A 190,062-nucleotide genomic window follows, 5' to 3' on the forward strand; every position below is an offset into this window, starting at 1 on the left:
CTCACGGCCGCGGCCACCGGCCTGGTGGCGCTCGCCGTGGTGGCCTGGCACCCCAGCTGGCGGGCCTGGCGCACCGCGCTGGTGCTGGCGCACGAGGGCGGGCACGGGCTGGTCGCCGCCCTCGCCGGCCGCCGCCTGCGCGGCATCCGGCTGCACCCCGACGCCTCCGCCGTGACGGTGTCCGTGGGGCCCGCGCGCGGGCCGGGCGTGGTGGCCGTGCTGCTGGCCGGCTACCCGGCGCCCGCGCTGGTCGGCCTGGGCGCCGCGGCGCTGCTGGCCGCCGGACGTCCCGCGGCCGTGCTGTGGGCGGTGCTGCTGGCCCTCGCCCTGCTCGCGGTGCAGGTGCGCGGCTGGCGGGCCGTGGGCGCCCTGGCCGCCACGGCCCTGCCCACCGCGGCCGTGACCTGGTGGGCCCCGGCTCCGGTGCTGCAGTCGGTGGCGGCGCTGCTGGCCTGGGGGTTGCTCCTGGGCGCCCCGCGCGGCGTGGCCGAGCTGGCGCGCTCGCGGCGCGGCGGGCGGGGCCGCGGCAGCGACGCCGACCAGCTGGCCCGCCTCACCGGGGTGCCCGGAGCGGTCTGGGTGGGCGTGTTCGCGCTGGTGGTGGCTGCGGCCGCCGTGTGGGGCGGGTCGCTGCTCCTGGGGGTGCCGGGCTAACCTCGGACCGCGTGACGGACCTGCAGGCCTCGACCACCGCTCCCGCCCGCGCGAAGGCCGACGCGCTCGTGATCGCCGTGGCCCCCGGGCCGCAGGTGCTGGGTGCCGAGGCGCTCCCCCGCCCGCTGCGCGCCTCCCTGTCGCCGGAGGCCCTGACGGCCCTCGGCGTCAGCGGGAAGGCCGACGAGGTGGTGCGCCTGCCCGCCGGCGAGTCCGTGAGGGCCGGCGTGGTGGTCCTCACGGGCACCGGTCCGCTGCCCGGGGGCGAGGTGACGGCGGAGCAGCTGCGCCGGGCCGCCGGGGCGGCGACGCGCTCGCTGGCCGGCGTGGGCTCCGCCGCGCTCGCCCTGCCCGCCGACGACGTCGAGAGCGCCGCGGCCGTGGCCGAGGGCGCTCTGCTCGGCGCCTACGCCTACCGCGCGCAGCGGGCCCGCACCGCCGAGGGCTCGAAGGCCCCTGTCGCGTCGCTGGAGCTGCTGACCCCGCTGGCCCGCGACAAGGGGCTCGGCGCGCGCCTGCGGCGCGCCGCCGTCCTCGCCGATGCGGTCTACAGCGTGCGCGACCTCGTCAACGCCCCGCCGAACGAGCTCTACCCGGAGACCTTCGCCGCGTTCGCGCGCGACGCCGTCAAGGGCACCGGGGCCGGGATCACCGTGCTCGACGAGGAGTCGCTCGCCGCCGGGGGCTACGGCGGCATCCTCGGCGTGGGCCAGGGCTCCGAGCGCCCGCCGCGGCTGGTGCGCGTCGAGCACGCCCCGAGGCGCCCGACGGCCCACCTGGCCCTGGTCGGCAAGGGCATCACCTTCGACTCCGGCGGCCTGTCGCTCAAGCCGCCGACCGGCATGGTCACGATGAAGTGCGACATGGCCGGCGCCGCCGCCGTCCTCGCCGCCGTCGTGGCCGCCGCCCGGCTCGACCTGCCCGTGCGCGTCACGGGCTGGCTCGCGCTGGCCGAGAACATGCCCTCGGGCACCGCGCAGCGCCCCTCCGACGTGCTCACCACCTACGGCGGCCGCACCGTGGAGGTGCTCAACACCGACGCCGAGGGCCGCCTGGTCATGGCCGACGCCCTCGTCGCCGCCGGGGAGGAGCAGCCCGACGCGCTGGTCGACGTCGCCACCCTCACCGGCGCCCAGGTGGTGGCGCTCGGCTCCCGGGTCAGCGCCGTCATGGGCGACGACGCGCTGCGCGCGTCCGTGCTGGCCGCCGCCGAGCGCGCCGGGGAGCAGTTCTGGCCGATGCCGCTGCCGGAGGAGCTGCGCGCCTCGCTGGACTCCCCCGTGGCCGACATCGCCAACATCGGCGACCGCAACGGCGGGATGCTCGTGGCGGGCCTGTTCCTGCGCGAGTTCGTGCCGGACGGCGCCGACGGTGAGCGGATCCCGTGGGCGCACCTGGACATCGCCGGGCCCGCGTTCAACGAGCACGGCCCGCACGGCTACACCGGCAAGGGGGGCACGGGCCACGCCGTGCGGACCCTGGTCGCCCTCGCCGAGGACCTCGGCGCCCGGTGAGCTAGGAGGTCCCCTCCTCGCGGCGCTTGCGAGCCGTCCACTCCCGCATCCGCTGCGGGTAGCCGGTGAGGTTGACGTCGTAGACGGGGATGCCGGTGCGGCGCGCGAAGTCGCGCGCCGTGGCGGGGTCCGGCACGCGCCGCCGCGTCCACTCGCCGTCCTGCGCGACCAGCACCACCGTGGTGGGCGTCACGTTGGTCGCGGGCTCCACGTACGCCTCGACGCCCGTGCGCGTGGCGGCGAACTCCGCCAGGTGCGCGGAGTCCGGGCCGCCGGCGCGGCGTCCTCCACGACCGGCGGCACGGGAGGACGCCCGGGACGACGAGCGTCCCAGGCCCAGGCGCGAAAACAGACCCACGCGGCACACGGTAACGGCGTCTGGGAGCATGGCCGGTGAGCGCGGCGCGGCAGGGATGCCGCCGTGCCGCCGACACGCGAGTGGAGGAGGGTCTGGTGGCCGAGTCTGTCTACGACGTCGTCGTCCTGGGCGGTGGCAGCGGTGGGTACGCGGCGGCCTTCCGGGCGGCGGAGCTCGGGCTGAGCGTCGCCCTGGTCGAGAAGGACAAGCTCGGCGGGACCTGCCTCCACAAGGGGTGCATCCCCACCAAGGCGCTGCTGCACGCCGCCGAGGTGGCCGACGCCACCCGCGAGAGCGAGCAGTTCGGCGTCAAGGCGACCTTCGAGGGCATCGACATGCCCGCGGTGAACAAGTACAAGGACGCCACCATCGGCCGCCTGTACAAGGGCCTGCAGGGCCTGGCGAAGGCCCACAAGCTCACCCTCGTCGAGGGCGAGGGCAAGCTCGTCGCCCGCGACACGGTCGAGGTGGACGGGCAGAGGTACACCGGCAAGAACGTGGTGCTGGCCACCGGCTCCTACTCCCGCTCGCTGCCGGGCCTCGAGCTCGGCGGGCGCGTCATCACCAGTGAGAACGCCCTCCAGCTCGACCACGTGCCGGACAGCGTGATCATCCTGGGCGGCGGCGTCATCGGCGTGGAGTTCGCCAGCGCCTGGAAGTCCTTCGGCGCCGACGTCACCATCGTCGAGGCGCTCCCGCGCCTCGTGCCGGTGGAGGACGAGGCCGCCAGCAAGGCCCTGGAGCGCGCGTTCCGCAAGCGCAAGATCGCCTTCAAGACCGGCGTGCGGTTCTCCGGCGTCACCCAGGACGACTCCGGGGTCACCGTCTCGCTGGAGTCCGGCGAGCAGCTCACGGCCGACTACCTGCTCGTGGCCGTCGGCCGCGGCCCGGTGACGGCCGGCCTCGGGTACGAGGAGCAGGGCGTGAAGGTCGAGCGCGGGTTCGTCATCACCGACGAGCGCCTGCGCACCGGCGTCGAGGGCCTCTACGCCGTGGGCGACATCGTGCCCGGCCTGCAGCTGGCCCACCGGGGCTTCGCCCACGGCATGTTCGTGGCCGAGCAGATCGCTGGGCTCAACCCGGTGCCCGTGGTCGACTCCGGGATCCCCCGCGTCACCTACTGCGACCCCGAGATCGCCTCCGTGGGCCTGTCCCAGAAGCAGGCCGAGGAGGCCTACGGCGCCGACCAGGTCGAGTCCCTGGAGTACAACCTCGCCGGCAACGGCAAGAGCCAGATCCTCGGCACCCAGGGCTTCGTCAAGCTCATCCGCCGCAAGGACGGCCCGGTCGTCGGCTTCGTCGCCGTCGGCGCCCGCATGGGCGAGCAGGTGGGCGAGGCCCAGCTGATCGTCAACTGGGAGGCGCTGCCCGAGGAGGTCGCGCAGCTCGTGCACGCCCACCCCACCCAGAACGAGTCGCTCGGCGAGGCGCACCTCGCGCTGGCCGGCAAGCCGCTCCACTCGCACGCCTGAGCCCTGAGGAGACCCAGAACACATGCCCTCCGTGGAGATGCCGGCGCTCGGCGAGAGCGTCACCGAAGGCACCGTCACCCGCTGGCTCAAGAACGTCGGCGACACCGTCGAGGTCGACGAGCCCCTGCTGGAGGTCTCGACCGACAAGGTCGACACCGAGATCCCCTCGCCCTTCGCGGGGACGCTGACCGAGATCCTCGTGCCCGAGGACGAGACCGCCGAGGTCGGCGCGAAGCTCGCCGTCATCGGTGACGCCTCCGGGACCGACTCCGGGACCGCGTCCGAGCCGGAGCCCGAGCCGGCGAAGGCCGAGCCCGAGGCGGCCCCCGCGCCCGCCGAGGCCGAGGCGCCCGCTCCCTCGACGCCGAAGAGCTCCAGCGGCTCGGGCAGCGGCTCGGGCGGCGAGGCCCAGGCCGTGACGATGCCCGCTCTGGGCGAGTCCGTCACCGAGGGCACCGTCACCCGCTGGCTCAAGGGCGTCGGCGACACCGTCGAGGTCGACGAGCCCCTGCTGGAGGTCTCGACCGACAAGGTCGACACCGAGATCCCCTCGCCCTTCGCGGGGACGCTGACCGAGATCCTCGTGCCCGAGGACGAGACCGCCGAGGTCGGCGCGAAGCTCGCGCTCATCGGCGGCTCCGGCGGCTCCAGCTCCGAGGACGAGGACCGGGCCTCCGGCTCGCTGGCCGACGAGGTCGTCGAGCGCGAGAAGGCCGAGCAGCAGGCCATGGACGCCGAGTCCGGCTCCTCCTCGAAGCCGTCCCAGGACGACGTGCCGGACCGGCAGGTCGCCCCCGAGGCCCCCGCCAGCGCCAGCGGCGCCGAGCAGGCCAGCGAGGACTACAACAGCCCGGCCCCGCAGACCGGTGGTGGCGTGACGCCGCCGGTCGCGCCGAGCAGCACGGCTCCGAAGGCCCCCGCCGACGTGTCCGCGTACGTCACCCCGCTGGTGCGCAAGCTCGCCGCCGCCGAGGGCGTGGACCTGTCCACGGTCACGGGCACCGGCGTGGGCGGCCGCATCCGCAAGGAGGACGTCCTCAAGGCCGCTGAGGCCGCGAAGGCGAAGGCCGCCCCGTCGTCGCAGCCGGCCCCCGCCGCCGCGCCGTCGTCCTCGGCCCCGAAGGCCCCGGCCGCGCCGAGCATCTCCGCCAAGCGCGGCACCACGGAGAAGATGACCCGCCTGCGCAAGGTCATCGCGCAGCGCATGGTCGAGTCGCTGCAGATCTCCGCGCAGCTGACCACCGTGGTCGAGGTGGACGTGACGCGCATCGCCAAGCTGCGCGAGCGCGCCAAGGACGCCTTCAAGGCCCGCGAGGGCGCCTCGCTGAGCTACCTGCCCTTCATCACCCTGGCCACGGTCGAGGCGCTGAAGCAGTACCCGCAGGTCAACGCCAGCATCGAGGGCGAGTCGATCGTCTACCACCCGCAGGAGAACATCGGCATCGCCGTGGACACCGAGCGCGGCCTGCTCGTGCCGGTGGTCAAGGACGCCGGTGACCTCAACCTGGCCGGGATCGCCCGCAAGATCGGTGACCTCGCCAAGCGCACCCGCGACAACAAGGTGACGCCCGACGAGCTCGGCGGCGGCACCTTCACCATCACGAACACCGGCAGCCGCGGCGCCCTGTTCGACACCCCGATCATCAACCAGCCGCAGGTGGGCATCCTCGGCACCGGCGCGGTCGTCAAGCGGCCCGCCGTGGTGACCGGGCCCGACGGGGACGACGTGATCGCCGTCCGCTCGATGATGTACCTGGCGCTCTCCTACGACCACCGCCTGGTGGACGGGGCGGACGCCGCTCGCTTCCTGGTGGCGCTGAAGACGCGCCTCGAGGAGGGCGCCTTCGAGGCCGAGCTCGGTCTGTGAGGATCGTCGCGGCCGGTGCGTCCGGCATGATCGGCGCGCCGCTGGTCCGCTGGTGGCGCAGCGCCGGCCACGACGTCGTCACGCTCGTGCGCCGGGCTCCCACCGCACCCGGTGAGGTGCGGTGGGACCCGGCGTCGGGTCGGCTCGACCCGGCCCTGCTCGGGCGGGTGGACGCCGCCGTCAACCTCGCGGGCGCGGGCGTGGGCGACCACCGGTGGACCGAGTCCTACAAGCGGACGGTGGTGGAGTCGCGCACGTCGTCCACCGCCACCCTCGCGCGGGCGCTCGCCGCTCTCGACGACCCGCCGCGGGTGCTGCTGCAGGGCAGCGCCATCGGCTACTACGGGGACCGCGGCGGGGAGCCCCTGGACGAGTCCTCCACCGCGGGGGACGAGTTCCTCGCCCGCTGCTGCGTGGCGTGGGAGGCGGCGGCCGCCCCCGCCCGCGCCGCCGGCATCCGCACCGTCTCGCTGCGCACCGGCCTGGTCATGGCCTCCAGCGGCGGTGCCTTCGGGCAGGTGCTGCCCCTCGTGCGCCTCGGGCTGGGCGGACCGCTCGGCTCCGGGCGCGACTGGTGGTCCTGGATCACCCTCGAGGACGAGCTGCGGGCCATCGACCACCTCCTGCACGCCGACGTCTCCGGTCCGGTGAACCTCGTGGCCCCCGACCCGCGGCCCAGCGGCGAGATCATCAAGGAGCTCGCGGCGGCGCTGCACCGGCCGGCCGTGCTCCCGGTGCCCGCGCTGGCGCTGCGCGCCGCGCTCGGCGGGTTCGCCGAGGAGGTCCTCGCCAGCCGCCGGCTGGCCCCGACGGCGCTGCTCGGCAGCGGCTTCCGCTTCAGCCACCCGGACCTGGCGTCCGCGGTGCGGTGGACGCTCGCGCACTGATCCTCACGCCGTCTCGGCGACCCGCCAGCGGCCGTCCACGCGCTGCAGCAGCAGCCGCGAGGTGACGGGACCGCTGTCCGGGACGTCGACGGAGCGGTCTCCGGTGGTGACGCGGTGGGCGCTGACCTGCGTCACCACCCGGACCCAGGCGCGCTCGCCGTCCCGCCGCTCCACCTGCGCGGACAGCACGCGGGTCTGGGCGCCCTCCAGCTCGCTGCCCGCCATCGACGCGACCAGCGCCGCGTCCGCTCGGGCGGGCGCGGAGCCCGGCACGTCGACCCCGTCGGCCCCGTCGACCAGCGACGGGCGGTGCTCGGCCACCGCGCGGACCCGCAGCTGCGCCAGGGCGGGCACGGCGGCCGCGGGGTCTTCGGAGGTGAGGCGCGCGTCCGGGCGCTGCGCGGCCCCCAGGGCGGCAGCGCCCCCGGTGAGCAGGGACAGCACGAGCAGCCCGCCCGCCCACCGCAGCGGGTGGCGCGCCAGGCGGGCCCCCACCCGGCGGCGCCCCGGCGGGCGGTCAGGAGCCGCGGCGGCGGCGCGCCGGATCCGCTGCGTGACGGTGGGCGCGCCGGCCGGCCCGGCGGGCAGGGCGACCGGCACCGGCCGCACCGCCTCCCAGCATGAGCGCGCCAGGTCCTCGGCGCGCGGGGCCGCCGGCGCCTCCACGGCCAGCGCGGCGCGCAGCAGCGCCTCCACGGCGCGCCGGTCCTCGGAGTCCGCAACGGCGTGACAGGCGCGGGCGTCGGTGCCGAGCGCGCCGAGGGCGAGCCGCGCGAGGTCCCGCACGTCGTCCCCGGGGCGGTGGGCCGGCTGGCGCGGCCGGGCCCCGGAGGCGCGGTGGCGCAGCTCGCGGCGGCGCAGGCCCTCGGGCACGGCGGAGCGGGCCCCTCCCCAGCCGAGCAGCAGCGGCAGGCCGGCGTGGTCGAGCAGGACCCCCTCGGCGCAGACCTCGCCGTGCACGAGCCCCACCTCGTGCAGCGCCGCCAGGGCGCTGCCCACGCCCGCCACGAGCACCGCGACCTCCCCGGGGGCCAGCGGCGACCGCTCGGCGAGCAGGTCGGCGAGGGTGGTCCCGGAGGCGGGCCCCAGCACCTGGACCGCTCCCTCGCGGCAGCGCACCACCCGCACCAGCGGCAGCACGTGCGGGTGGGCCAGGCGGCGCCGCAGCGAGGCCTCGTCCAGGCCCGTCAGCGAGCCCGTGCCGCCCGCCGGGCGCACCCGCTGCACCACGACGTCGCGCCCGTCCTCGTCCACGGCCCACCACGCGGCGGGGCGACCGGGCACCGGGGGCGCGAGCAGCGCCCCCACGAGCAGGCCGGGCACCTGCGGGGCCGACGGCACGGCGGGGGCGGTCGCGGATCGGGGCACCGGCACACCCTGCCCGTGCCGCCGCGCCTCCCGCTGGCGCCGGCGGCCCGCCTGTGGACAACTGGTCCCCGTGGATCACGGGGTCGACGTGGTGGTGGTGGGTGCGGGCCTGGCGGGCCTGGCGTGCGCGCTGCGGCTGGCCGCGGCCGGCGCGCAGGTGCTGGTGCTGGAGTCCGACGACGGCCCGGGCGGGCGGGTCCGCACCGACGACGCGGGCGGGTTCCGGGTGGACCGCGGCTTCCAGCTGGTCAACCCCGCCTACCCGGCGCTGCGCCGCGTGCTCGGCGAGGACGGGATGGCCGACCTGGCCCTCCAGCCGTTCGGCGCGGGCGCCGCCGTGGCCGCGGGCCGGCGCCACCACGTGCTGGGCGACCCGCGCCGCCTGCCCTCGGCGGCTCTGCCGTCGCTGCTGGCGCCGCTGGGCTCGCCGGTGGAGAAGGCGGCGTTCCTCGCGTGGGCGCTGCGCGCGGCCACGGCCGACCCCCGCAGCGTCCGCGACGGGGCCGACGAGCCGCTCGCGAGCGCGCTGGACCGGGCTGGGGTGCGGGGGCGGCTGCGCACGGGCGTGGTCGACCCCTTCCTCGCCGGGGTGCTCGGGGACGGCGAGGGACGCACGTCCGCGTCGTTCGCGCGCCTCGTGGTCCGCTCGTTCGTGCTGGGCACCCCGGGGGTCCCCCCGGACGGCGTGCAGCGCCTGCCCGACCTGCTCGCCGGGCGGCTGGCCGCCCTGCCGGGCGCGGAGCTGCGGACGCGGACGCCCGTGGAGGAGGTCCGGCGCACCGGCGACGGCGTGCGCGTGCGCACGGCGGACGGCGAGCTGGGCGCGCGCGCCGTCGTCGTCGCCACCGACCCGTGGACGGCGGCCCGGCTGCTGCCCGGGCTCGACGTGCCCGCCCCCCGCGGCCTCACCACCTTCTGGCACGAGGCGCCCGAGCAGCCGGCCCGCGGGTCCCGGGCCCGGCTGCTCCACCTCGACGGCGACCGGCGCGGCCCGGTGGTGAACAGCGCGGTCATGACGGCCGTGGCGCCCGGCTACGCGCCCACGGGGCGGCACCTCGTGGCCAGCACGGTGCTGGGAGCGGAGCCGGGCGCCGCGCCCGGGCTCGAGCCGGTGGTGCGCCGCCAGCTGGAGCACGTGTGGGGGCAGGGGACGGCGGACTGGGAGCTGGTGAGCACCAGCGCCGTGCCGCACGCCCTGCCCGCGCTGCTGCCGCCGCTGCGCGCCCGGCAGGACCCCGACCTCGGTGAGGGCGTGCTCGTGGCCGGTGACCACCGCGACACCGCCAGCCAGCAGGGCGCGCTGACCTCGGGACGGCGCGCGGCCGGCGCGGCGCTCAGCCGGCTGGGCCTGCCGGCACGGGCGTGACCACCCGCAGCTGCGCGGCGCTGGTGCGGGCGGCGTCGAGCACCTGCGCCACGTGCAGCGTCTCGCGCGGGGGCACCGGCACCGCGCCGGGGTCGCCCGCGCGGACCGCGGCGGCGACGGCGCGGTAGAAGTCGGCGGGCTCCCCCGGCGCCGTGGGCACCGGCCGCCGCTCCGCGCCGGCCACCACCCAGCCGGTGCAGCGGGGCTCGTCGGTGAAGCCCGTGAACGCGGCGGGCTCGCCCTCGAAGTCGGTGACGACGTACGCGCCGGAGGTCCCGAGGAGCCGGGTGCGGGGGCCGGGCGCTCCCACCAGGGAGCCGACCGCGAGGTGCGACCGGACGCCGCTGGCGTGGGTGAGGGCGAGCACGGCGTCGTCCTCCGACGGCGTGGTGCGGGCGGCCAGCTCGGCGTAGACGGCGCTGACCGGCCCGAACAGGTCGACGGCGGCGTCCACCACGTGGCTGCCCAGGTCGAGCAGGAGGCCCCCGCCCTCGGACGCCGGGGCGTTCTCGCGCCAGCGCTGCTTGGGCACCGGGCGCCACCGCTCCCAGCGGCGCTCGAAGCGGAACGGCCGTCCCACCTCACCGGTGCGCAGGAGCCGGCGCAGGGTGCGGTGCTCGTCGGAGTGCCGGCGGTTCTGGAACGTGGTCAGCACCGTCCCGGCCGCCTCCGCGGCCTCCACCACCCGCTGCGCCTGCGCCGCGTCCACCGCGAGGGGCTTGTCGACGACGACGGCGAGACCCGCGGCGGTGCAGGCCAGTGCCTGCTCGGCGTGGACGCCCGACGGGGAGGCCAGGACCACCGCGTCGACGGCGCCGGCGGAGGCCGCCTCAAGCACGGCGTCGAGGTCGGGCACCACGCGCGCACCCGGCAGGTCCGAGCGGACCGCGGCGCTGCGGACGGCGTCGCGCGTGGCCACCACCGCCACCTCCGCGCCCGCGGCCCGCAGCAGCGGGACGTGGAAGGAGCGACCGGAGTCGCCGTACCCGACGAGGCCCACGCGCACCCGCCTACCCTAGGCCGGTGCAGCAGGGCCCTTCCGTGGAGCGCGTGAGCGGCGTCGGCGCCGGTGGCCTCGTGGACTACCTCGAAGCGTGGGAGCTGCAGCGCGCCGTGCACGCCGACGTGGTGGCCGGGCGCCGCGGCGACGCGCTCCTGCTGCTCGAGCACCCGCCGGTCTTCACGGCCGGCAAGCTCACCGAGCCCGCCGACAGGCCCCTCGCGGGCGGGGGGATCCCCGTCGTCGACGTCGACCGGGGCGGCCGGATCACGTGGCACGGCCCGGGCCAGCTGGTGGGCTACCCGATCGTCTCGCTGACCGGCCGCATCGACGTGGTCAAGCACGTGCGGCGCGTGGAGGAGCTGCTCATCGCCGTCTGCGCCGACCTCGGCGTGAGCGCCGAGCGGGTCAGGGGCCGCAGCGGCGTGTGGGTCGCCGGGCGCAAGGTGGGCGCGATCGGCATCCGCGTGGCGCAGAGCGTCACGATGCACGGCTTCGCCCTGAACTGCGACAACGACCTCGGTGCCTACGGCGCGATCGTGCCGTGCGGCATCGCCGACGCCAGCGTGACCACGCTGTCCGCCGAGCTCGGCAGGACCGTCACCGTGGCGGAGGTGCTGCCGCTGGTGGAGGCCCGCGCCGCGCTCCTGGACCCCGCGCGCGAACCGGACGGGGCTGCGCGCGTCTCAGGGTGAGACGCGCGCTGGCGCGGCCCGCCGCGCCTGGGTTGGGTGGTGCCCGACCCCCTCCGGCGACCGGGCCGGCGGGGCCTCGACGAGGAGGAGCGCCGTGAAGGCCCTGCGCGTGCACGAGTACCACCAGCCGCCGACGCTGGACGAGGTGGCCGAGCCGGAGGTCAAGGGTCCCTGGGACGTGGTGGTCGACGTCGGCGCCGCCGGGCTGTGCCGCACGGACCTGCACGTCCTCGAGGGGCAGTGGGAGGCGATCCAGCACCCGCCGCTGCCCTACGTCCTCGGTCACGAGAACGCCGGCACGGTGCGTGAGGTGGGCTCAGCGGTGAGCAACGTCGCCCCCGGCGACCTGGTGATCATGCACCCGCTGGTCACCTGCGGCCTGTGCCTGCCGTGCCGCAACGGGCAGGACGCCCACTGCGAGAGCGCGACGTTCCCGGGCCTCAACGTCGACGGGGGCATGGCCGAGCAGATGCTCACGAACGCGCGCTCCGTGGTGAAGCTCGACGCAGGGCTGCAGCCCGCGGCCGTCGCGGCGCTGGCTGACGCCGGCGTCACCGCCTACCACGCGGTGCGCAAGGCCGCGGGGGTCCTCTTCCCGGGCACCCACGCCGTCGTCGTCGGCGCCGGCGGGCTGGGGCACATCGGCATCCAGACCCTCGCGGCCATCACCAGCGCCCAGATCACCGTGGTGGACCGCAACGAGGCCGCGCTGGAGCTGGCGAAGGGCATCGGCGCCCACCACACCGTGCTGGCCACCAGCGACGCCGAGGTGGAGAAGGCGGTGCTCGACGCCACCGACGGCGGCGCCCACGTGCTGTTCGACTACGTCGGCGAGCACGGGGCCGAGCTGCTCGCGCCGAAGCTGCTCCGCAACCGCGGCCAGCACTACGTCATCGGCTACGGCGGCGAGGTGCGGGTCCCCACCATCGAGGCCGTCATCCGCGAGATCAGCGTGGTCGGCAACCTCGTGGGCACCTACCAGGACCTCGTGGAGCTCATGGCCCTCACCGCGCAGGGCCGGGTCACGCTGCACACCCGGGAGTACCCGCTGGAGGCGGCGCTCGACGCCATCCACGACCTGGAGGCCGGAGCCATCCGGGGCCGCGGGATCCTCATCCCCTGAGCTGGGCGCGCGGCACCTCGATGCCGTACGCGCTGATGCGGCGGTAGACGGTGGCGCGGGAGATGCCGAGCCTCTCGGCGGCCCGCGCCACCGTCGTCCCCGGGACGCTGAGCGCCTTGACGATCTCGTCGCGCTCGAGGGCCTCGAGCCGGCTGAGGCTGCGCCGGGTCCTGCCGGCGAGGTCGGCCGGCAGGTGGCGGACCTCGATGACGTCGGTGCGCGCCGAGGCGGTCTGCACCACCTGTCGCAGCTGGGTGGCACCACCGGGCCACGCCGCGCTGCGCAGCGCGTGGGCGGCGGCCGGCGTGATCGCCACGTCGCGGTGGCGGTGCACCCGGGCGAAGTGCTCGGCCAGCGGCACCACGTCCTCGGGCCGGTCGCGCAGCGACGGCACCTCGACGACGACGTCGACCAGCGCGGCCAGCGCCTCGGGCAGGGACGACGCCTCGTGCTCGGTGAGCACGAACGGCTGCGGCGAGCCGTCGCCGCGCCGGGCTGCGGCGAGCAGCCCCGCCAGCTGGTCGACGGCCCACGCGGGCAGCCCGGAGCTGCCCGACACCACGGTGCAGGCGCCGTCCTCGTGGAGCACCGGCGTCCAGGCGGCCAGCCACGCGCCGACCTCGTCCGCGCCCGGGGTGCGGGCGGCCAGCAGGGTGCCGCGCAGCTCCGCGCGCCGGCGCGCGGAGGCCACCAGGGCGGTCTTGCCCGCACCCGGCTCCCCCGCGAGCGCCACGACGCGCCCGGCGAGCAGCGCGCGCTCGGCCTGCTCCACCGCCGCGCGCCAGGGGCGGGAGGTGCAGGGGTCCGCGGGACCGGCGGCGCGGGCGGGCACCACGCGGTACACCTGACCGCGCGGTGAGGTGGGCGCGACCGTCGTCGTCCTGCTCTGCCCGAGCGCGGGGGCGCCTCCGGTGCGGGCGAGCATGAGGGCGGAGGTGCTGCGGGCCGCGGTGGTGGCGAGGGCGAGCAGCAGGCCCGAGGACGAGCGCGACCAGGTGGTGAGGTTGACGGTGCCGGCGACGTCACCGGTGCGCGGGTCGAGCACGGGCGCGGCGGCGCACGTGTACTCGCGCAGGCTCTCCACGTAGTGCTCCGGGCCGCGCACGAGGCTGGGCGCGCGGTCGGCCAGGGCCAGGCCGAGGCCGTTGGTGCCGGCGTGGGCCTCGGCGTAGGAGAAGCCCGGGGCCAGGTGCACGCGGTCGAGGGAGCGGTGCATGGCGGCGTCGTCGAGGAAGCGCTGCAGCACCAGGCCGGTGGCGTCGGTGAGCATCACCCCGACCGGTTCGCCGGCCAGCGTCGAGCGGAGCTCCGCGAGGACGGTGCGGCCCGACTCCACGAACAGCGGGTCGACGTCCACGGCGCCGCTGTAGACGGGTGGGACCTCGTCCGGCGGCACCTCCAGGTGCCGGCTGCGCTCCCACGACGCGCGCAGCCGCAGCGACGACTCCGCCGACGTGCCCGCCAGCGCCTCCGGTGCCATCCCCCACCCCCGCGGCCGGAGGCAGCGCCGCCCCCGGGTGCCGGTCAGCGTAACGCCGTGACCGCGTGGCGTCTCACAGTGAGACGTCCGCCCCCTGTGGGACGGCCCGCCCGGGTGCGACCGTGGTCGAGGAGCAACGACGCACCACCTCGACGAGGAGGCACCGTGTACAGCAAGGACGGCACCGACTACTTCATCCTCGACGCGCACGTCGCGCTGTGGGACGCCCGCCCGGAGAACCTGCGCAACGTCCACGGCAAGCAGTTCATCGACTGCTTCTACGACTACCACCGCAACCTCTCGCCCGAGAGCGAGCAGTGGAGCTACGAGGAGTACCTGTACCAGGGCGGCGCGCGCCTCATGAAGGACCTCTTCGAGGACGGGTACGTCGACCACGCGATCTTCCAGCCGGCGATCCTGTCGGAGTTCTACAAGAACGGCTTCGGGCAGACCGAAGAGGCCTTCGCCCTCGCGCAGGCCCACCCCGACAAGCTCACCTACAACCACGCGTTCGACCCGCGCTTCGGCGAGCGGGGCCTGGAGCAGCTGCGCCGCGACGCCGAGCGGATGCACCTCAAGGGCGTGAAGCTCTACACCGCGGAGTGGCAGGGCGAGTCGCGCGGCTACAAGCTCACCGACCCGTGGAGCTACCGCTACCTGGAGGCCTGCCAGGAGCTGGGCATCACGAACATCCACGTGCACAAGGGCCCCACCATCCGCCCGCTGGACCGCGACGCCTTCGACGTCGCCGACATCGACGCCGTGGCCTCCGACTTCACCGACCTCAACTTCGTGGTGGAGCACTGCGGGCTGCCGCGCCTGGAGGACTTCTGCTGGATCGCCACGCAGGAGCCCAACGTGTACGCCGGCCTGGCCGTGGCGATGCCGTTCATCCACTCCCGCCCGCGCTACTTCGCGCAGATCATGGGCGAGCTCATGTACTGGATCGGCGACAGCCGGATCTTCTTCTCCTCCGACTACGCCATCTGGACGCCCCAGTGGCTGGTGGAGAAGTTCGTCGACTTCCAGATCCCCGAGGACATGACGGAGTACGCGCCGCTGACGACCGACTCCAAGAAGCGCATCCTCGGCCTCAACGCCGCCGCCCTGTACGACATCCCCGTGCCGGAGCACCTCCAGGTGGCGCCCGAGCCGGCCGACGTCCGCGAGCCGGCCGTGAAGGCCGACAACGCGCGCGCCGCGGACTCCGAGCTGCTCACGGGGATGGCGTGACGGCCCTGCAGACCCGTCCCGAGCAGCGGACCAGGCTCGAGCAGGAGGCCTGGGACGCGCTCGGGGCGGTCATGGACCCCGAGCTCGACGAGGCGATCACGTCGCTCGGCTTCGTGAGGAGCCTCGAGGAGGACGACGACGGGTCGGGCTCGCTGCGGGTGCACCTGCGCCTGCCGACGTCGTTCTGCTCGCCGAACTTCGCCTACCTCATGTGCTCCGACGCCAAGGACGTGCTCTCGGCGCTGCCCGGTGTGGGCCGGGTGCTGGTGGAGCTCGACGACCACCACGACTCCGACCTCATCAACCGCGGCCTCGCCGCCGACGCCGGCTACCGGGGCACGTTCGGGCACGAGGCCGAGTCCGACCTCGACGAGCTGCGGCTCACCTTCCGCCGCAAGGCGCACACGGCGGCCGCCGAGCGGGCGCTCACCGCCCTGCTGCGGGCCCGCCCCGAGCTGGGCGAGCACGACGTGCACGCCGTGCGGCTGGGTGACCTGCTGCCCGAGGACGCGACGCAGGCCCTGCTGCGCCGACGCTCGGCCCTGGGGCTGTCCGTCGACGACGACGCACCCGTCGCCGTCGACGACCACGGCGCGCCCGTGGCGCCGTCGGTGGTGGGGATGTGGCTGCGCAAGGCCCGCTCGACGCGCATCAGCATCGACGGGAACGCGCACTTCTGCCGCGGCCTGCTGGCCACGCGCTACCCGGGGGCCGAGCTCGACCAGGGCCCCCGCGACGAGGGCACCGCGCCGGTCCCGGTGCAGCTGCTCACCCGCCGCCCCGCCTGACGGGGCTGTCCCACCCCACTCGCGTCTGTTCGAAGGAGAGCAGTCATGAAGCGTCTTCTCGCGCTCGGAGTGTCGATCGGCGTCCTGGCCGGAGTGCTCACCTGGGTCGGGTTCTCCCTGCCCAGCGCCGGGACCACGGCCGCCGTGCTCGTGGTCTGGGTGGGCTTCGCCGCCTGGGCGCTGTTCTACGCCGCCGGCGGCGGCACCGGAGGGCTCGGCAAGACCGTCGCCTCCACCCTGTCCGGCGTGGTGTGGGGGTGGCTGATCATCCAGGCCGCCACCGCCGCCATGAGCGGCAACGCCCTCGTGCTGGGGGTCGCGGTGGCCGTCGGCGCGTTCGGCATGTGCGTGCAGGCGGCGTGGAAGCCGCTGGCCTTCATCCCCGGCGCCTTCGTCGGGGCGGCGTGCTTCTTCGGCACGGGCGCCAGCGGGGCCGCGGTCCTCGCGTCGGTGGTCTCGCTCGTGGTCGGGGCCGTGCTGGCCTTCGCCTCCGAGAAGGGCGCGGACCTCATCGAGCCGCTGCTCGGGCGCAGGCCGACCGCGCGACCGGCCACCCCCCGCACGAGCCGCCACGCCTGACCGGCCACGCCGCGACTGTGGACGCTGTGTCCCGGTGTGGGCCTCCACACCGGGACACAGCGTCCACGGTCGCTCTCGCGCCGCGGCGTGAGGGCTACAGCTGCGGGGTCACCAGGGACGCGAAGGCGTCGAGGTGGTCGAGGTCGGCCAGGTCGAGCACCTGCAGGTAGAACCGGGTGGCGCCGGCCTCGACGTAGCGCCCCAGCAGGTCGGTGACCTCGCCCGGCGTGCCGCAGAAGCCCTGCTCCCGGACCTGCTGGGGGTCACGGCCGATCGCCGTGGCGCGCCGGGCCACCTCGTCGTCGTCCTTCCCGAGGACGAGCAGGTGCGCCACCGACATCTCGATGCTGCCCGGGTCGCGCCCGACCGCCTCGCAGGCGGCCCGGACGCGGGCGAAGCGCTGGCCGGCGTCCTCGGGGGTGCAGAAGCCGGCGTTGAAGTCGGCGGCGTACCGGGCGGCGAGCTCCGGCGTGCGCTTCTTGCCCGCCCCGCCGACCACCACGGGCAGCGGCTGCTGCACGGGCTTGGGCAGCGCCGGGGAGTCCTTGACCGCGTAGTGCTCGCCGGTGAAGTCGTACGTGGTGCCCGCCGGGGTGGCCCACATGCCGGTGATGAGCTCGAGCTGCTCGGCGAGCCTGTCGAACCGCTCCCCCAGCGCCGGGAAGGGGATGGCGTAGGCGGCGTGCTCGGCCTCGAACCAGCCGGCGCCCAGGCCCAGCTCCACGCGGCCGCCGGACATCTCGTCGACCTGCGCCACCTGCACCGCGAGCACGCCGGGGTGCCGGAACGTGGCGGAGGACACGAGCGTGCCCAGGCGCACCGTGCTCGTCTCGCGGGCCAGGCCCGCGAGGGTGGTCCAGGCGTCGGTCGAGCCGGGAAGCGCCTGCGCGGGGTCGTCCGACATCGCGAGGTAGTGGTCGGACCGGAAGAAGGCGGAGAAGCCCGTCTCCTCGGTGCGCCGGGCCACGGCCAGCAGCTGGGAGTACGTGGCCCCCTGCTGGGGCTCGGTGAAGATCCGCAGGTCAGGTCGCTGGCTCACGGACCACGACCCTACGCACCGCCCGTCGCCGCGCCTGCCCGAGCACCACCCCGGCGACGACGAGGAGCAGCCCGGTCCACTGCCAGGTGCTGAGGTGCTCCCCGGCCAGCGCCGTGCCCAGGGCCACGCCGGCCACCGGGTTGAGCAGGCCGACGACGGCGACGGCGCTCGCGTCCAGGCGCGCCAGCCCGGCGAACCAGGCCGTGAACGCGAGCGCGGTGGCCACGAGCGAGACGAAGGCGAGGGCGAGCACGGCTGCACCGTCGAGGGTGGGAGGTGGTCCCGCCACCGCTGCCGCCACCGGTGCGAGCAGCAGCCCGCTGAGGGTGAGCTGCCAGGCGGTCATCGTCAGGGCGGACGGGACGGGCTCACCGGCGGCGGTGGCCCGGCGGGCCCAGCGCTGGGACAGCACGGTGCCGACGGCGAAGACGACCACGCCCGCTGCCGCGGCGCCCACGCCCAGCGGGTCGAGCCCGGAGGTGGCCGCGCCGACCAGCAGGACGACGCCGAGCAGCCCCACCAGCGCGGCTGCGACGGACGCCAGGCGGGGCCGCTGGGCGAGGAGGGGCCACGACAGCGCCAAGACCACGAGCGGGCTCAGGCCGGTGGCCGTGGCGGCCACGGAGGAGGGCAGCAGCTGGGCGCTCGCGTAGACCAGGGAGAAGAAGGCGCCGTTGACGAGGGTGCCGAGCACGGCTGCGCGCCACCACCACGGACCGCGCAGGAACCGGCCCCGCTGGTGCAGCGGCAGCACTAGCAGCACCAGGCCGGCGGGCAGGGCGCGGAGCACGCCGCCCCACAGCGGGTCCGGCGGCAGGGCTTGGCCCGTCACCCAGTACGTGGCGCCCCAGGAGAGCGGGGCCACGGCCGTCAGAGCGACCCAGCGCCAGTTGCCTTCCATGGAAGACACAATGCCTTGCCGGGAAGATATGTTCCAGGGGTGAGCGACCACGACCACGTGGCGCGGCTGCAGGAGCAGTGGCGCGCCGAGAGGCCGGACCTGGACGTCACCCCCCTCGGCGTGATCGGCCGGCTCCACCGGCTGGCCGCCGCCCTGACCCGCGAGCTCGAGGCCGTCTACGCCCAGCACGGGCTGTCCGAGGGCGACTTCGACGTCCTGGCCGCGCTGCGCCGCTCCGGTGCCGACCTGACCGCCGGCGAGCTGGCCGCCGCCACCATGGTCACCACCGGCGGGACGACCAAGCGCCTCGACCGGCTGGAAGGAGCCGGGCTCGTCACCCGCCGCACCAGCGACACCGACGGCCGCGGCCGCGTGGTCGCGCTGACCGCCGAGGGGCACCGCGTCATCGACGCCGCCTTCAGCGACCACGTGGCCAACGAGCACCGGCTGGTCGGGCAGATCCCCGACGCCGACGCGGCGGCGCTGGAGCGCATCCTCAGGGACTGGCTCGCCCAGCACGAGGCGCCCGCGGATGTCGCCCGACCCCGTTGACGCCCCCGCGGCCCGCACCTAGCGTCCGCCGCATGGCCCCCCGTCACGCGCAGGTGCACCCCGCCTGCCTCGCCGTGACGCGGAAGATGCCCCTGTACGCCGAGGACACCACCCGCGGCGACCTGCGCCCCTGAGCACGGCCGCGCGCCCTGCGCACCCACCCCGGCCCGGTGACCACCCCCAGCTCAGGAGCACAGCCATGCCCAGCACCGAGGAGAAGCAGGTCAAGCTCGGCCTCTTCGAGACCCCCGTCCTCAACGTCGGCGGGATGACGACGTGGACCCACCCCGACAACCAGACCCACCGCTACGCCGACCTGTCGTACTGGGTGGAGACCGCCGAGCGCCTGCAGGACGCCACCTTCGACTTCTGCTTCCTCGCTGACAGCTACGGCCACGGGGAGATCGGCGGTGCCCGGCCCGACGTCAACGCCCGCGAGGCGATGGAGCTCCCCCGGCTCGACCCGATGCTGCTCGTGCCCGCCATGGCGCACGCCGCGCAGCAGCTGGGGTTCGTGGTGACGGCCTCGACGGTGTTCGAGCCGCCGTTCGCCAACGCCCGCCGCTTCTCCACCCTCGACCACCTCACCCGGGGCCGGGTCGGGTGGAACGTGGTGACGTCGAGCTTCGCGGAGAGCGCCTCGGCCAACTTCGGCCGGCCGATGGTCCCCCACGACGAGCGCTACGCCATGGCCGAGGACCACCTGCTCACCACCTACGCCGTCCTCGAGGGCTCCTGGGAGGACGACGCGGTGCTGGCGGACAAGGCGGGCCGCACCTACGCCGACCCCGCCAAGGTCCACCGCGTCACCCGCACCGGCCCGTACTTCTCCGTGGACGGGTACAGCAACACCGCGGCCTCTCCCCAGCGCACACCGGTGCTCTTCCAGGCGGGCACGTCGACGGCGGGTCTCGGCGTCGGCGCACGGCACGCGGAGTGCGTCTTCCTCCAGGGCTCCACCAAGGCCCGGCTGTCCGAGCACGTGGCGACGCTGGACCGGCTCGCCGTCGAGGCCGGACGGGCGCCCGGGTCGGTGAGGACGATGGTCGGGCTGTCCGTCGTCGTCGCCCCCACCCGCGAGGAGGCCGAGCGCCGGTACGCCGAGTACCTGGCGCTGAACACCCGCGAGAGCGCCATCGCCAGCTACGCGCTGTTCACCGGCATCGACCTCGGCGCCTACGACCCCGACGCGCCGTTCGCGGGGATCCGCACCGAGATGGGCCAGAGCCAGGTCGACAGGCACCTGCGGCAGGCCGGTGGCGCTCCCGGACCTACGGTGGGCGACGTGATCGAAGCGCACCGCACGCGCGGCTCCCGGGGGATGGTGGCCGTCGGCTCCCCCGACGACGTCGTCGGGGAGGTCCTCGACCTGGTCGACTCCACCGGCGTGGACGGGTTCCTCCTGGAGCCGTTCGTGCAGCCCGGCTCGGTGGTCGACGTCGCCGAGCACGTCGTGCCGCGGCTGCGCGCCGCCGGCCGGTTCCGCACCGAGTACACCGAGGAGACGCTGCGGGAGCGGATGTTCGGCGCCGGCCACCGGCACCTGCCCGCCGACCACCCCGGCGCCGCGGCGCGCACCTGGGCGACGGCGTGAGCGCCGGCTCGCCGGCCGGCCTGGTCGCCGTCGACGACGCACCCGACGCAGCCACGGCGCACCGCGCGCTGCGCGACGCGTTCGGCCGCTTCCCCAGCGGCGTGGTCTCGGCGTGCGCCCGGGTGGACGGCTCCCCCGTCGGCATGGCCATGAGCTCGTTCACCTCCGTGTCGCTCGACCCGCCCCTGGTGCTGGTCTGCGTCGACCGGGCGTCGTCCACCTGGCCGACGCTCGTCGGCGCTGAGCGGCTGGGGATCTCGGTGCTCGGCGAGGCCCACGACAGGACGGCGCGGCAGCTCGCCTCCCGCACCGCCGACAGGTTCGCCGGGCTCTCGCTGGTCGACGGCGACGGGGGCGCGCTCTTCGTCGAGGGCGCCGCCGCGTGGCTGGAGTGCTCCGTGGAGCAGGAGCTGCCCGGGGGCGACCACCTGGTGGTGCTGCTGCGCGTGCACGCCCACCGGGTGCTCGAGCCCGGACCCCTGGTGTTCCACGCGAGCACCTTCTCCACGGTGGCACCTACCCTGGTGGGGTGATGAGCGCATGACGCTGGCACCTGAGGGACGTCGGATGCTGCGGGTGGAGGCCCGCAACGCCGCCGTGCCCATCGAGCGCAAGCCCGAGTGGATCCGCACCACCGCCAAGACCGGCCCGGAGCACCAGAAGCTGACCGCCCTCGTCAAGAGGGAGGGCCTGCACACCGTCTGCCAGGAAGCCGGCTGCCCCAACATCTTCGAGTGCTGGGAGGACAGGGAAGCCACCTTCCTCATCGGCGGTGACCAGTGCACCCGCCGCTGCGACTTCTGCCAGATCGACACCGGCAAGCCCGCCGCCTTCGACGCCGACGAACCCCGCCGCGTCGCGGAGTCGGTGGCCACCATGGGCCTGCGCTACGCCACCATCACCGGCGTCGCCCGCGACGACCTGGACGACGGCGGAGCGTGGCTGTACGCCGAGACCGTCCGACGCATCCACGCCAACCCCACCGTCGACGGTGCTGGGACGGGGGTGGAGCTGCTCATCCCCGACTTCAACCGCGACCCCTCCCAGCTGGCGGAGGTCTTCTCCTCCCGCCCGCAGGTGCTGGCCCACAACGTCGAGACCGTCCCGCGGGTGTTCAAGCGGATCCGCCCCGCCTTCACCTACGAACGCTCCCTGGGGGTCATCACCGACGCCCGCGAGGCGGGCCTGGTGACCAAGTCCAACCTCATCCTGGGGATGGGGGAGACCTACGAGGAGGTCGTGCAGGCGCTGCGCGACCTGCACGCGGCGGGCTGCGACATCATCACCATCACCCAGTACCTGCGGCCCTCCCCGCGCCACCACCCCGTGGAGCGGTGGGTCAAGCCGGAGGAGTTCGTGGCGCTGCAGACCGAGGCCAGCGACATCGGGTTCACCGGGGTGCTGGCCGGGCCGCTGGTGCGCTCCTCCTACCGCGCGGGACGGCTGTACGCGGCGGCGCTCGCCGCCCGCGGTGGGCAGCTGCCCGAGCACCTGGCCCACCTGGGCGCCGCCTCAGCGGCCGGCCCGGCCCGCCAGGAGGCCACCGCCGTCCTCGCCCGCCACAGCTGACGGCCCGCTCCCGCTGACCGCCCGGACGGGCGTCGCCTGGTCGCCGCACGGCGTCAGGGCGTCGCCCGTCAGCGCGCCTAGAATCTTCCCCATGGCCCGCCGCTCCGACCCCGCGCCCTCGTCCGCCCCGGCGGAGGGGCGCCGTCGAGGGCTGTTCCGCCGCAAGCCCCGCACCGGTCCCGGGCGCATCGCGCAGATGCGCGAGGTCTACCGGATGACCGCCCGCGTCGACCCGTCCATCACGTGGTGGATGCTCGGCGCGCTGCTGGTCCCGCTCGCGGTCTTCGTGGTCATCGGCGTCCTCACCGGCCACCCCATCTACTTCAGCATCATCGGCGTGCTGTTCGCCGTGCTGGCAGCGCTGTTCGTGCTCGCCCGCCGCGCCGAGTCGGCCGCGTACAAGAGCCTCGAGGGCCAGCCCGGTGCCGCCGGCGCGGCGCTGCGCACGCTGCGCCGCGGCTGGCTGGTCGAGGAGGAGCCGGTCGCCATCGATCCGCGCACCCGTGACGTCGTCTTCCGCGTGGTCGGGCGCCCCGGCGTGGTCCTCGTCTCCGACGGTCCCGCCCCCCGCGTGGCGCGCCTGCTGGAGGACGAGCGCCGCAAGACCGCGCGCGTGCTGCGCGACGTGCCGCTGCACACCATCCAGTGCGGCCGCGGCGAGGGCCAGACCCCGCTGCCCAAGCTGCCCCGCGCGGTGCAGCGGCTGGAGCGCAAGCTCACCAAGCAGGAGGTCGCCGAGGTCACCAAGCGCCTCAAGGCGCTCGGCGGTGTGCGGCCGCCCATCCCCAAGGGCATCGACCCGTTCCGCGCCCGCCCCGACCGGCGTGCGGTGAGGGGCCGCTGAGCAGGGACGCGCGCTCCCGCCGGCGCGTGGAGGCCCTCGTCGTCGACGTCGACGGGGTCCTGCGCCGCTGGGACCCCGACGAGTGGGCGGCCGCGGAGGCCCGCGCGGGCGTCCCCCGGGGCGCCCTGTACCGCGCGGCGTTCGACAAGCCGGCCCTGCGCTCCGTCGTGACCGGCCGGACCACCGACGCGCAGTGGCGCGAGGGCACGGCCGAGCGGCTCTCGCAGGCGCACGACGTGCCGCTGGAGTCCGCGCGCGACGTCGTGGCCAGCTGGTCGGCCTCCGCCGGCCAGGTGGACCGGGGGGTCCTGCAGCTGGTCCGGGAGCAGCGGGCACGGCGGCGCGTGGTGCTGCTGAGCAACGCCACCGACAGGCTCGACGCGGACCTCGCCCGGCTCGGGGTGGAGGACGAGGTGGACGCCGTCTACGCGACGTACCGGATCGGCGTCGCCAAGCCGGACCGGGCCGTGTACGAGCACGTCGCCGCCGACCTCGGGCTGCCCACGTCGGCGTGCGCCTTCGTGGACGACTCCCCGCGCCACGTGGCGGGCGCCGAGGCCGCCGGCATGGTGGCCCACCTCTTCACCGGAGCGGCCGACCTGCGCGTCTTCCTGGACACCCTCGACGCCTGACGATGCCCTGCAGGCATCGAGAAGGTGCCTGGAAAGCATCGCCGATGTGCCGGCGAGGCTCTGGACAGGCGCTGCTGCGACCCCGACAGTTGCCCGGGCGCTCCACCGTCGGGGCGCTGCGCGGGTGAGGAGCAGCGATGACAGCCACGGGCACGTCGGTCACGGGGTCCACGTCCACCTCGGCGCGGGGCGGCCTGGCCCGCAGCCTGGGCCTGGTCGCGCTGGTGGGCCTGGGACTGGGCTACATGACGCCCACGGTGGTGTTCGACACCTTCGGGATCGTCTCCGACACCACCGGCGGCGCGGTGCCGTCCGCCTACCTCCTGGCGCTGGTGGTCATGGCGCTGACCGCCACCAGCTACGGCAAGCTCGTCGCGGTCTTCCCCTCGGCCGGGTCGGCGTACACCTACGTGCGCGAGGTGATGCACCCGAACGTCGGGTTCATGGTCGGCTGGTCGTCCCTGCTCGACTACCTGCTGCTGCCCATGGTCAACGCCCTGATCGTCAAGCTGTACGTCGAGCAGGTCTTCCCGTCGGTGCCCAGCTGGCTCGTGGTGGTGGTCTACACGGTCTGCACCACCACGCTCGTGGCGGTCACCATGCGCGGCACCTCCAAGGTCAACCTGGTGCTGCTGGCCGCGGCCGTCACGGTGATGGCGGTGTTCGTGGTCATCGCGAGCTACCAGCTGCTGCAGGGCGAGGGCGCCGGCACGCTGGTGAGCGCGCGGGCCTTCGCCGGCCCCGAGACCACGCTGCCGCTCGTCCTCACCGGCGCGACGGTCGTCTGCTTCTCCTTCATCGGCTTCGACGCGGTGACCATGTACGCCGAGGAGGCCAAGACCCCCCGGACACTGCCGCGGGCGATCATGCTCACGGTGCTGCTGGGCGGGGCGATCTTCCTGGTGGCGGCGTACGTCACGCAGCTGCGCTTCCCCGACAACGGCCCCTTCGGCGAGTTCACCGACGACCCGCTGCCGCAGATCGGCCACCTCGTGGGCGGTCCCCTGTTCCAGGCGCTGCTCGTGGGCGCGGCGTTCGTGGCGACCGTGGCCTCGGGGCTGGCCTCCCACGCCAGCGTCGCCCGCATGCTGCTGGTGATGGGCCGCAACGGCGCCCTGCCCGGGCGCGGGCTGCGCTGGGTCAGCCCGCGCACGCACACCCCGGTCATCAACATCATCATCGTCGGCGCCGTGTGCCTGCTCGCCGTGGACTTCTCCCTCGAGCTCATCTCGGCCTGCATCAACTTCGGCGCGCTGGTGGCGTTCACGTTCGTCAACGCCTCGGTGATCGCCCACTTCGCCGTCCGCCGCCGCGAGGTGCGCACCCCGCGCGAGGTGCTGCGCAACGTGGTGGTCCCCGCCGTGGCGACGCTGCTGACGGCCGCGCTGTGGACGCAGCTGCACAGCGACGCGCTCGTCGCCGGGGGCGTCTGGGCCGCGATCGGCCTGGTGTACCTGCTGGTCTACACCCGCGGGCTGCGCCGCCCGATGGCCTCTCTGGAGGAGTAGGACGACGACGGCGGGGTGCGCGGGCTCAGCGGAGCCCGTGCGCCGCGAGCAGCGTGAGCGCGGCGAGGCTCACCGCGTCCACCAGCCGCCCGTCGGCCACCATGGCGTCGACCTCGTCGCGGGAGGACCAGCGGGTGACCAGGTCGGCCTCGGTCTCCTCCAGCTGCTGCGGCCCCGGGGTGAGCCCCTCGGCCAGCCAGGCGTGACCGCGCTGGGAGGTGAGGCCGGCCGCCAGGTCGAATCCGCCCAGCGGGGTGAGGCGCTCGGCGCGCAGGCCCGTCTCCTCGGCCAGCTCCGCGCGGGCGAGCTCTTCCAGGGACCCCGAGGCGCCGTGCGACCAGCTGCCCTGCGGGAACTCCCAGCGACGGGCCCCCACCGGGTAGCGGTGCTGCTGGACGAGCCACCACCCGTCGCCGGGTCCGTCCGCCGGGGTGGTGCGGGGCAGCACCACGCAGAAGTCGGGCTTGTCCACCACCCCGTAGACGGCGGTGGAGCCGTCCTCGCGGCGGACCAGGTCCTCCCGGACGCTGATCCAGGGGTTGGCGTAGACGACCCGGCTCTCCAGCTGCTCCACGCGGGCGACGCTAGCGGCGGCGCAGCAGCACGGTGCCGGCGAGCCTGTCGTGCAGCTGCCGGCCGTCACCGCCGGGCAGCAGAGCGGGCACGAACAGCCCGACCAGGACGGCGCGCAGCAGCGCCGCGAGCGGCGGCGGGGGCGTCGTCGTGGTGACGAGGCGGTGGACCCGCAGGCCCACCAGGGCGTGCCCGAAGCTGCCGCCCAGCGTGGCGACCAGGACCACCTGCTCGGCCACGAAGAGCAGCAGCGTCACCACCGGGTCGTAGTGGAAGAACGCGTAGGAGACGAGCGAGCAGGCCAGCCAGTCCACGACGAGCGCGACCACGCGCCGGCCCGGGGAGGCCAGCGAGCCGGGGCCGGCCTCGGGCAGCCCCAGGCCCCGACCGGGCCAGGTGTCCGCGGGTGCGCTCACGCTGCCCAGGCTAGGCGAGCGCGGCGTCCCCCTCAGGTGGGGGTGAGCCGGTGCAGCACCAGCGCGGCGGTGGCGCGGGTGCGGCCGTCGGCGGTGGCCAGGCGGTAGCCCAGCAGGTCCTCCAGCCGCGCCAGCCGGGTCTGCACCGTGGAGTGGTGCAGTCCGAGCACCGCCGAGGCCGCGCGGCTGCTCTCGGTGCGGACCACCGCCTCGAGCGTGTCCAGCCCCCACGGCTCGCGAGCGGCCTCCCTCAGCGCGACGACGTCGGGGTGGACGGTCCGCACGTCGGCCGGCACGCCGGCCAGCAGGCTCAGCGCGCCCAGCTCCTCCCAGCGCACCACCGGTGCGATGCGCGAGGCCAGGCGCAGCGCGACCAGCGCCTGCGACCACGACGACGGGAGGTCGTGCAGCCCGACGGCGCTGCCGACCCCGGCCAGGCACGCCGAGGAGAAGCGCACGGCCTCCACCAGGGAGGCGCGCACGTCGCCGTCGGCCGTGGCCAGCACCGCGCTGCGCCGGCTGAAGGGCGCCGGGGCGTCGGCGGCCGAGGCCACCACGTGCACGCGGGCGCCGTCGGGCAGGCGGAGCCTGCGGGCGGCCTTGCGGCGCGCGTCGTCCGAGGAGGGCGACAGCAGGATCTCCACGGCGCCGGCGTCGTCGTCGAGGGCCGCCGGGGAGACCCGCTCGAGGGTGAGGTGCACCCCGGCCGCGAGCCGCTCCAGCAGCACGCCGTCCAGGGAGCTCGGTTCGGGCCGCTCCACCCACACCACCGCGCCCGAGCCGTCGTCGAGGGCGTGGTGGGGCCAGCGCTGCACCTCGTCGGCGGCGACGACCGGCTCGGTGGGCCGCCCGTCGGCGCCCACCCGCAGGTAGAGGCGGTGCTGGGGGTGCGCGAGCCCGGCGGGGTGACCGGCGAGGACGGCGGCCCCGCGCAGGAACGACTCCAGCCCCGCGCCCCGGCCCAGCAGGGTGTCGAAGTGGAGGATGATCTTCATGGCGGCGCCGGCGTCCTCGTCGAGGGCGCTGAGCCGCTGGATCAGCTCCTTCACCGCCGCATCACCGGACCCTCACCGGACCATCGTGCCGTCAGGGCCTGCCGCTGACACCGAGGACCCTGTCGAGCCAGTTGCGGGCGGAGTGCAGCGCGCCCTGCGCCAGCACCGTGTGCTCGAAGGTGCCGAAGCCGTGGACGCCCCCGGACCACACGTGCAGCTCGGCCTGGCCGCCGTGGGCCCAGATCCGGCTCGCGAGCTCCACGGCCTCGTCCCGGAAGACCTCCGCGCTGCCGACCTCGACGAAGGCCGGCGGCAGGCCCGAGAGGTCCGCGGCGCGCGCGGGCGCGGCGTAGGCGGGCACGGCGTCGGTCCCGTAGAGGGGCCCCAGCAGCGAGCGCCACGCCAGCTCGTTCTCCACGGCGTTCCACATGCCGGTGGGGTACTGGCGGGTGGAGCAGCTGACGCCGCGGTCGTCGAGCATGGGCGCCAGCAGCAGCTGCCCGGCCACCTGGGGACCGCCGCGGTCGCGGGCCATGAGCGCGGCGGCAGCGGCCAGCCCCCCGCCGGCGCTGATGCCCGCGAGCACCCCGGCGGCCGGGTTCACGCCCAGCTCCTCGGCGTGCTCGGCCAGGTGCACGAGCCCCGCGTAGACGTCCTCCTGGGGCAGCGGGTAGGGGTGCTCGGGGGCCCGGCGGTACTCGACGGTGGCGACGACGGCGTTGTACCGCTCGACCCAGTCGAGGAACACGTCGGCCCCGCTCCACCGGTTGCCGAGCATCATGCCGCCGCCGTGCACGAAGTAGACCAGCGGGCTGGTGGCGGTCCGGTCCGGGCGGTGCACCAGCGACAGGGGCACCTGCGCGCCGTCGTGGCCGGTGGCGGTCAGGTCCGTGCGCACCAGTCCCCGCTCCGCCACGCGCTGCTGGACGAGCACGGCGGCGGCGTCGTCCTCGGCGCGCTTGAGCGGGACGTCGGCCTCGGTGATCGGCGAGGGGGTCTCGAGCTGCACGGCGAGGGCGGCCGCGACCTCCGGGTCCAGCGGCGGAGCGGGCAGCAGCCCGCTGGCAGACGTCGTCATGTGGTTCACCAGGCCCGTCAGGAACAGCGTCGCGGCAGTGTCTCGGGAGTGCGGAGCCGTCGGTGGCCCGCGCCGGAGGACCAGCGTCCGCCACCGGCGGCGCGGGTGGGAAGCCGCCACGGCGGCGGACTCGGGGGGCTGCGGCGCGCCACGTGGCGGTTGTCCGCCCACCCGCGCGGCAGCCAGCCTTGGTCGCGCCGGGTGACCACCGCCCCGCGCTGCCAAAGGAGGCACGAGAGATGTCCCACACCCCCGCCGCGCGCCGGGCCCCCCGGCTGCTGCGCCGCCCCGCCGGCGTCGCCGCGCTGGCCGCCGCCGGACTCCTGCTGGCCGGCTGCTCCGCCCCCGGCAGCGACACCGCGGCCACCGGCCCGTCGTCGTCGTCGACCCTCGCCGCCGGGGAGAAGCCGAGCTGCGGCACCGAGCCGGTGAAGCTGTCGGCCTACGTCGAGTCGGGCTTCCCGCTGCCGAAGGCGCTGTTCGACGAGTTCACCAAGGCCAACCCCAACGTCACGTTCGACGTCCGCGAGGACCAGTTCGCGGTCATCACGCAGAACGCGCCGCGCGTGCTGGCCGACAACCCGCCGGACCTCATGCGCCTGCCGCAGATGTCGGAGCTGGCCAAGGACGGGCTGCTCAAGGACCTCGACCCGTACGCGAAGGCGTTCGGGTGGGACCAGTGGCCCGCCTCCCAGCTGCAGCAGCTGCGGGTGGGCACCAACGGCGAGCGCGGCTCCGGTGCGCTGCAGGCCCTGGGCCTGAACTTCAGCATGACGGGCGTCTTCTACAACAAGGACCTCGCCGCCAAGATCGGCATGACGCAGGCGCCCACCACGATCGCCGAGCTGGACGACGCGCTCGCCAAGGCCAAGGCCGCGGGCATCACGCCCATCCAGCAGTTCAACGGCGGCGCCACCGGGGGCCTGCTGTTCCCGCTGCAGAACCTCATGGCCGCCTACGGCTCCCCGAGCGAGCTCAACGACTGGATCTTCGACAAGTCCGGCGCGACCATCGACACGCCCGAGAACCTCCAGGCGGCGCAGAAGCTCGACGAGTGGGTCAAGGCGGGCTACTTCGCCTCGGACGCGAACTCCGTCGACTACCCGACCATGATGAGCCGCTTCATCGGCGGCGACGGCCTGTTCATGTTCGACGGCGACTGGGAGTCGGCGAACCTGGACAAGCAGATGGCGGGCAAGGCCGGCTTCTTCCTCATGCCCGCCCGGGAGGCCGGTGGCAAGCAGGCCGCGATGTCGGCGCCGCTGACGTTCGGGATCGCGAACAAGGCGCCGCACGCGGACTGCGCGGCGGCGTTCCTGAACTGGGTGGCCACCGACCAGCAGGCGCGCACGACGACGGTCGAGGTGGGCGGATCGCACCCGATGGGCCCGGCCGACGCCTTCATGCCGCCGACGCAGGCCGGCTCGGTCACCGCGCAGACCCTGGAGGCGGGAGCGAAGATCACCGCCGACGACGGCGCCATGGACTTCCTCGCCAACGCCACCGGCGCGATCTACGCCCAGAGCTGGACCCCCAACCTGCAGAAGCTGGTGGCCGGCCAGCAGACGCCGGACGGGCTGCTGAAGAGCGTGCAGTCCGACTACGAGAGCCAGCTGAAGGGCTGACCTTGGCCGTCTCCGAGGACGAGGCCGGACAGCTGCGGACGCAGCTGTCCGGCCGTTCGCCGGCCGGCGCCCCGCGGGGCCGCTCGCGCCGCTCCCCCGCCGGGCGCCGGGCGGTCGCCGCGGCGGGGTGGCTCTTCGTGCTGCCCGCGCTGGCCTTCTACGGGGTGTTCGTGCTGCGGCCCATCGGGCTGACCCTGCAGTACTCCCTGTACGACTGGAACGGCATCGGGCTGGCGCGCTTCGTCGGGGCGGACAACTACGTCCGCATCGTCACCGACCAGCGCCTGCTGGGGCCGATCCTGCACGCCTTCGAGCTGATCATCTTCTTCAGCGCGGTGCCGGTCGTGCTCGGGCTCCTGGTGGCCAACACCATCCGCGGGATCGCCACCAGCCGCCTCGCCGGCGTGGCCCGCACCGTGGTCTTCATGCCGCAGGTGATCCCGCTGGTGGCCGCCGGCATCATGTGGAGCTGGCTGCTCTCGAGCACCGGGCTGGTCAACCAGCTCCTGCGCGCCGTGGGGCTGGGGTCGCTGACCCGCGCCTGGCTCGGGGACTTCACCACCGCCCTGCCCGCCGTCGGCCTCATCGGCGCCTGGGTGCTGCTGGGCCTGTGCACCGTGCTGCTGCTCGCCGGCATGGGCAAGATCGACGCGGCGCTGTACGAGGCGGCGCGCCTGGACGGCGCCGGCCCCGTGCAGGAGTTCTTCGCGGTGACCCTGCCGGGGCTGCGCCAGGAGATCGCCGTGTGCGTCACGGTCACGGTGATCGCGGCGCTGTCGAGCTTCGACATCGTCTACATCTCCACCCAGGGCGGGCCGGGCGGCGCCACCAGCGTCCCTGGCCTGCAGATCTTCTCCCTGGCGTTCTCCCAGCGCGAGGTCGGGCTGGCCAGCGCGCTGGCGATGACGCTCATGGTGCTCGTCGTCCTCGTGGTGCTGCCCGTCCAGTGGTTCACGCGCAGGGGCGAGCAGTGATCGTCTCGCGCCGGGAGGCGCTGCTCGGGAGGGTGCTGCTCCTCGTCCTCATGGCCGTGACGATCGTGCCCTTCATCAGCCTGTTCGTCACGGCGCTGCACCCCGGGGGCACCTACCCGCAGGGCATCACCTGGCCCGCGCAGCCGCAGTGGGGCAACTTCGCGCGGGCCTTCGAGGCTGCGCAGATGGGGAAGCTGCTGGGGTCCACCCTCCTCATCGAGCTGGGTGTGGTGCCCGCCGCGCTGCTCTTCGCGACCATGGCGGGCTTCGCGCTCGGACAGCTGCGCATCCGGGGCCACCGCGTGCTGCTGGTGCTGTTCCTGCTGGGCCTGACGCTGCCCTTCGAGGGGGTCGTCATCCCGCTGTACTACCAGGTGCGCGAGATGGGGCTCCTCGGCACGCGGTGGGCGATCGTCCTGCCGCTGCTGGGGCTGTACATGCCGTTCGCCGTGGTGTGGATGCGGGCGCACTTCGCGACCGTGCCCGCCGAGCTGTCCGAGGCCGCCCGCGTGGACGGCGCGGGGCTGTGGCAGCTGTTCTGGCGGATCCACGTGCCGCTGGCGCGGCCGGCGCTGGCCAGCCTGGGCATCCTGCTGTTCCTCTGGACGTGGAACCAGTTCCTGCTGGCCATCGTCATGGTGGACGACCCGACGCGGCGCACCATGGCCGGCGCCCTGGGCGCCTTCCAGGGCCAGTACGGCACGGACATCCCCCTGCTGTGCGCCGGCTCGCTGCTCATCTTGGCGCCGACGCTGCTGGTCTTCTTCATCTTCCAGCGGCAGTTCGCGGCGGCGCTGCTCGCCGGCGCCGTGAAGGGCTGAGCAGCCCCCCGCCACCCCAGACCGGCCGTCGGCGCCGGGCCGATCACCGGCGCCGACGGCCACCCCCGTAACGTTCCCGAAACGCCGGCGTCACAAGCCGGAGACGCCGTCTCCCTAGCGTGCGACGACGGCCGACGCACCAGACGTGCCAGCGCGACCCCCCGAGGAGGGTGGATGTTCAAGGACGCGAACGAGGTCACCAGGTACATCAGCGACAACGACGTCAAGTTCGTCGACGTCCGCTTCTGCGACCTGCCCGGTGTGATGCAGCACTTCAACGTGCCCGCAGCCACCGTGGACGAGGACTTCTTCACCGAGGGCCAGATGTTCGACGGGTCCTCGATCCGCGGCTTCCAGGCCATCAACGAGTCGGACATGAAGCTGGTGCCGGACCTCGACACCGCCTACGTCGACCCGTTCCGCGTCGAGAAGACGCTGAACATCAACATGCACATCGTCGACCCGATCACGGGCGAGCCGTACAGCCGCGACCCGCGCCAGATCGCGGCGAAGGCCGAGGCCTACCTCAAGAGCACGGGGATCGCCGACACGGCGTTCTTCGCGCCGGAGGCCGAGTTCTACATCTTCGACGACGTGCGCTTCAAGACCTCCCAGCAGGAGGCCTACTACCACATCGACTCCATCGAGGCCGCGTGGAACACCGGTCGCGTGGAGGAGGGCGGCAACCGCGGGTACAAGACGCCCTACAAGGGCGGCTACTTCCCGGTCCCCCCGACCGACCACTACTCCGACCTGCGCGACCAGATGAGCCTCGCGCTCGACGCGCAGGGCCTCGGCGTGGAGCGCGCCCACCACGAGGTGGGCACCGCCGGCCAGACCGAGATCAACTACCGGTTCGACACGCTCGCGAAGTCGGCCGACAAGATCATGCTCTTCAAGTACATCATCAAGAACGTGGCGTGGGAGGCCGGCAAGACGGTCACCTTCATGCCCAAGCCGCTCTTCGGTGACAACGGCTCCGGCATGCACGTGCACCAGTCGCTGTGGAAGGACGGCTCGCCGCTCTTCTACGACGAGTCCGGCTACGGCGGCCTGTCCGACATGGCCCGCTGGTACATCGGCGGCCTGCTGCACCACGCCCCGTCGCTGCTGGCCTTCACCAACCCGACGGTGAACAGCTACCACCGCCTGGTCCCGGGCTACGAGGCGCCGGTGAACCTCGTGTACTCGGCGCGCAACCGCTCCGCGTGCGTGCGCATCCCGATCACGGGCTCCAACCCCAAGGCCAAGCGCATCGAGTTCCGCGTGCCGGACCCGTCGTGCAACCCGTACCTGGCGTTCTCCGCGATGCTGCTCGCCGGCATCAACGGCATCCAGAACCGGATCGAGCCGCCGGACCCGGTGGACAAGGACCTGTACGAGCTCCCGCCGGAGGAGCACGACGCCATCGCGCAGGTGCCGGGCTCGCTCGGCGCCGTCCTCGACGCGCTCGAGGAGGACCACACGTACCTGACCGACTCCGGGGTCTTCACCGAGGACCTCATCGAGACCTGGATCGAGTACAAGCGGAAGAACGAGATCGACCCGATCCGCTTCCGCCCGCACCCGCACGAGTTCGAGATGTACTACGACATCTGATCCAGCCTCACCGCTGACCTGCGCCTCGGCGTAGAAAACGGCGGGTGACCTGCGAGGACGGCTCCCATCGTCTTCCGGCGTCACCCGCCGTTTGTCGTCCTCTTGTGTAGGTGGTGGGTACTGGGGCTGTCCCGAAGCACAGCGGGACAGGCAGGGGCATGCCCCCGCGTTCGAGCGCTGAGCGGCGAGATGCTGGCCGAACGCCACCACCACGAACACCTCGCCGCCGCCGCCTCGCACCGACGTGGCGAGCGCTACGACGGTCCCGACGTCCACGCCCACGTCGTCGCCATCGACAACAACTCCAACGCCTTCGTCCAGCGCCTCCGCCACGCACTCCGAGCTGACCTACGCACAGCCGCTGCCGGCGCTCCCATCGACGTTCCGGAGACGGTGGTTGTGGGACGGCCCTCCACGAGGGCCGGCTCGATCTCACGCAGCGAGTGTCACTCGATCCCCGCCTGACTGATCAGAAGACTCGCCCGCAGGGTGCGCGATCTACAAGCCGTGCGATGTCAAGGTCGACTCCTGACGCTGCCCGCCCTGCGGTGCTCCCGTCACAACCACCGGCACCCCCTCCTGCGGAGCTCCCACCCATGCACCGTCATCCGGCGCTGACACGCCTGCTCGTCTCAGCGGTCACCGTCACCGCCTCCTTCGTGGGCGTCTCGACGGTCGCGGCCGATCCAGCAGCAGCCGCCTCGTCGATCATCTTCGAACGCGTCGCGGGGGCTGACCGGCTCGCCACGGCGGTGGCCTCCTCCAAGCTCACGTTCCCCCAGGGCGACGCCGACGGCGTCATCCTGGTCAACGGCTGGCGTCCAGCTGACGGCCTCGCGGCCGCCGGCCTGGCCGGAGCGAACAACGCCCCGATCCTGTTCACCAACAAGGACGACGTCCCCCTGCTGGTGCTGGACGAGATCAAGCGCCTCGGCACCAAGAAGATCACCTTGGTCGGGGGCACAGGCGTCCTGGGCGCCAAGATCCCGGTCGACCTGCGCCAGGCAGGCCTCGACGTCACGCGCATCGCCGGCGCCGATCGCTATCAGACGTCGGCGATCGTGGCCGCGGAGACCATCAAGGTGATCGAGGAGTCCGGTGGCCAGCCGCGCCTCGCCTTCGCCACCTCCGGCAGCGACATCGACTTCACACGGACGCTGCCGCTGGCATCGGTCGCCTACGAGCTGCGCGCCCCCATCCTGCTGGGCGACAGAGGGAACAACCCCTACATCACCCACTCGATCGAAGGCGGCTCCATCAAGACCGCCGTCAACACCGAGGCCTACCGCGAGAACCTCCTGCGCACGGTGTCCACCCTGGGGGGCAGCAAGCCGATCGAGCTCAACCTGACGGCCGACCTGGGTCAGCAGGCAGTGGACCTGGCACGGTGGAAGACCGGTTTCACGAACAAGCCGGTGTCGAGCATCGCGCTGCTGGACTCACTGCGGCCCAGTACCGCTGACGCCCTCTCCTCAGCTCCCCTCCTAGGCAGATCCGGAGCCTCCGTGTTCTTCGCGGGGCTCCCCTCGACCCAGACCTACCTCAAGGCGAACGCGTCCGCGCTCACCGGTGCTAAGTGGGTCATCGGGGGTCCGGCCTCGGTCTCGGACCTCGTGGTGGCCGATGCAGCGCAAGCCGCGACACCACCACTGGTGATCGCGCCTCCGGTTGCTGCTCCGGACACCACGCCACCGGCGATCGTCTCCGCCGCCGTCGACGGTCCCCGACGAGTCACCGTCCGCATGAGCCGTCCGGTCACCGCACAGGGTGATGCGCTTGATGCGTCACAGTTCGCCTACAACCCCACGGGGTCGGTCCAGGGCCAGGTCCTCAACCCGATCCCGGGTGGTGCGGTCATCGGGCCTGATGACCGCACGTCCATCACCCTCACCTTTGCTAGCGACCTGGCCACCAGGAACACCTCCACGCTCACCTACGCCGACAGCGACCCCGCCACGGACACCGGTGACGTCATCACCACCAGCGGGGTCCAGCTGGCTCCGCGGGTCCTGACAGGGGTGCTGGACCAGCAGCGCCCGTGGATCACCGGGGCGCGGGTCGTCAACGCTCGCACCGTTGAGCTCACCTTCTCCGAAGCCGTGGTGGGCTCGGGAGGCACCACGCCCTCCATCACCCCTGGACTCTTCGGGTACGCGACCACCTCAGGGGGTGTGCGCACGCCGGCCACGGGCATCTCCGTCGATCCTGACGAATCTAGGAAGCTGCGTCTGCTGTGGGGCGCGGACACGGCGCTGGTCAACGCGACGGCGACCGACGCAGTCGCCTACGCGGATGCCACCCCCTCAGCGACGGCGGGCGACGTGGTCGACCTCGCGGGCAACCAGCTCGCAGACGGTGCCCAGCGCAGCGTTGACGATGCCCGCTTCCCATCCATCACTCGTGCTCAGCTGATCAGCGACGTGGCCAGCGACAACACGTGGTCCACGACGAACGACGTGCTGCGGCTGACGTTCTCCGAGCCGGTGCGTAGCGGGGCCAACGGCTCCCCGACACAGCAGGACGTTCGAGACCTCCTCGGCGTCAACGGCATCACCTACAACGGGGGCTTCGTGCTGTACGAGAGGGACCCCTCCAACCCCACCGTCCTGATCCTCACCGTCCGCGCTCAGACGATGAGCTCCGGCCTGACTCGCGGCGCCTCGGTGCCCGGCGGTGTGACAGCGACGGTCTTCAACGACGACGGCAACTCCACCACCGCGGCGGCCCCGGGCGTGGTGCTGGAGTAGGTCCCTCCCGTGGCTGGTGCACCTGTGCAGTGCGGAGGTGCACCAGCCGTGGACTGCGGGGTCCGCGAGCTTCAAGAGCCTTGGGTCGGGGCGACGTCAGCTGCTTCGGCTGCGCCTGATCCAGGCGTGCGCGAGGAAGTCGGACATCTTGACCAGGTCACGGTCTGCCGACGATCGCCGTGCTGCCCGTCCGACCAGCGACACGCTGACCATCGGGCTCAGGTGCTCAGCCGACGACTAGCGGCTCCGGCGGCTCATCACACACATCGTCACCACCGCACGGACCCTCGCGGAGGTGAGCGAGGGGCCGGCGGCGTCTCAGCGCCCACCGCCGATCAGATCGCCGACGAGACCCGTCGGCCTCGCTAGGACGGGGCATCACCATCTCGACGCACGTCGGCCAGTACAAGCAGAAGACCGGTAGTTCGCAGTGTGCCTGCGGCACCGCTGCGAACGAAATACGCCTTGCTGGCGTGCGGCTCAGGACTGATCACAGTGCTCGCTGGATGATTGACAGCGGGGAGGTCACTCAGAGTGACACCCGCGGCAAGAGCCCCGTGTCGTGGTCCACAGTGCCACCGGTCCCCATCTGGTCCTCAACGCAGCCGAGAACACCTGTTCAGAGCCAACGGCGACCAACGGCAGCTGCGCAGCTCGAGGACCACGTCGGCACATCTGCGCTGCTCAGCGGCCTGCTCCTGAGCTGCGAGATGTACTACGACACGTGATCCATCAGGTCCCTCGAGCCCGCGGTGCCGGGGCGGCTCGCGGCGGTTACCGTGGTGCTGATGGACATCGAGGGCGCGGTGGCAGGCGGCCTCCCGTGAAGTTCGGCCGCCACAGAGCACGACGCGGCGCTCCCGCGCCGGAGGTCACCGTCCAGGCGCCATCCGCGGTCGACGGTGCGGCCCAGGCCGGGCGCACGCTGAGCGGGCCCGGGTTCGGGGGCGCACGCGCCCACGGGGTGGTCCTGACCCGTGACGGCTGGCCGCTGCCCGCCGCCACGGTGACCCTGCTCGCCATCGAGGGCGCCGGCAGCGCGCGCGCCACCAGCGCCTCGGACGGCAGGTTCGTCCTCACCGACCTCGAGCCCGGCCCCGCCACGCTGCTGGTGGCCTGCGCCGGGCACGAGCCCTTCGCCAGCACCGTGGTGGTGCACTCCCCGAGCGCCACCAGGCCCGAGGAGGTGGTCGTCGACCTCGGTGAGCTCCGCCTGAACCGCGTGGGCGCTGCCGACCTGCCCCCCGCCGGGCGCTGGAAGATCGACCCCGACCACACCTCCCTGACGGCCACCGCCCACCACCTCGGCCTCTCCGCGGTCACCGGGCGCCTCTCCGTCCTGGAGGGGTCCATCGACGTGGCGGAGCCCTTCACCGGCTCCTCGGTGCTGGTGCGCATCGACGCGGCCAGCGTCGACACCGGCGTCCGGGCCCGGGACGAGCACCTGCGCAGCGCCGACTTCCTCGACGTCGAGCAGCACCCGTTTATCACCTACGAGGGGCGGGGCCTGCTGCCCGACGGCGCCGGGGGGTGGCAGCTGGACGGCCAGCTGGTGCTCAACGGCACCGCCCGCCGGGTGCCGCTGGCGCTGCGGTGCACCGGCACCGGCACCGACCCGTGGGGCGGCCACCGGGTCGCCTTCCAGGCCACCGCCCAGCTGAGCCGCAACGACTTCGCCATGAAGTGGAAGGAGACGTTCGGCCTGGGCGTGGCCATCTTCGGGACCACGCTGCGGGTCACGATCGACCTCGAAGCCGTCCGCGAGACCTGACCCGCCGCCACGAAGGAGCACTCCGCCCGTGTCCTCACCCCGCCGCGCCCTCGTCGTCGTCGACGTCCAGCTCGACTACGCCAGCGGTCCGCTGCAGATCCAGCACCCTCCGCTGGAGGAGTCGGTCCCGCAGGTGGTGCGCGCGCTCGACGCCGCCGCGCAGGCCCGGGTGCCGGTGGTCGTGGTGCAGCACGACTCCGGCGAAGGCGCTCCGGTCTTCGACCCGACGCAGCCCGGCTTCGCCCTCCACCCCGACGTCGAGGCGCACCGCCGCGACGACTGGTGGTCCGTGACCAAGCGGTTCGGCAGCGTCTTCGCGGGCACGGGCCTCGCTGAGCGGCTGCGCGAGCAGGGCGTGGACACGGTGGCGCTGGTCGGCTTCATGACCAACAACTGCATCCTCGCCTCGGCCGTGGAGGCCGAGGGGCTGGGGTTCGCCGTGGAGGTGCTGCGCGACGCGACGGGCGCCGTCCACCTGGCCAACGACGCCGGCGCGGTGGACGCCGAGACGCTGCACCGCACGCTGATGGCGCTGCTGCACTCGAACTTCGCGAGCGTCACGGACACCGCGTCCTGGGTCGCCTCGCTCGACGGCGCGGAGCTCGCGAGCGGCAGCGACCTCGTCTCCTCCGCGACGGCCGGCGCGGAGGCCGCGGCGTCCGCCTCCTGAGCCAGGGGACCGGGGACCTGAGCCGGGCTGTGGCTGCTCGCGACCGCCGGTCACCCGGTCGGCGGTCGCGCCGGGGAGCGCCTCCCGCGCGGTGGACAGCCTCTCCTACCCTCGTGACGTGCCTGCTGGGACGGCCGTCATCGCGCTCCTCGTCGTCGTCGTCGTGACGCTGCTGCTCGGCGCCGTGCTGCGCCGCCGCACCGGTCGCGCCCGGACCGCCACCGGGGACGCCCACGACCTCGCCCCGGCAGCGGACTACGGCGACCGCGCCACCCTCGTGCTGTTCTCCACGCCCACGTGCGCCCGCTGCCCCGCCACCGCCCGGCAGCTGGACCGGCTCGCGCAGGCCCACCCCGGCGTGGCGCGCCTCGACGTCGACCTCACCCGGCGGCCCGAGCTGGCCAGCCGCTTCTCCGTGGCCCAGACCCCGACCGTGCTGGTGGTGGACGCCTCCCGCACGGTGCGCACCCGCTTCGGCGGGCCGCCTCGCCCCGCCGACGTCTCGGCGTCGCTGATCGCCGTCCTGGAGGAGACCGCCCGTGCATGACGTCCAGGGAGTGGACCCTCGCTCCCCCCGCTTCGGAGCCGCCATCACCAGCGTGCTGCTGGCCGTGGCCCTGGTGCTCACCCTGACCGAGGGCACGCAGGTGATCGGCGTGCTGCTGCTGGCGGCGCTGTCGGCGCTGTTCGCCTGGGGCGGCTTCGCGGGGATCCGCCGCCACCCCTACGCCGCCCTGTTCCGCCGGTGGGTGCGCCCCCGCCTGGCTCCCCCGGGGGAGCTGGAGGACCCGGCGCCGCCGACGTTCGCCCAGCGGGTGGGCCTGGTGATCACCGCCGCCGGCGTGGTCCTGGCCGTGGTCGGCGTGCCCTTCGCGGCGGCGGTGGCGGCGGCGCTGGCCCTGGTGGCCGCGCTGCTCAACGCCGTCTTCGACGTCTGCCTGGGCTGCCTGCTCTACGTGTGGCTGGTGCGCACCGGCCTGGCCCGCCCCGGCGGACGGACGCTCAGCCGCCCCTGACCCGGGGTGTCACGCTGCGTCACTCCTCGACCACGAGCAGGTGGTGGTGCACCACCTGGCGCAGCGCTGACCTGTGGGGCCGCACCACCGCTCCCGATCATCCGTCGCTCTGGGTAGCGTCACGGGGTGCCCGAACGCCCCACGGCGCCGCGACGAGCCCCGGTGAGCGCCGTCCTCGTGGTGCTGCTGGCGGTGCTCGCGGCGGTCCTGGCGCCGGGCGCCGCAGCACGGGATCTGACGACGCCGGCGACCACGAGCGCCGCCCCCGCGCTGTGCGCTCAGGACGCGCAGGCGGCGCCGTCGACGTCCCCGTCAGCCGGGGACGACCTCCCGGACGGCGTGACCAGCGCGGCTGCGCCCAGAACGGTCGAGAGCGCTGCCCTCGTGACGCAGCACCCGGGCTCCCCGGGCCCGGTGGGCACCCGGGCGCCCCTCACCGTCCCCGACTGAGGGCGTCCCCCGACCGTCGCGCGCCTCCTCACCCGCCGCTGCTGACCTCGCTGGCGCCGGGTGCTCCGCTCCCCCTTCCCCGACCACGCCCCCGCGGTGATCGAGCCCAGGTCCCGCGCGCTGCTGCACCATCCCCCGAGGTGACCCGTGTCCACTGCTCCCACCGCCCCCGCCCGCCCCTCCGCCACGGCCCCCGAGCACCACGTGGTGGTGGTCCGTCCCCTCGTCGAGGCGGACCTCGCCGCGTCCAGCGCCCTGCACGCCCTCACTCCCCCGTCGGCTGCCCTGGACGTGCCCGCGGCGCTCGGCGCCGGCTTCCTGCGTGCCTGGCACCTCGCCCACCTGTCTCCCCCGCACGCCGTGGCCCTCGTGGCGGAGCAGGTCGACGACGACGACGCCGCCACGCGCGGCGCCCGGCCGCGGATCGCCGGTGTCCTGCTGGGGGTGCTCGACGGCTCGGCCCACCGCGAGCACCTGCTGCGCGAGTGGGGGCCCCGGCTCATCGGTGCCGCGGTCTCAGCCGTCCCGTCCCGGGGTGCGCTGCGGGCCCTGCCGGGGGTGCTGCGGCACCACGGCGGTCCCGTGGTCCAGGCGGTGACGCTGCTGCCGACCCGCGGTGGGACCGCGGCCCGGGTGCGGCGGGCCGAGACCGCCGCACGGGCCGGGCAGCGGTCGGCGGTGCTCGAGGCCCTGGTGGTCGAGCCGTCGCTGCGCGGCGCCGGCGTCGGGAGCCAGCTGCTCGGCGCGCTGGCAGCACACGCTGCTGGTGCCGGGCTGGACCGCGTCGAAGCGCGCGTGCCCTGGGGCACCGGCGTCGAGGGGTTCTTCACCGCGTGCGGCTGGACGGCGTCGACCACGCGTCCCGGTCCCCGCGGTGGCTTCGAGACCCGGGTCCACCGGGACCTCTGACGCCTCGCGCCCCACCCCCGGAAACCCGTGGCGCCGGGGACCCGCGGGGGTAGACCCTCAGGCGTGATCGACTCGCACCAAACCGCAGACCTGGCGTGGCGCGCACCCGTCACTGACGAGGAGCTCGTCACCCTCACCCTCGCCCACGGCGGCGCTGCCTCGCCGGGGTGGTGGGACCGGGTGCACCCGCACTCGCTGGGCTGGGTGACCGCCCGTGACGGCTCCGGTGAGCTGGTCGGCTTCGTCAACGTCGCCTGGGACGGCGCTGACCACGCCTTCCTCGTCGACACCAAGACCCATCCGCGGCTGCAGCGGCGAGGCCTCGGCACGGAGGTGGTCCGCCAGGCGGTCGTGCAGGCCAGGAACGCCGGGTGCGAGTGGCTCTTCGTGGACTTCGAGCCGCACCTGGCGCCCTTCTACCTCGGCGCCTGCGGCTTCCGCACCACGGCAGCGGGCCTCGTGCACCTGCCCACCCTCGACGCAGGTGCCCGCCGCCCCTAGGCTGATCAGCAGAGCCCCAACTGTAGTCAGGACCGGCAGCGGACCCCGCTGCGCAGTCCTGGTGGAGTGGTCTCGCAGCGCGTGCCGCGAGTGGGCCGATGAACCCCGTCGGCCTCGCCATGCCTGGAGACACTCGCGATGAGCTCTCACCCGACCACCCGTCCTCCCTTCGCGCCGCGCCGCCGCGGGAGCGCCGCCCTCCTGACCGCGCTGGTGGTGGACTCGCTCGGCAACGGGCTCTTCCTGCCGCTGTCACTGGTCTTCTTCCTCCGGCTGACCGACGTGCCCCTCGCCCAGCTGGGGCTGCTGCTGACGCTGGCGAACGCCCTGGCGCTGCCGGTCCCCGTGGGCGTCGGGGTGCTGGTCGACAGGCTCGGAGCACGGCCGCTGGTGGTGTCCGCGCAGCTGCTGCAGGCCGTCGGCTTCGCGGCGTACGCACACGTCCACGGGGCCGTCGGCGTGTTCGCGGCGTCGGTGCTGGTCGCCGTGGGGGTGCGCGTCTTCTGGTCTTCGGTGTTCACCGCGATCGCCGAGGCCGCCGAGGCCGACGGGGCCGACGGGGCCGACGGGGCCGACGGGGCCGACGGGGCAGCCCGTCTGGGACGGGCCTGGAGCACCGACACGTGGTTCTCGGTGGCGAACGGCGCCCGCACCGCCGGGCTCGCGGTCGGCGGCCTGGCCACCGGCCTGGTCATCGCGGACGGGCGCGACGGCACCTACGCGGCGGTCGCGTACGCCTCGGCGCTCTGCTTCGCCGTCGCCGCAGTGCTCATCGCCGTCGTCGTCCCCAGCCCTCGTCGGGCGCGGACGTCCCGCCCGGCGGACCGAGGTGCCGCGGCCGGTCCCGGAGGCGTGACGGGTTACCGCGTGCTGCTGCGTGACAGGCCGTTCGCCGCGCTCACCGCGCTCAACACCGTCTACGCGCTGACCAGCATGATGCTCGGGCTCGCGCTGCCGACGGTGGTCCTCAGCGTGCTGCGGGCCCCGGGCTGGCTGACGGCTGCGGTGCTGGCCGGCAACGCGCTGCTCATCGCGGTGCTGTCCGCCCCCGTCGGGCTGCGGACGGCCCGGTTCCGCCGGACCCGTGTGCTCGTGGTGGCCTCGGGGCTGTGGACGGCGTGGGCGCTGGGGATGGCGCTGCTGGCACCCGGGCGGCTGGGGGTCGTCGTCGTCCTCCTGGTGTCGGTCACGCTGCTGTTCACCGCGGCGGAGCTGCTGCACGCCCCGGCCTCGACGGCCCTGGCCGCTGCTGCTGCCCCCGAGGGGGCACGAGGCCGCTACCTGACGGTCTTCCAGTACTCCTTCACGGTGGCGTCGATCGCAGCGCCAGCCTTCTTCACCGCGCTGGCATCCGTGGCCAGCGCCCTGCCGTGGCTGGTGCTGGCCGGGCTGAACGCGGTGAGCACCGGCGTGCTCCTGCGCCTCGAGCGCCGACTCCCGCCGGCGTCGCTGCGAGGCTGACCCCGTGCACGTGGTGCAGTCGGGCACGGTCGACGTCGGCGGGGTGCGGCTGACCTGGCACCGCAGCGGGCCCCGGAGACCACCCCGTCCGACGGTGGTGCTGGCGCACGGCCTCTGCGACGACGCCGCGTGTTGGGGCCGCACAGCGCGGGACCTGGCGCAGGAGCACGACGTGGTCTCCTTCGACGCTCGCGGCCACGGCGCCTCGGACCGGGCTGCGGACTACTCGCTGCAGGCGCACACCCGGGACCTGGTGAGCCTGGTGCGCGCACTGGGCCTGGAGCGGCCCGTGCTGGTCGGGCACTCCATGGGGGGTGTCCACGCGGTGCTGGCGTCGGCTGAGGTTGAGGTGGCCGCCCTGGTGCTGGAGGACCCCGCCTGGCCGGACCCCCCGGCGGACGGGAGCAAGGACGCGGAGGCCAGCCGGGGACGTCAGGTGGAGGTCGCCGCCCTCCCCGGGGCACGTCGGTGGGAGCGAGGCCGCGCCCTGCACCCCGCGTGGGACGACGACGACCTGCGCTCCTGGTCGCTGGCTCAGACCCTGGTGGACCCCGACGCGGTCCGATGGTTCGACTCCTGGCCCGCCGCCAACCGCTGGGAGGAGCACGTCAGCACGCTGACCTGCCCGGGGCTGCTCCTGCACGGCACGCCGAGCGCGGTGAGCCCGGCGATGGCCGCACGGGCCCGCGCGCTGTGGCCGCAGCTGCGGGTGGTGGAGGTGGCCGGGGCCGGGCACGACGTGCGCCGCGACAGGTTCGACGGCTTCTGGCGGGGGCTGCGCGGCTTCCTGGAGGCGCTACGGTGATCGGCTGCCCACCCCCCGGAGGACCCCCGTGGACGCCAGCGACACCACCTCGGCCCGACGGCGCCGTGACCGCGCCGACGCCCTGCAGGCCGAGGCCGACGCGGTGGTCAGCGAGCTCGGTCTCGACGGCCCGCTGCTGGGGGCGGTGGGCGAGCCGCACCGGGTGGGCAGCTCGCGGCTGGGGCTCATGGTGTGGCGCGACATCGACATCACCGTGGTCTGCCAGCGCCTCGACGTCGTCGTCGTGAGCGATCTCGCCGGGACGCTGCTGCGGCGCGGGGACGTGCGCGAGGTGACCCTCCGCTCGGAGGTGGGCCGGCTCAACACCGACCCCGCCACCTACCCGGACGGCCTGTACCTGCAGGTCAGGTACGCCCCGGCCCACCGCGAGGAGTGGAAGCTGGACGTGTGGTTCGTGGACGAGCCCGAGCGCCAGCCCGACCTGCGCCACGTCCGCAGCCTGCCCGCGCTGCTGACGGAGCAGGCGCGCGACGCGGTGCTGGCGGTCAAGGAGCACTGGGCCGCCCGCTCGGAGTACGGCACCTCGGTGACGAGCGCCGACGTGTACCGGGCCGTCCTGGAGGACGGTGTCCGCGACGTCACCGGCTTCGACGCCTGGCTCGCCAGCAGGCCCGCCGGGCGCCGCTGACCGTCAGCGCGACCGACCGTCAGCGCAGCGGCGGCGTGCGCGGCGGCGCGACCCGCCGCGAGCCCGTCGCCTCGAACGCGGCGGCCAGGCGCAGCAGCCGGGTGTCGTCGTAGGCGCGCCCGGCGAGGGTCAGCCCGACGGGCATGCCGGTGTCGTCCATGACGCCCATGGGGACGGTCACGGTGGGGATGCCGAGGTGGCGGACCGCGAGGTTGCCGTTGGCCACCCAGACGCCGTTGCGCCACGCGGCGTCGGCGGCGGCCTCGTCGACGTCGGCGGTGGCCGGGCCGACGTCGGCCACGGCGGGGAAGACGACCGCGGCCAGGCCCAGGGCGTCCATCCAGTCCTCGACGTCGGCCTTCCGCGTGGCCTCCAGCCCGCGCAGCCCGGCCTCGATGCCCGGCACGTCGGCGTAGGAGGCGCCCGGGTGGTCGCGGACCCACTGCGGGTAGGTGGGCAGGTCGTCGTCGAAGCCGGTGTACCGGTCCGGCAGGGCTCCGGCGGGGTGGGGGAAGATCCGCGCACCGTCGACGCCGGCGAGGGTGCTCAGCGCCGGGTCGCCGTTGGCGTCCAGGAAGTCCTCGAAGGCCCAGGCGGCGAGGTCGGTCACCTCACGGCGCAGGAAGTCGGCCGGGACCAGGCCGCGGGTGGCGATGGTGGGGGCGCCGGCGCGGTCGCCCTCGTAGTGGGTCACCGCGGGGAAGTCGACCTCGACCACCTCGGCGCCGGCGGCCTCGAGGTCCGCGCGGGCGGCCTCCCACAGGGCGATGACGGAGGCGCGGGTCTCGATCCGCTGCCCGGTCGGGCCGCCGATGCCGGTGCCCGTGCCGGCGTCGGGGTCGGCGTTGACGTACATCCGCGGCACCCCCACGCGCGCGCCGCGCAGCACCTCGCGGGCGGCGTCGACGTCGTCGACGGCGAGCGCCGGGTAGGACTCCGGGCGCACCGCGGACGCGGCGGGGAGGGCCACCCACGGCTGGGAGCGCCACAGGTCGCCGCGGGTGAGCGGGTCGTCGGCGACGACGACGTCGAGCACCTCCAGCAGGTCCGCCACGGAGCGGGTGTGCGGGACGACGACGTCCATGGTCGGCACCAGCGGCCAGTTGCCCCGCGTGGAGATGACGCCGCGGGAGGGGGTGTAGGCGACCAGGCCGTTGTTGCTGGCGGGCCCGCGCCCGCTCGACCAGGTCTCCTCCCCCAGGCCGAACGCGGCGAAGCTCGCGGCGGTCGCCGTCCCGGACCCGTTGGACGAGCCGGAGGCGAACGGGGCGGTGAGCCAGTCGGCGCTGTACGGGCTCTCGGCGCGTCCGTAGACGCCGCGCTGCATGCCTCCGTTGGCCATGGGCGGCATGTTGGTCAGGCCCAGGCAGACCGCGCCGGCGGTGCGCAGCCGTTCGATGGTGAAGGCGTCGCGCTGGGCCACGAGGTCGGCGAAGGCCGGGCTGCCGGCCGCGGCGGTGAGGCCGCGCACGAGGTAGCTGTCCTTGGCGGTGTAGGGGATGCCGTCGAGGGGTCCGAGCGACTCCCCGCGGGCGCGGCGCTGGTCGGAGGCGCGCGCCTCCTCGTGGGCCGCGGGGTTGAGGACGACGACGGCGTTCAGCGCGGTCTCGGTGCCCGGGGCGTCGTAGGCGGCGATGCGGGCGAGGTGGGCCTCCAGCAGCGAGACGGCCGTGGCGCGTCCGTCGGCCAGGGCTGCACGCAGGTCGGCGATGGAGGCCTCGACGACGTCGACGTCCTGACCGTGCGCCTGGGGGGCCATGGGTGTCACCTCTCGCTGGGGCTACCTAACCGACAGCCTTTCGGTTAGCGTGCCCTGATCGTGGGGCACCCACCCCCGGTTCCGCAACACCCCAGCCCCGACCGAGGAGCAGGAGCCCCGCCGATGACGACCGCGATGCCCGCCGAGTGGGAGCCCCACGAGCGCACGTGGATGGCCTTCCCTCCGCCCAACGCCACGTTCGGCGAGGTGGGCGGCGCTGACCTGCAGCGCGCCCGGGTCGCGTGGAGCCGGGTCGCGAACACCGTGGTGGGCTTCGAGCCGGTGCGGATGCTCGTGCGACCCGAGGACGCCAGCGCCGCGCGCGAGCTGCTCGACCCCCGCGTGCAGCTGGACGAGGTGGGCCTGGACGACTCCTGGCTGCGCGACTCCGGGCCGACGTTCGTGCGCTCCGAGCTCGGTGACGTGCGCGCGGTCGACTGGACCTTCAACGGCTGGGGCGGGCAGAGCTGGGCCGCGTGGGACCAGGACGCGCTGGTGGCGCGGCACGTGGCGGGGCTCGCCGGGGTGCCCGTCGCGTCGTCGTCGCTGGTGACCGAGGGCGGCGGCTTCCACGTGGACGGCGAGGGCACGGTGCTGCTCACCGAGACCGTGCAGCTGGACCCGGACCGCAACCCCGGGTGGACCCGCGAGCAGGTCGAGGCCGAGGTGCACGCCCAGCTGGGCACGTCCACGGCCATCTGGCTGCCGCGCGGACTGACCGCCGACTACGGGGAGTTCGGCACCCGCGGCCACGTCGACATCGTCGCGGCGTTCACCGCCCCCGGCGAGGTGGTCGTGCACACCCAGACCGACCCCGGCCACCCCGACCACGAGGTGTCCGCCGAGGTGGCCGAGCTGCTGCGCGCCGCCACCGACGCCCGAGGTCGCCGCCTGCGGGTCACCGAGCTGCTCGCCCCGGTGGTGGGCGAGGTGGACGGCGAGCTGGTCGACCACTCCTACGTCAACCACTACGTGGCCAACGGGGTCGTCGTGCTCTGCGGCTTCGCCGACGAGCGCGACGCGGACGCGGCGCGCGTGCTGGCGCAGGCCTACCCGGGCAGGGAGGTGGTGCTGGTGGACGCCCGGGACGTCTTCGCCTTCGGCGGCGGCATCCACTGCATCACCCAGCAGCAGCCGGCCTGAGGCGCGGCCGGTGGCTCGCCCGACCTCGCCGCTGCTCTCCCGCGGCGCCATCCTCACGGCCTCGCTGGACCTGGTGGACGTCGCCGGCGACTTCACCATGCCGCGCCTCGCCCGGGCCCTCGGGGTGAGCGCGTCGTCGCTGTACCACCACGTGCCGGGCGGGCGCTCCGACGTCGTCGAAGGCCTGCGCGGGCTGGTGTGCGCGGGGCGGATGCCCGACCAGCGCGTCGACGGCGAGGACTGGCGGGCCTTCGCCGAGCGCTGGGCCCGCGGCTACCGCGGCGCGATGGCCGCGCACCCCCACGTCGTCCCCCTGCTCACCGCGCAGACGGTCAGCGACCCCGAGGTCCTGGCCAGCTACGAGGCGCTGGTCGAGGTGCTGGTGCAGGACGGCTTCGACGACGCCACCGCCCTGCACGTGGTGGCGGTGCTCGACTGCTTCGTGCTCGGCTCCGCCCTCGACGCCGGTGCCCCCGCGGAGGTCTGGGACGACGACGACGAGCGCCGCCCGCGCCTGTCACGCGCCGTGCGCGCCGCGGAGTCCCAGCCCGGAGACCGCTCTGCGGCCACGTTCGAGCTGGGCCTGGGCAGCCTGCTCACCGGCCTGGAGCTCGCGCACCGGTCAGGTGCGGCAGCCGAGGGCGCCTGACCACCGGGCCTCGACGAGGACCTCCTCCACCCGCACGTGGTGCCCCGAGCCCGCCGGTACCGGCGCGCCTCCGGGGTCCGCCACACCAGATCCCTACGGTGATCGACATGAGCGCTGCGGTCGGCTCCAGCCCACCAGACGTCACCGCGGCCGCGAGGCGCCTCAGCCCGGTGGCGGGGGCGGCCCTGGGCGTCTCCTGTGCGGTGCTGGCACTCGTCCCGTGGCTGGCGGGAGGCGCGCGACTCCCCCAGCAGGTGCTCTGGGCGGAGCCCGTGCCGTCCCCCCTGCCGGTCGCGCTGCTGCCGCTGAGCCCCTTCTCCCTCATCGACGTCCTCGCGGTGCTCGTCGTGGGACCTGCGCTCGCCGGTGCCGCGCTGCGCCTGGTGCGTCGCTCGCGCCGGATGACCGTCGACCGCCGGTCGGTGCTGGGGGCGGGTGCCGGTGTGCTCGGCGTCCAGGCCGTGACGGGCGTCCAGGCGCTCACCACGGTGGCCTCGGGGTTGCCGGAGCGCACCGCCTCGGACGTCTACCTCGCCGCGCTCGCGCTGCTGGTGGCGACCGGGGTGGGCACGGGGCTCGTGCTGCTGGCGCTCCTCACCGCCGAGCCGAAGGCGCCGGTGGTGCTCGGCGTCACCCTGACGGCACTGCTCGCAGGCGGGTGGCCCACGGCGGTGCTGGCTCCCCTGGGGCTCCTCGGCGTCCTCGGCCCCGTCGGGGGACGGCTCGGCACGAACGGCTCGCTGGAAGCGGCGTGGCTCGCTCCGGTGGCGGTCGGAGCGGTGATCGGGTGGGCCGGTCTGCGCACGCGCGGCCGGGCGCTGGCCGCAGCAGCCGCGCTCCTGCTCCTGTGGGCCGGCCCGGCGGTGATCACCGCGGTCACGATGGCGGTGGGCTACCGGGTGGCATGGCACTACCCCGGGGAGCTGGTCGGCTACGGCGCGCAGGTGCTCCTGGCGTCCCTGTCCAGCACCGGCTCCACGGTGCGCGCCATCGCGCTCGCGGCCGCGGTCGCCGTCGTCGTGGGCGGTGCGATCGCCGTGGCACGCAGGGGCACCCCGCGACGGGACGACGCCGGGGTCGACGACGCCGGGGTCGACGACTCAGGCCCCGCATGAGGCCGCCAGGGGCCTCGTCTCACGTTCCGTAAGGCGCTGATCACGCTTCTGACCTGCCCCGATGGACTCCACCGGGCTGTCAGTGGTGACCCCTAGCGTGATCGACATGACCTCCAGCGCACCCCCGCGGTGGGCCCTGGGCGACCCCGCCGAGGACCCCACCTCCGGGAGCGCCCCGGAGGAGCCCTTCGACCTCGACACCGAGGCTGACGACCCGGACCACCCGGCTGAGGCGGGGGCCCGCTTCAGCACCTCCTGGTGGACCCACCAGCTGACGTCCGACCCGCTGACGGGGACGATCGCCGAGCGCCGCCGGATCCGACCCGCCGTAGCGGCGCTGGTCGCCTGCGAGCCCGGCGCGACCGTCATCGCCGGGGTCGACGCCCTGCACACCGCCCTGAACACCTCTGGCACGGGCGCGGGTGTGGGCCTGAGCAGCCGGGAGTGGACCGAGGTCACCGCCGCGGTGGAGCGGGCCACCTCCTACCTGTTCGCTGTCAAGCTCGCCACCATCGCCGGGCTGGACGCCGCCAAGCTGTCCGAACGACCCTCACGCGCGGCGGCCAGAGACTCCCGCCGACCCGCCTCCGATGAGCTGGCCCCTGTGCTGCGGATCTCCGGACGCACCGCCACATCCCTGGTCGGCCTGGCCCGCCAGGCCGCCGACCTGCCTGCCGCCGAAGAGGCCCTCCTGGCCGGGGTGATGACCGCAGCGCAGTTCCAGGTCCTGGCCGACATCTGCCGGCGGCTGCCCGATGGTCCCGACGGAGACCGCGCACGGGCCCAGGTGGAAGCCCAGGCCGTCAAGGCAGCGGCCACCTTGAGCCGGACCCGGCTGCTCGACGCCCTGCACGAGGCCGCCCTGGCGGCAGATCCGGGGTTCGCGGCGCGGTCGATGGCGGCGGGGGTCGAGCAGCGCGACGTGGTCCTGCGGCCTTCCTCGGTGCCGGGCTGCCAGCAGGTGGTCGCCACCCTGGAGACCGCCGACGCGGCGCGGGTGTGGCAGGTGATCCAGCAGATCGCCGCCCAGGCCAAGGACGGGGACACCTACGCCCCCGACACCACCGCCGACGGGCCCGAGCAGGACCACGAGGAGGAGCTGCGCAGCCTGGCCCAGCGCCGCGCTGACGTCTTCGTCAGCCTGGTCGTGGGGGACTTCTCCCCGACCCCGCAGATCATCGCCGAGGCTCTGGGACAGCCAGCCCCCGATGCTGACGGCGACAGCGACGACGACGACGGCGACGACGACGAGGACGGGCAGGACGCCGGGTCCCCCGGTCAGCCACCGGTGGGCGAGCTCGCCCCGGACACCCGCAAGCCGGTGCGCATCCCCACCCCTGAGCAGCGGGCGCGCCTCTCCGAGATCCACATCGTGGTCCTGGCCGATGACCTCGCCGACCTTGACGACCCCGAAGACCCCGACGGGCCGAGCAGCGACCCAGATGACGGCCCAAGGGACGGCCCTGGCGGTGAAGACCCACCGCCGGGTCCGAGCAGCCCGAGCCCGCCGCTGGCCGACACCTTCGGGACCCCGCCGAGCAGCGCTCCACCCTGCCCGCCACGAGAACGACCCCGCTCCACAACTGCACCCGCCTCCCCCAAGCCCACCGGCCAGCCCACGACGGCGCCGGTGCCCACCCCGCCACGCCCCCGCAGCCCCCAGAACACCCAGAACACCCAGAGCGCCCGAGCCCCCGGGGCGCCTGCGCCTGCCCCCATCAGTGCACGGGGCGCGCAGCGGCTGCGGGCTGCTCGTGCTGCTCGCTCCGCCCGCCGCGCCCTGGCCGGGTACGGACCCTTCGGCCACGTCCCCGGCATCGGACGCCTCGCCCCCCACACCACCCGCACCGCGGTCCGCGCAGCCCGCTGGCGGCGCCTGGTCGCCGACCCCACCACCGGGGTGCTGACCCACCGCTCCCGCTGGACCCTGCCCGCCCCCGACACCCTCCCCACCCTCACCACCCGCAGCACCACCCAGCACCTGGCGCTGCTGCTGGCCCAGACCGCAGCCCCCGACCCGAACGACCCCGCAACCCGCATCGAAGTCACCTACCGACCCTCAGTGCTGCTGGCCGCCCACGTGCGCACCCGCGACGGGGTCTGCATCTCCCCGGTCTGCCACCACAGCGCCCGCGCCGGGGCCACCCAGCTGGACCACACCACCGCCTGGGGCCCGGCGACCCCCACCCGCCTGCGCGGAGGACTCACCCAAGCCGGCAACCTCGGCTGCATCTGCCAGCGCTGGCACACCGCCAAGACCCACGGCGGCTGGGACCTGACCCAGCCCAGCCCCGGCACCTTCACCTGGACCTCACCGACCGGACGGGTCTACCACCGCAGCGCCACCCCCCTGCTGCCCGACCTCACCGACGTCCTCGGCGCCGACCCGTGGAGTGCTCCTGGACCGCACAGTCGGGCCGACGCATCGGCCGGCCCTCACGCCGGGCAGGCCCGGTAGGCGTAGCCGGCGTCGTCGGGGGTGAGCAGGTCGTGGTCGCGCAGCACCCGCTGCAGACCGCCGCTGCGGCCACGGGCCTCGGCGCACACCCGCGCGAAGCCGTCGGCACCCAGCTCGTCGGTGTACTCGACGTCGAGCACCACCGGGTAGTGGTCGGTGTAGGCGCTGCACTCGTCGAAGGCCTCGCAGGACTCGGCCACCGCCAGGTCGTACCCGGCGGCGCGCAGCCGTGCTGACAGCTCGGGGGCGTTCTTCTGCGCGACCGCCAGCCCCGCCTGGTGCGCGACCCGGGCGTACTCCACCGCCAGCGTGGTGGCGCCCTGGGCGGTCAGGTGCCCCTGCGAGCGGGTCCAGCTGTCGAGGTTGTCGACCTCCACGGCGTCGAACCCCGAGGCCGCGCAGCCGCGGATCCAGGGCCCCACGAGGTCCAGCAGCGCCGCGCGCTTCACGGGGGTGGAGGTGTCCAGCAGCAGCTCGTCCGGCCAGTCCGGGTCGGCCAGGGGCCCGTCGGCGGTCTGCACCACCAGGTCGGGGTGTGCCGCGGCGAAGGCCGCGGAGTCGGCCGGCTGGGTCTGGAACCCGTTGACGTAGCAGACGTCGTACCCCAGGCCCGCGGGCCGCTCGGTCCGGTCGCGGGCCACCACGGTGACGCCCTCGGCCGGGGTGTAGCCACCGCCGAGCTGGTAGTCGAAGCGGGCACCGGCGGGCGGCAGCGCCCAGGCGCCCTGCCCGCGGATGGGCGCCGGTACCGCGCCGGCGCAGCCGGCGAGCAGCACCGCGACGACACCGGCCGCGAGCGCGGGGACGCCGGCGCGGCTGACGGGCACCCGGTCACGCTAGCGAGGAGGGGCTGGGATGCTGCGGGCATGGCCGTCCACCACGCCGCCACGATCGTCCCCACCAAGGCGGAGCTGCTGGCGGCCTGGGTGCCCGCCCAGCCGTGGGCCGCAGGCGCCGACACGTCCTCGCTCACCAAGGTCGGCTCGTACCGCTTCGACGACCCGGCCGGCGAGGTGGGGGTGGAGACGCACGTGCTGGCCACCGCCGACGGGCAGGTGCTCCACGTGCCGCTGACGTACCGCGGAGCCCCGCGCGCCGGCGGCGAGGGCTCGCTGGTCACCACGATGACCCACACCACGCTGGGTGACCGCTGGGTCTACGACGCCCGCCACGACCCGGTCTACGCCGCCGCCCTGGCCACCGCGATCGCCACCGGTGGGCGCGAGGCCGACCTGTTCCTGGCCACTCCGGACGGGCTCGAGCCGCAGCCCGCCTCGGCGCGCGTGCGCGGCAGCGGATCGGGCACCTCCCCCGCGGCCGGCGCCTGGGCCGACCCGCGCGTGACCGTCGACGGCGCCACGTCGCGCCTCGAGGGTGACGGCGCTGCCCTCACCGTCCTGCACGTCCTGAGCACGACGACGACGGTGAGCGCGCCGGCGGACGGGCTCGTGCTGACCGGCACGTGGCCCGGCCAGGAGGAGCCCGTGCTTCTCGCCGAGCACCGGCTTGACGCCGCGTCAGGGTCCTGACCGGGTCACGCGCTCGGAGCGTCCTGCAGGGAGTCGCGCTGGACGAGCTCGCAGGGCACGAGCTCGCGGCCCTCTGGCTGACGGCGTCCGAGGAGGATCTCCCCTGCGCGCCGCCCCATCTCGGCGTGCGGGAGCTCCACCGTGGTGAGCGCCGGCCGGACTCCGTCAGCGATCTCCGGGATGTCGTCGAACCCGACGATGCTCACCTCGCCGGGCACCGAGACGCCCAGGTCCCTCATGGCGAGCATCGCCCCGATGGCCATGAAGTCGTTCCCGCACACCAGGGCGGTGGGTCGGTGCCCGGAGAAGGCCTCGCGCGCTTGGTGGTACGCGGACTCCAGGGTGTAGTCCCCGAAGCTGACCTTCTGCTCGGCCGGGTCGAGACCAGCCGCGCGGGTGGCATCGACGAAGGCGCGTGAGCGTTGGACGGCTGCGTACTCCGACGGCCGTCCGCCGAGGTAGGCGGTGCGGTGGTGGCCGCGCTGCACCACCGCCGAGGCCGCTGCCAGGCCACCGGCGTACTCGTCGGCGAGCAGCACGGCGGAGTCGTCGGGCTCGGCAGGCCAGCAGTTGAGGTAGATCGTGCGGGTGTCCCCGAGCAGCGGGCTGGGGTGAACCGCCATCGGCTCGATGGAGACGAAGACCAGGGCCGCCACCCCGCGGTCGATGAGCGCGGTGACGGCGGCGTCGTTGCTGGCCGGGTCGTCATCGGTCTCGATGAGCATGGGCACCACGCCCGAGCCGGCGAGGGCTCCCTGCAGCCCGCTGAGCATGCGGCCGGCGAACAGGGGACCGATGACGCGGTTGGTGATGACGCCGACGGTGTCGGCCTGCTGCATGCGCAGCGAGCGGGCGAGGCGGTTGGGCCGGAACTCCAGCTCCTTGGCGGCTCGCCTCACCTTCTGGCGGGTCAGGTCGGCGATCTGCACGGTCTTGCTGTCGTTGAGGACCAGGGAGACGGTGGAGACCGAGACGCCGGCCCGGCGGGCCACGTCGGCCATGGTCACCCGGCCGGCGGGCTTGTTGCTGGCCTGAGGCGTCATGGTGGGGTCCTTCGTCCTGGGTCGGTGCTCCGAGGTGCGAGTGCTGGGCGCACCGCTGGTCCGCCGCCGTCGGGCGAGGCTCAGCAGACAGGATGCCCGATCCCCAGGGTGGCCAGGAGGGTCAGCGCCGGAGCACCGGCCCTCCTGGACCTGCACCAGCCTTTCAGCCGACCGTCATCGGAGGTGCCAGAGCCGGGCGCCGGGCACTGACTGCACCTTCCACGGCGGCGGCGTGGTCGGGTAGGCGCGCGCCGAGATGGCGCGACCCGCGGCGGTGAACACCTCGATGACGGAACCGTCCACGAAGACCCTGACAGCCCACGGCTGCGTGCCGCCGGCCAGCGCGCCCGGCGCCGTGACGACACCGCGGTGCGCGCGGTGGTCCAGGCTCGCACGGTCGTGGTCGAGGGTCACGGTGTCGGCCTCGAGGTCGACCGTGATGACGACCTCCTCCCCCGCGCCGAAGCTCAGCCGGGTGGCGGCCGAGGCCATCGGCAGCTCCAGCTCGAAGCAGGTCGTGTCCAGCAGCGCGCCGTCGGCCTCCTGGGCGTCGCCAGCGCGGAGGGTGTCCATCGCCGGGAGGGGGGCGCTGCGCAGGGTCCCGTCGCCACCGCGGCTGAGCATGCGCGGGAGCGAGATCACTCCGGCCCAGCCCTGATCGGCCCAAGCGTCGGTCTCGAGCGACTCGCGGAGCCAGCCGAACACCAAGGGGCCGGCGGGACTGTCGCGCATGATCGATGGTGCGTAGAAGCTGGTGCCGTGGTCGATGGGGTACGGACGCTCGACACCACCGGGAGTGTCGTCGAGCACCAGCACCTTCCCCGTCAGGTAGGCCTGGGCCCAGGCCGCCACGAGCACCGAGTCGACGCCGCCCACGGTGACCGCCTGCGGGCACTCCCAGCCGGCGCCGGTGTCGTGACCGTCGGCGGTGAGGGACCGGCGGCGGTGCATCCACTCGCCGCGGTAGGTCCACCCGGTCAGGTCGTCGGAGTCGTAGCGGCGCACGGCCGCCACCTGCCCGGCTCGCTCAGAGCCGACGACCATCTGCCAGCGCTCGCCGTCGTGCCAGACGAACGGATCGCGGAACATGAGCACGCGCTCCTCGGGCGCGGGGTCATCCACCGCCAGCTCCGGCGCGCTGAAGGAGGCGCCGCCGTCGAGGGAGACCGCGGTGAGCACCGACTGGAACGGCAGCTCGCGCACGTAGCCCGAGTAGAAGGCCCGCACGTTCCCGTGGGCGTCGACGATGGTGTTGCCGGAGTAGACGCCGTCGCGGTCCGGGCCGTCCGGTGTGGAGACCATCGCCGGGCGGTGCAGCTGCCAGCGCACCAGGTCGGTGCTGGTGGCGTGACCCCACTGGACCGGGGTGGAGGTGTCCAGCACGGGACGGTTCTGGAAGTACAGGTGGGTGGTGCCGCCCACCTGGATCGGGCCGTTGGGGTCGTTGAGGAACCCCTTCGGAGGACGGACGTGGAAGCGAGGGGTGAGGTGGTCGCTCATCGGAATGATCCCGCCGTGATTCCTTCGATGAAGTAGCGCTGGGCGAAGATGAACAGCAGGACGCTGGGGATCATCGCCAGCACCACGCCGGCCAGGACGACCGAGATCGACCCCGTGCCGAGGTTGCCCTGCAGGCCCACCAGGCCCAGCGGGAGGGTGTAGTTGTCCTGCGTCTGCAGGAAGATCAGCGGCCGGTAGAACTCGGCCCAGAACCCAGAGAAGTTGAGGATCGCCAGGGTGGCGATCGCCGGGCCGGCCATGCGGGCGTAGACCAGCGAGAAGACCTGGAAGTAGCTGGCGCCGTCGATGGTGGCGGCCTCGCCGAGCTCCTTGGGCATCTGCAGGAAGTACTGCCGCATGAGGAAGGTGCCGAACGCGCTGCCAAGTGCGGGGATCACCAGGCTCCCGAGGCTGTCGCTCAGGCCCATGTACCTGACGATCACGAAGACCGGGATGATGATCGTCTGGAGCGGCACCATCATCGTGGCCAGGAAGGCGAAGAAGATGGCGTTGCGGCCCGGGAACTTCAGCATCGCGAAGGCGTAGCCGGACAGCATGCACGTGACGGTCTGCCCCGCGACGATCAGCAGCGTCACGATCACGCTGTTGAGGAAGAACCGCCCGATCGGGATCTGCTCGAAGACGGCCGCGTAGTTGGAGAAGTCCGGGTGCAGCGGCAGCCACTGCGGCGGGTTGGTGAAGGACTCCGCCGGCGTGCGCAGCGATGTGGTGAGGGTCCACAGCAGCGGGCCGAGGGCGGTCACCGCCGCCACCACGAGGACGACGATGCCGAGGCTGCGTCCGACGGCCCTGGTCAGGCCTCCGACGGTGGACGCGGTGCGGGGCAAGGGTGTCGGGGTGTCGGAGATCGACGGCTTCGCCGGGGCGGTCAGGCTCACTGGTAGAACACCCACTTCCGGGCAGCGAGGAACTGCAGCCCGGTGACCGCGAGGATCATCAGGAGCAGGATGATGGAGATCGCCGAGCCGTAGCCGAACTGCAGGTTCTGGAAGGCGCTCTGGTACATGACGATCGTCGTCGTCGTGGTAGCCGTCCCGGGCCCGCCCTTGGTCATGATGTAAGGCTGGTCGAACAGCTGCATGGCGTTGATGAACGCCACCACCCCCGCGAAGAGGATGGTCGGGGAGATCAGCGGCACCTTGATCCGGATGAGCGTGGCCCACGGCTTGGCGCCGTCGATGGACGCCGCCTCGAGGATCTCCTTGGGCACGGACATCAGCGCGGCCACGAAGAGCACGAAGGTGAAGCCGACCTGCTGCCAGACCGCGACGAGCACGATGGTGACGAAGGCGCCGAAGCCGGAGGTCAGCCACGGCACGCTGCTCAGGCCGACCAGCTGCAGGTAGTAGTTGATCAGTCCGAACTTGTAGTCGAACATGTAGCCCATGAAGATCGAGACGGCTGCCGTCGAGGCGAGCAGTGGCAGGTAGAACGCCGTCCGGAAGAACGTCCGCGCGACGTCGGACCGGCGCTGGTTCACCAGCACGGCCAGCCCAAGCCCGAGCGCGAGCTGGAGCACCACGACCGAGATGGCCATGAGGATGGTGACCCTGAAGGAGCTCAGGACGGCCGCGTCGCCGGCCATGCGGACGTAGTTGTCCGCGCCGACGAACTGCGGGTCGCTGATGACGTCCCAGGAGAAGAAGGACAGCCCGAACGAGGCCAGGATCGGCAGGCCCGTGAAGACAGTCACGAACAGGACCGACAAAGAGATCATCGCATAGCCGAAGCGCGCCTCCCGGCGTGCCCGGCGGCGCGATGCGTGCGTCGCCGGGCGCGCCAGGGTGCTGATCAGCGCGCTTCCGGGATCGGAAGCGACGGCCATCAGCTGGCTCCAGCCGCCTTCTCGAGATCCGCCTGGAGACCGTCGAGAGCGGTCTTGGCGTCGCCACCGGAGAACGCCTCGGTGGTGCGCTGGTTGAGCGCCGTCGCCATCGCGTTGTAGTACGGAGGCGCGGGGATCGGGGCCGTGTCGGGGTGGTCGGTCAGCGTGCCGTAGAAGACCGACCAGTTGGCCGGGCCCGTGGTCGCGTACCGCTCCGCGGTCATGAGCGACTTGCGGGCCGGGGTGGTGACGTTGCCGGGGAAGAGGATGTCGAAGCTCTCCGGCGCGGCGAGGAGCTTGAGCACCTCCCAGGCGAGGTCCTTCTTCTTGGAGCTGTCGAAGATGGCGTAGCCGCCGGTGCCGAAGAGGTGGCGCTGCGACTTCCACTTGGGGAAGAGCTGCACGTTGAAGGACCCGTCGGCCATGCCTGCGTTGTGCAGGCCACCGGCCCAGAAGCCGCCGCCGATGGCCATCCCGATCCGGCCGGACTGGAACAAGCCCTGCAGGGTCTGCCCACCACCCACGTCGGGCGAGGGGGAGAGAGCGGCCTTCTTGAGCTCGACCATGTACTCAAGCGCCTCGACCGTGCCCGCGGAGTTGGCCGTGGGGGTGCCCCACTTCCAGCCGCCGCCGCGGCCCTGCGCCGCCGAGTTCCCGGCGTAGGCGGTGCTCCACAGCCAGTCGCCGCCGTCGTACTTGCTCTCCTCGAGCAGGTTGGCGTTGTTGGCGTACATGAAGGACGTCCAGCTGCCCCACAGCCGGACGACCCAGTCGAAGGCGTTGATGTCGCTGCCGAGCTTGGAGATGGCGGTGGCGTTGGACTGGAACTGGTCCAGGGTCCAGTCGCCGGTGGGCTCGGCGATGCCCGCCTTCTTGTAGAGGTCGGTGCTGTAGAACATGTTGCCCGCGTTGAAGTCCGTGGGGAGCTCGAAGAGGCTGCCCTGGAACATCATGGCTTCGACCAGCGACGGGTGGACGTCGGAGAAGTAGTCCTTGAGCTGGCTCATGTCGCGCTTGACGTAGTCGTCGAGGGGTGCGGCCACGCCCTTGGAGGCCATGAGCTGCAGGCCCTCGGTAGCCACCGAGACGATGTCCGGCGCATTGCCCGAGGCCAGCTGCGTCAGGACCTTGGCGAAGAAGTCGTTCCAGTCGGTACCGGTGACGCCGGTGACCTCGATGGTGACCTTCTTGTCGAGCTTCGTCACCGCGGTGGCGAGGCTCTTCTGCAGGGTGTCGGCGGCCTTCTGGTCACCGAAGAGCAGCATCTTCAGGGTGTCCGCGCCGCCGCCGGAGCCGGCGCTGCCGCCGGAGCCGCACGCCGCGAGGGACGTCGCGCCGGCGGCGGTCAGACCCCCGAACGCGCCCGCCTTCAAGAACGACCGGCGGTCGATGCCGCCGCTCCACAGACCCGCCATGGGCGGTGCTCCTCTCTGAGCACGTCAGGTCCCCTCAATCGATTTGAGGAATACCTAAAACGATTGAGGTGAACGTACACGCGTCACCCACCAAGGTCAACGTCCCTCCGGGAGGGGTGCTGGCGGACCGCGCGTCCCCGAGGGGCGGGCCCCACGGGGGCGCACTGGTCTCACCCCATCGGCAGGCGCGGCGCGGGTGCCTGTGGCGGGAGGCTTGGCCACGGGACGAGCCATCCCCGGGCGGTGCCCGCTCCGACGCGCTGAGGACGCTCCGGCGTCGCGTCGAGGCGGGCACCGCCGCCGTCACGGGCTGCGGACCTCGGCGAGGCGGCTGCGGGCGTAGTCGTCGTCCCAGCACACCGCGGCCTCCCAGGCGGCGCTGGCCTGAGCTGCCGCGTCGAGGGCGTCGGGCCCCAGGTCGGCGGCGTCGTGCGGGAGCGCGAGGTCGAGCTCGGGGACGTCCACGCGGGACTCGTCCCAGTCGATCAGGCCGACCCGCTGCGCCGTGAGCCGGATGTTGCCGGGGTTGAGGTCGCCGTGGACGACGCACACCGGCCTGCCCGCCAGCCGGGCCCACGCGGCGCGGCAGCGCCGCACGCCCTCGGCGGGCATCGCGGTGAGGTCGGTGCGCGTACCGCGCTCAGCGGTCAGCAGGTCGGTGGACGAGCGCCACCAGGGGCGCTGCGGCCACCCGTGCGTGGCGGCGTGGACCCGGCGGACTGCACCGGCCACGCGCCTCCAGTCGGCCTCCGCCTGCGGTGGCTCGCCCTCGACGCGGGTCATCACCACCAGGCCGCGGGAGAACAGGCGCCCGTCCGCGGTGGGGACGGGGACGGGCAGCGCGAGGCCCGCCCCGCCCAGGGCGCGGTCGAGGTGGAGCACCAGCCCGGTCTCCCAGGCCAGGTCGGCGTCGGTGCGGCTGCCCAGGCGCGCCACGGCCAGCCGGCCGCCCACGCGCACGCTCCGCACCTGGTTGGCGGCCCCTCCGGTCAGGGGCTCGAGGAGCTCGGCGTCGCGCCCCCAGTCCGCCAGCGCCTCCCAGCCCTCGCACCGGTCGTGCGGGTCGTGCGGGTCGTGCGCCATCAGCGCAGGGCCAGCGCGCGGGCGGGGCGGTTCGTGGCGACCAGCCAGGCGCCGGAGCGCAGCCAGCGCACCAGCTCACGGTCGTCGTCGACGGTCCACACCAGCAGCGGGAGGTCGTGGCGCCGGGCCCAGCGCGCCGCGGTGAGCCGGGCCAGGGCCTTGTTGGCCACCACGAGGGTGGCGTCGCAGGCGCGCAGGGGACGACCCGGCGCGAGCAGCTCGACCGCCAGGCGCAGACCCCGGCGCCACAGCGGCGCGGGCGGGTCGGCCCCCAGGGAGAGCCCGACCAGCAGGTCCTCGTGGCCGTGCGCGCGGGCCCAGGCGCGCACCGCGCGCACCGAGGCGGGCACGTCGGAGGTGATGACGGCCCGGCCGTCCCCCACCGCCTCCACCACCTGGCGGACGGCGGCCACCTCCCAGGTGTCGGCGGGCCGGGCGTACAGCTCGGGCGGGGAGGTGAGCTTGAGGTCGACGTGCGCCCGGGCGCGCCCGCCGAGCACCTCCAGGCACTCCGCCACCGTCGTCGTCGACCGGGGCCGTAGGCGCACCAGCTCGGCGTGGGTGAGGTCGCTGAGCAGGACGCGCCGGCGGCCGTCGAGGACCCACGCGTCGTGGGCGAGGACGAGGACGCCGTCGCGGCAGCGCTGCACGTCCAGCTCGACGAAGTCGACGCCGAGGGCGGCTGCCGCGCGGACCGCCTCGAGGTCCGCGGGGCGGTGCGCCGAGACCATGACCACACCCCGATCCTCGCGCGGTGCGGCCGTCCGGGGTGGTGCGGGGCACCCGTTGGGGGTGTCCCGGTGGAGGTTGCTCAAGCGAACGGCACGCACCGTCGAGGGTGCACCCGTGATGAAGCACCTCCGCAACCTCCGCATCGCGCACAAGCTGGCCGCCGGCTTCGGCGTCGTGTGCCTCCTGCTCGCCGCCGCCGTCGGGCTCGGGATCACCCAGCTGCGCACCTCGGAGGCCACCGTGTCGTCGATGTCGGGAGTGGTCGTGCCGGGGGTCCAGAGCATCGGCGAGGTGCGCCGCGCCTTCGCCCAGTCCCAGCTGGACCTGGCCTCGACGGCGCTGGCCGCGGACGGCCTGGCCGCCACAGCCGCCCGCCAGCGGGTCCAGGAGCAGGACGCCGCCCTGGACGCCGCCTGGAAGGTGTACCTGCAGACCTCCCCGGTCTCCACCGCCGCCGACCGGAAGTCCTTCGAGACCGACCTCGCCGCCTACCGCGCGGCGCGCCAGCCGCTGCTGGACGCGTCCGGAGCCGCCGGCCCGGCGGCGTTCGTGGCCGCGCGCGACGCGGGCCTGACGCCGCTGCAGGGCCGCATCGACAGCGTCCTGCCGCGCATGCAGAAGGCGGAGACCGACAACGCCGCCGCCACCGGAGCCCTGGGCGCGGAGCGGTACCGCAGGGCCCTGGTCCTGCTGCTGGGCATCGGCGTGCTCAGCGTGGTGGCCGCCGTGGTGGTCGCCGTCGCCGTCGCCCGCTCCGTGACGAGGCCCCTAGCGGCCACGCTGACCGTGGTGCAGGGGCTCGCCGCCGGCCGCCTGGACCAGCGGGTGGGTGCCACCTCCCGCGACGAGATCGGACAGCTCGCCCAGGCCGTGGACGCCACCGTCGCCACGCTGGGGACCACCATCCGCGACGTGGTCTCCACCGCCGCCGGCCTCACCTCGGTCAGCCAGGAGCTGTCGGCCACCGCCACGCAGCTGTCCACCGGCGCGCAGGAGTCGTCCGCGCAGTCGCAGGTGGTCTCCGCGGCCGCCGAGGAGATCTCGGCCAGCATCGGCACGGTCGCCGCGGCCGGGGAGCAGATGGGGGCGGCCGTCCGGCAGATCGCCAGCTCCACCGCGGACGCCTCCACCACCGCCGCCAGCGCCGTCACCGCCGTCGAGGGCGCCTCGCTGGCGCTGCAGCGCCTGTCGTCGTCCAGCCGTGAGATCGGCGACGTCGTCAAGCTCATCACCACCATCGCCGGCCAGACCAACCTGCTGGCGCTCAACGCCACCATCGAGGCCGCCCGCGCCGGCGAGGCCGGCAAGGGCTTCGCGGTGGTGGCCGGCGAGGTGAAGGACCTCGCCCGCCAGACCGCCGAGGCCACCGACTCGATCACCGCTCGGGTGGGGGCGACGCAGGCCGACACCGAGCACGCCGTGGCCGCCATCGCTGAGATCACCGCGGTGATCTCCCGCATCGACGAGATCCAGAGCACCATCGCCGCGGCCGTGGAGGAGCAGTCGGCCACCACCGACGAGGTGGTGCGCAGCGTCGCGGAGGTCTCCAGCGGCAGCCGCGAGATCGCCGTGAACATCTCCGGGGTGGCCGCGTCCGCGGACCAGTCGTCCTCCGGCGCCTCCCAGGTGGCGACCACGGCCGCCGGGGTCTCCCACGCCGCGGCGGAGCTGGACCGGCTCATGAAGGTCTTCACCGTCTGAGGGCAGGATCGGTGCGGTGGCGGAGCTGCACCTCGTGGTCGGGCTGCCCGGTGTCAGCAAGACGACGACGGCGAGGTCGCTGGCCGTCCGGCACCGGGCGCTCCGCCTCACCCCCGACGAGTGGATGATCCCGCTGTTCGGAGACCACGACGCCGGCGGCAGGCGCGACGTCCTCGACTTCGGGCTGTGGAGCCGTGACGAGCGCGCAGCGCTGCACCACCTCGCCGCCGGTGTGGGAGCGCGGTGCAAGTCCGTCTACCTGCCCGTGGAGCGGGAGGAGCAGTGGCGCCGCGTGCAGGCGCGCGCCGGCACCGTGGGCGTCGTGGGAGCACTGGGCGGCGCAGCGCTGGCCGTCACTGCTGGTGCCCGCCCGCTGAGCGGTCGCCGCTGCCAGGATCGGCGGGGTGACGCTCAGCGGCTGGCCGGCGGACGACCACGTGCACTCGCAGTTCTCCTGGGACGCCGCCGACGGCGACCTGGAGGCCACCTGCGCGCGGGCGGTGGAGCTGGGGCTGCCGGCGGTCTCCTTCACCGAGCACCTCGACGTGGGTGCCTGGCAGGCGCCGCCGGGCGGCTGGGCCTGGAGGGGAACCGTCCGCGGGAGCACGGACGGGCACGGCCGCTTCATGTCCGAGCCGCTCCAGGTGCAGGCCTACGCCGAGGAGGTCGAGCGCTGCCGGCACCTGTTCCCCGACCTGCGGATCCGCTGGGGCGTCGAGCTCAGCGAGGGACACCGCCACCCCGTCGCCTGCGCCGAGGTGGTGGGCTGGGGCTTCGAGCGCGTGGTCGGCTCGCTGCACGCGCTGGCCGACCTCGACCACCCCGGACAGGTGGTGGAGATGCGCGGCGCCCTGGCGCAGCGGGGCGTGCTCGGCACCGTCGTCGCCTACCTCGACGAGGCGGCCGAGATGGCCGCCAGCGACGCGCCGTTCGACGTGCTCGGGCACCTGGACTACCCGCTGCGGTACTGGCCCGCCGACGCCGGCCCCGTGCCGTGGGCGGAGCTGGAGGAACGGGTCCGCCACGTCCTGTCGGTGCTCGCCGGCTCCGGCCGGGCGCTGGAGGTCAACACCTCCCGCCCGCTGGAGCTGGTGGTGGTGCGCTGGTGGCGCGAGGCGGGCGGCCAGGCCGTCTCGTTCGGCAGCGACGCGCACCGGCCGGACGACCTGGCGCAGCGGTGGCGGGAGGTCGCCGAGGCGGTGGCGTCGGCCGGGTTCCGGCCAGCGGCGGACCCCACCGCCCTGTGGGGGCGCGCCTGACGCGCCGAGGACCCCGAGAGCTCGAGAAACCGGGTGACGCCCGGTCGTCAGATCCCTAGGGTCACCTCGGTGTCGAGCGCCGCGGAACTGCTCCCCCGGGCACGGCCGTCCGCCGTGGGGGTCCCCTCCAGGGCGGTGCTCATGCTCCTCGACCGGCTCGAGGAGCTGGGGGTGGAGTGCCACTCGCTCGTGGTGGTACGCCGCGGGCGGGTCGTGGCTGAGGGTTGGTGGACCCCCTACGCACCGGAGCGCCCCCACCTCCTGTACTCGCTCACCAAGTCCTTCACCGCCACCGCGGTGGGGCTCGCGGTGCAGGACGGGCTGCTCCACCTGGAGGACCGAGTGGTGGACCTCCTGCCCGACAGCGTCCCGGCCGCAGCCTCCCCACGAGCGCGGCGACTCACCGTGCGCCACCTCCTGACGATGACTGCCGGTCATGCCGCGGACAGCCTCGAGGATGCGTGGGCCCTCGAGCCGGCAGACCTCGCGCGCGGTTTCCTCCGTGTGCCCTTCGACGAGGAGCCCGGCTCCCGCCACGTGTACGACAACGCGACGACCTACGTGCTCGCGCGCCTGGTGGAACGGGTCACGGGAACGTCCCTCCCGGAGCTCCTGGACCAGCGCCTGTTCCGGCCGATGGGCGTCAGACGGGCCGAGTGGGACCGGCTCGAGAGCGGAGAGGTTTTCGGCTTCCACGGGCTGCACCTGACGACGGAAGCCGTGGCGGCGTTCGGCGAGCTCCTGCTCCGGGAAGGACGCTGGGGAGGGCAGGAGCTGGTGGCCGCCGACTGGATCCGAGCCGCGACCTCCTGCCAGGTGCCCACGGTGCAGCCAGCGGAGGACCCGCTGGCGGTCGACTCCGGGTGCGGGTACGGGTACCAGTTCTGGAAGTCTCGCAGCGGCTTCCGCGGCTACGGGGCCTACGAGCAGCTGTGCCTGGTCTACCCCGAGCACGACCTCGTCGTCGCCATGACCGCAGGTGACGGCCCGAGCGGAGCAGCGCCGGGCGCGGTGCACGACTGCCTGCTCCCCCAGCTCGACGCACCCGTCGACCACGAGGACGACGACGAGCGGGCGCTGCACCTCCGTCTGGCTGAGCTGGCGTTCCCCGTGGCCTGCGGGTCAGGTCCGGACGGGCGCAGCGTCGTCGCCGGGGTCGACGCCACGCCACGGGGCTCGGCGCTCACGGAGGGGACGACCGTGGAGATCCACCCCGAGGGCAGCGGGTGGGGGGTGCGCCTCGGCCGGTCCACGACGGTGCTCGTCGGGCACGGCCGGTGGAGCGAGAGCGCACCTCTGGGGCGCCCGGTGGTCGCCTCCGGCGCGTGGCACGGCGGCACCTGGAGCGCGGATCTCTTCGTCATCACGAGCCCGCACCGCGTGCGGCTCACCGTCGACGCCGAACGGGGGACGGCCACCGCGGTGTGGAACACCGTTCCGCTGACCAGCCCCGATCTCCTCGCCCACGTGACGGATCCGCTGGTGACGCGGCGCGGCGTCTCGTGATGCACACCCCGTCTGATGCCCGACGGGTGACCCTGCGCCTGCTCGCCGAGCGCATCGCTGCGCAGCGGGCCCCGCTGGTCGTAGGGATCTCAGGTTTCTGCGGGCCGGGAAGTCGACGCTGACCCGGGCCCTCGTCGAGGCGGTTCCCGGTGCGGTGCGCGTGCGCGGCGGCCGTCGTCGTCGTCGACGTCATCGGGCTTTTCCACCCCGGCGTGCTGGACGCTCTCGACGTGCGGGTGTGGGTGGACGTCGAGCTGGACACGGCGACGGCGCAGGGCAAGGCCCGTGACATCCGGCTCGGCAGGGACCACGAGCGGCTGTGGGACGAGGTGTGGGTCCCGAAGGAAGGGGACTTCACGGCCCGGTTCCAGCCTCGCGAGGCGGCGGACGTGGTCTTCACACCTCCAGGAGGCTGAGCAGCTCGCCCAGGTGCGCCGCGGTGTGCGTCGGTCTGGCTCCCTCCGGCAGGTCACGGCCCCGGCGGTCCACCCAGACCGTGCGGATGCCGAGGGCGGCCGCGCCGGCGACATCGGAGGTCAGCGAGTCACCGACGTGCAGAACATCCTGAGGCGCCAGGCCCAGCGCCCGCAGCCCCATCTCGAAGGGCTCCGGTCGGGGCTTGTAGGCGCGGGCGTCCTCGCTCGTGACGACGGCCTGCACCTCGATGCCGTGTGCGAGGAGCGCGGCGACCAGGTCGTCGGTGTCGATGTTCGACACCAGGCACACGGGGACGCGGACCTCGCGCAGGAACGCCAGGGCATCGGCGAAGGCGGGTGGGCTCCGCCAGAAGGAGTGCAGCCGCTCGACGAGGGAGCCGGCCTCCTCGACTGCGCGTCGCGAGCCGAGGGCCTCCGCCGCCGCCGCGAGGGTCTCGCGGGCGAGGAAGGCCACGCGGGCGCAGATCGGCGCGAGCACGTCGTCGTCATCGTGGAGGACCGTCCCGTAGACGTCCAGGAGCAGGCCCTCGCACCGCACGGCACTGATGATCGGCTCAGGTGAGGAAGTCGTCCACCTGCAGGTCGTGCGCGACGAAGGGCCGCAGGGTCGGCGCCAGCTCCTGCAGCAGGTCCCGCACGGTGGCGGCCGCGTCCGGGACGAAGGTCAGCAGCGCCGCCGTCTCGGTGGTGTCGCCGCGCGGTGGCCCGGCCCACACCGCGTCCGCCAGGGACGCGGCGATCCGCTCGATGCAGTCGTCGAGGACGAGCCCCGGCTCCCCGGGGTGCTGCTCGAGCGCCGTGAGCTGGCCCTCCACGGCTGCGGCCCAGCGCTCGGGCTCGTCGGGCGCCAGGAACAGCAGGACGTCGTACGACACGCCCTGCATCTTCCTGCGGCCAAGGGCCCGAGGTGAAGACCTGCGGGGGCCTCCCGGGTCCGGGCGCCGACCAGGCTGGTCACCTGGCGCGGCGGCTGACCTCGGTCAGTCCCGGGACTGACCGAGGTCAGTTGCGTCGAGGTGGTGCTGGACCGGCGCATCCGCACCTGACCGAGGTCAGCTGCGGGACCGCCACAGCTCAGCGCGGCCGCAGCGCCGGGTAGGTCGCCGGCAGGCGGTCGCGGCCGGCGCCGAAGATCCGCGAGCGCAGCGTGCCGGTCTTCACGGCCGGGTCGTACAGGCCCCGCGCGGCCAGGGCCGGCACGGCCAGCTCGGCGAAGTCCTCCAGCGTCCCGGGGCTGAGCAGCGGGTTGAGGATGTAGCCGTCGAGGCTGGCCGCCGCGGCGTGCTCGCCCATGGCGTCGGCCACCTGGTCGGGGGTGCCGACGAAGAAGAGGTCGCCGCCGCGCGCCACCGAGGAGAAGCGCTGGCGCACCTCGCCGGCGGTCAGCGGCGGGGAGCCCGGTCCGGCCTTGAGCACGTAGCTGGACAGGCCGTTGGTGGTGGTGCTGAGCGGCTCGTCGTCGGCGTACCGGGAGATGTCGATGCCGGTGTCGCCGGAGTAGGAGACCAGCTGGGCGCGCAGGCGGTAGGTGCTCTGCAGGTCGTCGTACTTGGCCTGCGCCTCAGCCTCGGTCCGACCGACCACCACACGAGCCAGGGCGAGGGCGCGCAGGTCGTCGGCGTCCCGGCCGAGCGCAGCGGCGCGGGCCCGGACGTCGTCGAGACCAGAGCGGATCTTCAACGGGTCGGCCATGGGCAGCAGCAGCACCTCGCCGTGCCGGGCGCCGAACTCCCTGCCGCGCGGCGACCAGCCGGCCTGGAACAGGGTGGGCGTGCGCTGCGGCGACGGTGAGGTCAGCGCCGGGCCGTGGACGCGGAAGTGCTCGCCGTCGTGGTGCAGCGCCCGCACGGAGCCCGGCCGGGCCCAGGTGGCGCCGGCCTTGTCGGCCACCACGGCGTCGTCGTCCCAGCTCTCCTCCCACAGCTGGTGGGTGACGTGGAGGAACTCGTCGGCGCGGCCGTACCGGTCGGCGTGGGCCAGCTGCTGGTCCAGGCCGAAGCTGCGGGCGGCGCTCTCGAGGTAGCTGGTGACGACGTTCCAGCCGGTGCGGCCACCGGTGAGGTGGTCGAGCGTGGCGAAGCGCCGGGCCAGGGAGAACGGGTGCTCGTAGGTGGTGGAGGCCGTCACCACGAAGGCGAGGTCGCGCGCCACCTCGGCGAGCGCGGGCACGTAGGCGAAGGGGTCGTTGGCGGGGGCCTCGACGGCCTCCCCCACGGCGGCGTCGAGGGAGCCCTCGTACACGTCGTAGAGGCCGAGCACGTCGGCGAGGAAGAGGGCGTGCAGCCCCGCCTGCTGCGACGTGGTGGCCACGTGGCGCCAGCGGTCGAGGCTGTTGACGCCCACGCGGTCGTCGGCGGGGTGGGTCCACAGGCCGGGGGCGCCGCCGCAGCCGACGCTGGCCTGCTCGTAGAGGGCGACGACGAGGGGCTTGCTCATGCGGGGACCTTCTCTGCGCTGGACGAGGACGCACCGCGGCGCAGGCGGTGCACGAGGTAGCAGGCGGCGGTGAAGACGACGCCGATGATCGTCGCGGTCCGCTGCGCCCCGTCGAACAGGGACGCGACGACCGAGACGGCGCACGCCACCAGCACGAACAGCGGCGCGAACGGGTACCAGCGCGAGTGGTACGGCAGGGAGGCCGGGTCGACCCCGGCCGCCCGTAGACGCCGGCGCTGCACGAGCTGCGCGAGCGCGATGACCGCCCACACCGCCACCACGGCGAAGCCCGCGACCGACACGAGGACCACGTACACGGTGCCCGCCGCGACGTACGAGCTCACCAGCGACACCAGGCCACCGGCGAGGCTGACGACCACCGCCAGCGCGGGGATGCCCCGCCGGTCGGTGCGGGCGAAGGCCTTCGGCAGGTCACCGGCGAGGGCCAGCGAGCGCAGCAGCCGGGAGCAGGCGTACAGCCCGGACACCCCGGCGGACATGAGCGCGGTGATGATGACGACGGCGATGACGTCAGCGGCGTACGGGATGCCGGAGGCGGCGAAGACGGTGACGAACGGGCTGCTCTCGACGGACTCGTCGGCGCTGCCCAGCTGCGCGTACGGCACGAGCGCGGCCATGACGACGATCGCGCCGATGAAGAAGACGACCAGCCTGACCATCGTGGTGCGGACGGCCTTGGGGACCACGCGGGCCGGGTCGTCGGTCTCGCCCGCGGCGATGGCGATGAGCTCGGTGCCGGAGAAGGCGTAGAACACCGCGAGCACCGCCACCAGCACGCCGCCGATGCCGGCGGGCAGCAGCCCGTCGGGCGTGACGAAGTTCGACAGCAGCGGTGCGGGCGCCCCGGAGGCGCTGATCCCGACGATCGCGAGCGCCCCCACCACGATGAAGACGACGACGGCGGTCACCTTGACGCCCGCGAGCAGGCTCTCGGTGTCCCCGTACAGGCGCACCGGCGCGAGGTTGACCGCCAGCAGCAGCGCCGCGAACACCGCGCACCACACCCAGACCGGCACCCCGGGGAACCAGCGCTGCATGAGCAGGCCCGACGCGGTCAGCTCCGAGCCGATGGCGGCCACCCAGCACAGCCAGTACAGCCACGCCGTCGTGAAGCCCGTGCCGGGCCCGAGGATGCGGTGGGCGTAGACGTGGAAGCCACCGGACTCCGGCATCTGCACGGCCAGCTCTCCGAGGCACGTCATGAGCTGCCACGCCACGAGGGCGCCGATGACGTACGCGATGACGGCGCCCAGTGGACCCGCCTGGTAGATCGTGTAGCCCGACGAGATGAACAGCCCGGACCCGATGACGCCGCCGAGGGCGATCATCACCAGGTGCCGGGTCTTCAGGCCGCGGTGCAGGTCCGCTGCCTCCGGCACGGTGCTCGTGCTGGCAGAGGTGCTCGCTCGGGCAGGCGCGTGCGCCATGACGTCTCCTCGCAGGTCCGCTCTTGCCGCGCGCTCTGCGCGGCCGGGTCTTCACCTGGAGCACCCCACGCGGACGAGGGTTGCTGGGCAGCCAGCCAGGGCCTGAGGCTGCCGCTCATGACCGGGACCGGACTCTAGGAGGAGACTGACTGACCCGTCAAAGACGGATGGGCGTGTCCGGTCACCGCCTTGCGCCGAGGGCGAGGTGCGCGGCCATCACCGGTCTCGTTCACCGCGCCCTGGGCGAGACGACCACCGAACAGGGCGTCTGAGACTCGGTCACTCGACGTCACGGCGCTCGTAGCGACATGGGGCAGGGTGTTCGGTCAGTGGTCGTGGGTGAGACGCCTTGGCGCGAGATCGTGCGCAAGCCTGAAGCTGACATGGGCCAGGTCGGCCCGTGTCAGCTCACGGGGCTTGCACCAGCAGCAACGGTCGGAGCTGCGCAAGCGGCAGTCCGTCGAGCGCAGACTGCAGGTGGGGGTCGTCCACGTGACCGTCCAGCTCGAGCAGGCCCCCGCCCCGACCGGCGACCTCAGCAATGGTCCGAGCCAAGGCACCGCGCAGCACATCCACCCCAGTCAGCTGAGGCGGGACGCCGGCCGCCGCGACATCACGCACCACCGTCTCCGCGACGACCTCCCACCCGACCTCAGCTGGGAAGACCAGCACCATCGCGATGAGGCGACCGTTCCACCAGACTCCTGAGCTGCACCCCCGGTCCGCTTCCGCCGCTGTCGCGGCGGCGACCGATTCCAGCGCGCGCCGAGGTGCCCCGGTCGGGACCGGCGACCACGAAGCGTGCACCCACAGGTACTGCTCGGCGAAGGCCTGCGCCAGCTGCTCGGCGTCCAGCCTGTCCAGTGACTCGGTCTGCAATCCAGGGAAACCGCTGTGCGCCGCTGCTGCCCTGTGCCGCTCGGCCCAGGCGAGCACGCGATGATCATCAACGTCGACAACCTGCCCTGGGCTGCGCTGGCGAACGCCACCTCCGGCCGCGGCGAGGAATCCCATGGCCGCAGCGTTCGACGGGCGCAGCTTGCTCATGAGCGGCAGTGTCTCGGGCCGCACCTCGCGTACGCCGTCCAGCAGCCGTCGCCCAACCCCCTGGCGGCGCCAGGCGCGGTGGACGTCGACTGCGCAGGAGTACTGGCCCGGGTGGACCCAGTTGCGCGCCACGGTCGCCGCCCCCACGACCCTCCCGTCCCGATCCCCCATGACGGCGACCAGCGTGCGGCGCCATCGCTCGCCGTCGCGCGGTGGCCCGTGCAGCGCGTGGCACTGAGCAACCCACAGTGGGTCGGCGTCGAGGTCAAGCAGGCCGGCGACGACGGGGGCGTCAGCGGGTTCCCAAGCGCGCAACCACAACGCTCCGTCCTCGGCTCCCACCCGGAGATCCTCCCGCAGCTGCGCGCAATGGGGCGAGCGAGGGAACACCGAGGCCGCAATGTGACAGCAGCTCAGGAGGATGGCTGCGGACGGGGCCCCCACTACCCGGCCGGGACTCGAAGCACCGTGGCCTGCGGTGAGTGGTGGTCGGTGCAACGTTGGCTAGGCAGCGGTCGGCTGCACAGGATCCCGCACCTGTGGGAGCGCAATGCCTACGCGCGCGGCGGGTAGGCCTGTACTTGTCGCGCCCACTCCACAGCAGCACGCTGAGCCGTCTCGTACGACCAGGGCACACTTATCACTGACCAGCCAGGCTCGTCCGCCGCCTCGTCCACGGCCGGCTCGGCACACTCCAGCGCCAAGCCGACCAACAAGCGCGCCTCACCCTCATCTCGGACCGTCGCGAAGGCCAGGGTCGGCTCGATGAAGGACAGCCAGTGCCTACCCGTTGCGTCGGCTTCCCGCGGCCAGTCGCTGCCTGAAGTGCCGACGACGTCAGCGACCATAGGCGGCGACAGGCGCACGTCGTCCTGTAGCCAACTCAGCAGCTCCGCGGCTTCGCCGGCGAGCAGCGCCGGATCGCGGAACCGCCACGTCCTGCCATCGGCCAGCTGCACGCGCCCGGCGATCACGAGCCAGTTGACGTCCCACTCATCAAGCTCGGTCCCCAGCTCGCGCAAGGCGAACTCGTAGCCGACCACTTGGAGGTCGAGGACGTCGCCGCCGGGTTCGCCAAGTCGCACGTGATGAGTCTGTCGTGGCGATGCTGCGGCTCGGCGTCCGAGTGAGTCGGACAGCGGCATGGAGCACAAGCCGGGCACACCGAGGACGCGCGGTGAGCGATCCCATCTGCGACGGACAGCGGCCTCGATGGCCGGCGTGCCGAGACGTGCACGGAGACAGACGACAGCGAAGCGAAGCAGTGCGGTCCGCTGTGCTCGTCGCCGCTGGCCGCTGCGGCGCTGCGGCGCTGCGGTACGTGCGCTCCCTCGCCGGGCTGCCACCCTCGTCGTCGTCCTCCGCAGCAGCTCAGGACGACGACGGCGGAGCCGCCGCCCTGCAGCGCCTGCTCGACGCCCTGCGCGACAGCCCCGCCTTCGCCCTGGACGGGCACTGGAACGTCGTCGGGTGGAACGCCGACCAGGAGCAGCTGTACCCGGCATCGCCCGGAGCTCGCCGGAGCGCCGCAACCTCTGCGCCTCGTCCTCACCGACCCCGGGGTGCGCGCACGGCTGACCGCTGGCCGGAGTTCGCCGACGGGTGGGGCCGGCACGACGTCGGCGGGCTCGTCACCCGCGAGCGCGTCTTCCACCGCCCGAGCTGGGGCTGCGTCCGGTAGGAGCACCGCACAGCGAGCGCCCAGACGAGCGGAGCCGGGCCGGGCGTCCTACGTTCCCGGACGTGGCCTCTGAGCACAGCGTCAACACCACCCGCCACGCGGGCTGGCTCCCGTCCCAGCAGGAGGCCCTGGAGGCGTGGCTGCACGGGCACCGCCAGCGGGTCGAGGCGGCGGGCGACGCCCCGCTGCACCCCGCCGTGCAGGAGCTCGCCGACTTCATCTCCCGGAACCCGGTGGTGCGGATGGAGGTGCAGCGCATGGTCGAGCAGGTGCCGACCACCCGTGACTACCGCGAGCGGCACCTGCACAGCGTGGACGACCTGCTGCGCTCCATCAGCGTGGTGCTCAGCAGCGCGCCGGAGTTCGACGCCGACTCGATGGTGATGCTGCCGCTGGGCGGGGTGCTCGACTGGACCACCGCCACCCCTGCCGGCTACGCCCTGTACCGCGACCCGACGGTCAACGCCGAGCTGCGCACGCTCCTCAACGCCTGGAAGGAGTTCCTCGACGGCCCGGACTCGCGCTACGTCATCGCCGACGCCCCCGGCGGGTGGAAGAGCGAGGCGGCCCGCGAGGCGATCGGCATCGAGCAGTTCGTGCACGACCCGGACGACGAGCACTGGGGCTTCGCGTCGTGGAACGACTTCTTCACCCGCCGCTTCCGCGAGGGGCAGCGCCCCGTGGCCTCCCCCGACGACGACGCGGTCATCGTCAGCGCGTGCGAGTCGACGCCGTACGCCATCCGCGCCGACGTGGCCCGCGAGGACGAGTTCTGGGTGAAGGAGCAGCCGTACTCCCTGCACGACCTGCTGGCCGGCGACCCCGTGGTCGACGAGCTCGTCGGCGGGACGGTCTACCAGGCCTTCCTGTCCGCCACGGACTACCACCGCTGGCACGCGCCCGTGAGCGGCACGGTGGTGCGGGCGTTCGTGCAGCCCGGCACGTACTACTCCGAGGCGGACTCCGAGGGCAGCGACGCCACCGAGCCCCAGAACTCCCAGGCCTACCTCGCGCACGTGGCGACCCGGGCGATCATCGTCATCGACGCCGACGACCCGGCGATCGGCCAGATGGCGTTCGTGGGGATCGGCATGTTCGAGGTGTCCTCGTGCCTCATCGACCCCGCCGTCACCCCCGGGCACCACCTCGCCAAGGGGGACGACCTGGGCATGTTCCAGTACGGCGGTTCTACGCACTGCCTGGTGTTCCGCCCCGGGGCGATCGAGGGGTTCGCCCTGCAGGCGCTGCCCCGCCCCCACGACCCGCAGGCCCCGCTGGTGCACGTGCGCTCGCAGATCGCCACCGCCGCCCGCTGACGGGCACCGACCCCTCGAGCGGGTGGAGATCAGTACCGTCCCCTGCATGAGCTCGCCTGGCGCCACCGTCAGGCCCGCGACCGTCGACGACGCTGCGGGCATCGCCCACGTGCACGTGCGGGGCTGGCAGGCCGGCTACCGGGACCTGCTGCCGGAGGCCTTCCTCGCCGGCCTGTCCTCTCCGGAGTCGCGCGAGCGCAGGACGACGACGTGGGCGGGGTGGCTCGACGGCGGGGCAGACGTGGCGGTCGCCGTGGACGACGACGGCCGGGTGCTCTCCTTCTGCAGCTGTGGACCCAGCCGAGACGGCGGCGCACCAGGAGGCACCGGTGAGGTCTACGCCCTCTACGCCGACCCCGACGCCTGGGGCACGGGAGCGGGCTACGCGTCCCACAGGGTCGTGCTGCGGCGCCTCGTCGAGCGCGGCTTCCAGACGGCGACCCTGTGGGCGCTGGAGCGCAACGTGCGCGGGCGCCGGTTCTACGAGCGGCAGGGGTGGGTGCTCGACACCTCGCCGGGCTCGCGCACGACCGAGGAGATCGGGGGGGTCGAGCTGGTGGAGGTCCGCTACCGGCGTGACCTCGCGCAGGGCTGAGGGCAGACGTGCGGCGAGGGTCGGAGTGGTGGGGACCGGGCGTCCCCCACCGGCGGCTGAGGTGGACCCGGCGCGGCCGGCGGCGCATGGCGCAGGTGTCGGCGGAGCTCGCCGCCTCGTCGAGCAAGGACGTGCGTGACGGCACGACGCCGGACTTTCCGGCGCACGTGCTGGAGCGGCAGCGGAGGGAGCACCAGTGGTTCGCGCGGCGGCTCGCGCCGTGGTGGACGTCGCTGGCGGCAGCGCTGCGCCGCGAGCCGGAAGCGCTGCGCTTCTACGTCGTCGCCGGCGAGGTGGCCTCCACCGGGCCGTGGCTCTACGCCTGGGTGCACCTCCCCAGCGGCCGCGTGGTGCACGCGGGGACGACGCCCCTCGACCCCCGGGTCCGCGCGTGGGCGCACCTCGACGACCCCGACCCGGAGCGCGGACGCGTCGGCGCGCTGCTGCGCTCCCCGGCGGCGCAGGGCGAGCTCGACGACCTGGACGCCTTCGAGGTCAGCGCCGTCCGGCTCCCGGACGGTGCCGCGCGCCCACCGGCGAAGCGGGCGCTGCTCGACGCGCTGCTGGCAGCGGACCTGCTCAGCGAGGAGCTGGCGCAGCGCGCGGCGACCGAGGCAGCGGCGCGCTCGTCGTCCTCAGACCCCGTGGAGCCGCTGGACGCTGGGACGCGCCGCAGCATCGAGGTCCTCGTGCGAGAGCTGCGCCGGTCACGCTGGCGCTGACACCCGCCGTCGCGCCACGAGGTCGCGGGCCACGGTCTGCCACGTGGGGTGCTCGAACGCGAGCCCGAGGTCGAGGAGCCGGCCCGGCACCACGCGGCGGCTCTTGAGGAGCAGCTCGGTGTCGGTGCGCAGCACGAGGGCTCCCACCTCGGCCATGAGCCGGGTGGCCGGCAGGCCGACCGGCTGCCCCCACGCCCGCCGCAGCACGCGCATGAACTGCCGCTGCGGCAGCGGCTCGGGGGCTGCGAGGTTGACGGGCCCCTCGACGTCGTCGCGCTCCAGCAGCAGCTCCACGGCCCGGACGAAGTCCTCGCCGTGGATCCAGGAGACGAACTGCCCGCCACCGTCGACGGGGCCGCCGAGGCCGAGCCGCGCCATCCACGACAGGTAGTCGAAGATGCCGCCGCGGTCGGGCGTCATGACCATCGCCGTGCGCAGCTGGACCTTCCGCGTTCCCGGCGTCGGCGCCTCGACCTGGGCGGTCTCCCAGCGGCGGGCGATCCGCACGCTGTACTCCCAGTACAGCGGCACGTCCGGCTCGTCGCCGCCGATCTGGCCGGTGGCCTCGTCGTGCGCGGGGCCCTGCGGACGGGTGCGCGCGTCGGCGTAGACGGTCGCGGTGCTCATCTGCAGCCACACCCGGGGAGGCTCGGCCGCGGCAGCGATCGCCTCGCCCACCACGCGCGTCGAGTCGACCCGGGAGTCCATCATCTGCCGCAGGTTCGTGTCGGTGTAGCGGCAGCTGACGGTGCGCCCGGCGAGGTTGACGACCGCGTCGGCGCCCTCCAGCTCTGCCGCCCACGCCCCGAGGGTCCGCCCGTCCCAGACCACGTGCCGGACCCCGGGCTCGAGCACCTCCGGGCGCCGGCTCAGGACGACGACCTCGTCACCGCGCGCTGCGAGCGCCCGCCGCAGGATCCCGCCGACCTGCCCCGTGCCGCCTGGGACGACGATCTTCATGGACGGACGGTAGCGACGGCGGCCGCGGGCTGCAGCGGGTAGACGCACGGTGTGCCGGTGACGGGGTCGGGCGCCACGAGGCAGCGCAGCCCGAACACCTCCTCGACGAGCTCGGCGGTGACGAGGTCGGTCGGGGCGCCGGCGGCGACCACGCGCCCGCCCTTCATGGCCACGAGGTGGTCGGCGTAGCGGGCGGCCTGGGCGAGGTCGTGCAGCACTGCCACCACGGTGCGCCCCTCGCGGTGGAGGGTCGCGAAGAGGTCCATGAGCTCGTACTGGTGGGCGATGTCGAGGTGGGTGGTCGGTTCGTCGAGCAGCAGCACGGGGGTCTCCTGCGCCAGCAGCACCGCCACCCACGCGCGCTGGCGCTGCCCGCCGGAGAGCTCGTCCACGCGCCGGCCGGACACCTCCGTGAGGCGGCAGGCGGCCAGGGCCGCCGCGACCGCGTCCTCGTCAGCGCTGCGCCACTGCTGCAGCAGCCCCTGGTGCGGGGCGCGGCCGCGCGCCACCAGCTCGGCCACGGTGATGCCCTCGGGCGCCACCGACCCCTGCGGGAGGAGGCCCAGCTGGCGGGCCACCTGCCGGGTGGGCAGGCGGTCGACGGCGCGCCCGTCGAGCAGCACGGCTCCGGCGGTGGGGCGCAGCACGCGGGCGAGCGCGCGCAGCAGGGTGGACTTGCCGCAGCCGTTGGCGCCGACCACCGCCGTGAAGGAGCCCGTCGGGACCGCCAGGGTCAGGTCGCTGCTGGTGGTGCGCTCGCCGTAGCCGAGCGTGACGGCCTCGGTGGCCAGGGACGGCGGGGTGGTCACCACAGGGCACCGCCGCGTCGGCGTGCCTCGCGCACGAGCAGTCCGATCATGTAGGCGCCTCCGAGGCAGACGGTGATGAGCCCGACCGGCACCGGTCGGAAGACCTGGGCGACGCCGAGCGAGGCGAGGTGCGCGCACGACAGCAGCGCGGCACCGGTCGCCGCGGCGGCCAGCGGGCTGACCCCGGGCGAGCGCGTGAGCCGCCGGGCGACCTGCGGCGCGGCCAGCGCCACGAACCCGATGGGCCCTGCGGCCGCGGTGACCAGGGCCGTCGCCGCGACCCCGACCACCAGCAGGCCGAGCCGCGCTGGCCCGACGCGCGTGCCGAGCGCGACGGCGGCGTCGTCGCCCACCTCCAGCCGCCGCAGCGCCGGGGCGAGCGCGGCGCAGGCCAGCGCGACGCCGGCCGCGAGCGCCAGCGCGGGGAGCACCGAGGCCCAGGTGAGGCGGGCCAGCGACCCGGCGCCCCAGAAGCCGACGGTCATGGCGTCCTCCACGTCGGCGCGGGTGATGAGGTAGCCGTTCACCGACCCGAGCACGGCGGAGACGCCGATGCCCACCACCACGAGGCGGAACCCGCCGACGCCGCCGCGGTGGGCCAGCACGTAGACGAGCGCCGCCGTCGCCAGCCCGCCCGCGAGGGCGGCCGCGGCGGTGGTCCAGTACCCGGTGGCGCCCACCACGAGGACGGTCACGACGACGGCGGTGTACGCGCCGGCGTCGAAGCCGATGACGTCAGGTGAGCCGAGCGGGTTGCGCGTCAGCGACTGGAACACCGCGCCGCCCAGGCCGAGCAGGGCGCCGAGGACGACGGCGGCCACCGCCACCGGCAGGCGCCAGCCCACGACGATCCTCTGCTCGACGCCGTCAGCGCCGGTGAGCGCACCGCCCAGCGCGCCGAGGACCCTGGCCGGGGCCAGCGGGTAGTCGCCCACGCCCAGGGCGAGGAGGGCGACGACGACGGCGAGGGCGCCCAGCGCGGCGGAGACGGCCCACAGGCGCACGTCGAGGCGCCCGGAGGTCCACCGGGTCCTCACCGCGACCGAGGGGCGGCCGAAGTCGACGCTCACAGCGCGCTCGCCCTGCGGCGCCGGGCCAGCGCGATGAGCACCGGGGCACCGACGACGGCGGTGAGGACGCCCACCTGGACCTCGCCGGGCCGGGCGACGACGCGCCCGAGCACGTCGGCCAGGAGCACGAGCACCGGGGCGGCCAGCGCCGAGCCGGCCACCACCCGCCGCTGGTCGGGTCCGGTGAACCAGCGGACGGCGTGCGGGACCATCAGCCCCACGAACGACAGCCCGCCCGTCAGGGCCGTGCCGCCGCCTGCCAGCAGCGTCACCGCCACCACGACCAGCACCCGGGTGCGGCCCACGCGCGTGCCCAGGGAGGCGGCGCGCTCCTCTCCGAGCGCGAGGGAGTTCAGCGCCCCCGTGAGCGCCAGCGCCACCACCAGCCCCAGAGCCAGGAACGGCGCGACCGCCGCGACGTCGGCGAGGTCCGTGCGGGCCAGGGAGCCGAGCCCCCAGCTGCGCACGGCGCGGAAGACCTCGGGGTCGATGAGCGTGAGGAACGTCGCGACGCCGCCCAGCACCGCCCCCAGCGCCACCCCGGCGAGCACCAGCGTCACCGGCGAGGCAGCGGCCCGGCCGCCCGCGCCGACGAGGTGCACCAGCACCGTCGCAGCGGCCGCCCCGGCGAAGGCGAACCAGACGTACTGGCCGGTGGTGGCCGACCCGAGCAGGGCGACGCCCACCGTGACGGCCAGGCCCGCGCCGGCGTTGACGCCGAGGATGCCCGGGTCGGCCAGCGGGTTGCGGGTCAGCGCCTGCACCAGCGCCCCGGCCACGCCGAACGCGGCGCCGGCCGCGACACCCACGAGGGTGCGCGGCCAGCGCTCGGTCCAGACCACCGCCGACGCCTCCGACCCGTCCGGGTGCGTCAGCACCTCCCACACGCGCCCCAACGGCAGCGGGTTCGCGCCGACCGCGAGGCTCAGCAGGACGGCGAGGGCCAGCGCCGCGACGACCGCCGCGGCGCCGGCGCGACGCCTGCCCAGGAGGGACCGGGTCAGGACGAGACCACCTCGCTCGCGCGGTCGGCGAGGACGTCCACCGCCCACGGCAGGCTCAGCGCGCTCGCCCCGCGGCGCATCACCCAGGTGAGCTCGCTGCCCGGCTCACCCGTGGCGATGGAGACGTAGCGACCGTCCGCCACGGCGGGCACGCCCTGGAAGAGCGGGCTGCCCTCACGCGCCTGGCGCACCGCGTCGTCCAGGTAGAAGACCACCAGCACGTCGGCGTCCAGCTCGCCGAGGCGCTCGTCGGAGACCGACGGCTCGTCCACGAAGGCCTGCGCCCGGGGGTTGGGCGCGAACCCGAGCTGGGTGACCACGCGCTCGGCGGTGCCGCCGGCGACGGTGTAGTAGGCGATGCCCGTGTCGGAGTAGTCCGTCGCGGCGGTGAGCGTCTTGCCGGCGAGCTCCGGGTGCTCAGCCGCGGTGCGGGCGATGGCGGCCTCGGCACCGGAGATGACCTCCTCGGACGCCGCGGACAGGTCGAGGGCCTCGCCGATCATCCGCTGGGTCTGCTGCCAGGAGATCTGGTCGCCCTTGACCTGCTCGGCGTTCTCCAGCACCGGGGCGATGGAGGCCAGGCGCGCGAAGTCGGCCTCGTCGGCCACGTAGTTCACCGCGACGATGAGGTCGGGGTCGGAGGCGGCGATCGCCTCGAAGCTGATCGGGTCCTCGCGGGTGGCGGTGTCGACCGTCTCGATGCTCGCGAGCCACTCCTGGTCGCGCCAGGGCCACTCGGTCTCCTCCCCCATCGTGTAGACCGGGGTGGCGTCGAGGGCCTGCAGCGCGTCGAGGTTGGGCGAGAAGCCGATGACCGCCACCCGCTCGGGGCGCTCGGCCAGCTCGGTCTGCCCGGCCCAGGTGTCCAGCACCAGCGGGTACTGCGTGGTCCCCTCGGCAGCGGGCAGCAGCGCGTCGGCCGCGGCGCTCGCGGTGGGCCCGGTGCTGCCGCCGGCGGCGGGGGCAGCGTCGCTGGTGGCGCAGCCCGCCAGGGCGAGCAGGACGACGGGCAGGGCGGAGAGGGCGGTCGCACGACGGCGCGGCCAGCGGAACATCATGACGATGAGGTTAGGCAAGCCTCACCTGCGCTAGCGTGCAGTTCCCGACGGCGAGCGCGCAGTTCGCGCCGCCCTTCCACCCTGCCCCGAGGAGCGACCCCCACCGTGTCCGCGCGCGTCCACGTGCCCCCCGTCCACCTGCGGGACCTCTGCGAGGAGGGCGAGCACGTGCTGCTGTGGCAGGTGCGCGGCACCTCCGACGTCGTCGTCGACGGGGTGGGCAGGGAGCTGCGGTCCGGCTGGGCCCTGTGGGTGCCGGCCGGCGTGCGCCACTCCTTCACCACGCACGACGGCGCTGTGCTGCTGCCGACCTTCTTCCCGACCAGCAGCACCGCCAAGACCCTGGAGCGCCCGACGACCGTCGCCGTCGACGAGGACCTGAGCACCCTCCTGCTGGCCTTCGTGCAGTCCAGCTACAGCATCATCAGGCCGCGCGCCGACCTCGCCAGGCAGGTCCTGGCGCTGCTCGAGGCCGGACCGGCCGTGTCCAGCGCCCTGCCCGTGCCCGCGTCGGGACCTGCGCGCGCGGTGGCCGAGGCGCTGCGGTTCAACCCCGGTGACGAGCGCGACGTGGAGGAGCTCGCCCAGGTCGCGCACGCCTCCGCCCGCACCGTGGAGCGGTCCTTCGCCGCCGAGACGGGCATGACCCTGCGGGAGTGGCGCATCCGCAACCGCATGGAGACCGCCGCTCGCCTGCTGCGCGCACGGACCGCGCCCGACGCCGTCGCCCAGCGCGTGGGCTACACCAGCAGCAGCGCCTTCCGCCGCGTGTTCAAGGGCCGCTTCGGCATGACGCCCAGCCAGTACGCCGCGAGCGCTGTCTCGCTGCACCCCGCGCGGCCCGCGCGCTGAGGGGCCCGGCGGCCCCGGGAGTCAGCGCTCGAGCAGCTCCACCACGCGCCGCAGCAGCGGGTCGGCGCCGGCGTGGTCGTCGGCGACGACGGTCACCACGGCGTCGTCGAGGAGCAGCAGCACCTGGCCGTGGGCGCCGTGCAGGCGCCACGCCCTGCCGGGACCGCCCCAGCCGGCGAGCGCGCAGTGGGTGTACCCCGGGCCGGCGCCGTCGCGAACGGTCCAGCCGGTGTGCATCGCGTCGACCCAGCCCGGCGAGACGAGCTGGTGCCCCCGCCAGGCGCCGCGGTCGCGCAGCAGCTGCCCGACGCGGGCCAGATCGCCGGAGCGCAGGTGGAGCCCCTCGGCGGCCTTGACGTGGCCGAGGGGGCAGCGGTCCCAGACCGGGACGTCGACGCCGAGCGGCTCGAAGAGCCGCGGCACGAGCCAGGCGTGCACGTCGCCGACCACCGCGGCCAGGGCCCGCACGGCCGTGTACGTGCTGGCGGGCGAGTACTGGAACACCCGCCCGCGGGAGGGCCCGGCGAGGAAGGCGGCAGCCACGTCGGGGACGTCGGTGGTCCACGTCGGAGACCACGGCGCGTCGACGCCGCTGACCATGCCGAGCAGGTGGCGCGTCGTCGCGTGCTCGACGCCGTCACCGGTCGCGAGGTCCGGCAGGTAGCGAGCGACCGGGGCGTCGACGTCGAACAGCCCGTCGTCGCTGGCAGCGCCCGCGGCGAGCACGCACACGCCCTTGGCCACCGAGTGGACGTCACGGGGGACGTCCTCGCTCCAGCGGTGGGCCGCCGACTCGTCCCCCACCAGCACGTGCACGGCGTGGGCGGCGAAGCCCTGCTCGGCGACGACGTCGACGACGCGGGCCAGCACGGTCTCGGCACGGCCCACGCCGCCACCCTGCCAGTCGGCCGGTGAGCCAGTCCGGCAGCCCGGCTCAGCCGGGCAGCAGCCGCAGCGCGAACGGGTCCAGGGTGCCCGGCAGCGGCCGGTCGGCCCGCAGGCGCGGCACCGCGGGCCGCCACTCCTGCTGGGCGAGGGCGGCGAGCAGCGTGCTGGTGGTCAGCAGCACCACCCCGCGCCCCGGGCACATCCCCGGCCCGGCGCTGAAGGGCACCAGCGGCCAGTCGACGGCGCCGCGCGGGTCCTCCTGGCCGTCGGCGTCGAGCCACAGCTCCGGCGCCAGGCGGTGCGCCTGCGGCAGCCGGGACTCGTCGCGGTGGAAGAAGGGGGCGAAGACGAGGACGCCCGTGCGCTCGGGCAGGTCGCCGGTGCGCCAGCTCGTCGTCGTCGTGGTCTGGCGCAGGAGGGCGGGGGTGGTGGGCCACAGGCGCAGCGACTCCAGCACCACCGAGCGCAGCACCGGTCGCCGGGCCACGGGCGCGGCCGGGTCGGTGGACGGAGCCGGCGCCTCCTCGCGGACGCGGCGGGCGACGTCCGGGTGGGCGGCCAGCAGCTCCAGCGCCCGCGAGGACGCCCACGCCGCGGCGTCGAAGGCGAAGAGCCACTGCGGCACCTGCTCGTGCGGTGCGACACCGGGCGCGGCGGGCGTGCTGGCCACCAGCGCGGCGAGGCTGCCCGGCTCGGCAGCCTCCACGTAGTGGCGCACCCGGCCCAGGAACCGCTCGCGCCGGCGGCGGTCCACGGGCGCGAGGCCGGACCAGTTGGCGCGCCGGCGCAGGGCGAGCAGGTCGTCGGTGACCTGCTCGTCGGCGCGGGCGGACTCACCGAGGGTCACCCGCCGCACCGCCCGCCACCACGCGCGCGAGAGGAGCGGCCAGGTGAGCGCCCCCTGGGAGCGCGCCTCGTCCGCCAGCTGCTGCGCCTCCTGCGCCACCGCCGCCGCGAACGGCCCGGCGAGGTGGTGCAGCGGCTGCCCGGCGTCGAGCACCGACTCGTTGAAGGGGCGCCGCTCGCGCCGGTCCGCTGGGGAGCTGATGAGCACGCCGCGGGGCTGGAAGTGCGCCAGCGCACCCCGCTTCTCCGGGGAGGCCGGCGAGAACGGCTCCGGGGCGCCGTCGAGGACGCGGCGCACGTCCTCGGGTTCCACCGGGACGGCGAAGGAGAGGCCGGGCAGGCGCAGGTGGACCGGGTCGGGCCCGTGCCTCTCCCGCAGCCGGCGGACGGTCCGCACGGCGCGGGCGTCGAGGTCGAGCCGGTGCGCCAGGGCCACAGCGCGCGGACGGCGGACGATCGCCCCCTGCGCCGCCACGGGCAGCAGCACCCCGCCCACGAGGCGGGCCGCGTCGGCCACCGAGACGGCGGGCACCCGGCCACGGCGGGCGGTCCGTGCTGAGGGCTCGCGGCGCATCACCCCTCCCACGGTGTACCCCGGGGGCGGTCCCCGCGAACCGATCGTGGTCCCGCCCGGCCGCGGGCGGTCTTCTCAGGTGTTTGCCAGGCAGCAAGTACTTGTGAAGGTAAGCCTGCCCTCATCAGGATCAGGCATCGTGCACTGGTCCACCGCCATCCCCAACCTCGTCATCGGACTGCGCGAAGGCCTCGAAGCCGGTCTCGTCCTGACCATCCTCCTCGCAGCCGCCCGCAAGTCGGCGCCGGAGGGCGCACGCCGCCCCACCGCTCCGGTCTGGCTCGGCGCGCTGACCGCCCTGGCGTGCGCAGGAGCCTTCGCCGCGGTGCTGTCGGTCTCCGACTCCGTGCTGTCGAGCGACGGCCAGGAGGCGCTCGGCGGCGCGCTCAGCGTGCTGGCCGTGGGGCTCATCACGGCGATGGTCGTGTGGATGCGCCGGGCCTCGGCGTCCCTGGCGGGTGAGCTGAGGGGCAAGGTGGCCGAGGCGTCACGGGTCGGCCCGGCGGCCCTCGCCGCGGCCGCGTTCCTGGCGGTGGGCCGCGAGGGCCTCGAGACCGTGCTGTTCCTCTGGACCGCCGCCCGTGCCGCCGGCTCCAGCACAGCCCCGGCGGTCGGGGCGGCGGTCGGCCTCGCCGCCGCGGCGGTGCTGTGCACCCTTCTCTTCCGCCGGGCCATCCGCTGGGACGTCGGCGCGTTCCTGCGCCGCACGGCGGTGCTGCTCGTGGTGATCGCCGCCGGGGTGCTCGCCTACGGCCTCGGCGACCTGCAGGACGCGGGCTGGATCCCCGGCCACACCTGGACGGCGTTCGACCTCACCAGCCGCGTGGACGGCAGCACCTGGTGGGTGGCGCTGGTCACGGGCCTGACCGACCTGTCGCTGCGGATGACGGTGCTGCAGGTCACGGCGTGGGTGGTCTACCTCGTCGCGACGCTGTGGGCCCTGGTGGCCGCAGGCCGGACGACGGACGCCCCGCACCCGGCGCCCGCCCCGTCGGCCCCGTCCGCCGCCGCCACCGGCGCCGGCACCGGCACGGGCACGGGCACGGCAGGACGACGACGCGGCGACGCTCTCGTGGCCAGGGTGGCCTCGCGGCCGTGGCGCGCGGCGGGCGTCGTCGTCCTGGTGCCCGCCCTGGCCGCGGTGGCCCTGGTGCAGCTGCTCCCCCGCAGCAGCGCCGCAGCGTCGACCCTGGAGGTCACGGACACGCAGTGCGCGCGGGGCTTCCGCGCCGCCAGCGCCGGCTCGCAGGTCTTCGAGGTGACCAACAGCTCCTCGAAGATCGTGGAGGTGAATCTCGACGACGCCAGCGGCGGCATCGTCGCGGAGATCGAGACGCTGGCTCCCGGCACCACCGCGCCGATGTCCGCGACGCTAGGTACCGGCACGTACACGCTGAAGTGCCTGCCGGCGGGCAGCGACGCCATGAGCTCAGCTCCGGTGCAGGTCACCGGCAGCGCGGACAGCGCCGCCGCCACGGCGGCCCTTGCCGTGGAGCCGGTCGCCCTGAACGACCTCACGGGCCCGAACGACGCCTACCAGGCCTACGCCGCCGGCCAGCTCGCCCAGCTCGCCACGCAGGTGGCGACGCTGCAGGGCGACCTCCAGCGCGGCGACCTCGCCGCCGCCCGACGCGACTGGCTCGCCGCGCAGCTGACGTGGGAGCGCGTCGGCGCCTCCTACGACAGCTTCGGAGACCTCGGGCTCGCCGTCGACGGCCTCCCCGACGGACTGCCGCAGGGCGTGGACGACCCGGGCTTCACCGGCCTGCACCGGATCGAGCACGGCCTCTTCCACGGCCAGAGCGCCGCGACGCTGGTGCCGGTGGCCGACCAGCTGGCCAAGGACGTGGCCGCGGTGCAGGCGCACCTGGGCGACGACGACCTCGCTGGCGACCCCACGCAGCTCCCCCTGCGCGCCCACGAGATCCTCGAGGACGCCCTGCGCGACCACCTCACCGGCCTCGACGACGAGGGCGGCGGCGCCGAGTACGCGATGACCGCGGCTGACGTCGACGTCGACCGCACCGTGCTGAGCGAGCTCGCGCCGCTCATCGACGCCCGCCGCCCGCACCTCGTGGCCACCGCCCAGCAGCAGCTGGACCAGCTCGACGCCGCCCTGGCCGCCACGCGCGCCGCGGACGGCACGTGGACGGCGCCCGCCGCCGTGCCGTGGGCGCGGCAGCAGGCCGTGCGCGCCCGCATCGGCGCCGTGCTGGAGACGCTCTCGGCCGTCCCGGACCTGCTCGAAGTCCCGCCGAACTCCTGACCCGCTGCGGCGCCCCTCGGCGCACGCCCCTCCCCCGACCACTCCACCCGTGACCGAGAAGGACCACCTGACATGGACCTGGACCGCCGCAGCTTCCTGCGAGGAGGGTTGGCCGGTGGCGCCGGCACCGCCCTGGCCGCAGCCCTGGTGGTGGGCGGCGCCCGTGCCGACGCCACCTCCGCCACCGACGGGTCCGGCGGCGAGACGACCGGCCCCGCCACCTACCCCTTCCACGGCGTGCACCAGGCCGGGGTGCTGACCCCCGGTCCCAGCCAGAAGCAGAAGCACGCGGCGTTCGTGGCCCTGGACGCCACCGCGGCGAACCGCAACGACCTCAAGGCCGTGTTCCAGACGCTCACGGACCGGGCGCGCGCCCTCACGGCCGGGGGCCCGGCGCCCGACCTGGGCGTCGGCCAGCCGCCCGCCGACAGCGACGTCCTCGGCCCCGCCATCCCCGCGGACGGCCTCACCGTGACGGTCTCCGTGGGGTCGTCCCTCTTCGACGACAGGTACGGCCTGGCCTCTGCCAGGCCGAAGAAGCTCACGCCGATGCGCGTGTTCCCCAACGACGCCCTGGACGACGCCTGGACCGGCGGCGACGTGATGCTCCAGCTGTGCGCGCACCACCCCGACACCGTCCACCACGCGCTGCGCGACATCACCAAGCACACCCGCGGCGGGCTGCAGCCGCGCTGGCGGATGGACGGCTTCGACTCCCCGCCGCGTCCCAGCGGCACCAGCCGCAACCTCCTGGGGTTCAAGGACGGCACCGCCAACCCGACGGGGTCGGAGGCGGCCAGCCTGATCTGGATCGACGACCCGTCCGAGCCCGCCTGGACCCAGGGCGGCAGCTACCAGGTGGTGCGGGTGATCCGCATGCTCACCGAGTTCTGGGACCGCGTCTCCCTCCAGGAGCAGCAGACGATGTTCGGGCGGCGCCGCGACAGCGGGGCTCCCCTGGACGGCAACGCGGAGTTCGACACCCCGGACTACGCCAAGGACCCCAAGGGCGACGTCATCCCCCTGGACGCGCACATCCGTCTGGCCAACCCCCGCACTGCGGACACCGCGAACCAGCGCCTGCTGAGGCGGTCGTACAACTACGACCGGGGGCTCGACACCAACGGCGACCTCGATGTCGGCCACGTGTTCACCTGCTACCAGCAGGACGTCGTGCGGCAGTTCGAGACGGTGCAGCTGCGCCTGGTCGACGAGCCGCTGGTCGACTACGTCCAGCCGTTCGGCGGCGGCTACTTCCTCACGCTGCCGGGTGTGCGGGACGCCGACGACCACTACGCCTCCGCGCTGCTCACCTGACGTCCAGCGGCCACCGGTACCGTCCGCCGCAGCTCGGGCGGTCTCGCTCGGGCGGGACCCGACGGACGTCCGAGGTGACCCGTGGTGGCGAGCAGCCCGCTCACCGATCTCGACTTCGCCCTGCGGCTGCTGACGGCAGTCGGCTGCGGCGTGCTCATCGGCTTGGAGCGCCAGTGGCGCTCGCGGACCGCGGGCCTGCGGACCAACGCGCTGGTGGCCACCGGCGCCTGCGCCTTCGTGCTGTTCGGCCAGCTCGTGTCGCAGACCCAGGCGCCGCTGCAGATCGCCGCGTACGTGGTCTCGGGGGTGGGGTTCCTCGGCGGCGGGGTCATCCTGCGCCAGGGCTCGTCGGTGCAGGGGCTCAACACGGCGGCGACGCTGTGGTGCTCCGCGGCGATCGGCTGCCTGGCGGCCGCCGGTCACGCCGCGGCCGCGCTGGCGGTGACCGGCGTGGTCATCGGAGTGCACCTGCTGCTGCGGCCGCTGGGCCGGCTCGTAGACCGCACACCCACCAGCGGCGGTGACGAGCAGCGCGCCTACCAGGTCACCGTCGAGGTGCGGCGCAAGCACGAGGGGCACCTCCGGGCGCAGGTGCTGCAGTCGCTCAGCGGGACCGACGCCCGCCTCCAAGGCCTGACCAGCACCACCAGCGAGGACGACGCGTCCGCGACGCTCGCCCTCCTGCTGGTGGTGGACGGCAGCGACACCTCACAGCTGAACCAGCTGGTGGAGCGCCTCTCGCTCGAGCAGGGCGTGAGGTCGGTGGCCTGGCAGGAGCACCGGGCCCTCGAAGCGGCAGGGGACGACGCCGGCTGAGCCAGGACCCCTCAGCCCGCGTGCGGCCGGGCCTCGGCGCGTCCCGTCACCACCTCGCTGATGCGGGCCGCGGCCTGGGACCCCTCCGGCGTCCGCGGGTGCACCGCCCAACCGTGGACGAGGCCCGGGCGCAGGTCGAGGTGCAGCGCGACCCCCTGCTCCCGCGCCCGTCCCGCCAGTCGGAGGCTGTCGTGGTGCAGCAGGTCCCTGGTACTGCTGAACACGGTCATCGGGGGCAGGCCCCGCAGGTGCCCGTGCAGCGGGCTCACCAGCGGGTCGTGGACCGAGCGCCCGCCGGCCCACAGCCGCCCGCACTCGCGCAGCTGGTCGGCGTGGAGCAGCGGGTCACGCCGACGCGCGCCTCCGCCGGGGACGGACGCGTCCAGCCACGGTGACACCAGCACGAGGTGGTCCGGCAGGGCGCGCCCGGCAGACGCCAGCACCTGGAGGGCGGCCAGCGCCACGGCGCCGCCGGAGGACTCCCCGAGCACGGTCACGCGCGAGCGGGGGTTGTCGGCCAGCACGCGCCGGAGGAACGCCGCCGCGGCCGGCACCACCACCTCGGCGGTCGCCCGCGGCGCGGTGGGGCAGAAGGGGACCGAGACGCGCGCCCGAGCGGTGCGCGCCAGGTGGGCGCACCAGCGCAGCTGGGCGGCGGTGACGCCGCGCACGTGCCCGCCGCCGTGGACGACGACGAGCACGGGGGCGTCAGGTGCCGCGCCGCGGGGCTCGAGGGTCAGCACCGCGGAGCCGCGGTGCTCGGAGCGGAGCAGGTCGAGCCCGCTGAGGTGGCGTCCCGCGAGCTGGGCCTCGGGGCGGCGGGCCTCGTGGGCCAGCAGCTCGGGCAGCCGCAGCAGCGAGGCGCGTCGCCGGTCTCCGCGCAGGCGCGGGAGGAGGTCCGCGACCAGGCGGTGCTGCCAGCTGACCGAGGCGCCCACAGACCCCTCCTCGACCCCGCCGAGCTGGGGGACTCGAGCGCGGTACCGCCGCCGGCTTCGATCGCCACGTGTCAGTAACACGTGGTGAGCGGAGGAATCTAGAGGCGTGGTGCTGGTGCGTCAACCCTCAGCGGGCCGCCTAGGCTGCCGGTCGAGGAGCCGGGCGGGTGCGGTTCCGAGGCGGTCGCCACGGAGGGGGGAGCGGTGAGCAGCACGTCGCCGGTCGCCCGAGGCCGCCCCACCGCGCTCGACGTGGCGCAGCGCGCGGGCGTGTCGCGGACCACGGTCAGCTTCGTGCTCAACGGGCGCGCTGCGGAGCGCGGCATCACCGCGGCCACCGCGGAGCGCGTCACCGCCGCCGCGGCCGACCTCGGCTACGTCCCCGACCGCGCGGCCCGGTCCCTGCGCTCCGGTCTCAGCGACCTCGTCGTCTTCGCCGCCCCCGGGCCCCAGCCGCTGTCGACGCTGGCGCTGCACGTGATCACCGAGCTCACCGACCTCCTCGTCCGCGAGGGCCTGCACCTCGTCATCCGCCGGGTCGCCGCCGGTCGCCCCCTCCACGAGGTCTGGCGGCAGCTGTCGCCAGCGGCCGTGGTGGGCTTCGAGCTCGGCGCACCCGACCTCGAGGACCTCCGGTCGGCCGGCGTCCCCGCGGTGAGCTTCGCCATGGCCGCCTTCGACGCCGCCCTCGGCACGGCCCAGGCCCGCCACCTCCTGTCGGCGGGGCACACCGTCCTCGGGTACGTGGCGCCCCAGGAGCACCAGTTCCGGGTCTACGGCGACCGCCGCCTCGGTGCCGTGCGCCGCACCTGCGCCGAGGCAGGGGTCGCGGAGCCGGTGGTGGTGAGCTGCGCCCTCGACGTGGCGAGCGCCACCGGCGTCGTCCGCGCGCTCGTCGAGCACGGAGGCGTCACGGCGGTGTGCGCCTACAACGACGAGCACGCGTTCGCCGTCCTCGCGGCGATGGCCGAGCTGGGGCTGCGCGCCCCCGCGGACCTCGCCGTCATCGGCGCCGACAACGACCCGCTCTCCGCCCTCGCCGTCCCCGCGCTGACCACGGTGGACCCGGGCACGGTCGCCACCGCCGAGCACCTGCTGCAGCAGGTGCTGGCGGCCCTCGGGACCCCGACGGCCCACCCCCTCGCCGTCCGCGCCCCGCAGGTGCGCGTCCGCCGCACCGCCTGACGCCCCCTCGCCGCAGCGGCGGGCACTCCCCCGCTGCGGCGGGCCCCGAGGCGTGCGAGCCTCGGCGGGTGGAGGGCTACCACCGCGACGGGCTGGGCTTCGACGCCACCGACGTGGGCCCCGACGTGGGCCCCGACGTCCCCGGAGCGCCGGTGGCGCTGTGCCTGCACGGGTTCCCGCAGGACCGCTCCGCCTTCGACGGCGTCACCCACCGCCTGGCCGGCAGCGGCGTGCGCGTGCTGGCCCCCGACCAGCGCGGCTGCTCACCCCGCGCGCGGCCTCGCGGCCGGCGGGCCTACGCCCTCCCCGAGCTGGTCGCCGACGCCGTCGCCCTGCTCGACGCCGCGGGCGTGGAGCGCGCCCACGTGGTGGGCCACGACTGGGGCGGCGTCGTGGCGTGGGCGCTGGCCGCGTGGCACCCGGACCGCGTGGCGTCCCTGACGGCGCTGTCCCAAGCGCACCCCGCGGCGATGGGCTCCGCCGTCGTGAGGTCCTCCCAGGGCCTGCGCTCCTGGTACGTGGCCGCCTTCCAGGTGCCGGTCCTGCCGGAGCTGGTGCTCCTGCGCGGCGGCGTGCTCGAGCGGCTGCTGGTGCGCTCGGGCCTGCCCCGGGAGCACGCCCGCCGGTACGCGCGGCGCGCCGCCGAGCCCGGCAGGCTGACCGGGGGGATCGCCTGGTATAGGGCCCTGCCGCTGGGACGGCGTCCCGTCGGCAGGGTCGCCGCCCCGGTCACCTACCTGCACGGCCGGCACGACCCCTTCTACGCAGCGGCCTCCGTGCTCGGCACCGCGGCCCTCGTGGACGGCCCCTTCGAGCGGCGCACGCTCGACACCGGCCACTGGGTGCCCGAGCTGGAGCCGGAGGCCGTGGTGGCCGCGGTGCTGGAGCACGTCCGCGCGGACGGGTCCACGATGACCCCATGAGCGACCTCCCCGTCTTCACCGCCGCCGACGTCGCGGCCCAGCCCGCGCTCGACCTCGACGCGTTCACCCAGGACGACGCCGTGGACCTCGGCGTGCTGGCCCTGGAGGTGGTCCGCGAGCGCGGCGCCAACCTCGCCGTCCGGGTGGAGCTGCACGGCCAGACGGTGTTCCTGGCCAAGACGGGCACCACCGACTCCGGCAACGAGCACTGGCTGGCGGGCAAGTCGCGCGTGGTGCACCGGTTCGGGGAGCCGTCCCTGCTGGTGCGGCGGCGCCACGAGGAGGCCGGCACCCCCTTCGACCAGCGCGACGACGTCGACCACGACCAGCTCAAGGCGCACGGCGGCTCCGTGCCCCTGCGCGTGGCGGGCCAGGTGGTCGGCACGCTCACCACGTCCGGTGAACCGGACGTGGTGGACCACGCGGTGTCGTCGGAGGCGGTGCGGCGGTTCCTGGCGCGCCGGGCGTGATCACGGCGCGCTAGCGTCGCGCGGGTGACGACCCCCGCCGTCCCCGCCCTCCCCGCAGCCGTGCTCGAGGCCGAGCGCCGCGCCGTCGAGCGCTCCTTCGCGCAGTCCTGCTGCGCGCCCACCGGGCCGCTGCTGGCGGTGCTCGCCGCCTCCGTCCGGCCCGGTGGGCGCGTGCTGGAGCTGGGCACGGGGGTCGGGGTGGGGACGGCGTGGATCGCCTCCGGGCTGGTCGGCCGCGAGGACGTCGAGGTGGTGACCGTGGAGCTCGACGAGGAGCTGGCGGACGCGGTGCGCGCCACCGACCTGCCCGTCACCGTGCTCACCGGTGACGCGGTGGCGCTCCTGCCCGGGCTGGGCGCGTTCGACCTCGTCTTCGCCGACGCGCTCGGCGGGAAGTGGACGGGCCTGGACCTGACGGTCGCCGCGGTCGCACCGGGTGGGGTGCTCCTGGTGGACGACATGGACCTCGGCCGGTACCACTCCCCCGAGGACCGCGCCGCGGTGACGGGCGTGCGCGAGACGCTCCTGGGCCACCCGGCGCTCGTCAGCGCGGAGCTGGCCGTCGGCACGGGTCACATCCTCAGCACCCGCCGCCCCGCCTGACGCCCCGGCCGGGGAGCCCGCGACGCGCGCGGGTCACCGGAGCGACCCAGGGCCGGAACGCGCGCGTAACACTCCCGAGACGCGAGGCGCCTACGGTCTCGGTCGCGCTTGACAGCGGCCCCGAGCAGCGGAGTCGCGACCACCCCGAGGAGAACGCATGAGCGGCAGCGCCGCCCGTCTGGACGCCATCAACGCCGTGAAGTCCTTCGTGCCGCCGGCGCCGTCGTTCGCCGCGCACGAGGCGCCCGGTGAGATCTTCGGGCAGAACGTCTTCTCCCGCGACGTCATGCAGGCCCGTCTGCCCAAGGCCGTGTTCCGCTCGGTGATGGCGACCATCGACGGCGGCGCTCCGCTGGACCCGAGCGTCGCCGACGCCGTCGCGTCCGCCATGAAGGACTGGGCGATGGACCGCGGCGCCACGCACTACGCCCACGTCTTCTACCCGCTGACCAACCGCTCGGCCGAGAAGCACGACAGCTTCCTGGAGCCGGACGGCGAGGGCTCGTCCATCGCGGAGTTCGCCGGCAAGACGCTGGTCCAGGGCGAGCCCGACGCCTCCAGCTTCCCCAACGGCGGCCTGCGCTCGACGTACGAGGCCCGCGGCTACACCGCGTGGGACGTCACGAGCCCGGCCTACATCCTCGAGAACGCCAACGGCAACACCCTGTGCATCCCGACGGTCTTCGTCTCCTTCACGGGCGAGGCCCTCGACCTCAAGGCGCCGCTGCTGCGCTCCCAGAAGGCCATGGCCGACCAGGCCAAGCGCGTGCTGGCGCTGTTCGGCCACATCGAGCCCGGCAACGTCGTGAGCTTCGCCGGTCCCGAGCAGGAGTACTTCCTCATCGACCGCAGCTTCTCGCTGTCGCGCCCCGACCTGCTGAACTGCGGCCGCACCCTGTTCGGCGCCAAGCCGCCCAAGGGCCAGGAGTTCGACGACCACTACTTCGGGTCCATCCCCGACCGCGTGCTGGCGTTCATGCTCGACGCCGAGCGCGAGCTGTTCAAGCTGGGCGTGCCCGCCAAGACCCGCCACAACGAGGTCGCACCGGGCCAGTTCGAGATCGCCCCGATGTTCGAGCAGGCCAACCTCGCCGCCGACCACCAGCAGCTGCTCATGGTCACCATGCGCAAGGTGGCCCAGCGCCACGGCATGGAGGTGCTCTTCCACGAGAAGCCCTTCGCCGGCGTCAACGGCTCGGGCAAGCACGTGAACTTCTCCTTCGGCGGCGGGAACGTCGGCAACCTCCTGCTGCCGGGCGACACCCCGCACGACAACGCGCAGTTCCTCGTCTTCTGCGCCGCCGTCATCCGCGCGGTCCACCGGCACGGCGGCCTGCTGCGCGCCTCGGTGGCCTCCTCCACCAACGACCACCGCCTGGGCGCCAACGAGGCCCCGCCGGCCATCATCTCGATCTTCCTGGGCGACCAGCTGGCCGACGTCTTCGACCAGGTCGCCAAGGGCGGCGCGACGTCGTCCAAGGAGAAGGGCACGCTGACCATCGGCGTCGACACCCTCCCGGTGCTGCCCACCGACCCGGGCGACCGCAACCGAACCAGCCCGTTCGCGTTCACCGGCAACCGCTTCGAGTTCCGCGCGCCGGGCTCGCTGCAGTCGATCGCGCCGCCGATGATCACCATCAACACCATCGTGGCCGAGTCGCTGGACTTCGTGGCCGACGAGCTGGAGGCCAAGCTGGCCGCCGGCGAGGAGTTCAACCACGCCGTGCAGAAGGTGCTGGAGCAGATCGTCTCCGACCACGGCGCGGTCATCTTCAACGGTGACGGCTACTCCGACGAGTGGCAGGTCGAGGCCGCCTCCCGCGGCCTGAAGAACCTCAAGACCACCCTGGACGCGCTGCCGGAGCTCGTCACCCCGGAGTCGCTGGCGCTGTTCTCGAGGTACGGGGTGCTCTCCGAGCAGGAGTCGCACAGCCGCTTCGAGGTGGCCCTGGAGCAGTACGCGCTGTCGGTGGGCGTGGAGGCCAAGCTCTCCCTGGAGATCGGCGGCACGATCATCCTGCCCGCCGCCCTGCGCTACCAGACCGAGCTGGCCCAGAACGTCGCCGCGCTCAAGGCCGCCGGGGTGGAGGCCGACACCTCCCTGCTGGAGGCGGTCTCCACGCCGCTCGCGGCGCTGCGCTCCGCCGTCGCGGAGCTCCGCACGGCGGTGGCGCACCACCCCGACGGCGGTACGGCCGGCCACGCGCTCTACGCCCGCGACACCCTGCTCCCGGCGATGGCGGCGGTCCGCGCCGCCGCCGACGAGCTGGAGACCGTGGTGGCGGACGACCTCTGGCCGCTGCCCACCTACCAGGAGATGCTCTTCATCCTCTGACGGGCGGACCGGTGCTCACGCCCGCAGGCTGGCGGGTGTGAGCACCAGCGCCCCGCCGCCCGTCGCAGCCCCCGTCGAGCTCGCCGAGACCGCCGCGTCCGACCTGTCCGCCCCGGCCTCGCGGCGGGGCGTGGCGGTGGTCACCGGCGGCTCGGCGGGCCTGGGCCGCGCCGTGGTCCGCGAGCTGGCGGCGAGCGGCTGGGACGTCGCGGTGCTCGCCCGGGGTCGTGACGGCCTGGCCGGTGCTGTCGCGGACGTGGCCTCATCAGGACGACGAGGGCTCGGCGTCGTCTGCGACGTCGCCCACCGCGAGCACGTGGAAGCGGCCGCCACCCGCGTGGAGGCCGAGCTCGGACCCGTCGAGGTGTGGGTCAACAACGCCATGGCCAGCGTCTTCTCCCCCTTCGCCGACACCGACTCGGACGACTTCGAGCGCGCCACCGCCGTCACCTACTTCGGGCAGGTCCACGGCACCCGGGCGGCGCTGGAGCGCATGCGCCCCCGCGACCGCGGCCACGTGGTGCAGATCGGCTCAGCGCTGGCGTTCCGCGGCATCCCCCTGCAGGCCGCGTACTGCGGCGCCAAGCACGCCGTGGTCGGCTTCACCAGTCCGTCATCACCGAGCTGCGCCACGAGGGCAGCCGCGTGCAGGTCTCGATGGCCCACATGCCCGGCATGAACACCACCCAGTTCGGCTGGGTCCGCACCACCGAGCCGCAGCACCCCCAGCCCGTCGCGCCGATCTGGCAGCCGGAGGCGTGCGCGAAGGTGGTGGCCGAGGTCGTCGACCACCCGCGCCGGCGGACCTGGGTGGGCGAGTCGACCGTGTACACGGTCCTCGGCAGCTGGATCGCCCCCCGGTTCCTCGACAGGTACCTGGCCCGAACAGGGGTGGACGGCCAGCTCACCGACCAGCCCCGCTCCACCATGCGCGGCGACTACCTCGACGCGCCCGTGGCCGGGGACGCCGGGGCGCGCGGCGAGTTCGACGCGCAGTCGTGGAGCTGGAGCCCGCAGGTGTGGCTGCAGCAGCGCCGGCACGCCGTCGACGTGGCCGGCACGGCGGCGCTGGCGCTCGGCGCCGTCACCGCTGCCGCGGCGACCGCCGCCCGGGTGCGCCGCTGGCTGGGCCGGTGAGCACCCACCCCGCCGGGGAGCTGCTGCAGGGAGCCCGGGCCACCTGGGGCGCGGCGCTGCTGGTGGCCCCCGGCCAGGTGCTGCGCCTGGCGGGCGAGCACCAGCCGGACTCGCGCTCGCTCGCGGTGGTGCGCCTGCTCGGCGCCCGCCACCTCGTGCAGGCGGCCTTCTCGGGGCGCGCACCAGGACGGGCGACCCTGGCCGACGGCGCCTGGGTCGACGCCGTGCACGCGCTCACCTCGCTGGCCCTCGCGGCCGGCGACCACCCGCGGGCGCGCCTGGCCCTCCTCGACGCCGTGATCGCCGCGAGCTGGGGTGCCGCCTCGGCGCGGGCCGCCCGGAGGGTCCCGCTCCGCGAGGGGCGGGCCGCCTCGGCCCGCGAGCGCCTGGCGCGCGCGGTGCACCCGCTCCTGCCCTGGGCGCCCCGGCTCTGACGGGCTCGTGATCCCCGCGGCCACGGCCTGAGCCGCTACCGTCGACCGGTGCCTGGGGAACCTGCAGTCCCGCGCGGGCTCGTCGACGGCGTCGTCGTCGGGCTCGTGCTCATGGCCGTCTTCACCACGGCGTGGTGCGCCAACACCCTCAGCACGTGGCCCGGGGTGCTCGGCACCGCGGTCTTCACCGCGGGGGTGCTGGCGAGCGCGTGGTTCGTCGTCACCGCGGTGCGGCTGGCACGGGTCCGCGGGCGGGCGAGCACCGCGATGACGCCCGAGGAGCAGAGGTCGCAGAAGCGCGCCGGCGCGGCCTTCGGGTGGGTCTTCACCGCCGAGGCCGTGGTCATCGTGGTGGCGGCCGGCGTCCTCGGTCGCCTCGGGCGCCCTGACCTCGTGCTCCCGACGATCGCGCTGGTCGTGGGGCTGCACTTCTACCCGATGGCGCGGATCTTCCGACGTCGCATCGACACCTGGCTGGCCACGGCGCTGAGCGCCGTCGGGCTGGCCGGCCTGGGGGTGCTGCTGCTCACGGACGCCGCTCAGGACACCGTCTGGGGCCTGGTCGCCTGCGGCGCCGCTCTCACCACCGGGGCGTACGGCGCCTACTTCGCGCGGACGGCCACCGCGCTGCGCACCCGCGCGACCAGCTGACCGGCGTCGTCGGCCACCCCGGTCGCGGTCACGGTCAGGGGCGCAGGGCCCGGGCCACCCGCGCGACCAGCACCTCGGCGGCGGCGCGGCCCGGCGGCGTGGGCAGCACCGGGTAGACGTGGAGCTGGCCGGGAGCCTCGTGCAGCTCCACCTCCACGCCGGCGGTACGGGCCTTGTCCACCAGCAGCAGCGCGTCGGGGTTGAGCACGTCGCGGGTGCCGGTGAACACCGTCAGCGGTCCCAGGCCGGTGAGGTCGCCGAAGAGCGGGCTGACGGCGGGGTCGGTGAGGGGGAGGTCGCCGCGCCAGGCCGCCGCCAGCACCCGGCCACCGGGCGTGGCCAGCCACGGGTCGGTGGGCTGCACCACGGGGATGCGCGGGTTGCTCCACGTGAGGTCGAGCGCCGGGGAGACGAGCAGGGTCAGGGGCAGCCGCACGCCCTCGTCGCGCAGCGCGAGCGCCGCGGACAGCGCGATCTGCCCTCCCGCGGAGTCACCCATGACGCCCGTGGGTCCGTGCTGCTCGGCGCTCGCCCGGACCAGCTCGACCACGCGCTCACGGGTGGGGCCTGCCGTGCCGTGGGGGACGAGCGGGTAGATCGGCACGGTGACGACCACGCCCGCCTCGGCCGCCACACGGGCCGCGAGGTGCCACTGCTGCCGGACGATCTCGTTGACCCAGCCGCCCCCGTGGGCGTAGACGACCCCGCCGACCGGGCGCTCGGCGCTGGTGGGGGTGAGCGTGTAGACGGGCCAGCCGCGGTCGTGGACGACGTCGAGCCGCACGTCCCGGCGCAGGGTCCGCGGGGGTCCGTAGGCGGCAGGACGCAGGGTCGCCTCGCGGATGCGCTCGTGCGCGCCCTGCTCGGTGACGAAGGTCCGGTTGAAGTGCAGCAGGCGCATGAGCGGCGGGATCACGCGGCTGGCGGGGTCGGGCAGGGGCACCCGCCCCACGGTAGGGGGCTCCCCGGGCGGGACGCCCTCGTGGTGGAGCTGCGCGGCGGGATGGGGTGGCTCCTGCTGGAGGCCGGAGCCGCGTCCGACAGGGCTCCGGTCTCCGAGACGCGGTACCCCGCCAAGCGGGCAGGACAGCGGGCAGGACAGCGGGCAGCACAGCGGGCGCGGGCGCGGACCACCGCCTTACGCTCGCCGCATGGCCCCTCCCCGCAACCCCCTGGACGGCCTGCGCGAGAAGGCGGGACAGCTCGGGGAGAAGCTGGGAGAGCGCCTGCCGGGCCCTGGCCTGCGCGGGGTGGAGGAGCGCGTCAGCGTGCTCTTCGGGGGGCCCACCGCCCCGGCGCGCCCGCTCGCGCTGGTGCTGGCGGACCTCGACGCCCTGGTCGGTCTGGAGGACGTCAAGGAGCAGGTCAGGGCGCTGCTCGCGTTCCTGCAGGTGCAGGCGCGCCGCAAGGACCACGGGCTGCCGGAGGTCGCGACGTCGCAGCACCTCGTCTTCCTCGGCAACCCCGGCACCGGCAAGACCACCGTGGCGCGGCTGCTGGCGGAGATGTACCGCGCGGTGGGGCTGCTCGCCAAGGGACACCTCGTGGAGGTCGACCGCGCGGGGCTGGTGGGCCAGTACGTCGGCGCGACGGCCCTCAAGACCGACCGGGTCATCCGGTCCGCCCTCGACGGCGTGCTCTTCATCGACGAGGCGTACTCGCTCTCCCCCGAGGGCGAGGGCCGGCTCGACTTCGGCCCCGAGGCCGTCGAGGTGCTGCTCAAGCGCATGGAGGACCACCGCCACCGCCTGGTCGTCGTCGTCGCCGGCTACCCGGCGCTGATGGAGGCGTTCTTGCGGTCCAACCCCGGGCTGCGCTCCCGCTTCGCGCGGGAGATCACATTCCCCGACTACTCGGTGGCCGAGCTGGAGCAGATCTTCTCCCTCGTGGTGGCCGAGCACGAGTACGCGCTGGCGCCGGGGGCGGCCGAGGCGCTGAGGGCCGTGCTGGGCGGGCTCCGGTCGGGGCAGGACTCGGGCAACGCGCGCTTCGTGCGGACGCTGTTCGAGCAGGCGCTCAACCGCCAGGCGCTGCGGCTGACGCGGGCGGCGCAGGACGACGTGGCCGTGCTCGAGCGCGACGAGGTGATGACCCTGTGGGCGCAGGACATCACCGAGGCCGCGCAGGCGCTCGGGCAGGACCCCGCCGCCGGGCAGGGGTCCCGCCGACGCCGCTGGCTCGGCTGAGGCCGGCCGTCAGGCGCGGGCCTGCGCCGCCCGGGCCGGGGCGGAGGCGCCGCGCTGGACGCCCAGCCCCCGACGCCCGACCTCGTTGAGGTCGGACTCGCGGAAGCGGTCCTCCCACGACGCCTCGTAGTGCTCCTCGGGGAAGTCACGGGGGCTCTCGCCGCGGCGGAACCTCTCGGCCACGTCGGCGGCGTAGGCGGCGTTCTTGGCGCACATCGGAGCCGCGGGGATGTAGATGACGTTGCCCCAGCCCTTCTGGTCCTGCACCGGGGCGACCCCGTGGACGAGGTCGCTGTGCCACCACACCGAGTCTCCGGGCTGGACGGTCGGGATGCCGACGGTGGCCCGGGTGAGCAGCGGGTGCCACTCCTCGTGCACGCCGAGGGCCATGCCCTGCTCGGCGCCGCACAGGGAGTCCTCGGGGACGTCGCTGAGCAGGGGCCGGACGATGATGTAGGCCATGGCCTCGGGGATCGGGACGGTCCACAGGACGCCCTGGTCGTGCTGCATCTCCGACATGGCGAGCCAGCCCTGGAAGCTGCGGAAGACGCTGCACATCGTCGAGGACGGGTACTCGTCGACCTCGGTCCGGTACGCGGCGTCCCAGGGGTCGTAGGCGTCGACGTCGCCGTCGAACAGGGGCGCGAAGACCTGCTGGTAGGCCGGTGTGAGCCAGCGCTCCACGGACCCGGAGTCGGTGTGCCCGGACAGGCCGCCCGAGGTCGCGCCCGGGGGACGGCGGCGGATGCGGTCGGGGTACATCGAGTCCTGGTCGGGGTCGAACCAGGTGACCCCCCGGGACTCGCTCTTCCACATCGCGTTGAGGAAGCTCTGCACCTTCGCGGTGTTCTCGTGCTGGCGGGCCTCCATCTGGGCGGCGGACCAGTAGATGGGGTAGATCTCCGGAGCGGAGGCCTCGAGCGTGCCGAAGAAGTCGTCGGCCGGTCCGCGGTACACGCCCGCGAAGTCGTTGCGGTCGAGGTACTCGACGAGCGAGGCGTCCCACCCGAGCGCCTGCTCGGCGGGCACCTGGCCGCGCACCACGGCGCAGCCGCGGCGGTGGATGAGGTCGACGGTCTCGGCGGGGACGGTCCCCGCGGCGATGTCGGAGAACTGCACGACGGGCCAGACGGCCTCCCCGCGCTCCTTGAGGGCCACGACCTCCTCGACCTTCGGCCGCAGCCTGTCCTCGATGCGGGCGAAGAGCGCGTCGACGTCGCCGATCTGCGCGCGGAGCCTGCGCTTCACCGCACGGATGGCGGCGGGGTAGTCGGCGGGCGGCTCGGTCCAGCTGGTCTGCTCGGCGGTGTGCTCAGCCACGGGCGCGATCTCCTTCGACGGGTCAGCGGGAGCATTCAGTAAGATACGTTGACTGGATGGTGAACCTAGGAGGGAGACCCCGTGGCGTCAACCCCCGGTGACGGAGGGCCCACCCCGGTCGCCCCTCCGCGTCCCGGCGTGCTGGCCTCCCTCACCGACCACCACGTCCTCGTGGCCCTCCGGGACGCGGCCGGCCCGATCTCACGGGCCGAGGTCGCCGCGGCGACGGGGCTCTCGAAGCCAGCGGTGTCGACCTCGGCAGCCCGCCTGCTCGAGCGCGGCCTCGTCCACGAGGTGGGGGTCCGCACGGGGCGCCGCGGCGGTGTCGCCACGCTCGTGCAGATCAACGCCTCCCGCGGTCACTCCCTGGCCCTGTCGGTGCAGCCCGGGGCGCTCGAGGTGGAGGCCCGCGCCCTGGACGGCGCGGTGCTGGCCACCGCCACCACCCCACTCGGGCCGGAGGCCGGGCGAGCAGCGGTGGTCGAGGGCCTGCGCACCGCCGTCGTCGAGGTCGAGGCGGCCGCCGGGTCTCCCCTGCTCGCCACCGCCGTCTCCCTGGCCGGCCCGGTCGACGCCCGCACCGGCGTCCTGCTCGACCTCGAGCGCGAGGCGTTCCGCGCGGGCCACCTGGACCCTCGCGAGGTGCTGCCCCCCGAGGCCACCGACTGCCTCGTCGTCGACAACGACGTGAACTGGGCCGCTGTGCACGAGCACCGCTCCGGCGCCGCCCGCGGCGTGGACGACGTCGTCTACGTGTACGTCGGCGCGGGCATCGGCGCCGCCCTCCTCCTGGGGGGCCGGCTGTACCGGGGCCGTGGTGGGCTCGGAGGTGAGATCGGCTACCTGCGCTCGACGCGCTCCCTCGACCTCACGCAGGCCCTGGGGCACTGCGGCATCGGCCGCGCCGACCAGTACGGCCTCGACCTCGCAGCGGTCGAGCGCCTCCTCGCCGCGCCGGAGCTGACCGAGCAGGCCCGCGAGGTCGTCGACCTGGTGGTGACCGCCGTCGTCAACCTCACCGTGGCGCTCAACCCGTCCGCGCTGCTGGTGGCCGGCCCCTGGACGCGCCACGAGGTGCTCCTGACCGAGCTCGGCGGTGCGCTGGAGCGCTTCTGCCTCGACCCGCCCGAGGTGGCGACAGCACCGTTCTCCCCGCTGGGGGGCGCGGGCGCAGAGGCCCACCGCCTCGCCTGCCAGCGCGTCGGCCTGCCCGCCGCGGCGGAGCTCGCGTGAGCCGCCCGACCGGCCCGACCGGCCCGGTCGCCGCGCTGCCGGGCTGGCTGCGGCAGGTGGCGCTGGCCCTCCCCTTCGCCAGCCAGTTCGTCATCAGCGGCTCCGTGGCCGACCTGCACCGCGTCCACGACGACGTCGGCGCGCCCGGCCACCTCGACGCCGTCGCGGCGCTGGTGGCGCTGCTGCGCGGCGAGGGCTACGAGCTCGTCTACCGCTACGACCCCCTCGACGGCATCGTGCTCGCGCACGCGCGCGAGGGCGTGAGCAGCGACGCGTTCTTCCCCGACGCCCACCTGGGGCGCTCGACGGCCGCCACCCCCGGCCGGCTCGCGGACCTGGTCAAGCTGTCGACGACGCAGACCGCGCTGCGGGTGGCCGTGGTCGTGGACGTCGCGGAGACCTTCTGGCACGAGGACGGCTCATCCTCCCCCGAGGTGCGCACCCTGCTCCAGGTCTGCCAGCGCCTCACGCGCGCACCGGCCACGGGCACCACCCGGCCGGGGCGGCGCGTCCCGCTGCTCAACCCCGTGCTGTGGCTGGTCGACGGCACCCCCTCCGCCCCGGCCTGGCTGGTCCGGTCGCCGGGCACGGCCTCGGTGAGCATCCCCCTCCCGGAGCTGGCCGAGCGGCTGCGGGTGGCCCAGGACGTCGCCCCCGCGCTGCCCGGCCACGCCGACCTGGCCCCCGACCAGCAGGAGGCCGTCGTGGCCGCGCTGGCGGAGTCGACGCAGGGCATGACGGTGCGCGCGATGCACGACGTGGCGCGCCTGGCCGTCGACCAGGACGTGCCCGCCGAGCACGTCACCGAGGCGGTGCGCAGCTTCCGCGCCGGCTCCCTGGAGAGCCCCTGGCAGGACCCGGCGCTGCTCGACCGCGTCGCCCGCGCCGAGGAGACCGTCAGCCAGCGGGTGCTCGGCCAGCAGCGCGCGGTGCGGCACTCCCTCGACGTGCTGCTGCGCTCGGCCATGGGCCTCACCGGTGCCCAGCACCGGGGCTCGTCGAGCCGGCCCCAGGGCGTCCTCTTCTTCGCAGGACCCACCGGCGTCGGGAAGACCGAGCTCGCGAAGGCCCTGGCCGAGGTGCTCTTCGGCGCTGACGACGCCTGCACGCGCTTCGACATGAGCGAGTTCGCCGCCGAGCACAGCGAGGCCCGGCTCATCGGGGCGCCCCCGGGCTACGTCGGCTTCCACGCGGGCGGTGAGCTGACCAACGCCGTGCGGCAGAAGCCGTTCTCCGTCCTGCTCTTCGACGAGGTCGAGAAGGCGCACCCGCGGATCCTCGACACGTTCCTGCAGATCCTCGAGGACGGCCGCCTCACCGACGGGAGCGGGAGCACCGTCTACTTCAGCGAGTGCGTGATCATCTTCACCTCGAACCTGGGCGCGCCGCAGGCCGCAGCCGTCGGCCCCGCTCCCGGTCCCATTGGACCGGCCGAGGTGGCTGCGGCGCGGACGGCGGTGCTCACGGCCGTGCGGCGCCACTTCGTGGAGGAGCTGCAGCGCCCGGAGCTGCTCAGCCGCATCGGTGACAACGTGGTGGTCTTCGACGCGGTCTCCGAGCAGGTCGCGGGTGTCCTCGTGCAGCGGCAGGCCCGCGCGGTGGTCGACGCCGTCCTCCAGCGCCGCGGCGTGGAGGTGGTCCTGGAGGCGCCGGTGCTCGCGGCGCTGGAGGAGCAGGCGGTCGCACACCTGGGGTCCGGTGGCCGCGGGGTGGGGGCCGCTGTCGAGACCGTGCTGGTCAACCCGCTCGCGCGCACCCTGGCGTCCGCGCCGCGCGGCGGGACGCTGCGCGTCACAGCCGTGCGGCGGGGGCCCGAGGGCTGGGAGCTCCAGACGGCCACCTGACCCGCGCCCGGAGGCGCCGCCCACGACCAGGCGTCACGCGGGATCGGTAGGCTGGCGCCGTCCTCGACCAGGACTCCTCGTGGCGCTCCCCCGCTGACCACCCTCGCGGGCTGCCGGGCGCCGGTTCCCCCGACTCGCGGAGCCCTCGTCGTGACCAGCACACCACCCCCCGCCACCCCCACCCCCTCCCTCCCCCTGGCCCAGCGCCTGCGCGGCGTGGCCAGCTCGCCCGTGCGGGACCTGCTCGCCCTGGCCGCCCGGCCGGAGGTCATCTCCTTCGCGGGTGGTCTCCCTGCGCCGGAGCTGTTCGACGTCGACGGCGTGCGCGCCGCCGTCGACGCGGTGCTGTCGGGCCCGGGGGCGCGCACCGCGCTGCAGTACGCGCCCACCGAGGGGAGCGCCGAGCTGCGCGCCCTGCTCGCCGCCCGCACGAGCTCCCGCGGGCTGGCGACGACGGCGGACGACGTGCTCGTCACCACCGGCTCGCAGCAGGCGCTGGCCCTGCTGAGCACCGCGCTGCTGGACCCGGGCGCCGTCGTCGCCGTGGAGGAGCCCACCTACCTGGCCGCCCTGCAGAGCTTCGCGCTGGCCGGGGCCCGCGTGGTGCCCGTGGCCAGCGACGACGACGGCGTGGTGCCCGCCTCCCTGGAGCGCGTGCTGGACGAGCACTCCCCCGCGCTGGTCTACCTCGTGCCGACCTTCGCCAACCCGACCGGCCGCACCCTGAGCACCACCCGGCGCGCGGAGGTGGCCGCGCTGCTGGCCGCCCGCCCGACGTGGGTGGTCGAGGACGACCCGTACGGCGAGCTGCGCTACCGCGGCCAGGCGCTGGCACCGCTGGCCTCCCAGCCGGCGCTGGAGGGGCGGGCCGTCTACCTGGGCAGCCTGTCCAAGGTGTTCGCGCCGGGCCTGCGGCTGGGGTGGCTGCGCGCCCCGCGGGAGCTGAGGGCCCGGTTGGCGGTGGCCAAGCAGGCCGCCGACCTGCACACCTCCACCCTCGACCAGGCCGCCGCCGCGGTGTACCTGACGGAGAACGACCTCGACGCGCACGTCGCGGCGCTGCGCGCCGCCTACGGCGCCCGCCGGGACGCCGTGCTGGAGACGCTGCCCCACGCGCTGCCGCCGGGGTCGACGTGGACCGACCCGGACGGCGGCATGTTCGTGTGGGCCCGCCTGCCCGGAGGCGTCGACGCCGCGACCCTGCTGCCGGCGGCGCTCGAGCACGGCGCCGCCTTCGTGCCCGGGGCCCCGTTCTACGCCGGGACCCCGGACCGCTCGACGCTGCGGCTGTCCTTCACCACGCACTCCCCCGAGCGGACCCGCGAGGGCCTGTCACGCCTGGGCCGGGCGTTCGGACGGGCGCTGCGTCAGGGCTGAGCCGGTGACGACGCGGAGCGGTGCTCGCGCTCGGCGTCCTCCATCGCCTGGCTGAACCCCACGAGGAAGCGGTGCACGGCTGCCAGCTCGGCCTCGCTGAACTGCGCCATCACCGCGTCGGTCCGCCGGCCGAGCGGGCCGAAGAACGCCCCCGCGACACCCATCGCCTCGCGCGTGATCCGCAGGTGGACGCGGCGGCGGTCCACGGCGTCCCGCTCGCGCTGGACGTGGCCGGCGCGCTCCAGCCTGTCGACGACGCTGGTGGTGGCGGCTGAGCTGAGGTTCAGCGCGCCGGCGAGGCCGCCGGCGGTGAGCGGGTCGCCGTCGGTCTCGGCCTGCATGACGTGGACCATCGCCTCGAGGTCCGTGGGGTGCATGGTCTGGTGCTCGGCGAAGGCGTGCGCGAGGTGCTGCGTGCGGTAGGTGAGGGTGCGGACGTCGTCGACGAGGACCCGCTGCAGCCGCGCGCGCTCGTCGTCGTGCCCCTCCTGCTGCTGCGCCACGCCCACCATCCTCCCTCCGCCTTGCGCTCGGCCCCGCCGCGCTCCATCATCTCACCCATCGAGAGGTTCGACCATCGAGAGGTTTTCATGAGACATGTGCTGCACGCACCCGTCGGACGGCGCAGCGCCTGGGCGTCCGTGGCGCTGGGCCTGCTGGTGGCCGTCGGGCTGACGGTGTTCGCCCCCTCCCCCGACCGGGGCTCGGGCGTCAGCGCCGGGCTGCCCTCGGCCGCCGAGTCGGTGCAGGTGGCCGAGCTGGCGAAGCAGCTGCCCGGTGCCGACGCGACGTCGGCGCTCGTCGTCGTCCGCCGCGACGGCGGCCTCCAGGCCGGTGACACCGCGGCGCTGCAGCAGCTGTCGGGGCAGCTGGCCCAGGTGGCCGAGGGCGGGCGGGTCGCCCCGCCGGTGACCTCCCAGGACGGGACGACGGCGCTGGTGGCCGTGCCGCTGAGCTCCGCCGGGGGCACCGAGGCGCTGACCGGCACCGTCCAGGCCATCCGCGCCGACCTGCGCGCCGCCACCGCCGACCTGCCCTCCGGCCTGACCGCGCAGGTCACGGGCGGAGCGGCGTTCACCACCGACATCGCCTCCCAGTTCGACGGCGCGAACGTCACGCTGTTGCTCACCACCGTGCTCGTCGTGGCCGTGCTGCTGCTCGTGACGTACCGCAGCCCGGTGCTCTGGCTCGTGCCGCTGGCCGTGGTCGGCGCCTCGGCGGCCGCGGCCACGGCGCTGTTCGCCGTGGTCTCGCGCGCCTTCGGGGTGGTGCTGGACCCCTCCACCGGCGGCATCGCCGACGTGCTGGTCTTCGGCGCGGGCACCAACTACGCCCTGCTGCTCATCGCCCGCTACCGCGAGGAGCTGCGGCGCGAGGCCGACCGCCGCCTCGCCATGCGCAGGGCCTGGCGCGGGGCCGCCCCGGCGATCGCCGCGAGCGCGGGCACGGTGGTGCTGTCGCTGCTGGCGCTGTCGTTCGCGGTGCTGGGCTCCAACCGCAGCGTCGGGCAGTTCGGGGCGCTCGGCATCGCGGTGGCGGCGCTGTTCGCGCTGTTCGTGCTGCCCGCGGCGCTCGTGGTCTGCGGGCGGGGGGTGTTCTGGCCGTTCGTGCCCAGGGTCGGCTCGGCGGAGACGTCGCTGACCGGTCCCTGGTCGGCGATCGGGCGCGCCGTGGTGGCGCGGCCGTGGCGCGTGGTGGCGGTCGCCGTCGCCGTCCTCGCGGTGATGGCCGCGGGGCTGTCGGGGGCCCGGCTGGGGCTGAGCCAGACCGAGCAGTTCCGCGTCGAGGCCGAGGCCGTGGCGGGGGTGGAGACGCTGGCGAAGGCGTTCCCGGCGGGCGCGTCCGACCCGGCGCGGATCATCGTGCGGAGCACGGACCCGACCGTCGTCCAGGGCGTCGTCGACACCGCCTCGGCCGTGCCGGGAGTGGCGTCCGCGAGCGCGGGGCGCCAGGGGACCGGCCTCACCGAGGTCACCGCCGTGCTCGACGGCGACCCCGGCAGCTCCGCCGCGCAGGCGACGGTGGAGCGCCTGCGGAGCGCGCTCGACGCCGTGCCCGGGCAGTCCCTCGTGGGCGGCAGCACGGCCGACGGCCTCGACGTCAAGGTCGCCACCGAGGGCGACCTGCGCGTGGTGGCCCCGCTGGTCCTGCTGGTCGTGCTGGCGGTGCTCGTGGTGCTGCTGCGGGCGCTGGTCGGGCCGCTGGTGCTCGTGGCCACCGTGGTGGCGAGCTTCTTCGCCGCGCTGGGCGCGGGGAACTGGCTGGCCACGTCCGTGCTGGGGTACCCGGGGCTCGACACGGGCGTGCCGCTGCTGGCGTTCCTGTTCCTCGTCGCCCTCGGGGTGGACTACAACATCTTCCTCGTCACCCGGGTGCGCGAGGAGGTGCCGGCGCGCGGCACCCGGCAGGCCGTGGTGGTGGGCGTGTCGGTGACGGGCGCGGTCATCACGAGCGCCGGGGTGCTGCTGGCTGCGGTGTTCACCGTGCTGGGGGTGCTGCCGCTCATCACCCTCACCGAGCTGGGGATCATCGTGGGGATCGGCGTGCTGCTCGACACGCTGTTGGTCCGCACGCTGCTGGTGCCGGCGCTGTTCACGCTGCTGGACCGGCGGGCGTGGTGGCCGGGAGCGCTCTCCCGGGCGCAGCGCCACCGCGGTGGCGCCGGTGACGACCTCCCGCCGTCGGCCTCCGCCCCGGAGCTGGCGACCCACCCCTGACACCCCGCCCATGATCACGGTGGATTCGCGAAGACCCGGTGCCGGTGGCAACCTCGAACCCCGTGAGCGTGACGGACGAAGCCCCCACGGCCGCGGGCGACCGCGGGTTCCTGGGCCAGCCGCGAGCGCTGGCGCACCTGTTCGGCGTGGAGATGTGGGAGCGGTTCAGCTTCTACGGGATGCAGGCGATCCTCGCCTACTACCTCTACTACTCCGTCGCCGACGGCGGGCTCGGCGTCCCGCAGGCCACCGCCACGAGCATCGTCGGCGCCTACGGCGGCCTGGTGTACCTGTCCACCATCGTGGGCGGCTGGGTCTCCGACCGGCTCGCCGGCCGCGAGCGCGTGCTGTTCGGCAGCGCGTGCGTGGTGATGCTCGGGCACATCGCGCTGGCGGTGCTGCCCGGCCTGGCCGGCGTGGGCGCGGGCCTGGTGCTCGTGGCGCTGGGCAGCGGCGGGGTCAAGGCGACGGCGACGGCGCTGGTCGGCACCCTCTACGCCGAGGGCGACACCCGCCGCGACGCCGGGTTCTCGCTGTTCTACCTGGGCATCAACGTCGGCGCGCTCATCGGGCCGCTGCTGACCGGCCTCGCGCAGAGCGCGGTCGGGTTCCACGTCGGGTTCGGGCTGGCGGCCGTCGGCATGGCGCTCGGGCTCACGCAGTACGCCGTCGGCCGGCGGGGCCTGCGCGGCGGTGAGGCCTCCCGCGTGCCGGACCCGCTGCCGGCCGCGCAGCGGCTGCGGTGGGCGCTGGTGGCGGTCGCCGTCGTCGTCCTCATCGCCGTGGCGGGGTTCCTCGGCCTGCTGCCGCTGGCGGGACTGGCGACGATCGTGGCCGTGACCTGCGCGGTCGCGTCGTTGGCGTACTTCGCGTTCCTGCTGAGCAGCTCCCGGCTCGACGCCGTGGAGCGGCGCCGGGTATTGGCCTTCATCCCGATGTTCGTCGCCTCGGTGGCGTTCTGGTCGCTGTACCAGCAGCAGTCGACGGTGGTCGCGCTGTTCGCCGACTCCCAGCTGGACCGGTCGCTGTTCGGGTGGACCGTGCCGGCGTCCTGGGTGCAGTCGATCAACCCGGTCTTCATCATCGTGCTGTCGGGCGTCTTCGCCGCGCTGTGGACGCGGCTCGGCTCGCGCCAGCCGTCCACGCCGGTGAAGTTCGCCGCGGGCGTGGGCGTCATGGGCGTGGCGTTCCTGCTGTTCCTGCCCATGTCCGACCCGACTCCGCACAGCGCGCCGCTGCTCGGGCTGGTCGGGGTACTGCTGGCCTTCACCGTGGCGGAGCTGCTGCTCTCCCCGGTGGGGCTGTCGCTGTCCACCAAGCTGGCGCCGCGCGCGTTCCCCACGCAGATGGTGGCGCTGTGGTTCCTGTCCACCGCGCTCGGCTCGGCGCTGGCCGGCGTCTTCGCCGGGAACTGGACGCCGCAGGGGCAGGCGGGGTACTTCAGCGTGCTGGGCCTGGTGGCCATCGCGCTCGCCGTCGTCCTGGCGCTGGTGGCCAAGCCGGTGCACCGGCTCATGAGCGGCGTCGACTGAGCGACCCCCCGCTCGCCGCCGCCGCGCGTCGACGTGCTCTGGCGTGCTCCGGCGGGCGCTGGTCCGCAGCGCCCGCCGGAGGTGCGGTCAGGGGACCAGCGACCCGGCGGCGGTGAAGAGGCGGTACCACTCCTGCCGGCTCAGGCGGACGTCGGAGCCGGCGACGGCTTCGCGCACGCGCTCGGGCTTGGTGGTGCCGACCACCACCTGGATGTCGGCGGGGTGGCGCGTGATCCACGCCGTCGCGATGCCCGTCGGGGTGACGCCGTGGGCGTCGGCGAGCTCCTCGAGCACGTCGTTGAGCTCGGCGTACTTGTCGCGGTCGCCCAGGAAGACGCCGGTGAAGAAGCCGCCTTGGAACGGCGACCACGCCTGCAGCGTCGTGCCGTGGAGGCGGGCGTGGTCGAGCATGCCACCGTCGCGGTGGACCGACTGCTCCAGGTCCTCCATGTTCGAGGCGACGCCGGTCGAGACCAGCGAGGAGTGGGTGAGGCTGAGCTGCACCTGGTTGGCCACCAGCGGCTGGCGCACCACCGTCTTCAGCAGCTCCTGCTGGTACGGGGTGTGGTTGGAGACGCCGAAGTGGCGGACCTTGCCCGCCGCCTCCAGCTGGTCGAACGCGGCGGCGACCTCCTCGGGCTCCACGAGGGCGTCGGGGCGGTGCAGCAGGAGGACGTCGAGGTGGTCGGTCTGCAGCGCCGCCAGCGACGCGTCCACCGCGGACAGGATGTGGTCGGTGGAGAAGTCGAAGAAGCCGTCGCGGATGCCGCACTTGGACTGGATGACCACGCGCTCGCGCTCGGACGGCGTGAGCTTCACGGCCTCCGCGAAGCGGCGCTCGCAGAGGTGGTCGCCGCCGTAGACGTCGGCGTGGTCGAGCACGGTGACGCCCTCGTCGAGGGCGGTGCGGACGAGGGCGTCGATGGCCGCGTCGTCGAGGGAGTCGATGCGCATGAGGCCGAGGACGATGCTGCTGACCTCGAGGCCGGTGCGGCCGAGCTGCTGGGTCTTCACGGACCCCATCCTGTCAACGGGCTGCTCACCGGCCACCCCGGCCCCGCTCGCGGGGAGGCCCCTGGACGGGTGAAGATCGAGTGGCCCAGGTCACAGGAAGCGAGGACAGTCCTCATCAGCTGGAGTGATCCAGAGGTTGTTCAACTGAGGAGGTCACCGTGATCGTCCTGGGGCTGGTCCTGCTGCTGCTGGGCTTCTTCCTCAACATCCAGATCCTCTGGATCCTGGGGATCATCCTGCTCATCGTGGGCATCGTGCTGAACTTCGTGCCGATCGGCGGCTCCCGCCGAAGGGTGTTCTAGCGGGGCGCGGACCCCGCGGACGCCGACGGCCCCGCCACCCCTGACGAGGGGGTGGCGGGGCCGTCGGCGTGCGTGCGGGTCAGAGGGTCCGAGCCGTCGGGTCCCAGTCCGGCGGCAGCGCGGGCGCCACCGCCGTGGTGCTCTCCACGTCCACCGGCGTGCGCCGCTGGGCCGCCTCGATGGTGGAGACCATGACGTCGACCACGTGGAAGGCCTGCTCGCCGCTGGCGCGCTCGGGCCGCCCGGCGCGGATCGCCCGGGCGAGCTCCAGCACGCCCTGGCCGCGTCCCGCCGTGGAGCCGGTGGGGGCCTCGTCGCGGGGCTCCTCCCCCAGCGCGTGCACCACGGTGGCGCCCTCGAACGTGTTCGGGTCGGGCAGCTCCAGCGTGCCTCCGGCACCCGCCACCTCGAGCTGGGTGCGGTTCACGGCGGAGTCGAAGCTGAACACGGCCGTGGCCGACGCCCCGCCCTCGAACTCGAACAGCGCCGAGACGTGGGTGGGGACCTGCACGTCGAAGACCTGGCCGGCCTTCGGACCCGAGCCGATGGTGCGCTGCGGGCGGGCCTTCGACGCCGTCGCCGAGACCCGCCCCACCGGTCCGAGCAGCTGCACGAGGGCGGTGAGGTAGTACGGGCCCAGGTCGAACAGGGGGCCCGCCCCGTCCGCGAAGAGGAACGCCGGGTCCGGGTGCCAGCTCTCCGGGCCCGCGCTCTGCAGGAGCACCAGCGCGGTGAGCGGGTCACCGACGGCACCGGACTCCAGCAGGCGGCGGGCGCTCTGCAGGCCCGCGCCGAGGAAGGTGTCGGGGGCCGTCGCCACGCGCCGGTCGGCCGCTGCGGCCGCCTCCAGCAGCGAGGTGCCGCTGGCGCGGTCGAGGGCGAACGGCTTCTCGGTCCACACGTCCTTGCCGGCGGCCACCGCGGCGGTCGCCACCTCCACGTGCGCGGCGGGGATGGTCAGGTTGACCACCACCTCCACCTCGGGGTCGGCGAGGACGTCCTCCACCGCGCCCCAGCGGGGCACGCCGAACGCCTCGGCCTGCGCCTGGGCGCGCTCGACGGCGAGGTCGGCCACCACCTTGACGTCGAGGTCGGGGAAGGAGGTGAGGTTGGTCAGGTACTGGGTGCTGATGGTGCCGGCGCCGATGACGCCCACCCCCACGCGGCCGCTGCCGCGGGGACCGCCCCGCGCCCCGCCCGCGCCCGTCGTCGTGCTGGTCATGCCAGGCCCTTCTCGCGCAGGAACGCCAGGCCGTCGGCCACCGCGGTGAAGCGGTCGCCGCGGGAGTCGTCGAGCTCGATGACGCGCAGGGCCGACGGCGCCGCGGCCACCACGTCGGCCACCGCGATCGACCCCTGGCCCAGGGCCACCTGGTCGAGCACCTCGGCGGTCGCGGGACCGTCCTTGAGGTGCAGGGCCACCACCTGGTCACCCAGGCGCTGCAGCAGCGCCACGGGGTCGTGCCCACCGACCGCCACCCAGTAGGTGTCGACCTCGAGGACCACCTCGGGCGCCACCTCGGCGAGGCGCTGCGCGAGCACCTCGAAGGCCGACGTCCCGTCGATGTCACTGGCCAGCTCGTGGGCGTGGTTGTGGTACCCGACGCGCACGCCGTGACGGGCGGCGACGGCGGCGGCCGCGGCCAGCTCCGCGGCCACGGACTCGACCGCCTCGCGGGTGCCCCAGCGGTCCGCCGGGGTGAAGGGGTCGATGACCGTGCGGGTGCCCCGGGCCGCCGCGGCGGCGAACAGCGCGTCGAGCGCGTCGTCGTCGCTGCCCAGGAAGCCCTGGTGCATGGTCGGCGCGGCGATGTCGTGCTCGGCCAGCGCCGCGGCGAGCTCGTCGGACAGCGCCAGCGGGCCGAAGGGCTCCACAGACGTGAAGCCGAGCTCCGCGAGGCGGGCCACGGTGCCGGCGACGTCGTCGGCGAGCGCCTCCCGCACGGTGTAGAGCTGGACGGAGACCTGGCTGCTGGCCCTGCTGCTGTCACTGCTGCTGGGCCGGGTGGGCGGTGTGGTGGACACGCTGCTCCTCGTCGTCGTGGCGGCGTCGCGGTCGTGGTGCGTGCCCCAACTCAACCACCCGGCCGGACTTCCCGACCAACCGGTCGGCGTCTTGCCTGGCGCGATCAAGGTCGGCCGGGGCCCATCATGGGCGGTCGGACCGCGCACCCCTCACCGGGGGCGCCAGGAGGGAGTTGGTCGCGTGAGGATCGTCTACAACAGCTTCGACGGCAGGTACTCCGACAGCCCCCGGGCCTTGTACGAGACCCTCACCCGCGCCGCCCCCGGCGTCCCGCTCGAGCACACCTGGCTCGCGGGGCCCGCGCACCGCGCCGGCTTCCCCGACGGCCCGACCCTCGTGGAGCCCGACGGCCCCGAGGCGGTCGTCGCCCTCGAGGCGGCCGACGTCGTCATCTCCAACTACCACCTGCGCCCGCAGTGGGAGAAGGCCGCCGGCTGCCTGTACCTGCAGACCTGGCACGGCACCCCGCTCAAGCGCATCGCCGCCGACGAGCCGCACGTGGCCCCCACCGACCCGGTGCCCGGCTGGCGCGACGTCGACCGCTGGGACCTGCTGCTGTCCGCCGGGCCCGAGGCCACGAAGGCGCTGACCACCGGCTTCCGCTGGACCGGCCCGGTCGCCGAGACCGGCTGGCCCCGCAACGACGTCCTGCTCTCCCCCCAGCGCGAGGACCTGCGCGCCGCGGTGCGCACCCAGCTCGGGCTCGCCCCCGGCACCACCGCCGTGCTCTACGCGCCCACCTGGCGCGACGACGTGGTGGACGGCGACGGCCGGCGCGACGTGGACCTGCGCCTGGACCTCGCGGAGTTCAGCCGCCGCTTCGGCGACACGCACGTGCTGCTGCTGCGGCTGCACTACATGCTGTCCGACCGGCTGGCCGACTCCCTCGGCGGAGCGCCGCTGCCACCGGGGGTCCTCGACGTCTCCGGGCACCCCGACATCGCCGAGCTGTACCTGGCCGCCGACGCCATGGTCACCGACTACTCCTCGACGCTGTTCGACTTCGCCGCCACCCGCAAGCCGCTGCTCCTGTTCGCCTACGACCTCGAGCACTACCGCGACGACCTGCGTGGCTTCTACTTCGACCTGTTCGGCGCCCCACCGGGACCGGTGCTGCGCACCAGCGCCGAGCTGCTCGACGCCCTCGCCGACCCGGTGGCCTCCACCGCGGCGTGGGCGCCCGCGGCGGACGCGTTCCGCGCGGAGCACTGCCCCCTCGACGACGGCCGGGCGTCGCAGCGCGTGCTCGACCTCGTCCTGCCCGGGCTCGTGCCCGCCGACGCGCTGGCGGTGACCCGGTGACGCTCCAGGCGGTCGTGCTGGCCGCGGGCAAGGGCACCCGGCTGGGCCGCCCCCTGCCCAAGCCCCTGACGCAGCTGGCCGACGGGCGCAGCATCCTCGCCCAGCAGGTCGACAACCTCCGCGAGGTGCTCGGCGAGCAGCTGTCGATCACCGCGGTGGTCGGCTACAAGGCCCCGCTCATCATGGAGGCGCTGCCCCGGCTGCTGTTCGCCTACAACGAGGACTACGAGGACACCAACACCTCCAAGTCCCTCCTGCGGGCGCTGGAGCTGTCCGCCGACGGGCCCGTGATCTGGCTCAACGGCGACGTGGTCTTCGAGCCCGCGCTGCTGGAGCTGCTGCTCGGCCCGATCGCCCGCGGTGAGAGCGCGGTGTGCGTCAACACCTCCTCGGTGGCCGAGGAGGAGGTCAAGTACACGGTCGACGCAGACGGCTTCGTCGCCGAGCTGTCCAAGACCGTGGTCGGCGGCCTGGGCGAGGCCGTGGGCATCAACCTGGTCGGCGCCGCCGACAAGGCGCTGCTCGTGGAGAGCCTGCGCGCCTGCGGCGACCAGGACTACTTCGAGCGCGGCATCGAGCTGTCCATCGCCCAGGGCATGCGGGTGCTGCCGGTCGACATCTCCGCGCACGTGGCGGTGGAGGTCGACTTCGAGGAGGACCTCGCCCGCGCCGAGCGCCTCGTCGCCGAGCACCGCCAGGCCCAGGACTCCTGACCGCCTCGCCCGCTGGCCCCGCGAGGGGTCAGCGGGCGACGACGGCGAGGACCTGGTCGGCGATCTCCGCCTCCTCGTCGGTGGGGACGACGAGCACCTTCTCGCCGATCCGCACCGGCTCCGCGGGACTCCTCGACGTCTGCGCCGCGTCGTTCAGCGCTGAGTCCACCCCGAAGCCGAGGTGCTCCAGGGGCGCGCAGACCGCGGCGCGCACAGCGGCGGCGTTCTCGCCCACCCCGGCGGTGAAGACGACCGCCTGCACCCGCGGCACCAGCGCCAGGAACGAGCCGACGGCGGCGGAGAGCCGGTAGCAGTACACCTCCAGCGCCGCGCGGGCCGCCTCGTCACCGGCGTCCGCGCGGGCCTGCACCGAGCGCACGTCCGACTCCCCCGCCAGGCCCTGGAGGCCGCTGCGCTTGTTGAGCAGGTCGTCCACCTCGGCCGCGGTCATGCCGGCCTCGCGCACCAGCGTCATGACGATGGCCGGGTCGACGTCGCCGCTGCGGGTGCCCATCGCGGAGCCGGCCAGCGGGGTCAGGCCCATCGTGGTGTCGACGCTGCGCCCTCCCCGCACCGCGGTGACGGAGACGCCGTTGCCGACGTGCGCCACCACCAGGTCGGCCTCCTCGACCGGCACCGCGAGGAAGGCCGCGGCCCGCCGGGTGACCACCTGCACGCTCGTGCCGTGGAAGCCGTACTTGCGCAACCCGTAGCGGCGGGCGACGTCCGCGTCCACGGCGTAGGTCGCGGCGCGGGCGGGGATGGTCGCGTGGAAGGCGGTGTCGAAGACCGCCACCTGCGGCACGTCGGGCAGCGCCGTCCGCAGCGCCCGGATGGCGGCGAGCTGCGGCGGGTTGTGCAGCGGGGCCAGCGCCGAGAGCTCGTCGATGCCGCGCTCGACGTCGTCGTCGACGACGGTCGGGTGGGTGTACCGCGTCCCGCCCTGGACCACCCGGTGGCCCACCCCCGCCAGGCCCGACAGGCCCGGGCCCCCGCCGGAGGGCTCCAGGGCGGCCATCACCTGCGCCAGCGCCGCCGCGTGGTCGGGCACGTCCGAGGAGCCGATGCGCTCGACGCTCCCCCGCGCCAGGACCTCGGCCGCGCCGTCGCCGTGCTCGCGGAGCTGGTACTTCAGGCTCGAGGAGCCCGCGTTGACGACGAGGACCCTGCTCATGCGGACGCCTTCTTCGTGGTCTGGGACTGGACGGCGGTGATGGCCACGGTCGAGACGACGTCGGCCACGGTGCAGCCGCGGGAGAGGTCGTTCACCGGGCGGCGCAGGCCCTGCAGCACCGGGCCCACGGCCACGGCGTCACCGGTGCGCTGCACCGCCTTGTAGGTGGTGTTGCCGGTGTTGAGGTCGGGGAAGACCAGCACGGTGGCGTTCCCGGCCACGGGGTTGTCGGGCATCTTGGCCGCGCCCGTGGCGGGGTCGACGGCGGCGTCGTACTGGATCGGACCGGCCAGCGGCAGGTCCGGGGCGCGCTCGGCGACCAGGCGGGTGGCCTCGCGGACCTTGTCGACGTCGACGCCGGCGCCCGAGCTGCCGGTGGAGTAGCTGACCATCGCCACCCGCGGCTCCACCCCGAACGCGCGCGCCGTCTCGGCGGAGGAGATGGCGATGCCCGCGAGCTCCTCGGCGGTGGGGTCGAGGTTGACGGCGCAGTCGGCGAAGACCATGACCCGGTCGGGCAGGCACATGAGGAAGGCGCCGGAGACGCGGGAGGCGCCCGGCATCGTCTTGATCACCTCCAGGGCCGGCCGGATCGTGGCGGCGGTGGTATGCGTGGCGCCGGAGACCATGCCGTCGGCGTGGCCCGTCTCGACCATGAGCGTGCCGAAGTACGTGGGGTCCAGCAGCTGCTCCAGCGCGGCCTCCAGGGTGACGCCCTTGTGCTGGCGGCGCTCGGCGTACACCGGCGCCATCTGCTCGCGCAGCGGCGAGGTGGCCGGGTCCACGACGCGCGCGGAGCCGAGGTCCACGCCCAGCCGGTCCGCCTGCGCCCGGACCTCCTCCTCACGGCCCAGGAGCACGAGGTCGGCGACGTCGAGGTGCCCGAGCTCCTCGGCGGCGCGCAGCACGCGGGTGTCCTCGCTCTCCGGCAGCACGATGGTGCGGCGGTCGGCGCGGGCGGCCGCGAGCAGCCGCGCGTTGAACATCGCCGGGGTCACGGCCTCGGTGCGCACCAGGCGGATCCGCTCGGACAGCTCCTCGGCGTCCACCCCCGCGCTGAAGGCGCCCAGCGCCGCGGTGACCTTGCGCTGGCTCGTGGGCCGGATCGCGCCGGTGGCGCCCTCCAGGCGGTGGATGGTCGTGTACGTGTCGGTCGGCACGCTGATCATCGGCAGGCCGCTGGGCCGCAGCAGGGTCAGCTGCAGGTCGTCGGGGCGGGTGCCGTTGGTGAGCACCAGGCCCCCCGGTGTCGGCAGGTCCCGGTGGATGGCCGCGCCCGCGGAGACGAGCATGAGGTCGAGCCGGTCACCGGAGGTGACCAGCAGCGTGCCCTCCCGCAGCAGCCGCAGGACGACGTCGGCGTGGGCCGAGCCCGCCAGGTACCCGCCGACCTCGCGCTCCAGCGCCGAGTCGGACCCGGTGAGCACGCTGCCGCCGAGCACGGACGCCACCTCGCCCACCGTGAGGGCCGACAGCAGCGGCACCTCCTCGACGGCGTAGACGGGGTGCTTCGTGGCACCGCCGGTGTGCCCGCTCTGCTGCCGGACCGCGTCCAGCACCGCCTCCCGGTGGGCCGGGTCCACGCGGTTGACCACGGTGGCCAGCTTGGTGCAGCCGCGGGCCGCGAGCGCGGATCCGGCCTCGCGGGCCGCCCCCGCCACCCTGCCCGACAGGGCCGCGGTGTCCTCCGAGGCCGCCCCCGCCGCGGAGACCACGACGACGACGGGCGCGCCGAGGTTCACCGCGAGCAGCGCGTTGAGGTCCAGCTCGGTGGCCGGTGAGGGACCGGTGAAGTCCGTGCCCACGACGAGCACGAAGTCGGAGCGCTCGGACAGGCGCTCCACGCGCTCGACGATCGTGGCGACCAGGCGGCGGGGGTCGGGTCCGGCGTCGGTGGTGTCCACCAGGGCCGCGGCCTCGTCCCACGTGAGGCCCACGGCGTCGTCGTCGTCGATGTCCAGGTCGTAGCGGTGGCGCAGCAGGGCGACCAGCGGGTCGGGCTCGTCGCGGCTGGAGACCACCGGCCGGAAGACCACCGGCCGGCGCACGGAGCTGGCCAGCAGGTCGAGCAGCCCCAGCGCCACGACGGTCTTGCCCGCCCCGGCGCGGTCGGCTGTCACGTACAGGCGCTGGTTGGCTGACGACACGGGCTCCACCCTGTCGGGCCGGGGCTGGCGGCGCCACGCCGGGGCGGCGTGGCGCCGATCACGCCTCAGGCGGTGCGCAGGTCCAGCCAGGCGACCTGCTCGGGGGTGAGCTCGACGTCGAGGGCGGCCATCGACGAGCGCAGCTCGGCGAGGGAGCGCGGGCCGATGAGCGCGAAGGTCGGGAAGCTCTGGGCCAGCACGTACGCCAGCGCCACGGCCGTGGTGGGGACGCCCAGCTGCTCCCCGAGGGCCTGCGCCCGGCGCTTGCGCTCGAGGTTGTCCTCCGACAGGTAGCAGCGGACCAGCTCGGCGTCACCGCGCATCTCGGCGTCGTCGCGGGCGAAGAACCCGCGCGCCTGCGAGCTCCACGGCAGCAGCGGCACGCCGCGCTCCTCCAGCCAGGCCCGGGAGGCGGGGTCGGTGGCGTGCACGCACCCCGCCCACGGGACGTCGAGGGCGCGGGCCAGGCCGAAGTGGTTGGACAGCACCCTGAAACCGGCGCGGCCGTGGGCGGCGGCGTAGTCGTTGGCGGCGTCGAAGCGCTCCGGGGTCCAGTTGGAGCCGCCGTAGACGCCGATCCGGCCGGCGCGGGCGTGCTCGTCGAGCACGTCGACGAACTCCCCCACCGGCACCGACGGGTCGTCGCGGTGCATGAGGTAGAGGTCGGCGCGCTCCAGGCCCTGCCGCTCGAAGGACTCCAGCAGCTGGCGGGACAGGGACTCCGGGTCGCAGTGGGGCGTGTGGGCGCCCTTGACGACGACGGTCACCTGGTCCCGGATCCCGCGGTTGGCCAGCCAGCGGCCGAAGCGGCGCTCGTACTCGCCGTCGCGCCCGTAGACCCAGGCCGTGTCGAAGGTGGTGCCGCCGGCCTCGACGAACGCGTCGAACAGGGCGCTGGCGTGGGAGAGGGTCGGCTGGTTGTCGCAGCCCATGACGAGCCGTGAGACCGGGCTGTCCAGTCCCTGGACCCGGCCGACCGGGACCCTGGCGCTGCCGGGCACCGGCACGCGCAGGGGCTGGCGCGACAGGGTGGGGATGCTCGCGGTCTCCGCCTCGAACGGGTAGCGCAGGCCGAGGCCGGCCCGCCACCTGTCGAGCACGGCGAGCGTGCCCAGGGAGTCCGCGTGGGACTGCTCCGGCGCCTCGCCGGTGGCGCCCGGCGCGCCGGCCGCCAGGGCGCGGGCGGCGTCGGCGAGGGCCTCGGCCTCCAGGGCGAAGGCCTGCTGGGCCGGGGCGGCGCCGTCCCAGACCTCCTCGACGGGCTCCTCCCCGACCCGGCGCAGCACCAGGCGAGGGGCGGCCTGCACCGTCCAGGGGTCGTGCAGCTCGAGGGTGCCGAGGCTGCCGCGGACCACGGCGGTCTGCGGCTCCTCCAGGCGGACGCCGGTGCGGACGGTGGCCAGCAGGCCCCCGCCGAAGTCGAGGTGCGCCGTCGCCCACTCGTCCACGCCGGTCGGGCCGAGGTGACCGGCGGCGCGCAGGCCCTCGGGGCCCGGCAGCGGGTCGGCCGACGGCCTGCCGGTGGCAGCACCGGCGACGGCGCGGGCGAACGAGACCGGGTAGCAGCCGACGTCGAGGATGCCGCCCCCGGCGGTGGCGGGGTCGAACAGGCGGCCCGGGCCCCGCCCGTCGCCGTCGGGGTTGGGGGAGGAGGCGAAGGAGAAGCTGGAGTCGACGTGCGAGACCTCGCCGACGGCCCCCTCGGAGACCAGCTGCAGCAGGCGCCGGGTGGCGGGGTGGAAGCGGTAGGCGAAGGCCTCCAGCAGCGCCACGCCGGCCTCGCGGGCGGCGTCGACCACGCCGGCGGCGGACCCGAGGTCCGGTGTCAGCGGCTTCTCGACGAGCAGGTGCTTGCCGGCGCGGGCCGCGGCCACCGCCAGCTCGGCGTGGCGGGGGTGGACGACGGCGACGTAGACGCCGTCCACCGACGGGTCGGCGAGGACCTCCTCGTAGGTGCCGGAGGCGACCCTCCCCCCGCGGGCGGCGCCGTCGGGGCCGGCCGCCTCGGCCTCGTCGGCCAGCGCGCGGGCCCGGGCCGGGTCGGAGCTGGCGACCGCCACGAGCACTCCCGTCCGGCTGGCGGGCAGCTCCCGCACGAAGCGGCGGGCGATGGACCCCGGACCCAGCACGGCCCAGCGGAAGACGGCGTCGTCGAGTGGCACGCCCAGCAGGCTAGGCGAGGGTCCGGACACCAGGTCTAGACGGGCTGTCAGACCTCTCTGGGAGGGTGCTCAGCGTGACCGCGAGAGCCCGACACGCCGTCCGAGCAGCCAACACCGACCACTACCAGTAGTTCGCTGGCGGAGTCCCGCCCACTAGATGTAGCGTCAGAAGCACCGGACAGGCGCCAGGCAGCGCCGACCGGGCACCCCACTTCCCCGGGACCTGCGGCGATGACGCAGCGTTCCGGTCTCATCACGCGCTCACGCACCACGACGACCCGAGGAGACGCACATGACCCAGGTGGCAGACGAGGTCCTGGAGGTCACCACGGACGGCTCCGCGGGTGCGCACGGGGAGCCCACCGCGGCCCCCACCGCGGTGATCAACCGCCGCGGCGAGGTCGTCGACTTCGACGCCTCCCGCATCACGGTGGCGCTGCAGAAGGCCTTCCTCGCCACCGAGGGCCAGGCCGCCGGCAGCTCCGCCCGCGTGCGCGAGCTGGTCGACGAGATGACCCGCACCGTGGTCGAGACCCTCGTGCGCCGCTCCCTGGCCGGCTCGGGCTCCTCCGGCCGCCCGGTGGCGGTCGAGGAGGTGCAGGACCAGGTCGAGCTGGTGCTCATGCGTTCGGGCGAGCACGCCGTGGCCCGCTCCTACATCCTCTACCGCGAGGAGCACGCCCGCGCCCGCCGCGAGCGCGAGGCCGCCACCCCCAGCGTGGAGAAGGTGCGCCAGCTGTCGGTGCGCACCACCGAGGGCACCCTCGTCCCGCTCGACCGCGACCGCGTGGCCGCCGTCGTCGCCGAGGCCTGCGCGGGCCTGCCCACGGTGGACCCGGACGCCGTGGTCACCGAGGCCATGCGGACCCTGTACGACGGCGTCGGCGAGGTCGAGCTGGCCCAGGCCCTGGTGCTGGCCGCCCGCACCAAGGTCGAGGTCGACCCGGACTACACCTACGTCTCCGCCCGCCTGCTCATGGACATGCTGCGCACCGAGGCCCTCTCGCACGTGCTCGGCGAGCGCACGCTGGCCACCGCGCCGCAGATGGCGCAGCTGTACCCGCGCTACCTCAAGGGCTACGTGGCCAAGGGCATCGCCCTCGGCATGCTCGACCCGCGCCTGGCCGAGTTCGACCTCGACAAGCTGGGCCAGGCCATCGAGTCCGGCCGCGACGGCCAGTTCACGTTCCTGGGCCTGCAGACCCTGTACGACCGCTACTTCCTGCACGAGCACGGCGTGCGCTACGAGCTGCCGCAGGCGTTCTTCCTCCGCGTGGCGATGGGCCTGGCCCTCAACGAGGAGCACAAGGAGGAGCGGGCGATCGAGTTCTACCGCCTGATCTCCAGCTTCGACTTCATGTGCTCCACGCCCACGCTGTTCAACGCCGGCACCACGCGCCCGCAGCTGTCCAGCTGCTTCCTCACCACCGTCTCGGACGACCTGTCCGGCATCTTCCAGTCCATCAAGGACAACGCGATGCTGGCCAAGTACTCGGGCGGGCTGGGCAACGACTGGACCCCGGTGCGCGGCATCGGCGCCCACATCAAGGGCACCAACGGCCAGAGCCAGGGCGTCGTGCCCTTCCTCAAGATCGCCAACGACACCGCCGTCGCGGTGAACCAGGGCGGCAAGCGCAAGGGCGCCGTCTGCGCCTACCTGGAGACCTGGCACATCGACGTCGAGGAGTTCCTGGAGCTCCGCAAGAACACCGGTGACGAGCGCCGCCGCACGCACGACATGAACACGGCCAACTGGGTGCCGGACCTGTTCATGCAGCGCGTGGCCGCGGGTGGCACCTGGACCCTGTTCTCCCCCGACGAGACGCCCGACCTGCACGACCTGTACGGCCCGGCCTTCGCCGAGCGCTACGCGGAGTACGAGGCGATGGCCGAGCGCGGCGAGCTGCGCGTGCACCGCCGGGTGAACGCCGTCGACCTGTGGCGCAAGATGCTGACCGCGCTGTTCGAGACCGGGCACCCGTGGATCACCTTCAAGGACCCGTGCAACCTGCGCTCCCCGCAGCAGCACGTGGGCGTGGTGCACTCCTCCAACCTGTGCACCGAGATCACGCTGAACACCAACGCGGACGAGGTCGCGGTCTGCAACCTCGGCTCGATCAACCTGGCCGCGCACACCACCGCCGACGGCCTGGACGTGGAGCGCCTGCGCCGCACGGTCCGCACCGCGGTGCGCATGCTCGACAACGTCATCGACCTGAACCTCTACACGATCCCCCAGGCCGAGAACGCCAACCAGCAGCACCGCCCGGTGGGCCTGGGCCTCATGGGCTTCCAGGACGCGCTGTTCGCGCTGCGCCTGCCCTACTCCTCGGAGGAGGCCGTGCAGTTCGCGGACACCTCCATGGAGCAGATCTCCTACGCGGCGATCGAGGCCAGCTCCGACCTGGCGGCCGAGCGCGGCTCCTACAGGAGCTTCGACGGGTCGCTGTGGAGCCGCGGCGTGCTCCCGATCGACTCCCTGGAGCTGCTGCGCGAGTCCCGCGGCGGAGACGTCGACCTCGACACCTCCACCACGCTGGACTGGGCGCCGCTGCGCGAGAAGGTGCAGCGCCAGGGCATGCGCAACTCCAACGTCATGGCGATCGCGCCCACCGCGACGATCTCCAACATCGTGGGCGTCGCGCAGTCGATCGAGCCGATGTACCGCAACCTGTTCGTCAAGTCGAACATGTCCGGTGACTTCACCGTGGTGAACGCCTCGCTGGTCCGCGACCTCGCCGAGCGCGGTCTGTGGGACGAGGTCATGGTCTCCGACCTCAAGTACTTCGACGGCTCCCTGGGCGCCATCGACCGCGTCCCGGCCGACCTGCAGGCGCTCTACGCCACCGCGTTCGAGGTGGACCCGTCCTGGCTGCTGCGCTCCGCCGCCCGCCGCCAGAAGTGGATCGACCAGGCGCAGTCGCTGAACCTGTACGTGTCCAGCCCGAACGGCCGCAAGCTCGACAACCTGTACCGCACGGCCTGGCAGCTGGGCCTGAAGACGACGTACTACCTGCGCTCGTCCTCGGCCACGCACGTGGAGAAGTCGACCCTGCGCGGCACCGACGGCAAGCTCAACGCCGTCTCCGCCGGCACCCCCGCGGCTGCTCCGGCCGCCGCCCCGGCCGCGGGCGTCCCCGCCCAGGGCGGCGCTGCCGCCAGCCCGGCCGCGGCCGTGGCGGCCAGCCCCTCCCCGGTGGTCTCGCTGCCCGAGACCGCTGCCGCGGAGGAGGCCTCGCGCTACAGCGCCGAGTACGCCGCGGCCTGCTCCATCGAGAACGGCGAGGACTGCGAGGCCTGCCAGTGAGCGCGCCGACCAGCCCCCAGCTCCCGACCACCCGCACCTCATCGGAGGAGATCACCGTGACCACCACCGACGACGCCCCCGCCGTCGACGCGGCCGTCGACAACGTGACCGGCCTCGGCGCGATCCAGTCGGGCGCTGCCCGCGTGGACGTCAGCGAGAAGGCGATGATCAACTCGCGCGCCGACGTCAACCAGCTGCTGCCGCTGAAGTACGGCTGGGCGTGGGAGAAGTACCTCGCCGGCTGCAACAACCACTGGATGCCCACCGAGGTGTCCATGCAGGCCGACATCGCCCTGTGGAAGAGCCGCGACGGGCTCACCGAGGACGAGCGCCTCATGCTCAAGCGCAACCTCGGGTTCTTCGCCACCGCCGAGTCGCTGGTCGCGAACAACATCGTGCTGGCGGTCTACCGCCAGCTCACCAACCCCGAGTGCCGCCAGTACCTGCTGCGCCAGGCCTTCGAGGAGGCCGTGCACACGCACACCTTCCAGTACATCTGCACCAGCCTCGGCCTCGACGAGGGCGAGCTGTTCAACATGTACCGCGAGGTGCCCTCCATCACCGCCAAGGACGCGTGGGCGCTCAAGCACACCCGCAACCTCGAGTCGGGCGAGTTCTCCACCGGCACACCCGAGGCCGACCAGGACTTCCTGCGCGACCTCATCGCCTTCTACGTGGTGTTCGAGGGCATGTGGTTCTACACCGGCTTCGCGCAGATCCTCAGCCTGGGCCGGCGCAACAAGATGGTCGGCATCGCCGAGCAGTACCAGTACATCCTGCGCGACGAGTCGATCCACCTGAACTTCGGCATCGACGTCATCAACCAGATCAAGGCCGAGAACCCGCACCTGTGGTCCGCGGAGTTCCAGGCCGAGGTGCGCGGGATGCTCAAGGAGGCCTGCGAGCTGGAGATCGACTACGGCCGCGAGACGATGCCCCGCGGCATCCTCGGGCTGAACTCCGACCTCACCTCCGAGTACATGCGGTTCATCACCAACCGCCGCTGCGGGCAGCTGGGCCTGGCCGAGGTGTTCCCCCCGGCCGAGAACCCCTTCCCGTGGATGAGCGAGACGATGGACCTCAAGAAGGAGAAGAACTTCTTCGAGACCCGCGTCATCGAGTACCAGACCGGCGGCGGCCTGGCCTGGGACTGACCTCCTCCCGCGCACGGCGGCCCGTCACCTCCCCCGAGGAGGTGGCGGGCCGCCGTCGTCGTCCCCGCCCTCCCTCATCCCGCACTCGCGCACCCCAGTGCTCCTCCAACGCCCCTCCAGCCCGCACTCGCGTCACCGAGTGCGGGTGGCGTGGGCAGTGGCGGCGAACAGCGGTCGTCCACAGCCTGGGCGCACACGCCAGCGCGGCGACCGCCGGACCGGCGACAGTGCGCGGGTGCCCTCCCGACACAGCCCCTGGCCAGACCACCTGCCCGACGTCTTCCTCGGCTCCGAGCTCGTCGCCCAGGGCGCGCTCACCAGGGCCCAGCTGCGCGACCCCCGCGTGCGCCGGTTGTTCGTCAACGTCTACGCCCCCCGCTACCTGGAGCCTGACCACGGCCTCCACTGCCGAGGAGCCTCGCTGGTCGTCCCGTCGTCCGCGCGGCTCACAGGCCGGTCGATGGCGACCGTCCTGGGGGCGCGCCTGCGCTCGGGCGGGGACGCGGTGGAGTTCGTCGTCCCCCACCGGGACCGCCGGCCTGGCCCGACCGGCATCACTCTGCGCGGAGCAGTGCGCGGCCCGCTGGGCAGCGGCTACTGGCGTGGAGTCGCGCTGGCGAGCCCGGAACGCATGGCCTTCGACCTGGCGGCGGGGCACCCCGAGGAGGAGGCGGTCGCCCACCTCGACGCCGCGCTCGGGCTGGCGCTCTTCGAGAAGGCGACGGCGAGCGCGTGGCTCTCGGGGCGGCACGAGGACCACGTCGTCGGAGCGCGCGCGGCGGTGGCCCTCGCCGACGGTCGTGCGGGGTCTCCACCGGAGTCACGTCTGCGGGTCCGCCTGGTGAGAGCAGACCTCGGCGTCACCGTCGAACCGCAGCACGTCGTGACCCACCTCGGCCGCTTCGTGGCGAGGGTCGACCTGGCGATCGTCGAGCTCAGGATCGCCATCGAGTACGACGGCGCCTGGCACGGGCTCCTGGCCGACCAGCTGGCCAAGGACCGCCAGCGGCTCGACCGCCTGCGAGAAGCCGGGTGGATCGTCGTCCACGTGACCGCGGAGACGATGCGCGAGCGCGGCGCCGCCGTCGACGCGGTCCGCCGCGCCATCGCCCAGCGCCGTTCCTGAGACCCGCCGCCCTCGCGAGGCCATGAAGCCGCACTCCCGTGCCTGAGTGCGCCTTCACGGGGGTCTGCAGCAGCACTGGGGTGCGCGAGTGCGGGAGGGGCGGCGCCACCGAGGGAGCGGCGATCTCGGGATGCGGGGCCGCGCAGCGGGTGGGATGTTGGGCAGTTCGTGCGGATTCCACCCCACCTCGCCCCGGGGCGCGCAGACGCCGTTATCGTTCCGTGACATGTGCCGGAACATCCGCACGCTGCACAACCTCGAGCCGGCGACGACGCACGACGAGGTCCACGCGGCTGCGCTGCAGTACGTCCGCAAGGTGGCGGGCACGACCAAGCCCTCGCGCGCCAACGCGGACGCCTTCGACCGCGCGGTCGCCGAGGTCGCCCACGCCACCGAGCACCTCCTGGAGGCGCTCACCACCACCGCGCCCCCGCGGGACCGGGAGGTCCTCGCCGCCCAGGCCCGCACCCGTGCCGCCCAGCGCTACGGCTCCACCGAAGCGGTGGCACCGTAGCCCGCCGCGGTGCCGGCGCCTGGGCGCGCCAGGCCAAGCCGTCCCGCCCCCGGGAGGACGGCCTGCGCCTGGTGGCCCGCAACAAGCGCGCCGCGCACGACTACCTGCTCACCCACCGCTACGAGGCGGGCGTGGTGCTCGTCGGCACCGAGGTGAAGGCCCTGCGCGAGGGCCGGGCCTCGCTGTCGGAGAGCTGGGTCGAGATCGACGACGCCGGGGAGGCCTGGCTGCACGGCGCGCACATCCCCGAGTACTCCCAGGGCAGCTGGACCAACCACTCCGCTCGGCGCCCGCGCAAGCTGCTGCTGCACGCCGCGCAGCTGCGGCGCCTCGCGGAGAGCTCGCGCGAGGGCGGCTGGACCGTGGTCCCGACCAGCCTGTACTTCCTCGGGTCGTGGGTGAAGGTCGAGGTGGCCGTGGCCCGCGGCAAGGCCGAGCACGACAAGCGCCAGGCGCTGCGCGAGCGCCAGGACGCCCGCGAGGCCGAGCGCGTCATGGCAGCCCACCGCCGCAGCACCAGGGGCGCCCGTGCTGCGTCGTGACGCCGTGCGGGCGGGCGGGGGCCGCAGCTGGTCGCGCCGGCTGCAGCTGGCCAGCGCCGGTGTCGCCGCGGTGGTGCTGCTGTGGCCCGTGGCCGACATCGCCGTCAACACGGCCTGGTCGCACCGGCGCGTCGACGCCGGCCACCTGGACGCCGTCGTCGTCCTCGGCTCCAGCCTGGACGCGGGCAGGGTGACGCCGCTGCTGGAGAGCCGCGCCGTGCGCGCGGCGGAGCTGGTCGACCAGGCCCGCCGCGAGGGAGGCGACCCGTGGGTGGTCACCAGCGGCGGCGTCACCGGGCCCACGGCGTTCGACGCGCAGCCGGTCTCGGAGGCGGAGGCGCTGGGCGAGCGCCTGGTGGAGCTCGGGGTGGACCGGCGCCGCCTCCTGCTGGAGGAGCGCGCGCTGACCACCGCGGACAACCTCGCCTACGCGCTGCCGCTGCTCACCCGCACCGACCCCGCGGTGCACCGGGTGGCGGTGGTCACCTCCGACGGCCACGTGGCCCGGGTGCGGCTGCTGCTGCGGCGGGCCATCGCCGACGGCCGCGTCCAGGACCGCTACGACGTCACCTTCGTCGGTGCCTGGACCCCGCTGGAGGACGTGCGCGCCGCCCTGCTGCGCGAGGTGGGCCTGGTGGCCGGCCAGCGCGCCGACACGGCCGTGACCTCAGCGGTGCGGCAGTCGCGGCGCTGGAGCGGCACGGCCGACCCCGTCTGAGCGCAGCAGCGCCACCACCACGTGGCCCGTCCAGGACGAGGGCGGGGACGCGGTGGGCTCCACGGCGGTCACCGTGCCACGCCGCTCGCCGCCGCGGGGGCCTGCGCGCGCACGCGGCGGGTCTGTGACGCTGTCCGCGTGGAGACGCCCCCCGCCGACGCCCCCGCCCCGTCCAGCGGTGCCGCCGCGCACCGCTTCGACCCGCAGCGGGTCGCGGAGGCGGTGGTGGCCGCCGAGACCTCGATGGACCGCCTCGACGCCGTGCGCGCGCAGGTGGCCGGGGGCGCCGCGAACACCCACGGCGGTGACCCGGGGCTTCACCGCAACCGCAGCACGGTGGTGCGCCACGCGGTGAACTACCTGGTGGCCGCGAGCGCGGCGCGGGCGCTGGTCCCGTCGCAGGTGCTGACCGGTCCCGTCGTCGACGTGGGCGCCGGGACGGGCGCCTTCTCGCCGCTGCTCGCCGACCGGCTGGGGCGCGAGCTGCACGTGGTCGACACCGACCCCCGGCACACGGCGCTGGCGGCCGCCGCCTTCCCGGGCACGGGCGTGCACACCGACCTGGCCGCGTGCCCGCGCGGCGCGGTGGTCACCGCCATGGAGGTCATCGAGCACCTGGAGCCCGCGGACCAGGTCGGCTTCGTGGCGTCGCTGGCCGCGGCGGTGCTGCCGGGCGGGGCGCTGGTGCTGTCCACCCCTGACGAGTCCGGCTACCCGCGCGGCTGGTCCGGGTACGCCCCGCACGTGGGCCCGGTGGACGCGGCGGGCCTGGCGCGCGCGGTCTCGCGGGGCACCGGCGGGTGGCCGGTGACCGTGCTGCGGGTGGACGGCCCGACCTTCTCCCTCACGCCGGTGGGAGCGCTGGTGCAGGGCACGGCCAACCGCGCGTGGAACCTCGTCTCCGGCGTGGCCACCGGTCTCGAGCCGCTCGTGACCGGGCTGCTGCACCGGGTGACCAGGGACCGTCCGGCCGCGGCCGTGCCGCCCGAGGGCTCCTGGCGCGTGCGGGCGGTGGGCGACGACGACGGCGGGTGGCGCGCCGGCACCGGCCTGCTCGCCGTCGCGACAGCCCCACCCGCCTGACCTGCCCGCGCCGTCAGAGGGAGAGCAGCTCCGTGGCCGACGCCAGCAGGTGGCGCAGGTGCTCGCGGTTCTGCGCGGCCACGCTGAGGCCGTCGCCGCCGTAGTGCTCGCAGCAGAACGGGCCCGTGAACCCCACGCGCAGCGCCTCCTCCACCGCCCACCGGTAGTCGATGACCCCCAGGGCCAGCGGGGCCGGCGCGGTGGCGTAGGAGCCGGTGGCCGGGTCGTGGTCGCGGTAGTAGTTCTTGACGTGCCAGAAGTTGGCGTGCGGGAGCACCGCGGCCAGCTGCTCGCGCCACGGCTGCACGGGCCGGTGGAGCCGGATGATGTTGGCGACGTCGGGGTTGAGGCCCACGTTGGGCAGCCCGACCGCCTCCTTGAGCCTCACGGACGACTCGGGAGTGCCGAGGTAGGTGTCCTCGTACATCTCCAGGCTCAGCTGCAGGCCCAGCTCCCCCGCGCGCCGGCCGAGCGCGGTGAACCGCTCCACGGCCAGGTCGAAGGCCGCGCCGCCGTCGGTCTGCGGGTCGGGGTCGGCGAGGCCCTGCTCCAGCCAGAACCACTCCGCGGCCTTCTGCGCGTCGGTGAGCACCGGCAGCAGCCCGGCCGAGACCACCGTGGTCCCCAGCTCGGCCGCCGCGACCAGCGTGCGCTCGAGGTAGGCCTGGTTGGCCTCCGCCTCCCCGGCGTCGGGGGCGATGGGGCTGCGGCGGGCCGTGGTGATGGCGGTGACGCCGAGGCCCTCCTCGGCCAGCAGGCGCTTCAGCAGCCCGAGCCGCTCGGGCGAGAGGTCGCCGGGGCGCACCCAGGAGTCGGTGAGGTCGACGTGGTCGAACCCGGCCAGGCGCACGCGGCGCAGCACGCGGCGCCACTCCACCTCGGGGGCCTCCTGGGCGGGCGTGCCGTCGGCCAGCACCGGCGGCGCCTGCAGCAGCGCGGCTCCGATGGGCCAGGTGGCGGGGTCGGGCGTGCTCACGGGCGGGCCTCCTGCTCGGCGACGACGTCGGGGTCCTGCGCTGGTGCGTCCGGGTGGGCGTGCGCCAGCTCGGCCAGCAGCTGGCCCTGCCGGGCGTAGGCGAGGTCCCGGTAGGCGATCATCCTCGCCAGCTTCTCGGGGTCGCCGTGCACCGTGAACCCCTCACCGTTCTTGGCGCCGTGCGCACCGGCGTCGACGAGGTCGGTGAGGGCCTTCGGCGGGGAGATCCGCTCGCCGTAGGCCTCCTCCATGATCTTCATGCCGAGGACGTAGACGTCCAGCCCGGCCATGTCGGCGATGGCGAACGGCCCGAAGTACGGGTACCGGAAGCCGAACGTGGTCGAGACGATCGTGTCGACGGCCTCCGGGGTCGCCACGCCCTCCGCCACGATGTCGGCAGCCTCCTTGAAGAGCACGTACTGCAGGCGGTTGAGCACGAACCCGGGGGTGTCGGCCACCTGCGCCGAGCGCCGCCCGGCCCGCTCGAGCATCTCCTGCACCACCGGCAGGACGGCGGCGTCGGTCGCCTCGCCCACCACCAGCTCCACGCCGGGGATGAACGGCGCCGGGTTGGACCAGTGCACGGTGAGGAAGCGCTCCGGGCGGACGACCGCGGGCGCGAGGACCTTGACGGGGATGGTGGAGGTGTTCGTCCCGATGATGGCGTCGGGGCGGGCCGCGGCGGAGGCGCGGGCCAGCACGTCGTGCTTGACCTCGACCTTCTCGAAGACCACCTCGTGGACGAAGTCGACGTCGGCCACGGCCTCCTCCACGGACGTGGCGGCGCGCAGGTTGGCCGCCACGCGCTCGGCGTCGCCGGGGGCGAACAGGCCCTGCTCCTCGTAGGTGCGGGCCTCGGCCAGCAGGCGCTCGAGCTGGCGGGCCGCGGCCTCGGCGGAGACGTCCGCGAGGACGACGGGCAGGCCGGTGCGCGCCATCGACTGCGCGATGCCCCCGCCCATGTACCCGGCGCCCACCACGGCGGCCGTCTCGATGCGCCGCACCACGGGGGTGCCGGCGGAGGTGACGGGGTCGGCTGAGTTGTCGTCGGTGACGCTCACGGTGCCCAGCCTGCCGGGCCCGCCGACCGACCGCGCGGTAGGGGTCGGTCGAGGGTCAGCGGGTGCGGGCCGCGAGCACCGCGACGTCGTCGGAGCCGCCGCCGCCCACGAGCTCGGCGATGACGGCGTCGAGCAGCTCCGGCAGGGGCAGGTGCGCGGCCTCGGCGAGCGCATCGGCCAGCCGCTCCACGCCCTCGCCCAGGTCGCTGTCGCGCCGCTCGACCAGGCCGTCGGTGTAGAGCAGCAGCGTCGAGCCGGCGGGCAGGTCCACCTCGCTCTCGGAGCGGGGGCTGCCCGGTGCCAGGCCCAGCAGCAGGTCCGCCTCGTGCCCGTCGAGGGCGACGACGCCGGCGCCGGGCACCGCCAGCAGCGCCGGCAGGTGCCCCGCGCTGCTCCAGCGCATGCGCAGGTCCCCCTCACCGCGGCCGTCGTCGGCGAGGCGGATCGCCAGCACGGTGGCGAGCACGTCGGCGCCGAGGACGTCGAGGGTGCCGTCCAGGCGGGCGAGCAGCTGGGCCGGGGAGTCCTCGGTGGCCACCGCGAGCGTGCGCAGGGCGCTGCGGACCTGGCCCATGGCCGCGGCGGCGCCGATGTCGTGCCCCGTGACGTCGCCGATGACGAGCAGCGTCGAGCCGTCGGGGTGGCGCAGCGCGTCGTACCAGTCCCCGCCCACCTGGTGGCCCGCGGCGGCCGGCGCGTACCGGGCGGCCAGCTCGAGGTGCGGCAGGTCGGGCAGCTCGGTGAGCATGGCCCGCTGCAGGGTGCGGGCGGCGTCCCGCTCGGCGCGCAGCGACAGGCACCGCTGGACGCCGTGGGCGGCGGCCTCGGCGAGGGACGCGACCAGCTCGCGCTCGGCGGGCAGCAGGGCGCGGGCGGAGCCCCAGGCCACCGTCAGCACGCCCAGGCACTGCCCGTCGGCCAGCAGCGGGGCGTGCACGGCGGCCTCCACGCCGGCCAGCACGGGCGCCGCCGAGGACGCGGTGGCCGCGGCCGTGGCGGCGTCGGGCGTGAAGACCACCCGTGACTCCCGCGCCGCGAGCAGCGCCCCCTCCGGCACGTCCAGCGGCTCGGACGGGCCGTCGACGTCGTCGTCCCGAGCCGGTCCCTCGGCCCGGTCGAGGGCCACGTAGCGCAGAGCGCCGGAGCCGCGCTCGTGCAGGGCCACGGCGGACAGCTGCGCCTCCAGGCCGGCGCGGACCCCGGCGACGACGCTGGCGGCCACGTCCTCCACCTCCCGGGCGCGGGAGACCGCCTGGCTGAGGTCGAGCAGCACCCGGCTGCGGGCGGCGGCGACCTCCGCGTCGCGGCGCTCCCCCACGGCGCGCATCTGCGCCGTGGTCGCCTCGTCGCGCGCGCTCTCGGCGGCCGCGCGGACCTCGGCGGCGTCGGACAGCGCCCGGCGCAGCTGCAGCTCCGCGGAGCAGGCGGCGGCGAGGTCGGCCAGGAGCGCCACCTCCCGGCGGGTCCAGTCGCGCGGCTCGGACGAGAGCGCGGCGAGCGCGCCGATGGCCTCGCCGTCGGAACCGCGCAGGGGCGCGCCGAGGTACCCGACGGCGCCGAGCTCGGTGACCACGGCGTCGTCGCGCAGGTCGGGGTCCTCGCGGGCGTCGCGGACGGCCAGCGGCTGGCCGCTGGCCACCACCTGCTGGCAGGAGGACCGCGACAGGTCCGCCAGCCGCGTGGTCTGCCACGGCTCGGGCAGCCCCACCGCGCCCGGGAAGAGCTGCAGGCGCCGCGAGACCAGGCTGACGACGGCGGCGGGCACGCCCAGCACCGAGCACACGAGGCGGGCGTGCCGGTCGAGGGCGCCGTCGCGCCCGGGCGCGACACCGGCCCCCGGGTCCGCGGCGGCCGCCGGCGTCGGGACCTCGACGCGCTCGACCAGGGGCGTCTCGGGCAGCACGAGGGCGCCCTCGGCCGCGCCGAGGACGTCGTCCTGCTCACCAGCGGAGGGGCCGCGCTGCGGGACCACCGCGGGCGAGGTCCCCCTGCTCGCCCCCACGCCGCAAGGATGCCCCACCGGGGTCGCCCGCGAGGGCGGTTCCGGCGAGCCCGCTGCACCCGACCGGTGCCTGGAACGGCGGAGCGGGCCTCGGCGGTCCAGACTGGGAGCGAGCACGCGCCCCGGCACCCGCCGCGGTCGGTGCCGGGCTGGCGAGACCCCGGGGAGCTGCGGTGTGCGAGGTGACGGCGGCGGCCAGCACGACCCTGCCCTCCGACGCGAGCGCCCCCCGGCTGGCCCGGCGGTTCCTGCGCGGAGCCCGGTGCCCCGAGCACCACTCCAGCGTGCTGGACGACGCCGAGCTGCTGGTCTCCGAGCTGGTCACCAACGCCGTGGTCCACGGGGCACCCCCGGTGACGCTCGCGGTGGAGTGCGACACCACCAGCGGCATGAGGGTGCGCGTGACGGACGGCAGCTCCCGCCAGCCGCTGCCGCGGTCGGCGCGCCCGGCCGACGTCGACGGGCGGGGCATGGCCCTGGTGGACCTGCTGTCCGCGGCGTGGGGCGCGGAGCCCACCGAGCGCGGCAAGGAGGTCTGGTTCCTCCTGCGCCGCAGCCCGCCGCCCGGCCCCCGGGCTCAGGGTCGGGCGCAGGGGCGGCCTCAGGGGTGGTCCGCGCGCGACGAGGCCGCCCAGCGCTGGAGCCCCTGACGGCCGGCGCCGCGGGCCCGGCTGCGACGTCCGCCACAGCCCCCGCCGGGCCGCGTCCACCACGGCACCCGCGGAGCGGGACAATGAGGGGGCGTCCTGCGGCAGCGGGACGCGCAGAGCAGGACCGACGTCGACCGACGTCCTCACCGAGGAGGCAGCGCTGAGCGCCCAGGAGTCCGTGGTCACCAACGCCCGTGCAGCCAGCGCCGCCCCGGACGTCGTCATGGTCGGCGGCGGCATCATGAGCGCCACCCTCGCGGCGCTGCTCGGGCTGGTGCAGCCGGACTGGTCCGTCGTCGTCCTGGAGTCCGGGCCGTCGGTGGGCCTGGAGAGCTCCGACCCGTGGAACAACGCCGGCACCGGCCACGCCGCGCTGTGCGAGCTGAACTACACCCCGGCGGGCCCGGACGGCACCGTCGACCCGTCCAAGGCCGTGGGCATCAACGAGCAGTTCCAGGTCTCGCGCCAGCTGTGGTCCTCCCTGGTCCGCGCCGGCCTCACCGACGACCCGAAGACCTTCATCACCTCGGTGCCCCACGTCAGCTTCGTCACCGGGACCGACGGGCAGCGCTACATGCGCGCCCGCTACGAGGCCCTCAAGGCCCAGCCGCTGTTCTCCGAGCTGGAGCACACCGCTGACCCGTCCGAGCTGGCCGAGTGGGTGCCGCTGGTGGTGGCCGGGCGCGACCCGGCGCAGCCGGTCGCCGCGACGCGCTCGCTGGCGGGCACGGACGTCAACTTCGGCGCGCTGACCGGCCTCCTGCTCGACGCCGCGCAGCGCCGCGGCGTGCACGTGGCCACCGGCACCCGCGTCACCGGCCTGAAGCGGACCCCGTCGGGGCGCTGGCAGGTGCAGGTGCAGGACGTCGCCACCGGGCACCGCAGCGCGCTGGTCACCCGCTTCGTCTTCGTGGGCGCCGGCGGTGGCGCACTGCCGCTGCTGCAGCACTCCGGCATCAAGGAGATCCGCGGCTTCGGCGGGTTCCCGGTGAGCGGGCAGTTCCTGCGCACGCGCCGCAAGGACCTGGTCTCCCAGCACCACGCGAAGGTCTACGGCCAGGCGGAGGTCGGGGCCCCGCCCATGTCGGTGCCCCACCTGGACCTGCGCTCGGTGGACGGGGAGCAGTCGCTGCTGTTCGGGCCCTACGCCGGCTTCTCCCCCAAGTTCCTCAAGGCGGGGTCGCTGTTCGACCTGCCGCGCTCGGTGAAGGCCAACAACCTGTCCTCGATGCTCGGGGTGGCCCGCTCGGAGATGGCCCTCACCAAGTACCTCGTGCAGCAGGTGCTCCAGACGCGCGGCCAGCGCATGGAGGCGCTGCGCTCGTTCTTCCCCGAGGCCGGGGACGGTGACTGGGAGCTCATCACCGCGGGCCAGCGCGTCCAGGTGATCAAGAAGGACCAGCGCGGGCGCGGCGTGCTGCAGTTCGGCACCGAGCTGGTCACCGGAGCGGACGGCAGCATCGCCGGGCTCCTCGGCGCCTCGCCCGGCGCCTCCACGGCCGCCTCGGCCATGCTCACGCTCCTCGAGCGCTGCTTCCCGGAGCGGATGGACGCCTGGCGGCCGCTGCTGACCGACGTCATCCCCTCCTACGGCCGGAAGCTGTCCGCCGACGCCTCCCTGGCGCAGGAGGTGCGTGAAGAGACCGCGCGCACCCTGCACCTGACCGCATGACCTGCCGGTGACGCCCGGGGAGGGGCCGTTCGCGGCCGCCGGCGAGCTGCGCGGCGCGTACGAGGCCGTGGACTGGTCCGCCACGCCCGTGGGCGCTCCGCACACCTGGTCGACGGCGCTGCGCACGGCCCTCTCGCTGGCGTTCGCCACCAGCTTCCCCGTGACGCTGCTGTGGGGACCCCGGTTCGTGATGCTCTACAACGCCGCGTACGCGCGCATGCTCCCCGGCAAGCACCCGTGGGGCCTGGGGACGCCGTGCGAGGAGGTGTTCGGCGAGATCTGGGACCAGATCGGCCCCCTCATGCACGGCGTGCTCGCCGGCGGCGGGGCGGTGCGCATGGTGGACCAGGAGCTGTACATCGACCGCCGGGGGTTCGGCGAGGAGTGCTACTTCGACTACTGCTACTCCCCCGTCACCGGCCCCGACGGGCGGGTGGAGGGTGTGCTCGACATCGCCGTCGAGACCACGTCGCAGGTGCTGGAGCGGCGGCGCTCGGCGCTGCTGCGGCGGCTGGCGGACCTCCCGAGGGTGCTGCGCAGCACCGCTGACCTGGCGCGGCTGGCGCTGCCGGTGCTGCGCACCGACCCCGGAGACCTGCCGCTGGTGGAGCTGCTGGTGCCCGGCGAGCCCCCGCGCCAGCGGGAGGCGCGGCTCGCGGGGCCTCCTCCGCAGCCGGTGGCGGACGCGGTGGTGCTGGGCTCCACGCCAGCCGGACGCACCGCGTGGGTGCGGGTGCCGGGGGCGGCCCCGGGCCAGGACCGGCCGGTGCTGGTGGTGGCGCTGTCGGGCGGGCTCGCCGAGGACGAGCACTACCTCGGCTTCCTGCGCCAGGTGGCGGCCGCGCTCGGCGGCGCGCTGGCGGTGGCCTCCGCCGCGGAGGCGGCGCGCGCCCGCGTGGAGCTGCAGGGAGCCCAGGTGCGTCGCCTGCTCGGCCTGGTGCAGGTGCTGCAGGAGCTGCCCGACGCCACGGACGTGGCACAGCTGGAGGGGGTGGTGGAGCGCGGGGCGGCCCGGCTGCTGGACGCCCGCGGGGCGCAGCTGGTCCTCGGCGGCCCTGACGACGACGCTGGCCCGACCTCGCAGGCCGCGCAGGCCGCACCGGTCGCTGAGGGCCGCGGCGCGGTGCACCTCGACGTCGGCGACCGGCACCTGGGCCTGCTGGAGCTGGCCTGGGCCGCGGAGCAGCAGCACACCGAGCTGGCCGAGGAGGAGCGCGCGGTGCTGTCGGTGCTGGCCAGCTCCACCGCGCAGGCGCTGGACCGGGCCGCGGCGCGGGAGGCGGAGCGCCGGGCCACCGAGGCCGTGCGCGCCATCGCCGAGGAGCTGCAGCGCAGCCTGCTCACCGAGCCGCCGCTGGTGACCGGGCTCGACCTGGCGGTGCGCTACGTGCCCGCGGCCGAGCACGCGCAGGTCGGCGGGGACTGGTACGACGCGTTCACCACGGCCACCGGCGCGCTGCAGCTGGTCATCGGCGACGTGACGGGGCACGACCAGCGGGCGGCCGCGGCCATGGGCCAGCTGCGCAACCTGCTCCGCGGGATCGCCCACAGCGGGGTGCGCAGCCCGGCTCAGGTCCTCACCGAGCTCGACGCCGCCCTCCCGCACCTGGGCGTGACGTCGCTGGCCACCGCGGTGCTCGGGTCCCTGGCCCCGGCGCGTCCCGACGGCTCGCGCGAGCTGGTGTGGAGCAGCGCCGGGCACCTGCCCCCGCTGCTGCTCGTGCCCGGGGCCGCGCCGCGGCTGCTCGAGGAGCCGGCCGAGCTGCTGCTCGGGCTGCAGGCGGGCACCCGCCGCACCGACCACCGCACGGTGCTGCCAGCGGGCGCGACCGTGCTGCTGTACACCGACGGCCTCGTGGAGCGCCGCGGCGTGGACCTGTCCCGCGGCCTGGCCTGGCTGCGCGAGGCGACCACCGCGCTGGACGGCGCGAGCCCCGACGAGGTGTGCGACGCGCTGCTGGACCTCGTGGGCGGTCGCGTCGACGACGACATCGCCCTCGTGGCCGTCCGCCTCGTCAGCCGGCCCCTCTGAGCCTCAGGCCAGGAGCACCGGCCCGGTCGGGTCCACCGGCAGGTCGGCGCCGGTCACCACGGCGCGCACCTCCATCTCGCGCAGCGCCACGCCTCCGCGCAGCGAGGTGAGGAACGCGGTGTCGGCGGCGTCGCGCCCGGTGCTGATCCGCCACATCGAGGGCCGGGGCGCCAGGTGGGTGGCGTCGTGCACCTGCCACTGCACACCACCGCGACCGTCCTGCACCCGGACCTCGGCGACGGCGTGGAAGTCCATGGGCGACAGGCCCGGGGCGTAGACCGCGGTGAGCCGCGCCGGCAGCTCCAGCGCCCGTGCGAGGGCGACCACGAGGTGGGCGTAGTCGCGGCAGACGCCCTGCCCGCGCAGCAGCGTCTGCACCGCGCCGTCGAACGCCGTGGACGACCCCGAGGTGTAGACCAGCCGGTCGGCCACCCAGGTGGTGATGCGCTCGGCCAGCTCGGCGTCCGGGTGGTCGGCGCGGGTGCCGAACTCCGAGGCGGCGAACGCCGCGAGCTCGTCGGAGGGGCAGTAGCGGCTGGGCCGGTTGAGCTCGAACTGCTCCACGAGGACCGCGGCGGCCGTCCCGCCGGCCGCGCCCGTCGTCGCCGTCGTGCTCTCCGGGGAGGACGGCGCCGGCCCAGCGGGCACCAGGCGGCCGGAGTACTCGACCACCACGCGACCGGCGGGCACGGCCGTGAGGACGTGCATGCGCTCGCCCCGCTCGCGCGGGCCCACGGGCACCTCCACCGGGCGGGAGGCCTCCGGGAGCGGTCCGGCGCCGTGGGTGACCACCAGCTCGTCCTCCACGGTCGAGCCCGGGGTCCTCGCGGCCGCCACCAGCAGCGACAGGTCGGCGGTGGTGGCCAGCTGCAGCACCAGCCGCGCCGAGACCTCCCGGGTCGGGAAGGACGAGGGAGCGGGCGGGGCGGCGGCGGTCACGGGCGCCCATTCTGGGGGCAGTGACCGCCTCCCCGCCCGCCCGGGGCTCAGCTGTGCGGCCGGTGCTCGGACCCGGGCCGCTCGGCGATGACCGGGTACTCGCCGGTGTAGCCCTCGCGCTCGGCGGCCACCGCCAGCACCCGCCGGCGCACCGCGAACCACCCGACGATGAGGGCCGGGACGATGAGCACCAGCGTGGCCAGCGTGTAGGTGCCGATCGGGTAGTCGAAGCCGATGAGCACCAGCACCACGGCCAGGAAGGCCAGCGTGGCGTAGCCGGTGTACGGCGCGCCCATCATCCGGAAGTGGGGGCGCTCCACCACGCCCTGCTTCGAGAGGCTGAAGAGCTTCAGCTGGCAGATGACGATGGTGCCCCACGCGGTGACGATGCCCAGGGCGGACATGTTGAGCACGATCTCGAAGGCCTGGCCCGGCACCACGGCGTTGAGCCCCACACCCAGCAGCGTGATGAAGCCGGTGAGGAGGATGCCGCCGAAGGGGACGCCGTTGCGCGTCATCTTGCCGGTGAACCGCGGAGCGGAGCCGCTGACCGCCATCGAGCGCAGGATGCGGCCGGTGGAGTACAGCCCGGCGTTGAGGCTGCTCAGCGCCGCGGTGAGCACGATGACGTTCATGATGCTGCCGGCGCCGGGCAGACCGATGCGGGAGAAGAAGGTCACGAAGGGGCTCGTGTCCTTGTCGAAGGCGGTGTACGGCAGCAGCAGCGCCAGCAGCACCAGCGAGCCCACGTAGAACAGCGCGATGCGGAAGATCACCGCGTTGATCGCCTTGGGCATGATCTTCTCGGGGTTCTCGGTCTCCCCCGCGGTGGTGCCGACCAGCTCGACGGCCGCGTAGGCGAACACCACGCCGGACACGACCAGGACCAGCGGCACGACGCCGGTGGGGAACAGGCCGCCGTTGCCGGTGATGACCGACGGACCGGTGGTCTCGCCCGCCACGGTGAACCGGCCCAGGAGGAACACCAGGCCGATGACGAGGAACGCGGACAGCGCCACCACCTTCAGCAGCGCCGCCCAGAACTCCAGCTCGCCGAAGAGCTTCACCGAGATGAGGTTCATCGACAGCACGATGACCAGCGCCGCCAGGGCGATGACCCACTGGGGGACCACCTCGGTGGCCCCCCAGTAGTGGACGTACAGGGCGATGGCGGTGACGTCGACGATCGACGTCATGGCCCAGTTGAGGAAGTACATCCACCCGGCGACGAACGCGAACCGCTCCCCGAAGAACTCGCGCGCGTAGGACACGAACGAGCCCGAGGACGGGCGGTGCAGGACCAGCTCGCCGAGGGCCCGCAGGATGAAGAACACGAAGACGCCGCAGATGGCGTAGACGAGGAACAGGCCCGGACCGGCGTTCGCGAGGCGCCCGCCGGCGCCCAGGAACAGGCCGGTGCCGATGGCCCCGCCGATGGCGATCATCTGGATCTGCCGCGGCTTGAGGCCCTTGTGGTAGCCCTCGTCCTCGGCGGTCAGGTCCGCCTGGCTGCGCGTCTGGGAGCTCACCGGCTCCACCTCCTCGTGTTGGCCGGGGCGACACTAGGCCTCTCGGCGCCCAGCCGCGCGACGGGGGCGTGTCAGGGGAGTTGCAGACGGCTCTCAGCGACCTCGGGGAAGGCGCCGCGCAGCTCCTCCACCAGCGCGCTGCACGTCGGCGGACGGTCGGCGGGGTCCACGGACAGCGCCCGCGCCACCACCCTGTCGAGCGCCACAGGCAGCCAGCGGCGCCGCCGGCTGAGCTTCGGCGGGCGCCCCGCCACATGGGCGCGGGCCACGGCGAAGGTCGTGGAGAACGGGTACGGCGGCTCCCCCGACAGCAGCTCCACCGCCGTGCAGGCCAGGGAGTACGCGTCGGTGGCGGCGGTGACGCGCTGCGCCTGCAGCAGCTCGGGGGCGGCGTACGGCAGCGACCCGGCCACCCGTCCGTGGCGGGCCAGCGGCCGGGACTCGTCCAGGCTGCGCGCCAGCCCGAAGTCGGTGACGGCGGCGCGGCGGTCCGGTGGGGCCGCGAGCAGCACGTTGGTGGGCTTGACGTCGCCGTGGACGACGTCGAGCGCGTGCACGGCGTCGAGCCCGGCTGCCGCCTGCGCGAGCACGTCGAGGATGCGGGGCACGTCCGGGCGGCCGCGCCCGCGCGGCCGCAGCGCGGCCGACGTGCCGCCGTCGAGCAGCTCCATCGCCGCCCACAGCAGCGGCACGTCCAGGGCGCTGCCCCGGGGCAGCTCCTCGCCGTGGGCCAGGACGGCGACGACGCCGGGGTGGCGCACCTGCGCGGCCACCTCGCACTCGCGGTGGAAGCGGCGGCGCCCGACGTCCGTGGCTGCCGCGGTCGGCTCGAGGACCTTGAGCGCCTCCTCGCGCGCACCGCGGCCGGCGCCGCGCAGCACCCGGTACACCTGCGCGCTGCCGCCGCGGCCGAGGAGCCCGAGCACGAGCCGGCCGCCGATGACCTGCCCCGGGCGCAGGAGGTCCCGCCGCGCCTCGGCGGCCAGGGCGAGCGCCTCCGCCTCGCGGTCCCACGGGATCACCCCGGCAGTGTGCAGTGTGCGGGGTGCGGGGTGCGGGGTGCGGGGTGCGGGGCGCAGGTGCAGCGGACCGGCGCGGTCTGGAGGTGTTCGTCGTCGTCGAACACCGACCGAACCCCTCAGGGGCAGGACCGGCGCGAGGCCGGTCGCGGAACGTCGGAGGTCGTCGTGGGTCGGTTCTCGGGGAGCACTGCTGTGGTGACGGGCGGCACGAGCGGCATCGGCCGCGCGATCGCCGTGCTGCTGGGCCAGGAGGGGGCCCGGGTGCACGTGGCGGGCCGCGACGAGGAGCGAGGGCTGGCTGTGGCCCGCGAGGTCACCGCGCGCGGCGGTGAGGGGCGCTTCGTGCGGGTCGACGTGGCGGTCGACTCCGAGGTCGCAGCCCTGGCGCGAGCCGCCGGCGCCGGTGGCCCGATCGACCACTGTGGGCCGTGGGGGGAGCAGAGGAGCAGGCGGCGCTGCCCGACAGCAAGGGCCTGCACCACCTGCGTGCCCTGCTGTCGGCCCCCGGGCAGCCGGTCGCGGCGCTCGTCCTCGCCGGGGCGGCCGACGGGCAGCAGCACCTGGCCGGTGACGCCGGCCCGAGGCTGGACCAGCAGGCGGTCACGGCCTACCGCGAGCGGCTCGCAGCCCTGCGCGAGGAGGCCGACGAGGCCGACCGCCGCGCCGATGCGGCGCGGTCGGCCCGGGTGCACGCCGAGCAGGAGGCGCTGGTGGCCGAGCTGGCGCGTGGCACCGGTCTGGGCGGGCGGCTGCGGCCGGATCGCTCGGGTGTCGAGAAGGCGCGGATCAACGTGACGCGCACGGTGCGCGACGCCATCGAGCGGATCGGCCGAGACTGCCCCCGCCTGGCCGAGCACCTGAGCTCCTCGGTGGCGACCGGCACGTGGTGCACCTACAGCCCCTCCGCTCCCGTCACCTGGCGCACGGGCGAGCGCTGATCGGTGGTCGGAGGTGGACGAGGCCCTACCCCTCGACGGCGGCGACCTGCTCGCGCAGGGTGCGCAGCTGGTGCCCGACCCACCGGACGTAGCGCGAGGTGTCCCAGCCGCGCTCGACGGTGAAGTGCAGGTAGGTCTGCGGGGAGAGCACGTGGCCGAGGAGGTCGGTGGCCGTGGGCACGTCGTCGTCGTCGAGGAGCCCGCGGGCGGCGAACCACCGGGCCCCGACGGCCATGTCCTGCCAGCGCCGCTCCTCCAGGCGCTCGTAGGCGGCCCCGGCCTCGGGGTCGACCCGGGCTGCCGCGCTCAGCGCGGCGACCAGCGGCGCCGACCGCTCGTTGGCCTCGGCCAGGAAGGACAGGTACCGCTCGAAGGCGGTGCCGACGTCGGCCTCCGCCATGACGGCCGTCAGCTCCGGGCGGTCGGTGAGCAGCTGCTCGGCCTCGTCGCCGGCGAAGGCGCGGTCGAGCGCGGCGACGAGGAGGGCGTGCTTGGCCCCCTGCAGGTGCACCGTCGGCACGGAGACGCCGGCCCGCTCCGCGACGGCCTTCATCGTCGTCGCGGCGTAGCCCCGGGTGGCGAAGAGCTCAGCGGCGGCGTCGAGGACGCGCGCCCGCGTCGCGGAGGCGTCCGCCTCGCGCTTCGGGGAGCGGTAGGAGCGGGGCACGCGTCCATCCAATACGGCTCAGGCCGGCGAGGACGCGGCGGTCCGGTCCCGGCCCGTCAGCAGCACCGCACCGGCGGCCACCTGCGAGCACGTGGAGAACAGCAGGGCGCCCGTGATGACGGCGGGGTCCGAGGCGGTCGTCACCGCCACCCCCGCGACGACGGCGGCCGCCGTCAGCCCCGGGAACGCCCACCGCGCAGCACCGGCGGCCACCCGGGCGGCGACGATGACGGTCGATGCGGTGAGGAGCAGCAGCAGCTGCGCCACGCCGGCCGCGGTGAGGATCCAGGCCGACTCCGACCCACCGCCGCCGTAGGAGAGCACCCAGTACGTCACCTGGCTCATCAGGAACACCGCGCCGAAGGAGAGCAGTGCCACGGTGCCGAGCATCCGGCGTCCGCAGATCCCGTTCGAGCCGGTCGACCCCAGGGCCAGCGGCAGCACCGCGGCGGCGTGCACGACGACCGCGGCGAGGTAGAAGGCGCCGAACAGCGCGACGGCGGAGTCCGTCGCCGCCTCACCCAGCCCCGCCTCGAGCACGGTCGCGACGGTCAGCAGGAGCCCCCCGGTCATGACCCCCGCACCGCCACCGACCGCCCACACCGGACGGCGGCGCAGCTGCGGGACGACTGCGGTCTGGTGGTGCTGCTGGGTGGTCGACACGCTCGGCTCCTTCGATTGACTGGAGCCATACCATATTCACTAGAATAGGTATCATGTCAATGAGTGGCCCGCCCGGTCGCCGAGCGCTCCTGTGCGCCATGCCCGCCGTCGGACACGTCGACCCGGTGCTCGTGGTCGCCAGAGAGCTGCTCCGCCGGGGGTGGGAGGTCGACGTGCTCACCGGCGCCCGGTACGAGGGCCGGGTCACCGGCGCCGGCGCCGGCTTCGTGGCCCTGCCCCCCGAGGCCGACACCCTGGACGCCGTCGGCAGCTCCGACGACCGCAAGCGCGGCCTGGACGCCCTCAACGCCGGGGTCGAGGAGGCCTTCGTCCGGCCCGCGCCTGCGGCGGCGCGCCGCATCGAGGAGCACCTGGACGCCCACCCGGTCGACCTCGTGCTCCACGACTCGACCTTCCTCGGCGTGCAGGGGCTCCTGGCCAGGCCGCGCGCGCAGCGCCCGCTCGTCGTCCTGCTCGGGATCGGCCCGGTCGGGTTCTCCAGCCGCGACTGCCCGCCCTTCGGGCTGGGGATCGCCCCGTCACGACTCCCCGTCTGGGGAAGCGCTCGTGACGCCGTGCTGCGTGCCGTCGCGCCGCGGCTGCTCGCCCCGGTGCACCGCGCGCTCGACGACTTCCTCGCCTCCGTCGGCGCAGCGCCGCTGGGGTCGGCGTTCTTTACCGACGTGGTCGTGCGCAGCGACCTCCTGGCTCAGGGCACCGTGCCGGAGTTCGAGTACCCGCGCTCCGACGCACCCCGCCACCTGCGCTTCTACGGCCCGATGCAGGCGCCGCCACCGGCCGGGCTGCAGGCACCTGACTGGCTCGGAGAGCTCGGCGGCCGCCCGGTGGTCCACGTCACCCAGGGCACCGTCGCGAACACCGACTTCAGCGAGCTCGTCGCGCCGGCCCTGGAGGCGCTCGCCGACGAGCCGGTGGACGTCGTGCTCACCGCCGGCGGCCGCTCAGTCTCCGACCTGCCCGCCCTCCCGTCGAACGCGCACGCGGCCGACTACCTCCCCTACGACGCGCTGCTGCCGCTCACCAACGCCTTCGTCACCAACGGCGGGTACGGCGGCCTGCACCAGGCGATGCGCCACGGGGTGCCGATCGTCATCGCCGGTGACTCCGAGGACAAGGTGGAGACCTCGGCCCGCGTGCGCTGGTCGGGGGCCGGCACCAGCCTGGGCACGGGCAGACCCACCGCCGCGCAGGTGGGGCGCGCCGTGAGGACCGTCCTGCGCGACGACCGGTACGCACTGGCCTCCCGGCGCATCGGTGGGCGGATCGCCGCCGCGCGCGGCGCCGCCGGCCTCGTCGACGACGTCGATGAACTGCTCACCGCGACGCCGGGAGCGCCGCTCTAGGCTCGCCGCCGTGGCAGAGGCAGACGCACGGGCGGAGCAGGCAGCGGTGGACGTGGCGGTCCTGGGGACCGGGACGATGGGCGAGGCGGTGCTCGCCGCGGTGCTGGCCGGCGGTCAGCCCGCCGGGCGCACGCTCGCCACGGCGCGTCGCCCGGAGCGGGCGGCCGAGCTCACCGGGCGCCACGGGGTCCGCGTGGTCGGCGTGCGCGAGGCCGCCGCCGCCGACGTCGTCGTCCTCGGGGTGAAGCCGCAGCAGCTCGAGGCCGTGGCGGCCGAGGTGGCCGGGGCCGTGCGCGAGGGGGCGCTGCTGGTGTCGCTACTGGCCGGGGTCACCACCGCACGGCTGGCGTCGCTGTTCCCCGGGGCGAAGGTGGTGCGCACCGTGGTCAACACCCCGGCCCTGGTGGGCGCGGGCGTCACGGTGCTGGCCGCCGGTGCCGGTGCCGGCGAGGACGAGCTCGCCCGCACCGAGCAGCTGCTCGCCGCCACCGGCACCGTGCTGCGCCTGGCCGAGGGCCAGCTCGACGCCGCCACCGGCGTCTCGGGCTCGGGACCGGCGTTCGTCTTCGCGGTGGCTGACGCGCTCGCCGAGGGCGGCGTGGGCGCCGGGCTGCCCCGCGCCGTGGCGCTGCAGCTGGCCGCCGCCACCGTGCTCGGCGCCGGGCGGCTCATGGTGGAGACCGGCACGCACCCGGCGCTGCTGCGCGAGCAGGTCACCTCCCCGGCCGGCACCACCGCCGCGGGCCTGCGCGAGCTCGACGCCCAGGGGATGAGGGCGGCGCTGGTGTCGGCGGTCATGGCCTCGGCCCGGCGGTCGGGCGAGCTGGCCGGCTGACCGTCGTCCTGCCCTCCTGGCCTCCTGACCGCTGCGAGCGGTGGAGGTGGGGCAGAGTGGGCTCGTGACGACTGCTGGGGGGCCGCCGCGCATCGGACTGGTGCTCCACCCGACCCGGGACGTCTTCTCCGTCTCCGAGCAGGTGGTGCGCTGGGCCGGAGAGCAGGGGGCCGAGGTGGTGGTGGCCACCGGGGACGGCGGCCGCGTCGCCGGCCCGGTGCGGGAGGTGCCGCTGGAGCACCTCGCGGCCGGCTGCCACGCCCTGGTCAGCCTCGGCGGCGACGGCACGATGCTCGGGGCGCTGCGCGCCTCCGCCGGGACGGGCGTCCCCGTGCTGGGGGTGAACCTGGGCCGGGTCGGCGTGCTGGTGGAGGTGGAGCCGTCCGAGGTGGCCCCGGCGCTGCAGCGCGTCGTCGAGGGCCGCTACTCCGTGGAGGCCCGGCCCGCGCTGCGCGTCACGGGGGTGGAGCTGGAGGACGGCGCCACCTCGGCCGTCGCGTTCAACGACGTGGCGCTGTCGCGCTGCCCGGGTGACGGGATCGCGTCGGCGGCGCTGAGCATCGACGGGCAGGGCTACGGGGTGTACCGCTGCGACGCGGTCATCGTGGCCACGCCCATGGGCTCGACCGCGTACAGCTACGCCGCGGGCGGTCCGGTGGTCTCCCCGACGCTGTCGGCGATGGTCGTGGCCCCGGCGTCCCCGTGGTCGGGCATCTCCCGGCCGGTGGTCCTCTCCCCCGAGGACCACCTCGCGCTGGAGCTGCTGCCCGACAGCGGCGTGCTGGCCCTGGAGGTGGACGGCCGGGTGCTGGCGCCGCTCGCACCGGGCGCGCGCATCGAGGTGGTGGAGGAGCGCGACGCCGGCCACGTGGTCAGGCTCGACAGGGCCCGCCACGACCGGCGCTCCCGGGTGAAGCTCAGCCTGCTCGACCTGCCGCTGCTCCCGGAGGAGCTGCGCGAGCTGCTCCCCCGGGAGCTCGGCCAGACCCCCGACTGAGGCTCCGGCCCCGTTCAGGACTCGCGGGGCTCCATGACCACGACGGGGATCAGCCGGTCGGTCTTGGTCTGGTACTCGGCGTAGTCGGGCCAGACGGCCACGGCGCGCTCCCACCACTGCTCGCGCTCCTCGCCGTGCACCTCGCGGGCGGTGTAGTCGGCCTTGTGCGGGCCGTCCTGCACCTCGACGTGGGGCTCGGCGAGCAGGTTCCGGTACCAGACCGGGTGCGTGGGGGCGCCGCCCTTGGACGCCACCGCCGCGTACGACCCCTCGTACTCCACCCGCATGAGCGGCGTCTTGCGCAGCTTGCCGCTCTTCGCGCCGCGGTTGGTGACGATCATCACCGGCACCCCGCGCAGCGTGGTGCCCTCGGTGCCACCGGAGGACTCGTACTGCTCGACCTGGTCGCGGACCCACTGCTCGGGGCTGGGCTCGTACTCACCGCTGAGAGGCATGGCCCCAGCCTCCGCCACGCCCCGCACCGACCACCACCCGACCCCCTGCACGCCGGCACTCTCCCGCGCGAGTGCCGGCGCGCAGGCCCTCAGACCGGCACTGGAGCGGGAGAGTGCAGACGGGGGCGGCGGTGGGGACCGTCGTCCACAGGTCGCGGGCCGGTCCGAGCGGGCGGGGGCGTCCGGCGGGCAGGGTGGGCGCATGGCCCTGACCCCGGCGCGACCGCTGCGCCACGCCCGCACGGACTCACCCCTCGGACCGCTGGTGGTGGTCGTCGACGACGACGGCGCGCTCGCCGGCCTCTACTACGCCGACGGGCACACGCCCGCCCCGCGACCGGCCGCCCTCGGCGGCTGCGCCGCCCCCGACGACCCGCAGGTTGCCGCGGTCACCTCCGCCGTCCTCGCCTACCTGCGGGGCGAGTCCGACGTGCTGGAGGTGCCGCTGACCTCGGCCGCGGTGCCCGGCGCCACGGAGCTGCAGCGCGCGGTGTGGGCGCAGATCGCGGCCATCCCCCGAGGTGAGACCCGCACCTACGGCGAGGTGGCTGCGGCCATCGGGAAGCCGACGGCGGTGCGGGCCGTGGGCCAGGCCGTCGGGCGCAACCCGCACTCCCTCGTGGTCCCGTGCCACCGCGTGGTCGGCTCCGGCGGGAAGATCACCGGTTACGCCGGCGGGGTGGAGGTCAAGCGCCGCCTGCTCGAGCTGGAGGGCGTGACGCTCGGCACCGCCGGCGCCACCGGAACCCCGGTCAGCGACGCACCGGAGGCGCCGGCTCCAGGTGCACCGCCTTCAGCGCCGTGAGCTCGCCCAGCAGGTCCGGTCCGTAGCCCCGGCCGCGCCCGGAGGAGCGGCGCGGGTCCGCGGACCCACCGGGAGCCCCGCCCCAGACGGCGTTGACCTTGACCGTGCCGACCTCCAGCTCGTCCGCGGCCTGCAGCGCGTGGGCGGTGTCGGGTGTCAGCACCGTGGCGGCCAGGCCGTAGGCGCCGGAGCCGGCCAGGCGCAGGCCCTCCTCCCAGGAGCCCACCACGCGCACCGCGGCGACGGGCCCGAAGGTCTCCTCGGTCATGACGTCCATGTCGTCGGTGCACCCGACCAGCACGGTCGGCGGGTACCAGGCGCCGGGCCGGTCCAGCCGCCCACCGCCGGCCAGCGCCTGAGCGCCGGCTGCCAGCGCGGCCTCGACGTGGGCGGACACGACGGCGAGCTGCCGCTCGTCGACCAGCGGGCCGAGCTGGCTGTCCGGGTCGGCCGGGTCGGCGACGACGAGGCCGCGGGCGAGCTCCACCAGCTCGGCGAGCACGGCGTCGGCGACGTCGGCGTGCAGGTAGACGCGCTCCACGGAGGTGCACAGCTGACCGCTGTTGGTGAAGGCACCGGCCGCGACCTGGGCGGCGGCCCAGGCCGGGTCGACCCCGGCGTCGACGAGGAGCGGGTCCTTCCCGCCGTTCTCCAGCAGCGCGATCGCGCCGCGGGCGCCGGCGACGGCACCGATGCGGCGTCCGGTGGCGGTGGAGCCGACCTGCGCCACGACGTCCACGCGGTCGTCGGCGACGAGCGCCTCGCCCACCTCCCCGTCGCCGGTGACCACCTGCAGCACGCCCGGGGGCAGCGCAGCGGCGATGAGCGCGGCCATCGCCGCTCCCGGCGCGCTGGAGCGCTGCGACGGCTTGTGCACCACCGTGTTGCCCGCCACGAGCGCCGCGGCGAGCAGGCCGGCGGCTGCGGGGAACGGGTCGTTCCAGGGCGTGATGACGGCGACGGTGCCGCGCGGTTCGCGGCGGACCACGTCGATGGCGCCCGACGAGCCCGCCAGCGACCTGCCGGCGTCGAGCACGCCCGTGGTGGCCGCCTCCTCGAGCAGCTCCGCGGCCACCGCGGCGGACCCGCGGGCCTGGCCGACGAGGCGACCGGTGGTGGCGACGAGCAGGTCGCCGAGGACGTCGGCGTGGTCCCGCACGGACGCGGCGGCGGCCCGCAGGGCGGCGGCGCGCTCGCCGGGCGCGGTCGTCCGCCAGCCGCGGCGGGCGGCGCGGGCACCCGCGAGCGCGGCCTCGACCTGCTCCGGTGAGGCGCAGCGGACCTCTCCGGCGGGCTGACCGGTGGTCGGGTCCACCAGGGGCAGGGACCGGCCCGCGGCGTCGACCGGAGCGCCGTCCAGCCAGCAGCCCGTGGTCAGCGCGGGCACGTGCAGGGGGCTGGTGGGCTCGGGGGACCCGGTGGGCTCGAGGGCCTCGGTCAGCGTCACCCGGCCTGTCTACCGGCTGGTCGGCGTCCTCGCCCCGCGAGCAGGAGGCGGACGCCGGTCGCACACGTGATCGACCGCTGATCGACTTTCGGGGTGTCCGCGTCTGCCCTAGACACCTTCCCATGAAGGTCTTGGGCGTCAACGCGGTCTTCCACGACTCCTCCGCCGCGCTCGTGGTGGACGGCGTCGTGGTGGCCGCCGCCGAGGAGGAGCGCTTCTCCCGGCGCAAGCACGGCAAGCGCCCCGTCCCGTTCTCGGCGTGGGAGCTGCCCGAGCTGGCGATGCGCTGGTGCCTGGACCACGCGGGCCTCGCGGTGGGAGACCTCGACGCCGTCGCCTACGGCTACGACCCGTCGATGGCGCTGTCGGAGGCCGAGGGCCACGAGCGCGGCCTGCGCGACCCGTGGGACCACCTGCGCACCACGTACGCCTCCCGCGCCGCCGGGTTCCTCGCCACCGCGCTGCCGGGGCTGGACAAGGAGAAGGTGGTCTTCGTCCCCCACCACGTCGCGCACGCGGCGAGCTCGGGCCTGCCCGGACCGTCCACCACCGGCAGCGTCCTCGTGCTGGACGGCCGCGGCGAGCGCGGGAGCCACCTGTCGGGCCGCTACGTCGGCGGGAAGCTCGAGGTGCTGGCCACCACCGAGCTGCCGCACTCCCTGGGCCTGGTCTACGAGTCGCTGACCGACCACCTGGGCTTCCTGCGGTCCTCGGACGAGTTCAAGGTGATGGCGATGGCCTCCTACGGCACGCCGCGCCACCTCGAGGCGCTGCGCGAGCACGTCCACGCCACCGGCGACGGACGGTTCGTGGCCACCGAGCCCGACTGGAGCCGCTTCGCCCCGCGCCGCACCCCCGCCGAGGCCGCCGCCACCAGCGCCGAGGCCCTGCCTCCCGAGCACGCCGACCTCGCCGCGTCCGTGCAGGCCCTCACCGAGGAGATCCTCGTCGACCTCGCCACCTGGCTGCACGCCCAGACCGGCGACACCCTGCTGACCATGGCCGGCGGCACCGCGCTGAACTGCGTCGCCAACACGGAGGTCTGGCAGCGCACCCCGTTCGAGCGCGTGTGGGTGCAGCCGGCCGCCGGAGACTCCGGCACGGCCCTGGGCGCCGCGCTGCAGGTCGCCGCCGACCACGGCGACGCGATCCGCCCCATGGGCACCGCGGCGCTGGGCCGGGAGTGGACCGACGAGCAGCTGGCCGACTGGCTGCGCAGCGCCAAGGTGCCCTTCACCACCCCCGGCAGCCGCGAGGCGCTCGCCGAGGAGGTGGCCGACGTGCTCGCCGCCGACGGCGTGGTCGCCTGGTTCGACGGGCGCAGCGAGTTCGGGCCGCGCGCCCTGGGCCGCCGCTCCCTCATCGCCCACCCCGGCCACGCGCACAACGTGGAGCGCATGAACGACGTCAAGGGCCGCGAGCAGTTCCGCCCCATCGCCCCGATGGTGCTGGCCGAGCGCGCGACCGAGGTCTTCGAGAACGGCCCCTTCCCCAGCCCGTACATGCTCTTCGTGCACGACGTGAAGGACGGGTGGCGCGAGAGGATCCCCGCTGTGACACACGTCGACGGCACCGCCCGCATCCAGACCGTCAGCGACGGCACAGCCGGGGTGCCTGGAGAGGTCGACGAGAGCGCGAACCCCGGCGTCCACGCCCTCATCAGCGCCTTCGAGCGGCGCACCGGTCTGCCCGTCGTGGTGAACACCAGCCTCAACACCGCTGGACGCCCCATGGTCGACGACCCCCGCGACGCCCTCGAGCTGTTCGGGTCCGCCCCCGTCGACGTGCTGGTCCTCGGGCCGCACCTCGTGCGCCGGCAGTCGCTGTTCGCCTCGTGAGGCCCGGTGGTGGTGGCCCGCGCTGGGCGGTGGTCGTCCCCTCGGTGGGCCGCCGGAGCCTGCGGGTGCTGCTCGCCTCGCTGGCCGCGCAGGACACGGGGGAGGACGACGACGGCGGCAAGCGGCCGGCGCTCGTCGTCGTCGCCGACGACCGGCGCCTGACCGACGGGGGCTCCGGCCCTGCGGCGCTGCGGCCCGTGCTCGACGCGCCCGGGGTGGGCCTCGTCGTGGTGCGCTCGGGAGGGCGCGGACCGGCCGCGGCCCGCAACCTCGGGTGGCGCACCGCCGCGGCCCGCGTCGACGGCCTGGAGTGGGTGGCGTTCGTCGACGACGACGTCGAGCTGCCGCCGGTGTGGTCGCGCGAGCTGCTCGCCGACCTCGCCGCCTCGGGACGTGTGGGGGGCTCGCAGGGGCGCCTCCGCGTGCCGCTGCCGGCAGACCGCCGCCCCACCGACTGGGAGCGCGGCACCGCGGGGCTGGCCGACGCGGCGTGGGCCACCGCCGACATGGCCTACCGCCTCGACGCGCTGGTGGCCGTCGGCGGCTTCGACGAGCGCTTCCCCCGCGCCTACCGCGAGGACGCCGACCTGGCCCTGCGCGTGGAGCGGGCCGGCTGGTCGCTGGTGCGCGGTCGGCGCACCGCCGTGCACCCCGTGCGCCCCGCCGACGACCTCGTGAGCCTGCGCGTGCAGCGCGGCAACGCCGACGACGTCCTCATGGCCGCCCTGCACGGCCCGACGTGGCGCCGCGACGCGCAGGCCCCGCCCGGACGGCTGCGCTGGCACGCGGCGACGACGGCAGCCCTCGCGGCGGCCGGTCTCGGCGCGCTGACCGGCCACCGGCGCACGGCGGCGCTGGGCGCCCTGGCGTGGGCCGGGCTCACCGCCGACTTCGCCCGGCGGCGCATCAGCCCCGGCCCCCGAGACCGCGCCGAGGTGCGCCGCATGCTGGTGACGTCCGCCGCGATCCCCGTCGCCGCGGTCTGGCACCGCGCGCGCGGCCTCGCCCGCTGGCACCGGCCCGGTGCGGGACCCGTGGCGCCGTGGCCGCAGGCCGTGCGCGAGGAGCCGCTCGCCGCCGTCCTCTTCGACAGGGACGGCACCCTCGTCCACGACGTCCCCTACAACGGAGACCCCGCGCAGGTGCGCCTGGTCGACGGCGCCCGCGAGGCCCTGGCCCGCGTGCGCGCCGCCGGGCTGCGCACCGGGATGGTCACCAACCAGTCCGGCGTCGCGCGCGGGATCATCACGCGCGACCAGGCCGACGCCGTCACCGCCGAGGTGGTCCGCCAGGTCGGCGGGCTCGACGTCGTCGTGACGTGCCCCCACGGTCCCGACGGGTCCTGCGCCTGCCGCAAGCCCGGCCCCGGCATGGTGGTCGAGGCCGCCCGACGCCTCGGCGTGCCGACCTCGCGGGTCGCGGTGGTCGGCGACATCGCCGCCGACGTCGGCGCAGCCGTGGCCGCGGGCGCTCGAGGTGTGCTCGTCCCGACGCCCGTGACACGCTCCACGGAGGTGGCGGCCGCCCGTGAGGCGGCCACCTCCGGCGGCCCCGTCATCGGTGTCGCCCCCGACCTGTCCGGCGCCCTGGACCTGCTGCTCGGCGCCGCGAACCGCCACTCACCGGCCGGAGGCCACGCATGACCGCCCAGCAGGACCCGAGGCGCGTGCTCGCCGTGCGCCTCGACAGCGACGGCGACGTCCTCATGACCGGCCCGGCGATCGCCGCCCTGCGCCGCGGCCCGGGCGGCACCGAGGTGGAGCGGCTCGACCTGCTCGCCGCCCCCGGCGGCGCCGGTGCCGCACGGCTGCTGCCCGGGATCGACGAGGTGCTCGTCGCCGACGTGCCGTGGTCCGGCTACCGGCCGCCGGCCCCGGACGCCGCGGCGCTGACCGCCCTCGTGGACCTGCTGCGCGAGCGCTCCTACGACGAGGTGGTCGTCTTCACCTCCTACCACCAGAGCCCGCTGCCGATGGCGGTCCTCGCGCGCCTCGCCGGGGTGCCCCGCGTCATCGCCGCCAGCGACGACTACCCCGGCTCCCTGCTCGACCTGCGCCACCAGCGTCCCGGCAACCCCGACGGCACCGGCGGCGAGCACGAGGTGGTCGCCAGCCTCGGGCTGGTGGCCGCCAGCGGCCGCGCCATCCCCGCCGACCCGCGCATGGCGCTGCGCCGCCCGCTGCCCGAGGTGCCGGGCTGGCTCCTCGAGCGCGGCCCGTCCGCCTCGGGGGGCGCCCTCGTGGTCGTCCACCCGGGCGCCTCCGTGCCGGCCCGAGCGGCGAAGCCCGACGTCGTCGCCCGCGCCACCCGTGCCCTCGTCGAGGCGGGCCACCACGTGGTGGTGACCGGCGGTCCCGGCGAGGTGGAGCTCACCGGACGCGTGGCAGCCGCGGCGTCCGGAGCTCTCGACGCCGGCGGGCGCACGTCGCTCGGCGAGCTCGCGGCGCTGCTGGACACCGCCGACGTCGTCGTCGTCGGCAACACCGGGCCCGCGCACCTGGCAGCAGCGGTCGGGACCCCCGTGGCCAGCCTCTTCTCCGCGGTCATGCCCGTGGAGCGCTGGGCGCCGTTCGGCGTGCCCGTGGTGGTGCTCGGAGACCTCGACGCTCCCTGCCGCCTCACGCGCGCCCAGCGCTGCCCCGTCGGAGACGGGACGGCGCACCCCTGCCTCGACGTCTCCCCCGAGGCCGTCGTCGCCGCCGTCGCGGACCTCGCCTCCGGGCGCGTTCCGGTGCCGCCGCCCGCGCAGCCGATCGCCGTGCGGGCCGGGCAGGCCCTGTGAGAGTCCTCCTCTGGCACGTCCACGGCTCGTGGACCACCGCCTTCGTGCAGGGCCGGCACGACTACCTCGTGCCGGTGCTGCCCGACCGCGGCCCGGACGGCCGCGGTCGCGCCCGCACCTGGGACTGGCCCGCCTCCGTGCGCGAGGTCACCCCCGAGCAGCTCGGTGGCAGCACGGGTGGCGGCGGTGCTGGTGGAGCGCGCCCCGACGTCGTCGTCCTCCAGCGCCCCCACGAGGCGGAGCTGCTGCGGGAGTGGACCGGGCTGCGCGCCGGGGTCGACGTGCCGGCCGTCTACGTCGAGCACGACGCCCCCCGCGAGCACGCGGTCCGCTCGCGCCACCCCCTGGCCGACGCCGAGGTGCCGCTCCCGGTGGTGCACGTGACGCACTTCAACGCGCTCATGTGGGACTGCGGCGACGTGCCCACCCGGGTGGTGGAGCACGGCGTCGTCGACCCCGGCCACCTCGCCACCGGCGAGCGGGCCTCGCTCGCGGTGGTGGTCAACGAGCCGGTGCGCCGCTGGCGCGTGGCCGGCACCGACCTCGTGGTGGACCTGGCGGAGCGGGTGCCGCTGGACGTGTACGGCATGGGGATGGACGCGCTGCAGCGGTGCGCGCCCCACCTCGCCGGCCACCTCCACGAGGACCTGCCGCAGGCGCGGATGCACGCCGAGGTGGCCCGTCACCGCGCCTACTTCCACCCCTACCGGTGGACCAGCCTCGGGCTGGCCCTGGTGGAGGCCATGACCATGGGCCTGCCGGTCCTGGCCCTGGCCACCACGGCGGCCCCCGAGTCGGTGCCACCGGAGGCGGGGTTCCTGTCCGCGGACCCCGCCGCGCTGGAGCGGACGGCCCAGCGCTGGCTGGCCGACCCGGCCGAGGCGCGAGAGCGTGGCCTCGCCGCCCGCGAGCACGCCCTGCGCCGCTTCGGGCTGGCGCGCTTCCTCGCCGACTGGGACGACGTCCTGGAAGGCGCCGGGGTCCAGCAGTAGGCCCCCGGGGTCGAGCACGCGGCCCCTTCCTGGACCTACCCAGGAGACACCGATGAGGATCGCGATGGTCTCCGAGCACGCCAGCCCGCTGGCGGTCCTCGGAGGGGTCGACGCCGGCGGGCAGAACGTGCACGTCGCAGCACTGGCGCAGGCGCTGGCCGCCCGCGGACACGAGGTGGAGGTGCACACCCGGCGCGACGCGCCGGACCTGCCGAGGCGCGTGAGCATGGGCCCGGGCGTGGAGGTGGTCCACGTCGACGCCGGTCCGCCGCGGCCGGTGCCCAAGGACGAGCTGCTGCCGTGGATGCCGGCCTTCGCCGCCCAGCTGAAGCGCTCGTGGGCCCCTCGTGACTCCCGCCCCGACGTGGTGCACGCGCACTTCTGGATGTCCGGGCTGGCTGCGCTGGAGGCCGGCCGGGCGCTCGGCGTGCCCGTGGTGCAGACCTTCCACGCCCTCGGCTCGGTCAAGCGGCGCCACCAGGGCGACCACGACACCTCCCCCGCGCAGCGCGTGGCGCTCGAGGCGGGCCTGGTCCGCAACGTCGACCTCGTGGTGGCCACCTGCCGCGACGAGGTCGCCGAGCTCGACGCCCTGGCCGCACCGCGCCGCCGCCCCGCGGTGGTGCCGTGCGGGGTGGACGTGCAGCACTTCGAGCCCGAGGGCCCCGTGGAGCCGCGCGCCGCGGGCAGCCCGCGGTTCCGGATGGTGAGCGTGGGCCGGCTCGTGGAGCGCAAGGGCGTCGAGACGGCCGTGCGCGCCCTCGCCGTGCTGCCCGACGTCGAGCTGGTGGTGGCCGGTGGTCCCCCGCCGCGCGAGCTGCACCTCGACCCGGAGGCCGTGCGCCTGCGCGGCGTGGCGCGCTCCCTGGGCGTGGCCGACCGGCTGCTGCTCGTGGGACAGGTGGAGCAGCCCGACGTGCCGCGGCTGCTGCGCTCGGCCGACGTGTCGGTCAACGCGCCCTGGTACGAACCGTTCGGCATCGCCCCGCTGGAGGCCATGGCCTGCGGCCTGCCCGTGGTCGGCACCGCCGTCGGAGGGCTGCTCGACACCGTGGTGGAGGGCGCCACCGGAGCGCTCGTGGAGCCGCGCGACACCGCGGCGCTGGCCGCGACGGTGCGCGCGCTGCTCGACGACCCCGCCCGGCGCCGCCGGTGGGGCCGGGCGGGGCGCCGCCGGGCGCTGGCCCACTACGGGTGGGACCGCGTGGCGGCATCGACCGAGGACGCCTACGGTCGGGCCCTGAGGGGCACGGCCCGGCGCGCGGCGGCTGCCGCGGCGCCGAAGGGCCCCGCATCCCCGCTGGTGCGCGGTACTGCGCTGCACCTCGACGAGCAGGAGGCGGTGTGAGCACCACGGGCGCTCCCGACGACGGCACCAACCCCACCCCGGCGGCCGACTGGCTGGCCGGTCACCGCAGCGAGGTCGACGCGACCGTCGGCGGCCTGCAGGCCGCCGCGGCCCGGCTCGACGCCTGGGGCCGCCACCTCGCCACCGTCCTGGACGGCGGGGGCCGGCTGCTGGCCGCCGGCAACGGCGGCAGCGCCGCCGAGGCCCAGCACCTCACCGCCGAGCTCGTCGGCAGGTTCGTCGACGAGCGCAAGCCGCTGTCGGCCATCGCGCTGCACGCGGAGTCGTCCTCCACCACCGCCATCGGCAACGACTACGGGGCCGCCGAGGTCTTCGCCCGCCAGGTGCAGGCGCACGGCCGCCCCGGTGACGTGCTGCTGCTGCTCTCCACGTCGGGGCGCAGCGAGAACGTCGTCCGCGCCGCGCAGGCGGGCCGCCGCGCCGGCATGCGGGTGTGGGCCCTCACCGGACCCGCCCACAGCCCGCTGGCGGAGGCCAGCGACGAGGTGCTGCGCGTCGGCGAGCCGGGCTCGTCCACCTCCGCGGTGCAGGAGGGCCACCTCGTGGTGGTCCACGCGCTGTGCGCCGCCGTCGACGCCCACCTCCTGGGGACGACGACGACGACGCGCGCCGCCGCGGCGACCGCTCCGGCGGCGGCCGCAGTGGCTCCGGCGGAGTCGGCGGTGTCGGCGGAGCCGCTCGACGTGCGCCCGTCGGCCACCACCCCTCGCGCGGCGCGCCAGGCCGCCGACCGCCGCCCGCGGGTCGTCGTCGTCGGTGACGCCGTGCTCGACAGGGACCTGCTCGGGCGCAGCGACCGCGTCGCCCCCGACGCCCCCGTCCCGGTCGTCGACCTCACCGGTCTCGACGAGAGCCCCGGCGGCGCCGGGCTCACCGCCCTGCTCGTGGCCGGTCGCGCCCGGACGTCGCTGGTGGCCCCGGTCGCCGACGACGACGCCGGCCGCCGCCTGCGCGAGGCGCTCGAAGGGGCTGCTGAGCCGGTCGAGGTCGTGGCGCTCGGCCACGCCGGCGGCACCCGCACCAAGACCCGCGTGCGCGTGGCCGGCCAGTCGCTGGTCCGCCTCGACGAGGGCGGCCCCGCCACCCCCGTGGACGTCGACGCCCGCGTGCTCGCCGAGGCCCTGGCCGAGGCCGACGTCGTGCTGGTCAGCGACTACGGGGCCGGAACCACGCTCGACCCGGTGGTCCGCGCGGCGCTGGCCGAGGCCGCCCGCCGCGTGCCCGTGGTGTGGGACCCGCACCCGCGCGGCGGCGCTCCCGTCCCGGGCTGCGCCCTGGTCACCCCCAACCTGGCGGAGGCCCGCGCCGCGGCATCGGCCGCTGCCGCCGGGGCCTCCCCCGACGTCCTCGCCGAGCACCTCGCCTCCACCTGGGGCGTGCGGGGCGTCTGCGTCACCACCGGTGCCCAGGGCGCCTGGCTGGCCTCCCCCGGCACCGACGCGGTGTTCGCCCCGGCGGCCGTCGTGGCCGGCGGCGACCCGTGCGGCGCTGGCGACAGCTTCGCGGCGTCCGCGGCGGTGTCCCTGGCCACCGGCCGGGTGCTGTCCGAGGCCGTGGTCGCCGCGGTGTCCGACGCCTCGGCGTGGGTGGCCGGGGGCGGCGCCTCCGGCTGGCGGGCGCTGCAGCGCGACGCCTCGGCGGCGCTGGCGGCGGGACAGGGCGAGCCGTCGGACGCAGCCTCGGCGGCCCTGCACAGCGCCGCCGAGGTCGTGGCCCGCGTGCGCGCCGCCGGCGGCACCGTGGTGGCCACCGGCGGCTGCTTCGACGTGCTGCACGCCGGACACGTCGCCACCCTCCAGGCCGCGCGCCGCCTCGGCGACGCGCTCGTCGTCCTGCTCAACGCCGACTCCTCCGTGCGCCGGCTCAAGGGCCCCACCCGGCCCGTCAACGACGAGGTCGACCGCGCCCGCGTGCTCGCGGCGCTGGACTGCGTGGACGCCGTGGTCGTCTTCTCCGAGGACGACCCGCGCGCCGCCCTCGCCGAGGTGCGCCCCGACGTCTGGGCCAAGGGCGGCGACTACGGCGGCGCCGAACTGCCCGAGGCCCCGCTCGTGCGCAGCTGGGGCGGCCGCGTCGTGCTGCTGCCCTACCTCGACGGGCGCTCCACCACCTCCATCCTCGCCCGCGGCGCGGTGCCGTCCGCACCGCAGGCCGCCTCCGCAGACCGCGCCACCCAGGAGACCGCCCCGTGACGAGCACCACCCCCGGCACCACCCCCCTGCTCAACGGCATGGAGCTCGAGCGCCCGCTCGGCACCGTCTACGTCACCGGGGGCTCCAGCGGTCTCGGCGCCGCCGTCGTGGAGGTGGTGACCGCCCTGGGCGGCACCGCCGCCGTCATCGACAGGGCCGCCCCGCCGGAGGGCTCGGCTGCGGCTGCGCACGCCCTCGCTGACGTGTCCGACTCCGCCGCGGTCGAGCGCGCCGTCGCGTCGCTGGTCGAGCAGGTGGGTCCGCCCACCGCGCTCCTCACCGCCGCGGGCACCGACGCCGTGGGCCGCCTCGAGGACGTCCCCGCCGACCGGTGGGAGAAGGTCGTCGGGGTGAACCTCATCGGCACCGCGGCGGCCGTGCGGGCCTGCCTGCCGCACCTGGTGGCGGCCCGCGGCACCGTGGTGACGGTGGCCAGCTCGCTGGGCCTGCGGGCCGCCAGCGACGCGACGGCCTACTGCGCGAGCAAGTTCGGCATCGTCGGGTTCACGAGGTCGCTGCAGCTGGAGCTGGCGGGGCAGGTGGGCGTGACGATGCTGGTGCCCGCCGGCATGCGCACCGCCTTCTTCGACGGGCGCACCGAGCAGTACCGGCCCGGCCCCGACGCCGCCCTCATGGACCCGCGCCAGGTGGCGCTGTCGGTGGTGCACGCGCTGCGCCAGCCGGTCGGCACGGAGGTGCGCGAGATCGTCGTGACCGTCTCCACGGAGCCGTCCTGGCCCTGACGGCCGGCACCTCGTGACGACGACGCTCGCGCTGCGGGCGCTGGGGCTGGGCGACGCCCTCACCGGCGTTCCCGCCCTGCGGGGCCTGCGGCGGGCCCGGCCGCGGGCGCGGCTGGTGCTCGCAGGCCCGCCGGAGACGGGGGCCCTCCTCGTCGCCGAGGGCGTGGTGGACGCGGTGCTGCCCGTGCGCGGCCTGGCCCCGCTGCAGCCGGACGCGCTGCTGCGGGCCGCGCAGGAGCACCCCGGCGTCCTGGGCGGTGCCCAGGTCGACCTGGCGGTCAACCTGCACGGCCGGGGCCCGGAGAGCACGCGGGCGCTGGCGGCGCTGCGGCCCGGGCGGCTCGTCGCCTTCGACACCCCGGACCACCCCGCCTGGGACGACGACGCCCACGAGGTGCAGCGCTGGTGCGGCCTGGTGCGCCCTCTGGGCGGTGCGTGCGGCCCCGAGGACCTGGTCCTGCGCGACGTCCCCCTCGCTGCGCGCACCGGTCCGGTGGTGGTGCACCCCGGGGCCGCGTCGCCGTCGCGGCGGTGGCCGGCCGAGCGCTGGGCGCAGGTGGTGGCGGCGCTGCAGGGGGCTGGCCGCGCCGTCGTCGTGACCGGCGGACCGGACGAGGCGCCGGTGTGCGCGCCGGTGGCCGCCGCGGGCGCGGAGGACCTGTGCGGGCGGCTGTCGCTGGCGCAGCTGCTCGACCTCGTCGCCACGAGCCCGCTGCTGCTGTCCGGCGACACCGGAGCCGCGCACGCGGCCACCGCCGCGCGGACACCGTCGGTGCTGCTCTTCGGGCCCACGTCCCCGGCGCGCTGGGGTCCCGCTGTGGACGCCGACCGCCACCGGGTGCTGTGGCGTCCTCGGGTGGGGGACGCCGCCGGTGACCCGCACGGGGTGTCCCCCGACCCCGTCCTGCTCCGCACCACGGTGGATGACGTGCTCGCGGGTACGGTGGGCTGATGCAACCGACCGAGAGCGCGTCCGGGCCGACCGCGGCGACGGGTGGCGACTTCGAGGTCCGCGAGATGCTGTGCCTGGCCCTGCACCGCGCCTCGCGGGCCATCACCTCCCAGTACCGGCCCCTGCTGGCGCCGCACGGGCTCACGTACCCGCAGTACCTCGTCATCACGCTGCTGCGCATCAGCGGCACCACCACCGTGGGCGGCGTCGGCGAGGAGCTGGGCCTGGAGTCCAGCACGCTGTCGCCGCTGCTGACGCGCCTGGCCGAGCGCGGCCTGGTCACGCGCACCCGGTCCACGGACGACGAGCGCCGGGTGGAGGTGTCCCTGACGCCGGCCGGCCGGGCGCTGGGCGAGGAGCTCGCCGACGTGCCGTGGACCGTGTGCCGGGCCACGGGGCTCAGCGTCCCGGAGATCAAGGGCGTCGTGGCGCAGCTGACCGAGCTCGTGGACCGGCTCGAGGGCCCGCCCGTCCTCTGACGCCCGCGCTCGGGTCGCGCACGACAGGCTTCCGGGAGACGGTGGAGCCGCAGCCGGGACGGCTGTGACGCCACCGAAAGGAAGAGCGATGCCCCGCCTCGTCGTCGGACAGAGCACGACCGGTTCCACCCCCGAGGTCGAGCTCTACTACGAAGACCACGGCACCGGTGCGCCGGTCGTCCTCATCCACGGGTGGCCGCTGTCCGGGCGGTCCTGGGAGGCGCAGGTCCCCGCGCTCGTCGAGGCCGGCCACCGCGTCATCACCTACGACCGCCGCGGCTTCGGCGACAGCTCCCAGCCGTGGGACGGCTACGACTACGACACCTTCGCCGCCGACCTCGACGCCCTGCTGACCCACCTCGAGGTCACCGGCGCCACGCTCGTGGGCTTCTCGATGGGCGGCGGCGAGGTGGTCCGCTACATCTCCCGCTACGGCACCTCGCGCGTGGCGAAGGCCGTGCTGGCCGCCGCGGTGCCCCCGTACCTCTACAAGAGCGACGACAACCCCGACGGCGGCCTGGACGACGACACCATCGCCCAGTTCCAGACCGGCGTGACGACCGACAGGATCGCGTTCCTGGAGGACTTCACGACCAACTTCTTCTCCGCCGGCAAGGGGTTGACGGGCCCCAAGGTCAAGGTCAGCGAGCCGCAGCGGCAGTACGCCCGCCACATCGCCGAGTTCGCCTCCCCCAAGGGCACCCTCGACTGCATCACCGCCTTCGGCCGCACCGACTTCCGCGGCGACGTCTCCGCCGTGGCGGCCGCCGGCATCCCGGTGCTGGTCATCCACGGCGACAGCGACGCGATCGTGCCGATCGAGGTGAGCGGGCAGCGCAGCCACGAGGCCATCCCGGGGTCGCAGCTGCACGTCGTCGAGGACGGCCCGCACGGCATCAACGCCTCGCACGCCGAGGAGTTCAACCGGGTGCTGCTCGGCTTCCTCGCCGGCTGACCCGCCCCCTCCCTTCCCGCACTTTCCTCGGCAAGTGCGGGAAGGGGGCCGCCCGTTGGCGCACTTTCCTGGGCAAGTACGGGAAGGGAGCGGGGGTCAGGGAGCGGTGAGGACGACGGGGCCGTCGTCCGTCACGGCCACCGTGTGCTCGGCGTGCGCGGCGCGACGGCGGTCGCGCGTCACCACGGACCAGCCGTCGCGCGCGGTGCGGTACTCCGGCGACCCGAGCAGCAGCATCGGCTCGATGGCGAGGGTGTGCCCGGCCTCGAGCCGGACGTCGCGCGCGCCGGCCAGCGGCTGGTTGGGCACGAAGGGCGCCTCGTGCATGGCGCGCCCGATGCCGTGGCCTCCGTGGTCGGGCAGGTGCGCGTACCCGTGCTTCCTCGCCACGGCGTCGATGGCGGTGGCCACGTCGAGCAGCGTGGCCCCGGGCACCGCCGCAGCGATCCCGGCCGCGAGCGCCTCCTCGGTGGCCGCCACGAGCCGGCGGTCCTCCTCGGTGGACGTCCCGGCGATGACCGTGACGGCCGCGTCACCGTGCCAGCCGTCGACGGCGGCGCCGAAGTCGATGCTCAGCACGTCGCCGTCGGCGAGCTTGCGCCCGGTCGGCGGACCGTGGACGACCACCTCGTTGGGCGACAGGCACAGCACGCCCTTGTACGGCGTGGGCGCCCACGCCGGCGCGTAGCCGAAGAAGCTGCTCTCGGCGCCCGCCTCGTGCAGGGCCGTGCGGGCGATGTCGTCGAGGTCGCGCAGCTTGACGCCCGGCACCGCAGCGGCCTTGACGGCCTGCAGCGCCAGGGCCACCACGCGGCCCGACTCGCGCATGGTCTCCAGCTCCGCGGCGGACCTGACGGGATGCTCTGCCGTGGACGTGCTGGCCATGCGCCCAGGCTACGACCCCCTGCTCGCGCACCTCGGCGGCGCTCGCGCGAGGCTCTCGGGCGTGGACCTGCCCTTCACCCCGCCGCTGCACGCCGAGCAGCTCTTCGGCCACCTCGCGGCGACCGCGGTCCCGGGCGTCGAGGAGTGGCTGCCCGCCACCGGCTCGTCGCGCGGCGCGCTGCGGCGCAGCCTGCGCCTGCCGGGCGGGCCCGCCGTCGTCGTCGCCCACGTCCCGGCACCGGGCGCCACCTCGGTGCGGGCGGAGGTCACCACGACCGACCCCGCCGACGAGCCGCTCGCCGCCCTGCTCTGCCGGCGCCTCCTCGACCTCGACCTCGACCCGTCCCTGCCCGACGCCGGGCTGTCGCAGGACCCGGTGCTCGCGCCGCTCGTCGCCGCCGTCCCCGGCCGCCGCACGCCCGGTGCGCCGTGCGCCGAGGAGGTGGCGCTGCGCGCCGTGCTCGGCCAGCAGGTGTCGACGGCGGCGGCGCGCACCCACGCCGCGCGGCTGGTCGCGGCCCTGGGTGGGCCAGCGGGACCCGGCAGCGACCTGCGGCTGTTCCCGAGCGCCGCCTCGGTGGCCGCCCTCGACGACGACGACGCGACGCGGCTGCTCGCCCTGCCCGTGCGGCGCCGCGAGACCCTGCGGAACCTGGCGCGGGTGCTGGCGGACGGGGTGCTCGACCTGCGCCACGTCGACGACGGCGGCGACCCGCAGCGCGCCCGCGCGCAGCTGCTGGCGCTGCCGGGCATCGGCCCGTGGACGGCGCAGACGGTCACGATGCGGGCCCTCGGCGACACCGACGCCTTCCTGGCCAGCGACCTCGGCGTGCTCGCCGCGGCGCGCGAGCTGGGCCTGCCCGGCGACGCCCGGCCGCTGGACCGGCGGGCCGCAGCGTGGGCGCCGTGGCGGTCCTACGCCGTGCAGCACCTGTGGGGCGTGCTGCCGCACGCCATCAACGCGCTGCCGTGAGCGGAGGGTGTTCGGGACGCCCATGATCACGGCGGGAAGTGCGCGGGAAGTCCATGATCACGGGGAGGGCAGGGGCAGGGTCTCCTCGGGGGACCAGGGGCCGCCGTCGTAGCGCCACAGCTCGAGGGCCCGGGCCCGCGCCGTCCAGGGGGTGATGGACACCTCCAGGCGGTCGGCGAGCTGGCGCGCGGCCTCGGGGGTCACCTTGTTCTGCACCGTGACGTGGGCGCGCAGGCGCTGGCGGTCCTGGGCGGTGAGGGCGTCGTCGCCGAGCTCGTCGCGCAGGCGCCGCAGCATCCTGTGGTGCAGCGCGTCGAGCTCGGGCGCCACCAGCCGCAGCGCGGTGCCCCGGCCCAGCCGCTGCACCTCCCCCACGCGGACGTCGAAGGCGTCCGTGCGGGCCTCCTCCGCCAGGACGCCCCGGACGCGCGCCACCTCCTGCCCCGGCAGGGCGTGGAAGAGCGTCACGTGGGCGGGCAGGTGGTTGCGGTCCGCCGGGAAGTGCGTGCGGCGGAGGCCGTCGAGGCGCTCCTGGCTGTCGTCGTCGAGGGCCAGGGTCACCACGAGCGGCCGTCCGTCCGCACCGTCCGTCATGCGGCCTGCCGCAGCCCCGTGAAGAATTCGACGGTGCTGGCCAGGCCCTGCTCCCACGGCACGCTCGGCTCCCAGCCCAGCAGCGTGCGCGCCAGCGTCGTGTCGGGGCGGCGCACCTGCGGGTCGTCCACGGGGCGCTCCACGAACCTGATCTCCGAGCGGGACCCGGTGGCGGCCACCACGTCCTCGGCGATCTTCTTCACCGTCATCTCGTGGGGGTTGCCCACGTTGACCGGGCCCGGGTGGCCGCTGCCGGCCAGCGCGAGGATGCCGCGCACCAGGTCGTCGACGTAGCAGACCGACCGGGTCTGCATCCCGTCCCCGGCCACGGTGATGTCCTCCCCCGCCAGCGCCTGGCGGATGAAGGTGGGGATGGCGCGCCCGTCGTGCGGGCGCATCCGCGGCCCGTAGGTGTTGAAGATGCGCACGATGGCGGTGTCGACGTCGTGCGTGGTGCGGTAGGCGGTGGTCATGGCCTCGCCGTAGCGCTTGGCCTCGTCGTAGACCCCGCGCGGTCCGACGGGGTTGACGTGGCCCCAGTAGTCCTCCGGCTGCGGGTGCACCTGCGGGTCTCCGTAGACCTCGCTGGTGGAGGCCAGCAGGAAGCGCGCGCCCTTCTCCTTGGCCAGCCCGAGGGCGTGCAGGGTGCCGATCGCACCGACCTTGAGGGTCTCGATCGGCAGCTGCAGGTAGTCGATCGGGGAGGCCGGGGAGGCGAAGTGGAGCACCAGGTCGACGTCGCCGGGGACGTGCACGAAGTCGGTGATGTCGCAGCGGACCATCCGGAACTGCGAGGACGGGTAGCGCTCGGCGAGGTGGGCGACGTTGCCCGGCCCGCCGGTGAGGAAGGAGTCCAGGCACACCACCTGGGTGCCGCGCGCGAGCAGCTCCTCGCACAGGTGGCTGCCGAGGAAGCCGGCCCCGCCGGTCACGACCGCCCGGCGGAAGCCGCGCTGCGGCAGCACGGTCGAGCCGGTGGTCGGTCCGGTGGTGCTGCGCTGGCTGTCGGGCTGGCTGGTGCTGGGCTGGGCCACGGTGGGGACTCCCCGGTCACGGCGTCGTCGGGCCGCACTGCTCGACCTCGCTGGCGCTGTCGGGACCAGTTGACCCCACCGGCGCTGGACGCGCGAACCGAGCGCCCCGGAGGCAGGATCGGCCGGGATGCCCAGCACCTCCTCCCCCGACGAGCCCCTCGACCCGCGCCTCGGCGTGGTGGTGATCACCTGGCAGCGCCGCGAGGAGGCCCTCGCCGCCGTCGGGCGGCTGCTGGACCTGCCCGAGCGGCCCCGCGTCGTCGTCGTCGACAACGGCTCCACGGACGGCACGGCGGGCGCGCTGCGCCGCGCCCACCCGGCGGCCGTGGCGTCCGAGCGGCTGGAGGTGGTGCCGCTGGCGCACAACGCGGGCGCCGTGGGGCGCAACGTCGGGGTGGCGCGCCTGGCGGAGCTGGGTCTGCGGTACGCGGCGTTCTGCGACGACGACACCTGGTGGGAGCCCGGCAGCCTCGCGCGCGCCGGCGACGTGCTGGACGCTCACCCCGACGTCGCCGTGCTCACCGCTCGCATCGTCGTGGAGCCCAGCGGCCGTGAGGACCCGATCGTCGCGGAGCTGCGCGACTCCCCCGTGGTGGGCTCGCGGCCCGGCCTGCCGGGGCCGGCGCTGGGCAGCTTCCTGGCCGGTGCGTCGGTGGTGCGCGTCGACGCGTTCGGCCAGGTCGGCGGGTTCTCGGCGCGGCTGTGGCTGGGCGGGGAGGAGGAGATGTGCGCCGCCGACCTCGCCGCCGCCGGCTGGGAGCTGTGCTACCTGCCCGACCTCACCGTGCACCACCGGGCCTCGGCGCTGCGCGACTCCTCCCTGCGGCGCCGGCACGGCATCCGCAACACCGTCTGGTTCACGCTGCTGCGCCGCCCCTGGCCCGCGGCGCTGCGGCGGCTGCGCGTGCTCGCCCGGCAGGTCCCCAAGGACCGGACCACCGCCCTGGCCGTGGCCGACGCGGTGCGGGGCCTGCCGTGGGTGCTGCGCGAGCGCCGGCCGCTGCCGCCGCACGCCGAGGCGCGCTTCCTCGCCCTGGAGGACGCCCAGACCCGGTCGACGGCGAGGAGCTACGTCGGATGAGCTCGCCCTCGGACTCCGTGACCGTGGTGGTGGCGAGCATGGACCGGCGCGAGGAGCTGCTGGCCTCTCTGCCGCGCCACCTCGCGCAGGGGCTGCGCGTGCTGCTGGTCGACAACGGCAGCAGCGACGGCACCGTCGAGGCCGTCCGCGCCGCGCTGCCGCAGGTGGAGGTGGTCCCCCTGCCGGCCAACCGCGGAGCGGCCGCCCGCACGCTCGGCGTGGAGCGAGCGTCGACGCCCTACGTGGCTTTCGCCGACGACGACTCCTGGTGGGCGCCCGGGTCGCTGGAGCACGCCGTGGAGCTGCTCGACGCCCACCCGCGGGCGGGACTGCTGACGGCGCGCATCCTCGTGGGCGAGGCCGAGCGGCCCGACCCGTTCAACGACGTGCTGGCCGCCGCACCGCTGGGGACCGAGCCCGACCTGCCCGGGCCGTCGACGCTGGGCTTCATCGCCTGCGCCGCGGTGGTCCGCCGGTCGGCGTTCCTGGCCGTCGGCGGCTTCGACGACGTGGTGGTCTTCCCCGGCGAGGAGGAGCGGGTGGCGCTCGACCTGGCGCGCGACGGATGGGGCAGCGCCTACGTGCCCGAGCTGGTGGTGCACCACCACCCGAAGAGGTCGGCCTCGCGAGACACCGACGAGCGCCGCCGCACCCGCATCACGCGCTCGGCGCTGCTCACGGCGCTCATGCGGCGCCCCTGGCCCGTGGTGGCGGCGCGGGTCGCGCGCGCCTGGCGAGCCGGCGGCCCCGAGCGCGCCGCGCTCGTCCCGGCCCTGCGCGACGCCCCGCGGGCCCTGCGCGCCCGCCGCGTGGTCCCGCCGCCGCTGGAGGCGGTCGCCCGGTCGCTGGGCCAGTGAGCGCCGTGACGCGCTCCTCGCGCGCGCGGGCGCTGGGTGGTGCACGCCGACCACTGCTTGGGCCGCGTGGTGCTCGACCACGCCGTGGGCGGGTGCTGGTACGACGTGCTCGGCCGCTCCGGCACGGCAGGGCGCCGCGGTCCGGCCTTCGAGCGCCTGGACGACGCCCAGCTGGCCCACGCCGTCGCGCTGGCGGAGGACATCGCCGACGGCGGTGACGCGGTGCTGCGCCCGCTGGACGCGCAGTCGCTGGCCTGGCGCGGCAAGCGCCCTCGCCGCGGGGGCGGTGCCGCGCGAGGATGAGCGGCGTGAGCACCGGTGACGGGGAAGTGCGGCTGGTCAGCGAGGGCTTCGTCGACGGCGTGGAGCTGTTCACCTGGTACGACGGCGAGGGCCGCGTCATCGCCGAGCACGCCCCGCTCGACCCGACGCTGAAGAGCTGCGGCTGCTGACCGGTCGACCCCGCGCCTCCGCACACGGGGGCCGGGTCGTGCTCCGGCTGCTTCCAGAGTTGGCCCTTACTCCTCGTGACTCACGATCTCCGAAAGCAAGGGCCAACTCTGGAAGCGCCCAGAACGATCTCGAGGGGACCTCGCGCTCGTCGTCGGCGAGGGCCGGGTCATCGCCGAGCACGCCCTGCTGGACCCGACGCTGAAGAGCTGCGGCTGCTGAGACCGGCTCCTTGTCGACGGTGCCGGAGTCTCGTCCGCTCGGGCGGCCCGTCCGTCCGCCGATCCGCCCCTTGAGACGATTTCCCGCCCCATCGGACACGGTGATGGGGCGGGAAATCGCCTCAAGGGGCAGGACCTCGATCGAAGGGGCGGATCGCCTCCTCCCGGTGTCCGGAAGTGCCCCGGATCAGAAGGCGCTCGAGGGGACCTCGCGCTCGTCGTCGACGAGGGCCTGCACCAGGCGCGCGGCGACGTCGTCGGGGTCCTTCCCGCGCGGCAGCCTGGGCGCGGTGCCGGTCAGCGGCCGGTCGGCGAGGCCGGTCTCGGTGTGGGGCGGGCGGGCGTCCACCACGCGGACGCCGTCGCGGCGCAGCTCCTTGGCCGCCGCGCCGACGTAGCTGGACAGCGCCGCCTTCGCGGCGCCGTACGCGGCCATGCCCGCGACCGGGCCCTCGGCGAGCACGGCGGTCACCACGAGCGCGGTGCCCCTGGTCTCGCGCAGCGCCGGCAGGGCCGCGCGCAGCAGGCGGACGGGGGCCAGGTAGTCGACCAGGAGCAGCTCGTCGAGGGCGTCGTCGTCCTCGGAGCCCACCGCGGAGAAGCCGGACGCCCCCGCCAGGTGGACCACGGCGTCGAGCCCGCCCAGGTGCGCCACCGCCGCGTCGACGACGGCGGCAGGCTGGTCGGGCAGGGTGAGGTCGGCCGCCGCGGTGAGCGGCCGCTCCCCGGGCAGCGAGCCGGCCAGCTCCTCCAGGCGGCCCTCGTCACGGCCGGTGAGCGCGAGCCGCGCCCCCGCCGCCGCGAGGCGGGCTGCCGTCGGGCGGCCCAGACCCCCGGTCGCACCCGTCACCAGCACCCGAGCTCCCTGCAGGTCCACCGACGCAGCCTCTCCCGACCACCGCGCCGCCGCACGTCCGGGGCGCGCCTCAGCCGTAGAAGACGCGCTCCACCACGGCGCGGGCGCGGCGCGACGAGCGGCGCAGGTCGTCCTCGACCCTCGTGGCCGACCCGGCCGGGTACCCGAGCAGCCGGGCCGCGGCGTCGAGGTCGCGCGCCTCCCGCGGCAGCACGTCCGTGGGACGCCCGCTGTGCAGCACGAGGGCGTCGCGCAGCCGCGAGGCGAACTCCCACGCCTCCACGAGCACCTCGACGTCGTGCTCGGCCACCAGCCCCGCCTCCGCGGCGGCGCGCAGCGCGCCGGTGGTGGAGGGGGTGCGCAGCGCCGGGAGGTCACCGCTGTGGCGCAGCTGCAGCAGCTGGGCGGTCCACTCGACGTCCGCCAGCCCACCGGGGCCCAGCTTGAGGTGGCGGCGCGGGTCGATGCCGCGCGGCAGCCGCTCGCCCTCCACGCGCGCCTTCACGCGGCGCACCTCGCGCAGCACCGCCTCGTCGGCGCCGCCGTCGGGGTGGCGCAGCGGGTCCACGAGCGAGCAGAACGCGCGTCCCACCGCCAGGTCGCCGGCGGTCGGGACGGCGCGCAGCAGCGCCTGCGCCTCCCAGGGCTCCGACCAGCGGCGGTAGTACTCCCGGCAGGAGCCGAGCGAGCGGGCCAGCGGCCCGTTGCGGCCCTCCGGGCGCAGCCGGGCGTCCACCTCCAGCGCCGGCTCCGGCCCGGGGGCGGTGAGGATCCTCGTCATCTCCGCGGCCAGCAGCAGGGCCTGGTCCTGCGCGTCCGCGCCGCGCACGCCGGGCAGCGGGTCGTGGACGAAGACGACGTCGGCGTCGGAGCCGTACCCCATCTCCGCCCCGCCCAGGCGTCCCATCCCGACCACGGCGAAGCGCGTCAGACGCTCCCCGCCGCCCGCGGCCAGCACCGCCGGAGAGCGCCAGGCCACGTCCAGCGCCGCGTCGAGCACCGCCCCGGTGGCCGTGCTCAGCGCCTCGCGCACCGCGGGCCCGTCCACCAGGCCCAGCACGTCGGCCAGCGCCGTGCGCAGCACCTCCCGGCCGCGCAGGCGCCGCACCACGCCCGCGGCGTCGGCGAGGTCCTCGTGGCGGCCGCTGGCCCGCGTCACCTCCGCGCGCAGCGCCGCGCGCGACCGCGGGGCCAGCTCGGCGTCGTCCCCCAGCCAGCGCACGGCCTCGCCGTCGCGCTCGAGGCCGTCGGCGACCAGCCGCGACGACGACGTCGCCACCGCCACGCGCTGGGCGGCGGCGCCCTCGTCGCGCAGCATCTTGAGGTACCAGTGCGAGCCGCCGAGCTTCTCGCTGATCCGCCGGAAGCTCAGCAGCCCCTCGTCGGGCCCCGCGCCGTCGGCGAACCACCCGAGCATCACCGGCAGCAGCTGGCGCTGGATGGCCGCGCGCCGGCTCACCCCCGAGCTCAGCGCCGCGATGTGCCGCAGCGCGCCCGCCGGGTCGCGGTAGCCCAGCGCGCCGAGCCGCGCCTGCGCTGCCGCGGGCGACAGGCGCACCTCGTCGGGCTTGAGCGCGGCGACGGCGGCCAGCAGCGGCCGGTAGAACAGGGCTTCGTGGAGGCGGCGCACGCGGCGGCGCACCACGGCCAGCTCGCGCTGGAGGCCCTCGACACCGCCGGGCACACCCGCGGCGCGGCCGAGGCGGCGCAGGTCGGCCTCGCTGGTGGGCAGCAGGTGCGTGCGCTGCACGGCCTTGAGCTGCAGCCGGTGCTCGAGCACCCGCAGGAAGCGGTAGTCGTGGTCGAGCTCGGCGGCATCGTGACGCCCGACGTAGCCGTACGCGGCCAGGCGCTGCAGCGCGTCGAGGGTGTTCGCGGTGCGCAGCGCCGGGTCGGTGCGGCCGTGCACCAGCTGCAGCAGCTGCACGCTGAACTCGACGTCGCGCAGCCCGCCGCGGCCCAGCTTCAGCTGCCGCTCGCGCTCCTTGGGCGGGACGTGGTCCTCCACCCGGCGGCGCATCGCCTGGGCCCCGGGCACGAGGTCGGGGCGGTCCGCGGCGCGCCAGACGAGGTCGGCGGTGGCGGCGGCGTACGCGGCGCCCAGGTCGGGGTCGCCCGCGGCCGGGCGGGCCTTGAGCAGCGCCTGGAACTCCCACGTCTTCGCCCACCGCCGGTAGTACTGCAGGTGGCTCTCCAGGGTGCGCACCAGCGGCCCGTCGCGGCCCTCCGGGCGCAGGTTGGCGTCCACCGGCCACAGCACGCCCTCGGCGGTGGTGGCCGAGCACGCCAGCGCCAGCTCGCTGGCCAGCTTCGCGCCGACGGCGATCGCGGTCTCCTCGTCGGCCACCCCGGCGCCGCCGTCCGAGCCCGGGGCCACCACGTAGACCACGTCGACGTCGCTGACGTAGTTCAGCTCCCGCGCACCGCACTTGCCCATCGCGATGACGGCCAGGCGGCAGGCCGCCGACCCCTCCACCGCCGCGCGGGCCAGCGCCAGCGCGGTCTCCAGCGCAGCGTCGGCCAGGTCGGACAGGGACCGCGTGACGGCGTCCACGGCGGCCAGCGGGTCGGCGCTGGCCAGGTCCGCCCCGGCGACGGCGAGCAGGCGCTCGCGGTAGGCCACGCGCAGCGCGTCGCGCCCGGCGTCCCCGGTCAGCGACGCCACCGGGGCCGGGTCGGCCGGGTCCGCGCCCACGGCCCGCAGGAGCAGCGCGCGCACCGCGGCGCGGTCCCCGCCGCGCTCGGCGTCGTCGTCGTCGCCGAAGCCGTCCACGCCCTCGTCCACCGGCGGGCGCAGCGGGTCCTCGGTGACCGCGCGCCACTGCTCGGGGTGGCGGACCAGCTGCTCGCCGAGCGCCACCGAGCCGCCCAGCACCGCCAGCAGCCGGTCGCGCACCGGCGAGGGCTCGGCGAGCACGTCGAGCAGGGCCGCCTCGTCGGTGCGCTCCAGCAGCCGCACCAGCGCCAGCAGGCCGCGGTCGGGGTCGGCGGTGGCCCCCAGCGCCGCGACCACCCCGTCCAGCCCGCCCGTGCGCCGCGCGAGCGGCTCCAGGGAGCGGTCGGACAGCAGCTTCACCGCGCTGCGACCGCCCGTGAAGCCCTGGCGGAGCAGCTGGGCCGCGGCGCTGTCGAGGCGCGCCCCGACCTCGGGGCCGGCGGCGCTGCCGGGGGTCGGGCTCACCGCGGTCGCGCCGCCGCCGCGAGCAGCGCTCGGGCGTGCACCGCCGCCAGCTGCGCCAGGTGCTCCTCGGCCGCGGCCACGGCCGCCATCTCCGCCGCCACGCTGGTGCCGCGCTCGGCCAGGAGGCCGGGGTGGTGGTCCTCGAGCCAGCTCGCCAGGTCCGTCGGCTCCACCTCCGGGTGGTACTGCACGCCCCAGGCCCGCTCCCCCACCCGCAGCGCCTGCACGGGGTAGAGGTCGCTGGAGGCGAGCAGCTCCGCGTCGGGGGGCAGCTGCGTCACCGCGTCGCCGTGGGCCTGGGCGACGGGCCACCGGTCCCCCAGCGACCCCGCCACCGCGCCCAGCAGCGGGTCCGCCCGTCCGGCGTCGTTGACGCGCACCTCGACCAGGCCGACCTCGGGCCCGGCGGCCCCCCGCTCCACGAGGCCGCCGGTGGCCAGAGCCAGCAGCTGCGCCCCCAGGCACAGCCCCAGGGCGGCCGTGCCGTCGGTGGCCGCGCGGGCCAGCAGGGCGCGGGTCGCCGGCAGCCACGGCGCGGCGTCGTCCTCCCACGCGGCCACCGACCCGCCGAGGACGACGAGCAGGTCGACCCCGTCGAGGGCGTCCGGCCCCTGCGGCAGCGCGTCACCGGCCCACGGCCGGCGCACGTCCAGGCGGGCGCCGCTGACCGGGTCGGCCAGCTGCTGGCCGAGCCGGCCCAGCGAGCAGCCGGCCTCGTGCTCGACCACCAGGGCGGTGGGGCGGGTGGGCCCTGTCACAGGACCGGGAGGTGGCGCCGCAGCTCGTACGGCGTGACCTGGGCCCGGTACTGGTTCCACTCCTCGCGCTTGTCGCGCAGCAGGTAGTCGACCACGTGCTCGCCGAGGGTCTCCGCCACGAGGTCGGAGGCCTCCAGCGCGGTCAGCGCCCGGTCCAGGCTCGCCGGCAGCGGGGTGATCCCCATGACCTTGCGCTCAGCCGTGGTCATGCGAGTGACGTCCTCGTCGGTGGGCTCGGGCAGCTCGTAGCCCTCCTCCACGCCCTTGAGGCCCGCTGCCAGCAGCAGCGCGAACGACAGGTACGGGTTGGCGGCGGAGTCCAGCGCGCGGTACTCCACGCGGGCCGCGCCGGCCTTGCGCGGCTTGTACATGGGCACCCGGACCAGCGCGGAGCGGTTGTTGTGGCCCCAGCAGACGTAGGACGGCGCCTCGTCACCGCCCCACAGCCGCTTGTAGGAGTTCACGTACTGGTTGGTCACCGCGGTGATCTCGTGCGCGTGGTGCAGCAGGCCCGCGATGAACGAGCGGCCCGTCTTGGACAGGCCGTACTGGCCGCCCGGGTCGTGGAAGGCGTTGCGGTCGCCCTCGAACAGCGACATGTGGGTGTGCATGCCGGAGCCGGGCTGGCCCGCCATCGGCTTGGGCATGAAGGTCGCGTAGACGCCCTGCTGGATCGCGACCTCCTTGATCACCGTGCGGAACGTCATGATGTTGTCCGCGGTGGAGAGGGCGTCGGCGTAGCGCAGGTCGATCTCGTTCTGGCCCGGCCCGGCCTCGTGGTGGCTGAACTCCACCGAGATGCCCATCGCCTCGAGCATCGAGATGGCCTGGCGGCGGAAGTCCTGGCCCTCGCCGCGCGCCACGTGGTCGAAGAAGCCGCCGGAGTCGATCGGCACCGGAACCCCGGTCTTCCGGGCGTCGTCGGCGAGCAGGTAGAACTCCACCTCGGGGTGGGTGTAGAAGGTGAAGCCGGCGTCGGCGGCCTTCGCCAGCACGCGCTTGAGCACCTGCCGGGAGTCCGAGGCGGCGGGCGTCCCCTCGGGGGTGAGGATGTCGCAGAACATCCGCGCCGTGCCCTGGCCCGAGGCGGCGTCGGTGCGCCACGGCAGCACCTGGTAGGTCGCCGGGTCGGGCCGCATGAGCATGTCCGCCTCGGACACGCGGGTCAGGCCCTCGATGGCGCTGCCGTCGAAGCCGATGCCCTCGGAGAACGCGCTCTCCAGCTCCGCGGGGGCCACGGCCACCGACTTCAGCGACCCGTTGACGTCGGTGAACCACAGCCGGATGAACCGGATGTCGCGCTCCTCCACCGAACGGAGCACGAACTCCTGCTGCCTGTCCATGGGGGCATCATGCCGAACGCGCGCGAGCGCCGGACCGGCCGCAGGATGGTCAGTCGTGACCACCACCCGTCCCGCGCGCCCGGACAGCGGCGCCGAGGTCGACCCGCGGCGCTGGCAGGTGCTGTGGGTCTGCCTCGTCACGGGCTTCATGACCCTGCTCGACGTCAGCATCGTCAACGTCGCCCTGCCGTCGATCTCCTCCGGCCTGGGCGCCTCCGGCAGCCAGCTGCAGTGGGTGGTCACCGGCTACGCCGTGGTCTTCGGGCTGGCCCTGGTGCCCGCGGGCCGCCTGGGCGACTCCTACGGCCGCAAGAAGATCTTCCTCGTGGGCCTGGTGCTCTTCGCCCTCGGCTCCCTGGCGTGCGGCCTCGCTCCCAGCCCCGAGGCCCTCATCGCCGCCCGCATCGCGCAGGGCCTCGGCGCGGGCGTCCTCAACCCGCAGATCACCGCCATCATCAACTCCGAGTTCCGCGGTGCGGAGCGCGGCCGCGCCTTCGGCCGGTTCGGCGCCACCGTGGGCCTGTCGACGGCGGTCGGCCCGCTGCTGGGCGGCGTCATCATCACCCTCGTCCCGTGGCAGGAGTCCTGGCGGCTGGTCTTCCTGGTCAACATGCCGGTGGCCGCGACGGCCTTCGTGCTCGGCCTCAAGCTCATCTCCGACCGCGCCAGCGCCGAGCGCTCGCGGCTGGACTGGGTGGGCACGGTGCTGCTCGCCGTCGCCGTGGGCCTCGTGCTCGGCGCGGTGCAGGAGCGGGAGGTGCTGGGCTGGACCCTCGTGGTGGTGGCCCTCGCGGTGGCCGCCGCCAGCGGCTGGGCGTTCGTGCACTGGGAGCGCCGCTACGCCGCCTCGGGGCACCTGCCGCTGGCGCGCCCGGGGCTGCTCAAGGCGCCCGGCTTCGGGCCCGGCGTGCTGCTGGGGTCGCTGTACTTCGGCGGGTTCATCGCCATCTTCTTCACCGTCACGCTCTACCTGCAGGACGCGCTGCGGTACTCCGCCCTCGAGGCCGGGCTCACGCAGACGCCGTTCGCCCTGGCCTCCGCGGTGGCCGCCCCGTGGGCCGGCAAGCGGGTGGCGGCGCAGGGGCGCCAGCTGGTGGTGCGCGGGCTCGTCGCCGTCGTCGTCGGGCTGCTGGGGGTCATCGCCGTGGTCGAGCTGGCGGCGCCGGCGGTGGGCGACCAGTGGACGGGTCTGCTGCTCCTGGTGCCGTTCCTGCTGGCGGGCTTCGGCAGCGGCGTGGTGATCGGCCCCAACGTCAACCTCTCGCTGGCGAACATCGACGGCCGTGACGCCGGCAGCGCCTCGGGGGTCTTCCAGACGTTCCAGCGCGTCGGGTCCGGCATCGGCCTGGCCGTGGTGAGCGCGGTGTTCCTGTCCGTGAGCGCCTCCGGGGACCCGCGCGACGCCCTCGCGGCGGCGCTCGGCGTGAGCGCGCTGCTCGTCCTGGCGGCGCTGGCGGTGGCCCTCGTGGACGTGCGGCGCAGCGGTGACGGTGACGGCTCCTCGGAGCCTGCCGAGGACGACGACGGCGGCGGCGCCCGTGCCGGCGCCGACCGCGGCGGCGAGACCGGCCGCCGAGCCGCCTGAGCGGTGGGGCCGTGTTCCGCCGTGGCTAGGCTCGCGCCATGACGCAGCTGCGCCTCGGGCTGGCCCAGGTCAACGCCACCGTCGGGGACCTGCCCGGCAACGCCGCCCTCGTGAGGGAGCGCGCGGCGGCCGCGGCGGCCGCCGGCGCCGACCTGGTGGCCTTCCCCGAGATGGTGCTCACCGGGTACCCCGTGGAGGACCTCTCGCTGCGGTCCTCGTTCGTGGAGGCCTCCCGGGCGTGCGTGCAGCAGCTGGCCCGCGACCTCGCCGCGGACGGGCTGGGCGAGGTGCCGGTCGTCGTCGGCTACCTCGACCGCGTGACCGACGCCGAGACCCAGCTGGACGTCGAGGCCGCCGCCCGCGCGGGCGCGGGCCGCGACGAGCGCGGGGTGGTGGGCGTGCCCAAGGGCATGCCGCAGAACTGCGCCGCGGTGCTGCACCGCGGCCAGGTGGTGGCGCGCTACGCCAAGCACCACCTGCCCAACTACGGGGTCTTCGACGAGTTCCGCTTCTTCGTGCCCGGACGCGACCTGCTGGTGGCGCGGATCGGCGGGGTGGACGTGGCCGTGGTCGTCTGCGAGGACCTCTGGCAGGACGGCGGCCCCGTCGAGAGGGCCCGGGAGGCCGGCGCGGAGCTGCTGCTGGTGCTCAACGGCTCGCCGTGGGAGCGCGACAAGGACGACACGCGCCTGGCCCTGGCCCAACGCCGCGCGCGCGAGGCCGGGTGCCCGCTGGCGTGGCTGAACCTCGTGGGCGGCCAGGACGACCTCGTCTTCGACGGCGACTCCCTCGTGGTGGCCGCCGACGGCGAGCTGCTGGCCCGCGGCGCGCAGTTCGCCGAGGACCTGCTGCTGGTCGACCTGCAGCTGGGGAGCCCGACCTCCGGTGTCGCGGACCCGCAGCGGCTGCCGGCGGGCGTGCAGCACGTCGTCGTCAGCGACGCCCTCCCCGAGCGGGACCGTCCGGAGCTGCCCGCCGCCGAGCGCGCGCGGCTCGACGAGGTGGGCGAGGTCTGGGCGGCGCTGCAGCTCGGCCTGGGCGACTACGTCCGCAAGAACGGCTTCCGGAAGGTGGCGCTCGGCCTGTCCGGCGGCATCGACTCGGCGCTGGTCGCGGCGATCGCGGTGGACGCGCTGGGCCCGGAGGCGGTGACGGGCATCTCGCTGCCGTCGTCGTACTCCTCCCAGCACTCCCGCAGCGACGCCGACGACCTCGCCGCCCGCACCGGGCTGGACTACCGGACCATCCCCATCGCCCCGATGGTCGACGCGTTCACCGCGGGTCTTTCCGACGCGATGCGGCTCTCGCCGGTGGCGGAGGAGAACCTCCAGGCGCGCGTGCGCGGCACCACGCTCATGGCGCTGAGCAACTCCGAGGGCCACCTCGTGCTCGCGACGTCCAACAAGTCCGAGCTGAGCGTCGGCTACTCCACGCTGTACGGAGACTCCGTGGGCGGGTACGCCCCGCTCAAGGACGTGCCGAAGATGCTGGTCTGGGAGCTGTCGCGCTGGCGCAACGCGCAGGCGGCCGCGCGCGGCGAGGTGCCGCCGATCCCGGAGAACTCGATCTCCAAGGTGCCGTCGGCGGAGCTGCGCCCGGGCCAGACCGACCAGGACTCCCTGCCCCCGTACGAGGTGCTCGACGACGTGCTCGAGCACTACGTGGTGGGCGCGGAGGGCCGCAGCGAGCTGCTGGAGGCGGGCTTCGAGACCGAGGTGGTCGACGAGGTGGTGGGCCTGGTGGACCGCGCGGAGTGGAAGCGCCGCCAGTTCGCGCCCGGGGTGAAGATCAGCTCGGTGGCGTTCGGGCGCGACCGGCGCCTGCCCATCACCACGCACTGGCGGGAGCAGCAGTCCCGATGAGCGAGCTGAGCGCTCCGGCGCCCGCGATCGCCCCGAAGCGCGTGCGGGTGCACCACCTGCGCGAGATGAAGGCCGCCGGTCAGCCGATCACCATGCTCACCGCCTACGACGCCGTCACGGCTGACGTCTTCGCCGAGGCCGGCGTCGACGTGCTGCTCGTGGGCGACTCCGTGGGTGACAACCTCCACGGCCACGCCACCACCCTGCCCGTCACCGTGGAGGACCTGCTCCCCCACGTGCGGGCCGTGGCCACGCGGGCCGGGCGGCCGTTCGTCGTCGCCGACCTGCCGTTCGGCTCCTACGAGGAGGGACCGGCGCAGGCGCTGCGGACCGGCGTGCGGATGCTCAAGGAGGGCCTCGCCCACGGCGTGAAGCTGGAGGGCGGCCGCCGGGTGGCGCCGGCGGTCAAGGCGCTCGTCGACGCGGGCATCCCGGTGATGGGGCACCTCGGGTTCACGCCGCAGTCGGTCAACGCCATGGGCGGGCCGCGCGTGCAGGGACGCGGGTCCGCCGCCGACGAGCTGCTCGCCGACGCGCTGGCGCTGCAGGAGGCCGGGGCGTTCGCCGTCGTCCTCGAGGTGGTGCCGGGACCGGTGGCCGAGCGGGTCACCGCGGCCCTCGACATCCCCACCATCGGCATCGGCGCGGGACCCGGCTGCGACGGGCAGGTGCTCGTCTGGCTGGACATGGCGGGCCTGTCGGCGCGCACGCCCAAGCTGGCCAAGGCGTACGCGCAGCTGCGCACCGCGCTGCGGGAGGCGGCGGCCGAGTACGCCGCGGAGGTGCGCTCGCGCGCGTTCCCCGGCCCGGAGCACACCTTCCCCGAGTAGCCCGGACAGGGAGCCTGCGAGCGTCAGCTGACGCAGAGCTCGTTGCCCTCGGGGTCGGCCATGACCACCCAGCGCTGCGGGCCCTGCCGCCCCTCCCCCGCGCGCGTCGCGCCGAGGCCCTCCAGCCGCGCGACCTCGCCGTCGACGCGCTCCGGCCCGACGTGCAGGTCGAGGTGCACGCGGTTCTTGACGGTCTTCGGCTCGGGCACCCGCTGCAGGTAGAGCCGCGGTCGCACGCCGCCGGGGTCGCGGGCCGCCGCCGCGTCGCGCCACACGAGCACGCCGCCGCGCTCCAGCACGTCAGCGTCGGTGGCGTACCCGGCCTCGAGCATCCGCCGGACCAGCGGCTCGACGTCCTCCACCTCGTACCCCAGGGCGGCGGCCCAGAACTCCGCCTGCGCGTGCGGGTCCGCGCAGTCCACCACCACCTGGACCCCCGGCACGGCCGGACGGTCAGCCTCGTCGCTCATGACGACGACGCTAGGCCCGTCCGCGGTCAGCTCGCGTCCGCAGACGCAACGAGCTTCCACCCCAGCGAGCGCACCGCCGCCTTGAGCTGCGGCGGCGAGAGCACGCTGAACGGCACCCCCAGCCACGCCAGGTGAGCGGCGATCGCGTCGAGGGAGTCGGAGCCGGTGGTGAGCACGCAGGCGTCGTCGCCCTCGGCCTCGAGCTGCCCGACCGTGGGCGGCACCCGGCGCTGCACCACCTCCACCGGCGCCTGCAGCCGCACCCGGGCGGTCCACCGGTAGGGCGCGGTCGAGACGGCAGCGGAGACGAACGCGGCGGCGTCCGGCGGGTCGGCCAGCTGCTGGCGGTGGCCGCTGGCGCGCGGGGCGCGGACCCGGTCCGCCCGGTAGCTGCGCCACTCCCCCTGCGGCGGCTCGCCCGGGCCCCGGTCGAGGTCGAGCGCCACGAGGTACCAGCGCCGCCCGGTGTGCACGAGCCGGTGCGGCACCGCGTGCCGCTGGCTCGACCTCCCCGCGCCGTCGGTGTAGCCGAAGCGGATCCGCTCGGAGTCGCGGCAGGCCGCGGCCAGCAGCACGAGCACGTCGCCGTCGACGGTGGGACCACCGCCGGTCAGCGGCACGGTCGCGGCGCCGAGCGCCTCCACGCGCGGGCGCAGCCGCTTCGGCAGCACCTGCTCCAGCCCGGCCAGCGCGCGCACCGCCGCCTCCGCGATGCCCGTGACGCCCGCACCGGCGGCGGTCCGCAGCCCGACGGCCACCGCCACGGCCTCCTCGTCGTCCAGCAGCAGCGGCGGCAGGGCGGTCCCCGCGCGCAGCCGGTACCCGCCGCTGGCCCCCGGCGCCGCGTCCACCTGGTAGCCGAGCGAGCGGAGCTTGTCCACGTCCCGGCGCACGGTGCGGGGCGTCACCTCGAGGCGCTCGGCGAGCTCGTCACCGGCCCAGCTGCGCCGCGAGGACAGCAGGGACAGCAGGCGGAGCAGCCGGGCGGACGTCTCGAGCACGGGCCACATCCTCACGCACCGCGGACCGGAGGTGTCCGCAGAGCCGCCTACCGTCCCCGCTGTGGACACGACGACGACGGAGGCCCGCTGGCCCGAGCAGGCCCTGGAGCAGCTGACGTGGCACTGGGAGGGCCAGGTGCGCCCCCGCCTGGAGGGCCTGACCGACGCCGAGCTGCACTGGGAGCCGGTTCCGGGGTGCTGGGGCGTGCGCCCGCAGGGAACCTCGAGCGCGCCGATGAGCGCGGGCGGCGGCGACTGGGCCTGCGACTTCGGCATCCCCGAGCCGCAGCCGGCCCCGTTCACCACGATCGCCTGGCGCCTCGCGCACCTCACCGTGGGCGTCTTCGGCCAGCGGGCGGCCTCGCACTTCGGCTACCGGGGCCCGGGTTCCGCCGGGTACCTGGCCCACGACTACGCCGGCACCGCCGACGAGGCCCTGGCACAGCTGGACGCCGCGCACGCCGCGTGGACCGACGGCGTGCGCTCCCTCGCGCCCTCCGCCTGGGCCCGCCCGGTGGGCGAGGCGGAGGGCGAGTGGGCCGCGCACCCGATGAGCAGCCTCGTCCTGCACATCACCCGCGAGGCCGTGCACCACGGCGCCGAGGTCTGCCTCCTGCGAGACCTCTGGCTCCACCGGGCCCGCTGACCCGGCGCCCCGGCGCCGTGACCGTGGACGCTGTGTCCCGGTGTGGGCCGCCGCACCGGGACACAGCGTCCACGGTCGGCCCGTCCGGCCCGCGTCCCGCCCGCGCCGCGTCCCGGTGCGGGCTGTGTCAGTCCTCCTCGGCGCGGTCCCAGGCCTCGGTCTTCTCCCGGGCCGTCTGCAGCGCGCGCTCGGCCTCCTCACGGGTGGCGTACGGCCCCAGGAGGGTCGAGCCCGGCTTGAGGTGGCCGACGTCGACCTGGCCGGTCTTCGTGTTGAACCAGAACTGCTCGCTCATGCGCGTGATCGTCCTCCCGGTGCCCGCGGTCCGCGACACGGGCCGACCTAGACTCGCCCGCCGTGCCGCAGCGCGCCCCCTCCAGCCCGGTCGTCGCCGGTGTCGTCAGCCCCCGCCGCGCCGTCCCCGCGGGCCTGCCGCGCCCGGAGTACGTGGACCGGCCCCGCCCGCAGCCCTACTCCGGCCCGCACGTGCAGCCGGCCGAGGTGGTCGAGCGGATGCGCACCGCCTGCCGCCTCGCCGCGCGGGCCGCCGCCGCGGGCGCGGAGCACGTCCGCCCCGGCACCACCACGGACGCCGTGGACGCCGTCGTCCACGAGTTCCTCCTCGACCACGGCGCCTACCCGTCCACGCTCGGCTACCGCGGCTTCCCCAAGTCGTGCTGCACCAGCGTCAACGAGGTGGTCTGCCACGGCATCCCCGACGACAGGCCGCTCGCCGAGGGCGACCTGTGCAGCATCGACGTCACGGCGTACGTCGTCCTCGACGGCATCGGGGTGCACGGCGACACGTGCGTGACGGTCGGTGCCGGCGAGCTCGACGAGGCCAGCGCCCTGCTGCTGGAGCGCGCCCGCGCCGCCACGGACCGCGGCATCGCGGCCGTGCGCCCCGGGCGGGAGGTCAACGTCATCGGCCGCGTGGTGGAGAGCGCGGCCCGCCGCCACGGCTACGGGTCGGTGAAGGAGTACACCGGCCACGGCATCGGCACGGCGTTCCACTCGGGCCTGGTCATCCCCCACCACGACGCCGCTCCGGCGCACGCCGACGTCATCGAGGTCGGCATGACGTTCACGGTCGAGCCCATGATCACCGAGGGTGACCCGGCGGTGGAGGTCTGGGACGACGGCTGGACCGTGGTCACCCGCGACCGCGGCCGCGTCGCCCAGTTCGAGCACACGGTGCTGGTCACCGACACCGGTGCGGAGGTCCTCACGCTGCCGTGAGCGGAGGGGCGGACTAGCCTGCGGCGTCGTGGCACCCGAGACCCCCACCGCGCCCTCGTCCGCCCCCGCCGCGGCCCCGACCGCCGGGACCAGCACCGGGACCAGCACCGGGATCGGCATCGACATCGGCGGCTCGGGCATCAAGGGCGCCCCGGTCGACCTCACCACCGGCGAGTTCTCCGCGGAGCGCGTGCGCATCCCCACGCCGCAGCCGTCCACGCCGGACGCCGTCTCCCGGGTGGTCAAGGACATCGTCGAGCAGATCGGCCAGCAGCTGCCCGACGGCGGCGCGGGCCTGCCCGTCGGCATCACCTTCCCCGCCGTCATCCAGCACGGCGTGGCCCGCACCGCCGCGAACGTCGACAAGGGCTGGGTGGACTTCGACGTCGCCACCCTCATGCAGGCGGTCACCGGCCACCCGGTGCACGTGGTCAACGACGCCGACGCCGCCGGGGTGGCCGAGGCGCGCTACGGCGCCGCGAAGGGCGTGAAGGGCGTCGTCGTCCTGGCCACCCTCGGCACCGGCATCGGCACCGCGGTGATGCTGGACGGCGTGCTGCTGCCCAACACCGAGCTGGGCCACCTGGAGGTGGACGGGCACGACGCCGAGACGCGCGCCTCCGACGCCGCCCGCGAGCGCGACGACCTGTCCTGGTCGCACTGGGCCAAGCGCCTGTCGAAGTACTTCCAGAGCCTGGAGGCCCTGCTCTGGCCGGACCTCATCGTGGTCGGTGGCGGGGTGTCCAAGAAGTCGGAGAAGTTCCTGCCCGAGCTGAAGCTGCGCACGCCGATCGTCCCGGCCCAGCTGCTGAACTCCGCGGGCATCGTGGGCGCCGCGGCGCTGGCCAGCGAGCGCTTCCGCTGACCGCGGCGGCCGGCGGGCGCTCAGTCCGAGGGGCTCGCGCTCGCCGTCGCCGCTGAGACCGCCGCTGACGACGACGAGGACGCCGACGACGACGTCGCCGGCTGGTCGGTGCCCGAGGCGGGGGCGGACAGGGCGGTGACGCCGCTGCCGGGGGCCGTGCCGCCGGTCGAGGCGGAGGCACCGAGGGTGGCCGCGGAGCCGCGGCCCTCGGTCTCGGACGCCGCTCCGGCGGCCCCATCGGCAGTGCTGCCGGTGCCGCCGGCGCTTCCGGCGCCGCCCGGGCTCGCCGTGGAGCTGGCCGAGCCGGACGGCGAGGCGCCGGGGCGGCTGGCGCCGGAACCGGCCGAGGGCGCGGCACCGGAGCTGGAGGAGCCTGCGCCGGTGAGACCGGCGGAGCCCGAGCCCGGGGCGCCCGTGGAGGCGCCGCCGGTGCCGCCCTGGGACTGCGTCGAGGAGGGGTCGGCCGTGGCGCTGGTGCTGCTGGCGCCGCTCTGCCCGTCACCGCCGAGGCCCGTGGCCGGGCCGCCGGGGAGGGGGACGGGGGCGTCCAGGCGCGGCAGGCCCGGGGTCCCGTCGTCCACCAGCGCGGCCCTGTCCGAGGCGGCCACGCGGTAGCCGCTGGGCTCCTTGAGGACGCCGGCGCCGGGCAGGATCGCGCCCTCGGGGTTGTCCGGCCGGGTGGCCAGCGGCGGCAGAGCGGTCACGAGGCGCGACAGCCGCGCCTGCTGGGCGCGGCTGAACGGCCCCGTCGCCCGGGACGCGGTCGTGGCCACGGCGGCGCCCCCGCTGCCGGCCACGGCCCCGCTGACGTCGGTGCCGCTGCTGGCGTCCTGCGCCGCGGTGGTGGTGTCCGAGCCCGTGGAGCCGGCGCCGTCGGGCAGGCCCCCCAGGGAGATGGTGAGGGTGGCGGCCACGAGCAGCCCGGCCACGCCGAGGGCCACGCCCTCCGCGGGGTGCGCCAGGCGGAGGCCGGAGCCTCGCTTCGCCCGTCGACCCACCGTGCTCCTCCGCCTCGGGACCCCGCGCAGCAGCGGTCGCTGTGGCGGCCCGCGACCCACGGTAGCCACGGGTGGGGCCCACTTCTGGGACTTCGCGGGATCGGGGCCGGTCGCGTCGGAGTGTCGCTGTGGCTAGCGTGACCAGGGCTTCTCCCGCGGAAGCCGTCGAACAGACCCTGAACAACCCGGAGGCCCTCCGTGCGCAGCCCCGTCCTGCCGTCCCACCTGCCGGCCCGCCTCGCCAGCGGCGCGTACATCCTCAACTCGGGGCTGTCCAAGCGGAACGCGCCACAGGAGGTGGCCGAGGGTCTGCACGGCTTCGCCGCCACCGCCTACCCGTTCCTGGCGCAGGTGGAGCCGAAGCGGTTCGTCAAGGCCCTGTCCACCGCCGAGATCGTCCTGGGCTCGGCGCTGCTGCTGCCGTTCGTGCCCACCGGGCTCGTCGCCACCGGGCTGGCCGCGTTCAGCGGCGGGCTGCTGGGGCTGTACCTGCGGGTGCCGGGCATGCGCGAGCCCGGCAGCCTGCGGTGGACCGAGCAGGGCCAGGCCATCGCCAAGGACGTCTTCCTGGCCGGCATCGCCGGCACCCTCCTGGCGGACTCCGCTCGACGTGCGAAGGACGCGGGCTGACACCACGATCAGGAGCACACCGACGGAAGGAGTGCGCATGTCCGCCATCGACAAGGTCAAGAACGCCGCCCAGGAGGCCGCCGGCAAGGTCAAGGAGGCCGTGGGCGACAAGACCGACAACCGCGACCTGCAGGCCGAGGGCCAGCGCGACCAGGCCTCCGCTGACCTCAAGCAGCGTGGCGAGCACGTCAAGGACGCGTTCAAGGGCTGACCACCCGCACTCCCGCTGACGGGGCGCCCACCGGACCGGTGGGCGCCCCGTCGCGCTGCGGCCCCCCTGCCCTGCGAGGGTGGTGCGGTGACGTCATGGATGACGACCCCGATCACCCCCGACCTCGTGCGCGGCGCGCTCGACCTGGTGCGCACCGACCGGGGGCTGCTGCCGCAGCGCCTGCCGGCCCGGGCCCGGGCGCAGGTGCCGGACGAGCAGACGGCGATGGCGGTGGCCCAGCCGTCGGGGGTGCGGCTGGTGCTGCGCACCGCGGCCACCCAGCTCGAGCTGGACGTGGTGCGCACCACCAACAGCTACCCGGGGGTGCCGCCCCGGCCCGACGGCGTCTACGACGCCCTGGTGGACGGCGTGCTCGTGGAGCGGGCCACGGCCTCGGGCGGGGACGTCCTGGAGATCGACCTCGCCACCGGCGCGCGCACGCTGCGCCGCGGCCCGGTGGGCACCGTGAGGTTCCGCCACCTCCCGCCGGGCGAGAAGCACCTGGAGGTGTGGCTCCCCCACACCGAGATCACCACCCTGGTGGCGCTGCGCGCCGACGCGCCCGTCGCCCCGGTCCCGCCGGAGCCGGCCCACGACGAGGACGACGACGGCGGGCGCCCGCGGCGGCGCACGTGGGTGCACCACGGCAGCTCCATCAGCCACGGCTCGGGCGCTGACAGCCCCAGCACCACCTGGCCGGCGCTGGCCGCGGCGCTGGGCGGGGTGGAGCTGGTGAACCTCGGGTTCGGCGGCAGCGCCCTGCTCGACCCGTTCACGGCGCGGGCGGTGCGCGACACCTCGGCGGACCTGGTGAGCCTCAAGGTGGGCATCAACGTGGTCAACGGGGACGTCATGCGCCGGCGCGCCTTCGGACCGGCGCTGCACGGCTTCCTCGACACCGTCCGCGAGGGCCACCCGGACGCACCGCTCGTGGTGGTCACCGCGCTGGCCTGCCCCGTCCACGAGGACGTGCCCGGCCCGTCCGCGCCCGTCATGACCGACGGCGGCGTCCGCTTCGCCGCCACCGGGGACCCCGCCGACGTCGCCGCCGGGCGCCTGTCGCTGCGGGCCACGCGGGAGGTGGTCACCGAGGTCGTCCGGGCCCGGCAGGGAGACGACCCGCACCTGCACCTGCTCGACGGCCTGGAGCTGTACGGCCTGGCGGACGCCGAGGAGCACCCCCTGCCCGACGACCTGCACCCCGACGCCACCACCCACCGGCTGGTGGCGGAGCGGTTCGCCCGGTGGGCGTTCGCCGCGGGCGCCCCCTTCGCCGTCCGCTGAGCGGTCACACCTCGATGCGGCTGCCCATCACCACGGTGCGCGCCGAGGGCAGGTCGAACGCGCGCGCGGCGTCGGTGGTGAGCCGGGAGGTGGCGGTGAACAGGCCGCGCTGCCAGTGCGGTAGGTGCACCTGGGGCGCGCCGTCGCCGTCGCCGTCGTCGTCCCCGGAGGCCCGGCGCAGCTCGATGGTGGACAGGAACCACGAGGCGCCGTCGAGGTCGAGGTCGAGGCCCTCGCGCTCGGCCAGCGCCTCGAGCGCGTCGGGCACGTCGGTGCGCTGCATGTAGCCGAAGCGCAGCACCACCTGGACGGGGTCTCCGGGGTCGCCCGGCTCGGCGGGCTCAGCGGCCTCGGCGGCGCCGTCGTCGCCGTCGGAGGTGGGGCGGAGCACCCGCGCCACCTCCTCCAGCGGCACGTACGGGGACTGCGTGGTCTCCACCGCCACGAGCACCACCCGCTCGTGCAGCACGTGGAGGTGCTCGACGGTGGCGCGCATGGCCAGTGGCGCGGTGCTCGTGCCGTCCTCGGAGGCGCGGTTGAGGTAGATGGCGGTGCCGGGGACGCGGGCGACGTCGTCGGCGTGGACCTGGGCGAGCAGGGCCGACAGGGGCCCCTCCTGGCGGGTGCGCAGCCGCGTGACCACCGCGCGGCCCCGGGCCCAGGTCATCATCACCGTGAAGAGCGCGGCCCCGATGACCAGCGGCACCCACGCGCCGTGGGAGAGCTTGCTCAGGCCGGCGCCGAGGAACAGCAGCACGAACAGCGCCATGGCGCCGCCGCCGAGGAGGACGACGGGGCGGGGCCAGGACCACTGGTGCGCCGCCACCACGGTGATGATCGAGGTGGTGATGAGGATGGTGCCGGTCACGGCCATCCCGTAGGCGAACGCCAGCGCCGCGGAGTGCTCGAAGGTCGCCACCAGCACCACCACGGCCACCATGAGCGCCCAGTTCACCCACGGCACGTACACCTGGCCGATGGTGTGCGCCGAGGTGTGGGTGATGCGCAGCCGGGGCAGGTAGCCCAGCCGCACGGCCTGCCGCACCGCGGAGAAGGCGCCGGTGATGACCGCCTGGGAGGCGATGACCGTGGCGGCGGTGGCCAGCACGACCAGCGGCACCAGCGCCCACGACGGCACCGACAGGAAGAACGGCGCCGTGACGGGGCCCTTCGCGGACAGGTCGCCCAGGAGCAGCGCGCCCTGCCCGGCGTAGGAGAGCAGCAGCGCCGGGTAGACGAGGAACAGCCAGGCGCGGGTGATGGCGGGGCGCCCGAAGTGGCCGAGGTCGGCGTAGAGGGCCTCGGCGCCGGTGACCGACAGGACCACGGTGGCGAGGGCGAAGAAGGCGATCCCCGGCTCGGAGACGAAGAAGCCGACGGCGTAGGTGGGCGACAGGGCCCGCAGCACCGAGGGGTCGCCCAGCACCTGCGCCAGGCCGGCGACGCCGATGACGGTGAACCACAGCGCCATGACGGGCCCGAAGGCCCCGCCCACCTTGGCCGTGCCGAAGCGCTGCACCGCGAAGAGCACGACGACGATCACCAGCGTGATCGGCACCACGAACGGCGCGAAGCCGGGGTTGATGACCTCCACGCCCTCGACGGCGGACAGCACGGACACCGCGGGGGTGATCATGCTGTCGGCCAGGAACAGGGAGGCGCCCGCGATGCCGGCGGCCGTGAGGCCCGCCACGAGGCGCGGGGACAGCCGGGTGCCGTCGCGGCCGCGGCGTCCGAGCAGGGTGATGAGCGACATCAGGCCGCCCTCGCCGTGGTTGTCGGCGCGCAGGACCACGCCCACGTAGAGCACCGTCACCACGAGCGTCACCGACCAGAAGACCATCGAGACCAGGCCGAGCACGTTGTCGGCCGTCAGCGGCACCGGGTGCGGGTCGTCCGGGCTGAAGAGCGTCTGGACGGTGTAGATCGGGCTGGTGCCGATGTCCCCGAAGACCACGCCGAGCGCCCCGAGCAGCAGGGCGGAGCGGCCGGGCCCGTGGGGCTGGCCGGCGGGGCGGCCGTGGGCGGTGGCGCGGTCGGTGCCGGCCGGGGTCGGCGCCGGCGCGGTCTCGGCCGTGGCGGGGGTGGTCACAACGCCACAGTCAACCCCCTCGCCGAGATCGCGCACGCCGGCCCTGACGCTCTCCTGACGCCCTCCCCGCTCCTGCGGCCCCCGGGTGTCGCTCGCTCGGACCAGAGGTCACACGAGGGCGCTGGCCAGCCGGGCCAGCCCGTCGGCGGTCCGGGCCACCAGGTCCCGCCGGCCCCACTCGGCGGCCGTCAGCTCGCGGCTGCGGGAGCGGTACAGGTCCTCCACCGCGCGCAGCTGGCGCGAGAAGTCGGTGCCGCGGACCAGCACCGTCACCTCGAGGTTGAGCTCGAAGGAGCGCATGTCGAGGTTGGAGGAGCCGATGACGGCCACCTCCTCGTCCACGCTGAGCGTCTTGGCGTGCAGCACGAACGGCGGCGGGTACATGAAGATCCGCACGCCCGAGCGCAGCAGCGCGTCGTAGTAGGAGCGCTGCGCGTGGTGGACCAGGGCCTGGTCGCCCCGCTCGGAGACGAACAGCTGCACGTCCAGGCCCCGCTCGGCGGCGCTGCGCAGGGCCAGCAGCAGCGACTCGTCGGGCACGAAGTACGGGCTCACCACCACCGCGCGCTCCTGGGCGGCGTGCAGCAGCGAGACGAACAGGCGCAGGTTGTTCTCCTGCTCGTAGCCGGGCCCGCTGGGCACCACCTGCGCCTGCAGCTCCCGCGTGGGGTCGGGCGCGGGCGGGACGTCGCTGCGCAGCCGGTCGTCGAGGAGCTCACCGGTCTCGGAGAACCAGTCGGCCACGAAGACGGCGTCCAGCGCGGTGACCACCGGGCCCTCGAAGCGCGCCATGACGTCCACCCACCGGCGGCCCTTCTTGCGGTTGCTGCGCTTGCCGTAGGCCGGGTCCACCACGTTCTGGCTGCCGCTGAAGGCCACGGCGCCGTCCACCACGAGCAGCTTGCGGTGGTTGCGCAGGTCCACCCGCAGCACCTCGCGGGTGGTGGGGAACACCGGCAGCACCCGCCGCCACAGCACGCCGGAGGCCTCCAGCCGGCGCACCATCCGCCGGTAGCCCTTGACGCGCAGGCTGGCCAGGTGGTCGAAGAGCACCCGCACCACCACGCCGCGGGCCGCCGCCCGCTCCAGCGCGCCGAAGAACGGCTCCGTGGTCTCGTCCAGGGCCAGGATGTAGAACTCCGCGTGCACGGAGTGCTGGGCGGCCTCCACCTCCGCCGTCATCGCCCACAGCGACCCGACGTAGTCCTCCAGCAGGTCGGCGGTGTTGCCCGACAGCACCGGCATGGCCCCCAGGCGCCGGTTCATGGCGTGGATGGTGCGCAGCACCGGCAGCTGCTCGTCCTCGGGGGTGAGGTGCACCGGGCGGCGGGTGGTGGTCCGCTCGAGCACCAGCGCGTCGAAGCGCCGCTGCTTCTCGCGCCGCGCGCGCGGCAGCTTGGGGCTGCCGATCACGAGGAAGGCCAGCAGCCCCAGGTAGGGGATGAGGACGACGGCGAGCACCCAGCCGAGCGCCGCCGAGGGCCGCCGGTCGTTGGCGATCACAGCCGCCACCACCAGCCCCACGAGCACGCCCACCAGCACGACCAGCCACACCGCCCACTCAGGCAGGGAGTCGGGCAGGACGTCCGAGATCGGCAGCACCCGACCACTCCACCGCACGCGGGGCTCCGGCGCGCGTGGACCCCGCTCGCGTGGGCCGGCCGGGGGGCAGGTCACGGGTCGGGTGTCGGTCCGCGCGCCGCGGCGCGGCGCGCCCTGCGACCCGCGCATCATGGTGGTCCGGCGGGACGGTCCGCCGCCAGGGCAGGACGATGGGGGTCGCCGTGCTCAACCCAGACCGCTGCGCATCCGTGCGCAGCTTCCGCCAGCAGTGCGAGCTCGGGGTGCTCCACGACGGCGACCACGTCCACGGCACGACGTCGTGGCCGCGCAGCGCCCGCGAGAGCGCCTCCTACCAGCGCCGCCTGGCGCAGGTGAGGCAGCTGCGCGACCGCGCGCTGCAGCTGCGCCGCGAGCGCTGACGGCGCCGGGGAGCCCGGCCCAGGCGCCGCCGCGGCTCTCGTCCCCGGTGGGTCGGGAGCCTCCCTCAGGTGTGCGACCAGACGAGCTGCTCAGGGCGCAGGTGCGGGAGGGCACCCCGCGAGCTGCGCGGGTACTCCGCGGGCGTCATGTCGCAGCTGCGCGCGAACGCCCGTGCCGTGGTCGTGGCGTCCGAGGACCCGGCGGCGTCGGCGATGTCACCGATCGCGAGTCGACTCTCGGCGAGCAGGCGCTCGACGCGCTCGATCTGTGCCGACCGCATCACCGTCGCTGGTCCCGGCCCGGTCTCAGCGACGACGGCGTGCACCGTGCGCACCGAGACGCTCATCGCCGCCGCCAGGTGCGTGACCTCGCCTGCCCCGCCGTCGACGACCGCACCGACCGGCGTCCGGCCAGCGGGTGGGCACGCAGCGCCGACCATGACCGAGGGCCTCAGGCGTCGGCCACCGCGCGTGAGGCGAGAGCGGCGCGGGCCTCCTCCACGGACGTGACGACCACGATGGGAGCCCCGGTGGCATCCACGCTGCGCTGCATCTGCATCGCGGCGACGGCGCTGTCCAGGACGATGGCACACGCACCCATCTGCCGGCCGAAGGCCGCCGTCATGAACTCCTCGACCACCGCGGTCACGTCGGGGGAGGTGGGTGCGAAGCCGCGGTCGTCCGCGACCAGGGTCCACCCCGGACGGGCGGACGCGATGAAGGCGGTGAACTCCTTCAGGGCACCCTTGGCGAAGTCCACCGTCCAGCCTCCGCTGCAGATGATCTCGCCGCTGTTGCGCGCCGTGTCCCACGACTGGCGGTACACCGGTGCGGCGCCGTCACTGGGAGGCAGCTGGACCCCGGCGACGACGTCCTGCAGGGCAGCGACGACCGACGTCAGCTCTGCCACGGCGCGGTGGTTGAGACCGGCCGCTGTCCGGGTGGTCGCCGTCTGCTGCTCCAGGTCTGCAGTCGCGCGAGCGATCGCGCTCGCCTGCTGGGAGACCAGGGCGGTGGTCGCGTTGACCTCGGCCAGGGTCATGGACTGCTCCTCGACCGCGGCAGCGATGGACTGCTGGAAGGCCGCGATGCGCTCGACCACGTCGCTGACAGCCTTGATGGAGTGCACCGCCTTGACGGAGTCGTCCTGGATCTGCGCCACGGTGCTGCTGATCTCTTCGGTGGCCTTGGCCGTCTCGCGGGCGAGGTCCTTGACCTCGGAAGCGACGACGGCGAAGCCCTTGCCCGACTCCCCGGCGCGAGCGGCCTCGATGGTGGCGTTCAGAGCCAGGAGGTTCGTCTGCTCAGCGATCGCGGAGATGGTGGCCACCACGTCGCCGATGCGAGCGGATGACGCGTCCAGCACTGTCATGATCCCGGAAGCCGCGGTGACGGCGACCACGCCGTCACGTGCGGCGCCTGCGGCGTCCTCAGCGTTGTGAGCGATCTCAGCGATCGCCTGCTGGAGCTGGCCACCGGCGGAAGCCATGACGGCGGCCTTCTCGGAGACGTCGCTCGCGGATCGGGCGATGGTGGCCACGTTGGTGGCAGCCTGGTTGACCTTCGCGTCGATGGTCCGCCCGGAATGGGTCATCTCCTCGCCAGCGATGCTGAGCAGCGCCGCGTGCCCGCCGAGCGGGCGCAGCTTGTCCACCAGGTCACGCGGAGCACCCACGGCGGTGAGGTCTCCACGGCTGAGGGCCTCAGTGAGTTCGTCGCGGACGCGCTCCTGTGCCTGCCAGCGGCTGCCGCAGCGCAGCACCAGCACGCCGTTGAGAGCCGCGGCGAGAACAGCGACCACGGACACCAGGGCCGCTCCCGGGCCCCACACCGACACCAGCCACAGCGCCATGGGGGTTGCGGCGACGACGAGCGCCGCCCCGCGTCCAGTCCTCGCAAGACCCGACATCATCTGCTCCTCAGCTCATCACCCGGTCGTTGGCCGTCTCTCTCGCTCACGTCCTTCGGCGTCCTCGGCCTGGAACTTGACCGGCGGTGCTGGTTCTCCTGTCGTCCGTCGATGACCAGTCGTCCGGGCGGGCGGTGTCCTCCTGCCCCGCCAGCCGTTGCTCTGCACCGGCAGCGACGAGCCACGCCGGCGGCGGCGCACCCTTCGGTCACGTCCCCCGCGGTGGTGCAGATCGTCCTCACCGTGCGGGGTCAGCTGGGCGGGCGCCGAGCGGGTGGACCGCACTGACCGACCACCTGCGCCGGGGCGGCTGCAGCGACGAGGTGCTCATCGCCTCCGGGCTGAGCCGGCGTGCACCGACGGGCGCAGACAGCCGCACGCCGAAGCACCTCGACAGCCCGGCGTCGGCCGTCTGCGACGAGTCCACCTCGCAACGCTGCCGTGGCTGATCGCCTCATCGCAGTCTCGCCGTGCGCGCTCCCGGCGCCTGGTCGAGGTCATCGTCAGCACCACTGCGGGTGCCGTCGTCCGACAGCGGAGACCAGTGAGGACGACGCGAGGACGAGCCGGTGACCTGCGGAGGCATCTCCGCAGGTCACCGGCCGTCCTACGGGCGAGCCAGCCTGTACGCCGGGTCCTGTCCCCGCGGCCGGCGAACCGGTCGCGGGGGGCGGCCATCCATCTCGGGACGGCGTTGCCGCCGTCCTCATCGCTCCCGTCCCACGAGGGGCCGGGCG

The 190,062-nt window shown here is 75.0% G+C and carries 173 protein-coding genes, 3 pseudogenes and 1 riboswitch (1 of these 177 only partly in view); of the genes and pseudogenes, 109 read left to right on the plus strand and 67 right to left on the minus strand.

The features are described 5' to 3' along the window. Positions 1–654, plus strand: partial view of a M50 family metallopeptidase gene (locus tag H7K62_RS11720; RefSeq protein WP_186718311.1) — the 3' portion only. It extends 60 nt beyond the left edge of the window; the window shows 654 of its 714 coding nt (coding positions 61–714); the start codon falls outside the window, past its left edge; its stop codon occupies positions 652–654. A gap of 11 nt (positions 655–665) precedes the next feature. Continuing rightward, positions 666–2,168 (plus strand): leucyl aminopeptidase, encoded by a 1,503-nt coding sequence (locus H7K62_RS11725; RefSeq protein WP_186718313.1) that lies wholly within the window; start codon positions 666–668, stop codon positions 2,166–2,168. A gap of 1 nt (position 2,169) precedes the next feature. Here the strand turns inward: H7K62_RS11725 and H7K62_RS11730 are convergent, their stop codons facing one another. Beyond that, positions 2,170–2,526 carry a thioredoxin domain-containing protein gene (locus H7K62_RS11730; protein WP_222437474.1) on the minus strand — a complete coding sequence of 119 codons (357 nt, stop codon included), beginning with the start codon at positions 2,524–2,526 and terminating at the stop codon, positions 2,170–2,172. A 92-nt stretch (positions 2,527–2,618) separates the two neighbouring features. Here H7K62_RS11730 and lpdA point away from each other — a divergent pair, with 92 nt between their 5' ends. The 3 genes from lpdA to H7K62_RS11745 are packed head-to-tail and all read left to right on the plus strand — an operon-like array spanning position 2,619 to position 6,752. Beyond that, a complete protein-coding gene (gene lpdA / locus H7K62_RS11735) occupies positions 2,619–3,998 on the plus strand; it encodes a dihydrolipoyl dehydrogenase (protein ID WP_255480202.1) in 1,380 nt (459 codons plus the stop codon). 22 nt (positions 3,999–4,020) lie between these two features. Beyond that, the gene (gene sucB, locus H7K62_RS11740) at positions 4,021–5,865 is read left to right on the plus strand and encodes a 2-oxoglutarate dehydrogenase, E2 component, dihydrolipoamide succinyltransferase (protein ID WP_186718324.1); all 1,845 of its coding nucleotides are present in this window, start codon (positions 4,021–4,023) and stop codon (positions 5,863–5,865) included. After that, the gene (locus H7K62_RS11745) at positions 5,862–6,752 is read left to right on the plus strand and encodes a TIGR01777 family oxidoreductase (RefSeq protein ID WP_186718326.1); all 891 of its coding nucleotides are present in this window, start codon (positions 5,862–5,864) and stop codon (positions 6,750–6,752) included. The genes sucB and H7K62_RS11745 overlap by 4 nt, the downstream gene beginning before the upstream one ends. A 3-nt stretch (positions 6,753–6,755) precedes the next feature. Here the strand turns inward: H7K62_RS11745 and H7K62_RS11750 are convergent, their stop codons facing one another. Then, positions 6,756–8,120 carry a protein kinase family protein gene (locus tag H7K62_RS11750; RefSeq protein WP_186718726.1) on the minus strand — a complete coding sequence of 455 codons (1,365 nt, stop codon included), beginning with the start codon at positions 8,118–8,120 and terminating at the stop codon, positions 6,756–6,758. 70 nt (positions 8,121–8,190) lie between these two features. Here H7K62_RS11750 and H7K62_RS11755 point away from each other — a divergent pair, with 70 nt between their 5' ends. Next, entirely contained in the window at positions 8,191–9,486 is a 1,296-nt protein-coding gene (locus H7K62_RS11755) for an NAD(P)/FAD-dependent oxidoreductase (RefSeq protein ID WP_222437475.1), read from the plus strand. Here the strand turns inward: H7K62_RS11755 and H7K62_RS23875 are convergent. Then, positions 9,455–10,492, minus strand: coding sequence for a Gfo/Idh/MocA family protein (locus tag H7K62_RS23875; protein ID WP_186718328.1), 1,038 nt, complete (start codon positions 10,490–10,492; stop codon positions 9,455–9,457). The two genes, H7K62_RS11755 and H7K62_RS23875, sit on opposite strands and share 32 nt — an antisense overlap. A 17-nt stretch (positions 10,493–10,509) precedes the next feature. On the opposite strand from H7K62_RS23875, the gene lipB reads away from it, so the two are divergent. After that, positions 10,510–11,181: a lipoyl(octanoyl) transferase LipB gene (lipB, locus tag H7K62_RS11765; RefSeq protein WP_186718330.1), complete on the plus strand. Its 672-nt coding sequence runs from the start codon at positions 10,510–10,512 to the stop codon at positions 11,179–11,181. 94 nt (positions 11,182–11,275) lie between these two features. Next, entirely contained in the window at positions 11,276–12,304 is a 1,029-nt protein-coding gene (locus H7K62_RS11770) for an NAD(P)-dependent alcohol dehydrogenase (RefSeq protein WP_186718332.1), read from the plus strand. On the opposite strand, the gene H7K62_RS11775 is transcribed toward H7K62_RS11770, so the two are convergent. After that, on the minus strand, positions 12,294–13,784 hold the full coding sequence (locus H7K62_RS11775; protein WP_186718334.1) for an AAA-type ATPase lid domain-containing protein: 1,491 nt from the start codon (positions 13,782–13,784) through the stop codon (positions 12,294–12,296). The two genes, H7K62_RS11770 and H7K62_RS11775, sit on opposite strands and share 11 nt — an antisense overlap. A 165-nt stretch (positions 13,785–13,949) precedes the next feature. Between H7K62_RS11775 and H7K62_RS11780 the strand changes: the two genes are divergently transcribed. Genes H7K62_RS11780 through H7K62_RS11790 form a run of 3 tightly spaced genes read left to right on the plus strand, consistent with a single transcriptional unit; the run spans position 13,950 to position 16,384 of the window. Next, positions 13,950–15,017: an amidohydrolase family protein gene (locus H7K62_RS11780; protein ID WP_186718336.1), complete on the plus strand. Its 1,068-nt coding sequence runs from the start codon at positions 13,950–13,952 to the stop codon at positions 15,015–15,017. Then, the gene (locus tag H7K62_RS11785) at positions 15,014–15,805 is read left to right on the plus strand and encodes a metal-sulfur cluster assembly factor (RefSeq protein WP_222437476.1); all 792 of its coding nucleotides are present in this window, start codon (positions 15,014–15,016) and stop codon (positions 15,803–15,805) included. The genes H7K62_RS11780 and H7K62_RS11785 overlap by 4 nt, the downstream gene beginning before the upstream one ends. 45 nt (positions 15,806–15,850) lie before the next feature. Further along, positions 15,851–16,384: a DUF1097 domain-containing protein gene (locus tag H7K62_RS11790; protein WP_186718338.1), complete on the plus strand. Its 534-nt coding sequence runs from the start codon at positions 15,851–15,853 to the stop codon at positions 16,382–16,384. A gap of 94 nt (positions 16,385–16,478) precedes the next feature. Here H7K62_RS11790 and H7K62_RS11795 read toward each other — a convergent pair whose 3' ends face one another. Beyond that, entirely contained in the window at positions 16,479–17,423 is a 945-nt protein-coding gene (locus H7K62_RS11795; protein WP_186718339.1) for an LLM class F420-dependent oxidoreductase, read from the minus strand. Continuing rightward, the gene (locus H7K62_RS11800; RefSeq protein ID WP_186718341.1) at positions 17,407–18,324 is read right to left on the minus strand and encodes a DMT family transporter; all 918 of its coding nucleotides are present in this window, start codon (positions 18,322–18,324) and stop codon (positions 17,407–17,409) included. The genes H7K62_RS11795 and H7K62_RS11800 overlap by 17 nt, the downstream gene beginning before the upstream one ends. 39 nt (positions 18,325–18,363) lie before the next feature. Between H7K62_RS11800 and H7K62_RS11805 the strand changes: the two genes are divergently transcribed. The 7 genes from H7K62_RS11805 to H7K62_RS11835 all read left to right on the plus strand — a co-directional run bounded on the left by H7K62_RS11805 (position 18,364) and on the right by H7K62_RS11835 (position 25,023). Further along, a complete protein-coding gene (locus tag H7K62_RS11805; protein WP_186718343.1) occupies positions 18,364–18,876 on the plus strand; it encodes a MarR family winged helix-turn-helix transcriptional regulator in 513 nt (170 codons plus the stop codon). A gap of 199 nt (positions 18,877–19,075) precedes the next feature. Further along, positions 19,076–20,470, plus strand: coding sequence for an NtaA/DmoA family FMN-dependent monooxygenase (locus tag H7K62_RS11810; RefSeq protein ID WP_186718345.1), 1,395 nt, complete (start codon positions 19,076–19,078; stop codon positions 20,468–20,470). Beyond that, on the plus strand, positions 20,467–21,003 hold the full coding sequence (locus H7K62_RS11815; protein WP_370591741.1) for a flavin reductase family protein: 537 nt from the start codon (positions 20,467–20,469) through the stop codon (positions 21,001–21,003). The genes H7K62_RS11810 and H7K62_RS11815 overlap by 4 nt, the downstream gene beginning before the upstream one ends. Before the next feature lie 7 nt (positions 21,004–21,010). Then, on the plus strand, positions 21,011–22,039 hold the full coding sequence (gene lipA, locus H7K62_RS11820; RefSeq protein WP_186718347.1) for a lipoyl synthase: 1,029 nt from the start codon (positions 21,011–21,013) through the stop codon (positions 22,037–22,039). 91 nt (positions 22,040–22,130) lie between these two features. Then, positions 22,131–22,883: a DUF4191 domain-containing protein gene (locus H7K62_RS11825; RefSeq protein WP_186718349.1), complete on the plus strand. Its 753-nt coding sequence runs from the start codon at positions 22,131–22,133 to the stop codon at positions 22,881–22,883. Positions 22,884–22,909: 26 nt separating this feature from the next. Then, a complete protein-coding gene (locus H7K62_RS11830; protein ID WP_186718351.1) occupies positions 22,910–23,515 on the plus strand; it encodes an HAD-IA family hydrolase in 606 nt (201 codons plus the stop codon). A 137-nt stretch (positions 23,516–23,652) separates the two neighbouring features. Beyond that, positions 23,653–25,023, plus strand: a complete 1,371-nt coding sequence (locus H7K62_RS11835) for an APC family permease (RefSeq protein WP_186718353.1) — start codon at positions 23,653–23,655, stop codon at positions 25,021–25,023. Between the two features lie 25 nt (positions 25,024–25,048). On the opposite strand, the gene H7K62_RS11840 is transcribed toward H7K62_RS11835, so the two are convergent. Genes H7K62_RS11840 through H7K62_RS11855 form a run of 4 tightly spaced genes read right to left on the minus strand, consistent with a single transcriptional unit; the run spans position 25,049 to position 28,085 of the window. Further along, complete coding sequence (locus H7K62_RS11840) at positions 25,049–25,597, minus strand: NUDIX domain-containing protein (protein ID WP_186718355.1); 549 nt, start codon at positions 25,595–25,597, stop codon at positions 25,049–25,051. A 10-nt stretch (positions 25,598–25,607) separates the two neighbouring features. Beyond that, positions 25,608–26,012: an RDD family protein gene (locus H7K62_RS11845; RefSeq protein ID WP_222437477.1), complete on the minus strand. Its 405-nt coding sequence runs from the start codon at positions 26,010–26,012 to the stop codon at positions 25,608–25,610. Between the two features lie 32 nt (positions 26,013–26,044). Next, positions 26,045–27,061 (minus strand): PucR family transcriptional regulator, encoded by a 1,017-nt coding sequence (locus H7K62_RS11850; RefSeq protein WP_186718357.1) that lies wholly within the window; start codon positions 27,059–27,061, stop codon positions 26,045–26,047. Positions 27,062–27,098: 37 nt separating this feature from the next. Further along, entirely contained in the window at positions 27,099–28,085 is a 987-nt protein-coding gene (locus tag H7K62_RS11855) for an alpha/beta hydrolase (RefSeq protein ID WP_186718359.1), read from the minus strand. Between the two features lie 239 nt (positions 28,086–28,324). Here H7K62_RS11855 and H7K62_RS11860 point away from each other — a divergent pair, with 239 nt between their 5' ends. The 15 genes from H7K62_RS11860 to H7K62_RS11930 all read left to right on the plus strand — a co-directional run bounded on the left by H7K62_RS11860 (position 28,325) and on the right by H7K62_RS11930 (position 44,083). After that, a complete protein-coding gene (locus tag H7K62_RS11860; RefSeq protein ID WP_186718361.1) occupies positions 28,325–29,710 on the plus strand; it encodes an ABC transporter substrate-binding protein in 1,386 nt (461 codons plus the stop codon). 2 nt (positions 29,711–29,712) lie between these two features. Continuing rightward, positions 29,713–30,684 carry a carbohydrate ABC transporter permease gene (locus H7K62_RS11865; RefSeq protein WP_222437478.1) on the plus strand — a complete coding sequence of 324 codons (972 nt, stop codon included), beginning with the start codon at positions 29,713–29,715 and terminating at the stop codon, positions 30,682–30,684. After that, positions 30,681–31,505 carry a carbohydrate ABC transporter permease gene (locus H7K62_RS11870; RefSeq protein WP_186718364.1) on the plus strand — a complete coding sequence of 275 codons (825 nt, stop codon included), beginning with the start codon at positions 30,681–30,683 and terminating at the stop codon, positions 31,503–31,505. Before H7K62_RS11865 ends, H7K62_RS11870 begins: the two co-directional genes overlap by 4 nt. A gap of 174 nt (positions 31,506–31,679) precedes the next feature. Then, entirely contained in the window at positions 31,680–33,104 is a 1,425-nt protein-coding gene (glnA, locus tag H7K62_RS11875) for a type I glutamate--ammonia ligase (protein WP_147927597.1), read from the plus strand. Positions 33,105–33,763: 659 nt separating this feature from the next. Next, complete coding sequence (locus tag H7K62_RS11880) at positions 33,764–35,851, plus strand: cell wall-binding repeat-containing protein (RefSeq protein ID WP_186718365.1); 2,088 nt, start codon at positions 33,764–33,766, stop codon at positions 35,849–35,851. 823 nt (positions 35,852–36,674) lie between these two features. After that, entirely contained in the window at positions 36,675–37,622 is a 948-nt protein-coding gene (locus tag H7K62_RS11885; RefSeq protein WP_186718367.1) for a YceI family protein, read from the plus strand. A gap of 28 nt (positions 37,623–37,650) precedes the next feature. Further along, positions 37,651–38,292, plus strand: a complete 642-nt coding sequence (locus H7K62_RS11890; RefSeq protein WP_186718370.1) for an isochorismatase family protein — start codon at positions 37,651–37,653, stop codon at positions 38,290–38,292. A 118-nt stretch (positions 38,293–38,410) separates the two neighbouring features. Further along, the gene (locus H7K62_RS11895) at positions 38,411–38,839 is read left to right on the plus strand and encodes a TlpA family protein disulfide reductase (RefSeq protein ID WP_186718372.1); all 429 of its coding nucleotides are present in this window, start codon (positions 38,411–38,413) and stop codon (positions 38,837–38,839) included. Further along, a complete protein-coding gene (locus H7K62_RS11900; RefSeq protein WP_186718374.1) occupies positions 38,832–39,308 on the plus strand; it encodes a DUF4395 family protein in 477 nt (158 codons plus the stop codon). The genes H7K62_RS11895 and H7K62_RS11900 overlap by 8 nt, the downstream gene beginning before the upstream one ends. Before the next feature lie 126 nt (positions 39,309–39,434). After that, positions 39,435–39,758, plus strand: coding sequence for a hypothetical protein (locus H7K62_RS11905; RefSeq protein WP_186718376.1), 324 nt, complete (start codon positions 39,435–39,437; stop codon positions 39,756–39,758). Positions 39,759–39,905: 147 nt separating this feature from the next. Continuing rightward, positions 39,906–40,667 carry a GNAT family N-acetyltransferase gene (locus H7K62_RS23880; protein WP_186718378.1) on the plus strand — a complete coding sequence of 254 codons (762 nt, stop codon included), beginning with the start codon at positions 39,906–39,908 and terminating at the stop codon, positions 40,665–40,667. Positions 40,668–40,730: 63 nt separating this feature from the next. After that, positions 40,731–41,168, plus strand: a complete 438-nt coding sequence (locus H7K62_RS11915; RefSeq protein ID WP_370591742.1) for a GNAT family N-acetyltransferase — start codon at positions 40,731–40,733, stop codon at positions 41,166–41,168. A gap of 138 nt (positions 41,169–41,306) precedes the next feature. Continuing rightward, positions 41,307–42,629 (plus strand): MFS transporter, encoded by a 1,323-nt coding sequence (locus H7K62_RS11920; RefSeq protein WP_186718380.1) that lies wholly within the window; start codon positions 41,307–41,309, stop codon positions 42,627–42,629. Between the two features lie 4 nt (positions 42,630–42,633). Beyond that, on the plus strand, positions 42,634–43,434 hold the full coding sequence (locus H7K62_RS11925) for an alpha/beta fold hydrolase (RefSeq protein ID WP_186718382.1): 801 nt from the start codon (positions 42,634–42,636) through the stop codon (positions 43,432–43,434). A 28-nt stretch (positions 43,435–43,462) separates the two neighbouring features. Then, positions 43,463–44,083 carry a hypothetical protein gene (locus tag H7K62_RS11930; protein ID WP_186718384.1) on the plus strand — a complete coding sequence of 207 codons (621 nt, stop codon included), beginning with the start codon at positions 43,463–43,465 and terminating at the stop codon, positions 44,081–44,083. Between the two features lie 19 nt (positions 44,084–44,102). Here the strand turns inward: H7K62_RS11930 and H7K62_RS11935 are convergent, their stop codons facing one another. Next, positions 44,103–45,842 carry an amidase gene (locus H7K62_RS11935; protein ID WP_186718386.1) on the minus strand — a complete coding sequence of 580 codons (1,740 nt, stop codon included), beginning with the start codon at positions 45,840–45,842 and terminating at the stop codon, positions 44,103–44,105. A gap of 123 nt (positions 45,843–45,965) precedes the next feature. Here H7K62_RS11935 and H7K62_RS11940 point away from each other — a divergent pair, with 123 nt between their 5' ends. From H7K62_RS11940 to H7K62_RS11955, 4 genes are all read left to right on the plus strand, one after another. Next, the gene (locus tag H7K62_RS11940) at positions 45,966–46,985 is read left to right on the plus strand and encodes an agmatine deiminase family protein (RefSeq protein WP_186718388.1); all 1,020 of its coding nucleotides are present in this window, start codon (positions 45,966–45,968) and stop codon (positions 46,983–46,985) included. Positions 46,986–46,995: 10 nt separating this feature from the next. Next, entirely contained in the window at positions 46,996–47,634 is a 639-nt protein-coding gene (locus tag H7K62_RS11945) for a TetR/AcrR family transcriptional regulator C-terminal domain-containing protein (RefSeq protein WP_186718389.1), read from the plus strand. Positions 47,635–47,741: 107 nt separating this feature from the next. Continuing rightward, the gene (locus tag H7K62_RS11950) at positions 47,742–48,749 is read left to right on the plus strand and encodes a hypothetical protein (protein WP_186718391.1); all 1,008 of its coding nucleotides are present in this window, start codon (positions 47,742–47,744) and stop codon (positions 48,747–48,749) included. 106 nt (positions 48,750–48,855) lie between these two features. Further along, positions 48,856–51,207 (plus strand): 13E12 repeat family protein, encoded by a 2,352-nt coding sequence (locus H7K62_RS11955; RefSeq protein WP_186718393.1) that lies wholly within the window; start codon positions 48,856–48,858, stop codon positions 51,205–51,207. Here the strand turns inward: H7K62_RS11955 and H7K62_RS11960 are convergent. Beyond that, on the minus strand, positions 51,186–52,034 hold the full coding sequence (locus tag H7K62_RS11960; protein WP_186718395.1) for an endo alpha-1,4 polygalactosaminidase: 849 nt from the start codon (positions 52,032–52,034) through the stop codon (positions 51,186–51,188). The genes H7K62_RS11955 and H7K62_RS11960 overlap by 22 nt on opposite strands. Positions 52,035–52,073: 39 nt before the next feature. Here H7K62_RS11960 and H7K62_RS11965 point away from each other — a divergent pair, with 39 nt between their 5' ends. Then, positions 52,074–52,736 (plus strand): CG0192-related protein, encoded by a 663-nt coding sequence (locus H7K62_RS11965; RefSeq protein WP_186718397.1) that lies wholly within the window; start codon positions 52,074–52,076, stop codon positions 52,734–52,736. A gap of 5 nt (positions 52,737–52,741) precedes the next feature. On the opposite strand, the gene H7K62_RS11970 is transcribed toward H7K62_RS11965, so the two are convergent. The 7 genes from H7K62_RS11970 to H7K62_RS12000 form a co-directional block, all read right to left on the minus strand. Next, positions 52,742–53,779 (minus strand): LacI family DNA-binding transcriptional regulator, encoded by a 1,038-nt coding sequence (locus H7K62_RS11970; protein WP_186718399.1) that lies wholly within the window; start codon positions 53,777–53,779, stop codon positions 52,742–52,744. Between the two features lie 174 nt (positions 53,780–53,953). Then, positions 53,954–55,279 (minus strand): glycoside hydrolase family 32 protein, encoded by a 1,326-nt coding sequence (locus H7K62_RS11975; RefSeq protein WP_186718401.1) that lies wholly within the window; start codon positions 55,277–55,279, stop codon positions 53,954–53,956. Next, the gene (locus tag H7K62_RS11980; RefSeq protein ID WP_186718403.1) at positions 55,276–56,127 is read right to left on the minus strand and encodes a carbohydrate ABC transporter permease; all 852 of its coding nucleotides are present in this window, start codon (positions 56,125–56,127) and stop codon (positions 55,276–55,278) included. Before H7K62_RS11980 ends, H7K62_RS11975 begins: the two co-directional genes overlap by 4 nt. A gap of 47 nt (positions 56,128–56,174) precedes the next feature. Next, positions 56,175–56,993, minus strand: coding sequence for a carbohydrate ABC transporter permease (locus H7K62_RS11985; protein WP_222437479.1), 819 nt, complete (start codon positions 56,991–56,993; stop codon positions 56,175–56,177). Between the two features lie 131 nt (positions 56,994–57,124). Next, entirely contained in the window at positions 57,125–58,540 is a 1,416-nt protein-coding gene (locus tag H7K62_RS11990) for an ABC transporter substrate-binding protein (protein WP_186718407.1), read from the minus strand. 303 nt (positions 58,541–58,843) lie between these two features. Beyond that, positions 58,844–59,623, minus strand: a complete 780-nt coding sequence (locus tag H7K62_RS11995; protein WP_186718409.1) for a phosphotransferase enzyme family protein — start codon at positions 59,621–59,623, stop codon at positions 58,844–58,846. Next, the gene (locus H7K62_RS12000) at positions 59,623–60,354 is read right to left on the minus strand and encodes a glycerophosphodiester phosphodiesterase (protein ID WP_255480221.1); all 732 of its coding nucleotides are present in this window, start codon (positions 60,352–60,354) and stop codon (positions 59,623–59,625) included. The genes H7K62_RS11995 and H7K62_RS12000 overlap by 1 nt, the downstream gene beginning before the upstream one ends. A gap of 118 nt (positions 60,355–60,472) precedes the next feature. Here H7K62_RS12000 and H7K62_RS12005 point away from each other — a divergent pair, with 118 nt between their 5' ends. From H7K62_RS12005 to H7K62_RS12020, 5 genes and pseudogenes are all read left to right on the plus strand, one after another. After that, positions 60,473–62,056, plus strand: a complete 1,584-nt coding sequence (locus tag H7K62_RS12005; protein ID WP_186718672.1) for a methyl-accepting chemotaxis protein — start codon at positions 60,473–60,475, stop codon at positions 62,054–62,056. Positions 62,057–62,180: 124 nt separating this feature from the next. Beyond that, a pseudogene (locus H7K62_RS24450) lies at positions 62,181–62,309 on the plus strand (AAA family ATPase); the annotation flags it as partial. A 151-nt stretch (positions 62,310–62,460) separates the two neighbouring features. Continuing rightward, entirely contained in the window at positions 62,461–63,315 is an 855-nt protein-coding gene (locus H7K62_RS12010; RefSeq protein WP_186718413.1) for a PHP domain-containing protein, read from the plus strand. A 69-nt stretch (positions 63,316–63,384) separates the two neighbouring features. Then, positions 63,385–64,821 carry a serine hydrolase domain-containing protein gene (locus H7K62_RS12015; RefSeq protein ID WP_222437480.1) on the plus strand — a complete coding sequence of 479 codons (1,437 nt, stop codon included), beginning with the start codon at positions 63,385–63,387 and terminating at the stop codon, positions 64,819–64,821. Positions 64,822–64,970: 149 nt separating this feature from the next. Beyond that, positions 64,971–65,237, plus strand: coding sequence for a hypothetical protein (locus H7K62_RS12020; RefSeq protein ID WP_222437481.1), 267 nt, complete (start codon positions 64,971–64,973; stop codon positions 65,235–65,237). Here the strand turns inward: H7K62_RS12020 and H7K62_RS12025 are convergent. From H7K62_RS12025 to H7K62_RS12050, 6 genes are all read right to left on the minus strand, one after another. Then, on the minus strand, positions 65,218–65,796 hold the full coding sequence (locus H7K62_RS12025) for an HAD family hydrolase (RefSeq protein WP_222437482.1): 579 nt from the start codon (positions 65,794–65,796) through the stop codon (positions 65,218–65,220). The genes H7K62_RS12020 and H7K62_RS12025 overlap by 20 nt on opposite strands. Positions 65,797–65,812: 16 nt before the next feature. Beyond that, positions 65,813–66,133 (minus strand): hypothetical protein, encoded by a 321-nt coding sequence (locus H7K62_RS12030; RefSeq protein WP_186718415.1) that lies wholly within the window; start codon positions 66,131–66,133, stop codon positions 65,813–65,815. Between the two features lie 199 nt (positions 66,134–66,332). Then, positions 66,333–67,694 (minus strand): NtaA/DmoA family FMN-dependent monooxygenase, encoded by a 1,362-nt coding sequence (locus H7K62_RS12035; protein ID WP_186718416.1) that lies wholly within the window; start codon positions 67,692–67,694, stop codon positions 66,333–66,335. Further along, positions 67,691–69,094: an amino acid permease gene (locus tag H7K62_RS12040; RefSeq protein ID WP_222437483.1), complete on the minus strand. Its 1,404-nt coding sequence runs from the start codon at positions 69,092–69,094 to the stop codon at positions 67,691–67,693. Before H7K62_RS12040 ends, H7K62_RS12035 begins: the two co-directional genes overlap by 4 nt. A gap of 62 nt (positions 69,095–69,156) precedes the next feature. Beyond that, positions 69,157–69,265, minus strand: a riboswitch (SAM riboswitch). Positions 69,266–69,550: 285 nt separating this feature from the next. Next, positions 69,551–70,531, minus strand: coding sequence for a GNAT family N-acetyltransferase (locus H7K62_RS12045; RefSeq protein WP_186718421.1), 981 nt, complete (start codon positions 70,529–70,531; stop codon positions 69,551–69,553). Positions 70,532–70,743: 212 nt separating this feature from the next. After that, positions 70,744–71,274 carry a WapI family immunity protein gene (locus H7K62_RS12050; RefSeq protein ID WP_186718423.1) on the minus strand — a complete coding sequence of 177 codons (531 nt, stop codon included), beginning with the start codon at positions 71,272–71,274 and terminating at the stop codon, positions 70,744–70,746. A gap of 191 nt (positions 71,275–71,465) precedes the next feature. Between H7K62_RS12050 and H7K62_RS12055 the strand changes: the two genes are divergently transcribed. From H7K62_RS12055 to H7K62_RS12070, 4 genes are all read left to right on the plus strand, one after another. Continuing rightward, entirely contained in the window at positions 71,466–71,870 is a 405-nt protein-coding gene (locus H7K62_RS12055; protein ID WP_186718425.1) for an MmyB family transcriptional regulator, read from the plus strand. Positions 71,871–71,932: 62 nt separating this feature from the next. Then, entirely contained in the window at positions 71,933–73,186 is a 1,254-nt protein-coding gene (locus tag H7K62_RS12060; RefSeq protein WP_186718427.1) for a phosphatidylserine decarboxylase family protein, read from the plus strand. Positions 73,187–73,232: 46 nt separating this feature from the next. Continuing rightward, on the plus strand, positions 73,233–73,781 hold the full coding sequence (locus H7K62_RS12065) for a GNAT family N-acetyltransferase (protein ID WP_186718429.1): 549 nt from the start codon (positions 73,233–73,235) through the stop codon (positions 73,779–73,781). Positions 73,782–73,867: 86 nt separating this feature from the next. After that, positions 73,868–74,503, plus strand: a complete 636-nt coding sequence (locus tag H7K62_RS12070) for a hypothetical protein (RefSeq protein ID WP_186718431.1) — start codon at positions 73,868–73,870, stop codon at positions 74,501–74,503. Here the strand turns inward: H7K62_RS12070 and H7K62_RS12075 are convergent. Genes H7K62_RS12075 through H7K62_RS12095 form a run of 5 tightly spaced genes read right to left on the minus strand, consistent with a single transcriptional unit; the run spans position 74,489 to position 79,404 of the window. Continuing rightward, on the minus strand, positions 74,489–75,463 hold the full coding sequence (locus H7K62_RS12075; RefSeq protein WP_186718433.1) for an epimerase: 975 nt from the start codon (positions 75,461–75,463) through the stop codon (positions 74,489–74,491). The two genes, H7K62_RS12070 and H7K62_RS12075, sit on opposite strands and share 15 nt — an antisense overlap. Beyond that, positions 75,460–76,275 (minus strand): ABC transporter ATP-binding protein, encoded by an 816-nt coding sequence (locus H7K62_RS12080; RefSeq protein ID WP_186718435.1) that lies wholly within the window; start codon positions 76,273–76,275, stop codon positions 75,460–75,462. Before H7K62_RS12080 ends, H7K62_RS12075 begins: the two co-directional genes overlap by 4 nt. Further along, entirely contained in the window at positions 76,269–77,342 is a 1,074-nt protein-coding gene (locus H7K62_RS12085; protein WP_186718437.1) for a FecCD family ABC transporter permease, read from the minus strand. The genes H7K62_RS12080 and H7K62_RS12085 overlap by 7 nt, the downstream gene beginning before the upstream one ends. Next, positions 77,339–78,394 (minus strand): FecCD family ABC transporter permease, encoded by a 1,056-nt coding sequence (locus H7K62_RS12090; protein ID WP_370591743.1) that lies wholly within the window; start codon positions 78,392–78,394, stop codon positions 77,339–77,341. The genes H7K62_RS12085 and H7K62_RS12090 overlap by 4 nt, the downstream gene beginning before the upstream one ends. Beyond that, positions 78,343–79,404 (minus strand): ABC transporter substrate-binding protein, encoded by a 1,062-nt coding sequence (locus tag H7K62_RS12095; protein WP_186718439.1) that lies wholly within the window; start codon positions 79,402–79,404, stop codon positions 78,343–78,345. The genes H7K62_RS12090 and H7K62_RS12095 overlap by 52 nt, the downstream gene beginning before the upstream one ends. Positions 79,405–79,509: 105 nt before the next feature. Here H7K62_RS12095 and H7K62_RS23885 point away from each other — a divergent pair, with 105 nt between their 5' ends. Then, positions 79,510–80,256, plus strand: coding sequence for a helix-turn-helix domain-containing protein (locus tag H7K62_RS23885; protein WP_222437484.1), 747 nt, complete (start codon positions 79,510–79,512; stop codon positions 80,254–80,256). Positions 80,257–80,277: 21 nt separating this feature from the next. Here the strand turns inward: H7K62_RS23885 and H7K62_RS12105 are convergent, their stop codons facing one another. Next, complete coding sequence (locus H7K62_RS12105; protein WP_186718441.1) at positions 80,278–81,144, minus strand: serine hydrolase domain-containing protein; 867 nt, start codon at positions 81,142–81,144, stop codon at positions 80,278–80,280. A gap of 46 nt (positions 81,145–81,190) precedes the next feature. Beyond that, positions 81,191–82,564: a cytochrome P450 gene (locus H7K62_RS12110; protein WP_186718683.1), complete on the minus strand. Its 1,374-nt coding sequence runs from the start codon at positions 82,562–82,564 to the stop codon at positions 81,191–81,193. A 139-nt stretch (positions 82,565–82,703) separates the two neighbouring features. Here H7K62_RS12110 and H7K62_RS12115 point away from each other — a divergent pair, with 139 nt between their 5' ends. The 3 genes from H7K62_RS12115 to H7K62_RS12125 all read left to right on the plus strand — a co-directional run bounded on the left by H7K62_RS12115 (position 82,704) and on the right by H7K62_RS12125 (position 86,963). Further along, positions 82,704–84,830 carry an FTR1 family protein gene (locus H7K62_RS12115; protein WP_186718443.1) on the plus strand — a complete coding sequence of 709 codons (2,127 nt, stop codon included), beginning with the start codon at positions 82,704–82,706 and terminating at the stop codon, positions 84,828–84,830. Positions 84,831–84,902: 72 nt separating this feature from the next. Next, positions 84,903–86,147 (plus strand): iron uptake transporter deferrochelatase/peroxidase subunit, encoded by a 1,245-nt coding sequence (gene efeB, locus H7K62_RS12120; protein WP_186718445.1) that lies wholly within the window; start codon positions 84,903–84,905, stop codon positions 86,145–86,147. 84 nt (positions 86,148–86,231) lie between these two features. Then, a complete protein-coding gene (locus H7K62_RS12125) occupies positions 86,232–86,963 on the plus strand; it encodes an MgtC/SapB family protein (RefSeq protein ID WP_186718447.1) in 732 nt (243 codons plus the stop codon). A gap of 11 nt (positions 86,964–86,974) precedes the next feature. On the opposite strand, the gene H7K62_RS12130 is transcribed toward H7K62_RS12125, so the two are convergent. Beyond that, positions 86,975–87,901, minus strand: coding sequence for an alpha/beta hydrolase (locus H7K62_RS12130; protein WP_186718449.1), 927 nt, complete (start codon positions 87,899–87,901; stop codon positions 86,975–86,977). Positions 87,902–88,105: 204 nt separating this feature from the next. On the opposite strand from H7K62_RS12130, the gene H7K62_RS12135 reads away from it, so the two are divergent. From H7K62_RS12135 to H7K62_RS12170, 8 genes and pseudogenes are all read left to right on the plus strand, one after another. Beyond that, a complete protein-coding gene (locus tag H7K62_RS12135; RefSeq protein ID WP_186718451.1) occupies positions 88,106–89,086 on the plus strand; it encodes a LacI family DNA-binding transcriptional regulator in 981 nt (326 codons plus the stop codon). Positions 89,087–89,154: 68 nt separating this feature from the next. Then, positions 89,155–90,009 carry an alpha/beta fold hydrolase gene (locus tag H7K62_RS12140; protein ID WP_186718454.1) on the plus strand — a complete coding sequence of 285 codons (855 nt, stop codon included), beginning with the start codon at positions 89,155–89,157 and terminating at the stop codon, positions 90,007–90,009. Next, complete coding sequence (locus tag H7K62_RS12145) at positions 90,006–90,479, plus strand: heme-binding protein (RefSeq protein WP_186718455.1); 474 nt, start codon at positions 90,006–90,008, stop codon at positions 90,477–90,479. The genes H7K62_RS12140 and H7K62_RS12145 overlap by 4 nt, the downstream gene beginning before the upstream one ends. 24 nt (positions 90,480–90,503) lie before the next feature. Further along, positions 90,504–91,082 (plus strand): O-methyltransferase, encoded by a 579-nt coding sequence (locus H7K62_RS12150; protein ID WP_186718457.1) that lies wholly within the window; start codon positions 90,504–90,506, stop codon positions 91,080–91,082. A 157-nt stretch (positions 91,083–91,239) separates the two neighbouring features. After that, positions 91,240–93,417 carry a glutamine synthetase III family protein gene (locus H7K62_RS12155; RefSeq protein ID WP_186718459.1) on the plus strand — a complete coding sequence of 726 codons (2,178 nt, stop codon included), beginning with the start codon at positions 91,240–91,242 and terminating at the stop codon, positions 93,415–93,417. A 103-nt stretch (positions 93,418–93,520) separates the two neighbouring features. Next, positions 93,521–94,554, plus strand: a pseudogene (locus tag H7K62_RS23890) (SDR family oxidoreductase). Further along, positions 94,551–94,988 (plus strand): hypothetical protein, encoded by a 438-nt coding sequence (locus H7K62_RS12165; protein ID WP_186718461.1) that lies wholly within the window; start codon positions 94,551–94,553, stop codon positions 94,986–94,988. Before H7K62_RS23890 ends, H7K62_RS12165 begins: the two are co-directional and overlap by 4 nt. A gap of 48 nt (positions 94,989–95,036) precedes the next feature. Next, positions 95,037–95,639, plus strand: a complete 603-nt coding sequence (locus H7K62_RS12170; RefSeq protein ID WP_186718463.1) for a hypothetical protein — start codon at positions 95,037–95,039, stop codon at positions 95,637–95,639. Between the two features lie 34 nt (positions 95,640–95,673). Here H7K62_RS12170 and H7K62_RS12175 read toward each other — a convergent pair whose 3' ends face one another. Next, positions 95,674–96,582: an alpha/beta hydrolase gene (locus H7K62_RS12175; protein WP_370591744.1), complete on the minus strand. Its 909-nt coding sequence runs from the start codon at positions 96,580–96,582 to the stop codon at positions 95,674–95,676. Positions 96,583–96,790: 208 nt separating this feature from the next. On the opposite strand from H7K62_RS12175, the gene H7K62_RS12180 reads away from it, so the two are divergent. Further along, entirely contained in the window at positions 96,791–97,825 is a 1,035-nt protein-coding gene (locus tag H7K62_RS12180) for an AAA family ATPase (protein ID WP_186718465.1), read from the plus strand. A 9-nt stretch (positions 97,826–97,834) separates the two neighbouring features. Here H7K62_RS12180 and H7K62_RS12185 read toward each other — a convergent pair whose 3' ends face one another. Then, complete coding sequence (locus H7K62_RS12185) at positions 97,835–99,145, minus strand: DUF1479 domain-containing protein (protein ID WP_186718467.1); 1,311 nt, start codon at positions 99,143–99,145, stop codon at positions 97,835–97,837. 81 nt (positions 99,146–99,226) lie between these two features. Between H7K62_RS12185 and H7K62_RS12190 the strand changes: the two genes are divergently transcribed. The 3 genes from H7K62_RS12190 to H7K62_RS12200 all read left to right on the plus strand — a co-directional run bounded on the left by H7K62_RS12190 (position 99,227) and on the right by H7K62_RS12200 (position 103,599). Further along, complete coding sequence (locus tag H7K62_RS12190; RefSeq protein WP_186718469.1) at positions 99,227–100,378, plus strand: ROK family protein; 1,152 nt, start codon at positions 99,227–99,229, stop codon at positions 100,376–100,378. Beyond that, positions 100,375–102,222 carry an AAA family ATPase gene (locus H7K62_RS23895; protein ID WP_186718471.1) on the plus strand — a complete coding sequence of 616 codons (1,848 nt, stop codon included), beginning with the start codon at positions 100,375–100,377 and terminating at the stop codon, positions 102,220–102,222. The genes H7K62_RS12190 and H7K62_RS23895 overlap by 4 nt, the downstream gene beginning before the upstream one ends. Positions 102,223–102,372: 150 nt before the next feature. After that, entirely contained in the window at positions 102,373–103,599 is a 1,227-nt protein-coding gene (locus tag H7K62_RS12200) for an aminotransferase-like domain-containing protein (RefSeq protein ID WP_370591745.1), read from the plus strand. Here the strand turns inward: H7K62_RS12200 and H7K62_RS12205 are convergent. Continuing rightward, the gene (locus tag H7K62_RS12205) at positions 103,590–104,102 is read right to left on the minus strand and encodes a MarR family winged helix-turn-helix transcriptional regulator (RefSeq protein ID WP_370591746.1); all 513 of its coding nucleotides are present in this window, start codon (positions 104,100–104,102) and stop codon (positions 103,590–103,592) included. The two genes, H7K62_RS12200 and H7K62_RS12205, sit on opposite strands and share 10 nt — an antisense overlap. 87 nt (positions 104,103–104,189) lie before the next feature. On the opposite strand from H7K62_RS12205, the gene H7K62_RS12210 reads away from it, so the two are divergent. Both H7K62_RS12210 and H7K62_RS12215 read left to right on the plus strand, forming a co-directional pair. After that, entirely contained in the window at positions 104,190–106,316 is a 2,127-nt protein-coding gene (locus H7K62_RS12210; RefSeq protein ID WP_186718475.1) for an MMPL family transporter, read from the plus strand. Positions 106,317–106,468: 152 nt separating this feature from the next. Beyond that, entirely contained in the window at positions 106,469–107,848 is a 1,380-nt protein-coding gene (locus H7K62_RS12215; RefSeq protein ID WP_370591753.1) for a peptide MFS transporter, read from the plus strand. An 87-nt stretch (positions 107,849–107,935) separates the two neighbouring features. Here the strand turns inward: H7K62_RS12215 and H7K62_RS12220 are convergent, their stop codons facing one another. Next, positions 107,936–108,862: an aldo/keto reductase gene (locus H7K62_RS12220; protein ID WP_370591747.1), complete on the minus strand. Its 927-nt coding sequence runs from the start codon at positions 108,860–108,862 to the stop codon at positions 107,936–107,938. A gap of 158 nt (positions 108,863–109,020) precedes the next feature. Between H7K62_RS12220 and H7K62_RS12225 the strand changes: the two genes are divergently transcribed. Beyond that, positions 109,021–109,164, plus strand: coding sequence for a hypothetical protein (locus H7K62_RS12225; RefSeq protein ID WP_186718479.1), 144 nt, complete (start codon positions 109,021–109,023; stop codon positions 109,162–109,164). A gap of 79 nt (positions 109,165–109,243) precedes the next feature. Here H7K62_RS12225 and H7K62_RS12230 read toward each other — a convergent pair whose 3' ends face one another. Both H7K62_RS12230 and H7K62_RS12235 read right to left on the minus strand, forming a co-directional pair. Then, positions 109,244–110,386: a Gfo/Idh/MocA family protein gene (locus H7K62_RS12230; protein ID WP_186718481.1), complete on the minus strand. Its 1,143-nt coding sequence runs from the start codon at positions 110,384–110,386 to the stop codon at positions 109,244–109,246. Beyond that, entirely contained in the window at positions 110,383–111,108 is a 726-nt protein-coding gene (locus H7K62_RS12235; protein ID WP_370591754.1) for a sugar phosphate isomerase/epimerase family protein, read from the minus strand. Before H7K62_RS12235 ends, H7K62_RS12230 begins: the two co-directional genes overlap by 4 nt. Positions 111,109–111,370: 262 nt before the next feature. Between H7K62_RS12235 and H7K62_RS12240 the strand changes: the two genes are divergently transcribed. Together H7K62_RS12240 and H7K62_RS12245 are read left to right on the plus strand one after the other, a co-directional pair. Further along, positions 111,371–112,492 (plus strand): CDP-glycerol glycerophosphotransferase family protein, encoded by a 1,122-nt coding sequence (locus H7K62_RS12240; protein ID WP_186718486.1) that lies wholly within the window; start codon positions 111,371–111,373, stop codon positions 112,490–112,492. Then, positions 112,489–113,205 carry a phosphocholine cytidylyltransferase family protein gene (locus H7K62_RS12245; RefSeq protein WP_186718488.1) on the plus strand — a complete coding sequence of 239 codons (717 nt, stop codon included), beginning with the start codon at positions 112,489–112,491 and terminating at the stop codon, positions 113,203–113,205. Before H7K62_RS12240 ends, H7K62_RS12245 begins: the two co-directional genes overlap by 4 nt. 28 nt (positions 113,206–113,233) lie before the next feature. Here H7K62_RS12245 and H7K62_RS12250 read toward each other — a convergent pair whose 3' ends face one another. The 3 genes from H7K62_RS12250 to H7K62_RS12260 all read right to left on the minus strand — a co-directional run bounded on the left by H7K62_RS12250 (position 113,234) and on the right by H7K62_RS12260 (position 118,688). Further along, the gene (locus tag H7K62_RS12250; protein ID WP_186718490.1) at positions 113,234–114,379 is read right to left on the minus strand and encodes an acetate/propionate family kinase; all 1,146 of its coding nucleotides are present in this window, start codon (positions 114,377–114,379) and stop codon (positions 113,234–113,236) included. Then, positions 114,376–116,526, minus strand: a complete 2,151-nt coding sequence (pta, locus tag H7K62_RS12255; protein ID WP_222437489.1) for a phosphate acetyltransferase — start codon at positions 116,524–116,526, stop codon at positions 114,376–114,378. The genes H7K62_RS12250 and pta overlap by 4 nt, the downstream gene beginning before the upstream one ends. 65 nt (positions 116,527–116,591) lie before the next feature. Beyond that, entirely contained in the window at positions 116,592–118,688 is a 2,097-nt protein-coding gene (locus H7K62_RS12260) for an aldo/keto reductase (protein ID WP_186718493.1), read from the minus strand. A gap of 292 nt (positions 118,689–118,980) precedes the next feature. Between H7K62_RS12260 and H7K62_RS12265 the strand changes: the two genes are divergently transcribed. The 7 genes from H7K62_RS12265 to H7K62_RS12295 all read left to right on the plus strand — a co-directional run bounded on the left by H7K62_RS12265 (position 118,981) and on the right by H7K62_RS12295 (position 127,132). Next, positions 118,981–121,995, plus strand: a complete 3,015-nt coding sequence (locus tag H7K62_RS12265; RefSeq protein WP_186718495.1) for a ribonucleoside-diphosphate reductase subunit alpha — start codon at positions 118,981–118,983, stop codon at positions 121,993–121,995. A gap of 56 nt (positions 121,996–122,051) precedes the next feature. After that, positions 122,052–123,149, plus strand: a complete 1,098-nt coding sequence (locus tag H7K62_RS12270) for a ribonucleotide-diphosphate reductase subunit beta (RefSeq protein WP_186718497.1) — start codon at positions 122,052–122,054, stop codon at positions 123,147–123,149. A 235-nt stretch (positions 123,150–123,384) separates the two neighbouring features. Continuing rightward, on the plus strand, positions 123,385–124,275 hold the full coding sequence (locus H7K62_RS12275) for an endonuclease domain-containing protein (protein ID WP_186718500.1): 891 nt from the start codon (positions 123,385–123,387) through the stop codon (positions 124,273–124,275). A gap of 226 nt (positions 124,276–124,501) precedes the next feature. Further along, the gene (locus H7K62_RS12280; RefSeq protein WP_186718502.1) at positions 124,502–124,789 is read left to right on the plus strand and encodes a DUF2277 domain-containing protein; all 288 of its coding nucleotides are present in this window, start codon (positions 124,502–124,504) and stop codon (positions 124,787–124,789) included. A 68-nt stretch (positions 124,790–124,857) separates the two neighbouring features. Further along, complete coding sequence (gene smpB / locus H7K62_RS12285) at positions 124,858–125,331, plus strand: SsrA-binding protein SmpB (protein WP_255480262.1); 474 nt, start codon at positions 124,858–124,860, stop codon at positions 125,329–125,331. Continuing rightward, entirely contained in the window at positions 125,318–126,049 is a 732-nt protein-coding gene (locus H7K62_RS12290) for a YdcF family protein (RefSeq protein ID WP_186718504.1), read from the plus strand. Before smpB ends, H7K62_RS12290 begins: the two co-directional genes overlap by 14 nt. Positions 126,050–126,187: 138 nt before the next feature. Then, positions 126,188–127,132 carry a class I SAM-dependent methyltransferase gene (locus H7K62_RS12295; protein WP_186718505.1) on the plus strand — a complete coding sequence of 315 codons (945 nt, stop codon included), beginning with the start codon at positions 126,188–126,190 and terminating at the stop codon, positions 127,130–127,132. Between the two features lie 13 nt (positions 127,133–127,145). Here the strand turns inward: H7K62_RS12295 and H7K62_RS12300 are convergent, their stop codons facing one another. The 3 genes from H7K62_RS12300 to H7K62_RS12310 form a co-directional block, all read right to left on the minus strand. After that, positions 127,146–128,108: a sugar phosphate isomerase/epimerase family protein gene (locus tag H7K62_RS12300; protein ID WP_186718507.1), complete on the minus strand. Its 963-nt coding sequence runs from the start codon at positions 128,106–128,108 to the stop codon at positions 127,146–127,148. Then, positions 128,105–129,112: a 3-hydroxyacyl-CoA dehydrogenase family protein gene (locus tag H7K62_RS12305; RefSeq protein WP_186718713.1), complete on the minus strand. Its 1,008-nt coding sequence runs from the start codon at positions 129,110–129,112 to the stop codon at positions 128,105–128,107. Before H7K62_RS12305 ends, H7K62_RS12300 begins: the two co-directional genes overlap by 4 nt. 112 nt (positions 129,113–129,224) lie before the next feature. Next, positions 129,225–131,171 (minus strand): SpoIIE family protein phosphatase, encoded by a 1,947-nt coding sequence (locus H7K62_RS12310; RefSeq protein ID WP_186718509.1) that lies wholly within the window; start codon positions 131,169–131,171, stop codon positions 129,225–129,227. 173 nt (positions 131,172–131,344) lie between these two features. On the opposite strand from H7K62_RS12310, the gene H7K62_RS12315 reads away from it, so the two are divergent. From H7K62_RS12315 to H7K62_RS12325, 3 genes are all read left to right on the plus strand, one after another. Further along, positions 131,345–131,821: an ATP-binding protein gene (locus H7K62_RS12315; RefSeq protein ID WP_186718511.1), complete on the plus strand. Its 477-nt coding sequence runs from the start codon at positions 131,345–131,347 to the stop codon at positions 131,819–131,821. Positions 131,822–131,999: 178 nt separating this feature from the next. Continuing rightward, a complete protein-coding gene (locus H7K62_RS12320) occupies positions 132,000–133,493 on the plus strand; it encodes a malate:quinone oxidoreductase (protein ID WP_370591748.1) in 1,494 nt (497 codons plus the stop codon). Positions 133,494–133,500: 7 nt separating this feature from the next. Further along, positions 133,501–135,525, plus strand: coding sequence for a PP2C family protein-serine/threonine phosphatase (locus H7K62_RS12325; RefSeq protein WP_186718513.1), 2,025 nt, complete (start codon positions 133,501–133,503; stop codon positions 135,523–135,525). Between the two features lie 3 nt (positions 135,526–135,528). Here H7K62_RS12325 and H7K62_RS12330 read toward each other — a convergent pair whose 3' ends face one another. From H7K62_RS12330 to H7K62_RS12340, 3 genes are all read right to left on the minus strand, one after another. After that, positions 135,529–136,464: a transglutaminase-like domain-containing protein gene (locus tag H7K62_RS12330; RefSeq protein ID WP_186718515.1), complete on the minus strand. Its 936-nt coding sequence runs from the start codon at positions 136,462–136,464 to the stop codon at positions 135,529–135,531. 47 nt (positions 136,465–136,511) lie between these two features. Continuing rightward, positions 136,512–137,993 (minus strand): amino acid permease, encoded by a 1,482-nt coding sequence (locus H7K62_RS12335; RefSeq protein ID WP_370591749.1) that lies wholly within the window; start codon positions 137,991–137,993, stop codon positions 136,512–136,514. A gap of 71 nt (positions 137,994–138,064) precedes the next feature. After that, on the minus strand, positions 138,065–139,015 hold the full coding sequence (locus tag H7K62_RS12340; RefSeq protein ID WP_186718516.1) for a serine/threonine-protein kinase: 951 nt from the start codon (positions 139,013–139,015) through the stop codon (positions 138,065–138,067). 195 nt (positions 139,016–139,210) lie between these two features. On the opposite strand from H7K62_RS12340, the pseudogene H7K62_RS23900 reads away from it, so the two are divergent. Next, positions 139,211–139,417: pseudogene (locus tag H7K62_RS23900) on the plus strand (SDR family NAD(P)-dependent oxidoreductase); the annotation flags it as partial. Positions 139,418–139,443: 26 nt separating this feature from the next. Then, a complete protein-coding gene (locus tag H7K62_RS22525; protein ID WP_255480123.1) occupies positions 139,444–139,953 on the plus strand; it encodes a hypothetical protein in 510 nt (169 codons plus the stop codon). Positions 139,954–139,978: 25 nt separating this feature from the next. Here H7K62_RS22525 and H7K62_RS12355 read toward each other — a convergent pair whose 3' ends face one another. Together H7K62_RS12355 and H7K62_RS12360 are read right to left on the minus strand one after the other, a co-directional pair. Continuing rightward, positions 139,979–140,620, minus strand: a complete 642-nt coding sequence (locus H7K62_RS12355) for a TetR/AcrR family transcriptional regulator (RefSeq protein ID WP_186718522.1) — start codon at positions 140,618–140,620, stop codon at positions 139,979–139,981. An 18-nt stretch (positions 140,621–140,638) separates the two neighbouring features. Beyond that, complete coding sequence (locus tag H7K62_RS12360; protein ID WP_186718524.1) at positions 140,639–141,283, minus strand: hypothetical protein; 645 nt, start codon at positions 141,281–141,283, stop codon at positions 140,639–140,641. 98 nt (positions 141,284–141,381) lie between these two features. Between H7K62_RS12360 and H7K62_RS12365 the strand changes: the two genes are divergently transcribed. From H7K62_RS12365 to H7K62_RS12375, 3 genes are all read left to right on the plus strand, one after another. Then, a complete protein-coding gene (locus H7K62_RS12365) occupies positions 141,382–142,647 on the plus strand; it encodes a glycosyltransferase (RefSeq protein WP_186718526.1) in 1,266 nt (421 codons plus the stop codon). A gap of 10 nt (positions 142,648–142,657) precedes the next feature. Further along, positions 142,658–143,482: a pyrroline-5-carboxylate reductase gene (gene proC / locus H7K62_RS12370; protein WP_370591750.1), complete on the plus strand. Its 825-nt coding sequence runs from the start codon at positions 142,658–142,660 to the stop codon at positions 143,480–143,482. A gap of 64 nt (positions 143,483–143,546) precedes the next feature. Beyond that, positions 143,547–144,479 carry an NAD(+)/NADH kinase gene (locus H7K62_RS12375; RefSeq protein ID WP_186718530.1) on the plus strand — a complete coding sequence of 311 codons (933 nt, stop codon included), beginning with the start codon at positions 143,547–143,549 and terminating at the stop codon, positions 144,477–144,479. A 14-nt stretch (positions 144,480–144,493) separates the two neighbouring features. Here the strand turns inward: H7K62_RS12375 and H7K62_RS12380 are convergent, their stop codons facing one another. Further along, positions 144,494–144,934, minus strand: coding sequence for a nitroreductase family deazaflavin-dependent oxidoreductase (locus tag H7K62_RS12380; RefSeq protein WP_186718532.1), 441 nt, complete (start codon positions 144,932–144,934; stop codon positions 144,494–144,496). 202 nt (positions 144,935–145,136) lie between these two features. Between H7K62_RS12380 and H7K62_RS12385 the strand changes: the two genes are divergently transcribed. After that, positions 145,137–145,739 (plus strand): methylated-DNA--[protein]-cysteine S-methyltransferase, encoded by a 603-nt coding sequence (locus H7K62_RS12385; RefSeq protein ID WP_186718534.1) that lies wholly within the window; start codon positions 145,137–145,139, stop codon positions 145,737–145,739. Here the strand turns inward: H7K62_RS12385 and H7K62_RS12390 are convergent. Continuing rightward, positions 145,687–147,186: an aldehyde dehydrogenase family protein gene (locus H7K62_RS12390; RefSeq protein ID WP_222437491.1), complete on the minus strand. Its 1,500-nt coding sequence runs from the start codon at positions 147,184–147,186 to the stop codon at positions 145,687–145,689. The genes H7K62_RS12385 and H7K62_RS12390 overlap by 53 nt on opposite strands. Before the next feature lie 122 nt (positions 147,187–147,308). On the opposite strand from H7K62_RS12390, the gene H7K62_RS12395 reads away from it, so the two are divergent. From H7K62_RS12395 to H7K62_RS12440, 10 genes are all read left to right on the plus strand, one after another. Continuing rightward, positions 147,309–149,024, plus strand: coding sequence for a carbamoyltransferase family protein (locus H7K62_RS12395; RefSeq protein ID WP_186718536.1), 1,716 nt, complete (start codon positions 147,309–147,311; stop codon positions 149,022–149,024). Next, on the plus strand, positions 149,021–150,667 hold the full coding sequence (locus H7K62_RS23905; protein ID WP_186718539.1) for an HAD-IIIA family hydrolase: 1,647 nt from the start codon (positions 149,021–149,023) through the stop codon (positions 150,665–150,667). Before H7K62_RS12395 ends, H7K62_RS23905 begins: the two co-directional genes overlap by 4 nt. Then, complete coding sequence (locus tag H7K62_RS12405) at positions 150,664–151,806, plus strand: glycosyltransferase family 9 protein (protein ID WP_186718541.1); 1,143 nt, start codon at positions 150,664–150,666, stop codon at positions 151,804–151,806. Before H7K62_RS23905 ends, H7K62_RS12405 begins: the two co-directional genes overlap by 4 nt. Continuing rightward, positions 151,803–152,798: a glycosyltransferase gene (locus H7K62_RS23910; protein WP_186718543.1), complete on the plus strand. Its 996-nt coding sequence runs from the start codon at positions 151,803–151,805 to the stop codon at positions 152,796–152,798. Before H7K62_RS12405 ends, H7K62_RS23910 begins: the two co-directional genes overlap by 4 nt. Before the next feature lie 52 nt (positions 152,799–152,850). Beyond that, complete coding sequence (locus H7K62_RS12415) at positions 152,851–154,146, plus strand: glycosyltransferase (protein ID WP_186718545.1); 1,296 nt, start codon at positions 152,851–152,853, stop codon at positions 154,144–154,146. After that, entirely contained in the window at positions 154,143–156,359 is a 2,217-nt protein-coding gene (locus H7K62_RS12420) for a PfkB family carbohydrate kinase (RefSeq protein WP_186718547.1), read from the plus strand. Before H7K62_RS12415 ends, H7K62_RS12420 begins: the two co-directional genes overlap by 4 nt. A 38-nt stretch (positions 156,360–156,397) precedes the next feature. Then, complete coding sequence (locus H7K62_RS12425) at positions 156,398–157,102, plus strand: SDR family oxidoreductase (RefSeq protein ID WP_186718721.1); 705 nt, start codon at positions 156,398–156,400, stop codon at positions 157,100–157,102. Between the two features lie 13 nt (positions 157,103–157,115). After that, positions 157,116–158,054, plus strand: a complete 939-nt coding sequence (locus tag H7K62_RS23295; protein ID WP_186718549.1) for a glycosyltransferase family 9 protein — start codon at positions 157,116–157,118, stop codon at positions 158,052–158,054. Further along, entirely contained in the window at positions 158,054–158,533 is a 480-nt protein-coding gene (locus H7K62_RS12435) for a MarR family winged helix-turn-helix transcriptional regulator (protein ID WP_186718551.1), read from the plus strand. Before H7K62_RS23295 ends, H7K62_RS12435 begins: the two co-directional genes overlap by 1 nt. 88 nt (positions 158,534–158,621) lie before the next feature. Beyond that, positions 158,622–159,488 carry an alpha/beta fold hydrolase gene (locus tag H7K62_RS12440; RefSeq protein WP_186718553.1) on the plus strand — a complete coding sequence of 289 codons (867 nt, stop codon included), beginning with the start codon at positions 158,622–158,624 and terminating at the stop codon, positions 159,486–159,488. A 96-nt stretch (positions 159,489–159,584) separates the two neighbouring features. Here H7K62_RS12440 and map (H7K62_RS12445) read toward each other — a convergent pair whose 3' ends face one another. Further along, the gene (gene map, locus H7K62_RS12445; RefSeq protein ID WP_186718555.1) at positions 159,585–160,373 is read right to left on the minus strand and encodes a type I methionyl aminopeptidase; all 789 of its coding nucleotides are present in this window, start codon (positions 160,371–160,373) and stop codon (positions 159,585–159,587) included. Between map (H7K62_RS12445) and H7K62_RS12450 the strand changes: the two genes are divergently transcribed. Continuing rightward, a complete protein-coding gene (locus tag H7K62_RS12450) occupies positions 160,357–161,346 on the plus strand; it encodes a DNA-3-methyladenine glycosylase 2 (RefSeq protein WP_186718727.1) in 990 nt (329 codons plus the stop codon). The genes map (H7K62_RS12445) and H7K62_RS12450 overlap by 17 nt on opposite strands. Positions 161,347–161,403: 57 nt before the next feature. Here H7K62_RS12450 and H7K62_RS12455 read toward each other — a convergent pair whose 3' ends face one another. Further along, on the minus strand, positions 161,404–161,940 hold the full coding sequence (locus H7K62_RS12455; protein WP_186718557.1) for a 2'-5' RNA ligase family protein: 537 nt from the start codon (positions 161,938–161,940) through the stop codon (positions 161,404–161,406). Continuing rightward, the gene (locus H7K62_RS12460; protein WP_186718722.1) at positions 161,937–162,905 is read right to left on the minus strand and encodes an NAD-dependent epimerase/dehydratase family protein; all 969 of its coding nucleotides are present in this window, start codon (positions 162,903–162,905) and stop codon (positions 161,937–161,939) included. The genes H7K62_RS12455 and H7K62_RS12460 overlap by 4 nt, the downstream gene beginning before the upstream one ends. A 196-nt stretch (positions 162,906–163,101) precedes the next feature. Between H7K62_RS12460 and H7K62_RS12465 the strand changes: the two genes are divergently transcribed. Genes H7K62_RS12465 through H7K62_RS12480 form a run of 4 tightly spaced genes read left to right on the plus strand, consistent with a single transcriptional unit; the run spans position 163,102 to position 165,364 of the window. Then, on the plus strand, positions 163,102–164,055 hold the full coding sequence (locus H7K62_RS12465) for a glycosyltransferase family 2 protein (protein WP_186718559.1): 954 nt from the start codon (positions 163,102–163,104) through the stop codon (positions 164,053–164,055). Continuing rightward, positions 164,052–164,912 carry a glycosyltransferase family 2 protein gene (locus H7K62_RS12470; RefSeq protein ID WP_186718561.1) on the plus strand — a complete coding sequence of 287 codons (861 nt, stop codon included), beginning with the start codon at positions 164,052–164,054 and terminating at the stop codon, positions 164,910–164,912. Before H7K62_RS12465 ends, H7K62_RS12470 begins: the two co-directional genes overlap by 4 nt. A 39-nt stretch (positions 164,913–164,951) precedes the next feature. Continuing rightward, on the plus strand, positions 164,952–165,215 hold the full coding sequence (locus H7K62_RS12475; protein WP_222437494.1) for a hypothetical protein: 264 nt from the start codon (positions 164,952–164,954) through the stop codon (positions 165,213–165,215). 5 nt (positions 165,216–165,220) lie between these two features. Next, positions 165,221–165,364, plus strand: a complete 144-nt coding sequence (locus H7K62_RS12480) for a hypothetical protein (protein ID WP_186718563.1) — start codon at positions 165,221–165,223, stop codon at positions 165,362–165,364. Between the two features lie 406 nt (positions 165,365–165,770). Here H7K62_RS12480 and H7K62_RS12485 read toward each other — a convergent pair whose 3' ends face one another. Genes H7K62_RS12485 through glnA (H7K62_RS12500) form a run of 4 tightly spaced genes read right to left on the minus strand, consistent with a single transcriptional unit; the run spans position 165,771 to position 171,721 of the window. Beyond that, positions 165,771–166,460: an SDR family NAD(P)-dependent oxidoreductase gene (locus H7K62_RS12485; protein WP_370591751.1), complete on the minus strand. Its 690-nt coding sequence runs from the start codon at positions 166,458–166,460 to the stop codon at positions 165,771–165,773. A gap of 49 nt (positions 166,461–166,509) precedes the next feature. After that, the gene (locus tag H7K62_RS12490; RefSeq protein WP_186718565.1) at positions 166,510–169,620 is read right to left on the minus strand and encodes a bifunctional [glutamine synthetase] adenylyltransferase/[glutamine synthetase]-adenylyl-L-tyrosine phosphorylase; all 3,111 of its coding nucleotides are present in this window, start codon (positions 169,618–169,620) and stop codon (positions 166,510–166,512) included. Beyond that, positions 169,617–170,378, minus strand: coding sequence for a type 1 glutamine amidotransferase (locus tag H7K62_RS23915; RefSeq protein WP_186718567.1), 762 nt, complete (start codon positions 170,376–170,378; stop codon positions 169,617–169,619). Before H7K62_RS23915 ends, H7K62_RS12490 begins: the two co-directional genes overlap by 4 nt. Continuing rightward, complete coding sequence (glnA, locus tag H7K62_RS12500; protein ID WP_186718569.1) at positions 170,375–171,721, minus strand: type I glutamate--ammonia ligase; 1,347 nt, start codon at positions 171,719–171,721, stop codon at positions 170,375–170,377. Before glnA (H7K62_RS12500) ends, H7K62_RS23915 begins: the two co-directional genes overlap by 4 nt. Before the next feature lie 55 nt (positions 171,722–171,776). Between glnA (H7K62_RS12500) and H7K62_RS12505 the strand changes: the two genes are divergently transcribed. Genes H7K62_RS12505 through panB form a run of 3 tightly spaced genes read left to right on the plus strand, consistent with a single transcriptional unit; the run spans position 171,777 to position 175,998 of the window. Next, positions 171,777–173,306 carry an MFS transporter gene (locus H7K62_RS12505; RefSeq protein ID WP_222437495.1) on the plus strand — a complete coding sequence of 510 codons (1,530 nt, stop codon included), beginning with the start codon at positions 171,777–171,779 and terminating at the stop codon, positions 173,304–173,306. Between the two features lie 38 nt (positions 173,307–173,344). Then, a complete protein-coding gene (locus tag H7K62_RS12510) occupies positions 173,345–175,168 on the plus strand; it encodes an NAD+ synthase (RefSeq protein WP_186718573.1) in 1,824 nt (607 codons plus the stop codon). After that, entirely contained in the window at positions 175,165–175,998 is an 834-nt protein-coding gene (gene panB, locus H7K62_RS12515; protein ID WP_186718575.1) for a 3-methyl-2-oxobutanoate hydroxymethyltransferase, read from the plus strand. The genes H7K62_RS12510 and panB overlap by 4 nt, the downstream gene beginning before the upstream one ends. A gap of 23 nt (positions 175,999–176,021) precedes the next feature. Here panB and H7K62_RS12520 read toward each other — a convergent pair whose 3' ends face one another. Both H7K62_RS12520 and H7K62_RS12525 read right to left on the minus strand, forming a co-directional pair. Continuing rightward, positions 176,022–176,468, minus strand: coding sequence for a VOC family protein (locus H7K62_RS12520; protein ID WP_186718577.1), 447 nt, complete (start codon positions 176,466–176,468; stop codon positions 176,022–176,024). A gap of 26 nt (positions 176,469–176,494) precedes the next feature. Further along, the gene (locus H7K62_RS12525; protein ID WP_186718579.1) at positions 176,495–177,469 is read right to left on the minus strand and encodes a helix-turn-helix transcriptional regulator; all 975 of its coding nucleotides are present in this window, start codon (positions 177,467–177,469) and stop codon (positions 176,495–176,497) included. Positions 177,470–177,530: 61 nt separating this feature from the next. Between H7K62_RS12525 and H7K62_RS12530 the strand changes: the two genes are divergently transcribed. Further along, positions 177,531–178,115 carry a DinB family protein gene (locus H7K62_RS12530; protein ID WP_222437496.1) on the plus strand — a complete coding sequence of 195 codons (585 nt, stop codon included), beginning with the start codon at positions 177,531–177,533 and terminating at the stop codon, positions 178,113–178,115. A 127-nt stretch (positions 178,116–178,242) separates the two neighbouring features. On the opposite strand, the gene H7K62_RS12535 is transcribed toward H7K62_RS12530, so the two are convergent. Then, positions 178,243–178,410 (minus strand): SPOR domain-containing protein, encoded by a 168-nt coding sequence (locus H7K62_RS12535; RefSeq protein WP_186718583.1) that lies wholly within the window; start codon positions 178,408–178,410, stop codon positions 178,243–178,245. A gap of 62 nt (positions 178,411–178,472) precedes the next feature. Here H7K62_RS12535 and map (H7K62_RS12540) point away from each other — a divergent pair, with 62 nt between their 5' ends. Both map (H7K62_RS12540) and ppgK read left to right on the plus strand, forming a co-directional pair. After that, positions 178,473–179,354, plus strand: coding sequence for a type I methionyl aminopeptidase (map, locus tag H7K62_RS12540; RefSeq protein ID WP_186718585.1), 882 nt, complete (start codon positions 178,473–178,475; stop codon positions 179,352–179,354). 112 nt (positions 179,355–179,466) lie between these two features. Then, positions 179,467–180,219 carry a polyphosphate--glucose phosphotransferase gene (ppgK, locus tag H7K62_RS12545; protein ID WP_370591755.1) on the plus strand — a complete coding sequence of 251 codons (753 nt, stop codon included), beginning with the start codon at positions 179,467–179,469 and terminating at the stop codon, positions 180,217–180,219. Between the two features lie 20 nt (positions 180,220–180,239). Here the strand turns inward: ppgK and H7K62_RS12550 are convergent, their stop codons facing one another. After that, complete coding sequence (locus H7K62_RS12550; protein ID WP_186718589.1) at positions 180,240–181,217, minus strand: hypothetical protein; 978 nt, start codon at positions 181,215–181,217, stop codon at positions 180,240–180,242. Between the two features lie 198 nt (positions 181,218–181,415). Between H7K62_RS12550 and H7K62_RS12555 the strand changes: the two genes are divergently transcribed. The 3 genes from H7K62_RS12555 to H7K62_RS12565 all read left to right on the plus strand — a co-directional run bounded on the left by H7K62_RS12555 (position 181,416) and on the right by H7K62_RS12565 (position 183,342). After that, positions 181,416–181,847 carry a hypothetical protein gene (locus tag H7K62_RS12555; RefSeq protein WP_186718591.1) on the plus strand — a complete coding sequence of 144 codons (432 nt, stop codon included), beginning with the start codon at positions 181,416–181,418 and terminating at the stop codon, positions 181,845–181,847. A gap of 37 nt (positions 181,848–181,884) precedes the next feature. Further along, positions 181,885–182,058, plus strand: a complete 174-nt coding sequence (locus H7K62_RS12560) for a CsbD family protein (protein WP_186718593.1) — start codon at positions 181,885–181,887, stop codon at positions 182,056–182,058. A 99-nt stretch (positions 182,059–182,157) separates the two neighbouring features. Further along, positions 182,158–183,342 (plus strand): GDSL-type esterase/lipase family protein, encoded by a 1,185-nt coding sequence (locus H7K62_RS12565; RefSeq protein WP_186718595.1) that lies wholly within the window; start codon positions 182,158–182,160, stop codon positions 183,340–183,342. Between the two features lie 4 nt (positions 183,343–183,346). On the opposite strand, the gene H7K62_RS12570 is transcribed toward H7K62_RS12565, so the two are convergent. Together H7K62_RS12570 and cls are read right to left on the minus strand one after the other, a co-directional pair. Then, positions 183,347–185,434: a potassium transporter Kup gene (locus tag H7K62_RS12570; RefSeq protein WP_186718596.1), complete on the minus strand. Its 2,088-nt coding sequence runs from the start codon at positions 185,432–185,434 to the stop codon at positions 183,347–183,349. 108 nt (positions 185,435–185,542) lie between these two features. Beyond that, positions 185,543–187,036, minus strand: coding sequence for a cardiolipin synthase (gene cls / locus H7K62_RS12575; protein WP_222437497.1), 1,494 nt, complete (start codon positions 187,034–187,036; stop codon positions 185,543–185,545). Between the two features lie 182 nt (positions 187,037–187,218). On the opposite strand from cls, the gene H7K62_RS12580 reads away from it, so the two are divergent. Beyond that, complete coding sequence (locus H7K62_RS12580) at positions 187,219–187,416, plus strand: hypothetical protein (protein WP_186718598.1); 198 nt, start codon at positions 187,219–187,221, stop codon at positions 187,414–187,416. Between the two features lie 65 nt (positions 187,417–187,481). On the opposite strand, the gene H7K62_RS12585 is transcribed toward H7K62_RS12580, so the two are convergent. Continuing rightward, a complete protein-coding gene (locus H7K62_RS12585; RefSeq protein WP_186718600.1) occupies positions 187,482–187,763 on the minus strand; it encodes a helix-turn-helix domain-containing protein in 282 nt (93 codons plus the stop codon). Positions 187,764–187,867: 104 nt separating this feature from the next. Further along, positions 187,868–189,325 carry a methyl-accepting chemotaxis protein gene (locus H7K62_RS12590; protein WP_255480133.1) on the minus strand — a complete coding sequence of 486 codons (1,458 nt, stop codon included), beginning with the start codon at positions 189,323–189,325 and terminating at the stop codon, positions 187,868–187,870. Between the last annotated feature and the right edge of the window lie 737 nt (positions 189,326–190,062).

The organism is Quadrisphaera sp. RL12-1S (genome assembly GCF_014270065.1).
Lineage (GTDB): Bacteria > Actinomycetota > Actinomycetes > Actinomycetales > Quadrisphaeraceae > Quadrisphaera.

Coding starts and splice junctions, on each gene's coding strand:
- sucB (WP_186718324.1), top strand. CDS start 4,021: ATGCCCTCCGTGGAGATGCCGGCGCTCGGCGAGAGCGTCACCGAAGGC.
- H7K62_RS11775 (WP_186718334.1), bottom strand. CDS start 13,784: ATGGCACCGGAGGCGCTGGCGGGCACGTCGGCGGAGTCGTCGCTGCGG.
- H7K62_RS11790 (WP_186718338.1), top strand. CDS start 15,851: ATGAAGCGTCTTCTCGCGCTCGGAGTGTCGATCGGCGTCCTGGCCGGA.
- H7K62_RS11800 (WP_186718341.1), bottom strand. CDS start 18,324: ATGGAAGGCAACTGGCGCTGGGTCGCTCTGACGGCCGTGGCCCCGCTC.
- H7K62_RS11810 (WP_186718345.1), top strand. CDS start 19,076: ATGCCCAGCACCGAGGAGAAGCAGGTCAAGCTCGGCCTCTTCGAGACC.
- lipA (WP_186718347.1), top strand. CDS start 21,011: ATGACGCTGGCACCTGAGGGACGTCGGATGCTGCGGGTGGAGGCCCGC.
- H7K62_RS11825 (WP_186718349.1), top strand. CDS start 22,131: ATGGCCCGCCGCTCCGACCCCGCGCCCTCGTCCGCCCCGGCGGAGGGG.
- H7K62_RS11835 (WP_186718353.1), top strand. CDS start 23,653: ATGACAGCCACGGGCACGTCGGTCACGGGGTCCACGTCCACCTCGGCG.
- H7K62_RS11855 (WP_186718359.1), bottom strand. CDS start 28,085: ATGACGACGTCTGCCAGCGGGCTGCTGCCCGCTCCGCCGCTGGACCCG.
- H7K62_RS11860 (WP_186718361.1), top strand. CDS start 28,325: ATGTCCCACACCCCCGCCGCGCGCCGGGCCCCCCGGCTGCTGCGCCGC.
- glnA (WP_147927597.1), top strand. CDS start 31,680: ATGTTCAAGGACGCGAACGAGGTCACCAGGTACATCAGCGACAACGAC.
- H7K62_RS11920 (WP_186718380.1), top strand. CDS start 41,307: ATGAGCTCTCACCCGACCACCCGTCCTCCCTTCGCGCCGCGCCGCCGC.
- H7K62_RS11935 (WP_186718386.1), bottom strand. CDS start 45,842: ATGGCCCCCCAGGCGCACGGTCAGGACGTCGACGTCGTCGAGGCCTCC.
- H7K62_RS11940 (WP_186718388.1), top strand. CDS start 45,966: ATGACGACCGCGATGCCCGCCGAGTGGGAGCCCCACGAGCGCACGTGG.
- H7K62_RS11950 (WP_186718391.1), top strand. CDS start 47,742: ATGAGCGCTGCGGTCGGCTCCAGCCCACCAGACGTCACCGCGGCCGCG.
- H7K62_RS11955 (WP_186718393.1), top strand. CDS start 48,856: ATGACCTCCAGCGCACCCCCGCGGTGGGCCCTGGGCGACCCCGCCGAG.
- H7K62_RS11965 (WP_186718397.1), top strand. CDS start 52,074: ATGGCCGTCCACCACGCCGCCACGATCGTCCCCACCAAGGCGGAGCTG.
- H7K62_RS11970 (WP_186718399.1), bottom strand. CDS start 53,779: ATGACGCCTCAGGCCAGCAACAAGCCCGCCGGCCGGGTGACCATGGCC.
- H7K62_RS11975 (WP_186718401.1), bottom strand. CDS start 55,279: ATGAGCGACCACCTCACCCCTCGCTTCCACGTCCGTCCTCCGAAGGGG.
- H7K62_RS11990 (WP_186718407.1), bottom strand. CDS start 58,540: ATGGCGGGTCTGTGGAGCGGCGGCATCGACCGCCGGTCGTTCTTGAAG.
- H7K62_RS11995 (WP_186718409.1), bottom strand. CDS start 59,623: ATGGCGCACGACCCGCACGACCCGCACGACCGGTGCGAGGGCTGGGAG.
- H7K62_RS12000 (WP_255480221.1), bottom strand. CDS start 60,354: ATGGTCTCGGCGCACCGCCCCGCGGACCTCGAGGCGGTCCGCGCGGCA.
- H7K62_RS12005 (WP_186718672.1), top strand. CDS start 60,473: ATGAAGCACCTCCGCAACCTCCGCATCGCGCACAAGCTGGCCGCCGGC.
- H7K62_RS12035 (WP_186718416.1), bottom strand. CDS start 67,694: ATGAGCAAGCCCCTCGTCGTCGCCCTCTACGAGCAGGCCAGCGTCGGC.
- H7K62_RS12065 (WP_186718429.1), top strand. CDS start 73,233: ATGAGCTCGCCTGGCGCCACCGTCAGGCCCGCGACCGTCGACGACGCT.
- H7K62_RS12070 (WP_186718431.1), top strand. CDS start 73,868: ATGGCGCAGGTGTCGGCGGAGCTCGCCGCCTCGTCGAGCAAGGACGTG.
- H7K62_RS12075 (WP_186718433.1), bottom strand. CDS start 75,463: ATGAAGATCGTCGTCCCAGGCGGCACGGGGCAGGTCGGCGGGATCCTG.
- H7K62_RS12095 (WP_186718439.1), bottom strand. CDS start 79,404: ATGATGTTCCGCTGGCCGCGCCGTCGTGCGACCGCCCTCTCCGCCCTG.
- H7K62_RS12110 (WP_186718683.1), bottom strand. CDS start 82,564: ATGCGCCGCGAGCCCTCAGCACGGACCGCCCGCCGTGGCCGGGTGCCC.
- efeB (WP_186718445.1), top strand. CDS start 84,903: ATGGACCTGGACCGCCGCAGCTTCCTGCGAGGAGGGTTGGCCGGTGGC.
- H7K62_RS12145 (WP_186718455.1), top strand. CDS start 90,006: ATGAGCGACCTCCCCGTCTTCACCGCCGCCGACGTCGCGGCCCAGCCC.
- H7K62_RS12155 (WP_186718459.1), top strand. CDS start 91,240: ATGAGCGGCAGCGCCGCCCGTCTGGACGCCATCAACGCCGTGAAGTCC.
- H7K62_RS12180 (WP_186718465.1), top strand. CDS start 96,791: ATGGCCCCTCCCCGCAACCCCCTGGACGGCCTGCGCGAGAAGGCGGGA.
- H7K62_RS12210 (WP_186718475.1), top strand. CDS start 104,190: ATGAGACATGTGCTGCACGCACCCGTCGGACGGCGCAGCGCCTGGGCG.
- H7K62_RS12215 (WP_370591753.1), top strand. CDS start 106,469: ATGTGGGAGCGGTTCAGCTTCTACGGGATGCAGGCGATCCTCGCCTAC.
- H7K62_RS12230 (WP_186718481.1), bottom strand. CDS start 110,386: ATGACCAGCACGACGACGGGCGCGGGCGGGGCGCGGGGCGGTCCCCGC.
- H7K62_RS12250 (WP_186718490.1), bottom strand. CDS start 114,379: ATGAGCAGGGTCCTCGTCGTCAACGCGGGCTCCTCGAGCCTGAAGTAC.
- H7K62_RS12265 (WP_186718495.1), top strand. CDS start 118,981: ATGACCCAGGTGGCAGACGAGGTCCTGGAGGTCACCACGGACGGCTCC.
- H7K62_RS12280 (WP_186718502.1), top strand. CDS start 124,502: ATGTGCCGGAACATCCGCACGCTGCACAACCTCGAGCCGGCGACGACG.
- H7K62_RS12365 (WP_186718526.1), top strand. CDS start 141,382: ATGCCCGCCGTCGGACACGTCGACCCGGTGCTCGTGGTCGCCAGAGAG.
- H7K62_RS12380 (WP_186718532.1), bottom strand. CDS start 144,934: ATGCCTCTCAGCGGTGAGTACGAGCCCAGCCCCGAGCAGTGGGTCCGC.
- H7K62_RS12385 (WP_186718534.1), top strand. CDS start 145,137: ATGGCCCTGACCCCGGCGCGACCGCTGCGCCACGCCCGCACGGACTCA.
- H7K62_RS12395 (WP_186718536.1), top strand. CDS start 147,309: ATGAAGGTCTTGGGCGTCAACGCGGTCTTCCACGACTCCTCCGCCGCG.
- H7K62_RS12405 (WP_186718541.1), top strand. CDS start 150,664: ATGACCGCCCAGCAGGACCCGAGGCGCGTGCTCGCCGTGCGCCTCGAC.
- H7K62_RS12415 (WP_186718545.1), top strand. CDS start 152,851: ATGAGGATCGCGATGGTCTCCGAGCACGCCAGCCCGCTGGCGGTCCTC.
- H7K62_RS12425 (WP_186718721.1), top strand. CDS start 156,398: ATGGAGCTCGAGCGCCCGCTCGGCACCGTCTACGTCACCGGGGGCTCC.
- H7K62_RS12435 (WP_186718551.1), top strand. CDS start 158,054: ATGCAACCGACCGAGAGCGCGTCCGGGCCGACCGCGGCGACGGGTGGC.
- H7K62_RS12440 (WP_186718553.1), top strand. CDS start 158,622: ATGCCCCGCCTCGTCGTCGGACAGAGCACGACCGGTTCCACCCCCGAG.
- map (WP_186718555.1), bottom strand. CDS start 160,373: ATGGCCAGCACGTCCACGGCAGAGCATCCCGTCAGGTCCGCCGCGGAG.
- H7K62_RS12455 (WP_186718557.1), bottom strand. CDS start 161,940: ATGACGGACGGTGCGGACGGACGGCCGCTCGTGGTGACCCTGGCCCTC.
- H7K62_RS12465 (WP_186718559.1), top strand. CDS start 163,102: ATGCCCAGCACCTCCTCCCCCGACGAGCCCCTCGACCCGCGCCTCGGC.
- H7K62_RS12470 (WP_186718561.1), top strand. CDS start 164,052: ATGAGCTCGCCCTCGGACTCCGTGACCGTGGTGGTGGCGAGCATGGAC.
- glnA (WP_186718569.1), bottom strand. CDS start 171,721: ATGGACAGGCAGCAGGAGTTCGTGCTCCGTTCGGTGGAGGAGCGCGAC.
- H7K62_RS12510 (WP_186718573.1), top strand. CDS start 173,345: ATGACGCAGCTGCGCCTCGGGCTGGCCCAGGTCAACGCCACCGTCGGG.
- panB (WP_186718575.1), top strand. CDS start 175,165: ATGAGCGAGCTGAGCGCTCCGGCGCCCGCGATCGCCCCGAAGCGCGTG.
- H7K62_RS12520 (WP_186718577.1), bottom strand. CDS start 176,468: ATGAGCGACGAGGCTGACCGTCCGGCCGTGCCGGGGGTCCAGGTGGTG.
- H7K62_RS12535 (WP_186718583.1), bottom strand. CDS start 178,410: ATGAGCGAGCAGTTCTGGTTCAACACGAAGACCGGCCAGGTCGACGTC.
- H7K62_RS12560 (WP_186718593.1), top strand. CDS start 181,885: ATGTCCGCCATCGACAAGGTCAAGAACGCCGCCCAGGAGGCCGCCGGC.
- H7K62_RS12565 (WP_186718595.1), top strand. CDS start 182,158: ATGACGACCCCGATCACCCCCGACCTCGTGCGCGGCGCGCTCGACCTG.
- H7K62_RS12585 (WP_186718600.1), bottom strand. CDS start 187,763: ATGAGCGTCTCGGTGCGCACGGTGCACGCCGTCGTCGCTGAGACCGGG.
- H7K62_RS12590 (WP_255480133.1), bottom strand. CDS start 189,325: ATGTCGGGTCTTGCGAGGACTGGACGCGGGGCGGCGCTCGTCGTCGCC.